Consider the following 230,686-nt stretch of genomic DNA (forward strand, 5'->3'; position numbering starts at 1 on the left):
CTGCTGGCCAGCGAGCAACAGACGCCAATCACCCCGGAGCAACTGGGCGATGAAGGCTTTGCGCCGTTCGCCAGGGATGCCAGTTCGGTGAGCCGTGGCGACCATGCCTGGCAGATGATCGAGCAGTCCTACCTGGGACTGAGCCGGACGCCGAGCGTGGCCGGTTCGTTTCTCATGCGTGTCGATTCCGGCGAGCAGCCGGACATCTGGATCAACCGCAACGCCTCGCTGGCGGCGGTCAGCGACCTCAGTGACCAGGCCTTGATCGATTCAGGCTGGAAACAGGTCGTCGCGCAATTCGATGCTGGCGTGACCCGCCAGCACCCGCACTGAAACTCCGCATTCCTTTGAAAGAAGACCGCTTGCCCATGCCTATTTCATTCAAACGCCGTCCCTTGCTGCGCGTCCTGCTGACGGGTCTATTTGTCGCCCTGCTGGCGCCGTCCAGCTTCGCCGCCGAACCGGCCAAACGCCTGCGCATCGGTATTACCCTGCACCCGTACTACAGCTACGTGAGCAATATTGTCGGCGACAAGGCCGAAGTCGTGCCGCTGATCCCGGCGGGCTTCAACCCGCATGCCTACGAGCCGCGCGCCGAGGACATCAAGCGCATCGGTTCGCTGGACGTGATCGTGCTCAACGGTGTCGGTCACGACGACTTTGCCGACCGCATGATCGCCGCCAGTGAAACGCCGAACATCAAGACCATCGAGGCGAATGCCGATGTGCCGTTGCTGGCGGCCACCGGGGTGGCGGCGCGAGGCGCCGGCAAAGTGGTCAACCCGCACACCTTCCTGTCGATCAGTGCGTCCATCGCCCAGGTCAACAACATTGCCCGCGAGCTGGGCAAACTGGACCCGGACAATGCCAAAACCTACACCGCCAACGCTCGCGCCTATGGCAAGCGCCTGCGCCAGATGCGCGCCGACGCGCTCGCCAAACTGACCAAGGCGCCGAACGCCGACCTGCGTGTGGCCACGGTGCACGCCGCCTACGACTACCTGCTGCGCGAATTCGGCCTGGAAGTCACCGCCGTGGTTGAACCGGCGCATGGCATCGAGCCCAGCCCGAGCCAGTTGAAAAAAACCATCGATCAACTGCGCGAACTGGACGTGAAGGTGATCTTCTCGGAGATGGATTTCCCGTCCACCTACGTCGACACCATACAGCGCGAATCCGGGGTCAAGCTGTACCCGCTGTCGCACATTTCCTATGGCGAGTACACCGCCGACAAATACGAAAAGGAAATGGCCGGCAACCTGGACACGGTGGTACGGGCCATTCAGGAGTCGGGCGCATGACGGCGGCACAACACCTCGACATCGTCAGCCAGGGGCCGGGCATCGAATTCAACCAGGTCAGCCTGACCCTGGGGCGTACCACGATTCTCGATCAGGTTCATTTCAATGTACGCGCCGGCAGCGTGCACGCGCTGGTCGGACCGAACGGCGGTGGCAAAAGCTCGCTGATCAAGACCCTGCTCGGACAGACACCGCATCAAGGCCAATTGAGCCTGCTGTGGCCTGCCGCTCCAGGACTGATCGGCTATGTGCCGCAGGCGCTGGAGTTCGACCGTGGCCTGCCGATGACCGTCGACGATTTCATGGCGGCCATGTGTCAGCGACGCCCGGCGTTTCTGGGTGTGTCGAAGCACTACGCGGCGGCGATTGGCGAGGCACTGGAACGGGTCGGCATGCAGGACAAGCGCAAACGGCGCATGGGCGCGCTTTCCGGTGGCGAACGGCAGCGCGTGCTGCTGGCGCAGGGGCTGATTCCTGCGCCGCAATTGCTGGTGCTGGATGAGCCGATGTCGGCGCTGGATGAGGCCGGTATTCAGGTGTTTGAGCGGTTGTTGAGCGACTGGCGCCGAAGCGGAGTCACGGTCCTGTGGATCGAGCATGACCTGGATGCCGTCAGGCGTCTGGCTGATCAGGTTACGGGGCTCAACCGACGCATCCTGTTCGACGAACCGGCCGCCACCGCGCTGACCCCGGAACGGCTGCTGACCCTGTTCTCTGCGCACCCGCGCACCCTGGATAGCAGCGCCGGGAGGATTGCGTGATGGATTACGAAACCTTTCGACTTTTCATTCAGGGCCTCGCCTCGTCCGGTTATCTGCCCGAGGCGCTGGCCTACGGTTTCGTGGTCAACGCCCTGCTCGCCGGGCTGTTGATCGGCCCGGTGCTGGGCGGTCTGGGAACGCTGGTGGTGGTCAAGCGCTTCGCGTTTTTTTCCGAAGCCGTGGGTCATGCGGCACTGACCGGGGTGGCGATCGGCATTCTGCTCGGCGAACCCTACACCGGCCCCTATGGCGCCCTGTTCGGCTATTGCCTGCTGTTCGGCATCGTCCTCAATTACCTGCGCAACCGCACCGGACTGGCACCGGACACGCTGATCGGCGTGTTCCTGTCGGTATCCCTGGCACTGGGCGCGAGCCTGCTGCTGGTGCTGGCCGGCAAGATCAACGTGCACATTCTGGAAAACGTGTTGTTCGGCTCAGTGCTGACCGTCAACGGTAACGACCTTCTGGTGCTGCTGATCGTCGGTTCGCTGGTGATGGGCCTGAGCCTGCCGCTGTACAACCGCATCATGCTGGCCAGCTTCAACCCGCAACTGGCCGCGGTGCGCGGCGCGGCGGTGAAGACGCTGGATTACCTGTTCGTGATTCTGGTGACGTTGATTACCGTCGCTGCGGTGAAAGTCATCGGCGCGATTCTGGTCGGTGCGCTGCTGGTGATTCCGGCGGCGGCAGCGAGGTTATTGAGTCAGTCGCTGAAAGGCTTCTTCTGGATCTCGGTGGCCATCGCCACGATCAGCACCCTGTGCGGCATCCTGCTGCCCATCGTCTTCGACCTGCCGGTGCCATCCGGCGCGGCAATCATTCTGGTGGCGGGCATCGCTTTCGCCCTGGCCGCCATCGCTCGCGGCACGCTGCCGAGCCTGAAAGGGAATATTGGATAAATGCCTACGTTACGTACCTTGACCCTGGCGCTGGTCATGACCGGCCTGTTCAGCAACAGCCTGCAGGCGGCCGACCGCAAAGCCGACAGCCCGCAACCGGTGCGGGTACTGGCCAGCCTGCCGATCACCTACGGGCTGGGCGAGATACTGCTCAAGGACAGCGGTGTGGTGCTGGAACGCGCTGCCGCGGCCAACCTGCCGGGCTCGCGGCAGACGGCGTATTTCACCGGGCGTGGTGCCGATGCCTTGCGCGGACTGGCAAACAACGCCGACGCAGTGATTGGCTTGCGCTCGATCTGGGCCGATGACCCGCTCTACCTCAATGCGCGGCGCAGCAATATTCGTATCGTCGAGATCGATGCAGCGCGTCCGGTGGACGGCAGCTTGCCGGGCATCGCCGTACAGCCGGGTCAGGGCACTGACGGATTGAACAGTCAGCCCTGGCTGGCGAGCAATAACATGGGCCGTATGGCGGATGTGCTGGCAGCGGATCTGGTGCGCCTGGCACCGGCCGCCAAACCGAAAATCGAGGCCAACCTGGCGGCGTTCAAGCAACAGTTGCTCAAGCTCAGCGCCAGCAGTGAAGCGGCGCTGGCCGGTGCCGATAATTTGAGTGTGGTGAGTTTGTCGGATCGCTTTGGCTATTTGATCAGTGGGCTGAATCTGGAACTGATCGACACTCAGGCGCTGACGGATGAACAATGGACGTCAGAAGCCTTGAGCAAACTGAGCGCGACCCTGAAGGATAACGACGTGGCCTTGGTGCTCGATCATCGTCAGCCGCCCGCGCCAGTCAAGGCAGCCATCGAGGCTGCTGGCAGCAAGCTGCTGGTATTGGGGATTGATGGCGCTGACCCGCTGGCGGAGTTGCAGGGGGATATTCAGGGGATCATCGGGGTGCTGGCTGGCAAGGAGTGAAATTATCGTTCCCTACGCTCCAGCGTGGGAACGCAGTTCACGACGCTCTGCGTCGCAGAGAGGACGCGGAGCGTCCGGAACGGCATGACGACGCGGAGCGTCGCACGATAATGGAGTTATCCGTGCAGACCGACGCAGAGCTTCAGCACGATAGTTGAGATTATCGTTCCTCACGCTCCAGCGTGGGAATGCAGTTCTCGACGCTCTGCGTCGTCAAGAGGACGCGGAGCGTCCGGAACGGCATGCCGACGCGGAGCGTCGCACGATAGCTTAATCAGCTAGCCAGACCGACGCAGAGCCTCAGCACGCAGTTAAGATTATCGTTCCTCACGCTCCAGCGTGGGAATGCAGGTCTCGACGCTCTGCGTCGTCAAGAGGACGCGGAGCGTCCGGAACGGCATGACGACGCGGAGCGTCGCACGATAATCGAATTATCAGTCCAGACCGACGCAGAGCTTCGGCACGCAGTTAAGATTATCGTTCCTCACGCTCCAGCGTGGGAATGCAGTTCACGACGCTCTGCGGCACAAAGAGGACGCTGAGCGTCCGGAACGGCATGACGACGCGGAGCGTCGCACGATAGCTGAATCAGCTGGCCAGACCGACGCAGAGACTCAGCACGAAGTTGAGATTATCGTTCCGCACGCTCCAGCGTGGGAATGCAGTTCACGACGCTCTGCGTCGCAGAGAGGACGCGGAGCGTCCGGAACGGCGTGACGACGCAGAGCGTCGCACGATAATCGAAGTATCCGTGCAGACCGTCAATCAGGCCGTCTGCGCTTCCATTTTCTGGCGCAGGCTCAGGGGGCGCATGTCGGTCCAGACTTCTTCTATGTAGGCCAGGCATTCTTTCTTGAAACCGCTTTTGCCCACGGTGCGCCAGCCGTTGGGGACCGCCTTGTAGTCGGGCCAGATGGAATACTGTTCTTCGTGGTTGACTACAACTTGAAAGACGATGTCTTCCCGATCGAATACTGAAGTCATTGCTGCTCTCCATGTGTGTTCAGGGCTGCCGTGCCAATTCATGGCAGCTGTAGGGATTGAACGTATCACTACGTCGAAAAATTAAACCTGGGCGACGGCGGCGTTCAGCGCGCGGCCGAAGATCTCTGCCACTTCGTCGATCTGCTCGGCAGTGATGATCAGCGGTGGCAGAAAACGTACCACGCTGGCATGTCGACCTCCCAGCTCCAGGATCAGCCCGCGCTTGAGGCATTCACGCTGGATCAGCGGGGCCAGACGCGCAAATACCGGCGGATGACCCTGCGCATCGCGCGCACCGGACGGATCGACCAGTTCGACACCGAGCATCAGCCCGCGCCCGCGAATATCGCCCAGTTGCGGGAAGTCACGCTGCAAGGCACGCAAATGCCCGGACAGACGCGCGCCCATGGCTGTCGCGTGTGCGCAAATAGAGTGCTCCTGAAGATAGCGCATTACGGCAGAACCGGTAGCCATGGCCATCTGATTACCGCGAAAAGTCCCCGCGTGAGCGCCCGGCAGCCAGGTGTCCAGCCACGAACGATAGACCACCACCGCCAACGGCAAGCTGCCGCCGATAGCTTTGGACATGACCACCACGTCCGGGATGATCCCGGCATGCTCGAAGGCAAACATCTTGCCGGTGCGTGCGAAACCGCTCTGGATTTCATCGACGATCAGCGCCACACCGGCCTTTTCGGTAATGCGTCGCACGCCGCGCAGCCAGTCCAGATCGGCGGGGATCACTCCGCCCTCGCCCTGCACCACTTCAAGGATGACCGCTGCAGGCAATTGCACGCCGGCTTCCGGGTCGTTGAGCAGGTTTTCCAGATAATGCAGGTTGGCGCGCACGCCCTGCTCACCGCCAAGCCCGAACGGGCAGCGGTAATCATAGGGGTACGGCAGAAACTGCACGCCTGTGCCGAGCAACGCACCCAGCGGCTTTTTCGGGCCCAGACTGCCCATCAGGCTCAACGCGCCCTGGCTCATGCCGTGATAACCGCCCTGAAATGACAACACCGTACTGCGCCCGGTAGCGGTACGCACCAGCTTCAACGCGGCTTCCACCGCATCGGTGCCGGTCGGACCGCAGAACTGAATCTTCGCATCATCGGCCAGCGCTGGCGGCAGCAGGCCGAACAGGTCCTGAACGAACTGGTCTTTGACCGGCGTGGTGAGGTCCAGGGTGTGCAGTGGCAACTCGTCGGCGATGACTTGCTGGATCGCTTCGATAATTACCGGATGGTTATGCCCCAACGCCAGAGTACCTGCGCCTGCCAGGCAATCGATGAAGCGCCGCCCTTCGACGTCCTCGACGTGAATACCCTTGGCGCGTTTGAGCGCCAGCGGTATGCGCCGTGGGTAGCTGCGTGCGTTGGACTCCTGACGACTCTGTCGAGCCAGCAGTGGCGATTCGTCGAACTGGTAGAGCGTCTCAGCCGCAGCCGGGGCAACCCGTGCCGGCTGATCATCGATAAACCTGGTAGCGACTGACATCTGTGCAACCCTCAATACGCGGCTTTAATGACCTGAAGCATGAGCGTTGGCGCATGCCGCTTCAGGTGTGTGTTCGTTCCTTTGAAAACGCGCCAGCGAGCTGCGGATTTACACCCGCCAACGAGTTTTTTATCCGCAACCACCGCGCGCCGACGAGAGGCCGATCAGAGCCCTTCCAGTTCCGCCATCAAGTCGGCAAGACGGTCGAATTTCTGCTCGTCGACCTGTGCTCCGCCAAGGCTTTCCAGGTGCTGCGCCAACGCCTGAACGGTGTTGAATTCGAACATCGCCCGCAACGGCACGTTACGCTGCAAGAGCTTCTGCGCACGCGTCACTACCTGGGTCGCGAGCAGCGAGTGGCCGCCCAGCTCGAAGAAGTTGTCGGTAATGCCCACGCGCTCGACCTTGAGCACATCGGCCCAGATCGTCGCGAGTTGCTGCTCCATTTCCGTCTGTGGCGGCAGGTAATCCTGCTGTGCCAGGCTGACGTCCGGCGCCGGCAGGGCCCTGCGGTCCAGCTTGCCGTTCGGGGTCAGCGGCATGGCCTCCAGCAGCACCAGATGCGTCGGCACCATGTAGTCCGGCAGGCTGGCCTTGAGGTGGTTTTTCACCTCATCACGCAGAGCCTCGTGTTCCTGCGTCGCGGAGCGTGGTACCAGGTAGGCCGCCAGCACCTTGCCCAATGGGCCGTCGACGTCCAGCACCACTGACTCGCGGATGCCAGGATGCTCCAGCAGGCGGGTTTCGATTTCGCCCAGCTCGATGCGATAGCCGCGAATCTTCACCTGATGATCGACCCGGCCGACGTACTCCAGCACGCCGTCCTTGCGCCGCCGCGCCAGATCACCGGTGCGGTACAGACGCTCGCCTGGCGCACCGAACGGATGCGGCACAAACACCGGCACGGTGCGCAGCGGATCAGCGACATAACCGCGACCGACACCGGCCCCGGCCACGCACAGCTCACCAACCGCGCCCAGCGGCACGAGGTCCAGCGCATCGTCGAGCAGGTACAGGCGGTTGTTGTCGGTCGGCGAACCGATCGGCAGGTAAGCGCTGCGTGTGGACTGCGCATCGACCCGGAAGAACGCCACATCATCGGAACACTCGGCCGGACCATAGGCATTCACCAGGCCGATCTGCGGGTAACGTTGCAGCCACTGGCTGGCCAGTTCCGGCGGCATGGCTTCACCGGTCGGCAGCATCCAGCGCAGGCTGTCGAGCGCTGCCTGCGGTTCGGCGAGCAGGCCGGTGATCAGCGACGGTACGCTTTCCAGCACGCTGATGCGCTGCGCCTGAACGTGCGCCAACAGCGCCTGCGGATCGCGGGCGATGTCGTTCGGCACAATGTCCACCCGCGCGCCAAACAGCGGCGCGGCGAGGAACTGCCAGACCGAAATGTCGAAACTCTGGGAGGCGGTCTGGGCGATCACATCGCGGTCGCTCAGGCTCAGATAAGGCACCTTGCTCAACTGGTTATTGAGCATGCCGCGCTGCTCGACCATCACGCCTTTCGGCAATCCGGTAGAGCCTGAGGTAAAGATCACATAAGCGAGGTTGTCCGGCGCGCTGTAGCGGCCAGGGTTGTGCTGCGCGGAATCGCTCTGCTGCACGTCTTCCCAGACCCGCAACTGCGGTCGGCGCGCTTCGGGCAGTGCAGCGAGCAGCGCCCTGCCCTGTTCCAGGCACTCAGCGCTGCACACCAGCAGCGGCGTGGCGCTCTGGGCGATGATGCCGCTCAGCCGGGAGTTCGGCAGCGCCGGGTCCAGCGGCAGGTAACCGGCACCGGCCTTGAAGCTGCCGATGATCATGCCCGGCAGTTCAACGCCGCGCTCGGCGAGCACGGCAACCGGCTGATCGAAACCGACACCCGCCTCGATCAGGGCATGGCCCAGACGGTTGCTGGCGATATTCAGCTCGGTATAGCTGAGCTGGCGGTCCAGGCAACTGACCGCAATGCGCTCCGGATGCGCCGCGACCTGCGCTTCGAACAGCTCGACATAGCTTTTATCCAGCGGGTAGGCATGGTCGCTCTGATTGCAACCGCCGATCAGGAAAGCGCGTTCCTGCTCACTGACCAGAGCCAGTTCGGCCATGTCGCCATGAAAGCCTTCGACCAGCGCCAGCAGCAGGCGCTTGAACTCACTGAGCATGCTCTGCACGGTGGATTCGTCGAAATAGCGCTGATCGTAGGACAGGTGCAGACCCAGGTCATCGCCCGGATAGCAGACTGCGGTCAGCGGGTAGTTGGTGTGGGTGCGACCGGAATCCGAGGTGGCATTCAGGCTTTGCGCACGGTCCAGCACCGAAACCTCGACTGGCGCGTTCTCGAACACGAACAGGCTGTCGAACAGCGGCTGGCCCTTGGGCAGCTCGCTGTTTTCCTGAATGGTCACCAGCGGCAGGTATTCGTACTCGCGCAGTTGCATGTTGCTGTCCAGCAACTGACTGAGCCACTGGCGAACGCTGCAACGCTGATCGTCGGCCGGCATGCCGACACGCAAGGCGATGGTGTTGATGAACAACCCGACCGTGCGCTGCATCTGCGGCAGTTCCACCGGCCGCCCGGCCACGGTGACGCCGAATACCACGTCGCGATCACCGCTCATGCGCCGCAGGGTCAGCGCCCACGCCGCTTGGGCGAAGGTGTTGATGGTCAGTTGATGCTGCTGCGCCAGTTCGCGCAGTTGCGCGCCGTCGCGCTCATCGAGACGGGTATAGCAGTCGCCCACCACCATGCCACCGCTGTCGCCGGCATGTTCACGCAGGAACGGCCGGTCGCTGGGGATCGGCGTGGGCCGCTCGAAGCCGCGCAGGTTGTCTCGCCACCAGTCACGCGCCTGCGCCAGACCACGGCGTTGCAACCAGCCGATGTAGTCGCGATAGCGCGGTGCGGGTGCCAGTTGCGCATCGCGACCTTCGCCCAGCGCGGTGTAAATGTCGAAGAAGTCGTTCATCAGCAGCGAGCGGCACCAGGCATCGATGAGGATGTGGTGGTTGCTCATCATGAACCAGTAGCGCGCCTCGTCGACGCGGATCAGGCGCAGGTGGAACGGCGGTTGATCGAGCAGCGCGAATCCCGCCTCGCGTTCGGACTTGAGCAGGGCCTGCAAGTGCGGCTCCTGCTGCTCCGCGGGCACGTCACGCCAGTCCAGATAATCGATTGGCGTGCTGCCCGGCTTGTGAATGACCTGCAGCATGGTCTCGCCGATGTTCCAGCAGAACGAAGCTCGCAGCGCTTCGTGACGGGCGATTACCGCTTGCCAGGCCTGGGCGAAACGCTGCGGGTCCAGCGCGCTGTCGATGCGGTAGCGGTCCTGCATGTAATACAGCCCGGTGCCCGGCTCCAGCAGGGTGTGCAGCAGCATGCCCTCCTGCATCGGGGTCAGTGGGTAGACGTCCTCGATGTGGCTTGGCGGAACCGGCAGCGCGTCGAGCTGCGCCTGATCCAGAGCAGCCAGCGGGAAGTCCGACGGTGTCAGGCCGCCGCTGCCATCGGCCAGGCAATGGGCAATCAGCGCCTGCAGGCAGGCCAGGTAATCCTGCGCCAGTGCTTCGATGGCGGCGGGTTCATAGCGTTCGGCACTGAAGGTCCAGCGCAGCAACAACTCACCGCCATACACCTGACTGTCGATGCTCAGTTCGTTGGGCATTGGCGCCTGCGGATCGTGTGCGGCACCTGGCGACTCTTCCAGCGGACGGAACAGCGCGTCGTCAGCGAAGCTCTGATCGAACTGGCCGAGGTAGTTGAAGGTGATCGGCGCCAGCGGCAGTGCCTGCATGGCGGCCTTGCTGGCACCGTCGGCCAGGTAGCGCAGCACGCCATAGCCCAGCCCCTTGTGCGGCACCTGACGCAGTTGTTCCTTGATCGCCTTGATCGAGTCGCCCGGTGCCGAATCGACAGCCGGCGCTGGCGTCAAGCGCAGCGGATAGGCGCTGGTGAACCAGCCCACCGTACGGGTCAGATCGATGTCGTCGAACAGGTTTTCACGGCCGTGACCTTCAAGCTGGATCAGCGTCGACGGCTGCCCGCTCCAGCGGCAGACCACCTGTGCCAGCGCGGTCAGCAGCAGGTCGTTGACCTGGGTTCGGTAGGCACTTGGCGCCTGTTGCAGCAGTTGCCGGGTACGTTCGGCATCCAGGCGTACGCTGACCGTCTGCGCATGACGATTCTGCCGACCGCCCTGTGGGTTATGGCATGGCAACTGCGCAGCAGGGCCGCCAAGCTGGCGCTGCCACACCTGCAGTTCTTCACGTAACGATTCATTGCCTGCATAGGCCTGCAGACGTGCGGCCCAGTCGCGGAAGGCGCTGGTCTTCGCCGCAAGGCGCACGGGGGCTGCATCGCGCAGTTGACGATAAGCGCTTTGCAGATCGTCGAGCAGCACACGCCATGACACGCCGTCGACTACAAGATGATGAATGACCATCAGCAACCGTTGCCGGCCCTGCGGACCGTCGACGAGCAAGGCGCGCAGCAGCGGACCATTTTGCAGGTCGAGGCTGCGCTGGGTGTCGGCGTACAAGGCTGCGCATTCGGCCATGTCGGTGACCTGCGCCTGAATCAACAGGGCGTCGGCTGTCACTGCGCGGTGTTCAGCCTGCCACGTACCCTCATGCTCGGTGAAACTCAGGCGCAGGGCGTCGTGTTGTTCGAGTAGCGCACGCAACGCCTGCTCCAGCAGGCTCGGATCCAGCGCGCTGAGTGGTTCCAGCAACAGCGACTGGTTCCAGTGCTGACGCTCGGGGATCGGCGTGGCGAAAAACCACTGCTGAATCGGCGTCAGGCCGGAAGCACCGTCGAGCAAGCCCTGCTCGGCCTGAATCAGTTCGTGGGTGGTGGCCACGGCGGCGAGGGTCTGCACGGTCTGGTGCTGGAACAGATCACGCGGGCTGAAATGAATACCCAGCTGGCGCGCCCGGCTGACCACCTGAATCGACAGGATCGAGTCGCCGCCCAGTTCGAAGAAGTTATCGTTGAGGCCGACTTTTTCTACGTTCAGCACCGCACACCAGATCGCCGCCAGCTGTTGTTCCAGCTCGCTGGCAGGCGCTACGTAGTGTTGACGATTGAGTTCCGGGTCTGGTGCAGGCAAGGCACGGCGGTCGAGTTTGCCGTTGGCGGTCAGCGGCATGCTGTCGAGCAGGATCAGGTGGGTCGGCACCATGTAGTCCGGCAGTTGCGCCTTGAGGTGCGACTTGAGCGATTCACGCAGTTGCGTCTGCTGCTCGTCGCCCTGCCCGGCCACATCGCTGACCAGATAGCCCGCCAGCTGCTTGCCCGACGGCGTGTCCAGCGCCAGCACAATGGCTTCGCGGACCGCCGCGTGCTCCAGCAAACGGGTCTCGATTTCCCCCAGTTCGATACGGAAACCGCGAATCTTCACTTGATGGTCGATACGCCCCAGGTATTCCACCAGCCCGTCGGCGCGCTGGCGCACCAGATCGCCGGTGCGATACAGACGTCCGCCGTTGCTGGCGAATGGATCGGCCACGAAGCGTTCGGCAGTCATGCCGGGGCGCTGGTGATAGCCCTGCGCCAGGCCCGCTCCGCCGATGTACAGCTCGCCGCTCGCGCCCTGGGGCACCAGCGCCAGATCGGCGTCGAGAATGTAGGCCACCCTTGCGCCGACCACGCGACCGATCGGCACGCTGGCTTCGCCCTCTTCCAGTTGCTGCGGGGCCAGGCTGGCCAATGGCATGACCACGGTTTCGGTCGGGCCATAGGCATTGAACAACAACTCGGGCTGGAACACCGCACGGATGCGTTGCAGGTGTTCGCCGGTCAGCGCTTCGCCGCCAGTGATGCACATGCGCACCGGCAGGGTCTGGCCCTGAGTCGCCAGCCACTGCGCCAACTGGCTGCCGTAACTGGGCGTGAAGCCGAGAATATTGACCTGCTGCTGACGAATCAGCGTGCAGATTTCTTCGGCGTCCCACTGTCCCTGAGCACGCAGCACCACGCGTGCACCGCTGAGCAATGGCACCAGCAGGCGCTCGGTGGCGGCATCGAAATTGATCGAGTAGAAATGCAGCTCGCAGTCGTCAGGGCGCATGTCGAAGCGCCGGATCACCGCCTGGCAATGCATGGCGATTTCACCATGGGACACCACCACACCCTTGGGTTTGCCGGTCGAACCGGAGGTGTAGATCAGGTACGCCTGATGCTGCGGCAGGCTGATGAACGGCAGCTCACGGGTCGGGCAGGATGCCAGCAATGGCTGATCATCTTCCAGGCACCAGCGGGCGACACTGTCAGGCAACTCGCCCAGTGCGGCAAACAGGGCACGATCGCTCAGCAGCAGCCCGACGCCGCTGTCTTCGATCATGTAGTGCAGACGTTCCAGCGGGTATTCCGGGTCGAGCGGCACATAAGCACCACCGGCCTTGAGGATCGCCAGCAGGCCGACGACCATGTCCAGCGAGCGCGGCAGCGCCAGACCGACGCGAACCTGCGGGCCGACACCGCGCTCGCGGAGCATCCAGGCCAGTTGGTTGGCGCGGGCGTCCAGATCGGCGTAGCTGAGGGTTTGCCCGGCGAAAGTCAGCGCCGGCGCGTCTGCACGCCGTTGTGCCTGCTCGGCGAACAGGCTGTGAATGCATTGGTCGAGCCGTTGTTCACCCGCTTCGACGCCGAGGCTGTCGAGCAGTTGCTGACGCTCTGTATCCTGCAACAACGGCAATTCACTCAGGCGTTGTTGAGGGTCAGCAAGCAGGGCCTGCAACAGGTTCAGCCAGTGTTCGGCCATCTGCGCGATGCGCGGCTCATCGAACAGATCGGTGCTGTAGGTCAGGCAGCAACCCAGACGGTGATCCAGCTCGGTGACTTCCAGATTGAGGTCGAACTTGGTGGCCCGCGCATCGTTGACCAGGTAATCGACGGTCATGCCCGCCAGCTCGCGACTTTGCTGGAATTCCCAGCGCTGCACGTTGCACATCACCTGAAACAGCGGATTGTAGGCGGCGCTGCGTGGCGGTTGCAGGGCTTCGACCAGATGATCGAACGGCAGGTCCTGATGCGACTGGCCTTCGATCACCGTGTGGCGAACCTGTTCGAACAGCTGGGCAACACTCATCTGCCCGTCAAGCTGCACGCGCAACACCTGAGTATTGAGGAACGCGCCGATCAGCCCTTCGCTTTCCGGACGAATACGGTTGGCCACCGGCGCGCCGATGCGCAGGTCGTTCTGGCCGCTGTAGCGGTAGAGCAATACCGCCAGGGTGGCGGTCATGGTCATGAACAGGGTCAGGCCGTTGCGGGCATTGAATGCACGAACTTTTGCAGCCAGGTCGGCGTTCAGATCGAAGCGGTACAACTCACCCTGATGGCTTTGCACCGCCGGCCGCGGCCGGTCCGCAGGCAGCTCCAGCAATGGATGCTCGTTGCCCAGCTGCGCGGTCCAGTAATCGAGCTGGCGCTGGCGTTCGCCGGCTTCCATCCACTGCCGTTGCCAGACGCTGTAATCCAGATAGTGCACCGCCAGTGGTTCCAGTGGCGATGCTCGTCCTTCAAGGAAAGCTTCGTAAAGCAGGCCCAGTTCGCGGGCGAAAATGTCCATCGCCCAGCCTTCGGTGACGATATGGTGCAGGGTCAGGACGAAGTAATGCTCGAGGTCGCTCGACTTGACCAGACATGCACGCAGCAAAGGCCCGGTTTCCAGATTGAAAGGCTGATGCGCCTCGCTGTCGGCCAGAGCCTGAATGCGCTGCTGACGACGTTCGACGGGCAATGCCGAGTAGTCCTGCCATTGCACACGCAGGCCGGACTGCTCGCTGACCTGCTGGCACGCTACGCCGTTGACGCTCGGGAACGTGGTGCGCAGGGTTTCATGGCGCAGGATCAAGGCTTGCAGCGCGGCCTCGAAACACTCGATGTTCAGTACGCCCTTCAGGCGCGCCATGCCGCCGACGTTGTAGGCCGGGCTGTCCGGCTCCATCTGCCAGAGGAACCACATGCGCTGCTGGGAATAGGACAACGGCACTGGCTGTCTGCGGTCGACACGGGCAATCGGCTGCAGGCTGCTGCGCGCGCCTGACAGCTGAAGGGTGTCTACCTGTTCGGCAAACGCGCCCAGCTCGCTGGCTTCGAATAGCGTCCGCAGCGGCAGGTCGATGTCGCACGCCTGACGCACGCGGGAAATGATCTGCGTGGCCAGCAACGAGTGCCCGCCCAGTTCAAAGAAATCATCGCGCAAGCCGACACGCGGCACACCCAGCACCTGTCGCCAGATAGCGGCGATCTGTTTTTGCAGATCCGTCTGCGGCTCGACGTGCTCGCGGGTCTGCCATTGCGGCTCGGGCAAGGCGCGGCGATCCAGCTTGCCGCTCGGGCTCAGGGGCATGTTGTCGAGGCGCACCAGCTGCGCCGGGACCATGTAATCCGGCAGCTCCAGAGCCAGCGCCGACTTGATCCGCTCGGCCTCGACGTTCTGCCCTGCTTCGGCGGTGTAATAACCGATCAGTTGCGGCCCGGCAACGGTTTCACGCAGCAGCACGGCCGCCTGGCCTACGCCTGGCTGGGCCAGCAAACGGGCTTCGATCTCTTGTGGTTCGACGCGGAAACCGCGCAGTTTGACCTGTTGATCCAGGCGGCCTAGGTATTCCAGTGCACCATCAGTACCCCAGCGTACCAGGTCCCCGGTGCGATACAGGCGCTCACCCGCTTGCCCCAGCGGATCGGCGACAAAGCGCTCAGCTGTCAACCCGGGACGTCTCAGATAGCCACGCGCCAGACCGATACCGCCGATGCACAGCTCCCCGGCCACCCCGCGTGGCAGCGGATTCAGTTCGCTGTCCAGCACCCGGCACAGCACATTGGCCAATGGTCGGCCGATCGGCGAGCGCAGGCCGTCGCTGATCCGGCACTGCCAGTGGGTGACGTTGATCGCGGTTTCAGTCGGGCCATAGCGGTTGTGCAGTTTTACGCCGGGCAGTTGCTCGAGCACCCGGTTGCGCAACTCGCCGGGCAACGCTTCGCCGCCAGAGAACAGGCGACGCAGGCTGCTGCACTGCTGCGCCAGCGGCTCGTCGATAAACAGTTGCAGCAGCGGCGGCACGAAGTGCAGCGTGGTCACCGAATACGCGTTGATCAACTGCGCGATGCGCTGCGGGTCGCGGTGTTCACCGGGGCCTGCCAGCAGCAGGCGGCAGCCGGTGATCAGCGGCCAGAAGCATTCCCATACCGAAACATCGAAGCTGATCGGTGCCTTCTGCATCAGCACGTCGCTTTCATCCAGCGCGTAGGTGTCCTGCATCCATTGCAGGCGCTCGGCCAGGGCCGCATGGGTGTTGCCGACGCCTTTGGGCTGACCGGTCGAGCCGGAGGTATAAATCACGTACGCCAGGTTGTCGCCGTGCAGGTTCAGGCGCGGCGCGCTGACCGGCCAGTTGTCCAGGTGCAGCGTGTCCATGGCGACGGTGCACACGCCTTCGGCGCTCGGCAGATCGCCCAGCAGATGGCTCTGGGTCAGCAGGAGTTCGACCCCGCTGTCTTGCAGCATGTAGGCGAGTCGATCCAGCGGATAATCCGGGTCCAGCGGCACATAAGCCCCGCCCGCCTTGAGGATCGCCAGCAGCCCGATCAACAGCTGCGGCGAACGCTCGGCGGCGATCGCCACCTTGATGTCCGGACCCACGCCCTTGTCGCGCAGGTAATGCGCCAGACGGTTGGCCTGTGTGTGCAGGCTGGCGAAGTCGAGGCTGCCGCCCCCCCACACCAGTGCGATACGCTCTGGGGTCTGTCGCGCCTGGCGGTCCAGCAGTTCAGGCAACCACAGCGTAGCCGGCGTGCAAGGCGCGGCGCTCCATTGCGCCTGTTGGTCCTGCTCCTCGGCGCTGAGCAGTTGCACATCCCCCAGCGCGAGCTTTGCCTGCTGGCTGACTTGCGTCAGCAGTCGTACATAGTGCTGAGCCATGGCCACGATGGTCTCGTGTTCAAACAGTTCGTCAGCGTAATCGAAGGACAACGTCAGGCGACCATTGCGGTCCTCCTCGCTGTGCAGTTGCAAATCGAACTTGGCCTCGCGGCTGTGCCACGGCAGTTCTTCGGCCAGCAGCCCCGGCAAACGACGCAGCGCGCCGAGGTCGCGTTGCTGGTGGTTGAACATGACCTGGAACAGACCGTGCTCACGCGCCTGCGGAAACGCCTCGACCAGTTGCTCGAACGGCACGTCCTGATGGGCCTGGGCTTCAAGCGCAGCCTGCCGGGTCTGGGCCAGCAGCGTCGAGAATGGCAGACGCGGGTCCAACTGCGCGCGCAGTACCAGGGTGTTGATGAAGAAGCCGATCAGGCCCTGGGTTTCATGGCGTGGCCGATTGGCGCCGGGCACACCGATACGAATGTCGGTCTGCCCGCTGTAACGATGCAACAGGGTCTGGAACCCTGCCAGCAGGAACATGAAAGACGTCGATTGCCAGGCTTGCGCGGTGTTGCGTACGGCGGCGCTCAGTTCGGCAGTCAGGCGCAGGCTGTAGCGCGACGCACTGTGCTGCTGGCGGGCTGAACGCGTGTGGTCGGTGTTCAGCGTCAGAACCGGCTGCTCATCACCCAGTTGTTGCTGCCAATAAGCCAACTGGCGCTCGGCCTCGCCGTTAGCCAGCCATTCGCGCTGCCATTGGCCGTAATCGGCGTAACGCAGCGGCAAAGGAGCCAGTTCCAGAGTCTGCCCCTGAACAGCCGAGGCATAAAGGCGCGAGAACTCGTCGATCAGCACATTCAGCGACCAGCCATCGGCAATGATGTGGTGCAGCGTGACCAGCAATTGATGCTCTTCTTCGTCCAGTTGCAGCAGTGTGACGCGCAGCAGCGGGCCGTGTTGCAGATCGAACGGCAAGCGCGCCTGTTGTTCGCGAATCGCCACGGCCCGTGCCTGACGCTCGGCGCTGGGCAGATCACTGATATCGAGGGTGTCGAGGTGAAATTCACCCGGCGCATCGATACGTTGCAGGGCCACGCCGTCCTGCTCGTAGAAGCGCGTGCGCAGCGATTCATGGCGCTCTATCAGGCGCTGGAAGCTGGTGCGCAACGCAGTGGTGTCCAGTTCACCGCGCAGGTGGAGCCCGCCGGGAATGTTGTAGGCGCTGCTGTGCGGGTCGAGCTGCCAGAGGAACCACAGGCGGTTCTGGGCCATGGACTGTGGCAGATGCTCGTTACCGGGCAATCGGGCGATGGCGCTCTGCGTCTGGCTGTCGCCTTGCAAGGCGGGGATCTGTAGCGTTTCGACCTGTGCCGCGAAGGCCGCCAGCGTCGGCGCTTCAAAGAGCAGCCGCAAGTTCAGGTCTATCCCCAGCGTTGCGCGCAAGCGGGCCACGACCTGAGTCGCGATAATCGAATTGCCGCCCAACAGGAAGAAATGGTCGTCGGCACTGACCTGCTCACATTGCAGTTGCTCGCACCAGACTGTGGCGATCTGCGCTTGCAGGTCCGAGCCGCTGCCTGGGGTACGGCCTGAAAGAGTGGTATCGCTCGCAGGAAACACCGCGTAGCTGTCCAGGCTGCCGTCGGCCAGACGCGTGCGGCAGGCCGAGCGCTGCAATTTGCCGCTGGAGGTCTTGGGCAGCGCGCCCGGATTGAGCAGCACCACGACACTCGGCGCTTCCTGAAACGCCTCGGCCACGGTCTGCCGGATAACCTTGATCAACGCTTCGGGGGTGAGGATTTTCTGCACGCTACGACTGATTTCAGCGGCAATGCCGATGCCTTCGCTACCGTCCTGAGTGACGGCAAATGCCGCCACCCGGCCTTTGCGCACGACATCCACCTCACTCTCGATGAGCTTTTCGATGTCCTGCGGGTACAGGTTGTGGCCACGGACAATCAGCATGTCCTTCAGGCGGCCGGTGATGTACAGCTCGCCGTGACGCTGAAAACCCAGGTCGCCGGTGCGCAGCCAGGTCTGCCCGGCATGCTGCACGAATGCCCTGGCGGTGGCCTCAGGATTGCGCCAATAGCCGTGGGCGATGCTCGGCCCGCTGGCCCAGACTTCGCCAATCTGATTTTCGCCGAGCGCCTGCAGGCTGACCGGGTCGGCGATCAGTACGCCATGCCCCGGCTGACCCGTGCCGCAGCTCATGACCGGCTGACCGTCGCCCGGTTCTGCGACATTGCGCGCCAGCGCCTGCGCATTCAGACGCAGCGATGGAATACCCTTGCCGCGCTTGCCCCCGGCCACATACAGCGTCGCTTCGGCCAGGCCGTAGGACGCCATGAAGCTGTCAGGCGTGAAGCCGCAACTGGCGAATTTCTCGGCAAAGGCTCTCAGGCTGTCTTCGCGAATCGGCTCGGAGCCCGAATACGCCACGCGCCAGCGACTCAGGTCCAGACGTTCCAGCGCCGAATCGCTGACCCGTGCGCTGCACAGCTGGTAGGCAAAGTCAGGCCCACCGCTGATGGTGCCGCCGTATTCACTGATCGCTTCCAGCCAGCGCAATGGCCGGGCAAGGAAGTACGCGGGGGCCATGAGGATGCACGGGACGCCGCTGAAAATCGGCTGCAGCAAGCCGCCGATCAGGCCCATGTCGTGGTACAGCGGCAGCCAGCTGACAATCACGTCGTCCGGGTTGACGTCGATGCCGAAGCCGTGGCGGATCAACAACTCGTTGGCGACCAGGTTGCCGTGTGTGACCTGCACGCCCTTGGGCAGTGCGGTCGAGCCCGAGGTGTATTGCAGGAACGCGATATCGTCGGCCTGCAGCTGCGGACCCTGCCAGTCTTGTGCCAGAGCAGCAGGCAACGTATCGACACAGAGCAGTGGCGGCGCCTCGGCGGCGGACAGCTCGTCCATCTGCATTAAGGCAGGCTGCAAATCGGAGCCGGTCAGCAGCAGACGCGGCTCGGCATCGGCGATGATCGACAGCAGGCGCTCCTGGTGATGACGGCGGCTGGATTCCGGCGGATAAGCCGGCACGGCAATGATCCCGGCATACAGGCAGCCGAAGAACGCCGCGACGTAGTCGGGCCCGCTATGGAACAGCAAAATCGCCCGGTCCCCCGGCACGGCCTGGCATTGCAGCGCAGCAGCGATGGTCCGCGCGCGCAGGTCCAGATCACGGTAGGTCAACACCAGGCCCTGGTCTTTCTCATCGGTGAGAAAACGCAGCGCCAGCCGATCCGGCGTATGCAAGGCGCGACGCTGAAGCGCCTGAGCCAGAGTGTCGGGGAGTTCAAACGCATCCATGATGGGGTTCCTGCTAGATTCGGCGTGCCAGATAAAATCTGAATTTCAAAAAAGACGCGCGCCCCGCAAGGAGGCCGCGCGTGGGGCAAACAGGGTCAACCGGCGGCCCGGTTCATTTGCCGTGACGCGCTATTGCGCCAACGTGCCAGGTGCTGTTCGCAGTAGCGCCGCAGTAGACGAAGCAGCTGCGTTTGCTCGTCGACCAGGTAAAAGTGATGGCCCTCGAACATGTCCAGAGAGAAACCGGTGCAGGTCTCTTCCTGCCAGTCGAGCAGCTCCTCGACGCCGATGCTGTCCTGCTTGCCGCCAAAGACATGGATCGGCACGCTGAGCGGCTCGCGCCTGCCATACACAAAGCTGCCGCACAGCAGAAAATCGGCGCGCAGGATCGGCAGCATCAACTGCATGAGTTCCTGGTTGGCCATGACGTTTTCGCTGGTGCCTTTTAACGTGCGCAATCGGTCGAGCAGCTGCGCATCGGTCTTGGCGGCGGCGTATTCGCTGACGTCGCGGCGCACCGGGCCGGCAGTCGCCGACGCGAACAGCGCCAGCGGTACAGGCAGACCGCGCTCGCGCAGGGCGTGCGCCAGCTCAAAGGCCAGCAGCCCGCCCAGACTGTGGCCAAACAGCGCATAGGGCTTGTCCAGTTCGGCACTGATTTCATCGGCCAGATGATTGGCCAACTGCACGATGTCGGTCTGCAATGGCTCGTCCATGCGCATGCCTCGACCGGGAAGCTCCAGCGGGCGCACGTTCAGCCACTCCGGCAATTTGCGCCGCCAGGGGCTGTAGAACATCGCGCTGGCCCCGGAATAAGGCAGACAGAACAGCGTCAGGCTCACCGGCGTGCTCATATCGAAACCGTCCGGCTGTGGGCGCGGATGTAAAAGCGGCGATGCACGTGATCGGAACGCATGGGGTTCTCCTGAGGTATTCCCTGGCCGCAACCGTGGTCGGGCCTGTCACCAATGAGAACGGATGGCGTCTGCAAATAATTAGGCGGATGCACGCGGCGAGGACATGCACGACAAAAGCGCCCTTTTAAAGTGCGCTGATTGGCTTTCGCATTTGACAATAATTATCATTAAGGCTAATTTGTCGCCCCATGTGATGGTGCTGCCCCCTCCATGCGGCCCTCCCCCTCCATTGTTAAAGCAGCAAGGTGAATTCCATGACGGAACACGTAATCACAAGTAAGTGCGACTCACCCTTACTCCAGGCATTCGTCGATAACTACTTGCTGCTGGTCAAGATTGCGGCCCGCATCGTGGGTTGCCGCTCGCGCGCCGAAGACGTCGTGCAGGATGCCTTTTTCAGACTGCGCTCGGCACCGCAGGCCACACTGACCTTCAAGGCACAGCTCAGTTACCTGTTTCAGATCGTGCGCAACCTGGCCATCGATCATTACCGCAAGCAGGCGCTGGAACAGAAATACACCGGCCCCGAGGCCGAGGGGCTGAACGTGGTGATTCAGGGTGCCTCGCCGGAAATCTCGCACATCAATTTCTCCAGCCTGGAGAAAATTGCCGACGCCCTGACCGAGTTGCCGCCGCGTACCCGCTATGCGTTCGAGATGTACCGCCTGCACGGCGTGCCGCAAAAGGACATCGCCAAGGAACTGGGTGTGTCGCCGACGCTGGTCAACTTCATGATCCGCGATGCGCTGATTCATTGCCGCAAGGTCAATGGCGCCCAGGCCGAAGCCTGATAGCGAGCGGTCCTGGCAGACAAAAAAAATCCGGAGCACGTGCTCCGGATTTTTTGTTTTCAGCCTGGCCGACGACAGATCAGCGGCTGACCTGGTACTCGGGCTGCACTTCCGGCATCGCCGAGGAGTGGTGGTTGAGAATCTTCCACTCGTTGCCGACGCGGTGATAAAGAAACGAATAGCGTGCCTGTACCTTGGTCTTTTTACCGTCCGGAGCCGTCAACGTGAAGGTGTAGACACCGTTGTCCGCAGCGGCGTCCGGCCCCAGGCGACGAATCTCCCGGTAGTTGATCTCGCCAACCGGCTTGAGCGCCAGGAACTTATCGAAGTAATCCTTGATCTCTGCCGGAGTGGCACGCACCTTGTTGGAGACCGTAGGCTGCAGGACAGCGTCCGGCGTGTACAAAGATGCGACGGTAGTGGAGTTTCCGGTTTGCAGGGCCTTGTTCCAGCGATCAAACAGACCGGCGATTTCCTTGTCGTTCACATTGCTTGGCGTCTCGGCCACCATGCGGTAGGTATAGCCGGACGGCTCGGCAGCAGCTTGAACCATCGGTGCACTTACAACCAGCAACAGGGCCAGGGCGGTCAATTTCGTTTTCATCGCTACTCTCCTACGGGGATCTGTTCAGGGGTTCAGTGAGTGCCACTTTGCCCTCCCCGCCACGGCTCGCCATCGGCCAACCGGGGTTAACTGTGTATGCCAATCGGCAGATGGGCTTCACCTCCTGATACAGTTCTAATAGCCTGACTTCTGTTATGCCCGCGCGGGCATCAACCCTCGCTGGAGCACCCCATGCAAAGTCCTCCCCTTGATCCGGCAAGCGCACTGGCCATCCGCAACCAGTATCGCCAGTCGCAAAGCCGCGCCGCACGTCTTCGCCTGCTGGTGGATACCGGTCAGGAGCTGACCCATCTGCCACCTCAAGCCATGCGCCAGCGCGTACTGCAACGCGCGTGCGCATTCGTGGCGATGGACCATGGCCTGTTGCTGGAATGGAGTGCCGACAACAGTGTGCAGACCACCGCCAGTCATGGCAGTGCAGAACGCCTCGCTACGCTTGAAACCGCTGCCGACCCGCTGGCCATTGGCCCGCAATGGCTGGAGCGGCCCGATACCGCCCTGCCGTGCATGCTGCTGTTACCGTTGCGCGGCGCCGACGAAGGCTCTTTCGGCACCCTGCTGCTGGCCAACAGCGTGGGCATCAATGCGCCGGACAACGAGGACATCGAGTCACTGCAATTGCTGGCGACGTTGCTGGCGGCACATCTGGAAAACAATCGGCTGCTTGACGCGCTGGTGGTCAGAGAGCAGACCATGTCCGAACTGGTCCGCCAGCTGTTTACTGCTCAGGAAGACGAACGCAAACGCATGGCCTACGACCTGCATGATGGTCTGGCTCAAACACTGGCCGGTCTGCACCAGCGATTGCAGGGTTTTGCCGGTCGCTGTCCGGACCTGCCCGGGCCGCTGAACGCAGACCTGCAGGCCATTCTCAAGCTGGCACAGCACTGCGTGGGTGAAGGTCGACAACTGATCAGCGGCCTGCGGCCGAGCGTGCTGGACGATTTCGGACTGCTGCAGGCGGTCGACAAGGAGGCCGACAGGTTGCGCGAAGCCGGAGTCGCGGTGCACTGGCAGTCGCGCTCCATGACCCGCCTGCCCAGCCATCTGGAAATCGCCCTGTTCCGTATTGCCCAGGAAGGCATCAACAATGTGCTCAAACACGCCAGTGCAGGCCGCGTAGAATTGGCCCTGGAACTGAGTGAAGAGCACATTTCACTGCGGCTGGAAGACAACGGCAGTGGTTTCATCACACACACCCCGTTTAATGGCAAAGGCGTTCAGAAACTGGGCCTGGTGGCCATGCAGGAGCGCGCCAGCCTGCTCGGTGGCCGTCTGACCTGCGTCAGTCGGCCCGGGCACGGCACCCGACTGCGCGCCATCGTTCCTTTTACTGCAGACAAGGCAATGACATGACTGACACAGTGCGACTGGTTTTGGCGGACGATCATGAGGTGACGCGTACCGGGTTCGTCTCGCTGCTGGCGGGGCATCCGGAGTTCGAAGTGGTCGGTCAGGCAGCCGACGGCCAGCAAGCCATCGATCTGTGCCAGGAGCTGCAACCGGACATCGCCATCCTCGACATTCGTATGCCGGTGCTCAACGGGCTGGGCGCTGCACGGATTCTCCAGCAGCGCATGCCGGATCTGAAAGTGGTGATTTTCACCATGGACGACAGCACCGATCACCTGGAAGCCGCCATCAGCGCCGGTGCGGTGGGCTATCTGCTCAAGGATGCCAGCCGCGACGAAGTGATCGACGGCCTGCAACGCGTGGCGCGCGGTGAAGAAGCACTGAACAGCGCCGTCAGCGCACGCCTGCTGCGGCGCATGACCGAACGCAACACCAGTGGCGCAGCCCTGCCGGAAACCCTCACCCCGCGTGAACGCCAGGTACTCGGGCTGGTAGCGGGCGGCTTCAGCAATCGGGAAATAGGCGAAAAACTTGGCATTACCACCGGCACTGCCAAGGCCCACGTGGAGAAGGTTATCGGCAAACTCGGCGCCTCGGACCGCACGCAGGCTGCGGTACGCGGTGTGGCACTGGGACTGGTGAGTCAATCGACGAGCGACTGGCAATGACGGCACACGCCAGCAGTCGCTGGGAAGATCTTCCGCTACGCGGCAAGGCGCTGGTAGCCATTTCGCTGCCACTGGCGATTCTCATGTTCTCGCTGGTGCTGATCTATATCGCCGAGCGCCAGACGGCTCAGGCAGAGGAAGACGTACGGCGTGTGCTGCTCGTGCAAGGCGACATCCAGACCCTTCACACCCAGATCGCCGAAGGCGCGGCCAGCGTACGTGGCTACCTGCTGACCCACCGGGAAGACTTCCTGCCCGGCTATCTCAATGCGCAACCGCTCATCGGCGCGGCACTGACCCGGCTCAACACCAATGTGCGTGACGAGCAGATGCGCGAGCACCTGAAAGCCATCGAGCCGCTGATCAACACCAAGGTCGACGGCCTGGAAAAACTGCGTTCGATGAACAGGGAAGATCAGGAAACCGTCGCCCGCATCCTGATCGAAAACAAGTACGTGCTCGACCAGTTGCGCGAGCGCATTGGCATCATGCGAGAACGTGAAGACGCGCTGCTCGCCGAACGTACCGAGGCTGCGGCAGCCACCCGCGAGCGCCTGTTGCTGTCGACCCTGCTGGCAGCGGCGTGCGGAATCTTCGGTGCCATTCTTGCCGTGCTGATGCTGTCCAAGGGCATCGTCGCCAGGGTGCATCAGGTGCAACGCAACGCCCAGCGTCTGGCGCTCGGGCATCCGCTGCTGCCCCAGCCGCCTGAAAAGGACGAAATCGGCCAGCTCGGCACCCGGCTGGTCGAAGCCGGTCAGCTGCTCGCCGAACGCGAACGCGCACTGCGCGACAACGAAGAGCGTTTGCGGCTGATCATCGAAGGGGTCAAGGACTACGGCATCTTCGCGCTGGACCGCAACGGCTACATCACCACCTGGAACGCAGGTGCCGAGCGTATCAAGGGGTACACGGAACAGGAGATCATCGGTCAGCACTTTTCTGTGTTCTATCTGCAACAGGAGTGTCCGCAACACCCCGACATGGCGCTGCACGAGGCGACCGTCAACGGCCGCTATACCGAAGAAGGCTGGCGCCGCCGCAAGGATGGCAGCCGTTTCTGGGCCAGTGTGGTGATCACCGCGCAGTACGACAGCCATGACGAACTGCGCGGTTTCTCCAAGATTACCCGTGACATCAGTGATCGCCGCGTTGCCGAAATTGCCTTGGGGACTGCGCGCGAGGAAGCCGAACGCGCCAGCCGGGCCAAAAGTGAATTCCTGTCGCGCATGAGCCATGAACTGCGCACACCGCTGAACTCGATTCTGGGCTTTGCCCAGTTGCTGGACATGGATTCCCCCGCCAGCCAGCGCCCGCAAATCGGTCATATTCTGCGGGCGGGCCAGCATCTGCTGAAGCTGATCAATGAGGTGCTCGACATCGCCAGAATCGAAGCCGGGCATGTTTCCCTGGTCCTCGAACCCGTCTCCCTGTCGAGCGTGCTTGAGGAAGCCCTGGTGCTGGTCTCGCCGATGGCTGCCGACGCCAATATCGAATTGCAGCCCTTGCCGAACCTGCCTGACGAGATCGGCGTGGTCGCTGATCGTCAGCGCCTGATTCAGGTGTTGCTGAACCTGCTGTCCAACGCGATCAAATACAACCGGCCCGCTGGCCAGGTACGGATTGAAATCGAGCAGACTGCCGAGCAGGTCACGGTCAGCGTAGTGGACACCGGTTACGGAATTGCGCCGGAGCGTATCGGCCAGCTGTTCAAACCGTTCGAACGCCTGGACGCCAACCCGAGCGTCGAAGGGACCGGGCTGGGACTGGCGCTGAGCAAAAGCATGCTGGAGATGATGCATGGCACGCTGTCTGTACAGAACACGCCGGACGAGGGCTGCCGGTTCATACTGGCGCTGCCGCTTGTACGGGTGCAGCCGCCTGCCGCTGCAGTGCCCCGTCAAGCTGACACCCCCTTCGAGATAACGCCTGATGCCCGCTCCCCTGCCCGCCCGACCTATCATGGCAAGCTGCTGTGCATCGAAGACAACCTGTCGAGCATGGCCTTGATCGAAACGCTGCTGCAACGCAGACCTGGTATCCAGTTGCTGTCGAGCATGCAGGGCCAGTTGGGGCTGGACCTGGCACGCCAGCATGCGCCACAGCTGATTCTTCTCGACCTCAGCCTGCCGGACATCAAGGGGCTCGATGTGCTGCAACGTCTGCGAGGCCTGCCGGCTACCGCCCAGACGCCCGTGCTGATGATCACTGCCGACACCAGTGATAAAGCCCATCGCGAACTGAAACAGGCCGGAGCCACGGCCATTTTGATCAAACCCATCCAGGTGCCGGTGTTTCTTGCCCTCCTGGACCAGTATTTACCGGAGCCCACATGACCGGCGACTTTCGCATTCTGATCATTGATGACCAGCGGCCCAACCTTGATCTGATGGAGCAACTGCTTGCCCGCGAGGGACTGACCAATGTCCTGAGCAGCACCGAGCCGTTGCGCACGCTGGACCTGTTCAACAGCTTCGAGCCCGACCTCGTTGTGCTTGATCTGCACATGCCCGAATTCGATGGCTTCGCGGTACTGGAGCAGCTCAACCGGCGCATACCGGCCAATGACTACCTGCCGATCATGGTGCTGACCGCCGACGCGACACGCGATACCCGCCTGCGCGCGCTGGCACTGGGTGCACGGGATTTCATCAGCAAGCCGCTGGATGCCCTGGAAACCATGCTGCGCATCTGGAACCTGCTGGAGACCCGCGCGCTGTATAAATCGCTGCGCGAGCTGGTGCCTGCGGAACATATCGAACTGCTGCGCCAGCCGAGAACGCTGGCGCAGCAGTGATTATTTGATCAGCGTCACCGGCACCGATGCTTCGTGGATCACACGCGTGGCCACGGAGCCCAGCAGCAGGCCGCCAAAGTTGCCAAGCCCGCGGGTGCCCATGACCACCGCGTCGCAGCCGAGTCGCTGAACTTCGGCCTCGACCTGTTCGGCGACGTTGCCCAGATCGACGTGGGCATGAAACGGCACACCAGCAGCAGTCAACAACGCAACCGCATCATCCAGCACCCGCTTGCCTTCATTGGTCAGGCCGGCCTTGACGCCATCAATCATGTCGGGAGCCAAATAAAGGCTGTAATCAATGGGGCTGGCCTGCACGTTCAGCACATGCACTTCAAGCGGCTTGTTGAGGTCGCCAGACAGCTCGATGACATAGCCCAGGGCACGCATGGCGTGCTCGGAGCCGTCGAAAGGAACCAGAACTTTGTGCATGGGCGTTTTCCTTGTTGGGTTATGCGCTCAACATAACCGCAGCCCGACAACGCCGCTACTGGAATAAGCGGTTCCTTTGATTCAGCTCAGATCAACCAATCAATGCCCCTGAAGAAACGCCGCTGCCTGATCCAGCAACAGCATGGGGTTTTCGGCCTTGTGTATGTCGACCGACAGCAACTGCCGGAAGCGTCGAGCGCCGGGGAAACCCAGGCCGAGACCAAGCATATGCCGGGTCACGTGATGCATGTTGCCGCCGCTGGCAATGTGCGCCGCAATGTAGGGCCGCATCGACTCCAGCGCGTCATAACGGCTTATGACGGGCGCAGTGCTGCCGAACAACTGCTGGTCTACATGCGCCAGCAAATACGGATTGTGATAAGCCTCACGCCCCAGCATCACACCATCGAAGGTCTGCAAATGCTCGCTGCACTGCTCCAGCGTCTTGATGCCACCGTTGAGCACAATCTCCAGGTCGGGGAAGTCAGACTTCAACTGCGCGACCACGTCATAACGCAATGGCGGAATATCGCGGTTTTCCTTGGGAGACAGCCCTTCAAGAATCGCGATACGCGCATGAACCGTGAAACTTTGGCAACCCGCCTCCTGAACCTTGCCGACGAAATCACACAACTCGGCATAACTGTCACGACCATTGATACCGATCCGATGCTTGACCGTGACCGGAATACCGACCGCATCGCGCATCGCCTTCACGCAATCCGCCACCAGCTCAGGATGCGCCATCAGGCACGCACCGATCATGTTGTTCTGCACCCGGTCACTCGGGCAACCGACGTTCAGGTTGACCTCGTCATACCCCGCCTCTTCCGCCAGACGCGAACACGCGGCCAGATCCGCCGCTGTGCTGCCACCTAGCTGCAATGCCAGCGGATGCTCGGTCTCATCATGCCGCAGGAACCGCTCACGGTCGCCATGCAGCAAGGCGCCGGTGGTGACCATCTCGGTGTAAAGCAAGGCATGCTTTGAGAGCTTGCGCATGAAGTAGCGGCAGTGGTGGTCGGTCCAGTCCATCATCGGCGCAACGGAGAAGCGGCGGGATAGCGCTGGGGCTGGTTGGCCAATATTTACGGGGGTTTCTAGGCTTTCAGGTGTCATATTTATTAATCTTGAGTGCAGCTGTTTTTAGCCCGGCTTGTTCGTTTTGAGCAAGCGATTGCCACGATGTAGCAAATGATCTGTAAATGTAGCTATTCGAAACGGGCATGATGACAGCACGTAAACGCAGAGGTGAAACCACCGGCTTCACGGTGCAGATACGAGTTGTTTGGAATGGCGGGCAGTTTAACAGGAAAGACAGGCTTTCGAACGTAAGCAGGTTGTCCAAGCCTGGATCAAGAAACGTGAAGCAAAGCTAATTGCTCCGGGTGCGACCGAGCGTATAGACCGCAAACCGTAAGCATCAATCAGATAATCGACCGATACCTTGACGAGTACAATAAGGTTCGTCCGCTGGGCAAGACCAAACGCGTAACGCTTACTGACATCAGCGAGAGCTGGCTGTGAGCGGTAGCCGATTCAGCGTTAACCAGTCAGAAGCTGGTTGAGTATGCGCAGTGGAGAATGGGCAAGGAAGGCAGAGGTGTTCAGGCGCAAACTGTAAGCAATGATCTGTCGCATCCAGGAGCGGTGCTGTCCGTAGCAAAGCCAGCATGGGGTACGACGTCGCCCCTCACGCAATGTCCGATGTGCGAATCTTCCTGCGTAAACCAGGAATGGTCAGCAAGAGCAAAGAGCGTACTCGAAGACCTACGAAAGACGAGCTCGACGCTCTGTTTACCCATTTTTTTGAGATGCAGATACGTAAGCCGTGTTCGATCAATATGCCCAAAGTACTAGGATTCGCGATATTTTCCACACGTAGGCAGGAAGAAATCACCCGCATTCGCTGGGGAGATCTAGATGCAAAACGCCAAGCAGTCTTGGTGAGAGACATGAAAAATCCCGGGCAGAAGATCGGTAACGACGTCTGGTGCAACCTTCCTGACGAAGCCTGGGCGATTCTGCAAAGCATGCCTAAAAGGTGCGCAGAGATTTTCCCTTATAACTCAGACTCGATCTCTGCCGCATTCACACGAGCTTGTAAGTATCTCGAGCTAAAAGATTTGCGCTTTCATGACATGCGACATGACGGCATAAGCAGACTTTTCGAGATGGACTGGGACATCCCCAGAGTATCGAGTGTCTCGGGCCACCGTGACTGGAACTCGCTGCGCCGGTACACGCACCTGCAAGGACGTGGCGCCCCCTACCAGGGATGGGAATGGCTCAAGCGGATTGTGGAAGCAAAGGTTGACCTTGGCGCACGCACAAAAAAACACTAGTGCATCAATGACCTTAACTGCGATGCTCACTCAGGTCACTAAAAAACGAAGAAAACCCCTGATTTTCAAGATCTTTTTTCGTTCGCCGTAAAAGTGGCGCAATAAGTTCATACACAGCTGCCCCCGCACACCCCACGCGAGTTCTTTTCTCCCCTCTAATAAAAGAAAACCTCTAAAAAATCAAGCCGAGGTAGTCGAAAGACTAATAAACTAATAGCCTTGGTCTTGAGTGAATCATCACTTGCAGCTGTGGCCTTCGTCGCCGCATGACCATCAACATCGCGTCAACAGCAAGGCCGCTGCACGTCCTTGACTTCATTGACCAACCAATTACTCGGCATGAGAAGAGATCCAGTACCGCCAAGGTCGAACCATCCTTCATAGGTGTGGTTGTAAGTGATATCTGTCATCCAGACCTCGTTCGGCTCACTGGCCTTGCTGGGTAAGGAGCTACTCACATCTATGATTTTTTCACTGCTTGCCGGCACGTCGGGCAAGATGATAGATTGGTTAATGTGATAGCTGCTTTTATTTGCTAAAAGCAACCTATACACATTGAGGCGCTCTGACCTAATTTATTACTGGCAAAAGGAATTCTGCAATGGCATTTGACGCATATGTAAAAATCGAAGGTATTCCGGGTGAAGCATTAGACGACAAGTACAAAGACTGTATAGAGATAACTGGATACGGCTTTGGGATGCACCAAAGCGCTTCAGTTACTGCCAGTTCTGCTGGAGGTGCACCCTCAGGACGGGCTTCTCTAAGTGATTTCACATTTACAAAATCTTTAGATAAGGCTAGCTGCAAGATAATTGAAGCCGTATGCGCAGGAAAACACTTTAACCAAGTCGTTCTGACATTGCATCGAGCAGGAGGTGACAAGCTTAAATATTTTGAAATCACATTGGAAGAAGTAATTATTTCTAACTACTCGCAGAATGTTAACAATGGTGTTCCGAGTGAAACTATAAGCCTGAACTACGGAAGAATAAAAACCACTTATACCCAGCAAAGCCGTACCGATGGTAGTGGAGCAGGTAACGTCTCAGGTGGATGGGATCGCATTGGCAACAAGATCTACTCTTGACGCCAATATTTTTAATATATACATCTCATCGGCAGATTATAATATTAAGGATGAATAATGGCTAGGCCTTTCTTTGCAGCCGCATGGGCTGCGTCTCAACAAATATACGATCCGGTCACCCCTGAACAAAGGGTTGCGACATTGATAGGGGGATATGTTGAAAAAAACATTAACAGTTCAGAGCCTTCCCTGAAATGGACTAACACTTGCGCTGTGCGCATGAGCTACATTTTAAATCATGCCGGGGTTATTATTCCAAAAATCCCAGGGCAGACTGTATCCGGTGGAGATCAGCGGCAATATTTTTTTCGGGTAAAAAACTTGATCACCTTTTTGGAGACTAAGTGGGGCAAGCCGGACGTAGTCAAATATCCTCCTTCTGGCGGCGGCGCACTAGTAGGAAAAAAAGGCGTTATACTTTTTGAGGTTTCAGGCTGGTATGATGCGCTAGGTCATGCGACTTTGTTTGATGGCAACACTTGCTACGATCACTGCTATTTCAATGAGCCCGGTGTTAACTACCATACAGATCAAGCAAATTTTTGGAGCTTAAGTTGATGAAACGTTTTCTGGGCTTCTTACCATTCATACTTACAGCGTCTCCAGCCTTCGCAACTGATCAACCCTCCTATCCGCAGAGTATTGAGCAAAGCTACGGACAAAACTACAAGGATATGGTGCTCGCGACTTGTGTGGCCAACGCCTATAAGGGTGACAAGAACGCAGCGACGGATGCCGGCAGTAGTGTTAACGCGTTGCGTGATTGGACGTATTATGACTTAGAAAAAAGTCCGGACGAAGTCAAAACCTTGGTAAACAGTTATCTGGGCAGGAATTATAAAAACCCATTAGTTGAAGCTGAGATTAAAGGTGTCAGGTTCGACTTTCTAAAATGCCTGGATCTGTATCACAGTAAAGAACTAGACTCCCTCGCAAGGAAATTAGTGATCAACCCCAATCACACATACAAGCAAGATAACCCGTAACTTGTGCTTCAATCAAACTGTTAAAGGTTGGTGCTATGGCATTCTAGCGTCATAGCCCAAGCCTTAATGCCAACCAGCTAAGATTTCAACGGGTAAATTTACACTTTAGCGTACTATTTCCGAAGCACTTACTTTTTGCATTGGGCATGGAATATTTAACTTACTCGTCGAAACTTTATTAAAAACTCCCTCTCCCTTGTCGCTCCAAAGTTATTCATCCGGGGCTGAACACTGCGTAACGCCATGAGCGTTGTAATGCAGAGCTCCAGTTACCTAACTGATGCAAAACTGCCCTGAGCAGGTAAACCTTGATATTTTAAAAGAGCGTTCAATTTTGTTCATTCATGAACTGGAGGTCGGCGTGAAACGAATATGAAAGCAAGGATATTTAGGTAGCTTCGATCTCAATGCCCTCCAGCATGCCTGCAATCTGTGCGTTGAAGTCGAGTTCTGCCCTCAGGCCTTCCTCTACTGGTCAGTTTTCGATCAGCGGCAACAATCAGCCCTGCTCGAATAGGTATAAATTTTAAAATTATTTATCATCACGGTTCTATCTTGGCGCACCGGTCGTTGCCGATTTTGAAACCAGACATTAGAACAAACCACCAAGCTCGGCAGGTTCCCAATTCATGATGACCAGCTCACCGCTGAAATCAGCCTTCCCCTTTCTCTGGTTTGCCGTGCTGTAGCGAATGTCGACCGTTTCAAAATGGAAGCTTTCAAACACGCGGCGTATGTCAGGGTGGTCACCCTCGGGAACTGACATTCGCCTATAACGCGATGCTCAGCAAAATTCCAACCAGACGGGTTCAGAGTAGGCCCAGTAACATGGCAACGCCCAACAAAGCGATGGCTAAAGAGCGCCCCATACTATTCAACGGGCCGATGACGCACGCATTACTGGCAGGCCAGAAGACAGTAACGCGCCGGTTGGTGGAAACGCCTCCCCTTACTCCACACACAGAGCTTGCCGAGGGACGTGGAGCGCGAACGGAAGGTGTACACACGGCTGATTGCCCTTACGGCCAGCCAGGTGACCGGCTTTGGGTACACGAGGCATGGATACCCTGCCCCGACGCCGGACATGAGTCCTGGAGCAACCACACCTTTAGTTACTCGGCGTGGGTGAGAACAGGCAAAAAAATCTGCGACGTTCCAGCAGCCCTTCGCAAACCGAGGCACTGCATCTACCGGATAGATGTAGCTGGTGACTCCTATGGTTTTAAATGGCGTCCCAGCATCCACATACCGCGCTGGGCGTGCCGCATTCTGTTGGAAATTACAGATGTACGCACCGAAAAGCTGCAAGACATCACACCGGAACAAGCCATTGCCGAGGGTGTATTGAGCTGCCGTGACTATCTGGACCCAGATGGCATAGGTTACTCGGAAGAGGAACTGTTCTCGATCCTATGGGTATCGCTCAATGGCCATGAGAACTGGCACGCCAATCCGTTGGTTTGGGTGGTTGAATTCCAACAGGTGAAGCTATGAATACTCTATTTCTGCTGATGGCCCAGTATGACGGGCGAGCCGTGATTCCCATAGACCGTGTATGCGCCGATTACATGCACTTAACAGTGGAAAAATTCAAACGTAAAAGGCTTGACGGCGAGATAGATATCCCCGTTGTACGACTTGGAGCTGACAGCCAAAAAGCGGCTCTCGGCATCCACATACAGGACTTGGCTGATTACATTGATCGACAGCGAGAAAAAGCTGCGAAGGAGCAAAATCAGCTTATGGGTCGAGCCGCATGAGCTCACGTGGCTCGTCGAAATGTAGAGCCACTCGCAGCATAATTGCCATGCACTGACTCACTTTAAGCCGTTCAGTCGTGGTAAATCACAAGTGCGAACAATAAGAGATGTACACGCTTGAACTAGGCTGCGAACCTATATGGTTAGCAGCCTAGTCGACAAGACCAAGTTCACATTGTAACGCACAAAACTACTCAGTTCACGTAGGCGTGTATCTCCTCAACAAGGTGAGAATACAGCTTTGTGATTTCCTCAGCGGTGACATCTTTTCTAACCCGATTCTTGTACACCCAACCCACTAAATTATCGCTGACATCAACTGTGTATGAAGAATCTTGAGCAAGGATATAAGGTAGCACAAGTTGTTCGACACACTCGGACTCATGAGATATATGCCTTGCCCATTGTATTTCACCCGAAACAGCCAACCTTCGGTAACGGCCCCATGCGGGGAAAATCATTCTACGACCAATGGTTAAGTTATCACGCTGACCTTTCAGGGCTTTAAGCATTATTTCTTTGCTGAGCGGAATGGTATCTTCGATACTGAAGCTGCACGTATGGTTATGAGATCCCTCGCCCTCCTGTTCCTGCCAAAACAGGCCATCCCTAGTCGCCAAAAGCTTTATCAGGCTGAGGGTTGATTCGGGTGAACCGGCTGAAAGCACGGCCAAATTGCTCTGAGCTAAGACATTCTCCTCCTTAAAGGCATTGATCCCACTCCTATTACGCACTTGAAAATTAACGAGACTACCGGTTTTAATTTTTTGCAGCAATTCCTTCATCTTTATAGGCTCTAATCCATCGATGTGAACTTCATAATCACCCAGATCTTTCAAATAGGGTGTAATGTCAACATCTCTAACACTGCGCATATAATAATATGCGGCTGCGTAGGGGCGCTGAGAGACTTCCAACTTTGAAAAATTAACCTCTATGAAATTAAGCAACGCCTTATTTACAATTTCTGCGGCCTCTGATTTGACATGAGGAAGAATTTTTTCCCTGTTATAAGTCAAGAAATCCATCGCCTCAAATCCGTAAAAATCTATAACACAGGACAACAACGGAGTATACAAACCGAGTCCAGAAAAGGCTTGACCGCGAAAAAACGTTCGACTTTCAGAGCTACGACCTAATCCAAACTCAACATGCGAAAGACAAATATTTCGCTCACTATCAAAGAACATTTCGTACCTAGACATGTCCAATGCATGTTGTACAGATGATACTTTTATAGGACTTCCCGCATTAAACTCCTTAATCGATGCGAATATCTGAATTTGCTCATAGCCTTTAAGGTCAGATCCCGGCTCTGTGAAATCATAGCTACTCAGATTATCCATTAGAACACTTCGGTCGCGTCCCCATGGTATGCTCATGGTTGCAGGGAAACCATCGATGGTCAGGTCGACTGAGACGGTAGCACCGTAATCCACGCTATGACTGTCAATACTTTCGATAACAACCGAACTCCCTAAGCCCAAATTGAACTGCAGTTTGTAAGCCTGATCGCTACTTCTGCTCTTAGTTATTATAGTAAAACGATCAGACAAAAGACTTATACTTTGCAGTCCGATGCCGAAGTTTCCAGAGGGTCGAAACCACTTAGGCATAGCTCTGATAACTCTGGAGCGCTCGCTCGTCTTTGTAGAGTTACCAACAGTCAACATACGCTTTAAGTCATCCCAACTGATCCCCATTCCACTATCTTTTACCGTCAGCGTGAAACGTTCCGCATCATCACTACTAACATTAAAATCAACAACTATTGCCTTCTCGTCGTACAAACTATTTAACTCTGGCGACCCGGGATTCAACCCTAAAATCTTATTCTTTGACTGACTCCAGATAGCAATAATGGAGGAATCAACAGCATTCTGTAGTATTTCCCTGATACTATCCACCTTAGAAGTATAAAGGCCAGTACCTCTTAGCAATTTAAAAATCGCAGTCTGATCCAAGTCAAAATTTGGTGTCTTACCCTCATTAATTATGAGGTACGGCGCCCTTAACGTCACTTTAGGGGGAGATAAAATCGGAAGACGTCCTAGCTTCTTGTTAGGTACGATTTTCGGCCAATGTTGAGACTGACTATGATATTCCTTCTCCAACCATGTAAACCACTCATGCGCAACTTCATATGATTCAGGTGAGGGGCACTCAACCTCGATTTTTATTCGTTCGGAGTCTAATCTGAAATTCTTTATGCCCTGATGCTTTTCTAAATGCGCATGGCTTATTCCAGGCAATTTCGCTCCACACATTTTAACCATTACCGGGCAGAATCTGTTGTCATCTATATCTAGCAAGTCAGCCATGCGCAAGAGAAATGCTACGTATCTTGGGTGACAATCTTCTGTCGCCATTCCTGCTTCAGAAAAGGGCAGACGCATAACTTCTGAAAAAGGGGATCCATGCGCATCACAAATTGCAGCGAGTGCACCGAACAGACGTTTTGGAAGTAACTCATTGCGAGGAGATGAAAGACCAATTTCATCGAAAGGATTGCGTATAATTTTCGCTGCGTTTTGAGGATGCTTTTTTCTATACCACTCAGCAAGAAGTTGCTTATGTTGCTCCATAAACTCTTGAGAGTTGGCACCTATGGGTAAAGTTGCATCACCTTTTATCCATTTAGCTGCAAAAACGCTAAGCTCATGTTCAGGCTGTGCAGCAATATCTCCTAGATATAACGAAAACTCAGGCGTGTCTAAATCTTGCATCTGCTTGTGCGTGACCACCATTCCAATGTCATGACAATAAGCCGACTCCAATATCAGCCAAATATCCGTAGCCGTTAGATTATATATTCTCTCCCCAAGCATTCTTTCAATATTTACAATTATCTGCCTAGAGTGAGACGCATCATGCCGACTATAGTGAGGAAAAATAGTACTTATATTTTGGAGCGCTTTGGAAATTAACTCCTTGTCAAATCTCCATTGAGATTGCAGCAACTTAAGATGCTCATGTTTATCGCAAAGCTCTTCAAAAACCTTCTCCAAACTGATTACACGCATACCACCACTCCATTGATTAAACGCATCTTCATACTAGCACAGATTAGAAATAGCAAAAGCCTTAAAAAGACCAAACGGTGCACAAACATACAGAAAACTAAGCTTTCAAATATTTAAATGCACTTTAAAGACAACAAGAGATTCACTCACACAACCCAGCTTTCTGAATATGAGCTTAGTCCGAATTCGTTTTAACCTAAAGTCATCTTTACATATCCACCCAATCCTAAAGAGCTAGCTAGCTTTTGAACCTCTCTTTAAAAAGCCAACCTGCATCTGGTACAAGACATGAAAGCATTAGGAACCTAATAAATTATTCGCAACAATCTTCTATCACGGTCACAGCAGAAAAAGGCCAAACATCACAAGATACACGCATACTTAATCAAGTCTGTCAAAGCACCAACCGTGCGGTGCAGCTTGGACCATTTCAAATAACTTACTCAAGCTAATCTTTGACTTCACCGAAAAATTTATGTCTAGGCAGTGCCGCATAATATTAAAAGGTAGCTTAGGTCGCTGGGGATATCTCCGGCAAACTTACCATTACATCATCACAAATTTATTTCGGGATTGATATTTTTAATCATGCCCCCATCGGATTCTTCAGAAGTGACCTCACGGCTACCAAACCCAATGCTATGGTCCGCATGGTATACGAAAGCAGTGATAACCAGTCCTCCAAGCCGATAGAGAGATTACGCTATTGAACGCATCACAAACACGCTCAACGTTTACGGCAAAAACCACATCAAGTTGGGTCAGCTGAGTGCAGAAGAAACGTTATAGTCGGGCGATACGATCATATTCAAGATCGTGGCTCGTCGCGTGTATTCGATCCACGGGTAATACCTAGGCAGATTGACGCATTGCATCGCGGCTACAGACAGGGGTGAACTGATCTTTACAATTGCAGATTCTGGTGGAACTGGGCAGACGCCCTACCCTGTTGTCAGGCGCGCAGATAAAGGTAAGAGCAGGTAAACCAGCAGTTCATTAGATCAGAAGCTTCACGAGCCTCAAAAACTGTCTCTCTTACTTGTGTCAGATTTACTACATCACACATACACATAAGCCATAAGTCCCGTAAATAAAGGAAATTACCAGACTATCCGTCCAATCCATCATCGGCGCAACGGAGAAGCGGCGGGACAGCGCTGGGGCTGGTTGGCCAATATTTAAGGGGGTTTCTAGGCTTTCAGGTGTCATGTTTATTAATCTTGAGTGCAGCTGTTTTTAGCCCGGCTTGTTCGTTTTGAGCAAGCGATTGCCACGATGTAGCAAATGATCTGTAAATGTAGCTATTCGAAACGGGCATGGTGACAGCACGTAAACGCAGAGGTGAAACCACCGGCTTCACGGTGCAGATACGAGTTGTTTGGAATGGCGGGCAGTTTAACAGGAAAGGCAGGCTTTCGAGAGTTGGACCTACGCCTGGTATGACTGAGCAGTGTTCAAGTCCTTGGCAATGCCACGGAGCATCTGATCGTCATGGCAATTACGCTCGTTAATTTCCAGAGGCTTGCCAAGCGTTTACATCGCAAGTACGACATTGCCAGATGGCAAGCCCTTCACTTGTTTTTAATTCTGCTATTTATAAAGAGGACTATGCTTGCCCTTTCAGGGAGGCGCCATGAGCACCAGCCAGGTATTCAGAAAGTTACATGAACGCGATGAGTTATTCGTCATGCCCAATGCATGGTGTGAGGGAAGCGCGCGCCTCATTCAGCAGTTGGGTTATGCCAGCCTCGGCACCACCAGCGCGGGGATTGCCTATGCACAGGGCTACCGAGATTCGTCTCCCACGATGGACACTGAAGATCGCTTTGCGGCGATTGATCGCATCGTTCGGGCGGTGGACATACCCGTGACGGCAGATCTGGAGAATGGTCTGGCGAAAACGCTGGTGAAGGTTGAGGAGCATTTCAGAAGAACCCTGGCCATAGGCTGCGCCGGTGCCTCCATTGAGGATATATCCGACTATCATGACCCGAACACCCCGCTGTATTTCTCCATCGAAGAAGCGTGCGATCGGGTGCGTGCTGCCAGTGAGGCCGTCCATGCGCTCAATGCCGACTTCATCGTCACCGCCAGGACAGACTATCTGCTTGGAGAGCACGAGTATTCGTTGACCGAGGTTATTAAACGGCTGGTCGCGTTTGAAGAAGCAGGAGCAGATTGTCTGTTCGCACCCGGCGTGAAATCGATCGAGGATCTTGAGGCGATTCAGAGAGCGCTCAGCAAACCTCTCAACGTCCTGCCTGTTTTCGGTATGACGATTGACAGACTCAGGGCAATCGGCGTTCGCCGGATCAGCCTGGGCAGCTCACTGTTTCGTAACGCCTACCGGCAGATTTCAACTGTTTTACTTGGTCTGGAAGAACCAGCGGGACTGGATTTTCTACAATCGGGGCTGAGTCTGAATCAGCTCGATGACGTGATGCGTTAGCCAGGATCGAGTGTGTGCACGGCGCATACATGTAAGTATCCGATAGAGACCGAAATCCCGTTTCTATCGCCGCTAAGTAACCTCACTCCGCACTCAACGGAATAATCACCGCAAACGTAGTCCCCAGCTTCACTTTCGACGTCACCTCGATACGCCCGCCGTGCGCATCGACAATCCTGTCGACGATGAACAGACCCAGCCCCAGGCTTGAATAAGGTCCGTTGTCGGTCATCTTTTCGGGTGAGTAGCGGTCCATCGGGTTGAAGATGAACGGGAGTACGTCTTCGGGAATCGGGCTGCCGGTGTTGTGGACGGTAAAGCGGAGCTCGCTCTCCGAGACCGCCAGCGTCACTTCGACGGGATCGCAGCTATTGCCATGCTGGATGGCATTGCCGATGAGGTTCGAGAAGACCTGTTCGAGGCGATCGCCATCAAAGTTGCCAATTACCGGATCATCTGAGGTCAGGCGAATGTCTGCTTCCGGGTGGACCGTACTCGACTCTTCAACGATGCGGGCACAGATGGGTTGCATATCTACTTCGGTCTTTTTCAGCGGGATGCCAGGACCGATCTGCGAACGTGTGAAGTCGAGCAAGTCGCCAACGATCTGGTTGGCGCGCTTCACGCTGGAATAGATCCTCGAGGCGACCTTGGTGGGCCGCGCGCCCAGATCATGGGTGCGCAACAGCACGTCGGCACCCAGCAATATCGCGCTTAGCGGGGTGCGCAAGTCGTGCCCGAGGATGCCCAGAAAGATATTGCGTGACGCCTGAACCGCGCCTGTGTAGCTGGTGATGGACTCGGCGAGGGCCTGATCTATGGCTTCATTGAAGCGGATCATATCTTCGATCTGCTGCTGAGTATCCAGCGCCTCTTGCGACATCCACTGCTTGATCACACTTGCCCGTAATGCCCGAAACTCCGAGACCACCTGGTCAATGGTGAAGCCAGACATCAATCGGGTGATCGCGTGGATTTTCGCCGCCGTATCTTCATGCGACACGGCGTGGCCTTGCGATTTGTCGACCTGCTGCTGCAGCGATTGATCCGTTTGCAGATCAGTAGCGATAGCCCGCAGCATTTGCTCGACATGATCTCTCAGCTCTGTGGTATCCAGAGGCTCGCCGAGGGTGGACAGGGTGCGCGCGAAATCGGTCCACTCGCGCACGATAGGTTCGATGTTCTCGAGGATGAAGCCTGATAAACGCATTGCCATTCAAACCTGAACATGAACCCCGCAGATTGCGGATTCGTAGGGTAAGCCAATGCATCCGTCCCTATCCAGCGGACAGATAACGTCTGGAGTGAAATTCACGCAGGCAGGGCGATAACGGGATACCGAATCTAATCGGCAAGTGCCTGTAAACGAGCCTGAACTGCGTCGTCGAATATGATGTAAAGCGCTTCGGCATCGGCTGGACGCAGCTTTCTGCTGGTCTCCAGACCATGAATATATTCGATCTGCAACGCCGCTTCGGCTTCCACGTCGACGCGGGTGCTGGTTGCGTCGAGCGCCCTTACCAGGTCACTGATTTCTCCCTGTACAGGCTTGGGGAGCCGTAACTGGTCAAGTCGTTCTTGCATGCGCTCGGTATTCCGCTAAAAGCCATAGAGTGGGAAGCAGATCACGCAGCGGCGTGCAATGCAAGGACATGCGGCTGTTCATCGATGAGCTGATGATGCAGCGCGGCCCTCCAGCAGGTTTTTCAGGCTGTAGGTCACCACACCCAGGATGATCAGGTCATCGTTGTCGGTGACATGCAGTGGCGGGTAATCCGGGTTTTGCGACTCCAGAATCACCACGTCGCCACGCATGTGCAAACGCCGGCAGATCTGCCGTGCATTGAGCGAGGCAACGACGATGTCACCGTGCTCGGCGTACTGGCTGCGGTCGACCACCAGCATGTCCCCGCTGCACATGCCGCCCCCTTGCATACCTTGGTCTTCGATCCTGGCCAGGTAGGCGTGCGGCTCCCGGACCTCGCAAAGCTCGGCAATGGAAACATGCTTCTCGACCACTGGCGATCTGGAGCCCACGGACGACAGCGATATGAACGGAAGCTTAATGCCCCCTGCCGACAACGGGCCAAGGAAGGTAACACTCATGAGACGAGCCTTTTCTGATTAACTGTACACATATACAGTTAATCGTTTATCGGCGGTCAGGTCAATCGCAATGCCCGGCACATCGACAGATGGCGTGGGCCGGAGACCACGCCTGTCAGCGCTCACCTCACAAGCCGTCAGGGCGTTGCATCCCCCTTCGACAACTGCGTAATCAGCGCCACGGTCAGGTAAAGCCTGGGCGCGATGCTCGATAACTCGATGTATTCATCGTCGGCGTGCAGACCCGCGCCGACCACGCCCATGGTTTCGAGCACCGCAGGCTTCGCACTGCCCGGTACATAGGCATAGCCCGCGTCGGTACCGAAACGCATGGCAATCGGCTCCAGAGTGCGGCCTGTTTTCTGGTAGAGCGTCTGCGCGGTTTTCGCCAGCTGTTCGGAGCCAGGGTTTCTGGCCAGCGGCGGTCGGCCTTTTTCCATTCGCAAGGTCACTTCGGTGCCATCGACCAGCGTCTTCTTCACGATCTTTTGTCCATCAGCCAGTACCCGGTCGCTCTCGCTGAGGTCGGAATAGCGCATGTCCGCCTCGGCCGACGCGCTGGATGGAATGATGTTGCGCTTCTCCCCGCCCTTGATCAGCGTCCAGTTGACGGTCGTGCCTTTGCCCGGGTCGCCGAGGTCCTTGAGCTGCAGCAGCTGATGCGCCAGCTCGATGGCCGCATTGCGCCCGGCCTCTGGAGCGGAGCCTGCGTGTGACGATTTGCCTTTGACGTCGAGAAGCAAGCCATTGATGCCGTTGGTGGCGACAGTGACGGCATCCTTGTCAGGCGGCTCGTACGAAAACACGTAGTCATGCTGGCGAGCGAGTTCGGCGATGACTTTTTTCGAGCCGCTGGAGCCGGTCTCCTCGTCCGGGTTGAAGAGCACAGTGAGCGTGCCGAACTCCTTGAACTGCTCATCCTGCAACAGCTGCAGCGCATGCAGAATCATCGCCACGCCACCCTTGGCATCTGCCACCCCGGGACCATAGGCGCGCTCGCTATCGAGCCTGAAGGGACGCTTGGCGGCGGTGCCCGGCCCGAACACCGTGTCGTAGTGGACCATCAACAGAAAAGAGCGTGTGCCGTTGCCTTTGAAAGTGCCGACGATATTGTTCCCCGCCGAAGGCTCTGCCGGCGTGGTGGAGACTTCCGCGCCCAGCGCCTTGAGACGTTCGACCAGCATCGCGCTGACGGTCTTCAGCCCGTGTGCCTGGCCGGTGCCTGTGTCGATATCGACCAACTGCCGGACAGTGTCGAGGTAGGCCGGCTGTTCGGCCTGGGCTTTTTTCAGCAACTGATCGGGTGACAGCTCGGCGGCGTTGGCAGCCATGGAAAACAGGCCCATGGAAACCAGGGAAAGTCCGATTGCGGCAGTGATGGGGAAGCGTCGTGAATGCATGCTGGTTCCTTCAGATGATCGCGAGTTGAACAGCATCTTTACCCCAATGCGCCGCTCGACGCCACAGGCGAGGCTTGTGCAGAAAATATGTATGAGAATGTAACTGATAGTGATTAGCGTTTAGTAAAGCGCAAAAAAGTTGTTAGTCTCGCCCCGCCGCTGCCCGTCACCACTGTTGCGACAGGCACGCCATCTGCGACATGTACTGCCACGTCCTCAGCCCTTGCAGGAATGACCCTAATGCTTCGTCCGTTTCTCCCTTCGCTGACCGGTCTTATAGTCCTCGGGCTTTCAGCCACCGCTGTGGCAGCCCCCGTTCAACTCGATCTGCCCGCACAACCGCTCTCCAGGTCGCTGACACAACTGAGTCAGGCAAGCGGCCTGCAGATATCAGTTGATGACTCCCTGATTGCAAGCAAGCAGGCCCCGGCAGTCAGAGGCAGCCTGGAACCGGCTCAGGCATTGAGCCGAATACTGCTGGGCAGCGGCCTTGATGCGCGGGTGCAGGGCAATGCCGCGAAGGTGTTCCAGCCAGCCAGCAATGGCCCCATGACGCTGGGCAACGTGGATATCAGCGCTCAAACGGGAATCGCTGGAATGGCCACTACGGAAGGCAGCGGCTCGTATACGACCGGATCGATGAACAGCGCGACCAAACTGCCTCTCTCGATTCGCGAGACGCCGCAGTCGGTGAGCGTGATCACCCGCCAGCGCATTGAAGATCAAGGCATGAACGACCTCAATGATGTGGTCAAATATGCACCCGGCGTCACACTGCGCAAGTTCGGCTCGGACCGCCAGCAGTTTCTGGCGCGCGGCTTTGCCATCGATAACCTGATGTATGACGGTCTGCCGACAATCGTCAGCACCTTTACACTGGACACCATTTCCGGTGCCGATCTGGCGCTGTACGACCGCGTCGAGGTGGTTCGTGGGGCGACGGGGCTGATGACCGGCGCGGGCAGTCCATCGGCGACGCTGAACCTGATCCGCAAGCGTCCTACCGCGACTCCGCAAGTCAGCGTGACTGCCAGTGCAGGGAGTTGGGACCGTTACCGTACCGAAGTGGACGCGTCGAACCGGCTCAACGATTCCGGTACGTTGCGCGGCCGCGTGGTGACGGCCTATGAAACGGGCAACAGTTTTGTCGATGAGCGCCATAAAGAGCGCCAGACGTTCTATGGCGTACTGGAAGCCGATCTCAGCGATTCGACCACGTGGACCATCGGAGCCTCGAAACAGCGCGATGACGCGACCTCCGACTGGGGCAGCCTGCCGTCCGGTCCGAACGGCGAGAATCTTGGCCTGCCGCGCTCCACGTTCCTGAGCAACGACTGGGCCTACTGGGACAGGCAGAACGTCAGCCTCTTCACTGACCTGACCCATCATTTCGACAACGGCTGGAGCAGCAAGCTGGCAGCGACCAGAATCTGGGCGGAGTCCGACATGTACTCCAACTACCTGACCGCCAACGGCACCGGCTACGGCCAGGCAGCCGGCCAGTACGACACCACGGATGTGCAGACCAGTCTCGACGGCTCACTGTCGGGCCCGTTCCAGCTGTTTGGCCGAGAGCATGAGCTGATGCTCGGGGTCAGTCGTCGCGAAGAGAAGTTTGACCAGAAAGGCGGTTTCTACGGCTCCACGCCAATCGATATCTACCACTTCAATCCCAATGTGATTGCAAAACCAGACCCTGCCACGCGCACTGCCTATGTCAGCCAGAACACCGCCACCGAGGAAGGTGTCTACGCTGCTGCGCGTTTCAACCCGATTGATCCGTTGCACCTTATCGTCGGCAGCCGGGTGAGCTGGTACGACTACCAGAATCGTTCGGCCAATAATGGTGACTACAAGGTCATACGCGAAGTCACGCCCTACGCCGGTGTTGTCTATGACCTGAACGACACCTACTCGGCCTACGCCAGCTATACAGAGATCTTCAAGCCGCAAAACCAGCTGGACGCGGGAGGCGGCGTGCTTGACCCGATGACCGGCGAAAGTTATGAGATCGGTCTGAAAGGCGAGTACTTCGACGGCGGCCTGAATGCCTCGCTGGCAGTCTTCGACATGACCCAGGAAAACCGCGCGTATGCCATCGTCAACCCGCCAGCCACCTGCCAGCAGCAGAATCGCGTCTGTTACGAAGCCGCCGGAGAAGTGCGCAGCCGGGGTATCGACGCAGAAATCACCGGCCAGCTGACACCTGACTGGCAGGCCTCTGCCTCCTACACACTGGTGTTGAGCCAGTACGTGAAGGACCGGACCAATGACAAGGGCGACCTGTTTGCGCCCAACCAACCGAAACACCTGTTCAAGGCAGCAACGTCCTATCACCTGCCCGGCAACCTGAACAAATGGCGCGTGGGCGCAGATGTCCTGGCACAAAGCGAGACGTACAATCGGGTCGGCAACGGTCACTCCGTGCAGGATGCCTATGCGGTCGTGGGCCTGATGGCAGGCTACCGGTTCGACGAGCACTGGGACGCGCGAGTCAACCTCAACAACGTATTCGACGAAAAATACTGGCAAGGCATTCCGCTGGCCACCGGCAGCGGCGTGTACGGCGACCCGCGCAATCTGATGGTCTCGCTGAAGTGGTCGCTGTGAATCCTGCAGCATGCAGGTCGCTCTAAAGAGCTTAAATTCATATAAAGGGAACAAGCAGTCGGTGCGAGGCTCAAAACAGTCTAGACAAAGGTATTCACGACAATGCCGTCCCTCAAGGCCTATCATCGACAGCAGTAAACGCTGCGGCCTTGAGTGGTCGGCAGCGCTCGGGTAATGTCATCCAACCGCACAGGACAGAGCACGCTCATGACTTCCAAGCTGGATCAACTCAAGAAATTCACCACCGTTGTTGCTGACACCGGCGACTTCGGCGCAATCAAGAGCCTCAAGCCTCAAGATGCAACCACCAACCCTTCTCTGCTGCTCAAGGCAGCTTCGAGCGAAAGCAATAAAGCGATGCTCGAAGAGGCATTCGCCCGTGGCAAAGGCGACATAGGCCTGGCCTGCGACCATTTCGCAGTGGCCATCGGTCAGGAGATTCTCAAGGTCGTACCCGGCCGAGTGTCCACTGAAGTGGACGCCCGACTGTCCTTCGACACCAACGCGCTGATCGAACGCAGTGAACGCCTGATCGGCCTTTACAACGCTGCCGGTGTCGAAAACGATCGTGTGCTGGTGAAGCTTGCCTCCACCTGGGAAGGTATCCGCGCCGCCGAATACCTTGAGAAGAAAGGTATCCAGACCAACCTGACGTTGCTGTTTTCCTTTGCCCAGGCTGTGGCTTGCGCCGAGGCTGGCGTCTTCCTGATTTCGCCGTTCGTGGGCCGTATCTACGACTGGTACAAGAAGTCGACAGGCACCGATTACACCGGTGCAGAAGACCCGGGCGTGCAGTCGGTAACGCGCATCTACAATTATTACAAGTCCAACGACTTCAAGACTGTCGTGATGGGTGCCAGCTTCCGCAACCTTAATCAGATCGAACAGTTGGCCGGTTGTGATCGCCTGACCATCAGCACCGAGCTGCTCAAGCAATTGGCCGAAGACACCGGCATACTGGAGCGCAAGCTTGCTCCGGGCAATAATGCAGGTGAGCCACGTCAGAGCCTGACCGAGAGCCAGTTCCGCTGGAACTCCAACGAAGATGCCATGGCCACCGAGAAACTGGCCGAAGGCATTCGTCAGTTCGCTCGCGATCAGGAAAAACTGGAAGCGCTGCTTCCTGCCAAAAAAGCGTGATACGAAAAAAGGGCGGCACCCTCACGGGTGTCGCCCTTTCTGCTGCCTGCGATTTGGAGCAGCGGCCTAGCGCTGACCTTCCAGTGCGTTGACCAGATCATGGAACGCTTCACGATTCGAGTCGTTGAGGCCCATGAGGATCTTGTGCGCTTCAAGCACCTTGGCTTTCACCACTTCTTCGCACTGGTCCTGTGACGGCAGATCAGTCAGGCACTCAGGCCGCGGCAGAGGCCGGTCAACGATGTTGAAGACCTGATCAAAGCCCATCGACTGCAACAGGCGCGTGATGTCCTCGTGAGTGGTCACGAGGGTCGGCAACAGGCCCACCTTCTGGCGCGACAGAATCGACAGTTTGGCCAGCAGGCCAAGCGTAGTGCTGTCAATGCTGCGTGTCTCGGTCAGATCAATGACCACCGCCGAAAAATTCAGCGCAGTGAAGATGCGCTCGATAGTGGCATCCAGGGCCGAACACAGCGTCAACCGCACTTCACCCACGAACTTGAGAACGAAGGTGCCTTCCTGCTCGGCGAACTGGATTCTACCGGTACTCATTCAAGATTCCTGCTTAACACTAACAAGGCGATATCATCCGGCATCTCCCCTAGCGTTGCCAATTCAAAAACCCGCTGCAAGCCATCCAGGCTGCCGCCAGCCGTCTTGACCAATTCGGGAAGGACGGCTTCTTTCTCTTTGAGTGTATCACCGGGTAACAAGTCCAGTATGCCATCAGACAGCATGGTCAGACTAAAGGACTCGGGCAGATCGATTTCATGATCCTGGTAGGTGGCCTCGTTGAACAACCCGACCGGCAGCCCACGACCTTCCAGATAATGCGCCTGCCCTTCGGAATACAACACAGGCAATGGCAGATGTCCGCCCACTGCGTACGTCAGTTTACCTGACTCTTCGTCGATGACACCGCCGACCATCGTAACGTGCTTGCCCAGCTTGCAACTGATAAGGCCGCGGTTGATATGTCCCAGCACATCCGACGGCTTGAATTCCGGAAGCGTTCCGCCACGCTTGGATTCGAACAGCAGCCGCGTGGTCATGAACTTCAGCAGCACGGTAATGAACGCTGATGACGCACCATGCCCTGAAACATCGGCGAGATAGAAGGCAACGCGCCGTTCATCAACCCTGAAATAATCGACAAAATCGCCGGACAGATACAACGACGGAATAATCTGGTGCGCAAATTTGAACGCGTCAATCGACCACGGTGTGATCGGCAACATGTTCATCTGCACTTGCCGACCCGCGTCCTGGTCTTCCTGCAACAGGTGAAGGCTGGCTTCGAGTTCGCGATTGGCCTTTTCCAGCTTTTCGCGGTAGACCTGATTTTCAGTGAGCAGGCGGGCCCTATCCAGCGCACGACGCACTGAATGCTCGAGTACGGCAAGATCTTCGAGAGGCTTGATCAGGTAGTCGGCAGCGCCAAGGCGCAAGGCCTCGACTGCATCGCTCATCACACCCGCGCCGGAAACGACGATGACAGGCGTCTGCGGAGCAATGGCCGTGACCTGACGGATCAGCTCAAGCCCGCCCATCTGTGGCATGCGTAGATCGCAGACCACCAGATCGGGGTTCTCCTGCTCGAATATCTGAATTCCCTGCAAGCCGTTACTCGCTTGCAGAACGCTGAAGCCACTGTCTTCAAGGTAGGCGGCAAGGCTTGCGCGCACTACGTCGTCGTCATCGATAATCAGCAGCTTGGCACTGGTTTTTGGCATGGGGGCAAACGGCGCCAGATCAGGTTGGCGTAGGCAGCCCGGGATTACCGGAAGCCGCTTACTGGATTCGCTTCTAGCCTCTCCGCAATAACACGCAACAACTTGATAAGTCTGTCGTGTTTCAGAGGTGCCCTTCAAGGCGCAGACGGTACTCCCATCCGACGGGTGTTTCAAGCATGCTCCCACCCTCACTTTGCGCTCTTTACATCGCAAATCACCCAGAGTTATAAGAACTCACAAATCAGCAACTAAAACGAAGGACTGTACATGAGTCGAAATGATCGCGACTACGAGGAAAAGCGGGATTACATCCGCATGCGCGTCGATGCAGACGTCAACCTGATCCACGCCGGTCAGGTGATTCCCGCCGTATGCATTGACCTTTCCAGCTCTGGCATGCAGGTTCAGGCGCCACGCTCGTTCCAGGTCGGAGACAAACTCAGCGTGCGCATTGACTCTGACCATCCTGCGCTCAAGGGGCTTGAAGCCGAAACCGAGGTGGTTTGGGTGAATGATGAAGAAGGTGGCGGACAGAAACTGGGGCTTTCAATCCTCTCTATGAAGTGAAAGCAGACGGAACCGGTTCACACTTTTACAAAATAATAAAGGCGACCCCGGGGTCGCCTTTATTGATTCATACAGAGGCAAAGTAGCGATTAAAAATCGTCTTCGACCTTGCCATCCTTGACCTTGAACTCGCGGTTCTGCAAATAGGCATTGCGAATGAAGGTGTAGCGATCGCCACTGACCATGCGCTCGGCAGACAGCAGGCTGGCCCGCGTATCGACCAGATTGACGCCCAGCGCCGTGTTACGGGTCGGGACGTGATCGATGTAGCGGTAGGGCGAGGTGTAGGTGTCCGGGTACTTGGCGAATGCATCACGTACGGTGCTTGGCCCCAGCAACGGAATGACCACGAACGGGCCGCTCGGCACGCCCCAGTAGCCCAGCGTCTGGCCGAAGTCTTCATCGTTGCGTTGCAGGCCCATGCGGGTGCCCACGTCGATGAAGCCCAGCAGGCCGAAAGTGGTGTTGACGATCAGGCGTGCGGTATCGACGCCAGCCGCTTCAGGCTTGGCCTGCAGCACGTTGTTCGCCAGGTTGCCGACATCACCGATGTTGCTGAAGAAGTTATGGATACCGTCTTCGACGAATTGCGGCGCGATGTACTGATACCCCTTGGCCAGCGGCTTGAGCGTGTAGGCATCAAGGGTATCGTTGAAGGTAAAAATGGAACGGTTGATACCTTCCCATGGATCGTCCTCGGCGGCCTGAACGGCTACCGGAAGCAGCGCCATGCCTGCACACAGGGACAATTGCACCAAACGTTTGATAAAGCCTGCACCGGTCACGGGCATAGCTGACACTCCTGATCGAGATATCGAAATAATGACGCGGGTGCTACGCCCCACACGCTAGGACAGGGAGTATAAAGCCTTCTGTCGAGAATAAGGCAGGTCTGTCAGCAAAGGGTTCCGCATAAACTCCGTCATCGCACATTCATCGAAGTGTCACAAAAGATCGGTAGCGTTTCTCGATATTTCAGAGAGATCCTCATGCTCGCCCCGGTCCTCACGCCTCTGCCAACCTTCCCTGCCCTGCTGTTCGGCCTCAGCGGCTGCCTGGTGGACTTCGGCGCGCAGGCCGCAAACTCGCGCGCACCCGGCCATGAACACACGCAGTTCACACCGGGTGCAAAGGCTATTCTGCAGACGCTACGCGACCAGAGCATGCCTTGCGCCTGGCTCGATGAGCTGCCTGATAGCTTAAGTGCCGCACTGGCCGTGCCGGTGAGTGAATGGATGATTCCCGCCCCCCGTCCGACCGCAGGCTGGCCCGCCCCGGATGCCTGCTGGATGGCATTGATGGCCCTGAAAGTCAGTCAGCTGGATGGCTGCGTACTGATCAGCGGCGACCCGCGCCTGTTGCAGTCCGGGCTGAACGCCGGGCTGTGGACCATTGGCCTGGCATCCTGCGGACCGCTGTGCGGGCTCTCGCCTTCTCAATGGCAGGCTCTCAGCGATGCCGAACGCGAACAGCGACGCGCGCAGGCCACACTCAAACTCTATTCGCTGGGGGTGCATTCGGTGATCGACCACCTGGGCGAACTGGAATCCTGCCTGGCCGACATTGCCCTGCGACGCAGCAAGGGCGAAAAACCCTGATACATATGCACACGGGCGCTGACTGGATTAGTCTTGATTGAACATGGACCTTTAGCTCTTCGGCGAAGTCCATGAGACAGACTTATCAATCAAGGAGCACGTCATGCCCGCCCGCGAACTGCAAGAACAACTCAATACCCTGCGCGAGCAACTGGAGCATAACCCGCCGATGTCAGAGTCCGAGCGGGAAGACCTGCGCGAACTCATGAAACAAATTGAAACTAAAATCGAGCTGGAACAGGCCACTCACGAGCAGGACAGCAGCTTGGCTGATAACGTGAATCTGGCCGTCGAGCGTTTCGAGCTGGAGCATCCGACCATTGCTGGCACCTTGCGCAACATCGTGCAGACGCTGGGCAATATCGGAGTCTGATCGGGTAATGCCGCTCTGCTGGCTCTGCGTCCGGCCGCTGATGCGCGGTGCGACGCGGAGCCTCGGCACTACTGACACCTATCGTTCCACACGCTCCGCTTGGGAATGCCGTTCCAGACGCTCTGCGTCCACTCCCCGCGCTCAAAAAAATACTACTGCCTCGCCAGCCTGCGATTGTCCACGTCGAGCGTTTCAGTGCTGCGGTACGGGTTGATGTCCAGACCACCGCGGCGCACATAGCGTGCATACACGGTGAGCTTCTCCGGCTTGAGCAAGCGCTGCAGGTCGAGGAAGATTCTTTCCACACATTGCTCATGAAAGTCCGAGTGCTGACGGAAGCTGACGATATACGCCAGCAGGCTGGCGTGATCCAGCGCTGCACCGCGATACTCGACCACTACGCTGCCCCAGTCAGGCTGGCTGGTGACCGGGCAGTTGGATTTGAGCAGATGACTGTGCACGCTCTCCTCCACCACCTGCGAATCATCACAACGCAGCAACTCGGGTTGCGGTCGGTCGTAGCTGCTCACCGAGATGTCCAGGTCGTCGATACACATGCCCGGTAGCGCCGCGACACCTTCTTCTTCGATTTCCGCCAGGCTGCGAATACGCACGCCGACCGGCTTGCCCGCAGCAGCCGACAGGTCCTGTTCGAGGGTGGTCTGCAGCTGTTCGACGCTCGCAAAAGCCGTCTGATTCAACGAATTGAGGTACAGCTTGAAGGACTTCGATTCGATGATGTTCGGCGATTCGGCAGGGATACTGAACTCACCAATGGCCACCACCGGCTTGCCGGAAGGCAGCAGCCACGACAGCTCGTAGCAGTTCCAGAAATCGACACCCTGATAGGGCAGCGTCTCAGCGGTGAGCCCAAGCTCGGCCCATTTCGCGGCACGAGGAATCGGGAACAACAGCGACGGCGTGTAGGTGGCGATGTACTCACTGGACTTGCCCAGCGGCGAGTGTTCGGCTGCGGGATGCATGGCGATACCTGGATCATGAATTAACGCGGCGAGTTTATAGCGTTTGCGTGGGGCTTTCAGCGAAAATCCGCTCTGCCCCGCCCCCCTCGCGGACCACACTGCGGCCTCAACGAGGGTGGCTCAGGCCCGATCACTCGTAACGCAGCGCGTGCGCCGGCTGGATCTGGGCGGCGCGCCATGCGGGGTAGATGGTCGCCAGAAAGCTCAGGATAAACCCGGCACTGCAGATCAGCAGCACGTCACCGGCCTGCAGTTCGGAAGGCAGGTTGCTGATGAAATACACATCGGAACTGAAGATGTGCTGGCCGCTGACCCGCTCGATCCAGCCCACCAGACTGCTGACGTTCAGCGCCGCAATAATCCCCAGGATGCCGCCGATCAACGTACCAACGATGCCGATGACGGTGCCCTGAACCACGAAGATCGCCATGATCTGCCGCGGCGTGGCGCCGATGGTGCGCAGGATGGCGATGTCTGCGCCCTTGTCGTTGACCACCATGATCAGCGTGGCAATGATGTTGAACGCTGCCACGGCAACGATCATCAGCAGCAACAGACCGATCATGGTCTTTTCCATCTTCATGGCACTGAACAGGCTGCCCTGGGTGTGGGTCCAGTCATCGGCGCGATAGCCATCACCCAGACCGGCGGCGATGGCGGTGGACACCTGAGGCGCCTTGTACAGATCCTTTAGCGCCAGTCGCACGCCTTGAACCTGATTGGGCTGCCAGCGTTGCATCTGTGCCGCATCGGCGATGTTGATCAGGCCCATCGAACCATCCAGCTCGGCACCGACCTTGAAGATACCCACGACGGTCAAGCGTTGCAGGCGCGGCGTGATGCCGCCAGGGGCGCTGCTGACTTCCGGCACGATCAGGGTCAGCTTGTCGCCGATGCTCAAGCGAAAGCGGCGCGCGGTGATATCACCGAGCACTACACCGAACTCGCCCGGCTTGAGGTCTTCGAGACTTCCGCGGGTGATGTGTTGCGTGACGATCGACACCTCATGTTCCAGTGCCGGGTCGACACCGCTGATCTGGATCGGCTGCATCGAGCCCTTGTAGGACAGCATGCCTTCCATGTCGGTGAACGGCACGGCAGCGGTGACTTCAGGATTTTTCAGCGCAGCGTCGGCCAGCGGTTTCCAGTCATCCACCGGGGTGGTGCCGGCAATGACCGCGTGCGGCACCATGCCGAGAATCCGCGAGCTCATTTCCCGCTGGAAACCGTTCATGACCGACAGCACCACGATCATCGCCAGGACACCGAGTGCCAGACCGATCATCGAGGTCATCGAAATGAACGAGATGAAGCTTTTGCGGCGTTTGGCGCGGGTATAGCGCATGCCGATGAAGATGGGTAACGGTCTGAACATTCGCGAAGCACCGTGGAAAAATACACCGTATAAAAACTGGAACCCGACGCGATGAATTGCGCCGGGCCGGGTCGATCAGGCCTCGACGAGGCGGCCGTCTTCCAGACGCAGGACACGGTCCATTTGCCGCGCCAGACTCATGTCGTGAGTCACGATCAGAAACGCCGTGCGCGACGATGTGCTCAGTTCACGCATCAGGTCCTGAATGCCCTGCGCCGTGTGGTGATCGAGGTTACCGGTTGGCTCGTCAAGCATCACCAGACCCGGCTGATTGATCAAGGCACGGGCAATCGCCACACGCTGACGCTCGCCACCGGAAAGCTCCGACGGCTTGTGCGCCAGACGATGACCGAGGCCGACACGCTCCAGCAATGCGGTGGAACGCTTGCGGGCTTCGGGGATCGGCGTGCGGCCGATCAACAAAGGCATGCAGACGTTTTCAAGCGCGGTGAATTCGGGCAGCAGGTGGTGGAACTGGTAGACGAAACCCAACGCCCGGTTACGCAACAGGCCGCGAGCCTTTTCGCCCAGCGCCGACAACTCTTCACCTGCCAGCCAGACACTGCCTTCGGACGGCGTGTCCAGCCCGCCCAGCAGGTTGAGCAAGGTACTTTTGCCCGACCCCGAACTGCCGACGATCGCGACACGCTCGCCAGGGTGCAACTCCAGCTGCAGACCGGACAACACCACCACGGACTCCGGGCCTTCCTCGTAGGATTTACCCAGGTTGCGGCAACTCAATACTGCTTTATCAGACATGCCCGACTCACTCATAACGTAACGCCTCCGCCGGCTGGGTGCGCGCAGCACGCCAGGCGGGATACAGGGTGGCGAGGAAACTCAGGACCAACGCCGCACCGCAGACCTGGAACACGTCCTGGGCCATCAGTTGCGAAGGCAGGTAATCAATGAAGTAGACGTCGGCATTGAGAAACTTGTGGCCGATCAGCCCTTCGAGTGCAGAAATGGCAGCACTGACATTGAGCGCCGCGAGAATACCCAGTGCCGCGCCGATCAGCGTACCGACCACGCCGATCACCGTACCCTGGACCATGAATATCGCCATGATCTGTCGCGGGGTAGCGCCCAGAGTACGCAGAATGGCAATGTCGCCCTTCTTGTCATTGACCACCATCACCAGCGTGGAAATGATGTTGAAGGCCGCCACCGCCACGATCAGCAGCAGCAACAGACCGATCATGGCTTTTTCCATGCGGATGGCCTGGTACAGGTTGCCGTGGGTGCGCGTCCAGTCACGCGAGTAGAAATTGTTTTCGCCCAGCTTCTGCGCGATTTCCCACGAGGTACGGGGCGCCGCGAACAGATCGTCGAACTTGAGACGCAGCCCCTGCACCTGATTGGGCTTCCAGCGGTGCAGGCGACCCAGGTCATCCAGGTTGGTCAGCCCCAGGAAACCGTCGATTTCGCCAGCGCCGACGTGAAAGATGCCGGTCACTTCGAAACGTTTCATGCGTGGGAACATCCCGGCGGGCGTCACCGTCACCTCGGGGGCGACGAAAGTCAGCTTGTCACCAATGCCGACGCCCAGCTTGGCCGCAGCCTTGTCGCCGATCATGATGCCGAAGCTGCCGGGCGACAGGCTGTCGAGCCGGCCCTGCTTGATGAAGTGGTCAATGATCGAGACCTTGCGCTCTTCAGTCGGGTCTATACCGTTGAGCAGCACTTTCTGCACCTTGCCGTCGTGGGTCAGCAAGCCCTGCATCTGGGTGAACGGCGCAACGGCCAGCACCTGCGGGTTTTCCTGAACCTTCGCAGCCAGACCGCGCCAGTCGGTGATCGGATCAGCGGATTCGATGGTCGCGTGCGGCACCATGCCGAGCACGCGGGTACGCATTTCGTGATCGAAACCATTCATCACCGATAACACGACTATCATGACCACAACGCCCAGGGCGAGGCCGATCATGGAGGTCAGGGAGATGAAGGAAACAAAATGATTGCGTCGCTTCGCACGGGTGTAGCGCGTGCCGACAAATACAAAAAGAGGTCTGAACATGTAGGAATTTGTTCGCAGGAATGAGGACGTCCGTGTGGCGGGCCTTGACGTGCAGCTTTACACTCGAAACTCTCTGACCACCGCCGCTAGCTTGGGTTCGCCATGTCGACATTAGATGAAGCAGGACGCCGCGAATACTACCGTATCGACGACAGCGTCGCACTGGAAATTAACCCCCTGTCTGCCGCCGACCAGGCAAGCCAGGATGCCATGCAGGACACCTCGACGCTGTTCGACCTGCTCAGCGAGCTGCACGTCAGCGAGTTCGAGTCGCAGCATTTGATGCGCCAGCTCGACGAGCGCGACCGCGTACTGAACAGTTTTCTCAAGTCGCTGAGCAAGCGCATCGACTTGCTGGGCGAAGTGGTTGCCCACACCGCACTGGGCAAGCTGGGTGCTCCCCAGCCGGTCAAACTGTCCGAAGGCGGCATTCAGTTCAATTCGCAACAGGCTTTTGCAGTCGGCGAACAACTGTCGATCAAGATGGTGCTCATGCCCCAGGCCGCAGGTTTGATGCTGCGCGCCAGGGTCTGCCAGTGCGACACGCTGGCAGACGGCAATTTCGATATCAGTACCGAGTTCGTCAATCTCCCGGACGCCCAGCGCCAGCTACTCGCCCGCCACGTGTTGCAGCGTCAGGCTCAGCAGCGACGTCAGGCGCTGGAACAGGGCCAGCCATCCGGAAACTGAACGCCCTGCCCCTTTATCACTATCAGTAGCAGCCAGGAGTAAACGTGACCCTTATCTACGGCCACCGCGGCGCCAAGGGCGAAGCACCGGAAAACACCCTGACCAGCTTTCAGGAATGCCTCAAGCACGGCGTGCGCCGCTGTGAACTGGACCTGCATCTTTCAAAGGATGGAGAGTTGATGGTCATTCATGACCCGACCCTCAAGCGCACCACCGACCGACGCGGCAAGGTCAACGAACACCTGGCAGCCGATCTGGTGACGTACGACGCGCGCAAGGGTGGTCCTGGCTGGGTCTCGCCGTGCCCGATTCCACGTCTGGAAGAACTCTTCGAACAATGCGATTTCGAGCACTGGCAGTTGGAAGTCAAAAGCGCTTCACGTACTCGCGCCGCCAATACCGTGCTGGCGATTCGTGAAATGGCTCAGCGCCATGGCGTGCTGGACAAGGTGACGATCACCTCCAGCTCTCGCGAAGTGCTGCGCGCCGCCCTGGACCTGACGCCGGACATCTCGCGCGGGCTGGTAGCCGAGTACGCCTGGCTCGACCCGTTGAAGGTCGCCCAGAGCTACGGCTGTGAAATTCTGGCATTGAACTGGACACTGTGTACCCCGGAGCGTCTGCAGAAAGCACAGCGTCAGGGCCTGCATGTGTCGGTGTGGACAGTCAACGAGCCTGCACTGATGCGCAGGCTCGCTGATTTCGGCGTCGACAGCCTGATTACAGACTTTCCCGGTTTGGCCACCGCCACGCTCGGGAATCACTGAAATCGGTCTCCCCGGCCGGCTCAGGCCACCGGCCGGAGTCGCTTAAAAAAGCCGGTTGAGGCCGTCGTATGCAGCTACCCGATAGGCTTCGGCCATGGTCGGGTAGTTGAACGTGGTGTTGACGAAGTACTTCATGGTGTTCGCTTCACCCGGCTGGCTCATGATTGCCTGACCGATGTGCACGATCTCGGACGCCTGGTCACCGAAGCAATGCACACCCAGCACCTCGAGCGTCTCGCGGTGGAACAGGATCTTCAGCATCCCGACCCGCTCCCCGGAAATCTGCGCACGCGCCATGCCCTTGAAGAATGCCTTGCCCACTTCGTAAGGCACCTTGGCCTGAGTCAGTTCGTGTTCGTTCTTGCCGATCGAGCTAATCTCGGGAATGGTGTAGATCCCGGTCGGCACATCGTTGACATATCGCCAGCTGCCATTGTCGACCATGCTGCCCGCTGCCGAACGACCCTGGTCGTAAGCAGCACTGGCCAGGCTTGGCCAACCAATCACGTCGCCTGCCCCATAGACGTTGGAAACGCTGGTGCGGTAGGTCTCGTCCACTTCGATCTGACCACGGCCGTTGGCCTTCAGCCCGATGTTCTCGAGGCCCAGCTTGTCGGTGTTGCCGGTACGGCCGTTGCACCACAGCAAGGCATCGGCCTTGATCTTCTTGCCGGACTTGAGGTGCAGGATAACGCCGTTATCCAGACCCTCGACCTTCTCGTATTCCTCGTTGTGGCGAACCATCACGTTGTTGTTGCTGAAGTGATAGCTCAGCGCCTGGGAAATTTCCGAATCCAGGAAACTCAGCAACTGGTCACGGTTGTCCACCAGTTCGACCAGCACGCCAAGGCCACTGAAGATCGAGGCGTATTCGCAGCCGATCACACCGGCGCCATAGATGATCAGCTTGCGCGGGGTATGGCCCAGGCTGAGGATGGTGTCGCTGTCGTAGATGCGTTTGTGACTGAAATCGATATCGGCCGGCCGATAAGGGCGCGAGCCGGTGGCGATGATGATCTGGTTGGCCACCAGCTTTTCCACCACACCGTTGGTGCAGACCACGTTGACGCTGGTCTCGTCGGCAAAACTGCCGGTACCGAAGAACACGTCGACGCGGTTGCGGGCGTAGTAACTGGTGCGCGAGGCCACTTGCTTGGAGATGACCATTTCGGCGTTTTTCAACACATCCGGAAACGAAAACCAGCGTGGCTCGCCGATGGCACGAAACATGGGATTGGTGTTGAACTGAATGATCTGCTTGACCGAGTGACGCAGGGCCTTGGACGGGATGGTGCCCAAATGGGTGCAGTTGCCGCCCACCTGCCGACGGCTGTCGACCATGGCGACCTTGCGCCCCGCCTTGGCGGCGTTCATTGCCGCGCCTTCTCCGGCAGGGCCGGAACCCAGTACCACTACGTCGTAGTTGTAGACAGCCATGCGTACTCCTTTAAACAGACCGAGGCGCCACTTTGGCATCTCTGGCTAAATCACGCGGCGCAGTCTAGCGCTGCACCGAGGCGGCGAACATTAACCCTTGGTCGCGTCGAAGGCCAATTTTTGTCAGCACGTGGTGCCAGTGACCGGATAATCCGGCCCGCTGACTTAACGCGGCTGCTCCACAACCAGACGATCGAACGACGCATTGCTGCGGATGATAAAGCGCTTATCGGCACGAATCACAAAAAAAGCAGGGATTTTATGTTCTTGCGCATAATTCCAGCCGCGCTGAGGGCCGAGAATCAACAGCAGGGAGGACAGGCCGTCAGCCATCAGCGCCGAGGGATGAATGACCGTCACCGACGCCAGACTGTGGCTGATCGGCTTGCCGGTCAAGGCATCGAGCGTATCGGAAATGCGCCACCCGTCATGGTCGATGTAGCGCCGAAAATCGCCCGACGTAGAAACGGCGTAGCCCTCGAGCGGAAAGACTTTTTGCGTGACATTGCCATCATCGAGCGGCGCGTCCAGGGTCACCCGCCAGGGCGAGCCGTCGGGCTTGAGCCCGCTGACTTTAAGCTCACCCGTGGCCTGCACCAGATAATCGTGCAAACCGAATGCGTCCATCCGTTCGCTGATGCGATCCACCGCATAGCCGGCGGCGATGCTGTTGAGGTCCACCTGCACGGCGGCGCTCTTGCACAACCGGTCACCGACGATGCGCAGGTTGCGATAACCGACCAGCGCTTGAGTCCGGGCCAGCTGCCGCACCAGCGGCATCCGCTCGAACAGCGTATGAGGCCCCAAACCCCACAGGTCCATCAACGGCTTGACGGTCAGATCGAAGGCTCCGTCACTCTCCTGCGCCAGCTGTTCGCCCACGCCGATCATTTTCAAGACCGGCTCCGGCATCACCTGGCAGCTATTGGCAGGCAATGCATTGAAGCGTTCGATATCCGAATCCGTGCGCCAGAGCGACATCTGCTGATCGACCTCGGCCAGAATCGCTTCAACCTGGGGACGCACAGCCGCAGGCTCAGGCTGCCCGGAAGCGCGCACATACACCACGGAATAATGGCTGCCCATGGTGGGGCCGCCAAAGCTTTCCAGCTTGCGCTCCTGACCACAACCGCCGCACACCAGCAACACGAGGCACCCTGCAAAATTGCCAAATCTACGCAAACACACGCCCCGCACTATAAAAACCCTTCAGAGTGACTTGCTGCCCTTGGCGAACAAGACAGAAAAGCGTCCATAACCTGCCCTGACACACAGTGAATCGCCCCGATACGAGGCCGACCGGCATATTGAGTAGCCGAAGGCGACTTATGATCCCTGCGTGGCATGCCTGTTCATCAGGTTTCATCAAATCGACGCACCGCACGATCCTCATCGCCTGTACCTGTCAAGCGTCAGTTAACTGATAGCAAATCGCCGAAACGGTTGTCTTTGAGCCCTGTTACACATACTGTTACAAATGTGCATCGCCAGTTGCACACACGAAATGGCGATGCAAACGGGATAAAAACGACAACGGACTCCAAGCCGACGAGCCTGAGCGAGTAACTAAATGGCCTCCACAACAAGTAAGGGCAAAGCGATCTTTCGCGTTGTCAGCGGTAACTTCCTCGAGATGTTCGATTTCATGGTCTATGGCTTCTACGCCACGGCCATCGCAAAAACCTTCTTCCCTTCCGACAGCGCTTTCGCTTCGTTGATGCTGTCGCTGGCGACCTTCGGCGCAGGCTTCCTGATGCGCCCTCTGGGCGCGATCTTTCTGGGTGCCTACATCGACCGTCACGGACGTCGCAAAGGGCTGATTATCACCCTCGCGATGATGGCAATGGGCACTCTGTTGATTGCCTGCGTGCCGGGCTACGCCACCTTGGGTGTCATCGCACCCCTGCTGGTACTGCTCGGTCGTTTGCTGCAAGGCTTCTCGGCAGGTGTGGAACTGGGCGGCGTTTCGGTGTATCTGGCTGAAATCTCGACACCGGGCCGCAAAGGCTTCTTCGTCAGCTGGCAGTCCGCCAGCCAACAGGCCGCCGTGGTCTTCGCCGGCTTGCTGGGCGTAGGTCTTAACCACTGGCTGAGCCCTGAGCAGATGGGCGAATGGGGCTGGCGCGTGCCGTTCCTGATCGGCTGCCTGATCGTCCCGGCCATCTTCATCATCCGTCGCTCGCTGGAAGAGTCACCGGAGTTCGAAGCGCGCACGCATCGTCCGACGCTGCGTGAAGTGGTGCGTTCCATCGGCCAGAACTTCGGTCTGGTGCTGGGCGGCATGGCGCTGGTGGTGATGACCACCGTGTCGTTCTACCTGATCACTGCTTACACCCCGACCTTCGGCAAGAACGAACTGAACCTGACCGACCTTGAAAGTCTGTTGGTGACGGTCTGCGTGGGCGTGTCCAACTTTATCTGGCTGCCGATCATGGGTTCGTTCTCCGATCGCATCGGCCGCAAGCCGCTGCTGATTGCCGCGACGGTGCTGGCCATCGCCACGGCCTACCCTGCCCTGTCGTGGCTGGTCGCACACCCGAGCTTCGGCAATCTGCTGATGGTCGAGCTGTGGTTCTCGTTCCTGTACGGCTCCTACAACGGCGCAATGGTCGTGGCACTGACCGAGATCATGCCGGTCGAAGTCCGCACCACCGGCTTCTCGCTGGCCTACAGCCTGGCGACTGCAACCTTCGGTGGTTTTACCCCGGCGGCCTGTACTTACCTGATTCACGTACTGGATAACAAGGCAGCGCCAGGCATCTGGCTGACCGGCGCCGCCGTGCTGGGTCTGGTTGCGACGCTGGTACTGTTCCGCAAGGGCGGGCAAAAGCTTGAAGCGCCTGTGGCGGCTTCCGCCAGCTGATTGATCGCTGCATCGCAAAAAAAACCCGGCTCGAGAGTCTCTCGGCCGGGGTTTTGCGTTTTTCAGACCTTGCGTTTCCAGGGCCGGAAACCGAGCCAGAGCAGAATGCCCGGCAATTGCAGGGCAATCATCAACCCCATCGACCACTGCCAGGCCTCGGGTGGATGCCCTGCCCCCTCCGCGACTGGCCACAGATTCAGGACGCCGCCCATCAGCCACTGGAGGAAAAACGCCAGTACGAACACCACCAGATTGAACGACGAACTCACCCTGCCTGCCAGCTGCGGCGACACCGATTGCGCGACGATGGCGTAGTTCATGGTGGTCGAAGTGCCGAAGAAGCTGAAGCCCATGGCAATCAGATAAGGCGATACGGGCAAGCCACTGACCATCAGCATCTGAAAGCCGACAAAGATCACCATACCGGTGCCACAGATCATGATTGGCTGTACGCCGAACCTGCGCAGGTAATCGGTGATCGTGCCGAACGTCAGGGACCCCGCCACCATCGCGATAGCGCCGAACAACAGCACATTGGCCATCCCGGAATCACCCAAACCCGCCATATCGCGTAGCCACGGCCCCATCCACAGTGACAGGACCGACATGTAGATGGCGTGTGCGAACACCGAGTACAGCGCCAGACGCCAGAACGTCCATGACGAGTAGAGCTTGCCGACAGCGGCAAACATATCGGCGTAGCGAGTGTTTTTGCTCTCGTAGGTCCTGGGAACGCTGAGGTGTATGACCACCGCCACACAAAAGGTCAGCAGCGCCAGAATCAGAAACGCCTCTCGCCAGGTCAACCAGCTCAGCAGTGTATGCAAAGGCGTGGTCGACGCCATCGCACCAAGGCCACCGATAGACAACAGGCAGGCGGTACTCAGTGGCAAACGCTCGACCGGCAACCAGATGGCACACGCCTTGATCGCACTCATCAGCGAACCCGCCACCCCCAGGCCAATCAGCCCACGCCCGATCAACAACCCTGTCTCGGTGCTGGAAATACTGAAGATCACCGAGCCGGCGACCGCGAACAGCAGCATCGGCGCCTGAACACTGCGCGGCCCGTAGCGGTCCAGCAGGACGCCGAGCGGAATCTGTGCGGCGGCGAAGGTCAGAAAATACACGCCAGTCAACAACCCCAGACTGCTCGCAGGCAAACTCAGGTCGGCCTGCAGGTCAACGTAGATCACTGCGTTGACGGTGCGAAACAGGTACGAAACGAAATGCCCCAGCCCGAAGGGAATGAAGATCGTCAGAAACAGAAAGAAGAAGCTGCTTTTGAGGGGATGTTGCGAACTATCCAGAGCCGAACTGCTCATCCTTGATACTCCATCGTCCAGAAAATCTGCGCGTGACAGACTCTCACGGTCAGCCATAAAACAAAACGGGCCGAAGCCTGCCTGCGCAGGGTTCGGCCCGTTTATCTGCTGCCCCGGTCAGACCGGGCAGCTCAAGCGTTCAACGTTTACTGCGGGAAGGCTGGCGGATTGACGTCTGCCATGTCTTCCATCACGCGAACCACCTGATGGCTGTAACCGAATTCGTTGTCGTACCAGACGTACAGAACAACGCGGTTGTCGTTGACGATAGTGGCTTCGGCATCAACGACACCGGCGTGACGCGAGCCGACGAAGTCAGTGGAGACCACTTCCTGCGAGTTCACGAAGTCGATCTGCTTGTGCAGATCCGAGTGCAGCGCCATGTAGCGCAGGTACTCGTTCATTTCTTCGCGAGTGGTCTGCTTCTCGAGGTTGAGGTTAAGAATGGCCATGGACACGTTCGGCGTCGGCACGCGGATCGCGTTGCCGGTCAGCTTGCCGGCCAGCTCAGGCAATGCCTTGGCAGCAGCGGTGGCCGCACCGGTTTCGGTGATGACCATGTTCAACGCAGCACTGCGACCACGACGGTCGCCCTTGTGGAAGTTGTCGATCAGGTTCTGGTCGTTGGTGTACGAGTGAACCGTTTCGACGTGACCGTTGGCGATGCCGAACTTGTCGTTGACTGCCTTGAGCACCGGCACGATGGCGTTGGTGGTGCAGGATGCCGCCGAGACGATCTTGTCGTCCGCAGTGATTTCACCGTGGTTGATACCGTGCACGATGTTCTTCAGCTTGCCCTTGCCCGGCGCGGTCAGTACCACGCGGTCGATGCCCGGGCAGGCCAGATGCTGACCCAGACCCTCGGCATCACGCCATACACCGGTGTTGTCCACCAGCAGAGCGTCCTTGATACCGTACTGGGTGTAATCCACCTCGGACGGGTTCTTGGCGTAGATCACCTGAATCAGGTTGCCGTTGGCGGTGAGCGTGCTGTTGGCTTCGTCGATGGTGATGGTGCCATCGAACGGACCGTGAACCGAGTCACGGCGCAGCAGGCTGGCGCGCTTGACCAAGTCGTTTTCCGCGCCCTTGCGGACCACGATGGCGCGCAGACGCAAGCCGTCGCCACCACCGGTCTTCTCGATCAGGATCCGCGCCAGCAGGCGACCGATACGACCGAAACCGTACAGCACGACATCGGTGCCCTTGCGTGGGCTGGTGCCCTGCTGACCCACTACACTGGCCAGCTCTTCACGAACGAACTGCTCTGGCGTGCGGCCATTGCCTTCGGTCTTGAACTTCACGGCCAGCTTGCCCAGGTCCACCGAAGCGGCACCCAGCTTGAGCTCGCTCATCGCTTTGATCAGCGGGAACGTCTCGTGTACGGACAACTCAACCGCATCGGACTGACGATGACGCGCAAAGCGGTGAGCTTTGAGAATCGCGATGACTGAACGGTTGATCAGGCTACGGCCATAGATCGAGCTCACCACATTATTATTGCGGTAGAGCTGACCGATGAGCGGGATCATCGCTTCGGCGAGAGCTTCACGATCAATCCATTCACCAAGACACTGGTCGGGCTTCTGAGTCACGGGAACCTTCCACATGTAGGGGCTGAAAAAAGGGGCTACATTATGACCGCGCCTTTGTTTATGAGCAATGCACGGCTGTCATATCGACGCGCACTACATAATTTTCGCCCGTAAACACGTGGCAATACTCCGGAAAACTGACAGCCACCACCTTCCCCCGTTACAATCGCCGCCCCTGTTGCAACGCCTGGAGCCCGACCTTCCCGTGCCAGTTCTGCGTCTACCGCATCTTTCTGCCGCTGCAGGCAAACAACACTGGGGCAATCTTCCCGGTGCCACACTGAGCCTGGCCATTGCCGAAGCCGCCAGCGCGGCCAAGCGCTTCACCCTGCTCCTGACCGCCGACAGCCAAAGCGCCGAGCGGCTCGAGCAAGAGCTGAAGTTTTTTGCCCCCACGCTGCCGGTTCTGCACTTCCCGGACTGGGAAACCCTGCCCTACGATCTGTTTTCGCCGCACCAGGACATCATTTCGCAGCGCATTGCCAGCCTTTATCGCCTGCCGGAACTGGAACATGGCGTTTTGGTAGTCCCCATCACGACCGCCCTACACAGGCTGGCGCCGACCAAATTTCTGCTCGGCAGCAGCCTGGTGCTGGATGTCGGCCAGAAGCTCGATGTGGACGCCATGCGTACGCGCCTGGAAGCCAGCGGCTACCGGTATGTGGACACGGTCTACGAACACGGCGAGTTCACCGTGCGCGGGGCGCTGATCGATCTGTTCCCGATGGGCAGCAAGCTGCCGTTTCGTATCGACCTGTTCGACGATGAAATCGAAACGCTGCGCACCTTCGATCCGGACACCCAGCGCTCCATCGACAAAGTCGAGTCGGTACGCCTGTTGCCTGCCCGTGAATTCCCGCTGCAAAAAGAAGAAGTCACACGCTTCAAGGCGCGCTTTCGCGAGCGCTTCGACGTGGACTTCCGGCGCAGCCCGATTTTCCAGGACTTGAGCAGCGGCATCACGCCTGCCGGCATCGAGTACTACATCCCGCTGTTCTTCGAGGAAACCTCGACGCTGTTCGACTATCTGCCGCAGGACACCCAGGTGTTTTCCCTGCCGGGCATCGAACAGGCTGCAGAGAACTTCTGGAACGACGTGCGCAACCGCTATGAAGAACGCCGCGTCGACCCTGCCCGGCCGCTGCTGCCGCCAGCAGAATTGTTTCTACCGGTGGAAGACTGCTTCGCACGCCTGAAAAACTGGCCGCGCGTGGTCGCCAGCCAGCAGGATGTCGACGCCGGTGCCGGACGCGAGCGTTTTCCCGCACAGTCCCTGCCGGACCTGTCCATCGAAGCCAAGGCCACTCAACCACTGGCGGCCCTGTCGAAGTTTCTGGATGACTTCCCCGGGCGCGTGCTGTTCACCGCCGAGTCCGCCGGACGCCGGGAAGTGCTGCTGGAGCTGCTCGAACGTCTCAAGCTGCGCCCCAAAACCGTCGACAGCTGGCTGGACTTCGTCGACGGCAAGGACCGGCTGGCGATCACCATCGCACCGCTTGACGAAGGCCTGCTGCTGGAGCAACCGGCCCTGGCGCTGATCGCAGAAAGCCCGCTGTTCGGCCAGCGTGTCATGCAACGCCGTCGCCGCGAAAAGCGCACTGATGGCGGCAACAACGACGCAGTCATCAAGAACCTCACCGAGCTGCGCGAAGGCGCTCCGGTGGTGCACATCGATCATGGCGTAGGTCGTTACCTCGGGCTCGCGACGCTGGAAGTCGAAAACCAAGTTGCCGAATTCCTGATGCTGGCCTACGCCGAAGACGCCAAGCTGTACGTCCCGGTCGCCAACCTGCACCTGATTGCCCGTTACACCGGCAGCGACGACGAAACCGCGCCGCTGCATCGCCTGGGCTCGGAAACCTGGCAGAAAGCCAAACGCAAGGCTGCCGAGCAGGTCCGTGACGTGGCGGCCGAGCTGCTGGATATCTACGCGCGTCGTGCAGCCCGCGAAGGCTATGCATTTGCCGACCCGAAAGCCGATTACGCGACCTTCAGCGCAGGCTTCCCGTTCGAAGAGACACCGGATCAGCAGACCACCATCGATGCCGTGCGCGCCGACATGCTGGCGCCCAAGCCGATGGATCGCCTGGTCTGTGGCGATGTGGGCTTCGGCAAGACCGAAGTGGCCATGCGCGCTGCCTTCATCGCCGTGCATGGCGGGCGTCAGGTGGCCATTCTGGTGCCAACCACCCTGCTCGCCCAGCAGCACTACAACAGCTTTCGCGACCGTTTCGCCGACTGGCCGGTGACCGTCGAAGTGATGAGCCGCTTCAAGTCGGCCAAGGAAGTCAACGCCGCGGTTGCCGATCTGGCCGAAGGCAAGATCGACATCGTCATCGGCACGCACAAGCTGTTGCAGGATGACGTCAAGATCAAGAACCTCGGCCTGGTGATCATCGACGAAGAACACCGGTTTGGCGTGCGCCAGAAGGAACAGCTCAAGGCGCTGCGCAGCGAGGTCGATATTCTGACCCTGACCGCAACGCCGATCCCGCGAACCCTGAACATGGCCGTGTCTGGCATGCGCGACCTGTCGATCATCGCGACGCCACCGGCGCGCAGGCTGTCGGTGCGCACCTTCGTGATGGAGCAGAACAAGCCGACCATCAAGGAAGCCCTGCTGCGCGAGCTGTTGCGCGGCGGCCAGGTCTATTACCTGCACAACGACGTCAAGACCATCGAGAAATGCGCTGCCGATCTGGCCGAGCTGGTGCCGGAAGCACGCATCGGCATCGGCCACGGGCAGATGCGCGAGCGCGAACTCGAACAGGTGATGAGCGACTTCTACCACAAGCGCTTCAACGTGCTGATCGCCTCGACCATCATCGAGACCGGCATCGACGTACCGAGCGCCAACACCATCATCATCGAGCGCGCCGACAAGTTCGGTCTGGCCCAGCTGCACCAGTTACGCGGGCGCGTCGGGCGCAGTCACCACCAGGCCTACGCCTACCTGCTGACCCCGCCACGCAAACAGATCACCCACGACGCCGAAAAGCGCCTGGAAGCGATTGCCAACACCCAGGACCTTGGCGCGGGCTTCGTGCTCGCCACCAACGACCTGGAAATCCGTGGCGCAGGCGAACTGCTCGGGGACGGCCAGAGCGGCCAGATCCAGGCGGTGGGCTTCACCCTGTACATGGAAATGCTTGAGCGCGCGGTGAAGTCGATTCGCAAGGGCGAGCAGCCCAATCTCGATCAGCCGCTGGGCGGCGGACCGGAAATCAACCTGCGCGTGCCGGCACTGATCCCCGAAGCCTACCTGCCGGATGTGCACACGCGCCTGATTCTCTACAAACGCATTGCCAACGCCGCTGACGAAGAGGCCCTCAAGGACCTGCAGGTCGAAATGATCGACCGCTTCGGCCTGCTCCCGGAACCGACCAAAAATCTGGTGCGTATCACGCTGCTCAAATTGCACGCCGAGCAGCTGGGCATCAGGAAAATCGACGGTGGCCCGCAAGGTGGCCGTATCGAATTCGCGGCCGAGACCCCGGTTGATCCACTGACCCTGATCAAGCTGATCCAGAGCCAGCCCAACCGCTACAAGTTCGAAGGTGCCACGCTGTTCAAATTCATGGTTCCCATGGAGCGCCCGGAAGAGCGCTTCAACACGATCGAAGCGCTGCTTGAGCGCCTGACCCCGAAAACTGCTTGAAGGATTCACGCATGCTTCTGTTTCGTTCATTGATCCTGCTGCTGACGCTGATCGCGCCAACCGCGTTCGCCGATGGCCTGTATCAGGTCGAGATTCTGCTGTTTCGCCAGAACGGCGAACCTGCCTCGACCCGCCAGCTTGTACCGGAAAACTGGGACAAGGGCGCACAGAAGATCGACGCGAATGATGAACGAAGCCCCGCCCTCAATGATCTGGCGAGCAAACTGCAAGGCAGCGGCAAGTATGAAGTGCTGATGCAGCGCGCCTGGCAGCAAAGCATCGGCACCGAGCCGGGCAAAGTCGCCATCACCAGTGGTGAAGAGCGGCTTGGGCATTTTCCGATCGAGGGCACCGTGAGTCTGGCGATGGCACGCTTCACCGATATTGGTGCACAATTCTGGGTCAACCAGCTGGACCCGCATGGCGTGGTCATCAGCAGTGAACGATTGAAGCAGACTGCCAGGGTAAAGAACGGTGAGCTGACCTATCTGGACAATGGCAACCTCGCGTTGCTGATCAAGGTTTCTCCTCTTTGATCTTTACGTACGCAAGGGACGCCCAGGCGTCCCCTTTCTTTTTGAGCATCGCTGCGGCGTAGGGCTTTTTAAAACTTGTCGTCCATTCTCGAAAAAGTCCTGGCTGCGGCCTGGACAGACTTATTCCACGAGCGAACGCTTGAGCGAGGGCGCGACTACGCCCGGCAAAAACGCATCGTGCTGGAAGACTCCAGCCCGCAGATCATCCGCACCGCCTGTCGGGGCTCGGGCCTGGAAATCTACACCCAGACCCTGCTGTTCAAGGACCCCGATCGCTACAAGAACTACCTGACCTGCAAATGCACCTGCCCGGTTCGCAACGATTGCAAACATTGCGTGGCCGCCCTGCTGTTTCTGCAGGACCCGCACAACCGTCCGCTGCTGCAGGCCGCCCTGGCCTCGCACCAGCAAGAGCCGGAAAAGCCTATTGAGCAGAAGCCCAGATTGCCGGAGCGCCTGATCGATGACCTGCAGCCACGGCCCAGGCTGATTCTGGCCAGCATCGAATTCAGTGCCTACGAGCCGCGCAACGGACGCATGCAGCGGCACATTCAGCACCGAGCCGCGCTGGCCTTTGCCTACGGCAAGCATTACGCGGTCGGCACCACCAACGTCAGCATTCTGGTCAGTTCGCTGGGCAGCGATCTGGTGAATCAGAAAAGCGACATCATCGAACACACCGACACCGAAACCCTGCGCATCCGTCGTCAGGGCGAACGGGAGCGGCAGTTGCGTCAGGAACTGGCCGATCTGGGCTTCAAGGTCGCCACCCGACAAAGCAAGGCGCTGCCCGACAGCGCCGGCGACATGTACGAACTGCCCAATGACAAGGCCTGGCTGCATTTTGTCCTCGACGACCTGCCGCGCCTGCGCGAGCAAGGCTGGGAGATCGACATTCAGGAAGAATTCGGCTTCGACGTTACGCCGGTGGAAGACTGGTACGCGGTCATCGACGAAGAGAACGAGCGCGACTGGTTCGACCTGGAACTGGGCATCATCGTCAATGGCGAGCGCCTGAGCCTGCTGCCGATCCTGATCAACCTGATTCGCAGCCATCCCGAACTGATGAGCCCGTCGGCCGTGGCCAAGCGCGGCGACGAAGAACAACTGCTGGTGCAGCTCAACCACTTCACGCAAAGCGGCGGCAGCCCGGTACAGATCGCCCTGCCCTACGGCCGGCTCAAGCCGGTACTGGCGACTCTGGGTGACTTCTACTGGCGTCAGGAGGGCAACAACGCGCTGCGCATGAGCAAAGCCGATGCGGCGCGCCTTACCCAGCTCGAAGACCTGCCGCTGACCTGGCAGGGCGGCGACCGCCTGCGTCACTTTGCCGAACGCCTGATCAACATCAAGGACGCGCCGGTCAGCCTGCCCGATGGCCTGAACGCCACGCTGCGCCCGTATCAGCTGGAAGGCCTGAGCTGGATGCAGTCGCTGCGCGAGCTGGAAGTCGGCGGCGTGCTGGCCGACGACATGGGCTTGGGCAAGACCCTGCAGACCCTGGCCCACCTGCTGATGGAAAAACAGGCCGGACGCCTCGACCGCCCGGCACTGGCGGTGATGCCGACCAGCCTGATCCCCAACTGGCTGGACGAGTCCGAGCACTTCACCCCGGACCTCAAGGTGCTGGCACTGTACGGTGCCAATCGCCATCAGGATGCAGGCAACCTTCAGGATTACGACCTGATCCTGACCACCTACGCATTGCTGCCACGGGATCTGGAGCTGCTGGAAAAACAGCCCTTCCACGTGCTGATTCTCGATGAAGCGCAGTACATCAAGAACCCCAACAGCAAGGCCGCCCAGGCCGCACGCAACCTCAATGCCCGTCAGCGCCTGTGCCTGAGCGGCACGCCGCTGGAAAACCACCTGGGCGAGCTGTGGTCACTGTTTCACTTCCTGATGCCCGGCTGGCTGGGCAACAGCAAGGAATTCAACAGCAATTACCGCACCGCCATCGAAAAGCACGGCAACCAGGATCGCCTGCATCACCTGAATGCGCGTATCAAGCCGTTCCTGCTGCGTCGCACCAAGGAGCAGGTCGCGACCGAACTGCCGCCCAAGACCGAGATCATCCACTGGGTCGACCTCAACGACGCGCAGCGCGATGTGTACGAAACCGTGCGCCTGGCGATGGACAAGAAGGTCAGGGACGAAATCACCCGCAAAGGCGTGGCGCGCAGTCAGATCATCATTCTCGAAGCGCTGCTCAAGCTGCGCCAGGTCTGCTGCGACCTGCGCCTGGTCAACCAGGACATGCCGGTCAACAGCAAACAGGGCACCTCGGGCAAGCTCAACAGCCTGATGGAGATGTTCGAAGAACTGCTGGCCGAAGGTCGCAAGATTCTGTTGTTCTCGCAGTTCACTTCGATGCTCAGCCTGATCGAGGAAGAGCTCAAGCAACGCGGTATCGCCTACGCCCTGCTGACCGGCTCGACCCGCGATCGCCGCACGCCGATTCACGACTTCCAGAGCGGCAAGTTGCCGATCTTCCTGATCAGCCTCAAAGCAGGCGGCACCGGCCTCAACCTGACCGCCGCCGATACGGTGATCCACTACGACCCATGGTGGAACCCGGCAGCGGAAAATCAGGCGACCGACCGTGCGTACCGTATCGGCCAGGACAAGCCGGTGTTCGTCTACAAGATGATCGCGCGTGGCACCGTGGAGGAGAAAATCCAGCGCCTGCAGCGGGAAAAGTCAGCGCTGGCCTCGGGTGTGCTCGATGGACGCACAACCGGCGACTGGAAATTGCGCGACGAAGACCTGCAAGCGCTTTTCGCCCCTCTGCCCGCTGCACCGAAGAAAACCCGCAAGTAAGCCCGCCAGGCGCCTATTCGACAGCAACCTGCTGGAGAATCTGCGCCGTCGACAGGACCGTAGCGTACTCGCCATGCAGATTGGCCAGCGACATCGCGTGCACCTCTTCGGCACTGCGCGGCGTGCCGAAGAAGTCCTGTTGATCGAAGGTAAAACAGGCATCGTGCGCGACCAGCACGTCAAACCCCAGATTGCCGCCACTGCGCGCGGTGGACTCGACCGAGTTGTTGGTGACCACACCGGCAATCACCAGTTGCCTGATCCCGTCGGAGCGCAACCACATTTCCAGAAAGGACCCGCAAAACGCGTCGGGCACCTGCTTGCTCAACTCACGCTCGTCGGCTTGCGGCACGAACGCTGACTGGTATTCGACGCCTGACTGATGCGGCCAGAACACTGATTCGGGTGATGTCGAGAAATGCCGGACGTGGATCACCGGCCGCCCGGAATGCCGCCAGGCGCCGAGCAGCGCGCTGATGTGGGTCTCGGCCAATGGGTTATTGCGCCGTCCGAGCCTGGGGTGATTGATACCCTCCTGCAGGTCGATCAGGATCAGCGCGCTGTTGTCTTGAATATCCATGATGAATCAGTCCGAACTTTTGGTTCAGGAAGACTATCGCAATCAAGGTCTATTCTGGTCGCAATCGTCGACAGGCCCAGGCTTGTCCGAGACCTGCCCCCAAGGAGAACATCATGATCGAACACCTTAAACTCGCCGGCAAAGTAGCGCTCGTGCAGGGCGGCTCACGTGGCATCGGCGCGGCCATCGTCCAGCGCCTGGCCAAAGAAGGCGCAGCCGTGGCGTTTACCTACGTCAGCTCCGAGGTCAGCGCCCTGGAGATCCAGGACAGCATCAACGCCAATGGCGGCCGCGCATTGGCCATTCGCGCCGACAGTGCCGACGAAAAAGCCATCCGCCAGGCCGTACAGACCACTGCCGAGACCCTTGGCAGGCTGGATATCCTGGTCAATAACGCTGGCATTCTGGCCATTGCGCCGCTCAATGAATTCAGCATGCAGGACTTCGACAAGACCCTGGCCATCAACGTGCGCAGCGTATTCATCGCCAGCCAGGAAGCCGCGCGACATATGGAAGAAGGCGGCCGCATCATCAACATCGGCAGCACCAACGCTGACCGCATGCCCTTTGCGGGCGGTGCCACGTACGCCATGAGCAAATCAGCGCTGATCGGCCTGACCAAAGGCATGGCCCGCGACCTCGGCCCGCAAGGTATCACCGTCAACAACGTCCAGCCCGGCCCGGTGGACACCGACATGAACCCGGCGCAGGGCGAATTCGCCGAGACCCTGAAAGCGCTGATGGCCCTGCCCCGCTATGGAACAAGCGAAGAAATCGCCAGCTTCGTCGCCTACCTCGCAGGACCGGAAGCGGGCTACATCACCGGTGCCAGCCTGACCATCGATGGCGGCTTCAGCGCCTGACGCCTCCACCACAAGCGGCCCTTTGCCCAAGGGCCGCATCCCCCGCCAGGGCCCTTTACTGGCGAATAAGCGTTTATTTGCTTAAGCGCATGAAAAATCTGAAAAAAAGTTTTGCGTTAGGAAAAGCTTTCGACTACATTAGCGCGCCTCGGCAGACACAACGTTGTCGTCGAGATACGGTGAGGTGTCCGAGTGGCTTAAGGAGCACGCCTGGAAAGTGTGTATACAAGAAATTGTATCGAGGGTTCGAATCCCTCCTTCACCGCCATATTTGAAACACACAAAACCCCTGAATTCGTTGAAGAATTTCAGGGGTTTTGTGGTTTCTGGGGTCTGAAAAAATAGCCGTGGAATCAATTGTTCAGGGCACGCCTCACGTGCGGGGCATACAAGGCATGGCGCCGTCATGCTGGTTGAAGCCGTGCGCGACAGACAGCTCTTATCGGGCCAGCCCCATTCAAAGCAATTCGATCAACACCTCCCGAAACGCCCCCCCCCCAACGCCGAATTGCTGCGATGACTTTCGGGCTATATGGCGGCGATGGCCGTAGCTCGATTTCCCTGCCTCCGATCCGAAACGGCCACCAAAACGCCCTACAGGCGTTTTGATAGCGCACGCTCACATCAAAAATAAAGATTGAATCCTCACAGAAAATGTTATTTAAATAACATAAATAAAGCCGCCGAGGCATCCGTCGGCGCTGGTGAGGTCAAAACAACAATGAGCAAGATTGCAGTCATCGGCAGCAACATGGTCGATCTGATCACTTACATCGAACGCATGCCTGCTCAGGGCGAAACGCTCGAAGCACCGCGCTTTGCCATGGGGTGCGGCGGCAAGGGCGCCAATCAGGCCGCCGCCGCGGCGCTGCTGGGCGCCGACGTGCTGATGCTTAGCAAGGTCGGCGACGATGCTTTCGCCGATACCACCCTGGCCAATTTTCAACAGCTGGGCATTGATACGCGCTTCGTCGAACGGGTGCCGGGCGTGTCGAGCGGCGTGGCGCCGATCTTCGTGCAGGAGAACTCCCACAACAGCATCCTCATCGTCAAAGGCGCCAATGCCCACCTGAGCCCGGCCGACATCGACCGCGCCGAGGCGCAGCTGCGCGATTGCGCTTTGATTGTGCTGCAACTGGAAGTCGAGCTGGCGACCGTTTACCACGCCATCGCCTTTGCTCACCGGCATGCCATCCCGGTGCTGCTCAATCCGGCCCCGGCCTTGGCCGGCCTGAGCCGCGAGCATTTGGCGCAGCTGGATTTCCTGATCCCCAACGAGAGCGAGCTGGCACTGATCAGCGGCCAGCCGGTGACGTGCGCCGAGGAAGCGGCTCAGGCTGCACGCCAATTGGTTGCGCTGGGCGTACGCCACGTCATCGTCACCCTGGGCGAACAAGGGGCGCTGTACGTCGGCGCCGAAGGCGAGTGGCAGGTGCCAGGGGTCAAGGTTCAGGCGCGTGACACCACCGGTGCCGGTGACGCCTTCATTGGCTGCTTCGCCCGGCACTGGAGCCAGGACGGCAATATCCGCCAAGCCATGCACCAGGCGGTGGCCTACTCCGCCTGCTCGGTCACTGGCCTCGGCACGCAATCTTCTTACCCCGATGCGCCCACGTTTGCGCGATTCCTCGACGCATCGGCCAGCTGACACTCACCAGCATTTCGCGGAGAACAATAATGAATAAGCCTGCGCTGCAACAAACCCCTGACGGGTTCTACCTGAACCGCACGCCGTGGTTCGCCTTCCTCCTGCTCTGCAGCATCTTCGCTCTTTGGGCGGCGGCCGCGAGCATGAACGACGTGCTGATCGCGCACTTCAAGAAGGCCTTCCTGCTCAGCGACTTCCAGACCGCTTTCGTCCAGTCGGCGTTCTACCTGGGCTACTTTTTCGTCGCCATCCCAGCAGCAATGGTGGTGCGCCGCTTCAGCTACAAGACCACCATCCTCATCGGCCTGATGCTGTACCTGTTCGGCTGCGCCCTGTTCTTTCCGGCAGCGTCGACCGCCAAGTACGGCATGTTCCTGATGGCGCTGTTCGTCATCGCCGCCGGTTTGTCGTTTCTCGAGACCGCATGCAACACCTATTCGACACTGATGGGCCCGCGGGAGACCGGCACACGGCGCCTGAATATCTCGCAGACCTTCCACCCCTTCGGCGCCATGACCGGGGTGTACGTCGGCAGCTTCGTGATGTTCAAGGACACCGACGCCACGCGCGAACAGTTGACCCAGATGAGCGCCAGCGATGCGGCGGCGCAACAATTGCAGATGATCCAGTCGACCCTGCTGCCGTACAAATGGATGATCGCGGTACTCATATTGATGTTCATTCTGATCGCTATCACGCGCTTCCCCGCGTGCAAGGGCAACGGTACCGTCAGCGAACCGCGGGCGAGCATCGGCGAGAGCCTCGGCCGCCTGCGGCGCAATCCGCGCTTCTGCTTCGGCGTACTGGCGCAGTTCCTCTATGTGGGCGCGCAGGTCGGGGTGTGGAGCTTTACTATTCGCCTGGCCATGCAAATGGGCGGCATGAACGAGCGCAGTGCCTCGTGGTTCCTGCTGACCACCTTTGCCGCCTATTTTATCGGCAAGATGATCGCCAACCTGCTGATGCGCAAAATGCACCCTGCCAAGGTTCTGGCGGTGTATGGCGTGCTGTGCATCGTGCTGCTGGCCTACACCATCCTGGTGCCGAACATCACCGCGGTGTATGCCGCCGTGGGGGTCAGTGTGTTTCTCGGTCCTTGCTGGCCGACCATCTATGGTCTGACCATTGACGGGCTCGGCGAGGACACCGGTGTCGGCGGCTCGTTGCTGGTGATGAGCATCGTCGGCGGTGGCGTGATGCCGATCTTCCAGGGCCTGCTCAGCGATGCCAATGGCGGCAACATGCAGATTGCCTATAGCGTGCCGCTGCTGTGCTTCGTGGCCATCGTGATGTACGCAGTGCACTGCATGCGTCAGCCGCAACCAGTCCTGGGTGGCTCGGCCAAGGCGGTGGCGCAATGAGTAGCGAAGCGTTGCGCCTGCCGCTCTACCCACAGCTCTGGGACCAGACCAGCCGGCTGCTGCTCGAATCAGCGAATTTCAGCGTGCGTGCCTGGACCTACCCCAGCGGGGTCAAGGCGCTGTCACTGGAAAACAGCCGCGGCAAGCTGGTGATCCTGCCCTGGCAGGGGCAAATGATCTGGTCGGCCGAATTCGACGGCGTTGATTTGACCATGCTCAATATGTTCACCCAGCCGCGACCCAGTGCCAGCGTGATCGGCACCTACGGCTGTTTCATGTTTCACAGCGGCCTGCTGCGCAACGGTTGCCCGGGGCCCGAGGATGATCATGCGCTGCACGGCGAAATGCCCTGCGCGCCGATGGACGATGCCTGGCTGCAAGCAGGCGAAGACGAGCACGGCGCTTATCTGCGCCTCGGCGGCACCTGTGAATACGTGCAGGGCTTCGGCGACCATTACCGGGCCAGCCCGAGCGTCACCCTGCGCCCGGCCAGCGGGCTGTTCGAGATCGGCATGCAGGTGGTCAATCTGGCAGGCAAGGCCATGGACCTGATGTACATGGCGCACATGAACTACGCCTACGTCGACGGCGCCCGCCTCACCCAGCCCCTGGGCTGCGAGCGCACACGGGTGCGCGCCAGCGTGCCTGCCCATGTGCGGCCGACGCCGGCCTGGAGCGCCTATATCGCCGAACTCAGCCAGGGCCCGACCGGCCTCGAGGTGCTCGACTCGCCCGCGCTGTATGACCCGGAGATCGTCTGCTTCTTCGACGACGTGCGCAGCGACGCTCAGGGACAGGCGCATTTCTTCCTTGATCATCCCGACGGCGCAGCGTTCTACACCCGCTACAGCCCCCGGCAATTTGAGCATGCCGCGCGCTGGATCCTGCATAACACTGATCAGCAGGTGGCGGCCTTCATCTTGCCGGCCACCTGCGAACCGGAGGGCTACCGCGCCGAACTCGCCAAAGGCAACGTGCGCAGCCTCGCGCCCGGTGCCAGCACCGAGTTCAGCGTGACCACCGGTTACCTGAACGCACCCGAACGCCGTGCGCTGCAACCGTGATGCTTCTAGAGCACAAGCTGCGCGCCGCCGGCCTCGATGGCCTCGCGGTAGCTACGCGGGATTTTCTTGTCGCTGACCACGCAATGGAAATCGCTCAAGGCACCGAAGTGCGCAGTGCGTACGGCGTCGAATTTGGAGTGATCGGCCAGCAGCAGGCTTTGCCGGGCCTGGCGCATGACCTTCTGCTTGACCTCCACCTCGTGGAAATTGAAGCAGGTGACACCGCAGTCCAGGCTGACCCCGGCCGCCGAGACAAAGGCCCAGGTCAGGCGCACGCCATCGAGGATGCTGGTTTCAGCATGGCTCTCGAACACCTGGTTCTTGCGGTGGAACATGCCGCCGCACAGGACGATGCTGCAGTTGGGTTTCTGCTGCAGCTTGAGCAGCACGTTGAGCGAGTTGCACACCGCGGTGAACTCCAGCTCGTCGGGGATGAAGTCGACCACGAAGGGGATCGTCGTGCCACAGTCGAAAAATACCGTGTCGCCGGGCCGGATGAAGGTGGCGGCCAGCTTGCCGATGCGGCGCTTCTCTTCGACATGGCGGGTGTCCTGCTCGCTGACCCGGTAATCCCCCGGTTCAGGATCATCATGGGCGCGAGTGATGTAGCCGCCCAGCAGCCGTAACTGCCCGGGGTGCCGGCTGAGGTCGCGGCGCAAGGTCATTTCGGACACATCGAGCAGCTCCGCCATCTCCCGCAGATGGATGGCTTTCTGATCTTGCAGGGCCTGTTGAATCTGTTTGATGCGGTCGGTTTTCTTGACGTCCATGGGCATCCCGGCAATCCGTTGGAGGTGTCGCTAGAGTAACACCAAGTGTTAATTTTTTAACTTATGGGTATCCACCCAAGTGTTTTTACTGATGACAGGAATCCCTTGATGACTTCACTCGAACCCGCTGCACTGGCCCAGGCCATCGATCACACCTTGCTGGCGGCAGATGCCAGCCGAGAGCAGATTGCCACACTTTGCGTCGAAGCCCGGGAACACGGCTTCTACTCGGTGTGCGTGAACTCCGGCCAGGTGCCTTTCGCCGCTCTACAACTGGCCGGCTCTGCCGTGAAGGTCTGTGCGGTGGTGGGCTTTCCGCTGGGCGCCGGGCTGAGTGCCAACAAGGCGTCGGAAGCAGCCCTGACGATCGCTGCTGGCGCTCAGGAAATCGACATGGTGCTGAACATCGGCTGGCTCAAGGACGGCCTGTTCGATGAGGTCCGCGACGATATCGCTGCGGTGCTGCAGGCCTGTGACAAGGTGCCGCTCAAGGTGATCCTGGAAACCTGCCTGCTCGATGAGGCACAGAAGGTGCGCGCCTGCGAGATCTGCCGCGACTTGGGTGTGGCATTCGTCAAGACCTCCACCGGCTTCAGCCGCAGTGGCGCGACGCTCGAGGATGTGGCGCTGATGCGCCGTGTGGTAGGCCCTCACATCGGCGTCAAGGCGTCTGGTGGAGTGCGTGACGTGGCCACCGCCAGAGCGATGATCGAAGCCGGCGCTACACGCCTGGGCACCAGTTCCGGGATTGCGATCGTGACAGGCGCGGGAACTGGGGCAGGCTATTGAGTCTGCGGGCTTTGAACATCAAAGCCCGCAGCACTTAACTCAGATCGATCACACCGGTCATGGCCGTGAAATGGCTTTGTTTGTGCTGAACCTTGTCGAGAACCTGCGCAGGGGTCGACTCGCGAAAGACCACCATGTGCCCGACGTCCTTGCCGCCTTCGGTCACGCGTTCGATATCGTTGATCATCCAGGTGGTCAGCTCTTCGGCAGTAATGCCCAGTTCGGCCGCTACTCGCTGGTGAAGGCGCTCGGCGTCGTATTGACTGAGTTGATCGCTGTTCATGGGGTTGGCTCCTTTAAGGGGTTTAAGTTCAGTCCCCGTGAAGGCTCCACAGTTCAGTCGGGTTTGAGCGGGCTGCGGACGCCACGTCATTTCGGCTTTGCACCAGCCCCCTACCCCCCTCCGGGTATTTGCATGTTTATCTTGCGCCGGAAGGCTTCAGAGAAGCTGTAAGCCGGGAAAGCAAGCAGTCCGAAGGCCATCACTTTTCAGAAGCGGACAGATCGTGTCTGGATTGGTAATCCGTGGCATCAACGGCGCGGGCTCGACGATCTTTTCAGCCTCGTCGTTAGATCAACAGCAAAATTCGAAGTAGAAAAAAGTGCCCAGAAAACTGCGCAGCTATCTGGCCTGCCCTGTCCATAATCAACGCCTGATGGGCCGTTAGAGATCTAAACATGGCCGCCTTGGGTCGGTGGCTGGCTGCTGTGATTGGGCTGCTATCGGCCAAAAGCAGCCACTTAAGGGCGTCTAAGAAAGTTGGTGAAGTTCCCCTATGCGTGGCAATCCCCTCAGTGATTCCTGCATGAAGCCGCCCTCTTGTCTAGCACCTAGTCTGAAAGCTTATGTGCAATCCGGCCAATACGCTGGCAAAAGGCCTTGCCGGGTCGGAGCATAACTCTGTTGTCGGCGCGGAAATCGCGTCCCAGAGCTGTCCGCGCTGCCTGCAAGAGAATTTTTCCCACCAATTGGCAGTGCTTATCCACCAATTGATGTCTATTTATAGTTATGAAGCAGAGCAATGATCACATCAAGCACTCCTGAAAACTGGAATGATCTCCAAAACGAGGTAGGCTGCCTGCTAGAAGAGTGCGGATTCTCGGTGGAGATTTGGAGCGCAGCGGTAAACTTGTCCAGCAGCACTTTGTTAGCCGTATTCGTGCCTTTGTGCTATATCAACGCACGCATCATGTGTGAACAAGTCTGTACACTGAATCATTGAGTATTCATCTAGCTGATGAACAAATAATCTCGCATTTTCTGTTGGATCTCTAGAAATTTGAAACATATCGCCGTAATCCTCAGCGATGAAACTCAGATCGGTTCGCTCAACAATTTCGTCCTTAACACCCGCATGTCGATAACGAACAGACTCAAGATACACCACTCCACCACTATGCGTAATCTTGATTGAGTGAAAGTCGGGTTTTAGATAGCCTGGGTATTTTTTCTTCAGATCAGGAAGAATTTCCACACCTCCGTCCGCCCCGACACGAGGCACAACAAACCCGACAGATTCTTCCATTACGCCCCGAATGGCTTCTCTAATGGGAATCTGAAAAAACTCTCTGTTTGGCTTATAACGATATTCATCGAATCTTTTGTGAAGTCGTTTTTCAATTAACTTACAATCAGTAAGAAACTCATCATAAACAACTATAAAGTCGTCTGGAACTCCTGTACCTCTCAACCCCTTTGTACGTTCATCAGATGATTTCTTGGTTAATCCAATTTTTACTAGCCCCTGCATTGCAGGGTTAATCATCACATAAACAAAACCTGTACTCATACTATTCCCTAGCTAACACCCGAATTAAGCCGCGCCGCTAAGCGGTGTCGGCTTGAATGAATTGTTAGAACTCAGCTGCACGTTTGGGGTACACGTGGTGGCCAAGAGTCCCAGTGCGCTCCACTACTACTGAGTCGCCCACTTTGAGTTCATGCGTAGCGAAGAATTCCCTAACCCACGCTCGTTTACGAAAGATTTTCTTGTCATCTGCGATGTCAGTCAATACGGGGGCGCCGCTGCCTGAGTGAACCTCAAGCAGTTGCGAGGCGCGATTTGCTTCCGAGCTGCCACCGACAGAAGCGGCGGGAAACAGCCCCATTATGCTTGTCAGGTACAGATGATCGTTGTTGAGGTTGCCCTGAGTAAGCTCGATGGTTCCGTAGCGCAAATTTCCCCCTGAGTTCTAACGTTCGGTTGCCGTGCGGTAGGAATAGGTCCGCTGAGGTCGAGCGACTACTCTTGTCTAATCCCTGCTCTTGACTAACGGCTGCTTGCTTTGGGTCGATTAGCGACGGTCTGATCTCGACCGTCGCTATGCACCTCAAACCTCAGTCTGTTCCGCCATCTCCAGAGCGTCATCGACCTCAATACCCAGATATCGAACGGTGCTCTCCAGCTTCGTATGGCCGAGCAGCAGTTGAACCGCCCGCAGGTTCTTTGTCCTGCGATAGATCAGTGACGCCTTCGTACGTCTCATCGTATGAGTACCATACATGGCTGGATCAAGCCCAACGGTCTCCACCCAGCCTTTGACGATGCGAGCGTACTGCCGAGTGGATAGATGGTCTGAGTTATGCAGTCGGCTCGGGAAAAGGCAGTCCTCGCTGCGTAGCTGGGCCTGACGTATCCAGGCCGCGAGAGCGGACCGTGTTTGTTCAGTAATCTCGAATTGCACAGGCCGCTGCGTTTTCTGCTGCATAACCATGGCTCGTGATGATACGTGCTCGCCATGAGCGACGTCGCGCACGCGGAGCTTGGTTAAGTCCCAAGCCCGAAGCTTGCTATCGATAGCCAGATCGAAGAGAGCCAGATCTCGAGTTCTTTCTGCAATTTGAAGCCTTACTCGGATAGCCCAGATATCTCTCAGTTGTAGCGGGGGTTTCTGTCCAACCAATTTCCCTTTGTTCCAGGGCTGACGGCTGCGGGTAGCGATAATGCTCATGACATGTCCTCCACATGTGGAAGGACAAGGATGGCTAACCAAAGCAACGGTCGCTAACCGACCCAAAGCAGCCATTGGCAGAGAGCCTATTTGGCACTGGTCACATTCAAATTTGGATAGGGAAATAAGGTCAATTCACTTCGCGCGACAGCCACCTGCTGCTCCTTTTCAGAGCCTCGATGCGACATTCGCTTGCTTCTGCTGAGTCGATAGCATATAGCAACGCGTTAGCTCATCGGGCGTAGGATCCATCATCCAGGGAGGCAAGGATCAGATGTTAACCACTGCCCAGAATGCGGCTATTCTCGAAGACGATTACGAGCATGCCGTGGTTGATATGGCGTGTCTGTTTCACAACGATGCATGCTACTTAGTATTCGCAGCAGCACAGCTGTTCCCTGCCGAACTTGACGCCCCCGCCGAAGAACAGCCAACCAGCCATCCGGTCAAGATGTTGAAGAGCAAAGGCCGATTGGTGCGACGCCGGTATATCGTGACGGCCAAGCAGGCGCAAGCTTGGTATCACGACTGCCTAAAAGGTGAGGTGCAGTTACTGAAGGGCGATGAGCAGCGTCATCGACCGCTGCACGAAAAGCTATTTCCCGAGCCCTCTTGGCCACACTTGGCGACCACTGAAGATTTCGTCGCGGTGAGTGATGTGATGGGAGCACTACGTGTGCACCACCTTATGCCTCGTGACTGCCCGTCCGTGCTATCTCAGCTCTGCGACGCCGCACCAGCTGCAGTAGCATGGCTGTGCAGTGAGCTGGGTATCGACTTCTTGCGTCATCCTGAACAGTTTGGCTCAGTACATTTGCTGTTGCCGAACCCCGTCTTGCGGGACCTGCAGATCAAACTCCATATTGATGCGTGCGGCGCTGAAAAATCTGTGCTGCGACTATCGCCGAGGCGCAATCACTCGGTCAGTGGCCTTGAAGCGATGATGGTGGAGCATCGACCTACGGGGATAAGTGCCATCCAGACAGTCACTGCCGAGGGTTCGTACCTCGAAATTCCCCATGCAGGTACAGCCGAGAAATTCGAACTGTTCATCCGTTGCCCGGTACGGGGCGTGCTGGAGTGGAAAAAAGACCGTAGCTATGTCACTGAGGGGCACTTGGGGCTGGAGGTCACAGGTACCAAAAAAGTCATTCAGGTCCCCGGCAAGGCCGGACTTTCGTTCACCGTTGACGTCCGCGAGCGGGTTTCGGAGCAAGTGATAGGCAAGCCTCGTCGCGCTAACAGCATTCCGACGAGACTGCGTCAGGGGCAATATGACCGTCAGCGGACACTGGCCGCCGAGGGCCTCGGGCAGAAGTGGCTGCATCGCAACCAGGAAGAAGCGACAGCCTTCGTTCGGCAGCTCATCGGCGCGGCCAAACACCGTGTATGGATTATCGATCCATACTTTGCGACGGCCGAGCTTTTCAGTTTCGCCGCTGCTACGGCCTATCTGAGCACCGAAGTGACGATTCTCACCGGCGCGAGTACCGCACTCACCAAACCCGATGTCAACGACAAGGAAAAGGAAGCTGGTGAGGTCATGCTGCTAAACACGTCCCACAGTGGCATGAAGCATATTCAGGTACGAGTGATGACCGGTGCCATGCCAACGGTGCATGACAGGTTTCTGGTGATCGACGACGATGTTTGGTTCACCGGTAACTCACTCAACTCGCTTGGTGAACGCGCTGGAATGATGATCAAGCTCCCGGCGCCTGAGCCGGTGATCGACAAGATCAGCCAGGTCCTGCATGACCCGGATCGGACCAAAACCCTTGCGGACTGGGTAAAACACCGCCTAGAGACACGAGAGTCTGCGCCATGCTCAAGGTTCATCAAACTGCTCCGCTGGGCCCGTAAGCTCAAAGGTGGAGCGTTTGGCAGGCCCCGCCCGCTCTCGACATTGCAACCGCCTGTTTTGGAGATTGATAACAAAATAAATGAGATGAGCGTCGATCTGGAGAAAACGCCATGATCGATCCACGCTTCGCTGAAACGGATTACTACGTCAAACGGTGTGTTCAGGAGGATGAATTGGCACGCTCTCTCTGCGAACAGCTCTGGGTTCCCCGCGCACGAGCAGTCATCGCCGAACTGCTGGGCCGGCTTCTCGCCAGTCTCGATGGTGACACTGAGGATATTCCTGAAAAGCTCCGGGAGGTCAGCCTGCTGTACGGGCACGCACTAGATGATCTAGACCTGCCTGAACAGTCGAAACATGCTATTCACGCCCTATTGCACGACCTGATGCACAACGACGCAGAGGGGGGTGAAGCCCTAATCGTCGGCCTTGCTCTGGGAGATGCACTGCTTGAACGCGCTCGATTCGCTATCGATATCGTGCCGGTTGCATTGCTGGCCAGACACAACTATCTGCTCGTCATCGGTCTCACCGACGCGACTAAAACTTCCCTTGCGTCTTCGGATCATCAACTGTGGGGCGCCTTTGAGTCACTAATCGCCTATGAGAATCGGCTCCATGAGGATCCGGGCCACTTCCGTCACAAACATCGTATGGACATGCTGAAAGGCTGGCAGCAAGAAACGGACATGCACGAGCTTTGGCATATGCATGCTTGGGTAATGAGCTATTTGGGCCCGGAGGTGCTTTCGCTTTTGATGCCCGCCCGCCATGCCGATCCAAAACGCTACCTACAAATGGCCGAAAAGCTCACGTTTCCGACGATTGCGGCGGACATGCTCTATACATATGACATTCGCTACGATTTCGATCACCTGCTTGTATTGATGGAAAGTGCCCCGACCGTCTTGGATGACAAGGGCAACTGGAATCGAAACATGATGGCTCCACTACTGCTCAAGGTTGCCTTCCAGCATCTGCAGGGTCTGGGCGACCCGCCCGGAACAGCAGAGCCTTTCGCAGATCTGGACGAAACGAGAGCGAAGGTGCGTTCGATTGTATTGGTACTGCTCACGCGCACCGATGGTCGCTACCTCTGCGTGAACTGGCTTATACACCTGCTTACGCCACTTCACCGAACCTGGGCCTCTCAATTTGTGGACACTCTCATCGATGAATGCATCATTCAACTGACGAGTAATGCTTTTCCGGCAACAACGCTAATTCTGCCACCCATGCAAAAGCTGAAAATCGGGCTGCAGGATCTCAAAGACATCACTTTGTCCGACGAGGATGGCAAACGCGCGTACTTTAACTTTTTCATTGCGCTGTTACTCCAGAGTAAGGCGCCCGTCACAGCGGACTTACGTGAGTCGTTCGAGAGTCTTCTGGTTGCAGCTCGAATTCAGTTCGGCTCCTCAACTCAGTACAAATTCGGTTGGCAGCATGCGTTGGTGGCCAATCTCTACCTGAGTGAAAATGAGTCTATTACCGACAGATGGCGAGTCGCATTTGATCGTTTCGCCTCGATGCTCAGGCGTGATCGGCTCGATCAGGCCGTCAGGAACCTGGGTGTGCCGAGCTTGTTCCTCGCGGGTGTGGGCATCGCCATGATTCGAGTTGGCACAAGTCCGGACGCCCAACCAGCCCTCGCGGCGCAGATGGCGAAGTTATGGTCGACTGTCTTCGAAGCTGCATTTCACGCCCATGTCTGCTCCGACCCTTTTGACACTTGGGCCGCTGTAACTGAAGACCTGTTTAGGTGCTATCCCCGCATCCAAAGACTCGAAGGGGAGGACGGGTCTAGGCCGCTTCTGACTTACGTTGAGCGTGTGGGCTCAGATGACCGTTTGCTGGTTCTGGCCATCACGGCTCTTGGCATGGAGGGGCTTGATCTACGCGAGGTTATCGATGACGACAATCTGCGAGACAAAATAGAGGATCGCATCACCACATACCTTGCATGGAGCATGCAATTCGAATCACAACAGCCCCCAGCTTATATACGCTCTTATTGGCACAATAGACGCAATCGCCGAGTCACCTGAGATGACGGGGACGTTGCCAGCGATCGCGAACTCCCCACAATTTCGCTTTTTGCGCGCACTGCCAAACGGGTCTGCTTTGGGCCGGGGCTGTGTAAAAACACTTTCGTTCGGATGTAGTAATCAAAATCGGCGCAAAAATCACTCGCCTACCCAATATCTTGATCTGCTGACTAACCGAAACGCTTGCAGATTCAACGTAGAAGCGAGGACTTTAAAACGGAGTCTACGTTTTTACACAGCCAGGACCGATAGCTGCCTGTGACGACAGGCAGCTCTTGGCCGATAGCGGTCAGTCGCCACCGGCAGATTCAAACCCAAGCGGAGACGCCTGCGACCAGACGCAATCAGTCGACATTACGAGAGGGAAGCAACCTCAGGCCCGACTCAAGGCCCGTTTCTCGGGAAAGCATCGAGTCATTGTCTTGGTGATGAACTAGCAAGGGTAGAAGCTCCGGGATCGCACCACGCCATTGACGATTACTTGAGCCCCCCTCCTTCACCGCCATATCGATAAAACGCAAAGCCCCTGAATTCTGAAAGGAATTCAGGGGCTTTGCGTTCTCTGACGTATCAAAAGCAGCTGTGAGACGCCGAATGGGCGAATGCCCACGATAAGACTAGAAACGATAGAGCTTCGTGAGTGCAATCAAATAACCGCAATCAAAATACAAGCCCGGTCCCTACGCCATCCGCCTCATGGACAAGTTCATCTGCCCCATCAGGTCTCGCTGTTCTCTCAGGGAGAGCACCAGCCGTGCGATGGATCTGCTGCTCTCTACCTCGGACAGGGACAGCCCCGTTACGTAGAGCTGGATATCACCTGACTCGGGGTGGAGAAGCTTCACCGAGAAGGTTTCATTTGGCGCTACGACGCACTCGCACTTTGAAGGCAGAAAAGCTGTTTCAAGAACTCGCTGAATATCGGGTTTTGAAAACATGGTGCGTCCTCTGGAAGGGGCCGAAGCGTGATGTAAAGTGTAGACGAGTTTCAGGCGAATAGGTTTCCGAGCAGCGCAACGAATGCACGCGGGGCCGGGGCTTTTTGTGGCGACTGCCTGGGACTGTTTTGCCTGATCAAGGCAACTGCCTGCAACACCTTACGCTCTCTGGTCTAAAGTACCCTCTCCTGAACTCCCCGAGCGTCGAACGATATGAATGAACGCGCACGTGAACTGGCGTCTCGTCTGATTCGCAATTTCAACGAGGCTCCCCTCGCACATGAAGTTCGTGAACCGCTGTATGAAAGCTCTGCGGCCCGCCTGGGCACAGGCACGGCGGCGCAAAAGCTGGGGGCATCGATTGACGTCGTGGCGCCGGGCAAGCGCTCCTGCCCTTATCATTTCCATCATGCGCAGGAAGAGATGTTCGTGATCATCGAGGGCGAAGGCAGTTTGCGTGTTGCGGGAGAGATGCTGCCGATCAGGACGGGGGACATCGTGTTTATCCCCGCTGGCGCCGACTACCCACACCAGATAATCAATACCTCACAGGCGCCGCTGAAATACCTGTCGATCAGCACCCGGGAAACACCCGAAGTGTGCGAGTACCCGGACTCGGGCAAGTACCAGGCCATGGTTTCAGTTCAAGGAACCCGAGTGTTCACAGCCAACCAGCGGACCACGGAAAACCTCGATTACTGGGACGGCGAGCCGTGATTTGAATTGTTTGTAAATTGTATCCGGCAGTTCACGCTTTTTTCACGTTCGCGGGTTTATTGTTAACTCAATTCCCAGCAAGACCTTAAGCCCGCTACCCCCCATCGCGGGCTTTTCTTTGTCTGCGATTTGAGCATGCAGCGTCTGGCATGGGTCAAGAGACATCAGGGACACGACTGCTCAAGCAAGCGTCGGGCAGACAGGGAACATCATGCAGAAACCGATTTCCAAGCCCTACCTCCCGGATGAAACCCGTCAATCATGAAAAACACCCTGAAAAAACTGCTCCTCGCCGTGGCGTGTCTGGCGGCGGCTCCCGTGTTCGCTGCGTGTCAGATGACGCCAGTGGCGTACGACATGCCTTCGCAGCGTCTGGACGAGGCCTTGCAGCAACTGGCCCATCGATCCGGCTGCCCGGTGAAGGTCGACCTGGGCGCGGATAGCAGCAGAAAGGTCAAGAAGTTCAAGGGCACGTTCACCCCGGATCAGGCGTTGTGGCTGGTCTTGAAAAAAACCGGGCTGGAAGGCTATCTCGAAAATGACGGGCTCACGGTTGACCGTCGAGGCCAGGATTTTGTGAACCAGCGAGCAACAGAGCTACGCACGGCTATCGATGAGGCAGGCACGCGGATGGAGGCCAGAAAGAAGAAGCGCTTCCTTCATCAACTGGACACCATCGAAGCCGGAGCGAAGAAGCTGGTGCTTGAACAGAGCTTCGTCAGTGCAGCCGAGATGGCGAGTTACAAGCGTGACTTCGACGAACTGTCGAGCCAGATACCGACCAGCAAGTGAACCGCCGATAATTGCGTTAAAATTTGCCACTTTTAAGCGGAAGGCCAAACGCGCTGTGGATTATCGATTAAAAAAAACCGCATTACTCCTGCTGGCACTGGCCCTGCCCCCCATTGCTCAGGGCGCGGGTGATGCGGAGGCCGGGAAAGCCGTGTTCACCCGCCTCTGCTCCGGCTGCCACAAGATCGGACCCTCTGCACGCAGCGCATTTGGCCCGCCCCTCAACGGCATCATTGGTCGTCAGGCGGGACAACAGGAAGGCTACGTGTACACCGATGCGATGAAGAACTCCGGGCTGGTCTGGACGCGTGAAGAGTTGCGCACTTATATCAAAGACCCGAGCGAAGTTGTCCCCGGCACCCGCATGAAGCTGTGGTGGATGGGCAACGATGAGCGAATGGAAGATCTGCTGGAATACCTCGATGCCAATAAGTAGTACGAGGGGATAAAGCGAGGTTCGGATATAAATCGCCCCCGTTAATCAACGAGGGCAACCTGTCAGTTACTTGTCCGGCGTGTAAGGCGGGTAATCATCCTTACTGCCTTTCTCGGTGGCCGGAGTCTTCGCCGGCTCGGTAGGGTCGATCTGCGGGTCTTTGGTGTTCGGCGATTTCTCGTCGAAGCCCGGATCATTCTTGTTTTCGTTGCTGCTACCTGGCTGGGTGCCGGTCATATGCGCCTCCGTTTTTTGAATTCAGGACCTGATATTCAGAGAGCCTTTGGCCACAGCCGTGCGATGTGTCTGACGAACGGGCCTGGCAGAGGGATATGGCAGCGGTAAAGAGCAAGTGGTAGCCTTGCGCCATGCTCGCGTCCTGCAGGGATACATAATGAAAAGGCTTTCAATAACGCTGTCGGTGTTCGCTTTGCTGGGCAGCGGCGCAGCACACGGCGAGATCTTCAAATGCACATCACCGCAAGGCAAGGTGAGTTATGCATCGATCCCGTGTGATGAAAGTGCGCAAAGCGCACTGCAACGTCAGGGTCCGTCCTACATACGGCGTGAAGACGAGCCGCTGGACTACGTTCACCAGACCAACCTCAAGGCTACCGAATACCTGAAGGTCGGCGGTCGCACTCGAGTGCAGGTGATCGAGACCGAGCGCTACAAGGCCTTCCAGAGAAACCGCCCGCCTCCCCCGAACATCCCCTCGCAGTGCCAAAGCCCGCGTTACGACAGTCAGTGTTTCGATCCGTCGGGTGGAATGTCCTCGAAAAAACAGGCGGCGTTTCGGGATATCGCTCGATGACTTACAGAGCGGTTTTCACGTCGGCGCGCACTTCACTGATCTGAATTTCGGGGATCAGGTCAGTGTAGTTGACGATATCGGCATTGATCTGCTTTGAATGCGGCCCCATGCCAGCTTCAAAGTCTTCAATGGAATCACAGTAAATGTGGCACATGCCTATATATGCGGGGTCGGAGCCTGGGGTTGCTCCACCTATGCCTCGGTCCACGCTGTAGCCCTTGCAGTACTTGCCCATCAGTTCCTGCACCAGCGGCATGTGTCTGTCACGATAGTAATCGTGGTCGAAACGGGCACCCTCTTCATACGCATACAGCACGCTGACTTTGATCATAACGACAGGTTCCTCTTCAAATGGTCGATAAATTCGTGCGGACAACCGCTTGCAAGTGCTGACACCAAAGGCCACCTCCCTCACAATCACGCTGTCTTGCCAGACTATTCAAAGAGACAGCCTGGCTATCGAAACGTTTGAGGCAAAACCACATGAATACACTTGAGTGGAACGAGGCCGCGCTGGCGAAATACCTCGCGACCCATCCGACCCTGAAGGATGAAATCAGCGCATTGAGCCCCAAGGAGCAACAGCAGCAAGTGCAATGGGCATTCGAAGACGAGGCCGAGAGCCAGGGTATCGAGACCTGGGAGCTGGCACTGGAACTGATTGCCGAGTCGCCCGAACAGTTGCAGAGCATGCGCCTTGAAGCACACCGCCAGGTCGCCGAAGCGCTGGGGATGGACTGGGAAGAATATTGCGGGTTCAACGATATCCAGCCATGACATCAACCGCCGCCCGGCGATAAATCAGCCATTGATCGGTACGCCATTCAGTGACCCGGCAGTCAGCGCTTTACCTGTTCCTTATGGATGAGTAACGTTTGCTCACTTCAATAAAGGAATCACGTCATGAGTGATCTGGTCTCGTACCATCTGGACGACGGCGTCGCCACGCTGACCCTGAACAACGGCAAGGTCAATGCCATTTCCCCGGACGTGATCGTTGCGTTCAACGCCGCACTGGACCAGGCCGAAAAGGACCGGGCAATCGTTATTCTCACCGGCCAGCCGGGCATTCTGTCGGGCGGCTACGACCTCAAGGTCATGACCTCCAGCGCCGAGGCCGCGATCGAGCTGGTCGCACAAGGCTCGACGCTGGCACGGCGCATGCTGTCGCACCCCTTCCCGATCATCGTCGCCTGCCCCGGCCACGCCGTTGCCAAAGGCGCCTTTCTGCTGCTGTCCGCCGATTATCGAATCGGTGTCGCCGGGCCGTTCAGTATCGGCCTGAACGAAGTACAGATCGGCATGACCATGCATCATGCCGGTATCGAACTGGCGCGCGACCGCCTGCGCAAATCGGCTTTCAATCGCTCGGTGATCAACGCCGAGATGTTCGACCCTGAAGCAGCGATGGCCGCCGGTTTCCTCGACCGGGTGGTCAGCATCGAGGAGCTGCAGAGCACCGCACTGGCCGTCGCCGGGCAGTTGAAGAAGATCAATATGAGCGCGCACAAGAAGACCAAACTCAAGGTCAGAAAGGCTTTGCTCGACACGCTGGAGGCAGCGATCGAACAGGATCGGCAGCACATGCTCTGATCCTCAACCAAAGTCCGTATCAACGGGCTTTCGTTTATCGGCGAACTCATACGCGTTTGATCAATCTGATCAGCGACCGCGCATGTTTTTTGCGCCACTGACAAATTGAAGAAGCGATAGCGCCATGGGCCGAGTTGTTGCAGCAGCGGTGTACAGCAAGGGCAAAAAAGTCCGTGATATCACCCTCGATGAGGGCGCTGCCTGGGCAGCCAAGCCCGATCATTTCGTCTGGATAGGACTGGAGCAGCCCACCAACGCGGAGCTGACCAGCCTCAAGGAGCAGTTCAACCTGCATGAGCTGGCCCTTGAAGACGCGCTGGAAGTTCATAGCCGTCCGAAGCTGGAAACCTTTGGCGATGCGCTGTTCATCGTGACGTACGCCCCCGTGCGCGACAACGGCAAGCTGCTGTTCATCGAAACCCATATCTTCGCCGGCAAGGGCTATATCATCACCTCGCGCAACGGTCACTCCAAGTCCTACGGACTGGTGCGTCAGCGCTGCGAGGCCAGACCACTGCTGCTGGAGCACGGCGAAGACTTCGTGCTCTACGCGCTTCTGGACTTCGTGACCGAGAACTATCAGCCGGTGACCGAAGCCATTCACGCCGAGCTCGAGCAACTGGAGCAGAGTGTCATCGGTGGTTCGTTGCGCGAGTCCGATATCCAGCACATTCACGCCCTGCGCCGCGACCTGTTACGCATGCGCCGCTACGTGGCACCAATGGTGGAAGTGGGCGAAGAGTTGCAGAGACTCAGTTTTCCGTTCATCGACAAGAACATGCGCCCCTACTTTCGCGATGTCGAAATTCACGTCAAGCGCCAGATGGAAGACTTGGGCAACCTGTGTGACATCGCCAGCCAGACCATCGAAATCGGCCTGCTGCTGGAGTCTTCACGGCAAAGCATCGTGCAACGCAAGTTTGCCGGATGGGCAGCGATTCTGGCGTTCCCGACAGCCATTGCCGGCATCTACGGCATGAATTTCGAGAACATGCCCGAACTCAAGTGGGAACACGGCTACTTCATCGTACTGGGTGTCATTCTGGGCGGGTGTACGGCGCTGTTCGCCAGCTTCAAACGCTCCGGCTGGCTATAACCCCGTCAGCCCATTTCCATTCAAACAGTCCGGCGAGCGCATGACGATGAGCCATGCGCCAGGTCAGACGGACTGGTTATCCGGTTTGTGCGCCACAAAGCGCATCATCCACTCCGCCACCGTCGCGCCATGATGGTCGTGGTTCAGGCTCGCGACACCCTGCTTGTAAATCTGCTCGCCCAGCGCTTCCTGACGAAGGTCGAGCAAGGTGCGGGAAAAGTCATGGATGAACTCGGGATGCCCCTGGAAACACAGCACCTGATCATTGATATGGTAGGCGGCAAACGGGCAGAACTCGCTGGACGCAAGCACCGTCGCGTTTTCGGGCAGCGCAGTCACCTGATCCTGATGGCTGATCAGCAGCGTGAGCGTGTCCATCGCCGGCGTCATCCACGGCCTGGCGGGGGCCAGTTGATAATGGTGAATGCCGACGCCCCACCCCTGCACCGCACGCTCGGTCCTGCCGCCCAGCAGCAAGGCCAGTAACTGGTGACCGAAGCAGATACCCAGCAGTTTTTCGCCGCGCTGATACAGCTCCAGCAGATAGACCTTCAGGGTCTGAATCCACGGGTCGGTGCCGAATGAGTCGGCCTTGCTGCCAGTCACCAGGTAAGCATCGAACTGCTCGTCTGCAGGTGGGTAGTCCCCTTGCACCACGTTGTAGACCGTAAGTTCTGCGGCGAGGGGCTGACGAGCGAAGAGTAATTCGAACATGCGCCCATACCCATGATATTGCTCGACCAGTTCAGGCCGCAGATTGTCGGTTTCCAGAATACAGATGCGTAAAGACATAAAAGGGACCCTGAAGCAGTAATGAGGCAATAGCGCACCGGCAGAGCCTGCCTTGAAGACCTCGGCAAATCAAGCTGCACCCCGGCCCGTTTCAGACGTTTATTCCATGTAGGAAAATTCTGTCCCGGACGAGCGGTGCAAAGCTGACGGCCACTGACGAAGCGTCTAGAAAAGGCCTGTGCATTCAGCGCCGCACCCGGTAATAACGTTCGCTTCTAGATAAACACAATTAGATCCCCAACAGTTCTAAGCTGAACGGCACCTCGGCTCTATGGTTATATCTGTAACAGGAGACGCGCAAAATCCTTTCAGCGCTCGGGCCAGCGGTCGAATGACCGGACCCACCTGTTCAATGCGCAACCTTGCCAGCAGTCGATTATCTGTTTTGCAGATCGGGCCTGCTTCTGTCGCTCAGGAATAACAACAAAAGGCGGTCAGCCATGTTCAAGTACAAACACTCCAAAGTACGTCAGGCGGGATTGATCCTCTTCACCACTGCGCTGTTATTGATCGTGCCTAACCTGAATCGATTGTTTGGCTGATCCACGCGCTTTCGATCAACGTTCAACTGTGCCACTCTTTCCTTTCGCACTGAGGGAGGTTGAATGTATGCGCCAATGGATTGCTGTTTGTGCACTTGTCAGCAGTTTCGCAGCACACGCGGGGATGGTCGATCAGGCTGCGGCCGTGGCAGCGCTGAAGGAAGGCAAGCTGGCGATGGATGTGCGTAGTCAGACCGACTATGACGCAGGCACGGTACTGAACGCCGTGCGCGTCGATGACCGACGGCTGGTCAATCAGATGAAACAGGTGCTCAACGACCGCAATGCGGTGTTCGTGATTTTCAGCAGCACGGACAGCAAGGCCGACAAGGCTCAGGACCAGCTCAGGGCTGCGGGCTACTTCAGCGTCATCAATGGCGGCAACTATGAAGAGCTGCACAACGCACTCTACGACATCACCGACGACCCCGCCGAATAAGCAATGGCCGGGCAGTTGAGCCCGGCCATTTCATGATGCGCAGCCCGTTACGGTTTACTGATGCTGCGTCTGGACCTGCACGCGGGTTTTCACTTTCGGCGTGCCGGTCATGGGCGATACCACAACCTTGGCATGCATCTGCTCGGATCCGCCGCCGCGGCGCATGCCGCGCACCGGGCAGGCGTCCAGATAGTCCAGCCCTACCGCCAGTTTCAAATGACGCTCGGGGATGGCCAACTGATTGGTCACATCAAAACTGTACCAGGCGTCGTCTATCCAGGCCTCGGCCCAGGCGTGACTGGACAGGTGTTCGCTGTCTTCGCTGCACAGATAACCGGAGACATAACGAGCCGGCACACCAAGGCTGCGGGCACAGGCGAGAAACGCGTGGGTATGGTCCTGACACACGCCCGAGCGTCCGGCGAAGGCCTGCGCGGCACTGGTGTCCACTTCGGTCGCGCCCTGGGTGTAGGTCATGTGCTGATTGAGCGCCTGCATCAGGTCGATCAACCCCGTGCGGTCAGCCCGCTTGCGGCACTCCATGGCCGCAAAACTGCGAATCGCTTCGTCAGGCTCGGTCAGTCGCGTCACGCGCAAAAACGGCAATGCCGACTGGCTTTCGTGCTCGGCCTCGCGGGTTTCGTCGATTTCCACCTGCCCGCGCGCGCCGATGATGATGGCTTCGTGCGGCTCTTCCAGGCTCAGGACATGCAGGATATTGCCAAAGGGGTCGATCTGCGCACGCACCGGACGTGGCAACGTCAGCTGCCAGCTGAGCACTTGCTGACGCTCACTGTCGTGAGGCGTCAGGCGCAGATACTGGATACTCGAACGCACTTGGTCATCGTAGTGATAGGTGGTCTCATGGCTTATCGAAAGTCTCATGCAGCCTCCAGGTACGAAGTGTGAATGGCATCACCCAGTTGGGCCAGCATCGGAATGAATTCGTTCAACCACTCGTGCAGGCCTTCATCCAGAATCTCGTCGATGCTGGTGTAGCGCAATCTCGCGTCCATCTCGGCGGCCATGCGCTGTGCGGGTCGACCATTGACGCCGGGCAGGCTGGCCAGAATGACGTCCATCTCTTCCAGACACGCGCGTAGCGAGCGCGGAATGTCGGCACGCAGCAGCAACAGCTCGGCAACCTGACGCGCGCCTGGCGCATCCCGATAGACCTCAGTGTAAGCCTCGAACGAGGACAGTGCGCGCAGCAAGGCGCTCCACTGGTAATAACCGGCCGCCGAGTTGTCTGCCGCAGCATTGGCCTGTGGCCCGCGCAATTCAAGCATTTCATAGCGGGCATCGAGCATGCGCATGGTGTTGTCGGCGCGCTCGATGAAAGTGCCCAGACGGATGAAGCGGAACGCGTCGTTACGCATGATGGTGCCGTAGGTGGCGCCACGGAACAGGTGCGAACGCTCCTTGACCCACTCGCAAAAGCGGCTCATGCCGTAGCGGGTCAGCCCCTGCTGGGCGATACCGCGAATCTCCAGCCAGGTGGAGTTGATGTTCTCCCACATGTCCGCGGTAATGCGCCCGCGCACCGCATGTGCACTGACCCTTGCTGCGCCCAGGCAGCTGTAGATACTGGCCGGGTTGGTGGCGTCCAGAGCAAAGAAATGCAGCATGCGTTCGGCATGCAGTTCGCCATGACGCTCGATATAGGTTTCCAGCGTTCCGGTGATCAGCAACGGCATGGCTATTTCATCCAGCCCGTCGCCCCGCCCGTCCTGCGGCATCAGCGACAGCGAATAGCTCACGTCCAGCATTCGGGCGAGGTTCTCCGCTCGCTCCAGGTAACGCGACATCCAGAAAAGATCAGAGGCAGTTCTACTTAACATTGGCAGGCATCCTTAATCCTCGACCACCCAGGTGTCTTTGGTTCCGCCACCCTGCGACGAATTGACCACCAGTGAGCCTTCACGCAAGGCCACTCGGGTAAGCCCGCCAGGCACAACGCGGGTTTCACGACCGGACAGAACAAACGGGCGCAAATCGATATGTCGCGGGGCTATGCCGTTCTCGACAAAGGTCGGACAGGTCGACAGGCACAAGGTGGGTTGGGCGATGTACGCGTGCGGCTTGGCCTTGAGGCGCGCCCGGAAGGCTTCGATCTCGGCGGCGGTCGCGGCGGGACCGACCAGCATGCCGTAGCCACCGGAGCCCTGGGTTTCCTTGACGACAAGGTCGCCGAGGTTGGCCAGCACATGCGACAGTTCTTCCGGCTTGCGGCACTGCCAGGTCGGCACATTCTTGAGAATCGGCTCTTCATCCAGATAGAAGCGAATCATGTCGGTGACGTAGGGGTAAACCGACTTGTCATCCGCGACACCGGTACCGATGGCATTGGCAAGGACCACGTTGCCGGATCGATAGGCCGCCAGCAGCCCAGGGACGCCCAGCATCGAATCGGGGTTGAAGGCCAGCGGATCCAGAAACGCGTCATCGAGACGACGGTAGATCACGTCAACGGCTTTCGGGCCGTCAGTGGTGCGCATGAACACGCGGTCATCGCGAACAAACAGGTCGGCACCTTCCACCAGCTCGACGCCCATCTCGCGAGCCAGAAACGCATGCTCGAAAAAGGCGCTGTTGAAGCGACCAGGCGTCAGCACCACGACACTCGGGTTGTCCAGATGGCTGGAACTCTTGAGCGTGTCGAGCAGCAGGTTCGGGTAGTGGTCGATCGGTGCAATGCGCTGCGCGGAGAACAGCTCCGGGAACAGGCGCATCATCATCTTGCGGTCTTCGAGCATGTAGCTCACGCCGCTCGGGGTGCGCAGATTGTCTTCCAGCACGTAATAGGTGCCGTCACCGTCGCGCACCAGATCGACGCCGGAAATGTGCGAGTACAGATCGCGGTGCAGATTCAGGCCCTGCATTGCCAGCTGATACTGCTCGTTGGCCAGCACCTGTTCGGCGGGAATGATCCCGGCCTTGATGATTCGCTGGTCGTGATACAGATCCGCCAGAAACATGTTCAGCGCCTTGACGCGCTGAATGCAGCCGCGCTCGACAACCCGCCATTCGCTGGCCGGGATGCTGCGCGGGATGGTGTCGAAAGGGATAAGCCGCTCGGTGCCCTGCTCATCACCATACAGCGTGAACGTGATCCCGGCACGGTGAAACAGCAGATCGGCTTCGCGCCTGCGTTGAGCCAAAAGCTCGGGAGGCGTATCGCCCAGCCAGCGGGCAAACTCCCGATAGTGCGGACGGACTACGCCGCCCGCATCGTACATCTCGTCATAAAAGGTGCGGATCATGCCGTACTCCTTGTCACCATGGACACCAAGACCATCGCAAAGCCCGTGCCACCGGCATAAACGCTTTGATTTCAAAAGGTTAGGTAAACACTCGACGCTCTACGCACCATTCCTGTGCACTAAACGCCCAAGCCAATTCTTTCGCGCCTCATTCGGAAGCGTCATTCAACCGTGAAATCTATGATCAGCATAGTCAGAGTTGATTTCCGCCAACGACATTAGTTCGCCACACTCCACAGCAACCGAGCAAACAGGGCACCAAACGCCGCTTTTGCCCAAATCGATATTTTGTCCAGCATGCCAAAAACGCTTGCGGATTTTAAACAGACTTCCCTTTGCGCCACTCGTTTGAGTGGCTTTTTTTTGACCACCGTTCAGGAACGGTCAGCGAAAACAGAACCGGCCGATCCGGAACGTATCCCGAATCAGCCGGTAGTGTATTGCCTGACAATCCGCAGCCATCAAGCGTGCAGTCTTCTGATCTCCTGAGTAACGCCCCATCCCTCGACTTCGCCGTCCATAGGTGAAATGACCGTCTGGAAGTCCTGCTCGAAGTCACCAATGCCGTCATAAGTCGCGTACATGACTTTGCTCAATTGCAGGTGCCAATTGCCGTCATCACGTACGTTTACCTGAGTGTTGAGGGATTCGCCGCGAAATTGCTCTGCGGCCTGCCGTGCCCGTTCCTCATCCGGGAAGATGGCGTAGAACTCGATGGGATAGATTCGCGCGAAATCAAAACCGCCTTCCTTCATGCGGCGCAGTACGTTACTGCTGATGTCCTCTTGATAGGCTGTGCTCATGAAACGTCCTCCTATGCAACGATAGATAGAGTTTCAACTCTTCCAGAGCGACCGCCGAGTCCTCGGAGGCCACCTCACGACAGATAATCCGACGCGGGGAATCAAGCATGTAGCTGACCGGACCAGGCTTGGCACCGGTCGGTATCGAGATGTCAGAGGCTGCCTGAACAGCCTCATCTGCAGAGTAGCCCCATCGTGGGCCGGATGCCAAGTGGTTGCCACGAAAAGGTTTTTGATCAGCGCAGATCAGGCGACTTCTGTAATGGAAATGATCCGCACACTGTTATGGTCCTTGAGCGTCTTCACGGTAGGCTCCTCAGTGCGCCCATCAAGATCATTCAGATTCAGCTCGTCGGTGACCGGGTAAAGGTCCTTGCGCAGGAAGCGCGCGGCCTCCTCCTCGCTGGGACGCTCATCAAAACCAGCCTCGCGGCGTTGCTGCACACCATCCTTGTCCAGATACAAAATGGCCCACTGTTTCATCAATGCCTCCCGTACGAAGCCAGGCACTCTGGCTTATGTGATCTGGACCTTTTGGCCCGCGTATTCGTTCAACCAATTACGCCGAAGAACCAGCCATGCCGGGCAAAAAAAAGACCCTCGCAGTCAATGCCGAGGGCCCTTGTCGCTTGACTGATCCGGCTCGCCGGTCAGCCGGACGAGTCAGTCGTCATCAGTTGCGGTTCTTGCTGGCCTCTACACCGGCCGTGTTGTCCAGAAGGCTCTTGGTAGCCGTCTGCAGGAAGCTTTCCAGCTTGCGCTTGAGCTCCTGCGTGTCGGGCGCATCAGGCACTTCTTCGGCATGCGGCTTGGCGCCGAGGGTGTAGGTCAACAGCTTGGCAGGCATCTCGGTCGGTTCGATCAGGATACGGTTGCCGCTGATGATAGCGACCACCTGCTCACTGCCCGACGGCTTGATCACACCGAAGCCCTTGTCACCCTCAGGCAGGTTCAGCAGATCGCGGCCCCAGCACTGGTTGCGGTTCAGACCACCCAGACGCCCCATGATGGTCGGCACTACGTCCACCTGCGTACCCACGATGCTGCTGCGCTGGCCGAACTTCTCCTGCACACCAGGGCCGATCAGCAGCAGAGGCACGTTGAAACGGCCCAGGTCCATTTCAGTCAGCTGCTTGTCGTTACCGAAACCATGGTCGCCCAGCACCACGAACAGCGTGTTCTTGAAGTAAGGCTCTTTTTTGGCCTTCTCGAAGAACTGGCCCAGCGCCCAGTCGGCATAACGCATGGCGGTCAAATGCTCGTCCAGCGAGCCGTGCCCGGTCACACGCTCGACCGGCAAAGGATCTGGCAGCGCATACGGCGTGTGGTTGGACAGGGTTTGCAGCAAGGCATAGAACGGCTTGCCGTCCTGACGGGCCTTGAGCTCCTGCGCGCCACGGTCGAACATGTCCTGGTCGGAAACGCCCCAGGTCGGATCGGAGAACACCGGATTGACGAAGTCTTCACGACCGACGAAGTTGGTCATGCCCTGGTTGCTGAAGAAACCCGACTGGTTGTCCCAGGCAAAGTTGCCGTTATAGACGTAGACATCATCGTAGTTGCGACCCGTACTCAGCAATTGCGGAAGACCCGACAGCTTGTGGCTGCCTTCCGGCGTCTGCATCAGGTACTCGAAGCCCGGCAGGTTCGGGAAGCACGCCATGGTGGCGAACATACCCTGGTGGGTGTGAGTACCGTTGGAGAAGAAGTGATCGAACAACAGGCCTTCCTTGGACAACTTGTCGAAGTACGGCGTGATGTTGGCATCGTTGCCCAAGGCGCCCACCGAGTGACCGGCGAAGCTTTCCATCAGGATCACGACCACGTTGCGGATCGGCAAGGTGTTCTCTGCCGGTGGCGTGAAGTCACGACGCACAGCCGCGATATCCGGTTCGACCAGCTTGTCGTTCGGGGTCAGCAGCATGTCGCGCACCGTCTGCTGGGCCTCGGCCTGTGGCAGCGTGGCTTTCCAGATGTTGTCGCGATCTTCAGACATACGGCTCTTGGCCGCAGTGATCAGCGTCAGTGTGCCGTTCAGGCCCAACTGGTTGGCGAAGTTGGACTCAGTGGTGTAAGCGTCACCCCAGCGCAACGGCGGGCCCTGGCGCAGAGTGCCACGGATGCAGACCACCATGACCAGCAATACCAGAACGAACACACCGGCGCGCACATACCACGGCGCAACGGAGCGAGTGGCCTCCGGGCTGGTTTTTGCAGCGACACGTGGACGGGTTGCACGGTCAATGCCCTTGAACACCAGGCTCAGCAGCCAGGTCACCACAGCCCATGCCAGCAGGTAGCGGACCACCGGAAAACCGTACCAGAGCATGCTCAGAACAGTCTTCGGGTCTTCCTTGACGTATTGAAACACCAGACCGTTAAGGCGCTGGTGAAACTCACGGTAGAAGTCCATTTCCATCAGGCCGAAGAACAGCGTGATGCTGCCGACCAGGGTCAGCCAGAAACGGAAGAACCCGCGGGCCGCCATGGCGCGTGCGCTGAACAGCGACAGCACCAGCGGAATGAGCAGGTACATGGTCAGGCGCAGGTCGAAGCGCGTGCCGTTGAACAGTGCTTCAAGGAACGTCGAGGCAGGCGTGTCGCCAATCATCTCGCGGTTGTAGACCAGCAGACCGATACGCAGAAGCGTGTACATCACCATCAGGGCGAAGCCGCTGAGCAGGATGTAAGCCAGATGCGATTTGACAGTGGGGTTTTGCAGGCGGGCTTGCCGATGAATCTGGGCGTCCGTTTTGGCCATGGTTGTCAGGATCCGGTGGATTCAGGGGTAGGTTCAGAGTGCAGTGCCGCCCTCCTCTTGAGGGAGACGGCGCGCAACAGGGCGCAGATATTACTTGATTGCGGGTCGCCAGGGGCCAGGTCAGCCGATGAAGACGCTTGCCTGTTCAGCTTCGCGCGCAATTTTGTGACAGAACTTGTGAAATTTCTGTCGCGAATTACGCGCTTATAAAGCCTTGCAGGCGACGCTCGAGAAAATCCGGCTCCGAGAAGCCGGACCGGCTCATCAGTCGTTGCTGGCCTTGCCCACGGCCTGCAGAACGTACTGCGGCAAGGCGAACGCGCCGATGTGGACTTCCGGATTGTAATAACGCGTAACAATACCGCTGCCCGAAAAACGCTGACGCAGGGTTTCCAGCGACAGTTTGCGATAGCGCTTGTCGGTCGAACCCCAGGCGAAAGTCATTGCTCCGCCGATGTAGGTCGGGATCGCTGCGTGATAGAAATGCCAGTCGGCAAACAGACCGTTCATGCGCCCGGCTGTGGTCTGCACACCGCTCAACTGCATGAAAGGCGTGCCGTTCTGGGTGACCAGAATGCCGCCTTCGTTGAGGCAGCGATGGCAGGCCTGATAAAAGTTTTCCGAGAACAGGACTTCACCCGGGCCGATCGGATCGGTGGAGTCGGAGATGATCACGTCGAACTTCTCTTCGGTGGTCGCGACGAAGCGCATGCCGTCGTCGATGACCAGGTTCAGACGCGAATCGTCGAAGGCACCGCTGGAATGATTGGGCAGATACTCCTTGCACATCTCGACCACGGTCGCATCGATCTCGACCATGGTGATGTGTTCGACGCTCATGTGCTTGGCGACTTCACGCAGCATGCCGCCGTCGCCGCCGCCGATGATCAGCACACGCTTGGCTGCGCCATGCGCCAGAATCGGCACATGGGTGAGCATTTCGTGGTAGATGAACTCGTCCGCTTCGGTGGTCTGGATGACGCCGTCCAGCGCCATGACACGGCCCATGCGCGGGTTCTGGAAGATCACCAGGTGCTGGTGATCGGTACGTACTTCGTGAAGCATTTTTTCCATACGAAAGCGCTGGCCGTAGCCTTCGTATAACGTTTCCTGATAATCGCTCATGGGTAAGCTCCCGCTGGGTACTGATGACAGGACGGCCGACCGCCCACAACAAAGGCGCGCATTCTACGTCGAGGAACATGACAGGTCGAACCTCTATGGCAGTTCAGTGCGTCACCGCTGCTGCCAGTGCCCTGTGCATGAAACGAAAAACGCCTGATTACCCAGGGTAATCAAGCGTTGTTTGCCCAGCGTGTGGACGTATCACATGCGTACGTTGCCACGCGGCCCGAGGATTGCCCAGATGATCAGGCCCACCACAGGAAGCAGTACGATCAGCAATACCCAGAGGATTTTCTTGCCAGTTTCGGCACCGCTTTTCAATACGTTGATGATGGCCCAGATATCGAGCGCCAGAATGATCAAGCCGACCAGGCCGTTGAAGCTAGAACCCATGGTGTTGCCCCTAAAATGAATGCTTACCCTCCTAGGATAGTAGCGCCGTTCGGGGGTTCCGTTGAACCAACCTTATATTCTCGGGCTCCCAAGCGGGGTCGACTTTGCATTTCAGTCACTATCGTCTCCCCTCTTTACAAAGGTAGCTCTATTAATGCCTACGCCCGCACAATCCCGAACGCCTTGGGCGAACTGGTTAAACCAGCTTCAGGGCAGCCCGCTGGTGAGCCTGGGCTTCGCCCTCGCCCTGCTGATCGTCGTCGGCCTCGGTGGCATCAGTCTTTACAACGCCTTCTATGGCACCAGTCAGGTCAACTTCAATCACGCCCTGCTGGGCGGTATAGCTGGTTTTCTGGCGACGGCGCTAGGCGCGGTGATGGCGGTTGCCCTGCGCAATGTTTCGCAACGCGCTCAGGACATCATGCTCGGGTTTGCCGCGGGGATGATGCTGGCGGCCAGCTCGTTCTCGCTGATTCTTCCAGGCCTGGAAGCCGCCCGGGACATTACCGACAGCGGCCCGTGGGCAGCTGCGACGGTTGTTGCCGGTCTCGGGCTGGGTGTGCTGCTGATGCTGGGGCTGGACAGGTTCACCCCGCACGAACATGAAAGCGTAGGCCGCCAGGGGCCTCATTCGGACCGAATCAGTCGGGTCTGGCTGTTTGTGCTGGCGATCACCCTGCATAACCTGCCTGAGGGCATGGCGATTGGCGTCAGTTTCGCCAGCGGCGACATGAATGTCGGTCTGCCATTGACCACGGCCATCGCCATTCAGGACATTCCCGAAGGTCTGGCCATCGCGCTGGCCCTGCGCGCGACCGGCCTGTCGGCCTTCAAGGCGATGCTGGTGGCGATCGGTTCCGGCCTCATGGAGCCACTGGGCTCACTGGTGGGCCTGGGCATCTCCAGCGGCTTTGCCATCGCCTACCCGCTGAGCATGGGGCTGGCGGCAGGCGCGATGATCTTCGTGGTGTCCCATGAAGTCATCCCGGAAACCCACCGCAATGGCCATCAGACCTCGGCAACCCTGGGCCTGATGGGCGGCTTTGCGGTAATGATGTTTCTCGATACGGCGCTGGGTTAACCGCGCAGTGCCTGCAGTGCGGGTGCGGCATGGATGCCGGCCGATGCTGCCAGCTCGAGTACGCGAGCTTCGTCACGGCCATACACCAGCACCGTTTGCAGCTCGTCATCCAGTGGCTGGCTGAAGTTCATCAGCACATAGCCGCCCATGTCCTTGTTCATGCTGCTCAACTGAATCTGAATGCGATTGAGCGCTACCAGCGGTTCTACCTTGGCCAGTTGTTTGGGCTTGATGTTGAAGGCCACGTCCTTGCCAAACGACTGAACGATCTGCTCGAACAGGTCCATGTAGCTGTCGGCCTGGAACAATACGGTTTCCGGCAGACTGCCCACCACCACCCACTCGCCCAGCGGGATCGGGAATGTATCGTCGTAGTTGATATCAGGATTGGCGGCCAGAAATGCCTGCGGATCGGCATACGCCTGCGCGGCTTCATCGGCGATATGCACGATTTCATCATCGCCCATGCAGCCGGAGCTGACTTTGCTGATTAATTCGACCAGTGAGTCTTTCATGGGGGCGATCCTGATAGCGGGCAAAAAAAGAGGCGCGAAGGATAACGGTAAATCCATCGCGCCTCTATGTGTTCATGCCTTGCTGTCAATCCACTCGATATCAGGACCGGGCAGGCTGCACGCCCATTTTGGTCAACTGTTCGATGGTGACGGTCGCGCCCATTGCCTGAGCAGCGCCCAGTGCAGTGATGCCCTTGGCATCAGTGGCATGCGGGTCCGCGCCCTGACTGATCAGGTAATCGACTATCTCGTTGCGGTTGAACATCGCCGCCATCATTAATGCGGTACGGCCGTCAGCAGAGGCGCCGTCTATATTGGCCCCCGCCTCGACCAGCAACCTGACTACCGCCAGATCGCCCTTGAACGCTGCGCCGGCAATGGGGCTCTGGCCATTATCGTTGCGGATTTCAGGATCGGCCTTGTGATTCAGCAGCACACGGACGGCATCTGCATGGCAGTGATAGCTGGCCAGCATAAGCAGCGTATCGCCCTTGTGGTTGCGCAGATCTGCAGGCAGACCCTTTTCAAGCAGGCGCTCCAGCATGACTGCATTTCCCTGGCGAGCCACATCGAATACCTGCTCGGCGAACTCGGCGGCTTCGTCTTCAGTCATGGTTTTCGAAGCGCTGATATCTGTATCGGTCATTAACTACTCCTTGGCGCACTGTACTCCGGACATGTGTTGACCCGGCATCGATAAACACACTGACCTCAAGTCTCGCCAGCTGTTCGATCAGCATCGATCCGGATGCGCAGTGCCTGCTTTTGATGGCTGCAATCCATACGATCCCCCTTCTGCCCGATCCCCATCGTGCAGGAAACGGCAAAATGCAGGGCGCACGAAGGGTGTTCATGCAAAATGCACGAAGCCTGAAAATAGACTATATTCCAAGCTATTGATTTTAAAGGAGTTAATTTAGGGGGGAGACTGGCACAGACACTGCAACAGTACTTCCAAGCTTGTTATCCCATGAGCAATGGAGCCGCCTCACATGACTTTTATTCAAGAAAAATTCGCTTCCGTATTCTCCGACTACACCGTCACCACTCAGCCGCGTCCCGATGGTGGTGTTCTGTTGTCACTGCGTACCCAGGATGGTAAGCAGATCCGTCGCTCAGTCTCTTATGCTCAGCTGCATACTCCGGTTCAACTGGAATGGGTAATCAGCGCCATCCGCCGCGACCTGGCTGCACAAGCCAGCGAGCTGCCAGCGATCTCGATGCTGCAAAGCCAGCACCGTTTTGATCTGCCGACGTATCACACACGTTGATTTGCCCGCCACCTTCGTAGGTGGCACCCGCTGTACGCTCTCTCATCCCTTGTTTGCCGCGATTACACTTTGTTCTCGCGGCTTTTTTTTGCGTGCGTTTTGCAGGGCGGCTACCTGATCAGACCACGACAAAGTGCTTCGCCCACTGCTTGTGCCCTGTTGGCAACGCCCAGCTTGGAGTAGATGGTCTTGAGGTGATACTTCACCGTCGACTCCGACACATCGCGAATCATCGAGATCTCCCAGGCCGTCTTTCCGTCCCTGGCCCACTGCAATACTTCCAGCTCACGATGGGTCAGACCGCGTGAAGAGAACTTCAGGCCCCGCGCGACACTGTGCAGCACCGGCATGAGACTGCTCATGAGGTACTTTTGTTCAGCGCTGATGGTCCGCGCCACTTCGCCCAGAGTACAGACCGATGTCACGCTGTCGGCGCCACGGCAATGATTGGTGTAGCCATAGGAGATGGCCGGAAGCAGTTCACAGGCGTCTACGAGCTCGTCGTAAAAGGCTGATACCGGGTATTGTCTGAACGCATCCTGCCAGTTCAGGAAGCCCAATTGATTGCGATAACAACGGATCACCGGGTCCTGTGTGATCAAGTCGTGCTGGCGGTAGGCCTCGCCCCAGGCATGGTCGACGTTGGAAGTGATGAACGTCAGCAACACCGGACCCTTGAACTGAAAGAACATCGCGCGCTCGCTGTTGCATTCGCGCCTTAACCACTCAAGTGCATTTTCGATGGCTGTCTGCCCATCGAGTTCGGTAATCGTGCTCACCATCTGCTGTATCAATAGGCCCCGGGTCGCGCTTTCTGTCATGGCACTGCACATCGCTGCCGCTCCTTGTTCGCCCGGGAGTCGGTACAGGTGTTTTCCGTGACCCCGGTGAAGATGGCGCAAAACTTACACGAATAATTACGTTGAAAAACGGCGAACAGAACAAACAGATTCAACGCACTTCCCACCAGGCAAGACCTCACGCGTAAGCAGGAAATACCCTACAAATGCGTAGGTAGGCCTTGCGGCAGGCAGATTTCAATGCAGCGGCATCAGGACGATGCCGCGCACAGCAGGCGGGAGTCTTCTAGAAAGAAGCGGGATCGATAAGCGCAAAACTGGCCACCTGCCTGTGCCCGGCAAGTGCCCCGCCATCACGCGCAAGACCGCAGGTGGCCATGCCGGCGGCCTGCGCAGCATCGAGTTCTTCGACGATATCCGACAGGAACAGAATGTCCCCGGCAGGACAGTCCATTGCCTGGGCAATCGTTTGGTAGGACTGCGCTTCGCGCTTGGGGCCGGACGTCGTATCAAAGTAACCGCTGAACAGACCGGACAGATCGCCCGCCTCGGAACAACCGAAAATCAGTTGCTGAGCCTGAATCGAGCCCGACGAATAAACGTAAAGCCGGTAGCCCTGTTGATGCCAGTGTTTCAAGGCATCCACAGCATCCGGATAAACATGGCCCTTGAGCTGTCCGGCGTTGTAGCCCTGCTCCCAGACCATACCCTGCAGGGCCTTGAGCGGTGTGGCCTTGCGGTCCTCGGCGATCCATTCCAGCAGGACTGCAATGACGCGCTCGACATCGGCGTCCGGCTCACCGGCCTGGTCGCGCACCGCCTGCAGCTGCTGCGCCACGGCCGGTTGCTCGGCATTTTGGCGAACGAATCCGGGCAGGTGCTTTCTGGCGAACGGAAACAACACGTCGAAAACGAAACTCACTGCACTGGTGGTGCCTTCGATATCCGTGAGGATAGCTTTGATGGGCATCAGAATCGGGCTCCTGTCAGTCTTCCAGCCGTGGAAAACGGCCGGCAATGTCTTCACCGGTAAAATTTGCTACCCAGCCTTCCGGATTATTGAACAGGCGGATAGCAACGAAGTGCGGGTTTTCGCCCATATCGAACCAGTGCCGCGTGCCGGCCGGCACGGAAATCAGGTCGTTCTTTTCGCACAGTACGGCGTACACATAGTCGTCGATGTGCAAAGTGAACAAGCCCCGCCCCGCGACGAAGAAGCGTACTTCGTCTTCGCCGTGCCGGTGCTCTTCAAGAAACTTGGCGCGCAATTCGGCTTTTTGCGGGTGATCGCTGTTGAGGCTGATGACGTCCACGGTGACGTAACCACGTTCGGTCATCAGTTTGTCGATCTGGGTGCGATAGGCGCTGATCACCTCTTCCTGACTGGCACCGGGGGTGATCGGCGTAGCGGCCTCCCAACGGTCGAACGCTACGCCGTGCTCGGCCAGCGTCGACGCGATGTCTTCCAGATGGGTCAGCACCTTGTTGGGCATATCAGGGCTTGAAACGTGATAAACGGACAGGCTGCTCATGCGTGAATCCTCGGTTTGGTGCAACGCCTTCCGGCTTTTACAGGCCGGTCAGGCTTACAGACTGGTTTGGGCAAGAAACGCTCAGCGGTTCAAGACCGCGCGCATTTTCAGTTCGCACTCGAACAGGAACTCGAACGCTTCGATCTGGCGCAAGGCGTCGCTCATCTTCGCACCCCAGGTGTAGAGGCCATGACCGCGGATCAGGTAGCCGGCGCACTCGGGATGGGCGTCCAGCCAAGGCTGCACCTTTGCCGCGAGACGGGCAATGTCCTGATCGTTGTCGAAAATCGGCACCACGACCTGCGACTCATGAGTGACCACGCCGCTAAAAGCCTTTTGCAGTTCGTAGTCCTCGAACACCAGATGATCGGCCGTGGTCAGCCTCGACAACACGGTAGCGTTCACCGAGTGAGTGTGCAGCACGGCGCCGACCTGCGGTCTGCAGCTGTACAACTGGGTATGCAGCAAGGTTTCGGCAGACGGCTTTTTACCGGATTCCAGGCTGTTGCCAGCCAGATCGGTGGCCAGCACATCGTCAGGGCCCAGCTGGCCCTTGTGCTTGCCGGATACGGTCAACAGCGCCTCGCTGTCAGACAGGCGCGCAGAATAATTGCTGCTGGTGGCAGGCGACCAGCCACGGCCGTACAGAAAACGCCCGGCCTCGATGATTTCCAGGCTCAATTGTTCGCGGCTCATACACCTTCCTCTTTCTTGGGTGTGACAATCATGACGGCAGCGGCAAAGGCTGCAAGGCTGGCAATGGCAAAGGTCCAGGCCGGCCCCAGCGCGTTCCAGCTGTAACCGGAATACAGAGCGCCCAACGCCCCGCCGACGCCGGACAAGGCAGCATAAAGTGCCTGCCCCTGACCTTGCTGACGTGGGCCGAAGCTACTTTGCACGAAATGAATGGCAGCGGCGTGAAAGCTGCCGAACGTGGCAGCATGCATCACCTGGGCAATCAGCAGCGCGGTGAGGTGATCGGCAAACAGGCCCAGCAGCAGCCAGCGCAATGCGGCCAGGAGAAAGCTGGCGAACAGTACCTGGCGCACGGAGAAACGCTGCAGAATCCGGCTCATGACCATGAACATCAGCACCTCAGCCACCACGCCGACCGCCCATAACAGGCCGATCAGGCCGCGGCTGTAACCGAGTGCTTCGAGGTGCAGGGTCAAAAAGGTGTAATACGGGCCATGGCTGAGCACCATCAGCGCGACACTGAGGTAAAACGCCAACACACCGGGGCGCGCCAGCTGCCTGAGAAAACCGCCGGACCCGGTTTCGCGGCTGGACGGTGCAGGATGCGCATTCGGCACCCACCAGCTGCTGACAACGATACCGGACATGATCGCCAGCGCAATGTAAGGGAACAGGTCCAGACTGAACCATTCGAACACCCGCCCCAGCACCACCACGGCCAGAATGAAACCGATCGAGCCCCACAGCCGGATCTGGCTGTAACGCGCGGTCTGGCCTTGCAGGTGCGCAAGGGTGATGACTTCGAACTGCGGCAGGATGGCGTGCCAGAAGAACGCATAGAGCGCCATGACCATCGCCAGCCAGGCATAGCTTTTTTCGACCAGAATCAGCGAAAACGCCAACAAGGTGCAGACGGCGCCAGAACGCACAATGGTCAGACGCCAACCGGTGTAATCACCCAGCCACCCCCAGAGATTGGGCGCGACGCAGCGCATCAGCATGGGAATGGCGACCAGCTCGCCGATCCGTGCGCTGGAAAAACCCAGGTGGTGAAGGTAAAGGGCCATGAAAGGCGCCGACAGGCCCAGCAGAGCGAAATAGCATACGTAGAACCCGGACAGCCGCCAGTAAGGCAGCTGTCCGCCGCCAGGTTGCGCCACGCTAGCAGTCCGCAACCGTGACGGCGTGCATTACACCTGCCCCAGCACAGGTGTGTTGACGCTGACATCGGCGTTCTGACCGCGATGACGCAACAAGTGATCAAGCAGAACGATGGCCATCATCGCCTCGGCAATCGGTGTGGCACGAATGCCGACACACGGGTCATGCCGACCCTTGGTGATGACGTCGGCTGCGTTGCCGTCGACATCGATCGAACGACCTGGCGTGGTGATGCTGGACGTCGGCTTGAGCGCCAGGTGCGCGATGATCGGCTGGCCGGAGGAAATGCCGCCGAGAATGCCGCCCGCGTGATTGGACAGGAATCCCTGTGGCGTCATCTCGTCACGGTGCTCGGTGCCACGCTGGGCAACACAGTCGAAACCGGCACCGATTTCCACACCCTTGACCGCGTTGATGCTCATCAGCGCATGGGCAAGTTCAGCGTCCAGACGATCGAAGATCGGCTCACCGAGACCCGGCATCACGCCTTCTGCGACCACGGTGATTTTTGCACCGACCGAGTCCTGATCACGTCGCAGCTGGTCCATGTAGGCTTCCAGCTCCGGCACCTTGTCTGGGTCGGGGCAGAAAAACGCGTTGTCTTCCACTGAATCCCAGGTCTTGAACGGGATCTGGATCGGGCCAAGCTGGCTCATGTAACCGCGAATGACGATGCCCTGGCTTGCCAGGTACTTCTTGGCAATGGCGCCCGCGGCCACACGCATGGCGGTTTCCCTGGCCGAACTGCGACCGCCGCCCCGGTAATCACGAATGCCGTACTTGTGGTGATAGGTGTAATCGGCGTGGGCCGGGCGGAACAGGTCCTTGATCGCCGAATAGTCCTTGGACTTCTGATCGGTATTGCGGATCAGCAGACCGATGGACGCGCCGGTGGTCCTGCCCTCGAAGACACCCGAGAGAATCTCGACTTCATCGGCCTCCTGACGCTGCGTGGTATGGCGGCTGGTGCCCGGCTTGCGCCGATCCAGGTCGCGCTGCAAGTCTTGCAGGTCCAGCTCCAGCCCCGGCGGGCAGCCGTCGACGATAGCGACCAGCGCCGGGCCGTGGCTTTCGCCGGCGGTGGTGACAGTGAACAGCTTGCCGAAAGTGTTGCCGGACATGCGGGCGCTCCGAAAAATCAGCCAAAAAACCAGATCGTTAAACCAAGCGCGCCAGTATACGCAGGCTCGCGGTTCAGTTCATCCTCGAACCTTCTGTCACCGCGTGCGTCCAAGCGTGACTCCCCCAATGATGGCCTTGCGATGTTATCCGGTATTTCCCTGCTTCGAGTTTCCAACGCGCTGCGTCTGCTGGCCGTGCCGATAACCCTGATCCTGAGCCTGGCCGCCGCAACCGCCAGCGCTGCGGCGCCCAGCGCGGTGCAGCGGCCGATAAGCGTGGACACCGAGAACGGCAAGCTGTACGGCACGCTGCTCATGCCGCGTTCCGACAAACCGGTGCCGGTGGTGCTGATCATCGCCGGTTCCGGCCCCACTGACCGCGACGGCAACAACCCGGAAGGTGGACGCAACGACAGCATGAAGCGCCTGGCGGTGATCCTGGCGAGCAACAATATTGCCAGCGTGCGCTACGACAAACGTGGCGTCGCGGCCAGCAAGGCGGTCACGCCGGATGAACGCAACCTGAGCGTCGACCGCTACGTGGCCGACGTCCAGCTCTGGGCCAGAGCGCTGAAAGCCAACCCGCGCCTGGGCCAGCTGATTCTGTTGGGCCATAGCGAAGGTGCGCTGGTGGCGACGCTGGCGGCTGAAAAGGTAGGTGCCGCAGCGCTGATTTCCGTGGCCGGCACCGGGCGACCGGTGGATCAGGTCCTGCGCGAACAGTTTCAGGAACGCCTGCCGCCGGACCTGCTGCAGCGCAGCGATCAGTTGCTCGACGAACTCAAGGCCGGCAAAACCGACGACAACGTGCCCGCGGAGCTGGAAGTGGTCTTCCGCCCCAGTGTCCAGCCGTACCTGATCTCGCTGTTCCGCCAGGACCCGGCGGCGGCATTCGGCGCACTGCACATTCCGGCGCTGATCGTTCAGGGCCGAAACGACATTCAGGTCGGTGTGGGTGATGCGCTGCTGCTGCAAAAAGCCAAACCGGATGCTCAACTGGCCCTGATCGACGGTATGAACCATGTGCTGCGCATCGTACCGGATGATTTGCAGCAGCAACTGTTGTCCTACCGCAATCCGACCCAGCCGCTGGCCAGTGAAGTGACTGAACGGATCCTGAGCTTCATCAAGGCACTCCCAAATCCGGATGCTCCACCCGGAAAAAAGATCTGACGCGCGTTAGTCAAAAGTCCTTCAGTCCTGGCGAATCTGGCCGATAGCAGTTTGCTGGCCCTGTGTTCCGGCACCGTAGTGTTTCGGCACCTTTATGCCCCGGCGAACCTGCTCCGGGGCAAGGCCCAGGAAAGGACACCCTTATGACAGACGCAAATACCATGACTGAAACCCTCGCAGAGCCGGCCAGCGCAGAAGTCGCAGTGCCGGTGCCCCCGCAGCCGTGGGAAGACGTTCTGCCCGAAAGCTTTCAGATGCTGCGTCTGTCGCCACTGCCCACCGACCGCGCGACCGGCGGCCGCCCACTGCGCTTCGTACAGTTCGGGCGTGCCGAGCGGCACAGCAAGGCATTGAGCCTGCTGCGCATCACCGTGCAATTGCCAGGTCAGCGGGTCCGCAAGGAACAGAACCATCTGGATATCTGGGCCGACCACGAAAAGCGCATAGTGCGTTTCGGTCCCGAGTCAGGCTTGCAGATCGAGCCGTGGAACCGCGGTATCGGGCGCTTCATGATTGCTCATGCGGTGCATTGGGCGCAGAAAAGATGGTCTTCCTACAAGATTGAGGGCGTGGCGCTGGCCAGCAAGGACGGTCTGAACGAAGACACGCGTCTGCGTCGCGATCACTTTCTGCGCACTCTGGGTTTTGAAGTGACGTATGCCGATGCCCAGCACATGAAAGGCGCGATCAAGGATGTACACGTCGGCAACCTGCACAGCACCTGGAACAACGACAAGGTGCAGATCATCGAGATTCTCGAAGCCTCGCAGATGCTGGAAAAGGCCGAGAAAAATCTGATCGAACAGGAAGTGACGATTCGCCAGCATGAAGACCGGGTCAGCAAATACAAGCGTGAAGACAGCGGCCTGCGCTTCACGATTGCCTGTCTGGTGACCTTCGCGGTATTCCAGGCCGGACTGCTGATCTGGATCGCGACGCACCGATAAAAAACACGCCGAAAAAAAGGAGGGGCTGATATCAGCCCCCCCCTTTTGTCTCAGCCGGTTATCGCGGCCCTTGACCTCAAACCTTCGACTGAAACAATGCCTGGTGGTCGCGGCACTGTTCTGCCGTGAGCATGAACACACCATGCCCGCCCCGCTGGAAGTCCAGCCAGGCGAAATCGACCTCCGGGTACAGCGCCTGCACGTGCACCTGGCTATTGCCGACCTCGACGATCAACAGCCCCTTCTCGTGCAGATGATCGGCGGCCTGGGCGAGCATGCGGCGGACCAGGTTCAGGCCATCGCTGCCACAGGCCAGAGCCAGTTCCGGCTCATGCTGATACTCGTCAGGCATGTCGGCAAAATCTTCGGCGTCCACATAGGGCGGGTTGGACACGATCAGGTCAAAACGCTGACCCGGCAGGCCGTCGAATCCGTCGCCCTGAACGGTGTAGACCCGATCCTCCATGCCGTGACGCTCAATGTTCTGATTGGCCACTTCCAGTGCGTCGTAGGACAGGTCGGCCAGGGCCACCTCGGCTTCGGGAAACACCTCGGCGCAGGCGATACCGATGCAACCCGAGCCTGTGCACAGGTCGAGAACCCGCGCTGGCTCGTCGGCCAGCCAGGGGGCGAAACGTTCTTCGATCAGCTCGGCGATGGGCGAACGCGGGATCAGGACGCGGTCATCGACAATGAACGACATGCCACAGAACCAGGCCTCGCCCAGCAGGTACGGGGTGGGCACACGCTCGTCGATGCGGCGCTTGATCAAGCGTTGCAGTTCGGATATTTCGTCGACTTCCAGACGGCAATCCAGGTAGCTGTCGGCAATTTCCCATGGCAGGTGCAGTGCACCCAGCACCAGTTGCCGCGCTTCATCCCAGGCATTGTCGGTGCCATGACCGAAAAATACGTCTTCCTCGTGAAAGCGGCTGACGGCCCAGCGTATATGGTCGCGCACGGTACGCAGACGGGAAGTGATCATGGACAAACTCCTTGAAAGGCAACGAACTGCTGTAAGACGAGCCTCGGTGAACAGTCTGGTTACGAACAACGTGCATTCTTCGTACCCGATAGGCGGGGAAGTTTCCATGATTCGTCTACCGCCATCAAGGCAAACCGCCAGCCATCCCCTCCTCCAACTGCCCTGCAGGCCATAAAAACCGTGGCCTGCGATGGTTGCCATTCCCAGAACGCTTCAGCCAGAGGACAATGTCGCAAAAGCCCCACACAAAGGAGCCCGTGAATGTCGGATTTAAAGACCATGTTTCAGCTCAGCGGCCGGGTGCATGCGCCCGCCCATCTGAGTAACGCGACGCTGATCATCATCGACGCGCAAAAAGAATACCTCCGCGGCCCGCTGGCCCTGACCGGCGTGAGAGAAGCCATGGCCAACATCGGCCGATTGGTCGAAAAGGCACGTGCGGTCAAGTGCCCGATCGTTCACATCCGCCATCTGGGCACTGTGGGCGGCCCGTTCGACCCCCATGGCGAGCGCGGTGAACTGGTGCCGGAGCTGTTGCCGCAGGGTGATGAACACCTGATCGAGAAACGCCTGCCCAATGCCTTCAATGGCACCGGACTGCATGAACTGTTGCAGAACCTTGGGCACCTGGACCTGATCGTCTGCGGCTTCATGAGCCATTCGAGTATCAGCACCACGGTTCGCGCCACCAAGGACTACGGTTATCGCTGCACTCTGGTCGACGATGCCTGCGCAACCCGCGATCTGCCGAGCCCGCACGGCGTGGTCAGCGCAGAGGTCGTGCACAGAACCGAGATGGCAATCATGGCCGACAACTTCGCCACCCTGGCGCTGACCAAAGACCTTGTCTGACACTGCACAGGCGAGGGAGCGTGTGACAAGGTTCACATAACCGCCCATCCTTTGCCGTCATGGATCATCCCGGAGGCGGGAACCACCCCTCCTTCCCCGGGTCAGAGCGCCGATACTCCATTGAGCTGATACCTGTTGAGGAAAAGGCATGAAAACGTCAGATGGTTTCGATGCACGTCGCCTGCGCCCCAGGGGTCAGGGCAACTGGGGCAAACGCATCGGCACGCTGATCGCACTGCTCCTTGTGATCGCAGGTCTGTTGCTGACAGTTGCCGGTGCTTCCAGCCTCACGGTTCACCCGCAGATGCTCGGCGAACTGAACGCCAGTCCGGGCGGCGCGGCGTTTGTCGCCATCGGCGGACTGCTGGTGCTGTACGTGGGCGTCTGGCTATGGCGCCGCTGCCGTCGTCAGCGCAGTGCCGGCGGCCTGAGTATCTCTTCGCACCTGATGAAAAAACACAACTGACCCTCTTGTCTGAACGGTTAGAATGGCCTCCTTCGCGGAGGCCCCATGCAAGACGACGATTTTTCCCTGTTCAGAAGCGAGACACGCGGCGTCAAGCCGCTCAAGCATGAACATGCCGATGTCGGCAAACCCAAGACCGATCGAAAAATGCTGGCCCGCCTGCGCCAGTCGGCAACCGTGCGCACCGATTCGGTGACCGTTGACGGCTTGTCGGATCAATTTGTGATCGACGTCGGCCCTGAAGATGTCCTGAGCTGGTCGCGTGACGGCGTGCAGGAAGGTCAGATGCGCAAGCTCAAACTCGGGCAGATCAGCTTCGAGGGCAGCCTGGACCTGCATGGCATGAGCGTGGAAGTGGCGCGAGAGACGCTGTGGGAATTTCTGGCTGAAGCAACCCGTCTGGAAATACGCTGCGTACGCGTCACCCATGGCAAGGCGGTACGTCTGGACGGCAAGCGGCCCATGATCAAAAGCCACGTCAACACCTGGCTGCGTCAGCATTCGCAGGTACTGGGCTTTTGCTCCTGCCTGGCCAAACACGGCGGTGCAGGTGCGGTGTACGTGATCCTCAGGCGCATCATGATGGAAGGGCGCGACGAGTAGCACCCGCCGCGCCCTTCCAGTCAGTCAGACCCCGCACGCAGGGCTGCAGCGCCGCCCTGCCGCTGACTCAGCGCCCCGGGCCAGGACCGCCAGGACCAGGGCCGCCGCCTTCATGATGCCCGCCACCGCCGCCATGTCCGCCCGGACCAGGCCAGAACGGCCAGCAGCCGGAAACCGACGACAGTACAATCGCGAACAACGCTATTTTTGCTACTCGACTCAACATCCGGGTTTACTCTCTAGGGACAGGCAATGGATTGATGACCTGCCTACTCAGACCGCAATGGGCGTCAGAAGTGGGTAGCGATCTGGTCGCCAACGTGTAAGCGAGAGGATACAAAGGCACTGACCGGCCGGTTGATTTGCAGCCCTGCCGTGCACCCGCCCGCATGCGTACGTTACTATGTGCGTCTCGGCGACGGGCCTGCCCTCGCAACCATCGAACCCCACACGGAAACACACCCCTGTGACACTGGAACAGAATTACACCGCCATCCTCGGGCAACTGGGCGAGGACGTCTCGCGCGAAGGTCTGCTGGACACCCCCAAGCGCGCCGCCAAGGCCATGCAGTATCTGTGTCGCGGTTACGCGCAGACCCTGGAAGAAGTAACCAACGGCGCGCTGTTCAGCTCCGATGCCAGTGAAATGGTGATGGTCAAGGACATCGAGCTGTACTCGCTGTGCGAGCACCATCTGCTGCCGTTCATTGGCAAGGCACATGTGGCCTACATCCCGCAGGGCAAGGTGCTTGGTTTGTCTAAAGTGGCGCGGATCGTCGACATGTACGCTCGCCGTCTGCAGATCCAGGAAAACCTCAGCCGCCAGATCGCCGAGGCCATCCAGCAGGTTACCGGCGCGCTGGGCGTTGCGGTGGTGATCGAAGCCAAGCACATGTGCATGATGATGCGTGGCGTCGAGAAGCAGAATTCGGCCATGATCACCTCGGTGATGCTGGGCGAGTTCCGTGAAAACGCGGCCACCCGCAGTGAGTTTCTCAGCCTGATCAAGTGATCGTTCAGCCTGCGTTCACCTGCCGTGAGGCACGCTGAATGCACGGCTGGGCACGCCACCGCCCGCAAGAGGTATGACCTTGTTCATGAAAGCGTTAAGAGTCGGCCTCGGCCAACTCGTCATCGGCATCGATTTCCTGACTCGCCCGAGCAGGAAAAAACGTGACCCGCAGGCCCAGGCGGCTGTCGCTGAAGCGGCTCAGAATCTGACGCTGTATCAGTTCCACGCCTGCCCATTCTGCGTGAAAACCCGTCGCGCCCTGCGCCGCCTCAATGTTCCGGTCGCGTTGCGCGATGCGAAAAACAATGAGCTCGATCGCCAGACCCTGCTCAACGAGGGCGGCAGGATCAAAGTGCCTTGCCTGCGCATCGAGGAAGGCGACAAAACCGTGTGGATGTATGAGTCCAAGGTGATCATCGACTACCTGAACCAGCGCTTCGGAGCGATCTGACGCCTGTTTGCCCGGCGCCTCTCAGCGCGGGCAACCTTCCTCGCGACAGGCCACATAGGCTTGCAGTTGCTTCAGCCGCACACGGGTCTGCTCGGCCAGGCATTGCGACTGCAGCAATGGCCAGATGGAGCCTGAATCTTCGGGTTTGCCCGCCTGATACAGGCAATCGGCATCACGCAGGGCTATCCACTTTCGTTGCGCATCCTTGAGCGCCTGCTTTTTCGCCGGGGTCTTCAACCACGCCATCTGCACGTTGTACTGCTTGTTGAGATCGGCATCGAGCGCTGCCTGCTCATTGGCAGCGCAGCGATTCATGCTGGCCTGATTGGCGTCGCAGTCCTCGGCCTGGGCCGAGCAGCCGATACCCAGCGCAATGAAAGCGCCCAGAAGTACGATTGGAACGCGCATACATTTCCCTTTGTTCAAATGACGGATGTGTCAGTCCAGCATACCGATATAACCCGGCTGTGCCTTGACCCGATCCAGCCAACGGCGGATCCCGGTATAGGGTGCCAGATCGAAACCGCCCTGATGAGCGACGTGGGTGTAGGCATACAAGGCAATGTCGGCGATGGAGAAATTCTCGCCGACCAGAAACGGCGTACGGTCGAGCTGCTGCTCCATGACCGCCAGTGCGCGGTAGCCGGCCTTCTGCATGGCGCGATACTCGGTCATGCGCTCGGCCGGCAAGCCCAGATAGAACTGGATGAATCGGGCAACCGCGACCGACGGCTCATGGCTGTACTGTTCGAAGAACTGCCACTGCAGCACCTGGGTGCGCAACCTCGGTTCGCTCGGCAGGTACGAAGAGCCGTCAGCCAGAAAGTTGAGAATCGCGTTGGATTCCCACAGGCAAGTGCCATCTTCCAGCTCCAGCACCGGAATCTTGCCGTTGGGGTTCTTTTCCAGAAACGCCGGGGTCTGGGTTTCGCCGTTGAGAATATCAACCGGCACCCACTCGTACTCACTGCCCAGCAGGTTAAGCATCAGCTTGACCTTGTAGCAGTTGCCCGAGTTGTAATCGCCATAAACCTTGTACATAAGACTGCTCCCTTGCTGCGTCTATGTTGACGTCTTGAATCAGGCGGCTTGCAGGAGGTGTGCAGCGCGGACCACCGACGCCAGTCGTTTTATACCCTCATCGAGCCGTGCAGGGTCGATATGGCTGAAATTGAGCCGCAAGTGACCGTGATTGGCGTCCGGATCGGCAAAAAAAGGTTCGCCCGGCATGAACGCCACATCCTGCGCCAGCGCTGCATCCAGCAAGGTGCGCGTGTCCAGCGGCTGCTTCAGCGTCAGCCAGAAGAACAGCCCGCCTTGTGGGCTGTTCCAGGTGGCCAAGTCGGAAAAATGCGTTTGCAAGGCGCTTTCGAACGCATCACGACGGCCCCGATAAAACTCGCACAGCGTCACCAGATGCTCACGATAGTGCTCAGTACCAATCCACTGCAAGGCCTGCCACTGTCCGAGGCGATTGGTATGCAGGTCAGCCGACTGTTTCAGACGCAGCAAGTGCGGAAACAGATCGGGGCTGGCGATCAGATAACCCACCCGCAGGCCGGGCAGCAGCGTCTTGGAAACCGTACCGGTGTAAATCCAGCTGGCCGTTTTCAAACCGCTGACGATCGGCCTGGCACTGCCGCCGTCAAAGCTCAACTCACGATACGGCTCGTCCTCGATCAACGTGACACCGAACTCGTCGAGCAAGGCCGCCACGGCATCGCGACTGGCCTGGCTGTAGCGCACCGCCGAGGGGTTCTGGAACGTCGGGATGAGGTAGGCGAACGCTGGTTTGTGCTGCTCCAGACGCTGACGCATGGCAACCAGGTCCGGTCCTTCGGCCTGCAGCGGTACGGTGATGCAGTCGGCACCGAACAGCTGGAATACCTGCAGCGCCGCCAGATAGGTGGGCGCCTCGAGGAGAATTTCGGTGCCTTTGTCGATGTATAGCTTGGCTGCCAGGTCCAGTGTCTGCTGAGAACCACTGACCACCAGGACCTGACTGGCGTCGCAGTCGACACCCAGGGCCCGAGCATCGGCGGCCAGCGCTTCGCGCAGCGCCGGCTCGCCCTCGCTCATGCCGTACTGCCCCAGTGCAACGGGCATATCGGCCCACTGCACTTTGGGCAGCATCGACTCGGCAGGCAGACCACCAGCAAACGACATCACTTCCGGACGCTGAGCGGCGGCGAGGATCTCGCGAATCAGAGAACTTTTCAGACGGGAAACGCGTTCGGAGAAAGCCATGGCAGTTACCTGTAGCCGAGACAATTGGAAATACGTCAAACTGGTTGACTCAAATTACGACGATCAACCTGGATACGTCAACATGCTTGACCTTAAAAAACCTGCCAATCAGCAAATGGCCATGGAAGCCTTCTTCTTCGGCTATCAGGCGTTCACTGCCAAGGCTGATGAAATGCTGGCCAGACGCGGCTTCAGTCGGGTGCATCAGCGCATTGTATTTTTCATCGCTCGCTACCCCGGCCTGAGCGTCAAGGAGCTGCTCACCGTATTGGGCGTCAGCAAACAGGCCCTCAATGCCCCGCTGCGCCAGCTGATCGCCATGAATCTGGTGCACAGCGCGGCCCCCGAGAATGACAAGCGCAAACGACTGTTGGGCCTCACCGATGAAGGTGCTCTTTTTGAACAGGGCTTGCGACGCGAACAGGTCAAACTGCTGCAGCGGGTGTTCGCCGAGGCGGGTCAGGATGCCGTGGATGGCTGGCTGACGGTCAATCGGGCGTTGGGGCAGACCCTGCAATCCGGCGCCTGCCCGGTCGGGACTGACGCCGAGTAAAGCCACGGCTGCAACTGTGCTGGCGTTTACTCATGTCGCTGTATTGCAAGGCCGAGCAGCCATGCGTTTAGGCTTGGCGCCCTCTGCTACCTGCCCGCTTCAAGGAACGCCCAGCATGAACGAATCCCTCAAGGTGCCATTGCGCCCGCTGACAGACTCATCGCCGTCGGCGGTGGTTGCCGGTTTCATCGCCATGATGACCGGCTGCACCAGTTCGCTGGTGCTGATGTTTCAGGCGGGCCAGGCGGCAGGGTTGAGCAGCGTGCAGATTTCATCCTGGCTGTGGGCGCTGTTCATGGGTATGGCCGTATGCAGCATCGGCCTCTCGCTGCGCTACCGCATGCCGATTACCGTAGCGTGGTCGACACCCGGCGCTGCATTGCTGATCACCAGCCTGGGCGGCGTCAGCTACCCGCAGGCCATTGGCGCGTTCATCACCAGCGCGCTGCTGGTCATTCTGTGCGGGCTGACCGGCAGCTTCGAGCGCATCGTGCGGCGCCTGCCAGCCTCGCTGGCTGCGGCTTTGCTGGCAGGGATCCTGTTCAGGATCGGCAGCGAGATCTTTGTTGCCGCAGAGCACCACACCAGCCTGGTAATGGGCATGTTCTTCACCTATCTGCTGGTCAAGCGCCTGTCGCCACGCTACTCGGTGCTGCTCGCGCTGCTGGTCGGTATCGGCATCTCAGGCATGCTGGGCCTGCTGAATTTTAACGGTCTGGCGCTGGAAGTCGCCATGCCGGTCTGGACCACTCCCGAGTTTTCCTGGGCGGCGACGGTCAGCATTGGCATCCCGCTGTTCGTGGTAGCCATGACCTCGCAGAACATGCCCGGTGTGGCCGTGTTGCGAGCCGACGGCTACTTCCCGCCGACCTCGCCGCTGATATCGGTGACAGGCTTCGCCTCATTGCTCACGGCGCCGTTCGGCTGCCACGGAATCAATCTGGCGGCGATCAGTGCCGCCATCTGTACCAGTCCTCATGCCCATGAGGACAAGTCCAAACGCTATACGGCAGCGATCTGGTGCGGGATTTTCTATGCAATGGCTGGTATTTTCGGCGCCACCCTGGCGGGACTGTTCAGTGCGTTTCCCAAGGAACTGATGCTCTCGATTGCCGCGCTGGCGCTGCTCGGATCGATTACCAACGGCTTGACCGTTGCGATGGCCGAACCGAGGGAGCGCGAACCCGCACTGATCACCTTCATGGTGACCGCCTCGGGACTGACGCTGTTCTCCATAGGCTCGGCATTCTGGGGCATCGTTGCAGGCCTGCTGACCTTGCTGATCCTGAACACACGCAAGGCCAATTAGATCAACCGACAGCGCGGCGTGGCAGAGACATCAACTGCGCGCGGCAGCCGATACCAGCAGGGTTCCGGCGTCGGCATCAAGTATCGCCTGGGTGCCCAGTGGCACTGCCTGATTAAGATCGCCATGCCCTACTGGAAGACCGCCGAGCACCGGGATGCCGAGACTGCCCAGCCTCTCGAGCAGCACATCGGCGGGGCTGATCGTGCGGCCAGTGTTCGCGGCAGGAGTAAATTCGCCGACAGCAATGCCGGCCAGAGACGCAAGAATCCCGCAATTGCCCAGGTGAGTGAGCATGCGGTCGACCCTATAAGCGGGTTCGTTGACCTCTTCGATGAGCAGGATCGCACCGCGCAGGTCGGGCATGAATGGCGTACCTACAGAGGTATCGAGGATGCACAGATTGCCACCCAGCAGAAGGCCCTGTGCGCTGCCACCGGTTCTGACCCTGGCCGTTGGCGAGACCGGATCAGCCTTGAGCAAGGCCGGCTCGGTACTCATCAGCACATGGCGCATGCCGCTGACGAAAAGACCGCCACGTTCCAGCTGCGAAGCGACCGGTCCATGTATGGTCGCCAGGCGTGCGTGGTTCCACAGTGCACCGTGCAACGCGGTGATATCGGAAAAGCCGGTCACCAGCTTGGGGTCACGACGCACCGCGTCCATATCCACCTGCTGGACAATCCTCTGCACGCCATAGCCACCGCGAGTGCAGATGACCGCGCGGATTTCCGGATCGGCGAGCGCCGCGTTGAGGTCGGCGAGCCGCTCTTCATCGGTCCCCGAATAGAACGAGTAGTTGCCCAGCGCATGCGGATAGACCCGTGGACGCAGCCCCCACCCCTCAAGTATCGCCACCGCCGCCTTGATCTTGCCGGGGTCTACAGGCCCTGCCGGAGATACCAGCGCCACGGCGTCGCCAGCTCGCAGAGCACGGGGGTGGAGAGTGTTTGAAGAGGTGGCAGGCATCACGGTCGTCCAAGCGTTGATCGAACAAGGAATCTAGAGCACTGACGGGAGTGACTCAAGCCATATCCGTCATCAGCATGTTTCATCCGCACATCCGTCTGAACGCCAGCGGCGCAACGGACTCCTATCAATCACATGGATCAAATGGCATTCGCTGGGTGATCGCTTCTTGCCCAAGCGGCGCTATGAACGTTTGAATCCATTCTTGAACCATTTTCAGGAGACCCTGCCATGACTGATCTTTCCAACCGCCAGTTCCTGCTCGCCAAGCGCCCTTCGGGCGATGCGCGCCGTGATGACTTCACCTATCAGGAAGTCCCGGTCAGCGCACTTGCCGAGGGGCAGATTCTGGTCAGGAACAAATACCTGTCACTGGACCCGGCCATGCGTGGCTGGATGAATGAGGGCAAATCCTACATTCCAGCTGTAAAGCTGGGCGAAGTGATGCGTGCCCTCGGCGTGGGTGAAGTACTTGAATCGAAAAACCCCAAGTTCGCCGTAGGTGACCATATCCAAGGCGCCTTGGGCGTGCAGGACTACTTTGCCGGTGAGCCGAAGGGCTTCTACAAAGTGGATACCAGCCTTGCACCCCTGCCGCTTTATCTATCGGCACTGGGCATGACCGGCATGACCGCCTATCTGGCGCTGCTGGACGTCGGCCAACCGAAAAGCGGCGACACCGTGGTGATTTCCGGTGCGGCAGGTGCTGTCGGTAGCGTGGCCGGGCAGATTGCCAAGCTCAAGGGCTGCCGGGTCGTCGGCATCGCGGGAGGCGCGGAAAAATGCCGTTTGCTGACCGATGAACTGGGCTTCGACGCAGCCATCGACTACAAATCCGAAGACGTCATGGACGGCCTGAAACGCCACTGCCCGGATGGCGTGAACGTGTACTTCGACAACGTCGGTGGCGACATCCTTGATGCGGCACTCAGCCAACTGGCGGTCGGCGCTCGCGTAGTGATCTGTGGTGCGATCAGCCAATACAACAGCACCAAGGCGATCAAAGGCCCGGCCAACTACATGTCACTGCTGGTCAACCGCGCACGCATGGAAGGCTTTATCGTACTGGACCACCCGGAGCGCTTTGCAGAAGCGGGCCAGGTCATGGCCGGCTGGATCAAGGAAGGCAAGCTCAAGAGCAAGGAGCACATCGTGGAAGGTCTCGAGACGTTCCCGGAAACCTTCCAGATGCTGTTCAGCGGTGAGAATCAGGGCAAGCTGATCCTGCAAGTGGAATAAAGCCCGCAGGCTTTTCGAACGTTACGGATCTTCCCCACTTTAGGGGAAGGTATCCGTAACGCCCGCATCCGTTCAGGACAGCTCGGCGACCACCGCCGCCAGTGCCTTCGCCGGATCAGCCGCCTGGCTGATCGGGCGGCCGATGACAAGGTAATCAGAGCCTGCATCCAGTGCCTGACGAGGAGTCAGGATACGCCGCTGATCGTCCTGCGCGCTGCCCGCCGGGCGGATGCCGGGCGTCACCAGTTGCAACGACGGGTGAGCCGCTTTCAATGCCTGCGCTTCAAGCGCCGAGCACACCAGACCATCCATCCCGGCCTTCTCGGCCAGAGCGGCGAGGCGCAGCACCTGCACCTGCGGGTCGATATCCAGGCCGATACCGGCGAGGTCTTCACGTTCCATGCTGGTCAGAACGGTCACGCCGATCAGCAACGGCTGTGGACCGCTGCGCTGCTCAAGCACTTCCCGGCAGGCTGCCATCATGCGCAAGCCGCCGGAGCAATGCACATTTACCATCCACACGCCCATCTCGGCCGCCGCCCTGACCGCCATCGCCGTGGTATTCGGGATGTCGTGGAATTTGAGGTCCAGAAACACCTCGAAGCCCCTGTGGCGCAGGGTCTCGACGATGTCGGCCGCGCAACTGGTGAACAGTTCCTTGCCGACCTTGACCCTGCACAGCTTGGGATCGAGCTGATCGGCCAGGCGCAAGGCGGCTTCACGGGTCGGAAAATCCAGGGCGACGATGACAGGAGTCTGGCAGGCGGACATGAGCGTGGTCTCAGGTAAGTCGAAATCGGCGCGCATTGTAGCCGAACCGGCGCAACGGCGGGACCCATAGATCGGCATTTGTCCAGTGGCGGTCGTAAAAAGTCACGATTTCCTGCACCTGCGGCGACCATCGCTACGTTAGCCTGCACCGAATCTGCACAACAGGGTGAATCTGTTCACCCTGACGTTCCACAAACGACCTGTTTTGAAGCAACACGACAATGAACAGTGCACTGGCACGGCCTCTGCAACAGGATGTTTCAACGATTATCGAAATCTCAGGGAGATAACAATGAGTACGCAACTCAAGCCGACACTCGGCACGATTCACTTATGGGGGATCGCCGTCGGGCTGGTGATTTCCGGCGAATACTTCGGCTGGAGCTATGGCTGGGGCGCGGCAGGCACGCTGGGCTTTCTGGTAACAGCACTGATGGTTGCCACCATGTACACCTGCTTCATCTTCAGCTTTACCGAACTCACTACGGCCATCCCGCATGCAGGCGGCCCGTTTGCTTACAGCCGCCGTGCCTTTGGTGAAAAAGGCGGACTGATCGCGGGTATGGCGACTCTGATCGAATTCGTCTTCGCACCACCTGCGATTGCCATGGCGATCGGTGCATACCTCAACGTGCAATACCCGGGTCTTGACCCCAGACATGCAGCAGTCGGTGCCTACATTGTGTTCATGGCGCTCAACATCGTGGGTGTGAAACTGGCTGCGACCTTCGAACTGGTGGTGTGCATTCTGGCCGTCGCCGAGTTGCTGGTGTTCATGGGCGTCGTCGCGCCGGCCTTCAGTTTCAGCAATTTCGCCCTCAATGGCTGGGCGGGCTCACAGACTTTCGGACCCGAAGCCATTGCCGGCATGTTCGCGGCAATCCCGTTTGCCATCTGGTTTTTCCTGGCCATCGAAGGTGCAGCCATGGCCGCCGAAGAAGCCAAGGACCCGAAACGGACCATCCCGAAAGCGTACATCAGCGGGATCCTCACCCTTGTGGTGCTGGCCATCGGCGTAATGCTGTTTGCCGGTGGCGTGGGCGACTGGCGCACGCTGGCCAACATCAATGATCCGCTGCCGCAGGCCATGAAGGCCGTGGTCGGTGACAACTCCGGCTGGCTGCACATGCTGGTATGGATTGGCCTGTTCGGTCTGGTCGCCAGCTTCCACGGGATCATCATGGGGTACTCGCGCCAGTTCTTTGCCCTTGCCCGCGCCGGCTACCTGCCCGCCTCGCTGGCCAGACTCTCACGCTTCCAGACACCGCACCGGGCAATCATCGCAGGCGGCGTGATCGGCATCGCCGCGATCTACAGCGACGGCCTGATCAACCTGAGCGGCATGACGCTGACCGCGGCGATGATCACGATGGCCGTTTTCGGCGCCATCGTCATGTACATCATGAGCATGCTCAGCCTGTTCAAGCTGCGCAAGACCGAACCAGGCCTGGAGCGCACGTTCCGCGCACCCGGTTATCCGGTAGTACCCGGCATCGCCCTGGCGCTGGCCCTCGTGTGCCTGGTGGCCATGGCCTGGTTCAACGCCCTGATCGGCCTGATTTTCCTGGGTCTGATGGCGATCGGCTTCATCTACTTCAGCCTGACCGCCAAATCGCGCGCCGATGCGCCAGCCGACGCGATGCTGACCGGGGACTGATTGCGAGGATCTTGGGGTTGCGTGCGAATGGTTTCGTACGCAACCCCTTCAGGGCGCATACACTTGAACCATTGGGCAGCCGTGCTGCTCAAACCGGTATCAAAACAAGGAGAGCGCTATGCCCTGGTATGCCTGGTTAATTCTGCTCGTAGCCATTGGCTCGATCGTCGGCGGTCTGATGATGCTGCGTGACACAGCCAAGAAACTGCCCCTCACTGAAGAACAGCTCAAGCGCGTCCACGAGCGCAACGCAGAAATGGATGCCAAGGACGCCAAGGACCGCTGATTACTTCCGGGTGGCAGGCGCAAACCTGCCCTCCGCTATTTGCCCGGCATCCCGGTATCTACCGGAAGCACCTTGATGTGCAGCGGCTCGAAAATCTTCGCCATCTGCCCATCTTCGCGCAGCCTTTCCAGTAGCTGTCTGAAGTGCGGAGCATCAATGTTGCCATTCGGGCGCAACAACGCGTATTGACGGTAGATCTGATCGATACGGTCGGACACCATCAACTGCGCCGCTTCATCCTTGTTACGCGCCATGAAATCAATCAGGTACGAACGGGTAACAGGCGCGATATCGGCGCGGCCGCGCACCACCATCAGCAAGTTACTGTCGTGGGAGTACGTGGAGGTAATGGTGAAGTGCTCGCTCAGGTACTTCTGATCGGTATTGAAGTTGGCAAATCCATAATGATAGCCACTGAACAGTGCCAGACGTTTGCCAGCCAGAGTGTCGAAGTAATCCTGCCCGCGTCCTTCCACGCGGCGCGCCACATAGACCTCGGCATCCTCGAGTCCCATATCGATCTGTTCATGGGGAATATCCTTCCAGCCCCAATTGGGGTTTTCGAAGACTGCAAGATCGAAACGCCCTTCCGTGAAATCACGAAAACGCCGAGGCACCGATGTCGGAATCATCACGAATTCGTATTCGTCCTGCTCGCCATTCAGGGCATCGATCAACCTGGGTAAAAGACCGGCGTCTTCACCTTTTTCAGGGCGCACCATGTAAGGGGGAAAATGCACTGCGGCCACTCGCACGATCTGCGCGGCGAAGACATGCTGCGTTGCAATCAACGGAATGAAGAGCATGGCGCCCGTAACGATCCTGCGCGCAACACCGTCAATTAACACTGCAAGTCTTTTCATAAAGCACGACATCAATCAAAGCCGTCCAAGCTATGCGGTTTCCGTGATTTAAACAACTGTCAAATCGACGGCGTCAGCGCACTGCGGTGCGCTTGCAATACTCGTCCAGGCACTGCGAGTGCACCAATGCAACCACCCGTGGTCACTGTAGTGAGCAGTTGGAACAACAAGGGTGCCGATGCAAAGCCCAGGGTGTGCGCAACGGGTTAATCTGGCTACGCTGAAGCCATTGACTATCGTAAGGAAGCTTGATGATGCCGCACTGGCTGGTAATTGATCTTGAGGCCACGACCGAAGAAGGCGGATGGCCGGTCGCAGAAATGGAAGTCATCGAGATAGGCGCGACACTGGTCAATCAGGACGGACGCGAGCTGGACCATTTCGAACGCTTCGTGCGCCCGGCGCGCAGGCCGCTGCTGACCCATTTCTGCCGCGAGCTGACCCATATCAACCAGAGCAGCATCGACAGCGCTGCGCCGCTGACCACGGTGTGGCCACAATTCGAGCGCTGGTTGAGCCATCACCGTGCACGCATCGTCGGCTGGGCCAGCTGGGGGGATTATGATCGTCAGCAACTGGAGGAGGAATGGCGTCATCATCACCTCGACAGTGCGCTGTCCGGCATGCCGCACATCAATCTCAAACAGCGTTTCGCCCAAGCTCGTCAGTTGCAGAAACCGATGGGGCTGAACAGTGCCTTGCAACTGGCAGGCATGCAGTTCAGCGGGCAACAGCATCGCGCCCTGGTCGATGCGCGCAATACCGCCCGGCTGCTGCCGTTGATTCTGCCCAATTGAGTGCTGCTGCACGTCGACGCTTCGTCAGCGTCGACGTGCAAGGGGCGTGACGAGTTTTACCGTGTTGGGCATACTGGCGAACCATTTTCAGCCCTTTCAAAAGGAATCGCCCATGTTCAAGGTCAACGAGTACTTCGACGGCACCGTCAAATCCATCGCCTTCACCCAGGCCGATGGTGAGGCAACCATCGGTGTCATGGCAGCGGGCGAATACGAGTTCGGTACAGCGCAACGGGAAATCATGCATGTGATCTCCGGCGAGTTGAGCGTGAAGCTTCCGGACAGCACTGACTGGGAAACCTTCGCCACCGGCAGCCAGTTCAACGTACCGGCCAACAGCAAGTTCCAGCTTCAGGTCAAAGTCGATACCGCCTACCTGTGCGAATATCGCTGAGGCTCACCAGGTGGGGGGCTTGACCTCCCACGTTGTCCGCAGGCCCTCCTCGCCCCCTCCTATTCAACTCCAACATTGAACTGCAACGCCGCCAGTCGCGCATAAAGCGGGTTGCTGGCAATCAACTGCTGATGGGTGCCCACCGCCACCAACCGCCCCTGATCCATGACGGCAATCCGGTCGGCATTCTGCACCGTGGCCAGCCGATGAGCGATGACCAGGGTGGTGCGCCCCTGCATCAGGCTCGGCAGGGCCTGTTGAATCAAGTACTCACTCTGCGCGTCCAGCGCACTGGTCGCTTCGTCCAGCAACAGGATCGGCGCATCGACCAGCAAGGCACGGGCGATCGCCAGGCGCTGCCGCTGTCCGCCCGACAATCCCACCCCGCCCTCACCCAGATGCGTACGGTAGCCGTCGGCCATTTCGAGAATGAACTCATGCGCATGGGCAATGCGCGCCGCCGCTTGTACCTGCTCAAGGCTGGCAGTGGCGTTACCGTAGCGAATGTTGTCCTCGACACTGCCGAAAAACAGCGCAGTCGATTGTGAAACCAGCGCGAAGCAGCGGCGCAGATCATGGGGGTCGAGCTGCTTGACCGGTACGCCCTCGATCAGAATGCGCCCTTGAACCGGGTCGTAAAAACGCAACAGCAGATCGAGGATGGTCGACTTGCCTGCTCCGGAGGGCCCGACCAGCGCCAGGGTTTCACCGGGCTCGATGCTCAGGGTCAGGTTATCCAGCGCATTGCGCTCGGGACGCGACGGGTAGGCGAAGGTGACATTCTCCAGCGCCAGACGCCCACTGATGCGTTGCGGCAGGCTCTGCAGGTCCGTGGTCGGTACGCTGATCTCGCTGCGCGCCTGAAGCAGCTCGCCGATCCTCTCTGCAGCACCGGCGGCGCGCTGCAGATCGCCAATCACTTCGCTCAACGTGCCGAACGCCATACCGACCATCAGCGCGTAGAACACGAACGCTGCCAGCTCACCGCTGGAAATACGGCCGCTGATCACGTCCATGCCACCTACCCACAACATCACCGCCACCGCCCCCAGCACCAGGACGATCACCAGCGTGATCAGCCAGGAGCGCTGCAGGATCCGTTTGCGGGCGGTCTCGAAGGCCTGCTCCACGGTATGTGAAAAACGCTGTTTGTCCTGCTGCTGGTGATTGTAGGCCTGCACCGTCTTGATCTGCCCCAGGGCCTCGGCCACGTAGCTGCCCACATTGGCGACCCGGTCCTGACTCTCGCGCGACAGGTTTCGTACCCGCCGTCCGAACATGAGAATGGGCGCGATGATCAGCGGCAACGCCACCACCACGATGCTGGTGAGTTTGGGGTTGGTGATGAACAGCAGCACGATACCGCCGATGACCATCAGCGCATTGCGCAGGAACATCGACAGTGACGAGCCGATCACCGACTGCAACAGCGTGGTGTCGGCGGTCAGGCGCGACTGGATTTCCGAGCTGCGATTGTTCTCGTAGAAGCCCGGATGCAGCTCGATCAGGTGATCGAATACTTTCTTGCGCAGGTCGGCAACCACACGCTCGCCGATCCACGACACCAGGTAGAAACGGGCAAAGGTCCCGATGGCGAGGCCAACCGTCAGCAGCATGAAAAACCCGATCGAGCGCTCGAGCAACTGCGCTGAGCGGGTCATGAAACCCTGATCGACCATCAATTTGATGCCCTGCCCGATCGACAGGGTGATACCGGCTGTGATGACCAGTGCAAGCAATGCGCCGAGCGCCTGCCAGCGATACGGCGCGATGAAACTCGCAGCCAGACGCAAGGCCTGGCGATGACGCCGGGTAATCCGTGAAATCATGAACGATGAACCTGCCTGTCTGCCCGATCTGTCTGAGTTGCAAAGCCTACACCTGTGTCGCCGGGCGCGCCGAATATCATTTCGAATGAACTTGCGGCCGGCTTCCAGAGTCAGGTTATGACTGCTTTACAGGGGCCGCTATAAGACATCGATCTAAGCGCCTGCTGGCAGATTTGCATCATCTCTGTTGCACTTGGAGCGCGTTTGAGCGGCTGACAGAACCTGTCACGGACCGGTCATCAAGCGCGGTTAACTTAACGCCGTTACCTGATGAAAGGAGAAACACCATGGACCCGCAAGAGCGCAGCAACGAAGTTCAGGTCGTTCGAGCCACGCCCAATCTGCCGGTTGGCGGTGCAGTTCTCGACCAGCACGGGGAAGAAGTCCTGATCACCGAAGAAATGGTTCAGGCTGCCTGCCAGGAATGCGACAAGCACTGGGTAACCCCGGAAAAATAAGACCGAGCTGTACCAGACATTTGAAACCCGACCACAAGGTCGGGTTTTTTATTGCGCGATAGCGCGGCTGGCAATCAGACCAGCACCGCACCCAGCGCGCGCACCAGTTGCGCCAACGCCTCGGACTCACCTTCCAGGTGCACCTTCAGCCTTTCGATTTCCCGGCGTGGCGGGTACTGCTTGCGCAATGCATCGAAGGCCAGACGCTGGCTGACGGTGTCACCGGTCAGACTGCGACGGAAATCCGCGTCGTCACGCCGCGGGTCATACACGCCGCGGCACAGCATATTAAGCGCCCAGACCGGGTCGCAGTCCGCGTCGAGACTGACCTGCGCCAGCCAGGGTTTTGGCAGCAAATCGTCCAGCTCGATGGTCGCGGGCTGATCAAGAAAGCCACACAGCGCCTGGTAGATCTGTGCGGTGCCGCGCTGCCTGCCATCCAGGCTGTAACCGGCGATATGCGGTGTACCCAGAACACACAGGTCAGCCAGCGCGACGTTGACCTGCGGCTCACCTTCCCACACGTCCAGCACGGCCTGCAGGTCTTCCCGCTCAAGCAACACGTCGTGCAGCGCTGCGTTATCCACCACGGCACCACGGCTGGCATTGATCAGCCAGGCACCCTGCCTGAGCTGACGCAAACGCGCGTCGTCGAGCAGGTGCCAGGTCGGTGACGCCCCGGCTTTGCTCAGGGGCGTGTGCAGGCTGATGACGTCACAGCGCTGCAGGATCTCGTCGAGGCTGACGAAGTCGCCACCTTCGGCAGCCTGGCGTGGCGGATCGCAGACCAGCACGTTCCAGCCCAAGGCCTTCAATACGCTGATCAGCCGACCACCCACCTGCCCTGCACCGACCACACCATAAGTGCGCTGCGCAAGGTCGACGCCTTCGATTTCAGCCAGGGTCAACAGGCTGCCGAGGACGTAGTCCACCACGCCACGCGCATTGCAGCCCGGTGCGCTGGCCCACTGGATACCGGCTTGCTGAAACCAGTCCAGATCCAGGTGATCGGTGCCGATGGTGCAGGTCCCGACAAAACGCACCGGGCTGCCTTCAAGCAGTTCGCGGGTCACTGCGGTGACGGAGCGAACCAGCAGGATGTCGGCGTCAGCCACGGCGGCACGGTCCATGGCGCGGCCCGGCAAGCGATGGATCTCACCGAAATGAGCAAAAAAAGCGTCGAGCAGGGGAATATTTTCGTCAGCAACAATGCGCATGGAAGACTCTCTGGGTCTGGCGAACAGGGACCTGCTCGAATCGGGAACAGGTGCGTCGTGAACAGGCGCGGGTTGCAGCGATGTGACGATCAGTCGGCCTTCTTGCGGATCCAGTACAGGAACGTGCCCTCTTCGGCTTGCTCTGCAACCAGTTCATGACCGAGGAATACACAGAATTTCGGGATATCGCGACGCGTGGACGGATCGGTTGCAATGACCTTGAGCAGAGCGCCCGCAGGCAGATCACGCACCTTCTGGTGCAACATCATCACAGGTTCCGGACAAAACAGCCCGACGGCGTCCAGCTCGGCGTCGACAGTAAGGTTTTCAATGGGCTCAGACATGGGGCACTCCAGAGACGGGGGACGATTGTCGCTCAATTCAGTCGCTCAGGCCAAATACTGATGGTAGTGATGAAGCCGAACAACGGAGCCCGGCCAGCCACACAGCAGACAGAAAAATGCCAGGCACAGGGCCTGGCATTGATCATGACCCGGACGACCGTCAGAACGGCAGCTTCATACCGGGCGGCAACTGCATGCCGGCAGTCATGGAAGCCGTCTTGTCCTGGCTGGCCTGCTCGATCTTGCGCACAGCGTCGTTGACGGCAGCGGCGATCAGGTCTTCCAGCACTTCCTTGTCTTCCTGCATCAGGCTGTCATCCAGATTGATGCGCTTGACGTCATGACGACCGGTCATCACCACGCTCACCAGGCCTGCGCCCGATTGACCGGTGACTTCCGCGTTGGCCAGCTCTTCCTGCATCTTGGCCATTTTTTCCTGCATTTGCTGCGCCTGCTTCATCAGGCCAGCCATGCCACCTTTCATCATGGGATATCTCCTCGAAAATGGATGGTTCGTTTGCGTGGCGCCAGCGGCGCCCTGTGTTCAGTTATTGAGCCTGCACCGCAGGCGCGTCCACGGGTTTGATCGTGTCTTCCCGGATCACAGCGCCAAACTGTTGCAGCATCTGCTGGATGTACGGGTCGGCCTGGATCGAGGCTTCGGCTTGGCGCTGACGCTCGGCACGCAGCCGTGAAGCAGCCTGCGCAGGGGTTTCCTGCTCGGGCTTGATCAACTCGATATTCAGATTGATCGTGCGCCCATGGTACTGGTTCAACGCATCGTTCAGGCGCCGCTGCTGAGTCGAGTTGAACAGCGCGCTGTGCGCCGGGTCGAGGTGCAGCAGCCAGTTGTCGCCATCGGCCGAGATCAATGTGCAGTTGGCCGCGATGCTGCCGGTCATGCCGGAGATCGGCAGCTTGGGGAATACGTCCAGCCACTCGGCAGCCAGACCGGTGGCCGGTTTGGCCGCCGGGGCAGGCTCCGGTTCGACGGCTTCCAGCTCGACGACACTTTCGTGGGCCAGCTCATCCAGATAGCTATAGGACGCCGGGTCTATATCGATATCCGGCTCGACGTAATCGTCGTCCGCTGGCGGCTCGTCGTCACGGCCCATGGGCCCGGAGTCGGAAGACATGGCGTCGGCGTGCATGGACATATACGCAGAGTCCGGGATGGCTTCGAGCATTGCCGGCGTGACCGACTGCTCGGCAACCGGTTGCGCGGGCGCAGGCTCGGCCTCGGGCGCGGCCGGCACCGGGCTGGCGGGCGCAGGTGTCGGCATGGGCGTCAGGTCGGGCTGCTCGGAAACGGTCTCCAGAACCGGCTCCGCTACTGGCTCGGCTTCGCTATCAGGCGCAGTTTCGGCGGCGGGTTCAGCAACTGGTGATTTCGGCTCATTCCACGGCAGGTCAAGGTCTTCGACTGGCGCGGCTTGTGGCTCCGGCTTGGATTGCGGCTGTACCGCGGGCTCTGCCCGGGTGGCGGCCGGCATCGGAGCTGCCGCAGGCGGCAGCGCTTCGAAGGCCGGATCGGGCGCAGCCATCACCGGAGCGGTCGACACTGCGGGAGCTGCCGATGCAACAGGTGTCGCATCCGCCACTGCTTTTCGGGAATCAACCGTGGCCTGGCTGATCCCCACTGGCTTTAGCAGCTGCCTCGGCGCGTCATCGCTGTCGGCAGGCCGGAACGCCAGCATGCGCAGCAGGACCATCTCGAAGCCGCCACGCGGATCAGGGGCCAACGGCAGGTCACGACGACCAATCAAGCCCATCTGGTAGTAAAACTGCACGTCTTCGGCAGGCAGGGCCTGCGCCAGGGCAAGCACCCGGTCACGATCGCCATGACCATTGTCGACACCTTCCGGCAACGCCTGGGCAATCGCCACACGGTGCAGCACGTTGAGGATTTCCGAGAGCACGCCATTCCAGTCAGGGCCCTGCTCGGCCAGGTGACGTACCGCCTCCAGTACTCCGCGGGCATCGCCTTCCAGCAACGCGGTCAGCACATCGAACACCTGGCCGTGGTCCAGCGTGCCGAGCATGGCACGTACATCGGCGGCCATGACCTTGCCTTCGCCGAAGGCAATGGCCTGATCGGTGAGGCTCATCGCATCACGCATCGAACCGTCGGCGGCGCGCCCGAGCAGCCACAGCGCATCGTCTTCGAACGGCACATTCTCGACGCCCAGCACGTGGGTCAGGTGCTCGACCACACGTTCAGGCGTCATGTTCTTCAGCGAGAACTGCAGGCAGCGCGAAAGAATGGTCGCCGGCAGCTTTTGCGGATCGGTGGTGGCGAGGATGAACTTGACGTAGGGCGGCGGCTCTTCAAGCGTCTTGAGCAAGGCGTTGAACGAGTGACTGGAAAGCATGTGCACTTCGTCGATCAGGTAAACCTTGAAACGACCGCGACTGGGCGCGTACTGCACGTTATCCAGCAACTCGCGCGTGTCCTCGACCTTGGTGCGGCTGGCGGCATCGATTTCGATCAGGTCCACGAAACGGCCCTCGTCGATCTCCTTGCACACCGAGCAGGTGCCGCAAGGCGTCGAGGTGATGCCGGTTTCACAATTCAGGCACTTGGCGATGATGCGCGCGATAGTGGTTTTGCCGACGCCCCGTGTGCCGGTAAACAGATAGGCATGGTGCAGGCGCTGGCTGTCCAGCGCGTTGATCAGGGCCTTCAACACATGAGCCTGGCCGACCATTTCGCGGAACGAGCGCGGACGCCATTTACGTGCAAGAACCTGATAACTCATTTAAAACCGTCGCAACTGGTAAGCGGAAGACCGCCAATGCTAGCCGAGCAGGGGCAAAATTGCATCTGGTGTCCGTCTGTATTGTGGCTAAGCTGTGCAAATGACTCTATTGACGCGCTTTATCCGGGCCTTCACCACGCCGCGGCTGCCTCGTGCAGCGGCGGTCTGCCTGCTATTGCTGTTGCCGCAGACCGGCCGCGCGACGCAGGAGACCTTGAGCTTTGCGGTCAACGAAGGCTGGACCATGCCGATGATGCACATCACCGACTTTCGTCCCGAATCCGGCATTCTGTTCGACATCATGCAAAGCCTTGCACACCATGTGGGCCTTGAAGCGAGTTATCACGTGATGCCGCGCCTGCGTATCCAGTCGGCGCTGGAGCGCGGCGAAGTCGACATGCACTGCTATAGCGCCCAGGCGTGGTACCCGGACCTGTCCGGGGACTACCTGTGGAGCCTGCCGATTCTCTATCAACGCGACTGGCTGGTCGCTTCGGCGGCAACGGCTGCCGGCCCCTACCCCGAACAGTTCGACAATGAAACCGTCGGTACCGTGCTGGGCTACACCTACCCGGCCCTGCAGCATCTTTTCGAGGCGCACAAACTGGTCCGTGAAGATGCACGCACGCAGAACCAGACGCTCGGCAAGCTGATGGCCGGGCGCTACAACTACGCGGTGACCAATCAGTTGATCCTCGAATGGACCAACCGGAACCTGCCCATCGGCAAGAAACTCAAGCCGATATCGCTGGTCGCCGAACAGCCGGCCGCCTGCATGATCCGCAATAACCCCGACCTGCCAGTGGGCAGAATTTTGCGCACGCTGGTGCAGATGCGTCTGTCGGGCGAGATTCAGCAAATCATCGATCACTACACCACGCCCACTGCCCCCTGATCCTTCATCTGCGCTGTCGCAATAGCGTCATATTCCATCGTTACGCTCGCCTGAAATCTTTGGTAACACATAAACCAGCGCGAGTATTTGGCGATGAGCGACAGACCAGACGACGAAGATACCAACGAAAACCCCAGCCGCCGTCGTTTTCTGGGCGGGATGGCTGCCTTGGGTGCAGGCGTCACCCTGAGCAGCTACGTTTCCGCCCACGAAAAGCCGCCTGGCGACAACGAACGGCACCATCACCTTGCCGGACCCGCGCTGGATCGCGCCCTGCGCGAGAATGTGAAAACCATCGTGGTGATCTACGCCGAGAACCGCAGCTTCAACAACCTGTTCGGTGATTTCCCCGGCGTCGAAAAGCCACTCTCTTCGCTCAGGCCATCCGATTACGAGCAGCGCGACCGCGACGGCACCCGGTTGTCCAAACTGCCACCGGCCTGGGGCGGTGTGCTGCAGGTCGGACCGCAAACCGTCGATGGCGTGACCTATCCGGTGGGCGAGCAGTTTCAGCAAGACCTGCCCAACGCGCCGTTCCCGCTTAAAGGGCCAAAGGGTGAAGACCTGCCGCTGAGCCTGGTGACCCGCGACCTGTGGCACGTCTTTTACCAGAACCAGATGCAGATCAACGACGGCAAGAATGATCGCTTCGTGGCCTGGGCTGATGCGGGCGGCCTGACCATGGGCAACTACGCACAGACTCAGTACTCGCTGCGCCTGTGGGACGTGGCCAAGGAGTTCGTGCTGTGTGACAACTTCTTTCAGGGTGCTTTCGGCGGCTCGTTCCTCAACCACCAGTACCTGATTTCAGCCACCGCGCCTATTTACCCGAACGCCGCCGAATCTCCGGCCAAGTCGCAAATCGCTACTCTGCAGAGTTTCAACCCGCATGACCCGCGCCTCAAGCCGCTCGACCAGTCGCCGGCCAGCGCCATGGACGGACCGCCACAGTTCGGGCCCAGCGCTATCACGCCGGACAATTACGCCGTCAACACCATGGCCCCGCCCTACTGGCCAACCTGGTTGCGCGACCCGCAGAACCCTGATTACTCGAAACCGGATCTGCCCAACGTACTGGTTCCGCAAGGCCATGAGCACATCGGTGACAAGCTGTCGAAAAGGAATGTGGACTGGGCCTGGTATGCCGGTGCCTGGCAAGTGACGCTGGATGAATTCAAGGACTCCACCGGGATCCCGAAAATCCCCAACTTTCAATATCATCACCAGCCGTTCAACTACTTCAAGCAGCAAGGTCCACAGCACCCTGAAGAACGCAAGAAGCGTCTGCGTGACGGTGGGCTGGGTGACGAGTCAAGCACCAATCGCTTCCTCGCCGATGCCGAAGCGGGCAAGTTGCCTGCCGTTACCTTCTACAAACCCCAGGGCAACCTGAACATGCACGCCGGTTACGCCGACGTGGCGGCGGGTGACCGGCACATCGACCGGGTCATCAAGGTGCTGCGTAAGAGCCCGCAGTGGGACAACATGGTGATCGTCGTCACCGTCGACGAGAACGGCGGCTGGTGGGACCACGTCGCACCGCCCAAGGGCGATCGCTTCGGTCCCGGCACACGCGTTCCGGCGCTGGTCATCTCGCCTTTCGCCCGCAAGGGCAAGGTCGACCACACGGTTTACGATACCGCCTCGATCCTGCGCCTGATCACCCGCGTACATGGCCTGGAAAAGCTCGACGGTCTGAAACGTCGCGACGAGGCCATGATCGCGCGTGGCCAGACGCCGATGGGCGACCTGACCAACGCGCTGCAGTTTCCGGCCTGATTCCATCAGGTCGTCGCGTCGGCAGCTTCCAGCGCAGTAGGACGAGCGGTTTTCACCGGTGGCAGGGACGCCACGTACACCGTGCGGGACGGGAACGCGAAACGCACATCCAGTTCGGCAAAGGCGTCCATGATGTCCAGATTGATCGCCTGCTGCACATCCATGTAGACGTTGTAGCTGGGGTCGAGCACGATGAAAACGGTCTCGAACTCCAGTGATGTCTCGCCAAAACCCCGGAAATGCGAACGGTCGAAACGCGCCAGTTTCTGCGCGTTGATGATCGCTTCGACTTTCTTCGGCACTTCCCTGATCTGATCGACCGAGCAGTCATAGGTCAGCCTGAACTCGAAGACAATGCGCCGTTCCTGCAGACGTTTGTAGTTCTGGATGGTGTTGTTGATCATGTCGGCGTTGGCCATCACGATCTGCTCGCCCCCCAGGCTGCGGATGCGCGTGGTCTTCAGGCCGACGTGCTCGACCGTACCGGACAGCGCACCGACGACAATGAAGTCGCCAACTTCGAAAGGCTTGTCCACCGCGATGGACAGCGAGGCAAACACATCACCCAGAATGTTCTGCACCGCCAGCGCGACCGCAATACCGCCGACCCCGAGGCTGGCGACGAACGCAGTGATATTGACCCCGACGTTCGACAGCATCGCCATGACCACCGTGGCCCACAGCAACACTTTCGCGCCCCACAGACTCAACGTGGCCAACGCACTGCCCTGAAAGGTGCCGCCAGCGTTGTGACGCACGAAGTAGCGCTGCAACGCGAGCGCAATCGCCCGGTTTGCCCACAGCCCGACCTGCAATGCAGCGACCACGAACCACAGACTGCTGACCCGCCCGAGCCAGCGCTCCGGCAGATCGAGGATGCCGATGCCGATCAGGATCGAAGCCAGCAGCAACAAGGTATTACTGGTGCCGGACAGCACCTGCACCACGATGTATCGCATATGCGTACTGGGCGCATCCGCACGCGAACGCATCTTTCTAAGCACGAAACCGATCACGCCCCGGACCAGAATAAAACTCAGGGTCGAGGCGAAGATAGCCAGTATCCAGTTAGCGAGCGATATGCCCAGAAATTGCGAGTCTGTGAAAAATCTGATGATGTCCTGTTCCATCCGGCCCCCGGCTCCACTGCTGCGAGACGCCTGACCGAAAAGCCTGTGACACCCGCAGCGACTTGAATTGCCCCTTGCCGTAAAACGGTTTCAAGCGACGCGTAAGGGGTTAGGTGGCACATGGCGCCGAGGGTTCAGACGAATTCGGATCGCAGTACCGACCGTTCTATATCGGGATGGTCACACTCAGTGCAAAAGGTATCCATGCGCGGACACAGACGCAGGAAAGCTAACGCGCGTTCAGCATATGGCGAGGGTTTGGATGTACGGGGAGATATGGGGATTTCAGGACAACTGCGTCGAGGACCGACTGAAGATTCGTTAAGGTGGTGCCCCCACCAGCCACACCCCGGCACACAATGTTCCCGCTGTGGCTGCTTCCTTCCGGATCTGACCAGGTTCACGGGTAATCGTTGCGGGGGGACCGATGGGGTCACCATAACGACACTCACCAGTTGGCGAGCCGCGCCATTGTACCGGTCTTGCGCGAGTTTACAACCGTTGCTTCGGATAAAAATTTCGAGGGGGCTCAAGCACTTGTGTGCCGGGGCTGAAAGGCAAATGCGCATCGGTGATCGGCGTGACAAATCCTCGAAACCGCCCTATTCGTTCCTGTACCCTGCCCGCCTCAACAATAATCAGCCAGCAGGTTGCTCATGCAGACTCGATTGGTCGACTACCACGACCTCACCGCCTCTCAACGCCAGCAGCTCGGATACCTCGAGGTTACGCAGGAACAGATACAGTTCTCCGGCGATATTTACACCGCGCTCAATACGCTGCTGGTCAGACCCAGTCCGAATATTTGCGGCTTTGCGCTGCTCGGTGACGAGACGCCCGTCGGATTCTTCCTGCTCAAGCGTGATGATTGTCTGCCACATTGGGCGCAGGAGGATCTGACGGCGACACTGCATGCGTTGCAGATCGATCACCGTGAACAGGGCAAAGGGCTGGGCAAGGCGTGCCTGCAAGCGCTGCCTGCGGCGTTACGCCTGAAATGGCCAGACATCACTCAATTGATGCTGTCGGTGGATGCGGACAACCTGGCTGCCATCGGGCTTTATACAGGCCAGGGCTGGGTGGATACCGGTGAGGCGTATCGCGGGCGGATCGGTTTCGAGCGCAGGCTGACCCTGACGCTTTGACCCCGCTTAGAACACATGCCTGACACGCCGCCGAAGCGTGTCAGGCACAGCCCGTATTTACTGGGCCTGCAAAACCTCATCGGCCTTGCCACCGGCATCCTGAATCACCAGATGGATGAAGTGCAGCTTGGCGATGACCGCTGGCGGCAGCACGAACGGATAGAAATCCGGCTGCCCCATGCTGCGTGACAGCTCGTTGAGCATGCTCGCCAGCTCTATCCAGGCATTGACGAACGACAGGAACGCCGGACCGCCCGGATGCTGTGGATCGTAGAGCACTTCCAGCGGAAACGGCTGGTAATCGAGCTCCATGTCGCGGGCGCTCATGCCAAACCCCAGCGCGGTGTCGACCGCATCCATCATGTGCAGGTAGTGCGCCCAGGTTTCGGCCCAGTCTTCCCAAGGATGCATGGTCGCGTAGGCACTGACGAAGCTTTCCTGCCAGTCGTCCGGCGCGCCGTTCTTGTAGTGGTGATCGAGCGCGTCGGCATAGCTGGCGCGCTCGTCGCCGAACAGGTTGCGATAGCTGTCCTGCCAGTGGGTATTGGCAATGAGCCGATCCCAGTAGTAATGACCGACTTCATGACGAAAATGGCCAAGCAAGGTGCGATAGGGTTCGTGCATCTGGACGCGCATCGCTTCGCGGTGTGCGTCGTCGGCTTCTTCGATGTTCAGGGTGATCAGGCCATTGGCATGCCCTGTGGTCGGCAAGTTGCCTTCCAGATCGACACCGACAAAATCGAAAGCCAGGCCGGTTTCTTCGTCGACAGTCTTGGGAATGACCTGCAGGCCCAGGGAGATCAGCTGCGCGACCAGACGACGTTTGGCCGTCTCGACCTTGCGCCAGCGTTCGCCGTTTTCAACGACCGAGAGGTCGGGAATGGTGCGATTGAGGCTGCACGCGACACAGAATTCGCCGGCATTGTGCTCTGGAAAAAGCCAGTTGCAGGCTGCCGGGGTGCCAAGGTTGGCGCAACGCCGATACAGCCCGGCACCCGGCTCATCGCTCAAGCGCCAGGTAGTGGAATCAGGCCCCGCTTCGAGCGTGGCAACGCGCCCTTGTTCAGGCAGGTAGCCCAGCGCTGCAGAACAGGCCAGGCATTGGGTATTGGGGAAAAACACCGACTGGCCACAGGTGCACTGCCAGACCTTGCTGTTACGTTTGGATTCGCCGACAAATGGGGCGGTAATGCGTGAACTCAATTGCTCGAAGAAGCGGTACATGGCGATCTCCCGTTGACCTTGCATGGACTAGATCATGCCGACGTGTGAGGGGTTCAAAATATTATCGAGCGACGGGGAAGGATAGCGTCGACGGCGTTTGCCTGGGCGAAAACGGTGGGCGCACGGTAGTCGGGATTATCGTTCCTCACGCTCCAGCGTGGGAATGCAGTGCGTGACGCTGCGCGTCACAGATCTACGCCGCACCATCACACTCAAGATCGGACGCAGAGCGTTCAGAACTGCATGCGACGCGGAGCGTCGCACGATAATCAGGGCATACGGAGCGTCGGCCTTCCTCAATCAACCGCCACGCCCAGTTCGGTCAGGCGTTTGAGCAGTGCATCTTCGTCCAGCACGGTAAGGCCCAGTTCGTTGGCCTTGGTCAGCTTCGAGCCGGCGCCCGGCCCCGCGACCACGGTGTGGGTCTTGGCCGAGACCGAGCCGGACACCTTGGCACCCAGGCTTTCGAGTTTTTCCTTGGCGATGTCGCGGCTCATGCGTTCCAGCGAGCCGGTCAGTACCCAGGTCTGGCCGGCCAGCGGCAAGCCTTCGACGGTTTTTTTCTCGCTGCGCCAGTGCATGCCGAAGTCCTTGAGCTGGGCTTCGATGGCGCGGGCGCGATCGGCATGTGCGCTGTCGTCAAAGAAGTCACGGACCGACTTGGCCTGTTTCTCGGGCAGGGTCTGACGCATGTCCAGCCAGTCGGCGCTGATGATGGCCTCCAGCGTACCGAACCGGTCCGCCAGTTTCTGCGCAGCGCCCGGCCCTACCGACGGAATGTGCAATTTGTCGATCAGCCCTTCCAGCGTGGTACTGGCCGCGAACTCGGCGCCCAGCTCGCCCTGGTCCTGCAATTGCAGACCGCATTCACCAAGCAGCGCATCGATGACGTTACGGTTGTGCTCGTCCTCGAAGAAGCTGTGAATCTCGTAAGCGACCTCCAGGCCGACATCCGGCAGATAGGTCAACACTTCCGGCAAGGCCTGTTTGACGCGCTCCAGCGACGCCAGCGAACGCGCCAGAACCTTTGCCGTCTCTTCCCCCACGTCGGGAATGCCCAAGGCATAGATGAAGCGCGCCAGGGTCGGCTGTCGGCTGTCGGCAATGGCCTTGAGCAGCTTGTTGCTGGAGATCTCAGCGAAGCCTTCCAGATCGATGATCTGTTCGTACTTCAGCTTGTACAGGTCGGCAGGCGAGCCGATGAGTTTCTCATCGACCAGTTGCTCGATGGTCTTGTCCCCCAGCCCTTCGATGTCCATGGCACGACGCGACACGTAATGGATGATCGCCTGCTTGAGTTGCGCACCGCAGGCCAGACGCCCGACACAGCGATACACCGCGCCCTCGGTGACGGTTTCCTTGCCTTTGCTGCGCTTGATCAGCTGCGTGCGCTCGACATGCGAGCCGCACACCGGGCAGGTCTGCGGAACCTGCACCGCCCTGGCATTCTCGGGGCGGCGCTCGGCAACGACCTGCACCACCTGCGGAATCACATCACCGGCACGCCGGATGATCACCGTGTCGCCGATCATCAGGCCGAGCCGCGCCACTTCGTCCATGTTATGCAGCGTGGCGTTGGCGACCATGACGCCTGCCACCTTGACCGGCTTGAGCCGCGCGACCGGCGTCACTGCGCCAGTACGCCCCACCTGAAACTCGACATCCAGCAGTTCGGTGAGCTCTTCCATGGCGGGGAATTTGTGGGCAATCGCCCAGCGCGGCTCACGGGCGCGGAAGCCCAGTTCGCGCTGCGCTGCCAGGTTGTTGACCTTGAATACCACGCCGTCGATCTCGTAGCTCAGCGCCAGGCGCCGCTCACCGATATCGCGGTAATAGGCCAGGCACTCCTCGACGCCATTCGCCAGTTTCAGCTCGCGACTGACCGGCATGCCCCAATCTTTCAGCGCTTCAAGCACGCCGATATGCGTGTCGGCGATTTCTGCCGACGTCTGGCCCAGGCCATAGCAGCAGAACTCCAGCGGGCGGTTCGCGGTGATCTTGGAATCCAGCTGACGCAGGCTGCCCGCGGCTGCGTTGCGCGGGTTGGCGAAGGTCTTGCCGCCGATTTCCAGCTGACTGGCGTTGAGGCGCTCGAAACCAGCCTTGGACATGAACACTTCACCGCGCACTTCCAGCACATCCGGCCAGCCCTTGCCTTGCAGCTTGAGCGGGATGTTACGCACTGTGCGCACGTTGACACTGATGTCTTCGCCGGTGGTTCCGTCGCCGCGTGTCGCGCCCCGCACCAGAGCGCCGTCGCGATACAACAGGCTGACTGCCAGACCGTCCAGCTTGGGCTCGCAGCTGTACTGCACCTTGCTGCCTTCGCCAAACAGGTCTCCGGACGGCAGATCCAGCCCCTCGGTTACCCGTCGGTCGAACTCGAGCATGTCGTTTTCTTCGAACGCGTTGCCCAGGCTAAGCATCGGCATTTCGTGACGCACCTGGGTGAACGCCGACAAGGCAGCGCTTCCGACCCGTTGCGTCGGCGAATCAGGAGTGACCAGATGGGGGTTTTCCGCCTCCAGGGCCTTGAGCTCGTGAAACAGGCGGTCGTACTCGACATCCGGAATGCTCGGTTCATCCAGAACGTGGTAGCGGTAGTTGTGCTGATCCAGCTCTGCACGCAGTTCCAGGATTCGGGTTTCGACGGCCTTCATACGGTGTTCTCTCAAAAAGCAAAAAAGCAGCCGAGGCTGCTCAATCTGTTGGCTCTGTTCTGTTCAGGTCAGGCCCCGACAGGGCATGCCGCAGCACGCTCATGATCGGGGACCTGCCCAAGGGCTTGCTTAACCGCGACGCTGGGTCAACGCACGACGCTCGAACTCGACGATGCGCTGGCGATAATGCTCGATGGTCTGCGCCGTCATGACGCTGCGCTGATCATCCTTCAGTTCGCCATCCAGCTCGTGGGCCAGCTTGCGAGCGGCGGCAACCATGACGTCGAATGCCTGCTTGGGGTGACGAGGACCCGGCAAGCCGAGGAAGAAGCTGACTGCACGGGTGCTGAAATGGTCGATATCGTCCAGGTCGAACACGCCGGGCTTGACCGCATTGGCCATCGAGAACAGTACTTCGCCGTTGCCAGCCATGCTCTCGTGACGGTGGAAAATATCCATCTCGCCAAAACGCAGGCCGCTTTCCAGAATGTTCTGCAGCAGCGCCGGGCCCTTGAAACCGCCTTCGCTGCGCGAGATCACGCTGATGACCAGTACTTCCTCAACAGGAGGCAGGTCCTTGTCTTCGGTGATGCGCTGGGCCGGCTTGTCGTCCGGGAAATCGTCGTCGCGGCCCGTGAACAGGCTCGGGCCGTCGAGATCCAGATTCAGGTCGCCCTGCTGTGGCTCGTCCTTGCGCTTCTTGTCGCTACGCTTTTCACTGCTGCCACGCTTGCCTTCACGCGGGCTGGCGCTCATGGACGGCAGATCGTGCTCGTCGAGCTGCGGCTCCTTGTGCGTATCCAGCACACGGGGCGGACCCAGCACTTCGGCAGACGTGGTTTCTTCTTCATCCGGAAGGTTGGAGAAGCTCCGATCCAGTCTGAATTTCAATTTACCCTTGCTGCCGCGCATACGGCGCCAGCCATCAAAGAGAATACCGGCGATGACTATTATGCCGATGACGATCAGCCACTCGCGCAGACCGATTTCCATGTAATCCAGTGCCTCTAATGAAGAAATCTGAAAATAAGGGCCTAAACCCCTTTAATACGTGGTGCCAAGTCTATGTTCTGACTGGCAATTCGCCCACGCGAAAACAAAAAGTGGTCACTAAACTAGCACGACCAAAGGTAACTTTACACCGTCTGTTACGTCTCTTCGCCGCCCAAATTGCCATCCAATGTACAAGCGTCGCATTTTCAGGCCTCCGGGCAGCGATCTGGCCGCAGAACGAGGCGCTGAATCAGGCATCCACCAGCGCCATCGCCTGCTCCACATCCACCGCTACCAGCCGCGAACAACCGGGCTCGTGCATCGTCACCCCCATCAGTTGATCGGCCATTTCCATGGCGATCTTGTTGTGGGTGATGTAGATGAACTGCACCGTTTGTGACATTTCTTTCACCAACCGCGCATAGCGACCCACGTTGGCGTCATCCAGCGGCGCATCCACCTCGTCAAGCATGCAAAACGGCGCAGGATTGAGTTTGAAGATGGCAAAAACCAGTGCCAGCGCCGTCAGGGCTTTTTCACCGCCGGACAGCAAATGAATGGTGCTGTTCTTCTTGCCGGGGGGGCGCGCCATGATTGTCACCCCAGTATCGAGTAGATCTTCGCCCGTCAGTTCCAAATAAGCGGAGCCGCCACCGAAAACTTTTGGAAAAAGTGCCTGAATTCCGCTGTTTATCTGATCGAAGGTATCCTTGAAGCGGTTTCGGGTCTCCTTGTCGATCTTGCGGATGACGTTTTCCAGGGTGTCCAGCGCTTCGACCAGATCGGCATCCTGCGCATCCAGATAGCGCTTGCGCTCGGACTGCTGCTGATACTCGTCAATGGCCGCGAGGTTGATAGCGCCCAGACGCTGAATACGCCCGGCGATACTTTCCAGTTGCTGCTCGGCGGCCTGTTCGCTGGCTTCCGGCGTCAGGGTGGCGAGCACGCCGTGCAGGTCATAACCGTCTTCATGCAACTGGTCCTGCAAGGCTTTGCGCCGTACCGTCAGTGCCTGCCACTCCAGACGCTGTTGTTCCAGTTGGCCACGCAGCAGCTGCGATTGCTGCTCGGCTTGGGTCCGGCGCTTTTCTGCCTCACGCAATTCGCGGTCAGCGTCTTCGAGTGCGTTCTTGGCGATGCGCATTTCGTCATCGACCACCATGCGCCGCTCCAGCAGCTCTTCAAGCTTGAGGCGCAGCTCTTCGAGCGGGGCCTCACCCTCCTCCAGATTCAGGCTCAGTTGCTCGCGCTTCTCGGTAAGCCTTTCGGACTGCATGCGCAGGCGCTCCAGCGCCTGACGGGTCGAATCGTATTGCGCCTTGATCGAGCCCAGACGCACCGCCAGTTGATGACTGTGATCCTTGTGTTGCCGCGCATCCTGACGTATCCGGTCCAGACGCTCACGCAGCGCGTCGCGCTGGGCCTGGAGCACCTCGCGCTGCTCGGTATCCTGCGCCATGCTGTCCAGTGCGTCCTGCAATTGCAGGCGCGATTCGCCAAGGTGTTCGTGCTCGACAGCGCGCTGCTCGCCCAGCTCGGCCAACTCTTCATCAAGGCGGGTGCGCCGCAGGGTCAACTGCTCGACTTTTACCCGGACCGCCGACAGCTGTGCTTTCAGTTCGCTTTGCTGACGGGTTTCGTCCTGCACGCGACGGCGCAGCTGCTCACGCGCGTCTTCCTCCTGCGACTGTTGCTCGCGCAAAACCAGCAACCGCTCTTCCAGGGTGGCCAGAGTCGCCTCGCGCTCATCGCGTTCCAGACCCAGCCGCTGCAATTCCTGACCGCGAGCCAGCACACCGCTCTGCGCTTCACTGGCGCGGCGTACACGCAAAAAGTGCCGCCCCACCCAGTAGCCGTCACGACTGATCAGGCTCTGCCCGGCGCCGAGTTGTGCACGTCGCGCCAGCGCCTCGTCCAGATTCTCGACCGGAATCACTTGGCCCAGCCAGGCGGACAGATCAACCGCGCTGTCGACCTTTTCCAGCAGGCTGCCCGGCGCGCGAACCGTGTCAGCACCCGCGCTGAGCAAGCGCAGATCGCCCTGCTGAAAACCGGCCAGATCGAACCCGTCGAAGTCATCCACCAGCACGGCCTGCAAATCCGCGCCAAGCACGGTTTCCACGGCCATTTCCCAGCCGGCTTCGACGCTCAGCCCTTCGGCCAGACGCGGTCGCTCGGCCAGTTGCTGATCACGCAGCCACTCGGCGGTGCTGGTGTCCGGATCAAGTGCAGCCTGCTGCAGCGCCTCCAGAGACGCCAGCCGGCCGTTGAGACGTTGCAGTTCGCCCTGCGCCTGCTGTTGCGCCTGACTGGCCTGCTGCAATGCTTCGCGTAATTGCTCAAGCCGCTCGACCGCCTGCTCTTCGCCCATGTGCAGCTCTTCAAGGGTCATGTCACGGGTGGCGAGGTCTTCGCTCAATTCCAGAATGGCCGCGCCTTCCGGGTCGGCGGCCAGCAGTTGGCGCTCTTCGGCCAGACGTCGCTGGCGCTCGGCCAATCGTTCGATGCTCTGTTCCAGTTGCTGAATACGTGACTGCTGGACCTGGGCTTGACGCTGCGGCTCGGCGGATTGCTGATTGAAGACGTCCCACTTCTCCTGCCAGCCCTGCATGGCCGCTTCGGCGTCTTCCAGAGCGATCGCCGACTCCTCGGCTGCGGCGCTGGTCATTTCCTGCTCGGGCTCGAGCATCTCCAGCTCTTCGCCAAGGGTAGCGAGCAACGTGGTGTCGTGCCCAAGGTGCGATTCGGTTTCCTGGCGGGCACGCTCGGCTTCGCGCAGGTCATCCTGCAGTTGGCGCAGTCGCTGCTGACCGTGCTGAATGCTCTGCTCGACGCGGGCAATATCGCCGCCGACCGAATAAAAGCGGCCCTGCACCAGGTTGAAGCGCTCGGACAGGTCATGGTGGCCGTCACGCAGCCTTTCGATACTGGCATCGGCACTGCGCTGATCGGCCACCAGCGCCTCGAAGCCGACCTCCTGATTGCCGATAACAGCCTCGCGCTGCCCCACCAGATCATTCAGCGCCTGCCAGCGCAGGGCCGACAATTGCGCTTTCAGCTGGCGCTCTTCGGCCTTGTATTCCTGATACTTCTCGGCGGCCTGAGCCTGCCGGTGCAGACGCTCCAGCTGACGCTCGAGCTCCTCACGCAGGTCGGTCAGGCGTGCCAGGTTTTCATGGGTACGACGAATACGGTTTTCGGTTTCGCGGCGCCGTTCCTTGTACTTGGAGATCCCCGCAGCTTCTTCGATGAAGTTGCGCAGGTCTTCGGGCTTGGCTTCGATCAGCTTGGAGATCATGCCCTGTTCGATGATCGAATAGCTGCGCGGCCCCAGGCCGGTGCCGAGGAAGATGTCGGTGATGTCGCGACGGCGGCATTTTGTGCCGTTCAGATAGTAGCTGTTCTGGCTGTCGCGGGTCACTTTGCGGCGAATGGAGATTTCCGCATATGCCGCGTACTCGCCCACCAGCGTGCCGTCGGAGTTGTCGAACACCAGTTCGATGCTGGCCTGGCTGACCGGTTTGCGGCTGGTGGAGCCGTTGAAGATGACATCGGTCATCGACTCGCCGCGCAGGTTCTTGGCCGAGCTTTCGCCCATGACCCAGCGCACGGCATCGATGATGTTGGATTTGCCACAGCCATTGGGGCCGACGACAGCCGCCATGTTGCTGGGGAAGTTCACCGTGGTGGGGTCGACGAACGATTTGAACCCCGCCAGCTTGATGCACTTCAGGCGCACGGCGTCAGCCCGCTGCCAGGGCGGCCAGCACCAGCTGGCAGCTGCGCTGACAGTAGCTGACCAGCACGACACGAATCTTCGGCACATCCCGCACCATGACTGCGCCAAGCAGTTCGTCGAACAACGCCAGGTAGTCGCCCATATCGGCCTTGCGTTGCTCGAGCGCGAGGAAATAGCTGCGGCTCATGGAAGGCTGCAGGTTCTCGACGGTTTCCTCGAGGTACGGGTTGTTGGCGAATGGATAGGCCGCGCGCATGACATTGAAGCTCTCTTCGACGAATGCCTTGACGTCCTGCTGCTCGAAACTGGCCTGCAGACGCCGTTGTATCTGCACGAACGGCGCAAGATCATCCTCGGTCTTCCAGCGCTCCACAACCGCATTGGCCAGCAGAATGTACAGTTCGCTCATCAGGCTGCACAGGCTGGTGACGTTGTGCGCGTTGAGCACCGTGACCTGTGCGCCACGCCGCGGCAGGATCACCACCAGGTGGCGGCGCTCCAGAATCAGCAATGCTTCGCGCACGGAGCCACGGCTGACGTTCAACGCCTGCGTGACTTTCTGCTCCTGGATACGCTCTCCAGGCTTGAGCTCACCGCGAATGATCCGCTCGGCAAGATGATGAGCAATTTGCTCAGCGAGGCTGTCCGGGGCCTTGAACGTCATGACTATCCTTCAGAAAAAACCAGTTCCGCATGCAAGTCGCGGAGTGTATCGCAACCGGCACGGGTGGCGCAGGGCCATAAACACGGAAACTGGCACGAAATACGCAAAACCTTGAATACAGCCAGCAGGCGATTCAAGAACCAGGGGCTCTTTGATCGGCAGATTGCCGAAAAACTCAATTTCCTGACTCGGAAGTCAGAAACAAATTGACCCAATAAACAGAGCTGATAGATTCATTGACATGTCTGATGACAATAAACGTGAGGGCTTTGCGCCGTGATTCAGTTCCTTTTGAACCAAGAGCTAAAAACCGAGCGCAGCCTGAATCCGAACATGACCGTGCTGACCTACCTGCGTGAGCAGGCACACAAGCCCGGTACCAAGGAAGGTTGCGCCAGTGGCGACTGCGGTGCGTGCACCGTCGTGGTTGGCGAGTTGCACAGTGACGCCGACGGCGAGCAAACGCTGCGTTATCGCAGCCTCAATTCGTGCCTGACGTTCATGGCGTCGCTGCACGGCAAGCAATTGATCAGTGTCGAAGACCTCAAGCATCAGGGCCAGTTGCACAGCGTGCAGAAGGCGATGGTCGAGTGTCATGGCTCGCAATGCGGCTTTTGTACCCCGGGCTTTGTGATGTCGCTGTTTGCCCTGCAAAAGAACAGCAGCGAAGCCGATGCCCATCAGGCCCACGAAGCCCTGGCCGGCAACTTGTGTCGCTGCACCGGGTATCGCCCTATTCTGGCCGCCGCCGAGCAGTCTTGCGCACAGCGCCTGCCGGACCAGTTCGATCAGCGCCAGGCGCAGACCGTCGAGCGCCTGCGCGCCATCGCTCCGGCCCGCACGGATGAACTGAATGATGGCGAAAACCGCTGCTTCATTCCGCTGACCGTGGCGGATCTGGCGGATCTCTACGACAGCCATCCACAGGCGCGCCTGCTGGCCGGCGGCACCGATCTGGCCCTGGAAGTCACACAGTTTCACAAACAGCTGCCGGTGATGATTTACGTCGGACACATTGACGAGATGAAGGGCGTGAAGCGTTTCGACGACCACCTGGAGATCGGTGCGGCGACCCCGTTGACCGACTGTTATGCAGCACTCAAGGCCGAATACCCGGACTTCGGCGAGTTACTGCAGCGCTTTGCTTCGTTGCAGATCCGCAATCAGGGCACGCTGGGTGGCAACATCGGCAACGCCTCCCCCATCGGCGACTCCCCGCCGCTGCTGATCGCCCTTGGCGCGCAGGTCGTGCTGCGCAAAGGCAACAGTCAGCGCACCCTGGCGCTGGAAGACTATTTCATCGACTACAAGGTCACCGCCCGCCAGGAAAGCGAGTTCATCGAAAAGATCATCGTACCGACAGCCAATCCCCGGCAGACGTTTCGGGCCTACAAAGTCTCCAAACGACTGGACGATGACATCTCGGCGGTCTGCGCGGCTTTTCGTCTGACCCTGGAAGGCGGCGTCATCCACGAGGCTCGCGTAGCGTTCGGTGGTATGGCGGCGATCCCCAAGCGTGCAGCGGCCTGCGAAAAGGCGCTGATCGGACAGCCGTGGAGCTATGCGACCGTCGAACGCGCTTGCGCAGCACTGAGCGAGGACTTCACCCCGCTGTCGGATTTCCGGGCGAGCAAGGAGTACCGTCTGTTGAGTGCGCAGAACCTGCTGCGCAAGTACTTCATCGAGTTACAGACCCCAGCCGTTCCAACGCGGGTGACTGACTATGTCTGAGCATTCCAAACCCATCACCCAGGCCGAGATGCTTGCGGTGTTTCAGCAGGGTCTGAGCACCGGCGTAGGCCGCAGCGTCAAGCACGACAGTGCCGCCAAGCATGTGTCCGGCGAAGCGGTGTACATCGATGATCGCCTGGAATTTCCCAACCAGTTGCACGTGTACGCGCGCCTTTCCGACCGTGCCCATGCGCGAATCGTCAGCATCGATACCTCGCCCTGCTACGCCTTCGAAGGTGTGCGCATTGCGATTACCCATGAGGATATTCCGGGGCTGAAGGACATCGGGCCGTTGCTGCCCGGCGACCCGCTGCTGGCTATCGACAAGGTGGAGTTCGTCGGGCAACCGGTGCTCGCCGTGGCGGCTCGCGATCTGGACATTGCACGCCAGGCGGCCATGGCGGCGATCATCGAATATCAAGACCTGCCACCGGTGCTGGATGTGGTCCAGGCCCTGCGCCAGAAGCACTTCGTGCTCGACAGCCATACGCACAAGCGCGGTGACTCCGCCGCAGCACTGGCGCGCGCAACCCACCGCCTGCAGGGCAACCTGCACATTGGCGGCCAGGAACATTTCTACCTGGAAACCCAAATCTCCTCGGTGATGCCGACCGAAGACGGCGGCATGATCGTCTATTGCTCGACCCAGAACCCCACGGAAATCCAGAATCTGGTGGCCGAGGTTCTGGGCGTGCCGATGAACCGCATCGTGGTCGACATGCGCCGCATGGGCGGTGGTTTTGGCGGCAAGGAAACCCAGGCGGCCAGCCCGGCCTGCCTGTGCGCAGTGATTGCCCGCCTGACCGGCCAGCCCACCAAGATGCGCCTGCAACGCTTCGAAGACATGCAGATGACCGGCAAACGCCACCCGTTCTACATCGAGTACGACGTGGGTTTCGACGATGACGGACGTTTGCAGGGCATACAGCTGGATCTGGCCGGCAACTGCGGCTATTCGCCGGACCTCTCGGCGTCCATCGTCGACCGCGCCATGTTTCATGCCGATAACGCTTATTACCTGGGTGAGGCCACTGTCAACGGTCACCGCTGCAAGACGCACACCGCGTCCAACACCGCCTACAGGGGCTTTGGTGGCCCGCAGGGCATGGTCGCCATCGAAGAGGTCATGGACTGCATTGCACGCTTCCTCGGCAAAGACCCGCTGCACGTGCGCAAGGCCAACTATTACGGCAAGACCGAGCGTAACGTCACCCACTATTACCAGACGGTCGAACACAACCTGCTGGAAGAGATGACCGCCGACCTTGAGCAGAGCAGCCAGTACGCCGAGCGCCGCGAAGCGATTCGCGCTTTCAATGCCGGCAGCCCGGTACTGAAAAAAGGCCTGGCGCTGACGCCGGTCAAGTTCGGCATATCGTTTACCGCCAGCTTTCTCAATCAGGCCGGTGCGCTGATTCATATCTACACCGACGGCAGCATCCACCTGAACCATGGCGGCACCGAAATGGGCCAGGGCTTGAACATCAAGGTCGCACAGGTCGTGGCCGAAGTGTTCCAGGTGGACATCGACCGTATCCAGATCACCGCGACCAACACCGACAAGGTGCCGAATACATCGCCCACTGCAGCTTCGAGCGGCACCGACCTGAACGGCAAGGCGGCACAGAATGCCGCTGAAATCCTCAAGCAACGGCTGGTGGAGTTTGCCGCCAGGCACTATCAGGTGAGCGAAGCAGAGGTCGAGTTCCGCAATGGCCATGTGCGGATCGGCGAGCTGTTCCTGCCGTTCGCCGAGCTGGCGCAATTGGCGTGGATGGGTCAGGTGTCGCTGTCGAGCACCGGCTATTACAAGACGCCGAAGATTTTTTACGACCGCAGCCAGGCGCGTGGCCGGCCGTTCTATTACTACGCCTTTGGCGCAGCCTGCGTGGAGGTCATCGTCGATACGCTGACCGGCGAATACAAGATGTTGCGCACCGACATCCTGCACGACGTCGGCGCGTCGCTGAACCCGGCCATCGATATCGGTCAGGTCGAAGGCGGCTATATTCAGGGCGCCGGCTGGCTGACCACCGAGGAACTGGTGTGGAACGACAAGGGCAAGCTGATGACCAGCGGCCCGGCGTCCTACAAGATCCCGGCAGTGGCAGACATGCCGCTCGATCTGCGCATCAAGCTGGTAGAGAACCGCAAGAACCCGGAAGACACGGTGTTCCACTCCAAGGCCGTCGGCGAGCCGCCGTTCATGCTCGGCATCGCCGCCTGGTGCGCCATCAAGGACGCTGTGGCAAGCCTGGGTGACTACCGCCATCAACCGAACATCGACGCCCCGGCGACACCGGAAAAAGTATTGTGGGGCTGTGATCAGATGCGCCGGAACAGCGCTGCGCGTCGTGCATCCAGCGAAGGGGCCGAGCCGATTGTTTCCGCCTCTTCGCGGGCAAGTGAAGCTTCGCCAGGCTCGCCCTCACCTATTCAGGATGCGCCTGTGGGAGCGAGCTTGCTCGCGAAGGCGCCTGGCCTGGATCACTCTGTCCTGGAGCAGAAATGAACAACTGGATCAGCGCCCTGGCCGAGCTGCAGGCCCGTGGGGAACCCGGCGTTCTGGTAACCATCATCGAAGAGCTGGGCTCCACGCCGCGCAATGCCGGATCGAAAATGGTGGTCTGCGCCGAGCGCATCCACGACACCATCGGTGGCGGGCACCTGGAATACAAGGCCATGGAAATCGCCCGCGAGATGCTTGCCAGCGGCACCCGGCAGACGCGCCTGGAACGTTTCAACCTGGGTGCAAGCCTGGGCCAGTGTTGCGGTGGCGTGAACGTGCTGTTGTTCGAACCGATGGGCGAGCCCGTCGCGCAGATCGCCGTGTTCGGTGCCGGTCACGTCGGCCGCGCCCTGGTGCCGCTGCTGGCCAGCCTGCCCTGCCGGGTGCGCTGGATCGACAGCCGTGAGCAGGAATTCCCCGAACCGATGCCCGACGGCGTGATGAAGATCATCAATGACGAGCCGGTCGACGAGGTCGCGCAACTGCCGGTCGGTACCTATTGCATTGTGATGACCCACAACCATCAGCTGGATCTGGAACTGACTGCCGCCATCCTCAGCCGTGGCGACTTTGGTTACTTCGGGCTGATCGGCTCGAAAACCAAACGGGTCAAGTTCGAACATCGCTTGCGGGAACGCGGTTTCGACGCCAGTCTGCTGCAACGTATGCGTTGCCCGATGGGCCTGGCCGAGGTCAAAGGCAAACTGCCCATCGAGATCGCGGTGTCGATCGCCGCGGAAATAATCGCCACTTACAATGTCAGCTTTGGCCAACACACCGCCAACGCCGAACCTATCGCCAGACTGCTGCCTGCATCGCGCCGCAGTCAGTCGCAATGAGTCACAACGAGAGTGCCATGAGTTCAGTTTCCCGCCGTAAAGCCTATCGCGCCGCCATCGTTCACAGCCTCGCCGACCCGGCCGAAGTGGCGCTGGAGGCATCCTATGAATACTTTGCCGACGGCCTGTTGCTGGTCGAGGACGGCAAGATCGTTGCGGTGGGTCACGCTGCCGATCTGCTGGAGCGGCTCGACGACGATGTCGAGCTGATCGAATACCCCGACGCACTGATCACGCCGGGGTTCATCGACACCCATATTCACTTGCCGCAAACCGGGATGATCGGCTCCTACGGCGAGCAATTGCTGGACTGGCTCAACACCTACACCTTCCCCTGTGAAAGCCAGTTCACCGACCCCGCGCATTCGGCGCAGGTGGCCGACATCTTCATCAAGGAACTGCTGCGCAACGGTACGACCACGGCACTGGTGTTCGGCAGCGTGCACAAGGAATCGGTCGAGGCGTTTTTCAGCGCGGCCCAGGCACTTGATCTGCGCATGATCGCCGGCAAGGTGATGATGGACCGCAATGCGCCGGATTATCTGGTCGACACGCCAGAATCCGGGTATGCCGACAGCAAGGCGCTGATCGAACGCTGGCATGGCAAAGGGCGTTTGAGCTACGCAGTGACGCCGCGCTTCGCGCCGACTAGCAGCCCGGAGCAATTGAGCCTGGCTGGTCAGTTGCTGACCGAATACCCCGGCCTGTACCTGCAGACCCACATCAGCGAGAACCTTCAGGAGATCGAGTGGGTAAAGGCGCTGTTCCCGGAGCGCAAGCATTACCTGGACGTCTACGATCACTTCAACCTGCTCAGCGAGCGCTCGGTGTTCGCCCATGGCGTGCACCTGTGCGACGCACAATGCGCCCGACTGGCACAGACCGGCTCGGCGATTGCCTTCTGCCCGACCTCCAACCTGTTTCTGGGCAGCGGCCTGTTCGACCTGCCGATGGCCGAGAAGCACAAGGTGAATGTCGGTCTGGGCACCGACGTGGGCGGCGGCACCAGCTTTTCGATTCTGCAGACCCTGAACGAGGCCTACAAGGTCATGCAGATGCAGGGCGCCCGGCTCAATCCGTTCAAGTCGCTGTACCTGGCGACCCTGGGCGGCGCGCGGGCGCTGCGTCTGGAAGACAAGGTCGGCAGCCTGAAGCCCGGCAACGAGGCTGACTTCCTGGTGCTGGACTACAACGCCACCCCGCTGCTGTCGTATCGCTTGAAGCAGGCGAAGACTATCGAAGAGATTCTCTTCGTGCTGATGACGATTGGTGATGACCGGACCGTGAAACAGACCTGGTCAGGTGGGCGATTGGTGCATGACAGAGGCTAGCATCTCGTTCCTCACGCTCCAGCGTGGGAACGCAGTTCACGACGCTCTGCGTCGCCAAGAGGACGCGGAGCGTCCGGAACGGCATGACGACGCGGAGCGTCGCACGATAATTGAATCAGCAGGCCAGACCGACGCAGAGCCTCAGCACGAAGTTGAGATTATCGTTCCTCACGCTCCAGCGTGGGGATGCAGTTCGCGACGCTCTGCGTCTTCAAGAGGACGCGGAGCGTCCGGAACGGCATGACGACGCGGAGCGTCGCACGATAGTTGATTCTTTTGGCCAAACCGACGCAGGACGTCAGCACGACAGTTGAATTATCCGTACAGCCTCAACGCCCCTGCTTTTTCCGGCCCATGACATGCGAGAACACCGCATGCAAATCATCCGAGGCGCTGTCTTCGTCAAGGTTGAGCTTGCCGTCGATGTGGTCCATGTGATGCATCATCAATTCGACGGCCAGCGCTGTATTGCGGGCTTCGATGGCGTCGATCAACTGGCTGTGCTCATCGTAGGAACAGTGCGTGCGATTGCCGGTTTCGTACTGGGCAATGATCAGTGACGTCTGCGACACCAGGCTGCGCTGGAAGCTGATCAGCGGCGCGTTTCTCGCGGCCACGGCCAACTGAAGGTGGAATTCGCCGGACAGACGAATACCAGCGCCCCGATCACCGCGCGCAAAACTGTCGCGCTCGTCGCTGACCATCTGGCGCAACTCGGCCAGTTGCTCGGCAGTGGCGTGCTCGACCGCCAGTTCAGTGATTGCCTTCTCGACCATGCGCCGCGCGAAAAATACCTGACGCGCCTCTTCAACGCTGGGGCTGGCGACCACTGCGCCACGATTGGGGCGCAACAGCACGACGCCCTCATGTCCAAGCCGCGACAGGGCACGACGAATGATGGTACGGCTGACACCGAATATCTCGCCCAGCGCCTCTTCACTCAGCCTGGTACCCGGCGCCAGCCGCTGTTCCAGAATGGCATCGAAAACATGTTCGTAAACGACATCGTCCTGCGTGACGTTACGGCTGACGCCAAGGCTGCGCGGCTGTTTCTTGAGAGGCAGGGACTGGTCGTTCATGGGCACTCGCGCGCAGGTGGATTAAGGCGTCGGGACTGGCGCATTGTACACAGGGCAAAAGCGCAGACACGCACAGAAAAAAGCCCGCAGTGTGGGGCGGGCAAGAGGTATTCAGCTGCCCCGGTACGTCGAGTAGCTGTACGGCGAGATTAACAGCGGTACATGAAAGTGTTCCTGACCTGCATCAATGCCGAAGCGCAGCACCACCTCATCGAGAAAGGCCGGCTCATTCAGGGCAACGCCGCGCGCGCGGTAATAATCGCCAGCCTTGAAGTGCAACTGATAGACGCCGGATTGATAGGCCTCGCCCTGCAGCAACGGCGCATCGCAGCGCCCGTCGCTGTTGGTGAGCGCACTGACAATGTGCAGCAGTTGCTGGTCTTCGACCCGATACAAATCGATGCGGATGGCACTGCCCGGACAGCCGTGGGCGGCGTCCAGCACGTGTGTGGTCAATTTTCCCAAAACTTCACTCCTCACATCCGGCCATGGTGAAGCAGCGCACCAATGAAGTGCTCTACATCCTGCGATTGCGACCGATTAAGACACTTTCGGGAAAAGCTGTACACAATAAATTCCTGATCGCCCCACCGCCTGTAGCCAAGACGCTGGCTGGGCGCGGGATTGGCCAGACATTAAGGAAGCAGAGGAAAAATATCAGGTTTTTTACGATTAACTGACCAGTCAGGCAGGTTTCTTGCTTGCTTTACTCCTGCCGAAACACTTCGGTGCAGCAACGTACAGGGTTACAAGCTGAAAATAAAATTGTATACAATCTTGACCCGGCAGTGCCTTGATGGCCTCTGGCATTGCACCTGACTTAACGCACCCAATGTACAAAAAGGAAGCTTGCAGTGAGCGCTGACTACCCACGCGACCTGATCGGTTACGGCAACAAACCGCCTCACCCACGCTGGCCGGGCAATGCACGCATTGCCTTGTCTTTCGTGCTGAATTACGAGGAAGGTGGCGAGCGCAATATTCTGCATGGCGACAAGGAATCAGAAGCCTTTCTGTCCGAGATGGTTGCCGCGCAGCCACTCCAGGGCCAGCGCAACATGAGCATGGAGTCGCTGTACGAGTACGGCAGCCGCGCCGGTGTGTGGCGCATTCTCAAGCTGTTCAGGCAGTTCGATATCCCCCTGACCATTTTCGCCGTCGCCATGGCTGCGCAGCGTCATCCGGAGGTGATCCGCGCCATGGTCGCCGAAGGTCATGAGATCTGCAGCCACGGCTATCGCTGGATCGACTACCAGAACATGGACGAAGCCCAGGAGCGCGAGCACATGCGCCAGGCGATCCAGATCCTCACCGAGATCAGCGGCGAACGGCCGCTGGGCTGGTACACCGGGCGCACCGGCCCCAACACCCGGCGCCTGGTCATGGAGGAAGGCGGGTTTCTCTACGATTGCGACACCTACGACGATGACCTGCCGTACTGGGAGCCGAACAACCCGACCGGCAAGCCTCATCTGGTGATTCCGTACACCCTGGACACCAACGACATGCGTTTCACCCAGGTGCAGGGCTTCAACAATGGCGAGCAGTTCTTTCAATACCTCAAGGACGCCTTCGACGTGCTGTATGCCGAAGGCGAAGACGCACCGAAGATGCTTTCCATCGGCCTGCATTGCCGCCTGATCGGCCGCCCCGCCCGCCTCGCCGCACTCAAGCGTTTCATCGAGTACGTCAAAGGCCATGAGCAGGTGTGGTTTACCCGTCGTGTCGATATCGCCCGGCACTGGCACACTGAACATCCGTTTACCGGCAAGGCCGAGCAATGAGCGCGTTCAAGACACTGACACCTTCAAGCCTGGGCCGGGATGCGTTCGTCGCGGCCTTCGCCGATATCTACGAACACTCACCGTGGGTCGCGCAACAGGCGTTCGACCAGAGCACAGGCCCGCAACTCGATCAGGTCGAGACCCTGCATGAACGCATGAGCGAGATCCTGCTGGGAGCCACACACGAGCAACAACTGGCACTGATCAATGCCCACCCGGATCTGGCAGGCAAGGCTGCCGTCCAGGGCGAGCTGACTCAGGCCAGTACCGATGAACAGGCCGGCGCCGGTATCCACCACTGCACGCCTGAAGAATTTCAGCGCTTCACCGAGTTGAACGAGGCTTACAAGGCCCGCTTCGGCTTTCCGTTCATCATGGCGGTCAAGGGCAGCGACAGGCATAAGATTCTGGCGGCGTTCGAGCAACGCATCCATCACTCGCCCGAGGCCGAGTTCGCTTGCGCCCTGGCCGAGATCAACAAGATCGCACTGTTTCGTCTGCAGGCGCTTTGAGCGTCGCAGTCATAACCGTATTCAGAAGGCAGACAAAGAGCATGAAAGTTTACGCCGCACCGTTCGAGAAGTTCGTGAACCTGGCCGACGCGCGTCTGGGCACCAAAATCCTTTCGGTCACCGATGACTGGTTCGCCGATGCCAACCGGCTGTTCCAGCCAACCCCGGCCGTCTGGAAAGAAGGCGTATTCGACGACAACGGCAAGTGGATGGACGGCTGGGAGTCGCGCCGCAAGCGCTTCGAAGGGTACGACAGCGCGGTGATTCGCCTCGGTGTGGCGGGAACCATCAAAGGCGTGGACATCGACACCTCGTTTTTCACTGGTAACTTCCCGCCTTCCGCGTCGCTGGAAGCCTGCTTCCTGGCGTCGGGCGAGCCCGATGAGAACACCGCCTGGACCGAAGTCCTGCCGTCTGTGGAGCTGCAAGGCAACAGCCATCATTACCATGAGATCAGCAACGATCAGGCGTTCAGCCACCTGCGCTTCAACATCTACCCGGACGGCGGTGTCGCGCGTCTGCGCGTGTACGGTGTGCCGCATCGCGACTGGTCGAAGGTCAGCGAGGACGAGCAGATCGACCTGGTTGCGGCGCTCAATGGCGGTCGATCGATTGCCTGCTCCGATGAGCACTACGGCAGCATGAGCAACATCCTCAACCCTGGTCGCGGTGTGAACATGGGCGACGGCTGGGAAACCGCACGCCGCCGTACACCCGGCAACGACTGGGTGATCGTGGCGCTCGGGCACAAGGGCGAGGTCGAGAAAGTGATCGTCGATACCCTGCACTTCAAAGGCAACTACCCGGACAGCTGCTCGATCCAGGGCGCCCTGGTCAAGGGTGGCACCGACAGCCAGATCGAAACCCAGAGCCTGTTCTGGCGCGAGTTGCTGCCGAGCCAGAAGCTGACCATGCACGCCGAGCACGAGTTCGCCGAGCAGATCAAGGCGATCGGCCCGATCACCCACATCCGTCTGAACGTATTCCCGGACGGAGGCGTGAGCCGCCTGCGAGTGCTGGGCAAGGTGGCCAGATAAAACGCGCCGGAAGTCAGCAGAAGGTAACAGGCTATCGTTCCCACGCTCTGCGTGGGAATGCAGTTCCGGACGCTCTGCGTCCTGTCTTGAGTGTGTGGCGCGGCGTAGAGTTGTGACGCAGAGCGTCACGAAATGCATGCCAACGCAGAGCATTGGCACGATAGTCATCAATACGAATGTGCAAACGACCCACCCTCGAAACCATTGAAGAAGAACCCGCATGCGCAAACTGATAATCGAGCCACTGACCAAGGAAGCCTTTGCGCCATTCGGTGATGTGATCGAAACCGACGGCAGCGATCACTTCATGATCAACAACGGCTCGACCATGCGCTTTCATCGTCTGGCTGATGTGCAGACCGCACAGCCTGAGGACAAGGCGATCATCAGCATCTTCCGCGCCGAAGCCCTGCCGATGCCGTTGACCATCGGCATGCTGGAGCGTCATCCGCTGGGCAGTCAGGCCTTCGTGCCGCTGCTCGGCAACCCTTTTCTGATCGTGGTCGCGCCGGTTGGCGATGAGCCTGAATCAGAGGCGACCCGCGCCTTCGTGTCGAACGGCAGGCAGGGTGTCAATTACCATCGCGGCGTCTGGCACCATCCGGTGCTGACGATCGAAAAGCGGGATGACTTCCTGGTGGTTGATCGCAGTGGCGAAGGCAACAACTGCGACGAGCATTATTTTGCCGAGAGCCAGTTGCTGGTTCTCGATCCCCACCCACTGGAAGGGTAAACACCGTGCTGGCACATATGATGGAATGGCTGAATCTGGGCGTGCGCTGGATTCACATGATTGTCGGCGTCGCCTGGATCGGCGCATCGTTCTACTTCGTCTGGCTGGAGAACAACCTCAACCGCAGCAACCCGCGTGAAGGCCTGTCGGGTGATCTGTGGGCGATCCACGGTGGCGGCATCTACCACCTGGAGAAGTACAAGCTCGCACCGCCGACCATGCCGGAGAATCTGCACTGGTTCAAATGGGAAGCCTATTCGACCTGGCTGTCCGGCGTGGCCCTGCTGTGCGTGGTGTTCTACGCCAACCCGACGCTGTACCTGCTGGCCCCGGGCAGCAGCCTGAGTGGCGCCGAGGGGGTGCACATCGGCCTGGGCTCGTTGTTCGCTGGCTGGTTCATCTACAGCTTTCTGTGTGACTCGCCACTGGGCAAGCGCCCTGCCCTGTTGGGCGTGGTCCTGTTCGTGCTGCTGGTGGCGGCGGCATATGGTTTCAGCAAAGTGTTCAGCGGTCGCGGTGCCTATCTGCATGTGGGCGCGATCATGGGCACCATCATGGTCGGCAACGTGTTCCGCATCATCATGCCGGCCCAGCGCGCGCTGGTGGCCGCCATTGCCGAGAACCGTACGCCGGACCCAAGCCTTCCGGCAAAAGGCCTGTTGCGTTCACGACACAACAACTACTTCACCCTGCCCGTGCTGTTCATCATGATCAGCAATCACTTTCCAAGCACCTACGGCAGTGAGTACAACTGGCTGATTCTTGCAGGCATCGCGCTGCTGGCCGTGCTGGTGCGCCATTACTTCAATACACGCCACGACAGCCATCGATTTGCCTGGACCCTGCCCGTCGCGGCGCTGGGCATGCTGTGCCTGGCGTATGTCACCGGCCCTGCGCAAGCGCCGGCAAAGATCGTCTATCAGCCAATGCCCGGTACAGCGGTCGGCGGGCATCGGGCTGATGAGCAGCCTGCGCAACCCGCCGCTGCACCTGCCCAGGCAGCACCTGCCCAGCCCGAGCCTGCCAAGGTGGCAGGTGCAGACTTCAACAAGGTGCACGACGTCATCCGGCAACGTTGCTCGGTCTGTCACTCGGCCACGCCTACCAGTCAGCTGTTCAGCGTCGCTCCGGCCGGCGTGATGTTCGATACGCCTGAGCAGATCCAGCAGCAGGCACCGCGCATCAAGGCGCAGGCAATCACCGCGCCGATCATGCCGCTGGGCAATATCACCCAGATGACCCAGCAGGAACGTGATCTGGTAGGCGCCTGGATCGATCAGGGCGCACACATCAACTGAGACAACGGGCATTGCCCTGTTTTCGCTCCGGACGCCCTGCTCTGGAGCACTTGAGCACGGCGACGCGAGTCAGTATCCTCCGCCGCCGCTGCCAACCCGCCCCTCTCCTTCCCGCTAACTGAACCTGACCCGGGCGGCCCACTGGCTGAACGGCGCTCAGAACGCTGCCCATTCGGAAAAATGATCTGAAATCGACACGTTGATGCCGGTTTGAAGGGTTACTTAAACTTTTTTTCACTGATTGGCGCAGCTCTTGCTAACAACACAAAGCTGACCAGACAGACAAATTATTGCAAGCATCGACAAGGCGTCACGCATAGAACGCCAGTCCGAAAAAATCACGATCTACATCAAGGGGCTCACCGCATGAACCGTACGATTTCCAGTGCATTACTGGCCAGCAGTCTGCTGGCTGCTGCACCCGCCATGGCAGGGGATATCTTCCAGTGGCAGAGTAATAGCCTGACCTATCTCAATGGACGAGACTTTGCTGTCAACCCGGAAAATCAGCAGACCTTCACCTTTGAGCACGCGGACAGCTGGAAGTACGGCGACAACTTCTTCTTCGTCGACAAGATCTTCTACAACGGCAAGAAAGACGCGACCGCTGGCGATAACACCTATTACGGCGAGTTCTCGCCACGCCTGTCACTGGGCAAGATCTTCGGCCAGAAGTTCGAGTTCGGGCCAATCAGCGATGTACTGATTGCCGCAACTTACGAGTTTGGTGAGGGCGATAACGAGTCGTACCTGATCGGTCCGGCGTTCGACTTGAAGATTCCGGGTTTCGACTATTTCCAGCTTAACTTCTACCAGCGCCAGACCGAGGGCAATCGCCCGGGCGACGGCGTGTGGCAGATCACTCCGGTGTGGTCCTACACCATTCCGGTGGGCAAATCGGATGTGCTGATCGACGGCTTCATGGACTGGGTGGTCGACAACGACAAGACCTCGCGTGGCACTTACCACTCCAACCTGCACTTCAACCCGCAGATCAAGTACGACCTGGGCAAGGCACTGAATTACCCGGAGCGGCAGCTGTACGTAGGTATCGAATACGACTACTGGACCAACAAATACGGCATCAAGGACACCAGTTCCTTCGACACCGATCAGAACACCGCGAGTTTGCTGGTAAAGGTGTTCTTCTAAGCACGTTGTTTGACGGTGATGACGCTCACTCCCAAGTTCTGTGGGAGCGAGCTTGCTCGTGAAGGCGGTGTTTCAGACACCCTTCGGTTGGCTGTATCAACCCCTTCGCGAGCAAGCGAAGCGTCGCCCGGCTCGCTCCCACGGCCTTGAATCAGAAGTGTGGAGCCCCTCCTCCACTCACTCCTTCGCAGCTTTCCAGACCTTGCCAATCAGCGTCACGACCAGCACCAGCACGGCACCGGCAATGATCCCGGCGACCGCATCGACCAGCGTCGGGACGACCATCGACAGACCGCCTACCGCACCCGCTGCCGCTTCGGTCACGCCTTCGACCCAATGATGAGCGAACGGCAGGCCGTGGACCAGAATCCCGCCGCCGACCATGAACATGGCAGCAGTCCCGACGATCGACAGTACTTTCATCAACACCGGTGCCAGCCACAGCAGGCCGGCGCCGATCTTTTGTGCAGCCGAGGCTGCGCTTTTCTTCAGGTACAGGCCCAGGTCATCGAGTTTGACGATACCGGCCACCAGCCCGTAGACACCCACAGTGATCAGTACTGCAACGATGACCAGCACGCCGACCTGATCCATGAAGGGTCTGGCCGAGACCACGCCCAGCGCGAGCACGATGATTTCCGCCGAAAGAATGAAGTCAGTGCGAATCGCGCCTTTGATGCGCTCCTTTTCGAACGCCACCATGTCCACGGATGCATCCGTCGACGCCTGCTTGCGCTGCTCATGTTCTTCGCCGGTTTCGGGATGCAGCCATTTATGGGCGATTTTCTCGAAGCCCTCGAAGCACAGAAATGCCCCGCCGATCATCAGCAACGGCAGAATCGCCCAAGGTGCGAAGGCACTGATCAGCAATGCTGCCGGAACCAGAATGGCCTTGTTGAGCAGCGACCCCTTGGCCACGGCCCAGACAACCGGCAATTCGCGATCCGCTGAAACACCGGTGACCTGCTGGGCATTGAGCGCCAGATCATCACCCAGCACACCCGCCGTTTTCTTCGTGGCCAGCGCCACGTCGTCGAGCAACGTTGCAATATCGTCAAGCAGGGTAAGCAAGCTTCCAGCAGCCAAAATGAAAATCCTTGAGCAAGTAAAAAAAAGAAAACGGCACTGATTGAATCATGCGCCAGAGTCAATCGTGTGGCAGTCAACAGCTCTGACCTTGGTCAGACGTGAACGTTTGACGCTGCATGCAGCAAACAGGCCACGCCGAAACCCGTCAGATAGGTAACTGTGTCGTGGAGACGACCTGACGCAGCCCCATGAACGAACGAATCTGTCTGACACCGGGCAGGTACAGTAACTGTTCGGCGTGCAGGCGGTTGAAGCTCTGACTGTCCCTGGTGCGCAGCAACAAGAAGTAGTCGAACTCGCCGGTGACGACATGAAACTCCATGCAGCCGGAAACCTTCTGCGCGGCGGCTTCAAACTGGGCAAATGAATCCGGTGTCGAGCGGTCCAGCACGACACCGATCAGCACCACCATGCCCGCGTCCAGAACATCGCCATTGAGCAACGCCACCACGCCCTTGATCACGCCCGCCTCTTTCAGCCGCTCGACGCGCCGCAGGCATGCAGGCGGACTCAGTTTGACCTTCTCGGCAAGTGCCACATTGGAAATGGACGCGTCACGTTGCAGGGTCTTGAGGATGGCGCGGTCAATCCTGTCCAGCAGCGGCGTCACATCGGCACCGGACTTTTTAGTGCGTTCATTTATTGCTTTCATAATGAAAATCACACAATAAAAGTCTGTTTAGTTGCATTCAGGCTAACGCTTATTTTGTAGATAGACAATTCTTTGCAACCACGATTATTTGCAGTTTTCCTATGATGGGAGCCATGCCGGGCAGCTCGATAAACACATCGAGACCCGCCTTCAATGCCCGCATCAACTTATCAACGGAGACCCGATATGAACCTGAGCAAGTTCAAGCGCTACCCTCTGACCTTCGGTCCCTCGCCTATTACTCCCCTGAAACGCTTGAGTGAGCATCTGGGCGGCAAGGTCGAGCTGTATGCAAAGCGCGAGGATTGCAACAGCGGTCTGGCCTTCGGCGGCAACAAGACCCGCAAGCTGGAATACCTGGTGCCGGAAGCCATCGACGGCGGCTACGACACGCTGGTATCGATCGGTGGCATCCAGTCCAACCAGACCCGTCAGGTGGCGGCCGTGGCGGCGCATCTGGGCATGAAGTGCGTGCTGGTGCAGGAGAATTGGGTCAACTATTCGGACGCGTTGTACGACCGGGTCGGCAATATCGAGATGTCGCGCATCATGGGCGCCGATGTGCGCCTGGATTCGGCAGGCTTCGATATCGGCATTCGCCCGAGCTGGGAAAAGGCCATGGCCGACGTCGAGGAAAGCGGCGGCAAACCGTTCCCGATTCCAGCAGGCTGCTCGGAACATCCTTATGGCGGCCTGGGGTTCGTGCGTTTTGCCGATGAGGTGCGCCAGCAGGAAGAAGAGCTGGGCTTCAAATTCGACTACATCGTGGTCTGCTCGGTGACCGGCAGCACTCACGCGGGCATGCTCGTCGGCTTCGCGGCCGATGGCCGGGCACAGCGCGTGATCGGTATCGACGCGTCGGCCAAACCGGAAAAGACCCGCGCGCAGGTCCTGCGCATCGCTCAGAACACCGCAAAACTGGTGGAGCTGGGCCGCGAAATCACCGCCGAAGACGTGGTGCTCGACACCCGCTACGCCTACCCGGAATACGGCCTACCGAACGATGGCACCCTCGAAGCCATCCGCCTCTGCGCCCGCCTGGAAGGCGTGCTGACCGACCCGGTCTATGAAGGCAAATCCATGCACGGCATGATCGACATGGTGCGCAACGGCGAATTCCCCGACGGCTCGAAAGTGCTCTACGCCCACCTCGGCGGCGTGCCGGCGTTGAACGCCTACAGTTTTCTTTTCAAGGACGGTTGAGCCACCCCAAAAGCTGCTCGAATGGCCCGTGAATTCGCGGGCTATTTTGCACCCGCTCAAAAAGCCGGCAAACCTGAAATGGAAACCGCATCCACACGCGTATTCACATGTATTACACTGCACCCTCATGTAATACAAATAACTACGTGTGAGGTGTATATGTCCACAATGTCTCTACGTCTGCCGGACGAAATGGCAGATACCCTTGCACACCTTGCAAAGGCGACCGGGCGCAGCAAGTCATTTTTGGCCCTCGACGCGCTCCGCGAATACCTGACACGCGAGGCTTGGCAGATCGCCGAAATTCAGCGTGCGATCGAAGAAGCCGACGCCGGCGAGTTCGCAAGCCCAGACGACGTAAAAGCTGTCATGAACAAATGGTCAGGCAATGCAGGTTGAGTGGCTCAAAACGGCACTAAAGAATCTGGATGAGGAGGCAGCGTATATCGCACTGGACAATCCAGCTGCTGCCGCTGCTTTCGTGAAGGCCATTCAATCAAGCGTAACGCAGCTCGCGAGTTTTCCCGCCATGGGCCGGGAAGGACGGATTGCCGGAACCAGAGAATGGCCTCTGCCAGACCTGCCTTACCTGATTCCATATCGCATCCGTAGCGGCCGACTACAGGTTCTACGGATTTTCCACACCAGAAGACAATCGCCACCCGCGTGGTAAACCGCAGATACGTTTGCTGCACACAGCTTCGCTATCAAACCCGAAAATACTTCTGCAGCGCCTGCGCCAGCAGGCTCACCGCCTCGTCGTTCTGTGATGACGGCGAGCGCAGGAAGACGATTTCGTGCTCGGGTATTTCAGGCAGATCATCGAGAATCTGCATGGCTTCCGTGACCCCGCTCCGATCGATGAGGCTGATCGCAAGGCCCGCTTCCACACAGGCTTTGATCGCCTGATTGGACGGGCTTTCGAGAACTACACGGATTTTGCGGCCGTTGTCTTTGAGGGAAGCCATCATGGCTTCACGATAAGGACATTGCGCTGCGTGAATGGCCAGCGGCACCGGGTCCGCGGATGCCAGTGCGGCGCTTGCCGGCCCGACCCAGACCGGCTTGGTCGATACCAGAAACTGCGTGTCAGCATTCCGCTGCCCTTTGGGTTGCGCGATTACTGCTGTCTGCAACTTGCCACGCGCAACCTGCTCGCGCAGGGCGTAGCTGGGTGCGGATTTCAATTCCAGCACGACATTGGGCCATGCGGCCGCGAACACCGGCAGGATGTCGCGAATGACATGCACGGCGTATTCATCCGGCACACCCAGCGTGATGCGTCCGGCCAGATGAGTGCCTTGCAGATCCGCCAGCACCCGGTCATGCGTGGACAGCAACTCGGTCGTCGACAACAGCAGGCGCTTGCCCAGCGCCGTCAGCGACACCGCCTGGTTGTCCCGGTTGAGCAAGCGCCCGCCCGCCACGGCCTCAAGGCGCTGGATATGCACACTCACCGCGGCCGGGCTTTTATGAAGTTGCTCGGCGGCGGCCGAAAACTTTCCTATCCGCGCCACCGCATGGAAGGTGCGCACCAGTTCGATGTCGAGAATGGCCGTCATGATTCAGAATTCCTGAACAACTTATGCATTTAATTTTGATTTATTAGACTACGCCGGTTTCGTAACCTGTGTCCATGAACCCATACCTGTCGATTGCTCCGAGCGTCTCGCGGCCTGCCTGGCACCAGGCCATTCCCCTTCCCCTGCTTGAAGCTGCGCTGATTCTGACCTGGAGTTCGGGTTTCGTCGGCGCACGCTTTTCGCTGGAACATGCGCCGCCGCTGCTGGTGGTGTTCTGGCGCTGTGTGGTGGTCACGCTGATCCTGCTGCCTTTTGTCGCCAGGCAACTGAGGTCGATCCCGGCTGCCACGTTGCTGAAAAACGCAGGGATCGGTCTGCTGGCCATGACCGGCTACGTCGCCGGTGTCACGCAAGGCATCGCGCTGGGCGTGCCTGCCGGACTTGCCGCACTCTTTGCCGACTTGTTGCCGATGGGCATGGCACTCCTGGCGGCACTGGTGCTCGGACAACGGCTGGCCTGGCAAATCTGGGCAGGACTGTTTGTCGGGCTGATCGGTGTAGTGCTGGTGACCTACAGCGCACTGGCGGTGGGTGACGCACCGTTGTGGGCCTACGGCCTGCCGCTGCTGGGTATGTTGTCGCTGGCCATCGCGACGCTGTGGCAGAAACAGTCCGGCACCGCGCAACCCATGGCACTGCTCCCCAACCTGTGGCTGCAATGCGCTGTCTCCAGTATCGCCTTCGCGATCATTCAGGGCACGCAGGGCAGTCTGGCGCCTGTAGCCAGTAGCGGCTTTGCGCTGAGCGTGCTATGGACGGTGGGGCTGGCAACCCTGGGCGGGTACGGACTGTATTGGGTGTGTCTGCGCCGCGCGTCAGCCACCCGCGTCGCCAGCGTGCTGTACCTCAGCCCACCGGTGACAATGCTCTGGGCCTGGGCTATGTTCGACGAACCGCTGTCCTGGCAGATGGCGTCAGGCATGGCGGTGTCAGGTGTCGGCGTGTGGATGGTGGTGCGGGCGGAACAACGGAAGTCGGCCTCCTGATGGGCTCAAGAGGCCGACTTGGCTTTGCGCAGGTTAAATCTTGAAACGCGCGACCATGCTCTGCAAATCGCTGCCCAGACGGGCCAGCTCGACAGTCGATGCTGCGCTTTGCTCGGTGGCCGAAGCCGACTGATCGGCGATGTCGCGCACGCTGAGTACGCTGCGGTTGATTTCTTCGGTCACAGCGCTCTGTTGCTCGGCCGCGGCGGAAATCTGCTGACTCATCTGTTCGATGGTGCCGATGGACTGGTTGATTTCCACCAGCGCCTGTTCGGCCTGACGAGCCAGCACCACGGTGCCCTCAGTGCGTTGCAGGCTGGCGTCCATCAGGCCCGAGGCGGCGCCTGTACCTTTTTGCAACGCCTGGATCAGCGCTTCGATTTCGGTTGTCGAGTTCTGCGTACGCTGAGCCAGCGAGCGGACCTCGTCAGCCACCACGGCAAAACCGCGACCCTGCTCGCCTGCCCGTGCGGCCTCGATGGCTGCGTTGAGCGCCAGCAGGTTGGTCTGCTCGGCGACCGCCTTGATCACATCAATCACGCTGCCGATCTTGCCGCTGTCTTCGGTCAGGCGCTGCATGGCTTGGCCCAGTTGCTGTACTTCACCGGCCAATTGACCGATTTCGCGCGTGGCATGCTGCACCACACTGCTGCCGTGCGCAGCGCGCTCGCTGGCCTGTTTGGCGGCTTGCGAAGCGTCTTCGGTGTTGCGCGCCACTTCCTGTACGGTAGAGGCCATCTCGTTCATGGCGGTGGCGACCTGGTCGACTTCGTTTTTCTGCAGGGTGACGCCCGCACTGGTCTGCTCGCTGACGGCAGACAACTGCTCGGCCGCAGTGGCGATCTGCGTGACACCGTTGCCGATGCCACCGATCAGGCCGCGCAGCGAAACAGTCATGTGCTGCATGGTGTTCTGCAGCAGGCCCAGTTCGTCCTGGCGAGTGGTGCTGGTGTCGTGGGTCAGATCGCCGTCGGCAATCCGGCGCGCTGCAATCACGGTGCTGTTCAACGGCACGGTAATCTGACGCGTGATCAGGAACGCAGCAAAGATGCCGACCAACAGCACGACCAGCGCCACGCTGAGCAATTGCACCACAGCGGTTTCCTGTTCCTTCTTGGCACTGATGACCTGCTGTGCCGCCAAGTCATCGGCGCGGGCTGCGGTCGCTATGGATTGCTGTTGCAGGTCGCTACGGACCTGTTCGGTCTGCTGCAGCATGTCCGAAATCGACGTCATCAGCACCTTGTACTGTTTCAACGCGACCAGCGCGGCATCCACTGCGGCATTTGCCTCGACAGGCAACTGGCTGCGAGCGGCATCCACTTGCGCGATCAGGGCGTCGGCAGACTTATAGGTGGCCTGACGGTTGTCGGCATTCGGAACACTCAGGTAGCGACGAAACACCAGACGGAAATTGGTCATGCCGTTACGCAAGTCACCAGCGATCTTGACCTGCCTGATGCCGGTTTCATTCGGGGCGCGCAAGGTGTCGTCAATGGTCTTGTTCAGCAGATTCTCGAAGGTCGCGCTGACGTCATCGGAAACCTTGATGATCGGTTTCAACGCCTCATCGACTTTCTGATTAATACCGACCAATTGATCGAAGGTCTGCTTCAGCCCGCCCACCTGCTCCTTGATGTCGCGCAGCTTGGCCAGGTTGCTCGATACCACGAACACTTGAAGGCCCTTATCGACACTGCGGCTCAAGGTATCCAGAGCGCCAGCGTAGTTCTGTACACCTGCAGCAGTAGGACCGGTCGCATAGGCTTGCGCAGCGATCCGGGCACTCAGGACGTCAGCCTTGATCTCGGCGACCTTGCTGCTTTTGCCCATGCGCTCGATCAGCAGGTTAGTACTGGAGTAGCCGATGACGGTAACGGTCAGCACACCGAGCAAAATAGCGGCAAAGCCCAGCCCGAGCTTCTTGCTGACGTTCAAATTGTCCAACCATTTTGCGCTCATTACGTGTATGCCTTCGATTTTTCGGAATACCCGTGAGTCGGCGCTGAAAGGGTTAACTTGATAGTTAACCTGTCTGGAATACCGGCCAGGTTGATTAGAGAAGACCTTGCGCCCCATGAATTACGGGCTTCGGCATCAATGATTAAGATTTATTTAAGTTGCCTGAGCAGAATTTCCCGATGATTGGTGCCGAGGCAAACAGCACGCCTGCGTCAAGAAATAGACACGAAATCCGCCCGCTCGGAGTCATCGGACAACTGCAGCAGCGTCAGACGTTGTGGCTCGTGAAATGAACATCGAGCCGGACATTTTCCGGCTCGTCGATCGCCGCCAGGTACTCGCCCACAGTGACTTCTCCGACGCAGGCCCGAGCGCCCGGTTGTGGACGATAGCCACCGGCCATTTTGCTGCTCAGCGCGACGGCGGCACTGCCGGGAATCTCCGGCCCCTTGTCGTTCAGTGCTGTCAATTGCGCGTGCATGCGCAACGGCTGGCCGTCGAGGTCGAGGCCATCGACATCGATGTACATCGCACTCTTTCGATCACCCCACCCTTCAAAGCGCGCGCCCCAACGGTACAGGCGCTCGGCCCACGGCGCAGGATCGCGCACCAGCCCGCAGCGAATCGTCAGCGCCAGCAGCCAGGTCGCGATGCCGCCAGCCTTGAGTGCGGAACCGGCCTTGAAGCTCAGATTCTGCGCGGCGTAGCGTGCAGCAAATACATCCAGGTCCGGGACGTCGACATTGGCCACCAGCCGTGTGCCCATGCCGTGCATCCGGCGCAGGGTCAGGTCCATCCAGCCGTGGACGTCGTGGACCTTGCCGTTGCGCAGCTGCCTGATCGGCCGCCCGGCATTGGCCAGCACGCCGCGCACGGTCGACAGGCCGGGCATTTTCGCTGCCGACGAGATGCCGTGCTCTATGGAATCGATGCGCAGAAAACGCTGGCGATGCTGATCAATGATCGCCGCCGAAAGCGTCGGCACCGAGCTGCACCCGCTCAGCACGCTGACACCTGCCTCACGCGCTTGGGCATCGAGGGTGACGATACCGGCGACGAACGCCCGGCAATCCGCCAGGTCGCAATAATTCACGCCCGCCTCGATGCAATGCCGGGCCACGGCATACGACTGTCCCTGAAAAGGCCCCGCGGTGTGGATAAGCAGATCGATGCCCAATTCACCAAGCTCGCTGCCCGCGCCTTCCTGCAGGATGTCCACGCACCAGCTCTCGCAGAACCTGCCCCCCAGCGTCTGCAGTGCTGCGACCTTTTCCGCCAGCTTGCGCGGGTCACGACCGGAAATGACCAGTTCGATGTCCGGCATCATCACCAGATGATTACAGATAAGGCTGCCGAAGTTGCCGTAGCCACCGATGACCAATACGCGAAATGCCATTGACTCGTCCCTGACCTGCCGAAGGATGTGATCCTGCCTGGTTGCATCACGATGACCGTGAGCAACGGCGATGAAATGTGCGTGCATTATTGATCATTGACCGCAGGCCGAGTACAAAACCCGGTGCCTTTTTTGATTGTCCCGGGAGCAACGGATGCTGGAACTACACACCGAACGACTTTATCTGCGGACTCTGCTCGCCAGTGACTGGCCACTGTTTTTCAGGCTGCACTCAGAGCCCGAGACCATGCAGTACGTATTCGGAGCAATCGAAGAGGTGCAGATCCGCAAAGGCTTCGATCATCGACTGCCCGAGTGGACGCCGGCGTCCGATCACTGGCTGTGCCTGGTGGTCATGGACGCCCAGAGCCATGCAGAACTGGGGGTCAGCGGCTTTCGCATCCTGTCGCCGGGCCATGCCGAAGTGGGCTATCTGTTACTGCCGGAACATCAAGGCAAGGGCTTCGGCACCGAGTCGTGTCGCGCAATCATCGACTACGCCGCCGCCATCGGCCTGGACTCACTGGAATCGACCGTGACCGACGGCAACATCGCCTCCTGCAAGGTTATGGAGAAATGCGGCTTCACCTTCGAGCGTCGCGTCCCGCAGGCCTATCAGATCGGCGATCAGTGGTTCGACGACCTGATATACCACCTGCCACTGCGCTGATTAAGCAGTTGACCGGCGTTGGCCGGTCAATCGCAAGCGCCTTCAGGCCTGGGGCCGCCCACCGAGAATCGTCACCCGCTCGCCATAGCGCGAGTGCGGGAAGTAATCCCACACCGCGTGGTGCTGGGTGCAACGGTTATCCCAGAACACCAGCGTGTTCGGCTCCCAGCGCACGCGGCAACTGAGAGAAGGTTCGCGGGCGATCAGATCGAACAGCATGGTCAGCACCGCGTGGCTCTCGCCGGGCGAGAGTTGCACGATATGCGAGGTGAACCCGGAATTGACAAACAGGCTGCGACGTCCGGTTTCGGGGTGGCGAACCACCAGCGGATGCTCGCTTTTCGGCAGGCCGGCAGGTGGCTGATAGCCCTTCCACGGAATCTCGCCATCGTGAATGGCTGTCAACCCGCCGAGAAACTGCTGCATCGCCGGCGAGAGCATTTCAATGGCCAGGTGCATGTTGGCAAACAGTGTATCGCCGCCGGTACCGATGGCGGGTGTCTCCTTGACGTACAGCATCGAGCCCATCGACGGCTCCAGGTCAGCGGTGCCGTCGGTGTGCCATAGCTCGCCCGCAGCGAAACGCGACTGGGCGTTGGCGCGCACCACGACCAGTTCCGGGTCATCGCCATCGATGCTGTCCACCGGCAGTGCGCGCAACGGACCAAACAATCGGCCAAATGCCTTGTGCTGTTCGACCGTCAGGTGCTGATCGCGAAACACCAGCACGTGATTTTCCAGAAAGGCCCGGCGGATTTCCGTCAGTTGCTCCGCGCTGAGTGGCTGCGACAGATCGACACCGCCGACCTCGGCACCGATGATCGGTGTCAGGCGGTTGACCGTGATGTTCTGATACGGCGCACGCACTGCGCCTGCGATGCCTTCTATGGCCTTGAGTGCCATTTGATCCATGATCCCTCACCTTCAGGTTGTTGGCATGGCCGGTCACCATGCCCGTGGTTCGTCTGCGGGACGTCAGCCCCGCCTGAAAAGCCTGCCGTTAACGTTCAGCCCTGCGCCGCCGACAGGTCGGCATTGATCATCTCGGCAATCACCTGCACCCAGGGCGCAGCGACAATGCCGTAGTGATCTGTGTCCAGTGCTTGCCAGCTCGACATGTGCGGCAGCAGTCCTTGCCACGCCCGCTGTAGATCGGCGATCCGCCAGGCGCTGCCCATGCCGTAAGGATTGGGCTGCATGGCGATGAACAGCCGTACCGGAGTGCGCGGCAGCACCACGGGCTGGTGGCCCGCCATGCTCGCCATGTTGTTCTGACAGCAGACAATCAGGCTTTGCAGGTAACCTGACGTGTCCTCGCTGGCCGTAATGGTGGTCGCGTTGAGGGTGCGCCGTGCAGAAAACTCGCGCTGGAAGACCTGCTGAATCTGCGCTTCGCCGATCTGCGCCAGCTCGTTACCCGCATCCGGCGCGGGGGGATCGATCAGGTACAGCAGTGGTTGCTCGCACTCTTCCGTCAGCAGGCTGCACATCGCCTGCGTCACCCACGCGCCGAACGACCAGCCGGCCAGCCGCCATGCCGTGCCGTCGGGGTGATGGGCCTGCAATGCCTCGAGATACAGTTGCGCGCGCTCATCCACGCTGATGTTCGGCAGGTCGGGCAGGCGCAAGGCCGGATCGGCGATCACCCACACGCCCAGATCAGGGTGCAGCGCCGAGGCCAGCTCGCGGTACGCCTGCACGTCGCCACCCACCGGGTGAATCAGGTACAGGCGCTCGCGGCCCGCGCCCGCATGCCACTGATCGATCCTCACCGCATCGGTCCACTGATTTTCGTCCGCAGCCGTTGCGGCCCCTGACGCCTGCACCAGCGCCAACACCTCGGCCAGGCTGACCTTGTGGCTGAACTGCGACAACTGGAAGACCACGCCGGTCGCGGCCTGCAGTTCGTCGATCAGGTCCAGCAGGGTCAGAGAATCGGCGCCCAGCTCATAGAGCGAGGCATCCGGCTGCAGCGCACTCACACCGAGCCATTTGCACAGGCAGTCATGCAGATGCTCGGGCAGACGGTCCTGCGCTTCAGTGTCTGCCGTCAGCGCTGGCGCAGTATCGGCCAGCGTCGAGCCTGCGCTGTGGCGAACCGGGTAAAACTGTCGCGCCGTCTCTGGATCGGTGGTCGAGATCAGCAACTGCGGCAGTTGAGCCGTCATGGCCGCATCGAATACCCGGCAGCCCTCTTGCGCCGACATGCCGACCGCCAGGTGCCGCTGGTGCGCGTCGTCTCCGATGCCACTGGCAGCGGCCATGCCCACATCGCGCCAGATGTCCCAGTTGATGCCCAGACGCACACAGCCATTTTCGGCATGCGGGCGGTAGTGGGTAAAACCGTCAAGCATGGCACTGGCAGCGGCGTAGTCCAGGTGCCCGGCGCCACCGAACAGTGCCGACATGGAAGAGCAATACAGCACGAACCCCGGGGTCATCTGTTCGATCAACGCTTCGACCGCCAGCATGCCGCGGGTCTTGCTGGCCATTGCCTCAGACAGCATCTGAGCATCGCGCTGACGGATCAGGCTGCCCGCTCCGGTTCCGGCCGCGTGAATCACGCCGTCAAAGTGTCCGTAACGCTCACGCAAGTGTTCAAGCACCGTCGGCCAGCGCGCCAGGTCGGCGATATCCGCAGCGATGCTATCGATGCGCGAAGCATAGGCGTGCAGTTCTTTCGGACACTCACCGCCTCGCGACAGCAGCACCACCCGCCGCTGACCGGATTGCAGCAGGTGTTCACACAAAGTACGACCGATGCCGCCTGTACCGCCGAGCACCAGCAACGTGCCGTTCGCCGGCAGCAGATTCGAATCCGCCGTCGGGGCCGCCAGCGGACTGGCCTGCAGCTGCGGCTGCCACAGATAACCGTCACGCACGGCCATGCGTCGCGGCAGCGACGCCGGGTCGGCAAGCAGCGCCGCCAGGTGCCGAGTCTGGGTGCTCAACTGCGCCGTGGGCAGGTCCAGCCAGTGACAGCGTATCGGGTACTCCTGCGGGGCCACTTCGGTGATACCGGCCAGCGCCGCCAGTTCAGGGCGCATGACCGGGCCGTTCACCGGGCACGCTTGCCAGGACAAAAGCCAGAGCCGCAGGGCGCTCTTCTGCGCGTTCTGCCCCCAGGCCTGCAACAACGCGCTGAGCGTATCCAGGCAGGCCCATTGCGCGGCCGCCAGGCTTTGCTCGTCAACCGCCCCGCCCACCGACAGCGGCAAGGCATGCAGCCAGTCCAGTTCGGCCGCCGTCTGCCCATTCTGATCAAGCGTGGCGATCAATCGGCCAAACGCCACTGGGTCCAGCGGGTCGAGTTCATAACGATTCGGGCCAAGTTGCTGGTAGCCATTGCCAGACTGCACCTCGATGACGTGCCGATAGACACCCTGCAGACTGCCAAGCGTGTCGGCCTCCAGGCGCTCATGGCTGCACACCACCAGCACTTCACGACCCTCGCCAGTCGGTTGTGTACGCAGACGATGCAGCCGCTGCCACTGACGCTGATAGAACCAGTCTGTCAGCGGCTGGCGCTCGACGGCTGATGACTTCTGCAGTTCGGCACGCGCGGCGGGTTTGAAGCGGAAGGTCTGCAGGTCGAACGCCGACGGTGGCAAGTCCCAGGGTGGCGGCGTCGAACCGGTCGCCCCGTCGATGCTGGCCCCCGCATACCAGGCGTCCAGCAGGGCCTGCGGTGAATGCTCGCTGGCGCTCAATCGCACGTCCGAAAGCGTCACCTGCCTGATCGAAGAGGCTTGCAGGTTCGGCGTCTGACCGGGCTCGCAGATCATCCCGAAGCGCCAGGGCAACGCGCGTCGACCGTTTTGCAGGTAACGCAGCAGCGCAGCCTGCTGCTCGGGAAAGGCGCTGAGCCAGGCTTCAATCGCCAGCATGTCCCGCTCCAGGGCAGTACGGCTGTGCGCCGACAGCAGCAGGCACGCCGGGCTATCCTCGACGCGCGCTGTCTGCTCCGGCGCGGCGCCGACAATCACATGCGCGTTGGTGCCACCGATGCCGAAACTGCTGACCCCGGCCAGACGCCGACGCCCCTCGGGCCAGGGCCCTGAGGTGGTGGGTATATAGAACGGCGAATGCTGCAGGTCGATTTGCGGATTGATCCGGGTAAAACCCAGGTTGGGTGGGATCACTCCGTGGAACACAGCAAGTGTCGCGCGAATCAGCCCGACCACGCCCGCAGCCGCGCCCAGATGCCCCACCTGGCTTTTCACTGAGGCCAGCGCGCAACTGGCGGCTGGCGCCGCGCCGAACGCTTTGGTCAATGCAGCCACTTCAATAGGGTCGCCCAACAGCGTGCCGGTACCGTGGGCCTCGATGTAACCCATGTCGTCGCCGTTGATCCCGGCCTTGCGCAGCGCCTCGCTGATCACTGCGCTCTGCCCCGCCACCGATGGCGCGGTATAACTCATCTTGGCGCGGCCATCGTTGTTCAGCGCAGAGGCTTCAACCAGCGCGTAGATCCGGTCGCCGTCGGCCTGGGCGCGGTCCAGCGGTTTGAGCACCACCACCCCATAACCGCTGGCACCGATGGTGCCGCTGGCGTCGTCACTGAACGGACGGCACAGCCCGTCGCGGGAAAAAATGTGCTGCGGGCGATAACGATAGCCATCGGTCAGGGTCGGGTCGATCAACACCCCAGCGGCCAGCATCACGTCACTGTCGCCCTCACGTAGCATCGCCGCCGCCAGGTGCACGCCGATCAGCGAGCTGCCGCACGCCGCCTGAACGCTGAGTGCCGGGCCGCCGAGGTCGAGGTGATAAGCCGCCTTGGTGGCCAGAAAGTCCTTGTCGTGGTGCAGCGCCATCTGAAAACCGTCCGGCAGATCGCCCTCGGCGGTTTCGCGCAGCATTTGCTGGAAATACGTGGTCTCGCCGCAACTGGCGATCAGGCCGATGCGCGGACCGTCGGCTTTGGGCGTGAGCCCGGCATGTTGCAGCGCCTGCACGCAGCCCATCAGCAGGTGCCGCTGTTGCGGGTCCATCAGTCGCGCTTCCTGCAGGCTGATGCCGAAATAGTCGGGATCGAAATCCAGCAGGCCGGTCAGTTGACTGCGTGCACCGACCAGTCCCTCGGCAGCGTCGAACCGCTTGATGCCCAAGCCGTTTCCTTGAACCATCGCCCAGAACTCGGCGAGGTTGCTCGCGCCGGCCACATTCACCGACATACCGATGATCGCCATGGGTTGTTCGCCAGCCTTGGGGCCTCGCTCATTGCCCTTCCCAGCACCGGGCATTTGCCCTGCCGGTACGGATGGCGAAGCGCAAAGATGCTGCGCAAGACGGCGCACGCTGACATGCTCGAACAAGGCGGCCATTGCCACTGGCTGCGCCAGTACCTCGTTGTAGCGGGCATGCAGGCGCATCAGGCCGAGGCTGGTGGCGCCGGCTTCGAAGAAGGTCTGATCAGGCTCGATGTCGCGACCGATGACCGCCACGAACAACTCGCTCAGTTGCTGTTCAAGTGCGCTCAACGGTGCCGCAGGCAGCCCGCTGCGTTGCCGTTGCAGCACCTCGCCCAGATCACCCAGCGCCTTGCGATCAATCTTGCCGCTCGGCGTGCGCGGCCAGGCGTCAACCCGCCGGTACTCGTCAATCCGCACATGCGCCGGCAAGTGCAGAGTGATCTGTCGGTCAAGCTGCTGTACATCGGGCAGCGTGCCTTCGCTGTGCAACCAGGCTACCAGACGGGGCGGCTCAGCCTGCATGGCCACCACCGCGTTGCTCACCTGAGCGACCTGCATCAGCGCGGCTTCGATCTGCCCCAGTTCAAGACGCTGGCCACTGATCTTGATCTGCTGATCGTCCCGGCCCAGGTAGTGCAGGCAGGCGTTTGCATCAGCCCGCGCAAGGTCGCCGGTGCGATAGAACAGGGTCATGCCCTCAGGCTGCGGCAACTCGACGAAGCGCGCGGCATTCAGCGCCGGGTCGGCGAGGTAGCAGCGCGAAATCATCGGCCCTGCCACCAGCAGGTAGCCCTGACTGCCACGCGGCACCGGCCGGTCATGTTCGTCCACCAGCAGCAGACGTCCGTTGCTCACTGCCCGCCCGATCGGCGCGCGCAGCGGCCAGTCCTGAACCGTCGCAGGCAAACGCCAGGCGCTGACCACGTGGGTTTCGGTCGGGCCGTAATGATTGAACAGCCGTGCCTGCGGCATGCCGCCGAACCAGTTGCGCAAGGCCTCGGTGCACAGCAGTTGCTCGCCCGCCGTGATCACCTCGCGCAACGCCTGCGGATACACGCCCTGGCTGACAGCGGTCTGCGCCAGATGCTGCAAGGCCACGCACGGCAGGAACAGCCGTTCGATGCGCGTCTGCACCAGATAGCTCAGCAATGCCTGGGCATCCTGCCGCCAACGCGGGTTGATCAGGTGATAACAGCCCCCGCCGCAGAGGGTGCTGAAAATCTCCTGAAACGACACATCGAACGACAGCATGGAGAATTGCAGGGTCACTGACTTCGCGGGCAATTGCCCCTCATTGCGCTGCCAGTGCAACAGATTGCAAAGGGTCCGGTCCGGCACCTGAACCCCTTTCGGTGTCCCCGTCGAACCGGACGTGAACAGCGTGTACAACGGTCGTTGCCCTGCATGACGGCGACGCTCGAACGGTCGTGCTGCAGCGCTCAGGTCGACCCGATGACAGACCTGCCGGTCTACGCTCAATTTCTCCAGTGCTGCTTCAGTGGTCGCGCTATACAGCACACAGCCGGGTTGCGCCTGCTGCATGACCTGGCGCTGCACCGCCAGCGGATAGCCAGGGTCCAGAGGCACCGCCGTCAGGTTGAGCCTGGCCAGCGCCAGTAAGGCCACGATGTGCTCGACCGACGCCTCGAGGTACAGGACCACTTGCAGCGGCGCATTGTTGCACTCCGACAGCGGGCACTGCTCGATCAGGGTGGCCGCCAGAGTATTGGCCAGTGCATCCAGTTCGGCGTAGCTGATGCATCGCTGATCAGCCACCAGTGCCGGAGCATCCGGCGTGCAGCTCACCTGATAGGCAAACCAGTCGGCCACGGTGCTGAACGGCGGCTCAGCGCTGTCGCCCTGACTGGCGGGCGGCAGGCTGGAGCGGTAAGGCGTGAGCAGCGCATCGAGGGTGGCAGACGGCCTCTCCAGCAGCAGATCAAGCCCCTGCTGCAGCAGTTGATTGACGGCGACCATTTGTGCCGCATCGAAATAACTGCACTGGTACTCCCACCAGCATTCCAGCTGTGACCCGGCATCGACCACCAGCAAGGTCAGCGGGCATTTGGCCTGTACGGTCTCGTTGAATTCCAGCGTGGCGCGCAGGCCGGTCTGAGCCAGCCTGGCGTAGTCGGTGTTTTCCAGCACGAACATGAAATCGAACAGTGCACTGCCCGACGACAGCCGCAGGTCTTCCACCAGATCCGCCAGCGCGACGTCCTGCAAGGCCAGCACCTCACGCACAGTGGCGGTCTGCTGATGCAGCTGCTGGTCGAGCGCCTTGTCGCCGTCGAACGCCGTGGGGATCAGCACGGTATTGGCGAACATGCCGATTGCGTCTTCGAATTCGCTCAGCGGACGGTTGGATACCGGGCTGGCGATGCGTGGCCGTTCACAGCCGGTCAGGGCGTACACGCTCCAGGCATAGACGCTGAACAGCACCTCATAGCGAGTGACGCGCTGTCGGCTGCAAAACCGATCCAGTGCAGCACTGCGCGTGGCTCCCAGCGGCTGACGATAAAGCCGTGCCTGCGGACCAGGCTCGCGAACCGGCAGCAGCGCGGGCGAAGACGCCGGGAGCTGACGGTGCAACGCGGCCAGGGCGCGGCGCTGATCGCGGTAGCGCGGGTCGACACGCCATTGCCGTTGCCAGAGCGCGAACTCCAGCGTGCCCAGACCCGGCGAAGGCTCGGCACTCGGCCGCCCCTGCAGCGCATCGTCGTACAGCTGCACCAGGTCATCGAACAACAGGTTCATCGACCAGCCATCGATGACCACGTGGTGCAGGTTCAGCAGCAAGCGACAACTGCCATCGGCAAACGGCAGCAGCCAGGCCTTGCACAGGGCCGATGTCGCCAGATCGAAAGGTGTGTCGAAAACCAGGGCTGCAAAGCTGCGCCAGGTCTGTTCACTGAATGCTCCTGTGGCAAAGGTCTGGCACACCGCCTCGCGTTGGTGAACCTGCTGATGCAGCCCGTCGGCAGCGGACACAAACGCCGTACGCAGCCCGCTTTGCCGAGTCAACAGGCGCTGCACGGCCTCGGCCAGTGCGGGGAGCTGAACACCCGTCGCCAGGTGCAGGATGATCGGCACGTTGTAGGCCGTCGCCTGCGGCGTGCGCTGCTGCATCAGCCACAGGCGACTTTGCTCGGCAGTCGCCGGCGCACGCCCTGAACGGTTGATGGGCGGCGCGGGCGGATAGGCAGACGCCGCACCCTGCTCATCACCAAGGCGCTCGGCCAGTGCCGAAAACGATTCGCTCAGCACCGCAACCAGGGTGATTTCCCGCTGCCAGTGGGTGCGGATTGCAGAGCGCAGACGCATGGCCTTGAGCGAGTCGCCGCCGCTGCCCAGCCAGTCATCCTCGCCATTCAGCTCAGGTTGCGACAATAACCTGCGGGCCTGGGTCAGCAGCCAGTCCAGCGCGGGCGAGTGTTGCTCGTTTGCCCGCGAACCCGCCTCCGGTCGCCACGGCTCCAAGGGCTGTTCCAGCAGCGCACGCTGATCAATCTTGCCATTGGCGGTCAACGGCAGGCGCTGCAGCACAAACAGCTGATGGGGGCGCATCCATACCGCCAGGTTGTCGCGCAGGTGCTGGTCGAAATCGCGATAGTCCAGCGCCTCGCGCGGCACGATGAACGCCAGCAACTGGTGGTCCTCAGCCGCCTGCCTGCGCGTACAGACATGCACCTGCGCCACCTGCGGATGCTCCAGAATGCGCTGCTCGACCTCGCCCGGCTCGATGCGAAAACCGCGGACTTTCACCTGACGGTCAATCCGCCCCAGGTACTCGATCAGCCCGTCGGCATTGATCCGCACCTGATCGCCGGTTCGGTAATGCAGCACGTCCCCGGCGTCGCTTGTCGGCAGGCGCAGGAAACGCTGTGCGGTCTCTGCCGGACGGTTGCGGTAACCGCATGCGACCCCGCTGCCGCTCAGGTAAAGCTCACCCGCCTCGCCACTGGCAACCGGGCGTTGTTGCGCATCAAGCACCTGCACGCCGGTGTCAGGCAATGGCCGACCGATCGGCACCGCGTCCCCGGCAAAGTCGCGGGGGATCGGATAGCACACGGCGAAGGTGGTGCATTCGGTGGGTCCGTAGGCGTTGAAAATCCGGCAACGGCTGTCGGGATTGGCCTGATACCAGGCACGCACCGCCGCGGCGCTGACCTGCTCACCGCCGATCAGCACCTGGCGCAGGCTGGCGAAACAGGCGGGGTTATCCGCACTCAAGGTGTTGAACAGCGACACGGTCATGAACAGGCTGTCGATCTGCTGCGTTTCCAGCACCCTGGCCAACTGTTGTGCGTCCTGCAGGTCTGCGTCGGCAATGATGACGCAGCAACCGCCGTTGAGCAGCGGTGCCCACAGCTCGAAGTTACAGGCGTCGAACGCCGGGTTGGACAGACAGGCAACGCGCTCGCCTGCGCGAATGTCGAGGCAGCTGTCGATCCGGGCCAGACGCAAAAGACCACGCTCGCCCACCTCCACGGCTTTCGGGGTGCCGGTGGTGCCCGAGGTGTAGAACAGAAAGCTCGACTCGGCGAAGTCCTCGGGCAGCGGCAGTGCTGGCTGATCGGGGTATTCCAGCAAGGCTTCGACGCTGACGTACCAGCCACGTTGTGGCGCTGCCAGGCTGTCCGCGTCTTCACCGAGGGTCACCAGCCCGACACAGCCTCCATCGTCGAGCATCAATTGTCGACGCCGGGCCGGGCTGGCCCGATCCAGCGGCACCACCACAGCCCCGACTTTCAGCACGGCCAGTATCGTGGCGACCCATTGCCAGCAGCGCGGCATGCACAGGGCAATCGGATCAGCAGGGCCTGCGCCTTGTGCCAGCAGCCCTTTGGCGATGCGTTCACTGGCACTGGCCAGTTGCGCGTAGGTCAGCCGTACCTGCCGGTCGATCACCGCCAGCGCCTGGGGATCAAGACTTACCTGCTCGGCAAAACGTGACAGCAGGGTCTTGGGGTTGCGGGCGATATTCTCCTCGTGCCGGTTCATCATTGCGCCTCCTGCGTGTCGAAACGTTGCAGCTCTTGCCTGAGCGTCTGCGAGACCCGATGCACCTCGGCACTTTCCAGCATGTCCCAGTGGCCACCGTGCACCAGCCGGGCCCTGTAACCGTTACCCGCGCGGCGACGCCAGAAGCTGCGCAGCTCATGCAACTGCGTGCGGCTGAAGCCTTCGCGAGCCTGAATCAGCACGATGCGCCCTGCTTGTGGCGCGCACTCGTACGCGGCCATGGCCAGGCGGTTGTGGTTGTAGAGGTGGAAATACCGCTCGACCTGCGCGTCTTCGATGCCGGGATACATACCGTTGAAGCGCACCAGCTTGTCGCGGAACTCCGCCATGTCTACGGTGCCGATCTGTTGCCGGAACCCCGGATCATCCGAGCCCTGAGTATCGAGCAGCACCACCGTCACCTGACGATGGCCCGCAGCCGTCAGGCGCCGGGCCATTTCGTACGCCACCAGACCACCGAACGACAGGCCGGTGAGCACCAGTGGTTGTGAGGTCAATGCAGCGATCCGCCGCAGATAGGCATCGGCCATCGCTTCGACGCTTGGCTCGGTACTCTCACCAGGGTTCAACCCCGGCGATTGCACACCGTACACACCGATGCTTTCCGGCAGCTCCTTGGCCAGCGACAGGTAGCAGAACGCTGTGCCGCCCGCCGGGTGAATACACACCACGTTGCGTTGCCCGGTACCGCGCCGGAATTCGATCAGATTGTCCTGTGCCGCAGCCAGGCTGGCGCCAGTACGCAGCCAGCCGCCCAATGCCTCGATGGTCGGGTGGCCGAGGATCACGCGCACAGGCACTTCGACGCTGAACGCCCGGCCAATTTCGTAGGCCATCTTGATCGCCGCAATCGATGTCCCGCCGACGTTGAAGAAGTTGTCGCGAATGCCGATCTGCGGCACCAGCAGCAGGTCTTTCCAGATCTGATACAGGGTCAGCTCGATATGGTCCCTGGGGCTGCCGAGATTGACTTGCCGGTCGGCCAGATCCTGATCGGCCTGTGCCGCGAGCGCTGCACGGTCGACCTTGCCGTTGACCGTCAACGGCAAGGCGTCCAGCCATAGGTAAGCGCTGGGCATGACGGCGCTGGACAGGGTCGTTGCCAGGTGCTCACGCAGCGCGGATTCGTCGACTGCGCTGTCGGTCACGCAGCACGCCACCAGACGCTGGTTCTGCGCGGTGTCACCGACGATCAACGCCACACTGGTGCGAATACCGGGAAACAGGTCCAGCCGTGCTTCGATTTCACTCAGTTCCAGGCGAATGCCGCGCAGTTTGACCTGAAAGTCGTTGCGGCCGAGAAACTCCAACTGACCGTCCGGGCGATAACGCGCCAGATCGCCGCTGCGGTACAACCGGTCACCGGCAACGAACGGGTTGTCGATAAACCGTTCGGCAGTAAGCTCGTCCAACCCCAGATAACCCCGTGCAACGCCGACACCACCAATGTGCAACTGACCGGTGACCCCGGCTGGCACCGGCGCATCACGCTCGTCGAGCACGTAAAAACGGGTGTTGGCAAGGGGTCGGCCGATGAGCAATTGGCGCGACGGAACGTCGGCACCGGGCTCCAGCGTCCAGACACTGCTGATCACTGTGGTTTCGGTCGGACCATAGACGTTGTGCAGGCGGGCATGCGGCAGACGCTCCTGAAACAGCCTGGCCACTGCGGGCGACAGCTCCCCGCCGCCACTGAACACATCCTTCAGGGTGTGACAGGCGCTGACCTCTTCGACCTCAAGAAACAGTTGCAGCATGGCCGGCACGAAGACCATCGCGGTAACGCTTTGTTCACGCACCACCTGCGCCAGGTAACCAGGCTCGAAATGCCCGCCGGGACGGGCGATGATCAGCCGGCCTCCCGTGAGCAACGGCCAGAAGATCTCCCAGGCCGAGGCGTCGAAACCGAATGGAATCTTGTGCAACATGCGGCCGGATGCGCCACAGAGCTGCTGACACCACAGCAGCATATTGCTCAGCCCGCGATGCGTGATCATCGCACCCTTGGGCAGCCCCGTAGTGCCGGAGGTATACAGCACATACGCAAGGTGGTCGGCGTTCACAGCGACGCGTTGCGGCTGCGGATTGTCCGACGGGCACTCGGCCCAGAGCACGGCATCAGCTTGTACGTCGAGGATAGGCACCTCGCGGTGCGCACCTTGCAGGGCCTCGCGCAGGATCTTGCGCGTCGGCCCTTGGGCCAGCACCACCACCGGGGACGTGTCGTCGAGAATATGCCGCAGGCGTCCCGATGGATAATCCGGGTCCAGCGGCACATAGGCGCCCCCGGCCTTGAGCACCGCCAGCACTGCCACCGGCAGTTCCAACGAGCGTTCGATACACACTGCCACGCGCACATCCGGGCCGACGCCGAGGGTGAGCAGATGATGCGCCAGGCGGTTGGCCTGGCTATTGAGCTGGCTGTAGCTCAGCGACCGACCTTCGAAGATGACAGCACACTCGGCCTGCCGACGCGTGACCTGAGCTTCGATCAGGCGATGCACGCAGTCGACGGGCTGGGCCAGCGGTGCCGGGCTGTTCCACTCGTTCAGAATCTGTTCGCGTTCGGCATCGCTGATCAGCGTCAGTGAACCCACAGGCTGCTTGGGGTTCAGCGCCACCTGCTCCAGCAGCTGACGATAATGCCCGCTCAGGCGTTCGATGCTGGTCTGGTCAAACAGATCGGTGTTGTATTCCACCAGCAGGCTCAGCAGACCGTCGCGCTCGACCCATTCGAACGCCAGGTCGAACTTGGCCGTAGCACTCCCGGTGCCGTATGGCGTCATGCTCAGGCCGGGCATCCGTGCGGCGTTGCCCGGAGTGTTCTGCAACACCATCATCACCTGAAACAACGGCGAATACGCGGTATCGCGCTGCGGGTTGACGGCCTCCACCACGCGGTCGAAAGGCACATCCTGATGAGCGTGAACATCCAGCAGGGTGGCACGTACTTCGCGCAACAGCTCGGCAAAGGTCTGCTGCGGATCGAGACGCTGGCGAATCACCTGTGTGTTGACGAAATGGCCGATCAGCGGCTCGATTTCGGGACGGCTGCGGTTGGCGAATGGCGTACCGATGCACAGGTCCCGCTGACCGCTGTGACGCCAGAGCAGGACCGACAGCGCGCCGATCAGCACGTTGAACAGCGTGCCCTGGGTCTGTCTGGCCAGCGCGTTGAGCGCGCGCAGGGTGGTGCCGTCTACCGTCGAGCTGAAGGTCGCTCCGACGTAGCGCTGCACGGTCGGGCGCGGTCGGTCGGCAGGCATATCGAGCAGCGGCGGCGCGTCGGCCAGCGTGCGCTGCCAGAAGTCCAGTTGCCCGGCCAGCGCCTCGTCGCTCAGCCGCTGTCGCTGCCAGCAGGCGTAATCGGCGTACTGCACCGCCAGCGGCGCCAGACTGGACGCCTGACCGCGCAGAAAGTCGCCATACAAGGTGGTCACTTCCTGAAGGATCACGCCCATCGACCAGCCATCGGCGATGATGTGGTGCACGCTGTACAGCCAGAGATATTCCTCATCGGCCAGACGCAGCAGCGAGGCCCGCAGCAACGGGCCGTTGGCCAGGTCAAAGGGTGCTTTGGCCTCCTGCTCCACCGCCACGCTGACGTGCGCATCGCGCGCCGTCGGCGACAGGCTACGCAGGTCGACACTTGGCATCAGCAACGGCATCGCCGGGTGCACGATCTGCCGTGGCTCGCCGTCCACGCTGGCAAAGGTGGTGCGCAATATTTCATGGCGCATGATCAGTTCGTTCAGCGCCCGCTCCAGCACCGGCACATCCAGCGCGCCTTTCAGCAGCACCGCAGTGGGCACGTTATAGAACGCATTGCCCGGTTCCATCTGATCGAGGAACCATAGCTGGCGTTGTGAAAACGACAGCGGAACAGCCGTTTGCCCGGCGGCACGCCGAGGGATCGCGGCCGGGTCAGTGCCGCTCAGCAAGGCAATCAGTTCTGCCTTGTGTTGCTTGAGCGCCTGCAACATCTCGTCATTCAGAAACCCGCGCGGCGCCTTGCAGCGCAGTTTGTCGCCGTCCACTTCAAGCACCACGGCGTGGCGACCGAACAACTCCAGCAATTGATAGGCATTCATATCTCTATCTCCTCCATGTCGCTGGCGTCGTCCGTTCTATCCGCGGCAGAAGCGAACGCCTCGACCTGCGCGTGGCGTTGTTCGTCGGCAGTGCGCAGGCCGCCCACCATCGAGTAGATCAACTGGTGATTCGGTCCCAGGTCGAACAGGGCCGACAATTGCTGCTCTTCAAGTGAGCCCATGCCACACAGGCCAAGGCCCTGCTCCACCGCTGTCATGGTCAGCAATTGCGCCATGCCCCCGGCTTCGATATGGCAGAAGTCGCGACTGCGCTCGCCATACAGCGGGCGGATCGCGGCCATGTCGGCAATGAAGAACAGCGAGAACGCTGCATTTTCATACACCGGGCGGTTGACGAAATAATCGTAGGTGTCCGGGTCGAGCGGCTCGCTGTCGAGCATCAGCAGACGGTGCTGAACCGGGTCGTAGTAATAGGCGCCGGCAGCAACGCCGGTGATCCGCTGCGGTTTGACATACAGGTAGCACTGGATCGGGTACAGACCGCCTGCGGACGGGAACTGATATTTGACCTCGCCGTGCAGTTGCCCTTGCGCCAGGCTGGCCAGTAACCCGGCAAATGCCTCGGTCGAAATGGGCCAGGCAGCGAATTGGCGTACCGAGCGGTAGTCGCTGAAGCGCCGCGCGAACGCGGGGTTATCCGGACGTGCAAGGTCCAGCGCCGCAACCTGCGGGGCGAAGGTCCGCCGGCCGCGCTGGTCGGCCTTGAAGCGCGCCCGCTGCTGCGGATCTTCAATCACCGGCTCGGGCGAACCCGCGCGCTGACGAACGCTGTCGACCACACTGCCGTTGGCCAGATTCCGGCGGTACATGCCGAGCAGGTTGAGCAGGGTCGGCTGCGCCAGCAGTTGCGCAACGTTGGGACGGAACTGCAGTTCGCCGGACAGCGCATTGCTGATCCTGACAATGTCGATCGAGGTAGCGCCCAGGTTGAGCAAATTGGCGTCGGCAGCGATCGAAGAACGCTTGAGCACGCCCTGCACGATCATCACCAGTTGTTGCTCATGCGGCCCCTCCACTTCCAGCGCGGGACCGGCATCCTGAACCTGCGACGGCTCCGGCAGGCGCTTTTTGTCGACCTTGCCGTTGGCCGACAGCGGCCATTCCTGCACGAAGGTAAACGACGTCGGCACCATGTAGGCCGGCAGTTTGTCTGCCAGGTACTGGGCAAAATCGCCGGCCTGCAACGAGGGATCGGCCTTGAGTACATAACCCGCCAGCCGCTTCTCGCCCAGCGCTTCGCCCAGCACCCGCACCACGGCGCTCTGCACCCCGGGATGGCGATTGAGTGCCGCTTCGATCTCGCCCAGTTCAATGCGGTGCCCCTGGACCTTGACCTGGGTGTCTTCCCGACCGAGAAACTCGATATTGCCGTCGGGCAGCCAGCGCCCCAGGTCGCCGGTCCGATACAGGCGTTCGCCCGTCAGCGGGTGGGCGAAGAAACTGCCGGCACTCAGGGCTTCATCACGCCAATAACCCTTGGCCAGGCCGATACCGCCGATATACAGCTGGCCAGCCACCCATGTCGGGCGAACCTGTAGTGCGTCATCCAGCACATAGAAGCGCTGGTGATCCAGCGCCTTGCCATAGGGAATACTGCGCCACGCGGGGTCGACCTGCTGCAGCGGATACTGGATCGACCAGATGGACGCCTCGGTCGCCCCGCCAAGGCTGATCAGTTGCAACGCCGGCTGCAGGGCCCAGGCGCGCTCGGGCAGCGTCAGGGGAATCCAGTCGCCCGACAGCATCGCCACACGCAGGCACGACGGTAACGCACTGTGTTCACCTTGCACATACTCCAGCAGCATGCCGAACAAGGCTGGCACCGAATTCCACAGGCTGACCTGATGCCGCTCGATCAGCGTCAGCCAGTGCGCCGGGTCGAGGGCTTGCTGCGGTTCGAGCAGTACCACCGCAGCGCCAGCAGCCAGCGTGCCGAAGAAGTCATAGACCGACAGGTCGAAACTCAGTGACGAAACCGCCAGTACCCGGTCGGCAGCACCGACGGCAAAGCGCCGGTTGATGTCGAGCAGCGTATTCACCGCACCGCGATGATCGATGACCACGCCCTTGGGCATGCCGGTCGAGCCCGAGGTGTAGATCACATAGGCCAGATCGTCCGGGGTGAGACGCACGGGGTGCAATTCGGACTGATCGGAAAGGCTATCGTCGGCCATGGTCGGGTCGCTCACGCTGATGACCTGGACCTGCGCGGGCCACTCGATACGTTGCAGCAGTGCCGGCTGAGTCAGCGCCAGACTGGCTTCGGCACGTTGCAGAATGTGCTCCAGACGCTCGATCGGCAACGCCGGGTCGAGCGGCAGGTAAGCCCCGCCTGCGTACTGGATCGCCAGCGTCGCGACGACCTGCTCCCAGCCACGTTCCATGACCACCGCGACCAGTTGATTGGGCACCACGCCGCGACGCTGAAGCAGCGCCGCCAGCTGCCGCGCTTCGGCCCGCAGTTGCCGGTAACTCAACTGACGACGTATGCCGATGACTGCCAGCGCATCCGGGGCAGCGAGTGCCTGGCGATCAAACAGTTCGTGCATCAGGCCTGATTCAACCGGGCTGGCGTCGGGTACCGGCAAGCGGGCCAGCGGTATCAGGTCCACCGTGCCGGCGTTCCAGGCATCGGCCTGCAGCAGGCGGTCGAGCAGTGCGTTGTAGGCGACGAACATCTGCTCGATCAGGCCTTGCGGAAACAACTCGTCGATGCTGTCCCAGTTGAACAGCAGGCGCCCTTCCAGCTCCAGCAGCGTGTGGTCAAGCCAGACCTGCGGAGTCTGGGTGATGCTGTGCATGTGTTCGGCATTCAACGCGTCGGCAAGGTTGAATTCGGCCAGTTCCGGCGCGGCTTCCGACAGGGTGCTGTTGAACACGATGGGCATGGCGGTCTGTTGCACGCCACGGGCCTGGGACAACTCACGCAGCACACGGACCCCGCTGACCACCGAGTGGTCGATGTCTTGCCACAGCCGTGCCTGCACGGCACGCGCCTTGTCGATGAAGCTCGCGGCCCCGTCGAGATTGACTTCAAGCAAGATCAGCGAGGTGAAGTCACCGATGATTTCATCGACATCCGGGTGCAGCGGCATGCGGTTGAACAGCGGCAGACTCAACGTAAAGCGCGGCTGCCGACTCCACAGCGCCAGCACCTCGCTGAATGCGGTCAGCAGCATCACCGACGGGGTCACGGCAAATTGCCTGGCGAGCTCCTTGAGCCGTGACCACTGCTGCGCTGAAAGTTCGCGGTCGCGGCGGGTAAAGTGCGGCTGGCTGATGCTTTCCGGCTGGCACACCAGCGGCAGGTCCGGCGCAGGCGCCAGCGTGGCAACCTTCTCGCGCCAGTAGTCCAGCGCCTGTGCGTAGCGGCTGTCATTGCGCAAGCCCTGCTCGGCCAGCACGTAATCGCGGAAAGTCAGACCCGGTTCGGGCAGTTGCAACTGCGGGTCGGCATAAAACGCCATCAGCTCGCGCGCCAGAATCTGCGTACTCGCAGCGTCGACGATCAGGGCGTCAAGGCTGATGTGCAGATGGCTGATGTCCCCATCGAGCAACGACAGACTGAACTCGAACAACGGCCAGCGACTGGCGTCCAGCACCTGATGCGACTGACGTTCGCGGGTACCTTGCAGGGCCTGTTGCGCAGCGTCGGCAGAAAGGCCGCGCAGATCGCTGCGTGGCATGTGATAGGTCGGTACGCTGTCGAGGACCTGCTGCGTGCCATCACCAAGGAACACCACGCGCAGCATGTCGTGCCGCTGGATCATGCGGTTCAGCGCCTGCTCGAAACGTGGCGCGTCGAAGCCGGGGATGCGCAGCTCTTCATAACCGTGGGCGCTGACACCGCCGAGGCTGACCGACGCTTCGCGGCCAAACCAGTACGCCTGCTGAATATCGGTCAACGGGAACGGCGCATAGCGTGCGCCGCGATCAGCTTCAATCGGGGTAAAAGGTGTGTCGAGCGAAGGCCCGTCACCCCGCCCGAGCCTTACCTGCTCAGCCAGGTCCACCAGCACCGGCGTCTTGAACAGGCTGCTCAGGGACAGCTGCGCGCCCATACGCTGGTTGATCATGTAGATCATCCGCGTGGCCAGCAGCGAATGCCCGCCCAACTCGAAAAAGTTGTCGTGAATACCGACCTGCTGGCACTTGAGCACCTCGGCCCAGATGCACGCCATATGCCGCTCGGTCTCGTCGCGCGGTGCCACGTAGGCACTGGTGGCCTGGCGCTCTGGCGCCGGCAGCGCCTGACGGTCGAGCTTGCCGTTACGGGTCAGCGGCAATTGCGTCAGCGCCACCCAGGCCGTCGGCACCATGTGTTCCGGCAGGTGCCGGTGCAGCTCGGCACGCAGTGTTTCGGCGGTTGCAGGCCCCACCACATAGGCCACCAGACGCTTGTCGCCCGGCACATCTTCGCGCAGCAGCACCACCGCTTCCTGCACACCGGGTTGCTGGTGCAGAAGGCTATCGATCTCGCCCAGCTCGACGCGAAAGCCGCGCAGCTTGACCTGCTGATCGATGCGCCCCAGGTAGTGCACGTTACCGTCGGCCGCGAACCGCGCCAGGTCACCGCTGCGGTACATGCGTGCGCCGGGCTGCGGGTTGAACGGGTCCGGCAGGAAGCGTTCGGCACTCAGGTCCGGACGATTCAGATAACCACGGGCCAGGCAGGCTCCGGCGATGTACAACTCGCCCGCCACGCCGACCGGTACCGGGTTCAGATCGCCGTCCAGCACATACAGACGCGCATTGGCGATAGACCGGCCGATTGGCGGCGTGTCCGGCCACTGCCCGGCCTGATCACAGTCGAGGCTGAACTGGCTGACCACATGGGTTTCGGTCGGGCCGTACTGGTTATGCAGTTGCGCCCCCCCGAGGCCACAGATAAAGGCACGCAGTTCGTCATTGACGAGCAACGCCTCGCCGGCGGTGATGATTTCGCAGCCTCCCTTTGGCACAGGCATCGGCACCGACGCGTCAGCTTCAGTGAGGCTGGCCAGTTGCTGAAGCACGGCAAACGGCAGAAACGCCCGTTGTACGCCCTCGGCCACCAGCGTCGGACGCAACGCGACGAGGTCTTTGCGGCCGGCTTCGCTCATAAGCACCAGGCTGCCGCTTTGGCACAAGGTGCTGCAGATTTCCTGAAACGACACGTCGAAATTCAACGACGCGAATTGCAGCACGCGTTGTGAAACAGGCGTCTGCTCCAGTTGCCAGGCGATCAGGTTATCCAGAGCCGCACGACTGTGCGCCACGCCCTTGGGCCGCCCGGTCGAGCCGGAGGTGTAGAGCACGTAAGCCAGGTTGCCGGGGCTGACGGGCACTCGCGGATTGGCCTCGGAATACCCGGACCAGCGTTGCACCTCCACATCGAGGCAGCAGATCGGCAGCGTGTCGGGCAACGGTGGCAGACCGGCGCGCAGCGCAGACTGGGTCAGCAGCAGGCTCGGTGCGGCATCCGCGAACATGAATGCCAGACGCTCGGCCGGGTAGGCCGGATCGAACGGCACGTAAGCGGCGCCGGTCTTGAGAATGGCCAGCAGGCCGATGACCATCTGCGGCGAGCGCTCCAGACACAGCCCGACGCGCTGCTCGGGCCCCACGCCCTGCTCGATCAGGTAATTCGCCAGCCGGTTGGCAGACTGGTTCAGCTCTGCGTAAGTCAGCACTCGCTCATCGGCCAGCAACGCCACGGCATCGGGTGTTTGCTGCGCCACGGCTTCGAAGCGTTTGACACAATCGGGCAGTGCAGAAGTATCGCGTTCGGTGCGGTTCCAGTCGTGGACGATCCGTCGATGCTGCTCAGCGTTGAGCAGGTCGAGCGTCGCAAGCGGCTGCTCGCTGTCCTCGACCATCTGCGTGAGAATGCGGTGCAGGTATTCGCCCATCTGCACCACAGTCTCCGGCTCGAACAACCCCGACGCGTATTCCAGGCCGCCGACGATTTGCCCGTCACGCTCGCTGAGTGCCAGTTGCAGGTCGAATTTGGCCACTGGCTGGACGCTTTGCAGCACACTGACATCGACCCCGGACAAATCCAGATCGGAATCCTGATGCTGCTCCCAGGCGAACAGCACCTGAAACACCGGGCTGTACGCCAGACTGCGCGGCGGATTGAGCAACTCCACCACTTGATCGAACGGCAAGTCCTGATGTTCCTGGGCGGCAAGCGCAACGCTGCGCGCCTGTTGCAGCCAGTTGGCCACTGTCGGGCTGCCGGAGCGGGTCATGCGCAGGGCCAGAGTATTGACGAAGAACCCGATCAGCCCTTCCAGCTCCTGCTGGCTACGGTTCGCCGAGGGCACACCGATGACCACGTCATCCTGCCCCGACAGGCGCATCAGCAACAGCGACCAGGCCGCCAACAGGTTCATGAACAACGTGGTGCCCTGCTGCGTAGCCAACATTCGGAGCCGAGCCGTCAGCGCGCGGTCAAAGACCAGCGGCACAAAGCCGCCGCGGTAATCCTGGGCAGCCGGACGCTTGTGATCGGTGGTCAACTCCAACAGTATCGAGGCACCGCTCAGGGTTTCACGCCAGTAGCGCCGCTGCGCATCCAGCACCTCGCCGGACAGCCACTGGCGTTGCCAGGCCGCATAATCCACATACTGAACAGGCAACGGCGGCAGTGGCAGGGACTGCCCGTGCGCGGCCGGTTGCTGAATCGCCGCGGCGTAGAGCAGCCCCAGCTCGCGGGTCAGCACGCCCATCGACCAGCCGTCCGAAACGATGTGATGCTGGGTCAGCAACAACACGTGATCGTCATCGGCCAGCTTGACCAGGCTGACGCGCATCAACGGCCCGGCCGCGAGGTCGAACGGCTTGCTGCCCTCGGCGTCGATCAACGCCAGCAGACGCGCCTGGGCATCATGCTCGCCGCGCAGGTCGATGACTGGCAGTGGAAAGCTCGCCCCCGCCGCCGCAACGCGCTGCCGCCCCTCGCCTTCGACCGCAAAAAAGGTGGTGCGCAGCGCCTCGTGGCGGGCCACCAATTGATTGAAACTGCGTTCCAGCGCGGCCACCTGCAACGGCCCGCGCAAGCGCAGGTTCAAGGGCATGTGGTAAGCCGCATTGCCGCCTTCCATCTGCGCCAGAAACCACAGGCGCTGCTGGGCAGACGACAACGTGTGTGCCCCGCTACGTTCTACTGCCGTGATTGGCGGGCGAGCGTTGCCCTGCTGAGCGGTGCTCAGTCGTTCGGCGAACTGCTGCAGCACGGGGGCTGTAAACAGGGCTGAGGGTGACACCTCCAGATGCAGTGTCTGACGGACCTTGGCCAGCACGCGCATGACCAGCAGCGAGTGGCCGCCGAGTGCAAAAAAGTGATCCTGGCGACCGACTCGCTCGACGCCCAGCACCTCGGCCCAGATGGCCGCGAGGGCGATTTCCTTTTCGCCTTGCGCAGCTTCGAACACGTGCCGATCAAACGCGTCATCCCCCGGTTCGGGCAGTGCGATACGGTCCAGCTTGCCATTCGCGGTCAACGGCAGCGCGTCCATACGCACGAATGCAGCAGGAATCATGTAGTCCGGCAGGCTGAGCTGCAGATGCTGGCGAAGGCCTTTGGGCGTCAGCGCGGCGCCGCTCTGTTCGCGGAAGTAGGCAATCAGCCTGGGCACGCCCGCGCTGTCCTCGCGCAGCACCACAACGTTGTCACGCACACCGGCAACCTCGGCCAGACGCGCCTCGATTTCACCCAGCTCCAGGCGCAGGCCGCGCAGTTTGGCCTGCGAGTCGTTGCGCCCGAGGAATTCCAGATTGCCGTCAGCCCGATAGCGGGCCAGATCGCCAGTACGGTACAACCGCTCACCGGCCACGAACGGGCTGTCGATGAAGCGCTCGCGCGTCAATTCCGGCAAATTCAGGTAGCCACGCGCAACCCCCACGCCGCCGATGTACAGTTCGCCGGTCACGCCCTGGGGAACCCTCTCGCCAGCGGCATCGAGCAGGTAAATCCGCGTATTGGCCAACGCCCGCCCGATGGGCAGCACTGCATCGACTTGGCTGTCGGCCTCGAACTCGAAGCAGGTGCTGTCGATGCTCGCTTCGGTGACCCCGTAGGCCTGGACGATTTGCACATGCTCGCCACACAACCCACGCAGTTGGCGCGCGCTGTGGGCCGTCCAGATGTCCGAACCGCAGACCACCGTGCTCATGAACGACAGGTCGCGCCTCGCCTCCTGCGCCCAGACCAGCAACGGGTTGAGGACCGCAGGCACGAAGTCGGCGAAATCGATACGCGCCTCGCTCAACAGGCGATACAGCGCAGGCGGGTCCATCAGCGTGTCACGCGGGCAGAGCACGAGCGTGCCGCCAAAACCCAGTGCGCGGATCAGGTCGGCGCTGAACACATCGAAGGAAAACCCGGCCATTTGCAGGTGATTGAGGGGCTTGTGCAGCGCGTACAACGGCTCCCAGGCAGCGCTCACCGCGATCAGCCCACGGTGCTCGACCATGACCCCCTTGGGCGTTCCGGTGGAGCCCGAGGTGTAGATCACGTAAGCCAGATGGCGGGACGTCAGACCGACCGCACGCGGGTCAGGGTTGTGCGTGGGCTGCTCTGCCCACAGCCGGGTATTGGCCAGATCAAGCACCTTTGATGCGACCTCACCTTGCTCCAGTGCCGCCAGCAACGCCGCGCGCGCCGGAGCGCGGCTCAGCAGCACGCGTGGCGAGCTGTCTGCCAGCATGTGTGCCAGACGGGCTTTCGGGTACGCGGGGTCCAGTGGCACGTAGGCACCGCCCGCCTTGAGTACCGCGAGCACGCCGACCAGCATGTCCAGCGAGCGCTCCAGGCAAATCCCGACACGCACATCCGGCCCGACCCCAAGGCTGCGCAGGTAGTGAGCCAGGCGGTTGGCCTGAATATTGAGCGTTGCGTAGTCAAGCGTGTCCAGCTCGAAGCGTGCCGCTATGGCGTCAGGATTGCGCTGCGCCTGGGCTTCAAAAAGGCCATGTACACACTGGTTTTGGTCAAAGGGTTGCTCTGTATCAGGATGAGCGAAGCCCGTCCCGCGCGAGGAAGATTTGTCGACCATCAGGAATCACCGTCCGTGAACAGATTATTGTTATGAGCAGACGGGAGCGCAGAGCGACAAGCCCGTCAGACACGGCATGAGAAATGCCGGATGAACATCGAGACTCAGGGGGAAGGTGCAGCGCGGGCTCTCGGGCTCATGTCATGAGCTGACATGCAAGCACTCGGGGGAATCGCAGAGGGATGACAGGCGAATGCGGCACGGCGCGACTCGCATACAGAAAGGGGGGTGGCTGGCTCGTTGACGAGACTGATCGCTCTGCCCTTGGAAATGACGTTTGCATACCGCGTGACCAATTGAAACCTCATCTTCCGTTCGAGGGTCAACGACGGGGAACGGCCTGCGCCGGGGTGTCAGCGCCAGGGTGGACCCGATCGGCTGTGACTGCGGAGTCTGTGGACCCGTGACAGTCATTGGCGCCGGGTTTTTGGCCCTGAGCGCCCGGGATAATAACCACGATTTTTGGCGGTGAGGCAAACAAAAAGTTACAAACCGCGAAAGTGTCCGTCAAACGGCACTGCTGTCCAGCCGCCACATCTGTCTGAAATTTCAGCGTCGGGCAACGACTTTCAACGGCGCGCAATGCAATACTCGAAACCTGATTCACACGAGCCCGGCCTCCATGACCCTCACCTACCGACGACTGACCCCGGCCGATGCGCCTGCCTATCGCGCCTTGATGCTTGAGGCCTATGAACGTCATCCAGACGCCTTTACCTCTGACGTGAAGGAGCGCGAAGTGCTGCCTGCCCAATGGTGGGAGAAAAGGCTCGATGACAGCGCTGGCGCAACCGAAGTAGTGTTCGCCGCCGTTGAAGACGGTCACTTGCTGGGCGTAGCCGGCCTCTGCGTGGAAACCCGAAACAAGGCCCGACACAAATCGACCCTGTTCGGCATGTATGTGCCCCCGGGGCACAGGAACAGGGGCATCGGCTCTCGATTGGTGCGCAGCGTGCTCGACCATGCGGGAACTCGCCCCGCACTTCTGCTCGTCCAACTCACTGTCACGCAGGGCAACAGCGAAGCAGTCGGACTGTACGAGCGCATGGGCTTCGTGACCTTTGGCCTCGAACCCCTTGCGGTCGCTGTCGGCAACGGGTTTATCGCCAAGGTGCACATGTGGAAAGACTTGCGCGGGTGAGCAGCCAGCCCGGGTAGCGGCGCTTCAGCAATCGAGCGCTTCAGCCACTTCGGTCAGGGAGTCGACGATCACGTCCCAGTCCTGTTCAGCGGTCAGGTCAGACGTCTGGCCTGGCCCGTGCTCGGTGGGACGTCGGACGAAAACGGTCTTGAAGCCATTCGCACGTGCGGCAGTGAGGTCGGCGTTATGCGCAGCCACCATGGCGACGCAGTGCGGCGCCAGGCCCACTGCTTTTGCAGACTTCAGGTAAGTCTGGGGCATCGGTTTGTAGGTGCCGGCAATCTCCGCACCGATGATTACATCCCAGGGCAGTCCGCCGAATTTCGCCAGGTTGAGCATTCCGGCGATGTGTCCGTTCGATAGCGTACCGATCGAGAATCTGCGCTTTAATCGGGTCAGGCCTGCGACCGAGTCGGGCCACGGATCGAGCCGCTCCCAGGCCTTGTTCAGCTCGGCAAGCTCGGCGTCGGGGATGCTGCCGAAATCCACCTCGTGGCGTGCCAGCACTGTTTCGAGACTCTCCCGGTTGAGCACGTCGAGTGTCACGTACGGGCGCTCACCCGCACGCACTCGCTGCATGGAAGGTTGATACAGACCCCGCCACTGATCGGCAAAATCGAGGGGATCGACGTCCACGCCATGCCGCTGCAGAAACGGCGCCGCGGCCCGCGCCACGCCGTTTCGCCAGTCGACAACGGTGCCAAATACATCGAAACCGAGAAACCCTATCTGTTCCAGTCTGGCCATTTTGCTGCTCCCGAATCACGCACAGTCGCTTATAGTTCTACAGATCTAGAACTATAGAACCAATCGCGCCAAAGAGAGTTGTCTCGGGCAGACATTGCCCCAACTGTAAACGTTATGGACGGCACCGAAACGGCTCGGCGACTGGCCAATCAACGATAGACGGAGGATTCATGGACTACGTAAAGCTTGGAAACACAGGGCTGGATATCTCCAGACTGTGCCTTGGATGCATGACCTTCGGCGAGCCCGATGCCGGAACGCATCCCTGGACACTGGGCGAAGAAGCAAGCAGGCCGATCATCAGGCACGCCGTCGAGCAAGGCATCAATTTTTTTGACACTGCCAACAGTTACTCGGCAGGCACCTCGGAAACCATCGTCGGCAAGTTACTGAAGGAATTCACGCGTCGCGACGAGACCGTGATCGCAACGAAGGTGTTCTTTCCGGCAAACATGTGGGAAGGCTCGACCCGGCCTAACGAAAAGGGGCTCTCGCGCAAGGCCATTATGTCCAGTATCGATGCGAGCCTGACGCGGCTCGGCACTGACTATGTCGACCTGTACCAGATCCACCGCTGGGACTATGACACGCCCATCGAGGAAACCATGGAAGCGCTGCACGATGTGGTCAAGGCCGGCAAGGCCAGGTACATCGGCGCGTCCTCCATGTATGCATGGCAGTTCGCCAAGGCCCAGCAGGTGGCGGCCGCGCATGGCTGGAGCAGGTTCGTCTCGATGCAGAATTACCTGAACCTGGTGTATCGCGAAGAGGAGCGCGAGATGATTCCGCTGTGTATCGATCAGGGTGTCGGTCTGATGCCGTGGAGCCCGATGGCACGCGGCCGGCTGACCAGGCCGCATGGTCAGCAGACCGAGCGGACCAGAACCGACGTTTCCGGCCAGTCGTTTTACGAGGCGACGGAAAAGGAAGACGGTCGAGTGATCGATGCCGTGGAACAGCTTGCCGCAGAGCGAGGGGTGCCGATGGCGCAAATCGCACTGGCCTGGGTATTGGCCAAGCGCGGAGTATCAGCGCCCATCGTCGGCGCTTCCAGGGCGACGCAACTGGACGATGCCATCGCAGCACTGCACCTGGTGCTCAGTGATGAGGACATCAAACGCCTCGAGGCACCCTACGTGCCCCATGCAGTAACCGGATTCGTCTGACCGGCGCTGCAAAAAAACCGCAACCGGCGAACGGCATGAGCCTCGCCGGTGACTTGCTGGACACAGCGACCACGAGTACCCAAAAAGATCGCACCCCAGGCTTTCGTAACTGTCATACAGTTCTGAAATAACACCTGTCTATGTCGTCGTGCGCAAATATCTATTGGGCAGTCAGTCCACTGGACGGTATTGTCAGGCCATTCTGAATAAAGGCTCTTTGCCATTATTCAATTCGACTTCTCCTCTTGCCTCGCTCGGGTTCATTCCATGAAAAATCAGGTTTCTCTGGCTACGCGCATCGGCTTGGGATTCGCCGCTGTCGTCTCGCTGCTCATCTTGATCACAGCCGTTGGCATTCAGCGGGTCGGGTTCATCGACAGCACCCTGGAAGACGTAGGCGAAAATGCCGCCAAGGTGCAACGCTATGCGATCAACTTCCGGGGCAGTGTGCATAACCGTGCGATCGCTCTGCGCGATGCCGTGCTGGTCAACAACGACCAGGACCTGGCGCTGCATCTGGCAGAGATGACCCGTCTTGAAAAGGACTATGTCGACTCGGCCGTACCGATGGAGCAGTTGTTCACCAAGCCCAATGTCACTGCCGAAGAACGCCAATTGCTGCGTGGCATCAAGGAAATCGAACAGCAAACGCTCGGCTCTACCAAGAGCGTGATTGCCTTGCGCCGTGCCGGAGACATCGCCGGTGCCCAGGCCTTGTTGCTGAGCCAGACCTCCGGTAACTACAGCGAATGGCTGAAGCGCATCAATGCGCTCATCGACCATGAGGAAGCCTCGATCAGGGTCCAACTGGATAATGTGCAGGCGACCGCCAGCCAGTTCCGTGGCCTGATGCTGCTGGCCACTGCGTTCGCTGTGCTGCTGAGTATTGTGCTGTCGGCATTCATCATCCGCTTCGTGAAAAAGACCCTCGGCGCAGAGCCGGTAGACGTTGCAGAGGCCATTCGCCGACTGGCAGCGGGCGATCTGCAACAATCCATCACCACGGCCTATCCCGACAGCGTCATGGGCGTGCTGAGAACGGCGCTGAACCGTCTTTCGGAAACCATCACCGACGTCCGACTGGCCGCTCAGGAGGTCAGCCAGTCCTCCAGCGTTCTGTCGGCAGCCTCTTCCGCCAACAATACGCAGATCATGGTGCAGACCCGTGAAGCCGAACAGGTGGCTACCGCCATCAGCGAGATGGCCGCGACGGTCAGTGAAGTGTCGGGTTATGCAGCGCAGGCAGCAGATGCGGCACGCCTGGCTGACAGTGAGGTGGCGAACGGCAACAGCCTCGTTGAAGGCACCACCACTGCCATCGAACAACTGGCTGCCACGCTGACCGAAACGACCGGCACCGTGGAGCAGGTCTCACGGCACGGCGAGGAGATCGAAAAGGTGATCGAGGTGATCAACTCGATTGCCTCACAAACCAACCTGCTGGCGCTCAACGCGGCCATTGAAGCCGCCCGCGCGGGCGAGCATGGCCGAGGTTTTGCGGTGGTCGCCGATGAGGTTCGTTCGCTGGCCAATCGCACCCAGCTGTCGACCCAGGAGATTCAAAACATGATCAGCACGCTGCAGGGTGGTACCGAAACTGCCGCACAGAACATGCGCGACAGCTGTGAACTGGTCAATCGTGCCGTGGAGCAGACACGTAATGCCCAAAGCGCCCTGTCGAGAATCAATCAGGAAGTGAGCGCGATCAACCACATGAACGCGCAGATCGCCAGCGCGTCGGTTCAGCAGAGTGCGGTGGCAGAAGACGTTGCGATGAACATCACCAGCATTCACGACTCGACACTCAAATCCGCCAATGGATCGCAGCAGGTGGCAACCGCCAGTGAGGAGCTCGCACATCTCGCGGATCGCCTGACCCGCAAGGTCGCGTTTTTCAAGGCAGGCTGAGGGTGTGATCGGTATAGCGGCGATGGATTCAGCATCGCCGCGATATCTCATTACCGGCAGATCAGTCTGTGCAACTGACCGGCGTTGAGCTGCGCATCGCCAGCATCACGGTGAGCATGGACAGTGCAGCACATACCGCACCGATCACGATGGCGGCGGTAAAGCCGGCCCGGCCGGACACCACACCGCCAATGAACGCTCCCCCGCCAATCGACAGATTCACTACACACACCAGCAACGCCTGAACACCTTCGACACGATTATTGGAGGCCTCGAAACACCAGATCTGTGTGGTGATGGGGATCATCCCGAAAGCGAAACCCCAGACCAGAATCACTGGCCAGAGCAGCCACGGGTTGCCGACGAACATCAGCAGCGCCGTCAGCGAGCCCAGCATCAGCAGGGTCATGATCAGCACCGAGGACGGCGCGCTTCTGGCCGCCAGGGCTCCGCCGGCCAGATTGCCTGCCACCGCAGCCAGACCGAACGCGAAGAGCAATGCCCCCAGCGCCTGACCCTGGATATGTGCGAATTCCTGCACGAAGGGCGCTAGATAAGTGTAGGCCGCGAAGTGCCCGACATAGATCAACAGTGCAGCGGCGAACATGCGACGGATGCGCTGCTCGCCAGCCAGCGACAACATCTGGCTAATGCCGGCAGAACGCTCGCCCGGCAACGCAGGCAGGAAGGTTGCGATCAACAACGCCACTGCAACCGTGACCACCGCCGCTGTTTCGAATGCGGCCCGCCAGCCAAAGGCCTCACCGATCAACGTACCGGCCGGAATCCCGGCGACAGTGCCGATCGAGACGCCCGCCAGCACATACGCGGTGGCCTTTACGCCCTCCTTGCCGGGCCTCAGGCGCGGCCCCAGCGACCCGGCAATCGTCCAGAACCCCCCCAGCGCGAAGCCAAGCAGTACCCTGCCTGCAAGCGTCAGCCAGAAGTGCGTGGACAACGCGACGATCAGGTTGGATGCCAGCAGTATCGACAGCAGCCCGAGCAGCAGGCGTTTGCGATCGACATGACTGAACAGGGCAATACAGGAGGGTGCCGAAATGGCCGCGAGGATGCCGGGAACGGCCATCATCAAGCCTGTCTGGCTGATGCTGGTGCCCAGGTCGCGAGCGATATCGGGCAGCAGCCCGACCGGCAGAAATTCAGTGGTGACAGTGGCGAACGATCCAAGCGATACACTGCCGACAGCCCACCATGAAGCGGGTTTTGTTTCGACGTTTCCAGCGGTTTCAAAGCGACTCACAGCGGTTCCAGAATTCGGGGATGGCAGCGACCGACCTCTCAGGCCAGCGCATGGATGCGGCCAACCCTAACGTGTAAGGCCGCATCAAGGCCACCTTGAGAGGGAGTTTTGTTTCAGTGAAGCGAGGTAATTCCTGCGAAGACCGGCTATCGGGCCGGTGCTCCGCGTCGAGGTCCATGGATGACGCAGAGCGTCACGAACGGCATTCCCACGCGGAGCGTGGGAACGATCAATCACCCACTATCGTGCCGACGCTCTGCGCAGGAACGATCAATCAACAACGACCTCTGGCTATCGTGACCTACTTGTTGCGGGTCACTCTCCAGATGGTGTTTGCCAGGTCGTCGGCGATGATGAGTGCGCCTTTCGGATCAACCGTCACGCCTACCGGCCGGCCGCGCGTCTTGCCGTCGGCTCCACGGAAACCGGTTGCGAAATCCACAGGCTCACCGGCGGGACGCCCGTTGCTGAACGGCACGAAGATCACCTTGTAACCCACCGGGTTATCGCGGTTCCAGCTGCCATGCTCACCGACGAACACGCCATCGGCAAACTTGTCGCCCATGGCCGGGATCGAGAACGACACGCCCAGTGCGGCGACGTGCGAACCGAGGCTGTAATCAGGCTTGATCGCCGCAGCGACTTTGGCCGGATTCTGCGGTTGGGCACGCGTGTCGACATTCTGGCCCCAATAGCTGTAAGGCCAGCCGTAGAACGCGCCCTCCTTCACCGAGGTCAGGTAGTCCGGTACCAGATCAGGCCCCAGTTCGTCACGCTCGTTGACCACCGTCCACAGTTGCCCGGTGCCCGGCTGAATCGCCAGTGCCGTCGGGTTGCGCAGACCGGTCGCATAAGGCTTGTGGGCACCGGTGGCGGCGTCGATCTGCCAGACCATCGCCCGATCGATCTCGACCTCCATGCCACGCTCGGTCACGTTGCTGTTCGAGCCGATACCGACATACAGGAAGCGGCCATCGGGGCTTGCCGTGAGCGCCTTGGTCCAGTGGTGGTTGATCGCCGAAGGCAGATCGGTGACCTTGGTCGGCTCACCGCTGGCCTTGGTCTGACCTTCCTGATAATCGAAGCTGACCAGCGCATCCTGGTTGGCCACGTACAGCTTGCCGTTCGCGAAGGCCAGGCCATAAGGCGCATTGAGGTTCTCGGCGAAGACCGTCTTCAGCTCATACTTGCCGTCGCCGTCCGCGTCCCGCAACAGCGTCAGACGATTACCGCTTTTGACCTTGGTGTTGCCCTGGGCCTTGATGACGCTGGCAATCACGTCCTTGGGCTTGAGCTTGGCAGCACTGCCGCCGCGCCCTTCGGCAACGATGATATCGCCGTTGGGCAAAACGATGGACTGACGTGGAATATTCAGATCGCTGGCAATCGCCGTGATGCTGAAACCCTCAGGCACGGCAGGCTTTTGATCGCCCCATGCGGTCGGTTCGGCAATCTTCATGCTCGGCAACAGGCCGCGTTGCGGATCCGGCAGCTTCGGATCCGGTCCGCGCGCCTGAGTGCTGTCTGCTTCACCACCACAGGCGCTCAGCAGCAGCGCCATGCTCAATGCGGTCAATGCGTGGGTATTTCTCATTCTGCACCTCCGGAACGCAGGCTGGTGAGCCCGGTCCACGTCGCAACGCAGGCCAGAACAGTGACGATGACCGACAGGATCAAGCCGGACGGCATGACCGCCCAGGCGTCTTTTGCATGCTCGAAGGCATTGACCAGCCCCAGCACCCAGGTGACCAGCAACAACAGGAAGTACACCACAGGACGACCGCCCTTGTGATCGGCGCGAACCAGATTGACCAACGCGAACAGCAACGCCAGCCCGCAGAACAACAGGCCTCCGGCAATCAGCCAGGCGGCAAAGTTGCTCCACTGAATCTGAAAGGTCTGGTAATAGGCAATATCACTCAGCAAGCCGCCGAGAAACAAAGGCACGGTTCCGGCAAGCAAGGTCGCATGTAGCGGGCCTGGCGTGTAGCGGTAGACGGGATGGGTGGTTACGGTCATGACGGCTCCTTTTCGTTCGGCGACCCTGGATCAAAACTCAGTGCGGATGCGCTGGCAGGTCGGGGTCGCGCTGAATGCGCATAAGGAAGGATCATGCTGAGCAAGCGATAGTTCAGCGCTTTTCATTTCGAAATATTTTGAAAACGCTACTCGCGTGCCGTGCGCTTGTTTCGCCGGCAACGCTCAGAGCAGTAAAGCACCTCATCCCAGCAGCGCGCCCACTTCTTGCGCCAGGTGAACGGCAGCCCGCAGACTACGCAGGTCTTGACCGGCAACTCGTTCTTTTTCAAAGCGCCTCTCCGGCATCCAGTCTGGCCAACAAATGCTCACCCCGCTCCCATAGCGCCTGTTGCTTGGGCTCGGCCATCCGATCAAGGTTTTTGTAGATAATTGCCATGCGCTGATTGCGCCGTAACAGGTCGCCGTGACGCATCAGGAAATGCCAGTAGAGCGCATTGAATGGGCAGGCATCCTCAGTGGTGCTTTCAGTGACCTTGTACGCACAGCCGCGGCAATAGTCAGACATGCGTTTGATGTACTGACCGCTGGCGCAATAGGGCTTGGAACCCAGATAGCCGCCATCCGCATGCATGACCATGCCCAGCGTATTGGGCAGCTCGACCCAGTCGAAGGCGTCCATGTAGATCGCCAGATACCACTCGCAGATCTGCTCCGGCACGATGCCGGCAAGCAGGGCAAAGTTGCCGGTCACCATCAGGCGCTGAATATGGTGGGCATAAGCATGCTTCAGACTCTGGCCGATGGCCTGACTCATGCAGTTCATCTTGGTTTCGCCGGTCCAGTAAAACTCGGGCAGCGGCCTGCTGTTACCGAACAGATTGCCGCTCGCGTAATCGGGCATTTTCAGCCAATAGACGCCACGCACATACTCCCGCCAGCCGATCAGTTGGCGAATGAAACCTTCGGCGGCATTCAGCCCCACCCTGCCCGACCAGTACGCAGACTCAACATCGCTGCAGATCTGACGCAAGTCCAGCAGTCCGATATTCAACGCTGCGCTGATCCGCGCATGAAACAGAAACGGCTCATCGGTGGCCATGGCGTCCTGATAATCGCCAAAACCGGCCAAGCCATAGTCCAGAAAGTATGCCCACAGCGCCTGAGCGTCGACGTGCGTAACCGGATAGTCGAAGGTCTCCAGCGAGCCGTAATGGCTGGCAAAGCGCTCGCCTACCAGCTTCAGTACCTGGCAGGTAATGGTGTCGGCGGAAAAGCGCAGCGGATAAGGCGCTGCCACGCCCTTGGGCAGGGCCTTGCGATTCTCCGCATCAAAGTTCCAGGCACCACCGACCGGCGTACCGTCGCCGTTCAACAGCAGCCTGCTTTTGCGGCGCATCTCCCGGTAAAAGAACTCCATGCGCAGCTGCTTCTTGCCTTGCGCCCAGGACGAGAACTCGTCACGGGAACAGAGAAAGCGCGTGTCGGCGTACCACTGGATCGGCAACCCGCAGTCTTTGATTGACTGTTCCAGACGCCAGTCGCCGCACTCGGTAATGTGCAGCTGTTCTGCCTGCAGCAGGGCCTGCCAGCGCTGTAACTCACCCGGCACCGACCCTGTGTTCTGCGGATCATCGAGCATGACGTACTGCACCCGGACACCATGCTCACGCAGCGCCTCGGCAAAATGCCGCATGGCACTGAAGATCAGCACGATCTTCTGCGGATGATGCGGCACATGACTCGCCTCCTCCATGACCTCGACCATCAGGACCGTGTCGCGCTCGGGGATCAGGCCCTTCAAGGACGCAAGGTCGAAGGAGAGTTGGTCGCCGAGAACCAGATGGAGATGAGGGGATTGAGTCAATGGAAGAGGCTCCGCAGCCATAAAAACTTGTACCAATGTAATTTCATGTACAAGATTTTCATAGAGTTTTTCGATGGGATACCTGCCCGACACTCAGGCCTACACACACCCGGCCTCACTCTGGAAATGTGAAAATTTTGTTAACTATTTGTTCGCAGTGTCTTTTTCTGATCGAAACAACCTGTCACACTAATGCGAACCATTATCAACATTATTATCATCCTGCCATGGACGGCGTCGAGGGAGTGTCGGGTTCATGTCGGGGCAACAATCGCAAAGCCGTAATCGTTTCACACCGGGTCTGCTGGCCATGGGCATCTGGGCTGCCACCACGCAGGCAGCCTTTGCCGCTGAAGCACAGGTTGGCGAAGCACAGCCCGCCACGACCATGGAACTGGGCGCCACAGAGATCAGCAGCGATCAACTTGGCTCTACCACCGAAGGCAGTCAGTCCTACACCACCGGCCCGATGCAGACAGCGACCAAGTTACCGCTGACCATTCGTGAAACGCCGCAGGCCGTGACGGTCGTCACCCGTCAGCGCATGGACGATCAGGCCATGACCAGCATCAATGACGTGGTGAGGTACACCCCTGGACTGTTTCTGGACCAGTCCAGCGGACCCGGTCGGCAAACCTACACGTCGCGCGGTTTCGACATCGACAACATCATGTACGACGGCCTGCCCGCCTCGTACTCGGGCTACACGGCAGGCGTTCAACCCAATCTGGCCATGTTCGATCATGTCGAAGTGATCAGAGGCGCGACTGGCCTGGCGACAGGCTCCGGCAATCCTTCGGCAGCGATCAATATGGTGCGCAAGCGCCCTACCGCCGTGCCACAGGTCTCCCTTACCGGCACGGTCGGCAGTTGGGACGATTACCGTGGCGTCTTCGATGCGTCCGGCCCACTGAACGACAGCCGCACGGTTCGCGGCCGGATAGTCGGCTCCTACCAGGATGCCAACAGCTTCCGCGACAAGGAAAAGAGCGATCACGGCGTGTTCTATGGGGTGATCGAAGCCGATCTGAGCGACGCAACGACCGCCACCCTGGGCCTGTCTCGTCAGGAAGATCAGACCAACTATTTCTGGGGCGGCCTGCCCCTCGGCGCTGATGGTCACCACCTGAACCTGCCGCGCTCCACCTATTCCGGCTCGGATTGGGAAAACAAGAAAATCCAGATAGACACCGTGTTCGGTGAGCTGGAGCACCGTTTCGACAACGACTGGAAACTGCGCGTAGCGGGCTCGAGCTCGTCGCTGGACGGCCTGTTTTCGGGGACCTACCTGTCTCGCTACAACGGCCCGCTGGAAACCACGGCCTACCAGTCGAGGCCGGAAGAGAAGCAGACCGCCTTCGATGTCTACGCCAGTGGGCCGGTCGAAGCCTTTGGCCGCACTCATGAAGTGGTGGTCGGTACCAGCCGGCGCGTGTACGACCAGACCAGCAAGGAATACAGCCCCTACGACACCGGACTGCCCATCGGCGCACCAAAGCCGGACTTCGTCCGCGATGGCAAGACGCACAGCATCGCCACCCAGGATGCGGTGTATCTCACCACACGCCTGAGCCTGGCCGATCCGCTGACCCTGATCCTCGGCGGCCGTCTGGACTGGTACGACTACGATGACCGCGCCGGCGACGAAGACTACAAGGTCACCCGTAACCTGACGCGCTACGCAGGGCTGATCTATAAGCTGGATGACCACCACTCGCTGTACACCAGCTACACCGACGTCTTTCAGCCGCAGAGCGCACAGGACCTGTCCGGCAAGGTGCTCAAGCCGGTGGTTGGCGAAAACTATGAAGTCGGTATCAAGGGTGAATACTTCAACGGCGCCCTCAACACCTCCCTGGCGGTGTTCCAGATCGACCAGAAAAACCTCAAGACCCAGTCGCCGACCCAGGCGGGCTGCGCGGTTCTGACCTGCTACGACGCTGCCGGTCTGGTACGCAGTCAGGGCATCGAGATGGAACTGCAAGGCGCGCTGACCGAGAACTGGCAAGTCGGCGCAGGCTACACCTACGCTCGCACCCACTACCTCAAGGACGCCGATCCGGCGAACAAGAACCAGCAATTCAACACCGATACACCCGAGCATCTGTTCAAGGTGTCGACGGTCTATCGCCTGCAGGGCGCACTGGAGAAAATGCGCGTCGGTGGCAACGTCTACTGGCAGAGCCGCATGTACAACGATATCGCGCTCACCGATGGCAGCTATCGCCTGGAACAGGGCAGCTACGCCGTCGCCGACCTGATGGCGGGGTATCAGGTGAGCAAGAACCTCGACTTGCAACTGAACGCCAACAACATCTTCGACCGCACCTACTACACGGCAATTGGCGCAAGCTCAGTCTGGGGCTCCACCGACGTCTACGGCAACCCGCGCAGCTATGCGCTGACGGCCAAGTACAGCTTCTGAACCTGAGCCACGCTGCTACCGGACATGCTCGGTAGCGGCGTGGTTACCCAAGCGGTTGCGCACCGCCTTCCAAGCCAAACGCCTTCGCCATCCCTCCTGCTCCTTTGGGCGTCAGCTTCACTGTTCTGGAATCCAGATGGCGGCTTACCCATCCACGCTTGAGCATCAGTTCCAGCAGCGCAGCGCCCAATGCGCCGCCTATATGCGAGGCGCGTTCACTCCAGTCCAGAGAGGCATAGGCATTCTTCGGTGGCGTACGGACTTTATTCGACGGGCCTGAAGGCGACGTGATGATGCTGGCACTCACTGCCAGTATTCAGGCGGCAGCGATACTTGCGCTTATCAGCACGCGACCGCATTAAACAACATAAAAAACGTAAAACAGAGTGAACACTCTGCTTTTTAAAAAGACGATTAATGTCTATAAAACATAGAAAATCATAAAAATATTGTCCATAAAATTAACTTTATGAAATATAAACAACATAAAAATCATAACGCCGCTATATAAATTTACTCTAAATCAAATATATAAAATTGCTTTCGTGTATTTTACCGTTCAGCAATTTTCTGCTTGTTACGCACGCCTTGAATGAACTGTCAGCGGCCCTGAGCCGCCGACTTGCCTGTCTGCCTGTTTCATATTTCTGTTTGGAGATTCTCCCGATGGCCAGCCCCCTGCTGCCTGTTGTTGCCACTTTACTGATGTCCCTTGCCGCCCTCCCGGTGTCTGCCGCTGACAGGCAGAACCCGCTGCCATCCACGTCGAGCGAGCGCCGCGCAGAAGTCGACGCCCAGCGCGAGCAGATCACCGGTGCCGACGTTGCCGCACAGAAAACGCCCAATGGTGCGCAAACGGTGGTGGATGCACCGATCGACACTGCGGACGCTCCTGCCGGCAATGAAGACCACTGAGTGACCCACTGACTGCAACCGATCAACCCATGAATGACGTAAGGAACAACTCCGTGTCCATGATCAAACAAGGCCTGGGCCTGAGCCTGTTGGCGCTCGGTATCGCCCAGGCAGGCAGCGTATTCGCTGTCACGCCGATGACCGGCAATGAAGTGGAAGCGCGCGTAGGCGCGATGCTGGACAACATGACGCAATCGGAAAAAATCAATTTTTCGCGCGTTGACGACGGCCGCATGATTCCCAAGCTGGACAAGTTCAACCTGCAGGGCACGGTCGCCTATGACTCGGCGATGGGCGTACTGGTCGGCGGCAAGACGTTCGGCGCGCAGTACCCTTCCCCGTCAGCACTCGCGGCCACCTGGAGCATTAACCGGGCCAAGGAATTCGGTCTGGCCATCGGCTACGAAACCCGCATCGCAGGCGGTCAGCAGATGCTGTCGCCAGCCATCAACCTGTACCGCACGCCGTTCAACGGCCGGGCGGCTGAGTACATGAGCGGGGAAGATCCGTTTCTCGGCGCAGTACTGGCCCCTGCCGTCACCAACGGTATCCAGGTTCAGGGCATCCAGGCGGCCGCCAAGCATTACCTGATGAACGAGCAGGAAGCGAACCGTCATTATCTGGATGTGAAGATCGACGAACGAGCGATGCAGGAGCTGTACCTGCCGGGCTTCGAGTCGCTGGTCAAGAACTCGAATATCGCCTCGATCATGTGTGGCTACAACAAGATCAACGGCGAATACGCGTGTGAAAACCACCACCTCATCACCGATATCCTGAAAGGCCAGTGGGGCTTTCAAGGTAACGTCATGAGCGATTTCAACTCGGTTCAGGACGCCTTCAAAGGTGCCTGGGCCGGTACCGATATCGACATGCCCAGCGGCCTTCAGTTTACCGAAGCCAAACTGCTGCCTTATGTCTGGAATGGTCAGTTGCACCAGAACGTGATCGACGACAAGGTGCGCCGGAACCTGAGGGCACTGGTCAGCTACGGCTTTGACAAAGGGATCAACAAGGCGCAGCCACTGGAGCATCGTGAATACGGTCAGCTGGCGGCCTTGAACGTGGCCAGAGAATCGATCGTCCTGCTGCGCAACGAGCCAGTGGACGGGCAGAAACCTCTGCTGCCATTGTCCAGAAACGCAAGGATCGCCGTCATTGGCGACATGGCCATGCAGCCACCGACCGCGCCGTTCGGTACCGCCTATTCGGCACCGGCCAGTTATGTCACCGAAGTGAGCGGACTGAAGCAACTGGCGTCTAGCCCATCCAATGTGGACTACCTGCCACAGATGAGCCTGAACCCTAAGTCATCGGTCTGGTATCAGCCTGGCAGTGACCAACAGGCGATCAGCAATACCGGCGTAAAAGCCGAGTATTACGCCAACACCTCGCTGTCCGGCGATCCGGTTGCAACCCGCATCGAGCCGGGCGTCAATCTGGACTGGATTACCAACACCAACGTCACTGATTACGGCAGCAGCGCGGTCAATGGCTACAGCCCTTCAGCCGGTTCGTTCTCGGCCCGTTTCACTGGCAAGATCAAACCGACGATCACCGGCCCTCAGGTGTTCAAGGTCCGTGCGGACGGTGCCTATAAACTCTGGATCAATGATGAACTGGTGCTCGAGGACGAGGGTTCGCAAGTCTCGTTCGATCTGATTCCAGTGGTTCCGCGAACGGTTAAAACGCTGAACCTCAAGGCCGGTACCGAGTACAACGTGCGTCTCGAATACCGCCGGCTCAAGGGCAACTTCACCCCGGTACTGGGCGGCATGAACGGCGTGCAGATGAGCTGGGCATCGTTGCGTCCACCGAAGAACCTAGGGGATTACGACGCTGTCGTGGTAGCCGCCGGCAACAACTTCGAATACGAGGGTGAGTCGCTTGACCGTCCGTTCGAACTGCCGCAATTCCAGTCCGAGCTGATCGGCTTCATTCAGAAAGCCAACCCGAAAACCATCGTGGTGCTGCACGGTGGCGGTGGCATGGACATGCAGCCGTGGGCTGACAAGGTAGCCGCGTCTCTGCATGCCTGGTATCCAGGGCAACAGGGCGGTCAGGCACTGGCTGAGATCCTCTTCGGCAAGGTCAATCCGTCGGGCAAGCTGCCGATCACGCTGGACAAGAAGGCGCAGGACAATCCGAGCTACGCATCGTACTCGAACCCGGTGCCGTACTATTTCAGCAGCCCTAACCCGCCTGTCGAGATGAGCTACAGCGAAGGTCTGTACCTGGGCTATCGCGGTTACGACAAGAAGCACACCAAACCGCTCTACCCATTCGGTTTCGGCCTTTCGTATACCACTTATGCGTACAGCGATCTGAAGCTGTCGAGCAACGTGCTGGCACCGGGCGCGACCATTCAAGCGTCGTTCAAGGTTACCAACACGGGTGACAAGGCCGGTTTTGAAGTGGCTCAGCTGTACGTGCAGCCTTCCAAGCCGCTGGTTGATCGTCCAGAGAAAGAGCTGAAGGGCTTTTCCAAGGTTTACCTGAAGCCTGGCGAAAGCAAGACCGTGACCATCGCACTGGACTCGCGTTCGTTCGCTTACTACTCAGCAAACTCGGTGAGCTGGAACGTTGATCCTGGCAAGTTCAAGGTGCTGGTGGGCAAGGACTCGGAAAACCTGACACTCGACCGCACGGTTGTAGCGCTGTACCCGGAAAAATTGACCACTCGCGACTCCAACCCGCTGCCGATCCCCCTGCGCAAGGCCGTACAGGTCAAGGCAGAACAGGCTTACTAAGCGACATTTCTCACGCGTCAAAGGCATCGGTGGTCGACAGGACCATCGATGCCTTCCTGGCAGCTCAATGTGCAGCCAGATCCCGCGCCAGTCGTTCGAGAAACCTGGCAAACCCCTCCTCTATCTGCACATTTCCTGGCGATCGAAGCCATTGAATCTGCATGCCATCCATCATGGCGGCGATCTCAAGGCTGATCTGCCTTGCGTCAATATCCGCTCGAATTTCGCCCTCCTCGACCAGCAACTTCAGATGCGCCTGAAGATGACCGTGCACAATCGCGAAACGCTCGCTGAACCAGCGGTGTGCAGGATGCGTGACCGACAGACTTTCAGTGTTGATGATCATCAGCGCCTGGCTGACCGCGGCGTCTTCGATACTGAAGCTCATGACCTGCTTCAGAAAGGACAGGAACCCCTGCAGAGAAGCGACCTGATCGGCATCCTGCAGCCGGCCGGCAATGTACTGGTCGCGATGTTCGAGAACAGCTTGCAGCAACACCAGTTTGGTCGGGAAATGGTGCAGCAGGCCGACCTGAGAGAGACCTGCCACTTTGGCAATGTTGGTCAGCGAGGCACCGGCGTAGCCATCACGGGCGAAGAGGGTCATGGCCGCCTTGATGATTTCGGCCTTGCGCACCTCGCCCTTGGGCAGGCGACGTTTGGCTGCTGGCTGCTTGGCTGCGCTGGGTGTACCGGAGCTGTTTGCATTGATGGACATACGAAGGGCACGTTTCGCATAACGAAAGGGTAAATCCTAGCATGTGCTCCGAAGAACCCCTGAAAAAAGGCTGCTCCGCAAGCACAATTCGCATCAGCTCATGAGCAATGTGCGCAGCTTGCAAAAAAGTCATTCCCCTGGCCTGAAGCCCTCTAAAGAAAGCCGCCCACAGGCCGATGAACACCCGGACAAATTGCCGTGCTTTTGGACACTCCCCTTCAATCAGCGCAGGACACAATGGCTGCTTTAAATTCCTGATCCCTCGAAACCCGATTCGTCGGCAGGTGTCCACTGACATGGCCGCTGTTACGCAGTCACGACAGGCCGTGAGTTCAAGCGCGAGAATGACCGTATGGTGGTCGTCATAGAAAGACCAGCATCAGGTGTAGCCTGTCGAGAGAAAGCAGTCCGCTCGCTGCGCCCCGCGGACGGGCAAATGCAGATCTGAATAACGACCGGATTCAACGTGCAAAGCAGGCCACCGGCAAGTGCCCGCCCATGCCAAACATAACGTGTGAGCGGGAGGCGCTCTGAAAGACCTGACTAGAGAAGAGCTTGAAGCGCAGATCGTGGACCTGCGCAGAATGCTTGAAGAAGCCGGCATCGACGCCGCAACGAATACCTGTCGACCCGCAGCCATCGGCCGCGAGGCACGCCAGCGCGCAGTTTTTGACAGCGCGATGGATTTCGCCATGATCCTGACCGATCGCGAAGGCATCATTACCGACTGGAACCCGGGCGCAGAGCAGGTTCTGGGCTGGAACCAGGATGAGATGGTTGGCCAGAGCGCCGAACGTTTCTTTACGCGCGAGGATGTGGCCAACGACCGGATCGACCATGAGATGCAGCTTGCGCTGAGTGTAGGCCGGGCGTCGGACGAGCGCTGGCACCTGCGCAAGGACGGCCAGCTGTTCTGGGCATCAGGCGAGATGATGCCACTCTACGATGAAAAGAATACGCACCTCGGCTTCGTGAAGATCCTGCGCGACCGCACGCCCGAACATCTGGCGGGCCGCGCGACCGAAGAAGCCCAGGAACGGCACCGGCTGGCCGCCAAGGCGACCAATGACGCGATATGGGATTGGGACTTTGCAGCCAATCTGGTGCTCTGGAACGACGCGCTGGAAGAGGCCTACGGCTACCCGTTGGCAACGCTGGACAAGTCCGGTGACTGGTGGATGGGCCAGATCCATCCCGACGATCGTACCCGCGTGTACAACTCCATTCATGCCGTGATCGATGGCAATGGCACTGCCTGGACGGATGAATACCGCTTTCGTCGTCTGGACGGGTCCTATGCCGACGTACTGGACCGCGGCCATGTGATACGCGATATCGACGGCCAGGCAGTGCGCATGATCGGTGCAATGCTCGATATGTCGCAGATGCGCAAGGCCGAAACGGCACTGCGCCAGAGCGAAGAGCGCTCGAGGGCCATGCTGGAGACCATCGAAGCCGCATTCGCCATCATTCAGGTCAAGTTCGATGCCGATGACAGCCCGGTTGACTACCGTTTCATCGAAGCCAACCCCGCCTTTGAACGTCAGGCCGGTGTCGATCTGCGCGGCAAGTGGGTGACCGAGTTCGCGCCGGACCTGGAGCGGTTCTGGTTCGAAGCCTATGGGCACGTCGCCAAAACCGGCGAGCCTGCCAACTTCGAGAACTATGCCAAGGCTTTCGAACGCTGGTTTGAAGTCAAGGCGGTGCGTGTCGGTGAACCGGCTGACCGGCAGATTGCGGTCATCTTCAGTGATGTGACTGCACGACGCGACGCCGAGGAGCGCTTGCGCACCAGCGAGGCCGTTGCACGCGAAAACGTCGACCGCGTTCAGCTCGCTCTGGCCGCCGGTGCAATCATCGGCACCTGGCACTGGGACTTGCCGACCGATCGCTTCACCGTGGACGAAGCCTTCGCCAAGGCATTCGGCCTGGATGCCGCGCTGGGCCGTGAAGGCCTGAGCCTGGAGCAAGTCATTGCCACTGTTCACCCTGAAGACAAGCAAAGCCTGATCAATGCGATCAATGCGGTCATCACCAACGGGCGTGTTTACGCCCACCAGTACCGTGTTCGTCGTACCGACGGGATCTACTACTGGATTGAAGCCAACGGCCGGGTCGACCGGGCCGAGGACGGCACGCCTTTGAGCTTCCCCGGCGTGCTCATCAACGTTGACGAGCGGCGCGCCGTGGCAGCCGAACGCGACCGTGCCACTGCTGCGCTGCGGGCACTCAACGACACACTTGAGCAACGCGTGGCATCGCGCACCACCGAACTCATGCAAGCCGAAGAGAAGCTGCGCCAGTCACAGAAAATGGAAGCGGTAGGGCAACTGACCGGTGGCCTCGCCCACGACTTCAACAACCTGCTGGCAGGTATTTCCGGCGCTCTGGAACTGATGGGTACCCGGATCGAGCAAGGCCGCTGGGGCGAGGTCGACAAGTACATCGTGACCGCCCAAGGCGCGGCCAAACGTGCAGCGGCCCTGACGCACCGGCTGCTGGCCTTCTCCCGACGCCAGACCCTGGACCCGCAGCCGACCGACGTGAACAGGCTGATGAAAGGCATGACCGACCTGATCCAGCGCACCGTCGGCCCCAGCATCGTGGTCGAGACCATAGGCGCCACGGAGCTGTGGCCGACACTGGTCGATGCCAGCCAGCTGGAAAACGCGCTGCTGAACCTGTGCATCAACGCCCGCGATGCGATGCCGGACGGCGGCCGCATCAGCATCGAGTCGAGCAACCGCTGGATAGACGGCGATGTGGCACGCGCACACGATATGCCCGAGGGCCACTATTTGTCGCTGTGCGTGACCGATACCGGTACCGGCATGACGCCTGATGTCATCGCCAAGGCATTCGATCCCTTCTTCACCACCAAGCCCATTGGCCAAGGCACAGGGCTGGGTCTGTCGATGATTTACGGATTTGCCAATCAGTCTGGCGGACGGGTGCTCATTCAGTCGGAGGTCGGCAAGGGCACCGCAATATCGCTGTACCTGCCCCGCTACGAGGGTACTGCGGCCAGGGACGAAGGCGATGTGCACAAGGCACCGTTCGAGTTCACCCAGTCCGGGGAAACCATCCTGATCGTGGACGACGAACCCACGGTGCGCATGCTGCTCACCGATGCCCTCGGCGACCTGGGCTATACGCTGATCGAAGCCGCCGACAGCCTGGCCGGCCTCAAGCTGCTGCGTTCGGATGTGCATATCGATCTGCTTATCACTGACGTGGGTTTGCCGGGTGGCATGAACGGACGACAAATGGCCGATGCCGGACGCGAGGTCCGCCCGCATCTGAAGACCCTGTTCATCACCGGCTACGCGGAAAACGCTGCCATCGGTGATGAACAACTCGGGCCAGGAATGCGCGTGCTGACCAAGCCGTTTGCAATCGATGCCCTGGCCGCCAGAGTCCAGGAACTGATGAGTGTCTGAGTAAACGGCCCGGTGCAACTCTGCCCCGGGCCGTCAACATTGAGCGCTGCGCAAACCCGGTGCTAACATGCGCGACCGCCATGCAGGCAAGGGAATAACCGGGTCATGAGCAGTATCCGCGAGCGCAACAAAGAACTCATCCTGCGCGCTGCCAGCGAGGAATTCGCCGACAAAGGCTTCGCCGCCAGCAAGACCAGCGATATCGCGGCCAAGGCCGGTGTCCCCAAGCCCAACGTCTATTACTACTTCAAGTCCAAGGAAAACCTCTATCGCGAGGTGCTGGAAAGCATCATCGAGCCCATTCTGCGTGCGTCGACGCCCTTCAATCCCGAAGGCGTACCTGCCGAAGTCCTGAGCCGCTATATCCGTTCGAAAATCCAGATTTCCCGCGACCTGCCCTTCGCCTCGAAAGTGTTCGCCAGCGAGATCATGCATGGCGCTCCGCACCTGACAGCGCAGCAGATCGAACAGCTTAACGACCAGGCCCGGCACAACATCGAATGCATCCAGGCCTGGATCGACAGCGGACAGATCGCCCCGCTCGATCCTCACCACCTGATGTTCACCATCTGGGCCGCGACCCAGACCTATGCCGATTTCGACTGGCAGATCGCAACGGTCACCGGCAAGGCAAAACTGCAGGACACTGATTACGAGGCGGCAACCCGGACCATCCTCAGGCTGGTGCTCAAAGGCTGCGAGCCGGACCGCTGAACCCACCCGGATTTCCTGCAGACGCAAAAAACCCGCCGAAGCGGGTGGTTTTGCAACATGACCATTCCGACATCCTGTCAGTAGCCTCCTGGCAATGGTCGATCGTCCCTGATCACTGCGGCGTTCCTTCGCTGCAGCTGTTGAATTGGATCCTACATTCACCGAGGGTCAGTCGATAGAGCCAATCGCGCCTGTTGCTGTAAGCCTTTTGCCATACCCGTGTACGCCGCTAAAAAATGTGACCGACCGCTCATGTTTGGACGTGACGCGCCGAGATGCTTGAAAGACCCTGAATCGCGCGCCGCGCGAGCCAAAGTCATCAGAAGAAAAATAATGCAAGGGATGCCGATCATGAGTATGCGCAGTTTGTCCATCAGTCGCCGTCTGTGGCTGATTCTTGTGGTTTCAGTGCTGATGCTCTTTGTCCTCTCGGCGACACTGCTCAGACAGCTGCATACCGACCTGTATCAGGCCAAGGCCGAGAAAACCATGCATGTGGTGCAGACGGCCAGCGGCATCCTGTCGTTTTATCAGGGGCTTGAAGCCGCGGGCGGCATGACCCGCGAGGCTGCGCAACAGCAAGCCTTGAAAGAGATAAAGAGCCTGCGTTACAGCCAGAGCGACTACTTCTGGATCAACGACCTGCGCCCGGTGATGATCATGCACCCCACCAACCCCAAACTTGAAGGTCAGGATCTGTCGACCATCAAGGACCCGGACGGCTTTGCGGTGTTCAACGAAATGGTCACGCTGGTCAAAGCCAAGGGTGCCGGCATGGTGAATTACCGCTGGCCCAAGCCCGGTGCCAGCGAGCCGGTGAAAAAGACTTCTTACGTGCAGCTGTTTCAGCCATGGGGCTGGATTCTGGGGTCCGGCGTATACGTGGATGACGTGGCGGCAGAGTTCAAGACGCAGCTGTGGAATGCCGGGATGTTCATCGCCGGCATCGTGCTGGTCATGGTCTTGCTGCTGGTGATGATCGTGCGCAGCATTGTGCGCCCACTCAGAGCGGCCGTCGGGGCAATGGCGAATATCGCCAGTGGCGAGAGTGATCTGACCCGCACGCTGGAAACCCACGGCAAGGATGAAATCACTGAGCTGGGTACGCACTTCAACGCCTTTGTCGCCAAGCTGCGCAATGTCGTCGGTCAGTTGCAGCACTCGGCCGTGGCGCTGGGCCAGGCGTCGACTGATCTGGGCAGCGACGCCGAACAGGCGCAGAACCGCAGCGAGAAACAGTCGCAGCAAATGGACCTGGTTGCCACGGCGGTCAACGAAGTGACCTACGGTGTGCAGGATGTAGCCAAGAACGCTGAGCATGCCGCCAGCGAAATGCGCGCTGCCGAGTCGCAGGCGCAACAGGGCCAAATCAATATCGATAACAGCCTGCGCCAGATCGAACACCTCTCCAGCACCATCGGTCAGGCCGTGGAAGTGATGCAGAGTCTGGCCAGCGAGAGCACGCAGATCGGCAGCGTACTGGAAGTGATCAGTTCGATTGCCGAGCAGACCAACCTGCTGGCGCTGAACGCTGCCATCGAGGCGGCGCGCGCCGGTGAACAGGGCCGAGGCTTTGCCGTGGTGGCCGACGAGGTGCGTCTGCTGGCCCAGCGCACGCAGAAGTCGACCGCAGAAATCCAGTCAATGATCGAACGCCTGCAAAAGCATTCCGATGCCGCGGTCAGGGTAATCGGTGACAGCAGCCGCTCCTCGCAGTTGACCATAGAGCAGGCCAATCAGGCCGGCCAGAGCCTGACCTCCATCAGTCAGGCGCTGCGCAACCTCAACAGCCTGAATGCTTCCATTGCCAGCGCCACCCTGCAGCAGACGCACGTGGTGGATGACATCAACCAGAACGTTACCCAGGCCGCGCAACTGTCCCAGAGCACCGCACTGGCCGCCGAGCAATCGACCTCGGCCAGCCTGCACCTGCGAGGGTTGAGCGAAGAGTTGAACACCTTGTTGAAGCAGTTCCGGGTGTAAATCTGCAGTGCGATTGGCGGGCGCAGGGAACCTCGTGCGCCTCTTGTTGCCTGAGACCTGCTTATTCAACCGCTCATTCAGCTGCTTATTTATTTGCAGGGGGTCACATGCGCACACTGGAGCTGGCAGGCAGAACCGTACCAGTGCTGGGTCAGGGCACCTGGCACATGGGTGAAAAAGGGCATCAGCGCTCGGCAGAAATCGCCGGCCTGTGCCTCGGTATCGAACAGGGCCTGACCTTGATCGACACCGCCGAGATGTACGCCGATGGCGCTGCCGAGGAAATTGTCGGGCAAGCCATTGCCGGACAGCGGGACAAGGTATTCGTGGTCAGCAAGGTCTACCCGCACAACGCCAGCCACGCCGGTATTCCGACCGCGTGCGAGGCCAGCCTGCGGCGAATGAACACCGATTACATCGACCTGTACTTGCTTCATTGGCCCGGTCAGTACCCGCTGACCGAGACGGTCGAGGCGTTCGAACGTCTGCGTGAAGCGGGCAAAATCGGCGCCTGGGGTGTTTCCAACTTTGATGTGCCGGACATGATCGAGCTCAACAACCCGCGTTGTGCCACCAATCAGGTGCTCTACAACCCGGAGCAACGCGGCATCGAGTTCGACCTGATGCTGTGGAGCGCGGACCGTCATCTGCCATTGATGGCGTACTGCCCGATCGGCCAGGCTGGCGATCTTCTCTACCACCCTGCCCTGCACGAAATCGCCAAACGCCACGATGCAACACCGGCGCAGATTTCCCTGGCGTGGGTGCTGCGTCAGGACAACATGATCGCCATTCCCAAGGCGACCAACCCGGAACACATTCGTCTGAACATCGCTGCCGAGCAGATTCGCCTGACCGAGCGCGATCTGGCCGATATCGATCTGGCATGGCCCGCGCCCACTCGCAAGGTGCCGCTGGCGATGGTCTGACCGCTGTCGATGCTGTAGCGAGCTGTCAATTGACTGAACGGCTGCACACGCAGCCGCTTCCCGCTATGACAGATGACACACCCGGTAACAAGCTGTCACAAATATGAAATAACGCCTTGTCATCATGCGGCCTTCGCCTCCCTGCCCGGGCCAGGCCGCACGTGGACAGCCATGAACCACAGTATCGCGCACCATCATCAAGACTCCGACCTTTTCGGTCTGCTCTACGGCTTTCGTTTTCGCCACGGTGAAAGTGGCCAGGAAATCGGGTCAGCCGCCGCGCTGGATTACCTGCAAAACCCTCCCGAAGAGAACGACTTCATCTGGCTGCACCTGAACCTCTCGCACGCGGCCTGCGAGCGCTGGATGAAAACCCAGCTGGATCTTCCGGAAGAATTTTTCGAAGCATTGCACGAGGGCTCGCGCTCGACGCGGATCGAGCACGTGGACGCCACGTTGATGGCAGTGGTCAACGATGTTGTGTTCGACTTCAACAGACTCTCGACTGACATCTCCACCTTGTGGGTCTGTGCCCGCCAGCGTTTGCTGGTCACCGCCCGGCTGCAGCCGCTGCGCTCGGTGGACAAGCTGCGCTCGGCGGTCAAGCGCGGCGAACAATTCGACTCACCGCTGGAGCTCCTCGCCCACCTGCTGAGCGACCAGGGCGAAGTGCTGACGCAGTTCCTGCGCAAGACCAGCGTCAACGTCGACCGTATTGAAGACCAGTTGCTTTCGCAACGACTGAGCAATAATCGCTCCGAACTCGGCGCCATGCGCCGCGTGCTGGTACGTCTGCAACGCCTGCTGGCGCTGGAACCCGGCTCGTTGATGCGCCTGTTGCATAAACCTCCGCAATGGCTGCGCGAGCAGGATGTCCAGGCGTTGCGTCAGTCCATCGAAGAATCCTCGCTGGTGATCAACGACCTTACCGCGCTGGGCGAGCGCATCAAACTGTTGCAGGAAGAAATTGCCGCCAACCTCAACGAACAGAGCAGCAGAACCCTGTTTACCCTGACCGTGGTAACTGTTCTGGCATTGCCGATCAACATCGTCGCCGGCTTTTTCGGCATGAACGTGGGGGGCGTGCCGCTGGCGTCTGACCCTGAAGGTTTCTGGATTTTGGTGGCACTGGTCGCGACCTTCACCTTGGTCGCCGGGCGCTGGGCATTCCGCAAGCGCGGCGATTACTGAATCAGCAGCCGTACACGCCGGTTGTCAGAAAACCGGCGCAAAAGCGCAATCAATTGTTACATGTCTCACCGCTGTCACATTTTGCAATGACCATGTCAATATTCTTTCAATCCAGGATTGCGAACATGGCTACAAACGCACTGTCTCCGGACGCTCTCGGCAAGGCGAGCCTGTCAGCGAGTCAATTCGGTCGCAAGCCCAGCCGAATGACCATGATACTTTTCTTCACCATACTTATCGCAGGCTTGCTGTTCACCGGCTACAGCCTCAAACAGGACGTAGACGACATGGGCACGGTGGTCACCACCTGGACCCCGTTCGTGCTGTTGGGTGTGGCGTTGTTGATCGCGCTGGGATTCGAATTCGTCAACGGCTTTCATGACACGGCCAACGCGGTCGCGACAGTAATCTACACCCACTCCCTGCCGCCCGGCTTTGCAGTGGTCTGGTCGGGTTTTTTCAATTTCCTCGGCGTGATGTTTTCCAGTGGCGCGGTGGCGTTCGGCATCATCGCTTTGCTGCCGGTGGAACTGATTCTGCAAACCGGCTCATCGGCAGGCTTCGCGATGATCTTCGCGCTGTTGATCGCGGCGATCATCTGGAACCTGGGCACCTGGTGGCTGGGCCTGCCGGCGTCCTCGTCGCATACACTGATCGGCTCGATCATCGGGGTCGGCATCGCCAACGCCCTGATGCACGGTCGCGACGGCACCAGCGGTGTTGACTGGTCGCAGGCCACCAAGATCGGCTATTCACTGCTGCTTTCGCCACTGGTAGGTTTCGGCTGTGCAGCGTTGCTGTTGCTGGCCATGCGCATGTTCATCAAGAACCGCGCGCTGTACAAGGCTCCAGAAGGCAATGCGCCGCCACCGCTGTGGATTCGCGCCATGCTGATTGTGACCTGCACCGGCGTGTCGTTTGCGCATGGCTCCAACGACGGGCAGAAAGGCATGGGCCTGATCATGCTGATTCTGGTCGGCACCCTGCCGATGGCTTATGCGCTGAACCGCACCATGCCCGCCGAACAGGCTACCCAGTTCGCTGCCGTGGCTGAAGTAACCCAACAGGCGTTGATCCGCAGCGTCCCTCAACCGGCCCCCGGGGATGCGCGCAAGACGCTGTCGGATTACCTGGTCAGCAAGGAGGCGAGCCCTGAACTGATCCCTGCGCTGGCGGTGATGGCTGGCAAGATCGGCGATCAGGTCGCCAGCTACGGATCGCTCTCGAAAGTGCCTGCCGAAGCGGTGACCAACGTGCGTAACGACATGTACCTGACTTCGGAAACCATCCGGTTGATGGAAAAAAACAAGGTCGGCGATTTCGACGCGGACACCAAGACCAAGCTTGAAGCGTTCAAGGGGCAGATCGACAGCGCCACGCGGTTCATTCCGACCTGGGTCAAGATTGTCGTGGCCATCGCCCTGGGGCTGGGCACGATGGTTGGCTGGAAGCGTATCGTGGTGACCGTGGGCGAGCGCATCGGCAAGACGCACATGACTTACGCCCAGGGCGCGTCGGCAGAGGTCGTGGCGATGTTCACGATCGGCGCGGCGGACATGTATGGGCTGCCGGTATCCACTACCCATGTGCTGTCGTCCGGCGTGGCCGGTTCGATGGTCGCCAATGGCTCGGGGCTGCAAATGCGTACCCTGCGCAATCTGGCCACGGCCTGGGTGCTGACCCTGCCAGCGGCGATCCTCTTGTCCGGTTCGTTGTATTGGGTGTTCAGCAAGCTGTTCTGATGCCTGTGCATCCGCCCCCCGTTGACTATCGTGCCGACGCTCCGCGTCGGCATGCCGTTCGTGACGCTCTGCATCAACAATCTCTGATGCGAAAACAATGCTATGACTTACCCACCCTCCGCTGCCAATGAAGTGCTTTTCAACCGCGACGGCACTGACGACGCAGAGTGCGACGTAAGTGACGGCTGAGTCCTGGCGCTGATCCGGGGGTAGCCTGGCAGGACGCCAGGCTAGCCGCACCGGGCCATGGATGGCCCGTTGCGGCGCCCCCCGGATCAGTGACAGGGCGAAGGAACCCGACGAAGTCGGGCCGGAAACGGAGCGAAAGGCTTTGGTTACTTTGGCCTCATCAAAGTAACTCGCCGAGGGGCGAAAAGATGACCTGAGTCGAACGCCAACTCACCTGATGTCACAGAACCGCTGTGTGACGCAGAGCGTCATGAACTGCATGCCGACGCGGAGCGTCGGCACGATAGTAAGCTTATATCAGATCAGAGCCGGCCAGCGTCCAGCATCAGCGATCGTCCAGAGGCTCAGCGCACAGCCGGGTCAGGCGGCACATCGCCGTCCGCACTGGTGTCGATGCTCACGACCACCGACATCCCTGGCCGCAGGTGCTCAAGCATGGGCTGATCGGCATCGACCACGATGCGTACCGGAATGCGCTGGGAAATCTTCACGAAGTTGCCGGTGGCGTTGTCGGCGGGCAACAGGCTGAATTCCGAGCCCGCGGCGGGCGAAATTCTTTGTACGTGGCCGTGCATCTCATGGCCGTCGAGCGCATCGACGGTAAAGCTCACCGGCTGGCCCAGGCGCACGTTGGCCATCTGGGTTTCTTTCATGTTCGCCACGATCCAGCGCTGCTCGGGCACCAGCGCCATCAATTGCGCGCCTGAATTGACATAGGCACCAAGACGTACGCCAATCTGCCCCAACTGCCCGTCGCGCGGGGCGACGATACGGGTGTTGTCCAGGTCGATGCGCGCCAGTTCGATAGCCGCTTGCGCATTGGCGACCGAGGCTTCCAGCGAGCCACGGTTGACGATGACTGTCTGCAGGTCTTCACGGGCGATCTGCAAGACTGCCCTGGCTTCGGCAACGGCGGCATTTGCCTGCGCATCGGCAGCACGCGTGACATCGAGCTCGCTTTTCGAAACCGAACCGTCGGTCACCAGAGCCTGATTGCGCCGCAGATCGGCAGCGCTCTTGCGGCTCTGGGCGATGCTGTTCTGCAGTTCGGCCTGGCGCTGGCCGATGGTTGCCTCGGCACTGCGCCGTTGTTGCAGATTGTTGGCCAGCGAGGCCTTCTGCACAGCCAGTTGGGCATTGGCCTGATCCAGGCGCTGACGATAGATACGGTCATCCAGACGCACGAGCAAATCACCGGCCTTGACGAACTGGAAGTCCTGCACCGGCACTTCATAGACATACCCGCTCAGCTGCGGTCCGATCAGCGTGGTCTGGCCCTTGACCTGCGCGTTCTCGGTGCTCTCGATCGGGCTGGCAAACGGCGGCAGTTGCCAGGCATACAACACCACCAGCACCCCGGCCAAGGCGACGGCGCCGAAAATCACGGAAGACACGACGCGCTTGCGGGTCGAGCGCGGCTTGCTGGTCACCGGGGACGTCAACGGTGCAGGTGGCAGAGAACTGCGGGGGGCTTCGGTATCTGGGGTCTTGGATTCGGTCATGAAGATTTAACGCCGGAGTTGGATACGGTGGGCGAAGCAGCAGGTGCAACGGGTGCCAGCGCCAGAGGTTGAGTAGTCATTTTCAGCCACAGGACCCGGGCTGAAATCCAGATCATGGTCAGCACCGCAATCAGCGCGATCAGCATGAACACATCGTTGTAGGCCAGCACGTTGGCTTCCCGGGTCGCTGCAGTAGCCATCGCGCGGATACCCTGACTGTTGCGCAACGCCGGGTCGGCGATCACCGAGCTGTAACTGGCGCTGTAGCTCTGCAGTCGCGCCTGCACCAGCGGGTCGATGAGGGTCAGGTGTTCAACGACGTGGCTGGAATGAAACTTCTCGCGCACCACTTGAAAGGTGCCCAACGCAGCAGACCCGATCAGCCCGCCGATGTTCTGAGTGATCCCGAACAACACCGAAAAGCTGACCATGTTACGCGGGTTCGCCAACACCCCGCTGATCCCCAGTACCAGGGTGGGCCCAAGGAAGAACGTGCCGCCGAACGCCAACAGAAACTGGCTGAGGTACATGTTCGATTGGCGGGTCAGGTTGGTGGAATGACTGTCCATCCAGGCACCGATTGCCATCATCGCCAGGGAGATCAGCAAGGGTTTGATCAGATGCGCAGGGTTGATGGTCAGCGCGCTGACCGCCAGCCCCGAAACGCTGCCGAGCAACATCACCAGATACAAGGTATGCAACTGCTGACTGCCCATGTTCAGTGCCTGAAGAAAACCGACAGCGCCGACCGACTGTTCGGATAGCACCACACGAAACAGGATAACGGCCAGGCCCAGACGCAGAATCGCCCCACTGCCCAGCCAGCGAGTGATCAGCAACGGATTGCTGCGGTTATGCTCGATGGCCAGTCCGGCGCAGATCAGCGCAATCGATGCCGCTGAGGCGATACCAATCCACTGCGCTTCCAGCCACCATTCGATACGCCCCAACGACAGCACCGCACAGAACAGTGCGAAGCCGGTGGCCAGCAGGCCAAAGGTCAGGAAGTCGAGCTTCTCGAACGCTTTGAAACGATCGCCCGGCGGCAGTTTGAGCATCAGCACGCAGCCCAGCGAAAGCAACGCCATGCCCAGTTCGAACAGATACAAGCCACGCCATTGGGCAATCTGCAGCAAGTCTTCCGACACCAGCCGGGCCAGCGGCGTTGCCAGCTGGGCGGTGCCAATCCCCAATACCAGGGCCTTGAGCCGCCACTTCTGCGGGAAGGCCTGAATCATGTAATACAGCCCGAGGGTGCTGAGCGCAGCGCCGACCATACCGTGTGCCGCCCGTACAGCGATGGCCGAATCGATGTCGTTGACGAACAGGTGCGCCAGCGTCACCAGCGCGTACAGCACCAGAAACAGCTCGGTGAACGCGCGTAGACCGAACTGCTGGCGAAACTTCACCAGCAGCAGATTCATCGACACGTTGGTCATGATGTAGGCCGCTGGCAGCCAGGCGATGTCCTGCGAGGTCGCCCCAAGCGCGCCCTGCAGATACGGCAGGTTGGCGACCACCAGCGCATTGCCGAGGCCGCCAGTCAGCGCAACGATCACCCCCACGACGGCAAAAGCCCAACGCCGCGCAGTCGAATGCAGCGGCGTCGACGGCGAGCCGGGCATGGTCGGACGCTCATGGGCAGCCCACTCGCGCGGGGCATACTTATCGCTCATAAATGGCTGGCACGGGGACTTTCATGGGGTACACCTGAGGAATTCCCTTTTGTGACATTAATGACAGTCATAATACTCATCCGCCAGGCAATGATTCGCGTCGGTCATTCCGATACAGCGACGCTCAGACACCCGCGAATGCGCTAAAACAGTGGATATCTGAAACTTCAGACTATGCTTAAACGCAGTTTTGCTTTGCACATTTGCGCTGCTAGGATCTTCTGCGACGCTCGAAAGCTCGAATAAGAAAAAAGCGTAACCGAACAAGGAGTTCAGAATGAGTTCACAGGTTTCATCCGCCCGCCCGGTTCGACCATCCGCCAGCCGGGATTCGATCGTTATCGACGTGCGTAACCACATCGGACACTTGACCCTCAATCGTCCGGAAGGCCTGAACGCAATCGATCTGGACATGGTCCGCACACTTCGCCAGCAACTTGACCGCTGGGCCGACGACCCCTCGGTTCATGCAGTGGTCCTGCGTGGCGCAGGCGACAAGGCGTTCTGCGCCGGTGGCGATATCCGTTCGCTGTATGAAAGCCACAAGAACGGCCAGGATCTGCACTCTACATTTTTTGCCGAAGAGTACGAGCTGGACCTGGTCATTCACCGTTACCGCAAGCCGGTACTGGCCCTCATGGATGGTCTGGTGCTGGGCGGCGGCATGGGGCTGGTCCAGGGCGCCGACCTGCGCGTAGTCACCGAGCGCAGTCGCCTCGGCATGCCCGAAGTCGCCATTGGTTATTTCCCTGATGTCGGCGGCAGTTATTTTCTCTCGCGGCTGCCCGGCGAACTGGGTACCTGGCTGGGCGTGACCGGGTCACAGATCGGTGCCGCCGATGCGCTGTACTGCGGCCTTGCCAACTGGTCCATGAACAGCGAACTGCTGCCGCGCCTCGATCATATGCTCGATCATCTGAAGTGGAAGTCGACCCCACTCAAGGACCTGCAGGGTGCACTGGCCAAGCTGGCGACTCAGCGTCTGCCCTCCCCGCCGCTGGAAGCACTGCGCCACGCCATCGACCACTTTTTTGGCTTGCCGGATATCCCCAGCATGCTCGAACAACTGCAACAGGTGGTCATCGGCGACACCCGTGAGTGGGCGCTGGACACCGTCAGTCGAATGAAAGCTCACTCGCCGCTGGGCATGGCCGTAACCCTGGAGATGCTGCGCCGCGGTCGTCATCTGCCGCTGCAGGCCTGCTTCGCCATGGAGTTGCATCTGGACCGCCAATGGTTCGAACGCGGTGACCTGATCGAGGGCATACGCGCGCTGATCATCGATAAAGACAAGAAGCCGCAATGGAAACACGCCAGCGCGCAGGACGTCAGTGCCGCGCAGGTGCAGAGTTTCTTCAGCGGTCTGGAGAATTGAGCCGTGCACGACCTTGAATTGACTGAAGAGCAGGTAATGATTCGCGACATGGCGCGCGACTTCGCGCGCAATGAAATCGCTCCGTATGCCCAGGCCTGGGAAAAAGCCGGCTGGATCGATGACGCGCTGGTCGCCAAGCTCGGTGAGCTGGGCCTGCTCGGCATGGTGGTGCCGGAGCAATGGGGTGGCACCTACATCGATTACGTCGCCTACGCCTTGGCGGTTGAGGAAATCTCTGCCGCCGACGCTGCCACCGGCACGCTGATGAGTGTTCACAGCTCGGTGGGCTGCGGGCCGGTTCTCAACTACGGGACCGACGAGCAGAAGCATGCCTGGCTGGAAAAACTGGCCACAGGCCGGGCCATCGGCTGTTTTTGTCTGACCGAACCGCATGCAGGTTCTGAAGCCCACAATCTGCGGACCCGTGCCGAGTTGCAGGGCGATGAGTGGGTGATCAACGGCGCCAAGCAGTTCGTCAGCAATGGCAAACGGGCACAACTGGCTATCGTGTTTGCCGTGACCGACCCGTCGCTCGGCAAAAAGGGCCTGTCAGCCTTTCTGGTGCCGACCGAGAACCCCGGTTTCGTGGTGGATCGCAGCGAGCACAAGATGGGCATCCGCGCATCGGACACCTGCGCAGTCACCTTGAATAACTGCCGAATCCCGGCTGCGAATCTGCTGGGTGAGCGTGGCAAGGGCCTGTCTATCGCCCTCTCCAACCTGGAAGGCGGCCGCATCGGCATCGCCGCGCAGGCACTGGGCATCGCCCGCGCCGCCTTCGAAGCAGCCCTGGCGTATGCGCGGGAACGCGTGCAGTTCGACAAACCGATCATCGAACATCAAAGCATTGCCAATCTGCTGGCCGACATGCACACCCGCATCAACGCCGCGCGCCTGCTGACCCTGCACGCTGCGCGGCTGCGCAGCGCCGGGCAAGCGTGCCTGTCGGAAGCGTCTCAAGCCAAGCTGTTCGCCTCTGAAATGGCCGAGTGGGTGTGCTCCAAGGCGATCCAGATTCATGGCGGCTATGGCTACCTGGAGGACTATCCGGTCGAGCGTTACTACCGGGACGCGCGCATCACTCAGATATACGAAGGCTCCAGCGAGATCCAGCGCCTGCTGATCGCCCGGGAACTGCGTCATTATCTGGTCTGACGCAGAAGCCGCGCGATGCGGTATGCAGGGGGCAGCGCGTCAGGGCTTCACAAATCGCTCTCGCCCCAGCAATGTGACCAGCAAGGCCACCGAGTCGGCATTTTTGAGCATGATGTCGGTCCGTTTGTGGACGTCTTCGTAAAATACGTCACGCGCTTTTTCCAGCGTGCTCTTGCCAGAGATGCGCAAAATGGTCTGTTTTCCGTTGCCGTCCGTGCGCCTCAGGTCGCGCCATGAATCCTCCTCCAGCTGCTTGAACAATTTGTCGCGATCAGTCTGAAAGGACAGCGTCTTTTGCTGCTGATAAATCAGTTCATTCCTGATCCGCAGTCGATAGTTCGGTGCATCTTCAAGCAAGTCAATGAACGGGGCCTGCGAGTCCACATAAGCAATGTCGTCCGTTTTCAGCACCATATGCGATAACTCATGAATCAGGATCGCGGCCCGGTAATGCTGAGGAAACTTGAATTCCCCGGCCCGTTGCGCGCTGAGCTTCAATCGATAGGTCGGCAGTCGAAAGAACTGCTCCGTCAGAAAAATCCGTCGCGCCGGGTCTGCTTCAAACATGAACGCGCTGGCCGACTCGTTACCCATTCGATTGACGCCGATGACATAGCGTTTCGAGTCGATGGGCGACATCGAAGGGTCAATCAACTCCTGATACAGGTCGGTGACCGCCTTTTTAGTGACTTCACGCAGTCGATCGTCGGGCACCTTCTGTGCAAAAAAATCGCTTAATATTTTTTCCGCACGCGGATCCAGCGTGTTGTCCGGCAAGCGTCTGGTCAGGTTGTCCAAGGCGTTTTCCAGATAGCTGCGCGCCTGCAGGCAGGCATCTTCGATAGACTGGGCCATATCCCGGTGGCGATGACGAATCTCGGGCATGCCTCGAGCGCTGACAACCATTATCTCGTCAACCAGGTCGTCGACCAGGCTGCCTTCCATTCGGGTCAGCGCCCCACCTCCGCCGCGCAGCCCGCCCGGGATGTCCAGCCTCCATTGCTGATCCGCATCCAGGCTCACCGAGGGACCGATTTTGCTGCCCGACACGATGAACCAGCCATCTTCATCGGACAGCAACTCATAGGTTTTCCCACCGATGGCTGCATACGACCTGCCGGTAACAGGATCCCGGTAGACGCTTAACAGCTCGTCGCGCTGCAGCGTGTACAAGGCCATGTCGTGAACTTCGAACTCGCGTAAGCGCTCCCGTATCTGTTGTGTCAGGGAGCTGTTCCCCCAAGAGAACTCGAACGTATCAGCGCCCTCGATCAATTGCACCAGCGGGTCGGGCGACGTGGCGTCATCCACCAGAGTACTGTTCTCTCGAGCTGTCAGGGATGCGACTTCCGCAGGGTTCTGTCCGGAAGAAATCATCACGCTCAGGGCCGCCATGAACTCCGAAATGGCCTGCCCCCATTGCTGATCCGTTGCCGAGATGAGTGACAGATTCAACAATGTCTGTCCCTGAATGATGCCAATCAGTGCCCCCAGGCGTCCGGGCATGAGCGCCATGAATTGCTCTGCGCCCAGCGTGAACAGGTACTGCGTCGCCGCGCGGCGATGTTCGGCATTGGTGACGCTGTACTGCTTGACCTGCAGCTTCAGGATATCCACAGCGCCTTTGAACATCAGCAACAGGCAATTGCCCTCATAGGGATCGATGTGCACGGTGACAGGGGCAGGACGCTCAAAAGGTACGTCGAAAGAGGACTCGGCGCTGAAAGGCAGGTGTGGTTCCATGAAACCACCGTTGTCGTAAATCTTGCGCAAATCCGGGTCGATACGGTCCAGAATGTACGCTTGAAAATACGCAGAGGTGTGTATGTCCAATACCAGCGCAGCCTGATCTGCGTACTCCTTGAAGACGAATTCGTCATGCAAGGGCGCGTAAAGCACCCACGGTCCCGGCTGATTTTCCTTTGGCCCCATCACGTAGGTATTCAGTACCGCAGTCGGTTCCCAGCCCTCCTTGGCCGGTAGCAGCTTCAAGGGGCTGATGATTATCTGGCAGCCATTGACTGGCAGGCGCGCGACCGCATCAGGCATGGTCAATACGTTTTCGACAATCCGATACGCCTGCTCGGACAGCTCGTTTTTCAGCTTGGAGGTGAAGGCTCGCAGAATATCCAGCGAAGGAACCTGTTCGACGAACAGTTTGCGGCGTTCGATATAATCCGGCGTCGTCTCGGACAGCACCGAGTTCAGCATGCTGCGGTAACTCGCGGCGATGTCCAGCGACGCTACCAGTTCGCGTAGATACGCCGGTGTCAGGGCCGCGTTCAGCGGCGTGTCATCCTTTGAGGAGAGCAGAATGACCCCGTCCTGCCTGGACAGAAAGCGGTTGATTGCAAACTCCACCAGGTTTTCGCTGACGGTTTGGACTGCCGCAGGCACCGACTGGGGCACCTCGCCTGGTGCCACCGGGGCGGGAACATAGTGCGTCAGGGAAACACGCACATTTTCAGGATCAGGACGGGGCTCTGCGAAGTCCTTGTCGATCCTGCGTTTGAGCTGCTCAAGGGAATAATCGTAAAAGCTTGGAATATCGAACAGAAAGTCCTTCTCGCCGACACAGGTCACATAAAACCGTCGCAGGACCTCGACCAGAATGACCTGATCACGCTTCGACGCATCGCTGACCCATGAAGGTACGAGCGCCTTGTAAATGATGAATTGAATGGCGACTCCCAAGGAGTTGAGGGCCTGGCGATTTCGGTCATCCCGCTCTGCGGCACTCAGCAGGTTGACGAACAGTTCCGATGGCACCTGCCAGGCTATGGATTGCCGATAAAGATCCGCCACCGTGCGCTGTTGGCGCTCGACCTCGTCGCGCTGCAATGTCTCGATAAAATGCCCTTCAATGGGTTGCAGGACGACCTTGAGCTCAAGCGTCCCTCGACGGGTACGCTGGTCGAGTAACATGCGTCGGTCAGGTTCGGCGATTACCCCTGATACCTGCGAGCCCAGTTCTATACCTGCCAGTCGCCCGGCTACATACGCTTCCAGCAACTCCCGTGTTTCGAAACAGATGAGTCCCTGCTCCAGTATCCACAGGACGGGCTGGCTATCGGGAAGCCTGCCAGCGACCACAAAAGCATTGGGTACCTTGATGGCAGGCGCCTGCGGGTCGTACTCGACCGTCACCCCGAATGCATCGACGCGCGCCTCGCCCAACCCCTCCCGAAGTGCCGGCAACGGCCTGTCGATGACCTGCTGTATGTTGTCGATGAAAACCACAGGCAGCGTGGCCGTGCGCCTTTCAACCAGCAATTCGAGGCGTAGCGAGTACTCCCGAACCAGAGCTGATATCACGCCGGGATGCATGCTGGTGTCCCGTTGGCGAATCGTGCGTGAGTAGAACTCGCTGATCTGCGCCTCGAAGCGCTGGGCAAAATCTGCCTGCACGCAGATCAGTATCTGCTCAAGCAATGCCAGGGGCAGACGTTGCACAGGTTGACCCGCCACCGGGGTGATCTGTCCTGCGAGAACAACGCTGTCAGTCAGAGGAGCGCTTGCGTAACCGCACACCCGGTCCAGCGCCAGCGTCAGCACTGGCACCGGCTTGGCCTCAGCGACATCCGCCAATACCCAGAGCTTGCGGGCAT

Annotated in this window: 179 protein-coding genes, 1 tRNA gene, 1 other RNA gene and 5 pseudogenes (2 of these 186 running past the window's edge); 93 read left to right on the plus strand and 93 right to left on the minus strand. The window is 59.8% G+C overall.

All coding sequences use genetic code 11. From position 1 onward, the window contains the following. The 5 genes in view from JOE33_RS04420 to JOE33_RS04440 are tightly spaced (at most 35 nt apart) and all read left to right on the plus strand, a layout consistent with a single transcriptional unit that may run on beyond the window. A protein-coding gene (locus JOE33_RS04420) for a DUF6162 family protein (RefSeq protein ID WP_032611476.1) crosses the window boundary here: on the plus strand, positions 1-333 show its 3' portion. Its footprint begins 234 nt before the window's first position; only the last 333 of its 567 coding nucleotides appear in the window; the start codon falls outside the window, past its left edge; its stop codon occupies positions 331-333. A 35-nt stretch (positions 334-368) separates the two neighbouring features. Then, on the plus strand, positions 369-1,301 hold the full coding sequence (locus JOE33_RS04425; protein WP_032611474.1) for a metal ABC transporter substrate-binding protein: 933 nt from the start codon (positions 369-371) through the stop codon (positions 1,299-1,301). Further along, a complete protein-coding gene (locus JOE33_RS04430) occupies positions 1,298-2,062 on the plus strand; it encodes a metal ABC transporter ATP-binding protein (protein ID WP_032611472.1) in 765 nt (254 codons plus the stop codon). Before JOE33_RS04425 ends, JOE33_RS04430 begins: the two co-directional genes overlap by 4 nt. Next, positions 2,062-2,961, plus strand: a complete 900-nt coding sequence (locus JOE33_RS04435) for a metal ABC transporter permease (RefSeq protein WP_187626104.1) — start codon at positions 2,062-2,064, stop codon at positions 2,959-2,961. Before JOE33_RS04430 ends, JOE33_RS04435 begins: the two co-directional genes overlap by 1 nt. Continuing rightward, positions 2,962-3,879, plus strand: coding sequence for a zinc ABC transporter substrate-binding protein (locus JOE33_RS04440; protein ID WP_187626105.1), 918 nt, complete (start codon positions 2,962-2,964; stop codon positions 3,877-3,879). A 765-nt stretch (positions 3,880-4,644) separates the two neighbouring features. Here JOE33_RS04440 and JOE33_RS04445 read toward each other — a convergent pair. From JOE33_RS04445 to JOE33_RS04460, 4 genes are all read right to left on the minus strand, one after another. Further along, the gene (locus JOE33_RS04445; protein ID WP_122693768.1) at positions 4,645-4,863 is read right to left on the minus strand and encodes an MbtH family protein; all 219 of its coding nucleotides are present in this window, start codon (positions 4,861-4,863) and stop codon (positions 4,645-4,647) included. An 81-nt stretch (positions 4,864-4,944) separates the two neighbouring features. Continuing rightward, complete coding sequence (locus JOE33_RS04450; RefSeq protein WP_010426801.1) at positions 4,945-6,357, minus strand: aspartate aminotransferase family protein; 1,413 nt, start codon at positions 6,355-6,357, stop codon at positions 4,945-4,947. Between the two features lie 164 nt (positions 6,358-6,521). Beyond that, complete coding sequence (locus JOE33_RS04455) at positions 6,522-19,532, minus strand: non-ribosomal peptide synthetase (protein ID WP_222943777.1); 13,011 nt, start codon at positions 19,530-19,532, stop codon at positions 6,522-6,524. Between the two features lie 95 nt (positions 19,533-19,627). After that, positions 19,628-20,386 carry an alpha/beta fold hydrolase gene (locus tag JOE33_RS04460; RefSeq protein WP_187626106.1) on the minus strand — a complete coding sequence of 253 codons (759 nt, stop codon included), beginning with the start codon at positions 20,384-20,386 and terminating at the stop codon, positions 19,628-19,630. A 317-nt stretch (positions 20,387-20,703) separates the two neighbouring features. On the opposite strand from JOE33_RS04460, the gene JOE33_RS04465 reads away from it, so the two are divergent. Then, on the plus strand, positions 20,704-21,240 hold the full coding sequence (locus JOE33_RS04465) for an RNA polymerase factor sigma-70 (RefSeq protein WP_003319375.1): 537 nt from the start codon (positions 20,704-20,706) through the stop codon (positions 21,238-21,240). A 79-nt stretch (positions 21,241-21,319) separates the two neighbouring features. On the opposite strand, the gene JOE33_RS04470 is transcribed toward JOE33_RS04465, so the two are convergent. Further along, the gene (locus tag JOE33_RS04470) at positions 21,320-21,844 is read right to left on the minus strand and encodes an SgcJ/EcaC family oxidoreductase (RefSeq protein ID WP_187626107.1); all 525 of its coding nucleotides are present in this window, start codon (positions 21,842-21,844) and stop codon (positions 21,320-21,322) included. 192 nt (positions 21,845-22,036) lie between these two features. Here JOE33_RS04470 and JOE33_RS04475 point away from each other — a divergent pair, with 192 nt between their 5' ends. The 4 genes from JOE33_RS04475 to JOE33_RS04490 are packed head-to-tail and all read left to right on the plus strand — an operon-like array spanning position 22,037 to position 26,683. Next, on the plus strand, positions 22,037-23,221 hold the full coding sequence (locus JOE33_RS04475) for a sensor histidine kinase (protein WP_187626108.1): 1,185 nt from the start codon (positions 22,037-22,039) through the stop codon (positions 23,219-23,221). Next, positions 23,218-23,886: a response regulator transcription factor gene (locus tag JOE33_RS04480; protein WP_003371654.1), complete on the plus strand. Its 669-nt coding sequence runs from the start codon at positions 23,218-23,220 to the stop codon at positions 23,884-23,886. The genes JOE33_RS04475 and JOE33_RS04480 overlap by 4 nt, the downstream gene beginning before the upstream one ends. Continuing rightward, positions 23,883-26,222 carry an ATP-binding protein gene (locus JOE33_RS04485; protein WP_187626109.1) on the plus strand — a complete coding sequence of 780 codons (2,340 nt, stop codon included), beginning with the start codon at positions 23,883-23,885 and terminating at the stop codon, positions 26,220-26,222. The genes JOE33_RS04480 and JOE33_RS04485 overlap by 4 nt, the downstream gene beginning before the upstream one ends. Next, positions 26,219-26,683, plus strand: a complete 465-nt coding sequence (locus tag JOE33_RS04490) for a response regulator (protein ID WP_010426794.1) — start codon at positions 26,219-26,221, stop codon at positions 26,681-26,683. Before JOE33_RS04485 ends, JOE33_RS04490 begins: the two co-directional genes overlap by 4 nt. Here JOE33_RS04490 and JOE33_RS04495 read toward each other — a convergent pair whose 3' ends face one another. Together JOE33_RS04495 and dusA are read right to left on the minus strand one after the other, a co-directional pair. Next, positions 26,684-27,115, minus strand: a complete 432-nt coding sequence (locus JOE33_RS04495) for a universal stress protein (protein ID WP_187626110.1) — start codon at positions 27,113-27,115, stop codon at positions 26,684-26,686. Positions 27,116-27,214: 99 nt separating this feature from the next. Further along, positions 27,215-28,234, minus strand: a complete 1,020-nt coding sequence (gene dusA / locus JOE33_RS04500; RefSeq protein WP_096101162.1) for a tRNA dihydrouridine(20/20a) synthase DusA — start codon at positions 28,232-28,234, stop codon at positions 27,215-27,217. A 107-nt stretch (positions 28,235-28,341) separates the two neighbouring features. On the opposite strand from dusA, the pseudogene JOE33_RS04505 reads away from it, so the two are divergent. After that, positions 28,342-29,460: pseudogene (locus tag JOE33_RS04505) on the plus strand (tyrosine-type recombinase/integrase). A gap of 226 nt (positions 29,461-29,686) precedes the next feature. Here the strand turns inward: JOE33_RS04505 and JOE33_RS04510 are convergent. Then, a pseudogene (locus JOE33_RS04510) lies at positions 29,687-29,891 on the minus strand (DDE-type integrase/transposase/recombinase); the annotation flags it as partial. Between the two features lie 170 nt (positions 29,892-30,061). Between JOE33_RS04510 and JOE33_RS04515 the strand changes: the two are divergent. Genes JOE33_RS04515 through JOE33_RS04525 form a run of 3 tightly spaced genes read left to right on the plus strand, consistent with a single transcriptional unit; the run spans position 30,062 to position 31,536 of the window. After that, the gene (locus JOE33_RS04515; RefSeq protein ID WP_187626111.1) at positions 30,062-30,550 is read left to right on the plus strand and encodes a type VI secretion system tube protein Hcp; all 489 of its coding nucleotides are present in this window, start codon (positions 30,062-30,064) and stop codon (positions 30,548-30,550) included. Between the two features lie 57 nt (positions 30,551-30,607). Further along, positions 30,608-31,108, plus strand: coding sequence for a type VI secretion system amidase effector protein Tae4 (locus tag JOE33_RS04520; RefSeq protein ID WP_103751151.1), 501 nt, complete (start codon positions 30,608-30,610; stop codon positions 31,106-31,108). After that, on the plus strand, positions 31,108-31,536 hold the full coding sequence (locus tag JOE33_RS04525) for a type VI secretion system amidase immunity protein Tai4 (protein WP_187626112.1): 429 nt from the start codon (positions 31,108-31,110) through the stop codon (positions 31,534-31,536). The genes JOE33_RS04520 and JOE33_RS04525 overlap by 1 nt, the downstream gene beginning before the upstream one ends. Before the next feature lie 592 nt (positions 31,537-32,128). On the opposite strand, the pseudogene JOE33_RS04530 reads toward JOE33_RS04525, so the two are convergent. Then, a pseudogene (locus JOE33_RS04530) lies at positions 32,129-32,284 on the minus strand (DNA adenine methylase); the annotation flags it as partial. Positions 32,285-32,364: 80 nt separating this feature from the next. Here JOE33_RS04530 and JOE33_RS04535 point away from each other — a divergent pair. Next, on the plus strand, positions 32,365-33,030 hold the full coding sequence (locus JOE33_RS04535) for a hypothetical protein (protein WP_240009420.1): 666 nt from the start codon (positions 32,365-32,367) through the stop codon (positions 33,028-33,030). Next, a complete protein-coding gene (locus JOE33_RS04540; protein ID WP_122429338.1) occupies positions 33,027-33,296 on the plus strand; it encodes a pyocin activator PrtN family protein in 270 nt (89 codons plus the stop codon). Before JOE33_RS04535 ends, JOE33_RS04540 begins: the two co-directional genes overlap by 4 nt. Positions 33,297-33,490: 194 nt before the next feature. Here the strand turns inward: JOE33_RS04540 and JOE33_RS04545 are convergent, their stop codons facing one another. Further along, positions 33,491-36,319, minus strand: coding sequence for an ATP-binding protein (locus tag JOE33_RS04545; protein WP_187626113.1), 2,829 nt, complete (start codon positions 36,317-36,319; stop codon positions 33,491-33,493). 1,633 nt (positions 36,320-37,952) lie between these two features. On the opposite strand from JOE33_RS04545, the gene JOE33_RS04550 reads away from it, so the two are divergent. Continuing rightward, a complete protein-coding gene (locus JOE33_RS04550; RefSeq protein ID WP_122693725.1) occupies positions 37,953-38,768 on the plus strand; it encodes an isocitrate lyase/phosphoenolpyruvate mutase family protein in 816 nt (271 codons plus the stop codon). 82 nt (positions 38,769-38,850) lie between these two features. On the opposite strand, the gene JOE33_RS04555 is transcribed toward JOE33_RS04550, so the two are convergent. The 4 genes from JOE33_RS04555 to JOE33_RS04570 all read right to left on the minus strand — a co-directional run bounded on the left by JOE33_RS04555 (position 38,851) and on the right by JOE33_RS04570 (position 42,274). Next, positions 38,851-39,978, minus strand: a complete 1,128-nt coding sequence (locus tag JOE33_RS04555) for a sensor histidine kinase (protein ID WP_010426788.1) — start codon at positions 39,976-39,978, stop codon at positions 38,851-38,853. Positions 39,979-40,112: 134 nt separating this feature from the next. Beyond that, on the minus strand, positions 40,113-40,352 hold the full coding sequence (locus JOE33_RS04560; protein ID WP_010426787.1) for a hypothetical protein: 240 nt from the start codon (positions 40,350-40,352) through the stop codon (positions 40,113-40,115). A 78-nt stretch (positions 40,353-40,430) separates the two neighbouring features. Continuing rightward, positions 40,431-40,874: a S24 family peptidase gene (locus JOE33_RS04565; RefSeq protein ID WP_003407014.1), complete on the minus strand. Its 444-nt coding sequence runs from the start codon at positions 40,872-40,874 to the stop codon at positions 40,431-40,433. A 137-nt stretch (positions 40,875-41,011) separates the two neighbouring features. Further along, positions 41,012-42,274 (minus strand): M20/M25/M40 family metallo-hydrolase, encoded by a 1,263-nt coding sequence (locus JOE33_RS04570; RefSeq protein ID WP_187626114.1) that lies wholly within the window; start codon positions 42,272-42,274, stop codon positions 41,012-41,014. Between the two features lie 240 nt (positions 42,275-42,514). Here JOE33_RS04570 and JOE33_RS04575 point away from each other — a divergent pair, with 240 nt between their 5' ends. Beyond that, entirely contained in the window at positions 42,515-44,884 is a 2,370-nt protein-coding gene (locus JOE33_RS04575; RefSeq protein ID WP_187626115.1) for a TonB-dependent siderophore receptor, read from the plus strand. A gap of 207 nt (positions 44,885-45,091) precedes the next feature. Further along, complete coding sequence (gene tal, locus JOE33_RS04580) at positions 45,092-46,024, plus strand: transaldolase (RefSeq protein WP_187626116.1); 933 nt, start codon at positions 45,092-45,094, stop codon at positions 46,022-46,024. A gap of 66 nt (positions 46,025-46,090) precedes the next feature. On the opposite strand, the gene rssC is transcribed toward tal, so the two are convergent. Together rssC and rssB are read right to left on the minus strand one after the other, a co-directional pair. After that, the gene (gene rssC, locus JOE33_RS04585) at positions 46,091-46,576 is read right to left on the minus strand and encodes an anti-sigma factor antagonist RssC (RefSeq protein WP_003315067.1); all 486 of its coding nucleotides are present in this window, start codon (positions 46,574-46,576) and stop codon (positions 46,091-46,093) included. After that, positions 46,573-47,757, minus strand: coding sequence for a two-component system response regulator RssB (rssB, locus tag JOE33_RS04590; RefSeq protein WP_003315068.1), 1,185 nt, complete (start codon positions 47,755-47,757; stop codon positions 46,573-46,575). The genes rssC and rssB overlap by 4 nt, the downstream gene beginning before the upstream one ends. 267 nt (positions 47,758-48,024) lie before the next feature. Here rssB and JOE33_RS04595 point away from each other — a divergent pair, with 267 nt between their 5' ends. After that, a complete protein-coding gene (locus JOE33_RS04595) occupies positions 48,025-48,324 on the plus strand; it encodes a PilZ domain-containing protein (protein WP_010426782.1) in 300 nt (99 codons plus the stop codon). A gap of 89 nt (positions 48,325-48,413) precedes the next feature. Here the strand turns inward: JOE33_RS04595 and JOE33_RS04600 are convergent, their stop codons facing one another. Beyond that, positions 48,414-49,115 (minus strand): VacJ family lipoprotein, encoded by a 702-nt coding sequence (locus JOE33_RS04600; protein ID WP_010426781.1) that lies wholly within the window; start codon positions 49,113-49,115, stop codon positions 48,414-48,416. Between the two features lie 198 nt (positions 49,116-49,313). Between JOE33_RS04600 and JOE33_RS04605 the strand changes: the two genes are divergently transcribed. After that, complete coding sequence (locus tag JOE33_RS04605) at positions 49,314-49,922, plus strand: HAD family phosphatase (protein WP_187626176.1); 609 nt, start codon at positions 49,314-49,316, stop codon at positions 49,920-49,922. Positions 49,923-50,025: 103 nt separating this feature from the next. Beyond that, complete coding sequence (locus JOE33_RS04610; protein WP_010426779.1) at positions 50,026-50,295, plus strand: DUF4404 family protein; 270 nt, start codon at positions 50,026-50,028, stop codon at positions 50,293-50,295. A 152-nt stretch (positions 50,296-50,447) separates the two neighbouring features. On the opposite strand, the gene queF is transcribed toward JOE33_RS04610, so the two are convergent. From queF to JOE33_RS04630, 4 genes are all read right to left on the minus strand, one after another. Next, positions 50,448-51,278: an NADPH-dependent 7-cyano-7-deazaguanine reductase QueF gene (queF, locus tag JOE33_RS04615; protein ID WP_187626175.1), complete on the minus strand. Its 831-nt coding sequence runs from the start codon at positions 51,276-51,278 to the stop codon at positions 50,448-50,450. Positions 51,279-51,408: 130 nt separating this feature from the next. After that, on the minus strand, positions 51,409-52,653 hold the full coding sequence (locus JOE33_RS04620) for a lipoprotein-releasing ABC transporter permease subunit (protein ID WP_010426777.1): 1,245 nt from the start codon (positions 52,651-52,653) through the stop codon (positions 51,409-51,411). Between the two features lie 75 nt (positions 52,654-52,728). Next, a complete protein-coding gene (gene lolD / locus JOE33_RS04625; RefSeq protein ID WP_172452211.1) occupies positions 52,729-53,412 on the minus strand; it encodes a lipoprotein-releasing ABC transporter ATP-binding protein LolD in 684 nt (227 codons plus the stop codon). Between the two features lie 7 nt (positions 53,413-53,419). Then, complete coding sequence (locus JOE33_RS04630) at positions 53,420-54,670, minus strand: lipoprotein-releasing ABC transporter permease subunit (RefSeq protein WP_187626174.1); 1,251 nt, start codon at positions 54,668-54,670, stop codon at positions 53,420-53,422. Positions 54,671-54,772: 102 nt separating this feature from the next. Between JOE33_RS04630 and JOE33_RS04635 the strand changes: the two genes are divergently transcribed. Together JOE33_RS04635 and JOE33_RS04640 are read left to right on the plus strand one after the other, a co-directional pair. After that, on the plus strand, positions 54,773-55,360 hold the full coding sequence (locus tag JOE33_RS04635; RefSeq protein ID WP_003315079.1) for a PilZ domain-containing protein: 588 nt from the start codon (positions 54,773-54,775) through the stop codon (positions 55,358-55,360). A gap of 44 nt (positions 55,361-55,404) precedes the next feature. Then, the gene (locus tag JOE33_RS04640) at positions 55,405-56,127 is read left to right on the plus strand and encodes a glycerophosphodiester phosphodiesterase (RefSeq protein ID WP_010426774.1); all 723 of its coding nucleotides are present in this window, start codon (positions 55,405-55,407) and stop codon (positions 56,125-56,127) included. Positions 56,128-56,169: 42 nt separating this feature from the next. Here the strand turns inward: JOE33_RS04640 and sthA are convergent, their stop codons facing one another. Then, positions 56,170-57,564: a Si-specific NAD(P)(+) transhydrogenase gene (gene sthA / locus JOE33_RS04645; protein ID WP_032611438.1), complete on the minus strand. Its 1,395-nt coding sequence runs from the start codon at positions 57,562-57,564 to the stop codon at positions 56,170-56,172. 165 nt (positions 57,565-57,729) lie between these two features. Beyond that, the gene (locus tag JOE33_RS04650) at positions 57,730-58,713 is read right to left on the minus strand and encodes an FAD:protein FMN transferase (protein WP_025990766.1); all 984 of its coding nucleotides are present in this window, start codon (positions 58,711-58,713) and stop codon (positions 57,730-57,732) included. A 421-nt stretch (positions 58,714-59,134) separates the two neighbouring features. Between JOE33_RS04650 and JOE33_RS04655 the strand changes: the two genes are divergently transcribed. Next, positions 59,135-60,427 (plus strand): MFS transporter, encoded by a 1,293-nt coding sequence (locus JOE33_RS04655; RefSeq protein ID WP_010426770.1) that lies wholly within the window; start codon positions 59,135-59,137, stop codon positions 60,425-60,427. 62 nt (positions 60,428-60,489) lie between these two features. Here JOE33_RS04655 and JOE33_RS04660 read toward each other — a convergent pair whose 3' ends face one another. Then, positions 60,490-61,752: an MFS transporter gene (locus JOE33_RS04660; protein ID WP_187626173.1), complete on the minus strand. Its 1,263-nt coding sequence runs from the start codon at positions 61,750-61,752 to the stop codon at positions 60,490-60,492. A gap of 146 nt (positions 61,753-61,898) precedes the next feature. After that, complete coding sequence (locus tag JOE33_RS04665; protein WP_054993706.1) at positions 61,899-63,362, minus strand: glyceraldehyde-3-phosphate dehydrogenase; 1,464 nt, start codon at positions 63,360-63,362, stop codon at positions 61,899-61,901. Between the two features lie 190 nt (positions 63,363-63,552). Between JOE33_RS04665 and mfd the strand changes: the two genes are divergently transcribed. The 3 genes from mfd to JOE33_RS04680 all read left to right on the plus strand — a co-directional run bounded on the left by mfd (position 63,553) and on the right by JOE33_RS04680 (position 70,361). Further along, on the plus strand, positions 63,553-67,005 hold the full coding sequence (gene mfd / locus JOE33_RS04670) for a transcription-repair coupling factor (protein ID WP_096101174.1): 3,453 nt from the start codon (positions 63,553-63,555) through the stop codon (positions 67,003-67,005). Positions 67,006-67,016: 11 nt separating this feature from the next. Beyond that, on the plus strand, positions 67,017-67,541 hold the full coding sequence (locus JOE33_RS04675; RefSeq protein ID WP_122528719.1) for a CsiV family protein: 525 nt from the start codon (positions 67,017-67,019) through the stop codon (positions 67,539-67,541). A 75-nt stretch (positions 67,542-67,616) separates the two neighbouring features. Then, positions 67,617-70,361: a DEAD/DEAH box helicase gene (locus JOE33_RS04680; RefSeq protein ID WP_096243341.1), complete on the plus strand. Its 2,745-nt coding sequence runs from the start codon at positions 67,617-67,619 to the stop codon at positions 70,359-70,361. A 13-nt stretch (positions 70,362-70,374) separates the two neighbouring features. Here the strand turns inward: JOE33_RS04680 and JOE33_RS04685 are convergent, their stop codons facing one another. Further along, positions 70,375-70,941 carry a cysteine hydrolase family protein gene (locus JOE33_RS04685; protein ID WP_209924040.1) on the minus strand — a complete coding sequence of 189 codons (567 nt, stop codon included), beginning with the start codon at positions 70,939-70,941 and terminating at the stop codon, positions 70,375-70,377. Between the two features lie 113 nt (positions 70,942-71,054). On the opposite strand from JOE33_RS04685, the gene JOE33_RS04690 reads away from it, so the two are divergent. The 5 genes from JOE33_RS04690 (at position 71,055) to JOE33_RS04710 (ending at position 75,877) form a co-directional block, all read left to right on the plus strand. After that, a complete protein-coding gene (locus JOE33_RS04690) occupies positions 71,055-71,804 on the plus strand; it encodes a 3-oxoacyl-ACP reductase family protein (protein WP_096101178.1) in 750 nt (249 codons plus the stop codon). Positions 71,805-71,982: 178 nt separating this feature from the next. Then, a tRNA-Ser gene (locus tag JOE33_RS04695) sits at positions 71,983-72,072 on the plus strand. Positions 72,073-72,525: 453 nt separating this feature from the next. Further along, positions 72,526-73,452, plus strand: a complete 927-nt coding sequence (rbsK, locus tag JOE33_RS04700; RefSeq protein ID WP_187626171.1) for a ribokinase — start codon at positions 72,526-72,528, stop codon at positions 73,450-73,452. A 29-nt stretch (positions 73,453-73,481) separates the two neighbouring features. After that, positions 73,482-74,813, plus strand: coding sequence for an L-fucose:H+ symporter permease (fucP, locus tag JOE33_RS04705; RefSeq protein ID WP_054993709.1), 1,332 nt, complete (start codon positions 73,482-73,484; stop codon positions 74,811-74,813). After that, the gene (locus JOE33_RS04710; RefSeq protein WP_187626170.1) at positions 74,810-75,877 is read left to right on the plus strand and encodes an aldose 1-epimerase family protein; all 1,068 of its coding nucleotides are present in this window, start codon (positions 74,810-74,812) and stop codon (positions 75,875-75,877) included. The genes fucP and JOE33_RS04710 overlap by 4 nt, the downstream gene beginning before the upstream one ends. A 5-nt stretch (positions 75,878-75,882) precedes the next feature. Here JOE33_RS04710 and deoR read toward each other — a convergent pair whose 3' ends face one another. After that, positions 75,883-76,647 (minus strand): DNA-binding transcriptional repressor DeoR, encoded by a 765-nt coding sequence (gene deoR, locus JOE33_RS04715; protein ID WP_187626178.1) that lies wholly within the window; start codon positions 76,645-76,647, stop codon positions 75,883-75,885. A gap of 108 nt (positions 76,648-76,755) precedes the next feature. On the opposite strand from deoR, the gene deoC reads away from it, so the two are divergent. Then, complete coding sequence (deoC, locus tag JOE33_RS04720) at positions 76,756-77,436, plus strand: deoxyribose-phosphate aldolase (protein ID WP_187626169.1); 681 nt, start codon at positions 76,756-76,758, stop codon at positions 77,434-77,436. A gap of 34 nt (positions 77,437-77,470) precedes the next feature. Here deoC and JOE33_RS04725 read toward each other — a convergent pair whose 3' ends face one another. From JOE33_RS04725 to JOE33_RS04740, 5 genes and pseudogenes are all read right to left on the minus strand, one after another. Next, the gene (locus tag JOE33_RS04725; RefSeq protein ID WP_187626168.1) at positions 77,471-77,719 is read right to left on the minus strand and encodes a hypothetical protein; all 249 of its coding nucleotides are present in this window, start codon (positions 77,717-77,719) and stop codon (positions 77,471-77,473) included. Between the two features lie 110 nt (positions 77,720-77,829). Beyond that, a pseudogene (locus JOE33_RS25725) lies at positions 77,830-77,922 on the minus strand (DUF1206 domain-containing protein); the annotation flags it as partial. 662 nt (positions 77,923-78,584) lie between these two features. Beyond that, on the minus strand, positions 78,585-79,226 hold the full coding sequence (locus tag JOE33_RS04730; RefSeq protein WP_187626039.1) for a GIY-YIG nuclease family protein: 642 nt from the start codon (positions 79,224-79,226) through the stop codon (positions 78,585-78,587). 64 nt (positions 79,227-79,290) lie between these two features. After that, positions 79,291-79,614 (minus strand): hypothetical protein, encoded by a 324-nt coding sequence (locus JOE33_RS04735; RefSeq protein ID WP_187626040.1) that lies wholly within the window; start codon positions 79,612-79,614, stop codon positions 79,291-79,293. Between the two features lie 153 nt (positions 79,615-79,767). Further along, positions 79,768-80,388, minus strand: a complete 621-nt coding sequence (locus tag JOE33_RS04740) for a tyrosine-type recombinase/integrase (RefSeq protein ID WP_187626041.1) — start codon at positions 80,386-80,388, stop codon at positions 79,768-79,770. Positions 80,389-80,662: 274 nt separating this feature from the next. Here JOE33_RS04740 and JOE33_RS04745 point away from each other — a divergent pair, with 274 nt between their 5' ends. Together JOE33_RS04745 and JOE33_RS04750 are read left to right on the plus strand one after the other, a co-directional pair. After that, the gene (locus tag JOE33_RS04745) at positions 80,663-82,366 is read left to right on the plus strand and encodes a VPA1262 family N-terminal domain-containing protein (RefSeq protein ID WP_187626042.1); all 1,704 of its coding nucleotides are present in this window, start codon (positions 80,663-80,665) and stop codon (positions 82,364-82,366) included. Further along, entirely contained in the window at positions 82,363-84,300 is a 1,938-nt protein-coding gene (locus JOE33_RS04750) for a hypothetical protein (RefSeq protein ID WP_187626043.1), read from the plus strand. The genes JOE33_RS04745 and JOE33_RS04750 overlap by 4 nt, the downstream gene beginning before the upstream one ends. Before the next feature lie 680 nt (positions 84,301-84,980). Here the strand turns inward: JOE33_RS04750 and JOE33_RS04755 are convergent. Then, positions 84,981-85,238 (minus strand): DUF1652 domain-containing protein, encoded by a 258-nt coding sequence (locus JOE33_RS04755; protein WP_122693713.1) that lies wholly within the window; start codon positions 85,236-85,238, stop codon positions 84,981-84,983. A gap of 213 nt (positions 85,239-85,451) precedes the next feature. Between JOE33_RS04755 and JOE33_RS04760 the strand changes: the two genes are divergently transcribed. The 3 genes from JOE33_RS04760 to JOE33_RS04770 all read left to right on the plus strand — a co-directional run bounded on the left by JOE33_RS04760 (position 85,452) and on the right by JOE33_RS04770 (position 87,183). Beyond that, positions 85,452-85,955, plus strand: coding sequence for a cupin domain-containing protein (locus JOE33_RS04760; RefSeq protein WP_096243351.1), 504 nt, complete (start codon positions 85,452-85,454; stop codon positions 85,953-85,955). 261 nt (positions 85,956-86,216) lie between these two features. Further along, entirely contained in the window at positions 86,217-86,747 is a 531-nt protein-coding gene (locus JOE33_RS04765; protein ID WP_187626044.1) for a hypothetical protein, read from the plus strand. Positions 86,748-86,802: 55 nt separating this feature from the next. Then, entirely contained in the window at positions 86,803-87,183 is a 381-nt protein-coding gene (locus JOE33_RS04770) for a c-type cytochrome (protein WP_187626045.1), read from the plus strand. 66 nt (positions 87,184-87,249) lie between these two features. On the opposite strand, the gene JOE33_RS04775 is transcribed toward JOE33_RS04770, so the two are convergent. Continuing rightward, on the minus strand, positions 87,250-87,420 hold the full coding sequence (locus tag JOE33_RS04775; protein WP_032611406.1) for a DUF6021 family protein: 171 nt from the start codon (positions 87,418-87,420) through the stop codon (positions 87,250-87,252). Positions 87,421-87,577: 157 nt separating this feature from the next. Between JOE33_RS04775 and JOE33_RS04780 the strand changes: the two genes are divergently transcribed. Then, positions 87,578-87,997 carry a DUF4124 domain-containing protein gene (locus JOE33_RS04780; protein WP_187626046.1) on the plus strand — a complete coding sequence of 140 codons (420 nt, stop codon included), beginning with the start codon at positions 87,578-87,580 and terminating at the stop codon, positions 87,995-87,997. A gap of 1 nt (position 87,998) precedes the next feature. Here JOE33_RS04780 and JOE33_RS04785 read toward each other — a convergent pair whose 3' ends face one another. Next, on the minus strand, positions 87,999-88,328 hold the full coding sequence (locus JOE33_RS04785) for an EthD family reductase (protein ID WP_010427062.1): 330 nt from the start codon (positions 88,326-88,328) through the stop codon (positions 87,999-88,001). Between the two features lie 152 nt (positions 88,329-88,480). On the opposite strand from JOE33_RS04785, the gene JOE33_RS04790 reads away from it, so the two are divergent. From JOE33_RS04790 to JOE33_RS04800, 3 genes are all read left to right on the plus strand, one after another. Beyond that, entirely contained in the window at positions 88,481-88,774 is a 294-nt protein-coding gene (locus JOE33_RS04790; protein WP_003396701.1) for a DUF6388 family protein, read from the plus strand. A 126-nt stretch (positions 88,775-88,900) separates the two neighbouring features. After that, positions 88,901-89,590, plus strand: a complete 690-nt coding sequence (locus JOE33_RS04795; RefSeq protein WP_010427065.1) for a crotonase/enoyl-CoA hydratase family protein — start codon at positions 88,901-88,903, stop codon at positions 89,588-89,590. Positions 89,591-89,714: 124 nt separating this feature from the next. Then, positions 89,715-90,686: a magnesium and cobalt transport protein CorA gene (locus tag JOE33_RS04800; protein WP_032611400.1), complete on the plus strand. Its 972-nt coding sequence runs from the start codon at positions 89,715-89,717 to the stop codon at positions 90,684-90,686. 63 nt (positions 90,687-90,749) lie between these two features. Here JOE33_RS04800 and JOE33_RS04805 read toward each other — a convergent pair whose 3' ends face one another. Next, the gene (locus JOE33_RS04805; protein ID WP_187626047.1) at positions 90,750-91,478 is read right to left on the minus strand and encodes an amidotransferase; all 729 of its coding nucleotides are present in this window, start codon (positions 91,476-91,478) and stop codon (positions 90,750-90,752) included. Between the two features lie 609 nt (positions 91,479-92,087). Here JOE33_RS04805 and JOE33_RS04810 point away from each other — a divergent pair. Beyond that, positions 92,088-92,459, plus strand: coding sequence for a rhodanese-like domain-containing protein (locus JOE33_RS04810; RefSeq protein ID WP_003415870.1), 372 nt, complete (start codon positions 92,088-92,090; stop codon positions 92,457-92,459). 54 nt (positions 92,460-92,513) lie between these two features. Here the strand turns inward: JOE33_RS04810 and JOE33_RS04815 are convergent, their stop codons facing one another. The 8 genes from JOE33_RS04815 to JOE33_RS04850 form a co-directional block, all read right to left on the minus strand. Beyond that, positions 92,514-93,344, minus strand: a complete 831-nt coding sequence (locus JOE33_RS04815; protein ID WP_003371560.1) for a transglutaminase family protein — start codon at positions 93,342-93,344, stop codon at positions 92,514-92,516. Next, entirely contained in the window at positions 93,341-94,300 is a 960-nt protein-coding gene (locus JOE33_RS04820; RefSeq protein WP_010427066.1) for an alpha-E domain-containing protein, read from the minus strand. The genes JOE33_RS04815 and JOE33_RS04820 overlap by 4 nt, the downstream gene beginning before the upstream one ends. Before the next feature lie 12 nt (positions 94,301-94,312). After that, positions 94,313-95,722, minus strand: coding sequence for a circularly permuted type 2 ATP-grasp protein (locus JOE33_RS04825; protein WP_002552858.1), 1,410 nt, complete (start codon positions 95,720-95,722; stop codon positions 94,313-94,315). A gap of 461 nt (positions 95,723-96,183) precedes the next feature. Continuing rightward, a complete protein-coding gene (locus tag JOE33_RS04830) occupies positions 96,184-96,525 on the minus strand; it encodes a ribonuclease E inhibitor RraB (RefSeq protein WP_010427069.1) in 342 nt (113 codons plus the stop codon). 246 nt (positions 96,526-96,771) lie between these two features. Beyond that, positions 96,772-97,008, minus strand: coding sequence for a hypothetical protein (locus tag JOE33_RS04835; protein WP_010427071.1), 237 nt, complete (start codon positions 97,006-97,008; stop codon positions 96,772-96,774). A gap of 190 nt (positions 97,009-97,198) precedes the next feature. Further along, positions 97,199-99,286, minus strand: a complete 2,088-nt coding sequence (locus JOE33_RS04840; protein ID WP_010427073.1) for an LTA synthase family protein — start codon at positions 99,284-99,286, stop codon at positions 97,199-97,201. 264 nt (positions 99,287-99,550) lie between these two features. Continuing rightward, entirely contained in the window at positions 99,551-100,411 is an 861-nt protein-coding gene (gene speE, locus JOE33_RS04845) for a polyamine aminopropyltransferase (RefSeq protein WP_032611394.1), read from the minus strand. Between the two features lie 201 nt (positions 100,412-100,612). Then, positions 100,613-100,804, minus strand: a complete 192-nt coding sequence (locus JOE33_RS04850; RefSeq protein ID WP_003315122.1) for a PLDc N-terminal domain-containing protein — start codon at positions 100,802-100,804, stop codon at positions 100,613-100,615. A gap of 154 nt (positions 100,805-100,958) precedes the next feature. On the opposite strand from JOE33_RS04850, the gene JOE33_RS04855 reads away from it, so the two are divergent. Next, entirely contained in the window at positions 100,959-101,885 is a 927-nt protein-coding gene (locus JOE33_RS04855) for a ZIP family metal transporter (RefSeq protein WP_010427078.1), read from the plus strand. Here JOE33_RS04855 and JOE33_RS04860 read toward each other — a convergent pair. Then, entirely contained in the window at positions 101,882-102,400 is a 519-nt protein-coding gene (locus tag JOE33_RS04860; RefSeq protein ID WP_187626049.1) for a hypothetical protein, read from the minus strand. The genes JOE33_RS04855 and JOE33_RS04860 overlap by 4 nt on opposite strands. A 100-nt stretch (positions 102,401-102,500) precedes the next feature. Continuing rightward, on the minus strand, positions 102,501-103,046 hold the full coding sequence (locus JOE33_RS04865) for an ankyrin repeat domain-containing protein (RefSeq protein WP_187626050.1): 546 nt from the start codon (positions 103,044-103,046) through the stop codon (positions 102,501-102,503). 346 nt (positions 103,047-103,392) lie between these two features. Between JOE33_RS04865 and JOE33_RS04870 the strand changes: the two genes are divergently transcribed. Next, entirely contained in the window at positions 103,393-103,671 is a 279-nt protein-coding gene (locus JOE33_RS04870) for a DUF3509 domain-containing protein (RefSeq protein WP_003315128.1), read from the plus strand. Between the two features lie 110 nt (positions 103,672-103,781). Here JOE33_RS04870 and JOE33_RS04875 read toward each other — a convergent pair whose 3' ends face one another. The 6 genes from JOE33_RS04875 to aroC all read right to left on the minus strand — a co-directional run bounded on the left by JOE33_RS04875 (position 103,782) and on the right by aroC (position 108,981). Then, complete coding sequence (locus JOE33_RS04875; protein ID WP_010427085.1) at positions 103,782-104,504, minus strand: LuxR C-terminal-related transcriptional regulator; 723 nt, start codon at positions 104,502-104,504, stop codon at positions 103,782-103,784. A gap of 253 nt (positions 104,505-104,757) precedes the next feature. Then, positions 104,758-105,441: an acireductone synthase gene (mtnC, locus tag JOE33_RS04880; protein WP_122693711.1), complete on the minus strand. Its 684-nt coding sequence runs from the start codon at positions 105,439-105,441 to the stop codon at positions 104,758-104,760. A gap of 16 nt (positions 105,442-105,457) precedes the next feature. Then, on the minus strand, positions 105,458-106,003 hold the full coding sequence (locus tag JOE33_RS04885) for an acireductone dioxygenase (RefSeq protein ID WP_003371536.1): 546 nt from the start codon (positions 106,001-106,003) through the stop codon (positions 105,458-105,460). Between the two features lie 81 nt (positions 106,004-106,084). Further along, positions 106,085-106,699 carry a methylthioribulose 1-phosphate dehydratase gene (locus tag JOE33_RS04890; RefSeq protein ID WP_122693710.1) on the minus strand — a complete coding sequence of 205 codons (615 nt, stop codon included), beginning with the start codon at positions 106,697-106,699 and terminating at the stop codon, positions 106,085-106,087. Beyond that, positions 106,696-107,859: an MFS transporter gene (locus tag JOE33_RS04895; RefSeq protein WP_122693709.1), complete on the minus strand. Its 1,164-nt coding sequence runs from the start codon at positions 107,857-107,859 to the stop codon at positions 106,696-106,698. Before JOE33_RS04895 ends, JOE33_RS04890 begins: the two co-directional genes overlap by 4 nt. 30 nt (positions 107,860-107,889) lie before the next feature. Beyond that, entirely contained in the window at positions 107,890-108,981 is a 1,092-nt protein-coding gene (gene aroC, locus JOE33_RS04900; RefSeq protein WP_032611384.1) for a chorismate synthase, read from the minus strand. Positions 108,982-109,122: 141 nt separating this feature from the next. On the opposite strand from aroC, the gene JOE33_RS04905 reads away from it, so the two are divergent. Together JOE33_RS04905 and JOE33_RS04910 are read left to right on the plus strand one after the other, a co-directional pair. After that, positions 109,123-110,154, plus strand: coding sequence for an alpha/beta fold hydrolase (locus JOE33_RS04905; RefSeq protein ID WP_096243361.1), 1,032 nt, complete (start codon positions 109,123-109,125; stop codon positions 110,152-110,154). Positions 110,155-110,297: 143 nt separating this feature from the next. Beyond that, a complete protein-coding gene (locus JOE33_RS04910; protein WP_010427096.1) occupies positions 110,298-111,101 on the plus strand; it encodes a hypothetical protein in 804 nt (267 codons plus the stop codon). 76 nt (positions 111,102-111,177) lie between these two features. On the opposite strand, the gene prmB is transcribed toward JOE33_RS04910, so the two are convergent. Further along, a complete protein-coding gene (gene prmB / locus JOE33_RS04915) occupies positions 111,178-112,086 on the minus strand; it encodes a 50S ribosomal protein L3 N(5)-glutamine methyltransferase (protein WP_187626051.1) in 909 nt (302 codons plus the stop codon). A 261-nt stretch (positions 112,087-112,347) separates the two neighbouring features. Here prmB and JOE33_RS04920 point away from each other — a divergent pair, with 261 nt between their 5' ends. From JOE33_RS04920 to JOE33_RS04940, 5 genes are all read left to right on the plus strand, one after another. After that, entirely contained in the window at positions 112,348-112,938 is a 591-nt protein-coding gene (locus JOE33_RS04920; RefSeq protein ID WP_187626052.1) for a cysteine hydrolase family protein, read from the plus strand. Positions 112,939-113,086: 148 nt separating this feature from the next. Next, positions 113,087-113,404 carry a hypothetical protein gene (locus tag JOE33_RS04925; protein WP_010427102.1) on the plus strand — a complete coding sequence of 106 codons (318 nt, stop codon included), beginning with the start codon at positions 113,087-113,089 and terminating at the stop codon, positions 113,402-113,404. Positions 113,405-113,449: 45 nt separating this feature from the next. Then, positions 113,450-114,007, plus strand: a complete 558-nt coding sequence (locus tag JOE33_RS04930) for a Smr/MutS family protein (RefSeq protein ID WP_003315144.1) — start codon at positions 113,450-113,452, stop codon at positions 114,005-114,007. Between the two features lie 466 nt (positions 114,008-114,473). After that, complete coding sequence (gene folE / locus JOE33_RS04935) at positions 114,474-115,019, plus strand: GTP cyclohydrolase I FolE (protein WP_010427107.1); 546 nt, start codon at positions 114,474-114,476, stop codon at positions 115,017-115,019. Between the two features lie 73 nt (positions 115,020-115,092). Then, positions 115,093-115,470, plus strand: a complete 378-nt coding sequence (locus tag JOE33_RS04940) for a glutathione S-transferase N-terminal domain-containing protein (RefSeq protein ID WP_003405811.1) — start codon at positions 115,093-115,095, stop codon at positions 115,468-115,470. Positions 115,471-115,491: 21 nt separating this feature from the next. On the opposite strand, the gene JOE33_RS04945 is transcribed toward JOE33_RS04940, so the two are convergent. Genes JOE33_RS04945 through JOE33_RS04955 form a run of 3 tightly spaced genes read right to left on the minus strand, consistent with a single transcriptional unit; the run spans position 115,492 to position 117,717 of the window. Continuing rightward, entirely contained in the window at positions 115,492-115,878 is a 387-nt protein-coding gene (locus tag JOE33_RS04945; RefSeq protein ID WP_010427111.1) for a lysozyme inhibitor LprI family protein, read from the minus strand. Between the two features lie 30 nt (positions 115,879-115,908). Beyond that, positions 115,909-116,511, minus strand: coding sequence for a glutathione S-transferase family protein (locus JOE33_RS04950; RefSeq protein WP_003343108.1), 603 nt, complete (start codon positions 116,509-116,511; stop codon positions 115,909-115,911). 39 nt (positions 116,512-116,550) lie between these two features. Further along, entirely contained in the window at positions 116,551-117,717 is a 1,167-nt protein-coding gene (locus JOE33_RS04955; RefSeq protein ID WP_187626053.1) for a PLP-dependent aminotransferase family protein, read from the minus strand. Between the two features lie 82 nt (positions 117,718-117,799). On the opposite strand from JOE33_RS04955, the gene JOE33_RS04960 reads away from it, so the two are divergent. Together JOE33_RS04960 and JOE33_RS04965 are read left to right on the plus strand one after the other, a co-directional pair. Beyond that, positions 117,800-118,270, plus strand: coding sequence for a MarR family transcriptional regulator (locus JOE33_RS04960; protein WP_010427115.1), 471 nt, complete (start codon positions 117,800-117,802; stop codon positions 118,268-118,270). A gap of 115 nt (positions 118,271-118,385) precedes the next feature. Then, positions 118,386-119,579, plus strand: coding sequence for a benzoate/H(+) symporter BenE family transporter (locus tag JOE33_RS04965; protein ID WP_187626054.1), 1,194 nt, complete (start codon positions 118,386-118,388; stop codon positions 119,577-119,579). Between the two features lie 30 nt (positions 119,580-119,609). On the opposite strand, the gene JOE33_RS04970 is transcribed toward JOE33_RS04965, so the two are convergent. Next, entirely contained in the window at positions 119,610-120,545 is a 936-nt protein-coding gene (locus tag JOE33_RS04970) for an LD-carboxypeptidase (protein WP_187626055.1), read from the minus strand. Positions 120,546-120,776: 231 nt separating this feature from the next. On the opposite strand from JOE33_RS04970, the gene JOE33_RS04975 reads away from it, so the two are divergent. Next, a complete protein-coding gene (locus tag JOE33_RS04975; protein ID WP_032611369.1) occupies positions 120,777-121,784 on the plus strand; it encodes an NADP-dependent oxidoreductase in 1,008 nt (335 codons plus the stop codon). Positions 121,785-121,856: 72 nt separating this feature from the next. On the opposite strand, the gene pyrF is transcribed toward JOE33_RS04975, so the two are convergent. Continuing rightward, on the minus strand, positions 121,857-122,555 hold the full coding sequence (gene pyrF, locus JOE33_RS04980) for an orotidine-5'-phosphate decarboxylase (RefSeq protein WP_025990789.1): 699 nt from the start codon (positions 122,553-122,555) through the stop codon (positions 121,857-121,859). Positions 122,556-122,847: 292 nt separating this feature from the next. Here pyrF and eat point away from each other — a divergent pair, with 292 nt between their 5' ends. Both eat and JOE33_RS04990 read left to right on the plus strand, forming a co-directional pair. Then, entirely contained in the window at positions 122,848-124,212 is a 1,365-nt protein-coding gene (gene eat / locus JOE33_RS04985; protein WP_054993724.1) for an ethanolamine permease, read from the plus strand. A 118-nt stretch (positions 124,213-124,330) separates the two neighbouring features. After that, the gene (locus JOE33_RS04990) at positions 124,331-124,498 is read left to right on the plus strand and encodes a DUF2897 family protein (protein WP_003378661.1); all 168 of its coding nucleotides are present in this window, start codon (positions 124,331-124,333) and stop codon (positions 124,496-124,498) included. 35 nt (positions 124,499-124,533) lie between these two features. On the opposite strand, the gene JOE33_RS04995 is transcribed toward JOE33_RS04990, so the two are convergent. Next, positions 124,534-125,373: a transporter substrate-binding domain-containing protein gene (locus JOE33_RS04995; protein WP_032611366.1), complete on the minus strand. Its 840-nt coding sequence runs from the start codon at positions 125,371-125,373 to the stop codon at positions 124,534-124,536. 242 nt (positions 125,374-125,615) lie between these two features. Here JOE33_RS04995 and JOE33_RS05000 point away from each other — a divergent pair, with 242 nt between their 5' ends. Continuing rightward, a complete protein-coding gene (locus JOE33_RS05000) occupies positions 125,616-126,158 on the plus strand; it encodes an exonuclease domain-containing protein (RefSeq protein ID WP_010427132.1) in 543 nt (180 codons plus the stop codon). Positions 126,159-126,270: 112 nt separating this feature from the next. Next, positions 126,271-126,552, plus strand: a complete 282-nt coding sequence (locus tag JOE33_RS05005) for a pyrimidine/purine nucleoside phosphorylase (protein ID WP_010427133.1) — start codon at positions 126,271-126,273, stop codon at positions 126,550-126,552. Positions 126,553-126,611: 59 nt separating this feature from the next. Here JOE33_RS05005 and JOE33_RS05010 read toward each other — a convergent pair whose 3' ends face one another. Continuing rightward, positions 126,612-128,381: an ABC transporter transmembrane domain-containing protein gene (locus JOE33_RS05010; protein ID WP_209924041.1), complete on the minus strand. Its 1,770-nt coding sequence runs from the start codon at positions 128,379-128,381 to the stop codon at positions 126,612-126,614. A 287-nt stretch (positions 128,382-128,668) separates the two neighbouring features. Between JOE33_RS05010 and JOE33_RS05015 the strand changes: the two genes are divergently transcribed. Beyond that, positions 128,669-128,839 (plus strand): PA1571 family protein, encoded by a 171-nt coding sequence (locus JOE33_RS05015; RefSeq protein WP_187626056.1) that lies wholly within the window; start codon positions 128,669-128,671, stop codon positions 128,837-128,839. Between the two features lie 74 nt (positions 128,840-128,913). Here the strand turns inward: JOE33_RS05015 and pdxB are convergent, their stop codons facing one another. From pdxB to dnaX, 4 genes are all read right to left on the minus strand, one after another. Next, positions 128,914-130,056 (minus strand): 4-phosphoerythronate dehydrogenase PdxB, encoded by a 1,143-nt coding sequence (gene pdxB, locus JOE33_RS05020; RefSeq protein WP_187626057.1) that lies wholly within the window; start codon positions 130,054-130,056, stop codon positions 128,914-128,916. 89 nt (positions 130,057-130,145) lie between these two features. Further along, positions 130,146-130,400: a sulfurtransferase TusA gene (gene tusA / locus JOE33_RS05025; RefSeq protein ID WP_187626058.1), complete on the minus strand. Its 255-nt coding sequence runs from the start codon at positions 130,398-130,400 to the stop codon at positions 130,146-130,148. Between the two features lie 160 nt (positions 130,401-130,560). Then, positions 130,561-130,887, minus strand: a complete 327-nt coding sequence (locus JOE33_RS05030) for a YbaB/EbfC family nucleoid-associated protein (RefSeq protein WP_002552818.1) — start codon at positions 130,885-130,887, stop codon at positions 130,561-130,563. Positions 130,888-130,948: 61 nt separating this feature from the next. Next, complete coding sequence (gene dnaX / locus JOE33_RS05035; protein ID WP_187626059.1) at positions 130,949-133,159, minus strand: DNA polymerase III subunit gamma/tau; 2,211 nt, start codon at positions 133,157-133,159, stop codon at positions 130,949-130,951. Positions 133,160-133,259: 100 nt separating this feature from the next. Between dnaX and JOE33_RS05040 the strand changes: the two genes are divergently transcribed. Both JOE33_RS05040 and acpA read left to right on the plus strand, forming a co-directional pair. Then, on the plus strand, positions 133,260-134,054 hold the full coding sequence (locus tag JOE33_RS05040) for a transporter substrate-binding domain-containing protein (protein WP_096101209.1): 795 nt from the start codon (positions 133,260-133,262) through the stop codon (positions 134,052-134,054). A gap of 93 nt (positions 134,055-134,147) precedes the next feature. Then, positions 134,148-135,833, plus strand: a complete 1,686-nt coding sequence (gene acpA / locus JOE33_RS05045) for an acid phosphatase (RefSeq protein ID WP_096243368.1) — start codon at positions 134,148-134,150, stop codon at positions 135,831-135,833. Between the two features lie 5 nt (positions 135,834-135,838). Here the strand turns inward: acpA and JOE33_RS05050 are convergent, their stop codons facing one another. Both JOE33_RS05050 and ffs read right to left on the minus strand, forming a co-directional pair. Beyond that, on the minus strand, positions 135,839-136,963 hold the full coding sequence (locus JOE33_RS05050; RefSeq protein ID WP_096131466.1) for a mechanosensitive ion channel family protein: 1,125 nt from the start codon (positions 136,961-136,963) through the stop codon (positions 135,839-135,841). Between the two features lie 333 nt (positions 136,964-137,296). Further along, positions 137,297-137,393: signal recognition particle sRNA small type (ffs, locus tag JOE33_RS05055), an RNA gene on the minus strand. 226 nt (positions 137,394-137,619) lie between these two features. Between ffs and JOE33_RS05060 the strand changes: the two genes are divergently transcribed. Continuing rightward, a complete protein-coding gene (locus tag JOE33_RS05060) occupies positions 137,620-138,108 on the plus strand; it encodes a GNAT family N-acetyltransferase (RefSeq protein WP_096125641.1) in 489 nt (162 codons plus the stop codon). Between the two features lie 57 nt (positions 138,109-138,165). On the opposite strand, the gene JOE33_RS05065 is transcribed toward JOE33_RS05060, so the two are convergent. From JOE33_RS05065 to JOE33_RS05085, 5 genes are all read right to left on the minus strand, one after another. Further along, positions 138,166-139,332 (minus strand): putative zinc-binding peptidase, encoded by a 1,167-nt coding sequence (locus JOE33_RS05065; protein ID WP_010427151.1) that lies wholly within the window; start codon positions 139,330-139,332, stop codon positions 138,166-138,168. 296 nt (positions 139,333-139,628) lie between these two features. Beyond that, positions 139,629-141,992 carry an NAD-dependent DNA ligase LigA gene (gene ligA / locus JOE33_RS05070; RefSeq protein ID WP_187626060.1) on the minus strand — a complete coding sequence of 788 codons (2,364 nt, stop codon included), beginning with the start codon at positions 141,990-141,992 and terminating at the stop codon, positions 139,629-139,631. Positions 141,993-142,121: 129 nt separating this feature from the next. Next, the gene (zipA, locus tag JOE33_RS05075; RefSeq protein WP_010427154.1) at positions 142,122-142,985 is read right to left on the minus strand and encodes a cell division protein ZipA; all 864 of its coding nucleotides are present in this window, start codon (positions 142,983-142,985) and stop codon (positions 142,122-142,124) included. A 250-nt stretch (positions 142,986-143,235) separates the two neighbouring features. Then, a complete protein-coding gene (gene smc / locus JOE33_RS05080) occupies positions 143,236-146,724 on the minus strand; it encodes a chromosome segregation protein SMC (protein ID WP_209924042.1) in 3,489 nt (1,162 codons plus the stop codon). A 4-nt stretch (positions 146,725-146,728) separates the two neighbouring features. Beyond that, the gene (locus tag JOE33_RS05085; protein WP_054993733.1) at positions 146,729-147,388 is read right to left on the minus strand and encodes a GntR family transcriptional regulator; all 660 of its coding nucleotides are present in this window, start codon (positions 147,386-147,388) and stop codon (positions 146,729-146,731) included. Positions 147,389-147,664: 276 nt separating this feature from the next. Here JOE33_RS05085 and xdhA point away from each other — a divergent pair, with 276 nt between their 5' ends. Genes xdhA through guaD form a run of 4 tightly spaced genes read left to right on the plus strand, consistent with a single transcriptional unit; the run spans position 147,665 to position 153,798 of the window. Next, positions 147,665-149,119 carry a xanthine dehydrogenase small subunit gene (xdhA, locus tag JOE33_RS05090; RefSeq protein WP_187625669.1) on the plus strand — a complete coding sequence of 485 codons (1,455 nt, stop codon included), beginning with the start codon at positions 147,665-147,667 and terminating at the stop codon, positions 149,117-149,119. After that, complete coding sequence (gene xdhB / locus JOE33_RS05095) at positions 149,112-151,631, plus strand: xanthine dehydrogenase molybdopterin binding subunit (protein ID WP_187625670.1); 2,520 nt, start codon at positions 149,112-149,114, stop codon at positions 151,629-151,631. Before xdhA ends, xdhB begins: the two co-directional genes overlap by 8 nt. Continuing rightward, positions 151,628-152,467, plus strand: a complete 840-nt coding sequence (gene xdhC, locus JOE33_RS05100; RefSeq protein ID WP_187625671.1) for a xanthine dehydrogenase accessory protein XdhC — start codon at positions 151,628-151,630, stop codon at positions 152,465-152,467. The genes xdhB and xdhC overlap by 4 nt, the downstream gene beginning before the upstream one ends. A gap of 17 nt (positions 152,468-152,484) precedes the next feature. After that, complete coding sequence (gene guaD / locus JOE33_RS05105; protein WP_187625672.1) at positions 152,485-153,798, plus strand: guanine deaminase; 1,314 nt, start codon at positions 152,485-152,487, stop codon at positions 153,796-153,798. A gap of 329 nt (positions 153,799-154,127) precedes the next feature. Here guaD and JOE33_RS05110 read toward each other — a convergent pair whose 3' ends face one another. Both JOE33_RS05110 and uraH read right to left on the minus strand, forming a co-directional pair. Beyond that, positions 154,128-154,877 (minus strand): GntR family transcriptional regulator, encoded by a 750-nt coding sequence (locus JOE33_RS05110; RefSeq protein ID WP_122693695.1) that lies wholly within the window; start codon positions 154,875-154,877, stop codon positions 154,128-154,130. A 111-nt stretch (positions 154,878-154,988) separates the two neighbouring features. After that, complete coding sequence (gene uraH / locus JOE33_RS05115; protein ID WP_010427170.1) at positions 154,989-155,342, minus strand: hydroxyisourate hydrolase; 354 nt, start codon at positions 155,340-155,342, stop codon at positions 154,989-154,991. 389 nt (positions 155,343-155,731) lie between these two features. Here uraH and puuE point away from each other — a divergent pair, with 389 nt between their 5' ends. The 6 genes from puuE to JOE33_RS05145 all read left to right on the plus strand — a co-directional run bounded on the left by puuE (position 155,732) and on the right by JOE33_RS05145 (position 161,393). Beyond that, positions 155,732-156,661, plus strand: coding sequence for an allantoinase PuuE (puuE, locus tag JOE33_RS05120; protein ID WP_010427172.1), 930 nt, complete (start codon positions 155,732-155,734; stop codon positions 156,659-156,661). Beyond that, positions 156,658-157,173 carry a 2-oxo-4-hydroxy-4-carboxy-5-ureidoimidazoline decarboxylase gene (gene uraD / locus JOE33_RS05125; RefSeq protein WP_096139395.1) on the plus strand — a complete coding sequence of 172 codons (516 nt, stop codon included), beginning with the start codon at positions 156,658-156,660 and terminating at the stop codon, positions 157,171-157,173. The genes puuE and uraD overlap by 4 nt, the downstream gene beginning before the upstream one ends. Before the next feature lie 41 nt (positions 157,174-157,214). After that, a complete protein-coding gene (gene alc, locus JOE33_RS05130) occupies positions 157,215-158,210 on the plus strand; it encodes an allantoicase (protein WP_003371441.1) in 996 nt (331 codons plus the stop codon). Positions 158,211-158,430: 220 nt separating this feature from the next. Beyond that, positions 158,431-158,943 (plus strand): ureidoglycolate lyase, encoded by a 513-nt coding sequence (locus JOE33_RS05135; protein ID WP_003396316.1) that lies wholly within the window; start codon positions 158,431-158,433, stop codon positions 158,941-158,943. Positions 158,944-158,948: 5 nt separating this feature from the next. Then, positions 158,949-160,241, plus strand: a complete 1,293-nt coding sequence (locus tag JOE33_RS05140) for a urate hydroxylase PuuD (protein ID WP_187625673.1) — start codon at positions 158,949-158,951, stop codon at positions 160,239-160,241. A 366-nt stretch (positions 160,242-160,607) separates the two neighbouring features. Next, positions 160,608-161,393: an outer membrane protein OmpK gene (locus tag JOE33_RS05145; RefSeq protein ID WP_003423373.1), complete on the plus strand. Its 786-nt coding sequence runs from the start codon at positions 160,608-160,610 to the stop codon at positions 161,391-161,393. Between the two features lie 177 nt (positions 161,394-161,570). On the opposite strand, the gene JOE33_RS05150 is transcribed toward JOE33_RS05145, so the two are convergent. After that, the gene (locus tag JOE33_RS05150) at positions 161,571-162,479 is read right to left on the minus strand and encodes a DUF808 domain-containing protein (protein ID WP_010437195.1); all 909 of its coding nucleotides are present in this window, start codon (positions 162,477-162,479) and stop codon (positions 161,571-161,573) included. Between the two features lie 148 nt (positions 162,480-162,627). Next, on the minus strand, positions 162,628-163,134 hold the full coding sequence (locus JOE33_RS05155) for a winged helix-turn-helix transcriptional regulator (protein WP_032611980.1): 507 nt from the start codon (positions 163,132-163,134) through the stop codon (positions 162,628-162,630). Between the two features lie 186 nt (positions 163,135-163,320). On the opposite strand from JOE33_RS05155, the gene JOE33_RS05160 reads away from it, so the two are divergent. The 3 genes from JOE33_RS05160 to JOE33_RS05170 all read left to right on the plus strand — a co-directional run bounded on the left by JOE33_RS05160 (position 163,321) and on the right by JOE33_RS05170 (position 165,010). After that, entirely contained in the window at positions 163,321-164,337 is a 1,017-nt protein-coding gene (locus JOE33_RS05160; RefSeq protein ID WP_096102889.1) for a 1-aminocyclopropane-1-carboxylate deaminase, read from the plus strand. A gap of 159 nt (positions 164,338-164,496) precedes the next feature. Next, entirely contained in the window at positions 164,497-164,736 is a 240-nt protein-coding gene (locus JOE33_RS05165; RefSeq protein WP_025991107.1) for a CopG family ribbon-helix-helix protein, read from the plus strand. After that, the gene (locus tag JOE33_RS05170; RefSeq protein ID WP_010437186.1) at positions 164,726-165,010 is read left to right on the plus strand and encodes a type II toxin-antitoxin system RelE/ParE family toxin; all 285 of its coding nucleotides are present in this window, start codon (positions 164,726-164,728) and stop codon (positions 165,008-165,010) included. The genes JOE33_RS05165 and JOE33_RS05170 overlap by 11 nt, the downstream gene beginning before the upstream one ends. 34 nt (positions 165,011-165,044) lie before the next feature. On the opposite strand, the gene JOE33_RS05175 is transcribed toward JOE33_RS05170, so the two are convergent. Further along, complete coding sequence (locus JOE33_RS05175) at positions 165,045-165,899, minus strand: LysR family transcriptional regulator (protein ID WP_187625674.1); 855 nt, start codon at positions 165,897-165,899, stop codon at positions 165,045-165,047. A 74-nt stretch (positions 165,900-165,973) separates the two neighbouring features. Here JOE33_RS05175 and JOE33_RS05180 point away from each other — a divergent pair, with 74 nt between their 5' ends. Further along, complete coding sequence (locus JOE33_RS05180) at positions 165,974-166,906, plus strand: DMT family transporter (protein ID WP_032611988.1); 933 nt, start codon at positions 165,974-165,976, stop codon at positions 166,904-166,906. A 33-nt stretch (positions 166,907-166,939) separates the two neighbouring features. Here the strand turns inward: JOE33_RS05180 and JOE33_RS05185 are convergent, their stop codons facing one another. Both JOE33_RS05185 and JOE33_RS05190 read right to left on the minus strand, forming a co-directional pair. Next, on the minus strand, positions 166,940-168,868 hold the full coding sequence (locus JOE33_RS05185) for a methyl-accepting chemotaxis protein (protein WP_187625675.1): 1,929 nt from the start codon (positions 168,866-168,868) through the stop codon (positions 166,940-166,942). A gap of 268 nt (positions 168,869-169,136) precedes the next feature. Next, positions 169,137-170,264 (minus strand): saccharopine dehydrogenase NADP-binding domain-containing protein, encoded by a 1,128-nt coding sequence (locus JOE33_RS05190; RefSeq protein WP_187625676.1) that lies wholly within the window; start codon positions 170,262-170,264, stop codon positions 169,137-169,139. A gap of 154 nt (positions 170,265-170,418) precedes the next feature. Here JOE33_RS05190 and JOE33_RS05195 point away from each other — a divergent pair, with 154 nt between their 5' ends. Next, entirely contained in the window at positions 170,419-170,934 is a 516-nt protein-coding gene (locus JOE33_RS05195; protein WP_054993257.1) for a GNAT family N-acetyltransferase, read from the plus strand. Between the two features lie 42 nt (positions 170,935-170,976). Here the strand turns inward: JOE33_RS05195 and JOE33_RS05200 are convergent, their stop codons facing one another. From JOE33_RS05200 to JOE33_RS05215, 4 genes are all read right to left on the minus strand, one after another. Next, a complete protein-coding gene (locus JOE33_RS05200; protein ID WP_054993256.1) occupies positions 170,977-171,846 on the minus strand; it encodes a TauD/TfdA family dioxygenase in 870 nt (289 codons plus the stop codon). A 95-nt stretch (positions 171,847-171,941) separates the two neighbouring features. Next, positions 171,942-181,133, minus strand: coding sequence for a non-ribosomal peptide synthetase (locus JOE33_RS05205; protein ID WP_209924043.1), 9,192 nt, complete (start codon positions 181,131-181,133; stop codon positions 171,942-171,944). Beyond that, entirely contained in the window at positions 181,133-185,245 is a 4,113-nt protein-coding gene (locus JOE33_RS05210) for a non-ribosomal peptide synthetase (protein ID WP_187625677.1), read from the minus strand. Before JOE33_RS05210 ends, JOE33_RS05205 begins: the two co-directional genes overlap by 1 nt. Further along, complete coding sequence (locus tag JOE33_RS05215) at positions 185,242-194,307, minus strand: non-ribosomal peptide synthetase (protein WP_187625678.1); 9,066 nt, start codon at positions 194,305-194,307, stop codon at positions 185,242-185,244. The genes JOE33_RS05210 and JOE33_RS05215 overlap by 4 nt, the downstream gene beginning before the upstream one ends. A gap of 622 nt (positions 194,308-194,929) precedes the next feature. Between JOE33_RS05215 and JOE33_RS05220 the strand changes: the two genes are divergently transcribed. Next, positions 194,930-195,448 (plus strand): GNAT family N-acetyltransferase, encoded by a 519-nt coding sequence (locus tag JOE33_RS05220; RefSeq protein ID WP_187625679.1) that lies wholly within the window; start codon positions 194,930-194,932, stop codon positions 195,446-195,448. A 24-nt stretch (positions 195,449-195,472) separates the two neighbouring features. Here the strand turns inward: JOE33_RS05220 and JOE33_RS05225 are convergent, their stop codons facing one another. After that, complete coding sequence (locus JOE33_RS05225; protein WP_187625680.1) at positions 195,473-196,195, minus strand: haloacid dehalogenase type II; 723 nt, start codon at positions 196,193-196,195, stop codon at positions 195,473-195,475. Between the two features lie 170 nt (positions 196,196-196,365). On the opposite strand from JOE33_RS05225, the gene JOE33_RS05230 reads away from it, so the two are divergent. Both JOE33_RS05230 and JOE33_RS05235 read left to right on the plus strand, forming a co-directional pair. After that, entirely contained in the window at positions 196,366-197,361 is a 996-nt protein-coding gene (locus JOE33_RS05230) for an aldo/keto reductase (RefSeq protein WP_096102898.1), read from the plus strand. Between the two features lie 267 nt (positions 197,362-197,628). Then, on the plus strand, positions 197,629-199,269 hold the full coding sequence (locus tag JOE33_RS05235; protein ID WP_187625681.1) for a methyl-accepting chemotaxis protein: 1,641 nt from the start codon (positions 197,629-197,631) through the stop codon (positions 199,267-199,269). 61 nt (positions 199,270-199,330) lie between these two features. Here JOE33_RS05235 and JOE33_RS05240 read toward each other — a convergent pair whose 3' ends face one another. From JOE33_RS05240 to JOE33_RS05260, 5 genes are all read right to left on the minus strand, one after another. Continuing rightward, positions 199,331-200,530 (minus strand): MFS transporter, encoded by a 1,200-nt coding sequence (locus JOE33_RS05240; RefSeq protein ID WP_096243261.1) that lies wholly within the window; start codon positions 200,528-200,530, stop codon positions 199,331-199,333. 301 nt (positions 200,531-200,831) lie between these two features. After that, positions 200,832-202,124 carry a sorbosone dehydrogenase family protein gene (locus tag JOE33_RS05245; protein WP_010429713.1) on the minus strand — a complete coding sequence of 431 codons (1,293 nt, stop codon included), beginning with the start codon at positions 202,122-202,124 and terminating at the stop codon, positions 200,832-200,834. Further along, positions 202,121-202,549 carry a DUF2231 domain-containing protein gene (locus tag JOE33_RS05250; RefSeq protein ID WP_054993249.1) on the minus strand — a complete coding sequence of 143 codons (429 nt, stop codon included), beginning with the start codon at positions 202,547-202,549 and terminating at the stop codon, positions 202,121-202,123. The genes JOE33_RS05245 and JOE33_RS05250 overlap by 4 nt, the downstream gene beginning before the upstream one ends. Before the next feature lie 146 nt (positions 202,550-202,695). After that, positions 202,696-202,839 carry a DUF2256 domain-containing protein gene (locus JOE33_RS05255; protein WP_003315231.1) on the minus strand — a complete coding sequence of 48 codons (144 nt, stop codon included), beginning with the start codon at positions 202,837-202,839 and terminating at the stop codon, positions 202,696-202,698. Further along, positions 202,836-204,374 carry a cryptochrome/photolyase family protein gene (locus JOE33_RS05260; RefSeq protein ID WP_187625682.1) on the minus strand — a complete coding sequence of 513 codons (1,539 nt, stop codon included), beginning with the start codon at positions 204,372-204,374 and terminating at the stop codon, positions 202,836-202,838. Before JOE33_RS05260 ends, JOE33_RS05255 begins: the two co-directional genes overlap by 4 nt. 256 nt (positions 204,375-204,630) lie before the next feature. On the opposite strand from JOE33_RS05260, the gene JOE33_RS05265 reads away from it, so the two are divergent. Continuing rightward, on the plus strand, positions 204,631-206,799 hold the full coding sequence (locus JOE33_RS05265; protein WP_010429700.1) for a TonB-dependent siderophore receptor: 2,169 nt from the start codon (positions 204,631-204,633) through the stop codon (positions 206,797-206,799). Between the two features lie 43 nt (positions 206,800-206,842). Here JOE33_RS05265 and JOE33_RS05270 read toward each other — a convergent pair. Next, positions 206,843-207,040, minus strand: a pseudogene (locus JOE33_RS05270) (transcriptional regulator); the annotation flags it as partial. 425 nt (positions 207,041-207,465) lie between these two features. On the opposite strand from JOE33_RS05270, the gene JOE33_RS05275 reads away from it, so the two are divergent. Both JOE33_RS05275 and JOE33_RS05280 read left to right on the plus strand, forming a co-directional pair. Next, entirely contained in the window at positions 207,466-207,714 is a 249-nt protein-coding gene (locus tag JOE33_RS05275) for a hypothetical protein (protein WP_032612013.1), read from the plus strand. 59 nt (positions 207,715-207,773) lie between these two features. Further along, the gene (locus tag JOE33_RS05280; RefSeq protein WP_032612015.1) at positions 207,774-210,464 is read left to right on the plus strand and encodes a glycoside hydrolase family 3 C-terminal domain-containing protein; all 2,691 of its coding nucleotides are present in this window, start codon (positions 207,774-207,776) and stop codon (positions 210,462-210,464) included. A gap of 64 nt (positions 210,465-210,528) precedes the next feature. Here JOE33_RS05280 and JOE33_RS05285 read toward each other — a convergent pair whose 3' ends face one another. Then, the gene (locus JOE33_RS05285) at positions 210,529-211,182 is read right to left on the minus strand and encodes a TetR/AcrR family transcriptional regulator (protein ID WP_032612017.1); all 654 of its coding nucleotides are present in this window, start codon (positions 211,180-211,182) and stop codon (positions 210,529-210,531) included. 569 nt (positions 211,183-211,751) lie between these two features. Here JOE33_RS05285 and JOE33_RS05290 point away from each other — a divergent pair. From JOE33_RS05290 to JOE33_RS05315, 6 genes are all read left to right on the plus strand, one after another. Further along, a complete protein-coding gene (locus JOE33_RS05290; RefSeq protein ID WP_032612019.1) occupies positions 211,752-214,622 on the plus strand; it encodes a PAS domain-containing protein in 2,871 nt (956 codons plus the stop codon). 105 nt (positions 214,623-214,727) lie between these two features. Next, positions 214,728-215,336 (plus strand): TetR/AcrR family transcriptional regulator, encoded by a 609-nt coding sequence (locus tag JOE33_RS05295; RefSeq protein ID WP_187625683.1) that lies wholly within the window; start codon positions 214,728-214,730, stop codon positions 215,334-215,336. 351 nt (positions 215,337-215,687) lie between these two features. Continuing rightward, positions 215,688-217,319, plus strand: a complete 1,632-nt coding sequence (locus JOE33_RS05300) for a methyl-accepting chemotaxis protein (RefSeq protein WP_096243272.1) — start codon at positions 215,688-215,690, stop codon at positions 217,317-217,319. Between the two features lie 107 nt (positions 217,320-217,426). Beyond that, on the plus strand, positions 217,427-218,248 hold the full coding sequence (locus tag JOE33_RS05305; RefSeq protein ID WP_010429680.1) for an aldo/keto reductase: 822 nt from the start codon (positions 217,427-217,429) through the stop codon (positions 218,246-218,248). Positions 218,249-218,419: 171 nt separating this feature from the next. After that, positions 218,420-219,439: a transporter gene (locus JOE33_RS05310; protein ID WP_003315246.1), complete on the plus strand. Its 1,020-nt coding sequence runs from the start codon at positions 218,420-218,422 to the stop codon at positions 219,437-219,439. 125 nt (positions 219,440-219,564) lie between these two features. After that, positions 219,565-221,181: an inorganic phosphate transporter gene (locus JOE33_RS05315; RefSeq protein WP_032612024.1), complete on the plus strand. Its 1,617-nt coding sequence runs from the start codon at positions 219,565-219,567 to the stop codon at positions 221,179-221,181. Positions 221,182-221,714: 533 nt separating this feature from the next. Here JOE33_RS05315 and JOE33_RS05320 read toward each other — a convergent pair. Continuing rightward, positions 221,715-222,872, minus strand: a complete 1,158-nt coding sequence (locus JOE33_RS05320; RefSeq protein ID WP_096139988.1) for an HlyD family secretion protein — start codon at positions 222,870-222,872, stop codon at positions 221,715-221,717. Beyond that, positions 222,869-224,548: an MFS transporter gene (locus JOE33_RS05325; protein ID WP_010434368.1), complete on the minus strand. Its 1,680-nt coding sequence runs from the start codon at positions 224,546-224,548 to the stop codon at positions 222,869-222,871. The genes JOE33_RS05320 and JOE33_RS05325 overlap by 4 nt, the downstream gene beginning before the upstream one ends. A gap of 277 nt (positions 224,549-224,825) precedes the next feature. Between JOE33_RS05325 and JOE33_RS05330 the strand changes: the two genes are divergently transcribed. Together JOE33_RS05330 and JOE33_RS05335 are read left to right on the plus strand one after the other, a co-directional pair. Next, a complete protein-coding gene (locus tag JOE33_RS05330; protein ID WP_187625684.1) occupies positions 224,826-225,923 on the plus strand; it encodes an enoyl-CoA hydratase/isomerase family protein in 1,098 nt (365 codons plus the stop codon). Positions 225,924-225,926: 3 nt separating this feature from the next. Continuing rightward, entirely contained in the window at positions 225,927-227,078 is a 1,152-nt protein-coding gene (locus tag JOE33_RS05335) for an acyl-CoA dehydrogenase family protein (protein ID WP_032612029.1), read from the plus strand. A 39-nt stretch (positions 227,079-227,117) separates the two neighbouring features. On the opposite strand, the gene JOE33_RS05340 is transcribed toward JOE33_RS05335, so the two are convergent. After that, a protein-coding gene (locus JOE33_RS05340; protein ID WP_187625685.1) for a DUF6543 domain-containing protein crosses the window boundary here: on the minus strand, positions 227,118-230,686 show its 3' portion. It continues 1,645 nt past the right edge of the window; the window shows 3,569 of its 5,214 coding nt (coding positions 1,646-5,214); the start codon falls outside the window, past its right edge; its stop codon occupies positions 227,118-227,120.

This window comes from Pseudomonas sp. PvP027 (assembly GCF_017833005.1).
Lineage (GTDB): Bacteria > Pseudomonadota > Gammaproteobacteria > Pseudomonadales > Pseudomonadaceae > Aquipseudomonas > Aquipseudomonas congelans.

What these genes read in the sequence shown, in the direction of transcription:
- JOE33_RS04425 (WP_032611474.1), top strand. Translation starts at nt 369, where the DNA reads ATGCCTATTTCATTCAAACGCCGTCCCTTGCTGCGCGTCCTGCTGACG.
- JOE33_RS04430 (WP_032611472.1), top strand. Translation starts at nt 1,298, where the DNA reads ATGACGGCGGCACAACACCTCGACATCGTCAGCCAGGGGCCGGGCATC.
- JOE33_RS04435 (WP_187626104.1), top strand. Translation starts at nt 2,062, where the DNA reads ATGGATTACGAAACCTTTCGACTTTTCATTCAGGGCCTCGCCTCGTCC.
- JOE33_RS04440 (WP_187626105.1), top strand. Translation starts at nt 2,962, where the DNA reads ATGCCTACGTTACGTACCTTGACCCTGGCGCTGGTCATGACCGGCCTG.
- JOE33_RS04445 (WP_122693768.1), bottom strand. Translation starts at nt 4,863, where the DNA reads ATGACTTCAGTATTCGATCGGGAAGACATCGTCTTTCAAGTTGTAGTC.
- JOE33_RS04450 (WP_010426801.1), bottom strand. Translation starts at nt 6,357, where the DNA reads ATGTCAGTCGCTACCAGGTTTATCGATGATCAGCCGGCACGGGTTGCC.
- JOE33_RS04455 (WP_222943777.1), bottom strand. Translation starts at nt 19,532, where the DNA reads ATGGATGCGTTTGAACTCCCCGACACTCTGGCTCAGGCGCTTCAGCGT.
- JOE33_RS04460 (WP_187626106.1), bottom strand. Translation starts at nt 20,386, where the DNA reads ATGAGCACGCCGGTGAGCCTGACGCTGTTCTGTCTGCCTTATTCCGGG.
- JOE33_RS04465 (WP_003319375.1), top strand. Translation starts at nt 20,704, where the DNA reads ATGACGGAACACGTAATCACAAGTAAGTGCGACTCACCCTTACTCCAG.
- JOE33_RS04470 (WP_187626107.1), bottom strand. Translation starts at nt 21,844, where the DNA reads ATGAAAACGAAATTGACCGCCCTGGCCCTGTTGCTGGTTGTAAGTGCA.
- JOE33_RS04475 (WP_187626108.1), top strand. Translation starts at nt 22,037, where the DNA reads ATGCAAAGTCCTCCCCTTGATCCGGCAAGCGCACTGGCCATCCGCAAC.
- JOE33_RS04480 (WP_003371654.1), top strand. Translation starts at nt 23,218, where the DNA reads ATGACTGACACAGTGCGACTGGTTTTGGCGGACGATCATGAGGTGACG.
- JOE33_RS04485 (WP_187626109.1), top strand. Translation starts at nt 23,883, where the DNA reads ATGACGGCACACGCCAGCAGTCGCTGGGAAGATCTTCCGCTACGCGGC.
- JOE33_RS04490 (WP_010426794.1), top strand. Translation starts at nt 26,219, where the DNA reads ATGACCGGCGACTTTCGCATTCTGATCATTGATGACCAGCGGCCCAAC.
- JOE33_RS04495 (WP_187626110.1), bottom strand. Translation starts at nt 27,115, where the DNA reads ATGCACAAAGTTCTGGTTCCTTTCGACGGCTCCGAGCACGCCATGCGT.
- dusA (WP_096101162.1), bottom strand. Translation starts at nt 28,234, where the DNA reads ATGACACCTGAAAGCCTAGAAACCCCCGTAAATATTGGCCAACCAGCC.
- JOE33_RS04515 (WP_187626111.1), top strand. Translation starts at nt 30,062, where the DNA reads ATGGCATTTGACGCATATGTAAAAATCGAAGGTATTCCGGGTGAAGCA.
- JOE33_RS04520 (WP_103751151.1), top strand. Translation starts at nt 30,608, where the DNA reads ATGGCTAGGCCTTTCTTTGCAGCCGCATGGGCTGCGTCTCAACAAATA.
- JOE33_RS04525 (WP_187626112.1), top strand. Translation starts at nt 31,108, where the DNA reads ATGAAACGTTTTCTGGGCTTCTTACCATTCATACTTACAGCGTCTCCA.
- JOE33_RS04535 (WP_240009420.1), top strand. Translation starts at nt 32,365, where the DNA reads ATGGCAACGCCCAACAAAGCGATGGCTAAAGAGCGCCCCATACTATTC.
- JOE33_RS04540 (WP_122429338.1), top strand. Translation starts at nt 33,027, where the DNA reads ATGAATACTCTATTTCTGCTGATGGCCCAGTATGACGGGCGAGCCGTG.
- JOE33_RS04545 (WP_187626113.1), bottom strand. Translation starts at nt 36,319, where the DNA reads ATGCGTGTAATCAGTTTGGAGAAGGTTTTTGAAGAGCTTTGCGATAAA.
- JOE33_RS04550 (WP_122693725.1), top strand. Translation starts at nt 37,953, where the DNA reads ATGAGCACCAGCCAGGTATTCAGAAAGTTACATGAACGCGATGAGTTA.
- JOE33_RS04555 (WP_010426788.1), bottom strand. Translation starts at nt 39,978, where the DNA reads ATGCGTTTATCAGGCTTCATCCTCGAGAACATCGAACCTATCGTGCGC.
- JOE33_RS04560 (WP_010426787.1), bottom strand. Translation starts at nt 40,352, where the DNA reads ATGCAAGAACGACTTGACCAGTTACGGCTCCCCAAGCCTGTACAGGGA.
- JOE33_RS04565 (WP_003407014.1), bottom strand. Translation starts at nt 40,874, where the DNA reads ATGAGTGTTACCTTCCTTGGCCCGTTGTCGGCAGGGGGCATTAAGCTT.
- JOE33_RS04570 (WP_187626114.1), bottom strand. Translation starts at nt 42,274, where the DNA reads ATGCATTCACGACGCTTCCCCATCACTGCCGCAATCGGACTTTCCCTG.
- JOE33_RS04575 (WP_187626115.1), top strand. Translation starts at nt 42,515, where the DNA reads ATGCTTCGTCCGTTTCTCCCTTCGCTGACCGGTCTTATAGTCCTCGGG.
- tal (WP_187626116.1), top strand. Translation starts at nt 45,092, where the DNA reads ATGACTTCCAAGCTGGATCAACTCAAGAAATTCACCACCGTTGTTGCT.
- rssC (WP_003315067.1), bottom strand. Translation starts at nt 46,576, where the DNA reads ATGAGTACCGGTAGAATCCAGTTCGCCGAGCAGGAAGGCACCTTCGTT.
- rssB (WP_003315068.1), bottom strand. Translation starts at nt 47,757, where the DNA reads ATGCCAAAAACCAGTGCCAAGCTGCTGATTATCGATGACGACGACGTA.
- JOE33_RS04595 (WP_010426782.1), top strand. Translation starts at nt 48,025, where the DNA reads ATGAGTCGAAATGATCGCGACTACGAGGAAAAGCGGGATTACATCCGC.
- JOE33_RS04600 (WP_010426781.1), bottom strand. Translation starts at nt 49,115, where the DNA reads ATGCCCGTGACCGGTGCAGGCTTTATCAAACGTTTGGTGCAATTGTCC.
- JOE33_RS04605 (WP_187626176.1), top strand. Translation starts at nt 49,314, where the DNA reads ATGCTCGCCCCGGTCCTCACGCCTCTGCCAACCTTCCCTGCCCTGCTG.
- JOE33_RS04610 (WP_010426779.1), top strand. Translation starts at nt 50,026, where the DNA reads ATGCCCGCCCGCGAACTGCAAGAACAACTCAATACCCTGCGCGAGCAA.
- queF (WP_187626175.1), bottom strand. Translation starts at nt 51,278, where the DNA reads ATGCATCCCGCAGCCGAACACTCGCCGCTGGGCAAGTCCAGTGAGTAC.
- JOE33_RS04620 (WP_010426777.1), bottom strand. Translation starts at nt 52,653, where the DNA reads ATGTTCAGACCGTTACCCATCTTCATCGGCATGCGCTATACCCGCGCC.
- lolD (WP_172452211.1), bottom strand. Translation starts at nt 53,412, where the DNA reads ATGTCTGATAAAGCAGTATTGAGTTGCCGCAACCTGGGTAAATCCTAC.
- JOE33_RS04630 (WP_187626174.1), bottom strand. Translation starts at nt 54,670, where the DNA reads ATGTTCAGACCTCTTTTTGTATTTGTCGGCACGCGCTACACCCGTGCG.
- JOE33_RS04635 (WP_003315079.1), top strand. Translation starts at nt 54,773, where the DNA reads ATGTCGACATTAGATGAAGCAGGACGCCGCGAATACTACCGTATCGAC.
- sthA (WP_032611438.1), bottom strand. Translation starts at nt 57,564, where the DNA reads ATGGCTGTCTACAACTACGACGTAGTGGTACTGGGTTCCGGCCCTGCC.
- JOE33_RS04655 (WP_010426770.1), top strand. Translation starts at nt 59,135, where the DNA reads ATGGCCTCCACAACAAGTAAGGGCAAAGCGATCTTTCGCGTTGTCAGC.
- JOE33_RS04660 (WP_187626173.1), bottom strand. Translation starts at nt 61,752, where the DNA reads ATGAGCAGTTCGGCTCTGGATAGTTCGCAACATCCCCTCAAAAGCAGC.
- JOE33_RS04665 (WP_054993706.1), bottom strand. Translation starts at nt 63,362, where the DNA reads ATGTGGAAGGTTCCCGTGACTCAGAAGCCCGACCAGTGTCTTGGTGAA.
- JOE33_RS04675 (WP_122528719.1), top strand. Translation starts at nt 67,017, where the DNA reads ATGCTTCTGTTTCGTTCATTGATCCTGCTGCTGACGCTGATCGCGCCA.
- JOE33_RS04685 (WP_209924040.1), bottom strand. Translation starts at nt 70,941, where the DNA reads ATGGATATTCAAGACAACAGCGCGCTGATCCTGATCGACCTGCAGGAG.
- JOE33_RS04690 (WP_096101178.1), top strand. Translation starts at nt 71,055, where the DNA reads ATGATCGAACACCTTAAACTCGCCGGCAAAGTAGCGCTCGTGCAGGGC.
- rbsK (WP_187626171.1), top strand. Translation starts at nt 72,526, where the DNA reads ATGAGCAAGATTGCAGTCATCGGCAGCAACATGGTCGATCTGATCACT.
- fucP (WP_054993709.1), top strand. Translation starts at nt 73,482, where the DNA reads ATGAATAAGCCTGCGCTGCAACAAACCCCTGACGGGTTCTACCTGAAC.
- JOE33_RS04710 (WP_187626170.1), top strand. Translation starts at nt 74,810, where the DNA reads ATGAGTAGCGAAGCGTTGCGCCTGCCGCTCTACCCACAGCTCTGGGAC.
- deoR (WP_187626178.1), bottom strand. Translation starts at nt 76,647, where the DNA reads ATGGACGTCAAGAAAACCGACCGCATCAAACAGATTCAACAGGCCCTG.
- deoC (WP_187626169.1), top strand. Translation starts at nt 76,756, where the DNA reads ATGACTTCACTCGAACCCGCTGCACTGGCCCAGGCCATCGATCACACC.
- JOE33_RS04725 (WP_187626168.1), bottom strand. Translation starts at nt 77,719, where the DNA reads ATGAACAGCGATCAACTCAGTCAATACGACGCCGAGCGCCTTCACCAG.
- JOE33_RS04730 (WP_187626039.1), bottom strand. Translation starts at nt 79,226, where the DNA reads ATGAGTACAGGTTTTGTTTATGTGATGATTAACCCTGCAATGCAGGGG.
- JOE33_RS04740 (WP_187626041.1), bottom strand. Translation starts at nt 80,388, where the DNA reads ATGAGCATTATCGCTACCCGCAGCCGTCAGCCCTGGAACAAAGGGAAA.
- JOE33_RS04745 (WP_187626042.1), top strand. Translation starts at nt 80,663, where the DNA reads ATGTTAACCACTGCCCAGAATGCGGCTATTCTCGAAGACGATTACGAG.
- JOE33_RS04750 (WP_187626043.1), top strand. Translation starts at nt 82,363, where the DNA reads ATGATCGATCCACGCTTCGCTGAAACGGATTACTACGTCAAACGGTGT.
- JOE33_RS04755 (WP_122693713.1), bottom strand. Translation starts at nt 85,238, where the DNA reads ATGTTTTCAAAACCCGATATTCAGCGAGTTCTTGAAACAGCTTTTCTG.
- JOE33_RS04760 (WP_096243351.1), top strand. Translation starts at nt 85,452, where the DNA reads ATGAATGAACGCGCACGTGAACTGGCGTCTCGTCTGATTCGCAATTTC.
- JOE33_RS04765 (WP_187626044.1), top strand. Translation starts at nt 86,217, where the DNA reads ATGAAAAACACCCTGAAAAAACTGCTCCTCGCCGTGGCGTGTCTGGCG.
- JOE33_RS04775 (WP_032611406.1), bottom strand. Translation starts at nt 87,420, where the DNA reads ATGACCGGCACCCAGCCAGGTAGCAGCAACGAAAACAAGAATGATCCG.
- JOE33_RS04780 (WP_187626046.1), top strand. Translation starts at nt 87,578, where the DNA reads ATGAAAAGGCTTTCAATAACGCTGTCGGTGTTCGCTTTGCTGGGCAGC.
- JOE33_RS04785 (WP_010427062.1), bottom strand. Translation starts at nt 88,328, where the DNA reads ATGATCAAAGTCAGCGTGCTGTATGCGTATGAAGAGGGTGCCCGTTTC.
- JOE33_RS04790 (WP_003396701.1), top strand. Translation starts at nt 88,481, where the DNA reads ATGAATACACTTGAGTGGAACGAGGCCGCGCTGGCGAAATACCTCGCG.
- JOE33_RS04795 (WP_010427065.1), top strand. Translation starts at nt 88,901, where the DNA reads ATGAGTGATCTGGTCTCGTACCATCTGGACGACGGCGTCGCCACGCTG.
- JOE33_RS04800 (WP_032611400.1), top strand. Translation starts at nt 89,715, where the DNA reads ATGGGCCGAGTTGTTGCAGCAGCGGTGTACAGCAAGGGCAAAAAAGTC.
- JOE33_RS04805 (WP_187626047.1), bottom strand. Translation starts at nt 91,478, where the DNA reads ATGTCTTTACGCATCTGTATTCTGGAAACCGACAATCTGCGGCCTGAA.
- JOE33_RS04810 (WP_003415870.1), top strand. Translation starts at nt 92,088, where the DNA reads ATGCGCCAATGGATTGCTGTTTGTGCACTTGTCAGCAGTTTCGCAGCA.
- JOE33_RS04815 (WP_003371560.1), bottom strand. Translation starts at nt 93,344, where the DNA reads ATGAGACTTTCGATAAGCCATGAGACCACCTATCACTACGATGACCAA.
- JOE33_RS04820 (WP_010427066.1), bottom strand. Translation starts at nt 94,300, where the DNA reads ATGTTAAGTAGAACTGCCTCTGATCTTTTCTGGATGTCGCGTTACCTG.
- JOE33_RS04825 (WP_002552858.1), bottom strand. Translation starts at nt 95,722, where the DNA reads ATGATCCGCACCTTTTATGACGAGATGTACGATGCGGGCGGCGTAGTC.
- JOE33_RS04830 (WP_010427069.1), bottom strand. Translation starts at nt 96,525, where the DNA reads ATGAGCACAGCCTATCAAGAGGACATCAGCAGTAACGTACTGCGCCGC.
- JOE33_RS04835 (WP_010427071.1), bottom strand. Translation starts at nt 97,008, where the DNA reads ATGAAACAGTGGGCCATTTTGTATCTGGACAAGGATGGTGTGCAGCAA.
- JOE33_RS04840 (WP_010427073.1), bottom strand. Translation starts at nt 99,286, where the DNA reads ATGGCCAAAACGGACGCCCAGATTCATCGGCAAGCCCGCCTGCAAAAC.
- speE (WP_032611394.1), bottom strand. Translation starts at nt 100,411, where the DNA reads ATGAGCGATTATCAGGAAACGTTATACGAAGGCTACGGCCAGCGCTTT.
- JOE33_RS04850 (WP_003315122.1), bottom strand. Translation starts at nt 100,804, where the DNA reads ATGGGTTCTAGCTTCAACGGCCTGGTCGGCTTGATCATTCTGGCGCTC.
- JOE33_RS04855 (WP_010427078.1), top strand. Translation starts at nt 100,959, where the DNA reads ATGCCTACGCCCGCACAATCCCGAACGCCTTGGGCGAACTGGTTAAAC.
- JOE33_RS04860 (WP_187626049.1), bottom strand. Translation starts at nt 102,400, where the DNA reads ATGAAAGACTCACTGGTCGAATTAATCAGCAAAGTCAGCTCCGGCTGC.
- JOE33_RS04865 (WP_187626050.1), bottom strand. Translation starts at nt 103,046, where the DNA reads ATGACCGATACAGATATCAGCGCTTCGAAAACCATGACTGAAGACGAA.
- JOE33_RS04870 (WP_003315128.1), top strand. Translation starts at nt 103,393, where the DNA reads ATGACTTTTATTCAAGAAAAATTCGCTTCCGTATTCTCCGACTACACC.
- JOE33_RS04875 (WP_010427085.1), bottom strand. Translation starts at nt 104,504, where the DNA reads ATGTGCAGTGCCATGACAGAAAGCGCGACCCGGGGCCTATTGATACAG.
- mtnC (WP_122693711.1), bottom strand. Translation starts at nt 105,441, where the DNA reads ATGCCCATCAAAGCTATCCTCACGGATATCGAAGGCACCACCAGTGCA.
- JOE33_RS04885 (WP_003371536.1), bottom strand. Translation starts at nt 106,003, where the DNA reads ATGAGCAGCCTGTCCGTTTATCACGTTTCAAGCCCTGATATGCCCAAC.
- JOE33_RS04890 (WP_122693710.1), bottom strand. Translation starts at nt 106,699, where the DNA reads ATGAGCCGCGAACAATTGAGCCTGGAAATCATCGAGGCCGGGCGTTTT.
- aroC (WP_032611384.1), bottom strand. Translation starts at nt 108,981, where the DNA reads ATGTCCGGCAACACTTTCGGCAAGCTGTTCACTGTCACCACCGCCGGC.
- JOE33_RS04905 (WP_096243361.1), top strand. Translation starts at nt 109,123, where the DNA reads ATGTTATCCGGTATTTCCCTGCTTCGAGTTTCCAACGCGCTGCGTCTG.
- JOE33_RS04910 (WP_010427096.1), top strand. Translation starts at nt 110,298, where the DNA reads ATGACAGACGCAAATACCATGACTGAAACCCTCGCAGAGCCGGCCAGC.
- prmB (WP_187626051.1), bottom strand. Translation starts at nt 112,086, where the DNA reads ATGATCACTTCCCGTCTGCGTACCGTGCGCGACCATATACGCTGGGCC.
- JOE33_RS04920 (WP_187626052.1), top strand. Translation starts at nt 112,348, where the DNA reads ATGTCGGATTTAAAGACCATGTTTCAGCTCAGCGGCCGGGTGCATGCG.
- JOE33_RS04925 (WP_010427102.1), top strand. Translation starts at nt 113,087, where the DNA reads ATGAAAACGTCAGATGGTTTCGATGCACGTCGCCTGCGCCCCAGGGGT.
- JOE33_RS04930 (WP_003315144.1), top strand. Translation starts at nt 113,450, where the DNA reads ATGCAAGACGACGATTTTTCCCTGTTCAGAAGCGAGACACGCGGCGTC.
- JOE33_RS04940 (WP_003405811.1), top strand. Translation starts at nt 115,093, where the DNA reads ATGACCTTGTTCATGAAAGCGTTAAGAGTCGGCCTCGGCCAACTCGTC.
- JOE33_RS04945 (WP_010427111.1), bottom strand. Translation starts at nt 115,878, where the DNA reads ATGCGCGTTCCAATCGTACTTCTGGGCGCTTTCATTGCGCTGGGTATC.
- JOE33_RS04950 (WP_003343108.1), bottom strand. Translation starts at nt 116,511, where the DNA reads ATGTACAAGGTTTATGGCGATTACAACTCGGGCAACTGCTACAAGGTC.
- JOE33_RS04955 (WP_187626053.1), bottom strand. Translation starts at nt 117,717, where the DNA reads ATGGCTTTCTCCGAACGCGTTTCCCGTCTGAAAAGTTCTCTGATTCGC.
- JOE33_RS04960 (WP_010427115.1), top strand. Translation starts at nt 117,800, where the DNA reads ATGCTTGACCTTAAAAAACCTGCCAATCAGCAAATGGCCATGGAAGCC.
- JOE33_RS04965 (WP_187626054.1), top strand. Translation starts at nt 118,386, where the DNA reads ATGAACGAATCCCTCAAGGTGCCATTGCGCCCGCTGACAGACTCATCG.
- JOE33_RS04970 (WP_187626055.1), bottom strand. Translation starts at nt 120,545, where the DNA reads ATGCCTGCCACCTCTTCAAACACTCTCCACCCCCGTGCTCTGCGAGCT.
- JOE33_RS04975 (WP_032611369.1), top strand. Translation starts at nt 120,777, where the DNA reads ATGACTGATCTTTCCAACCGCCAGTTCCTGCTCGCCAAGCGCCCTTCG.
- pyrF (WP_025990789.1), bottom strand. Translation starts at nt 122,555, where the DNA reads ATGTCCGCCTGCCAGACTCCTGTCATCGTCGCCCTGGATTTTCCGACC.
- eat (WP_054993724.1), top strand. Translation starts at nt 122,848, where the DNA reads ATGAGTACGCAACTCAAGCCGACACTCGGCACGATTCACTTATGGGGG.
- JOE33_RS04990 (WP_003378661.1), top strand. Translation starts at nt 124,331, where the DNA reads ATGCCCTGGTATGCCTGGTTAATTCTGCTCGTAGCCATTGGCTCGATC.
- JOE33_RS04995 (WP_032611366.1), bottom strand. Translation starts at nt 125,373, where the DNA reads ATGTCGTGCTTTATGAAAAGACTTGCAGTGTTAATTGACGGTGTTGCG.
- JOE33_RS05000 (WP_010427132.1), top strand. Translation starts at nt 125,616, where the DNA reads ATGCCGCACTGGCTGGTAATTGATCTTGAGGCCACGACCGAAGAAGGC.
- JOE33_RS05005 (WP_010427133.1), top strand. Translation starts at nt 126,271, where the DNA reads ATGTTCAAGGTCAACGAGTACTTCGACGGCACCGTCAAATCCATCGCC.
- JOE33_RS05010 (WP_209924041.1), bottom strand. Translation starts at nt 128,381, where the DNA reads ATGATTTCACGGATTACCCGGCGTCATCGCCAGGCCTTGCGTCTGGCT.
- JOE33_RS05015 (WP_187626056.1), top strand. Translation starts at nt 128,669, where the DNA reads ATGGACCCGCAAGAGCGCAGCAACGAAGTTCAGGTCGTTCGAGCCACG.
- pdxB (WP_187626057.1), bottom strand. Translation starts at nt 130,056, where the DNA reads ATGCGCATTGTTGCTGACGAAAATATTCCCCTGCTCGACGCTTTTTTT.
- tusA (WP_187626058.1), bottom strand. Translation starts at nt 130,400, where the DNA reads ATGTCTGAGCCCATTGAAAACCTTACTGTCGACGCCGAGCTGGACGCC.
- JOE33_RS05030 (WP_002552818.1), bottom strand. Translation starts at nt 130,887, where the DNA reads ATGATGAAAGGTGGCATGGCTGGCCTGATGAAGCAGGCGCAGCAAATG.
- dnaX (WP_187626059.1), bottom strand. Translation starts at nt 133,159, where the DNA reads ATGAGTTATCAGGTTCTTGCACGTAAATGGCGTCCGCGCTCGTTCCGC.
- JOE33_RS05040 (WP_096101209.1), top strand. Translation starts at nt 133,260, where the DNA reads ATGACTCTATTGACGCGCTTTATCCGGGCCTTCACCACGCCGCGGCTG.
- acpA (WP_096243368.1), top strand. Translation starts at nt 134,148, where the DNA reads ATGAGCGACAGACCAGACGACGAAGATACCAACGAAAACCCCAGCCGC.
- JOE33_RS05050 (WP_096131466.1), bottom strand. Translation starts at nt 136,963, where the DNA reads ATGGAACAGGACATCATCAGATTTTTCACAGACTCGCAATTTCTGGGC.
- JOE33_RS05060 (WP_096125641.1), top strand. Translation starts at nt 137,620, where the DNA reads ATGCAGACTCGATTGGTCGACTACCACGACCTCACCGCCTCTCAACGC.
- JOE33_RS05065 (WP_010427151.1), bottom strand. Translation starts at nt 139,332, where the DNA reads ATGTACCGCTTCTTCGAGCAATTGAGTTCACGCATTACCGCCCCATTT.
- ligA (WP_187626060.1), bottom strand. Translation starts at nt 141,992, where the DNA reads ATGAAGGCCGTCGAAACCCGAATCCTGGAACTGCGTGCAGAGCTGGAT.
- zipA (WP_010427154.1), bottom strand. Translation starts at nt 142,985, where the DNA reads ATGGAAATCGGTCTGCGCGAGTGGCTGATCGTCATCGGCATAATAGTC.
- JOE33_RS05085 (WP_054993733.1), bottom strand. Translation starts at nt 147,388, where the DNA reads ATGACGTTCAAGGCCCCGGACAGCCTCGCTGAGCAAATTGCTCATCAT.
- xdhB (WP_187625670.1), top strand. Translation starts at nt 149,112, where the DNA reads ATGTCTGAGCATTCCAAACCCATCACCCAGGCCGAGATGCTTGCGGTG.
- xdhC (WP_187625671.1), top strand. Translation starts at nt 151,628, where the DNA reads ATGAACAACTGGATCAGCGCCCTGGCCGAGCTGCAGGCCCGTGGGGAA.
- guaD (WP_187625672.1), top strand. Translation starts at nt 152,485, where the DNA reads ATGAGTTCAGTTTCCCGCCGTAAAGCCTATCGCGCCGCCATCGTTCAC.
- JOE33_RS05110 (WP_122693695.1), bottom strand. Translation starts at nt 154,877, where the DNA reads ATGAACGACCAGTCCCTGCCTCTCAAGAAACAGCCGCGCAGCCTTGGC.
- uraD (WP_096139395.1), top strand. Translation starts at nt 156,658, where the DNA reads ATGAGCGCGTTCAAGACACTGACACCTTCAAGCCTGGGCCGGGATGCG.
- alc (WP_003371441.1), top strand. Translation starts at nt 157,215, where the DNA reads ATGAAAGTTTACGCCGCACCGTTCGAGAAGTTCGTGAACCTGGCCGAC.
- JOE33_RS05135 (WP_003396316.1), top strand. Translation starts at nt 158,431, where the DNA reads ATGCGCAAACTGATAATCGAGCCACTGACCAAGGAAGCCTTTGCGCCA.
- JOE33_RS05145 (WP_003423373.1), top strand. Translation starts at nt 160,608, where the DNA reads ATGAACCGTACGATTTCCAGTGCATTACTGGCCAGCAGTCTGCTGGCT.
- JOE33_RS05155 (WP_032611980.1), bottom strand. Translation starts at nt 163,134, where the DNA reads ATGAAAGCAATAAATGAACGCACTAAAAAGTCCGGTGCCGATGTGACG.
- JOE33_RS05160 (WP_096102889.1), top strand. Translation starts at nt 163,321, where the DNA reads ATGAACCTGAGCAAGTTCAAGCGCTACCCTCTGACCTTCGGTCCCTCG.
- JOE33_RS05165 (WP_025991107.1), top strand. Translation starts at nt 164,497, where the DNA reads ATGTCCACAATGTCTCTACGTCTGCCGGACGAAATGGCAGATACCCTT.
- JOE33_RS05170 (WP_010437186.1), top strand. Translation starts at nt 164,726, where the DNA reads ATGCAGGTTGAGTGGCTCAAAACGGCACTAAAGAATCTGGATGAGGAG.
- JOE33_RS05175 (WP_187625674.1), bottom strand. Translation starts at nt 165,899, where the DNA reads ATGACGGCCATTCTCGACATCGAACTGGTGCGCACCTTCCATGCGGTG.
- JOE33_RS05180 (WP_032611988.1), top strand. Translation starts at nt 165,974, where the DNA reads ATGAACCCATACCTGTCGATTGCTCCGAGCGTCTCGCGGCCTGCCTGG.
- JOE33_RS05185 (WP_187625675.1), bottom strand. Translation starts at nt 168,868, where the DNA reads ATGAGCGCAAAATGGTTGGACAATTTGAACGTCAGCAAGAAGCTCGGG.
- JOE33_RS05190 (WP_187625676.1), bottom strand. Translation starts at nt 170,264, where the DNA reads ATGGCATTTCGCGTATTGGTCATCGGTGGCTACGGCAACTTCGGCAGC.
- JOE33_RS05195 (WP_054993257.1), top strand. Translation starts at nt 170,419, where the DNA reads ATGCTGGAACTACACACCGAACGACTTTATCTGCGGACTCTGCTCGCC.
- JOE33_RS05200 (WP_054993256.1), bottom strand. Translation starts at nt 171,846, where the DNA reads ATGGATCAAATGGCACTCAAGGCCATAGAAGGCATCGCAGGCGCAGTG.
- JOE33_RS05205 (WP_209924043.1), bottom strand. Translation starts at nt 181,133, where the DNA reads ATGAACCGGCACGAGGAGAATATCGCCCGCAACCCCAAGACCCTGCTG.
- JOE33_RS05210 (WP_187625677.1), bottom strand. Translation starts at nt 185,245, where the DNA reads ATGAATGCCTATCAATTGCTGGAGTTGTTCGGTCGCCACGCCGTGGTG.
- JOE33_RS05215 (WP_187625678.1), bottom strand. Translation starts at nt 194,307, where the DNA reads ATGGTCGACAAATCTTCCTCGCGCGGGACGGGCTTCGCTCATCCTGAT.
- JOE33_RS05220 (WP_187625679.1), top strand. Translation starts at nt 194,930, where the DNA reads ATGACCCTCACCTACCGACGACTGACCCCGGCCGATGCGCCTGCCTAT.
- JOE33_RS05225 (WP_187625680.1), bottom strand. Translation starts at nt 196,195, where the DNA reads ATGGCCAGACTGGAACAGATAGGGTTTCTCGGTTTCGATGTATTTGGC.
- JOE33_RS05230 (WP_096102898.1), top strand. Translation starts at nt 196,366, where the DNA reads ATGGACTACGTAAAGCTTGGAAACACAGGGCTGGATATCTCCAGACTG.
- JOE33_RS05235 (WP_187625681.1), top strand. Translation starts at nt 197,629, where the DNA reads ATGAAAAATCAGGTTTCTCTGGCTACGCGCATCGGCTTGGGATTCGCC.
- JOE33_RS05245 (WP_010429713.1), bottom strand. Translation starts at nt 202,124, where the DNA reads ATGAGAAATACCCACGCATTGACCGCATTGAGCATGGCGCTGCTGCTG.
- JOE33_RS05250 (WP_054993249.1), bottom strand. Translation starts at nt 202,549, where the DNA reads ATGACCGTAACCACCCATCCCGTCTACCGCTACACGCCAGGCCCGCTA.
- JOE33_RS05265 (WP_010429700.1), top strand. Translation starts at nt 204,631, where the DNA reads ATGTCGGGGCAACAATCGCAAAGCCGTAATCGTTTCACACCGGGTCTG.
- JOE33_RS05275 (WP_032612013.1), top strand. Translation starts at nt 207,466, where the DNA reads ATGGCCAGCCCCCTGCTGCCTGTTGTTGCCACTTTACTGATGTCCCTT.
- JOE33_RS05280 (WP_032612015.1), top strand. Translation starts at nt 207,774, where the DNA reads ATGATCAAACAAGGCCTGGGCCTGAGCCTGTTGGCGCTCGGTATCGCC.
- JOE33_RS05285 (WP_032612017.1), bottom strand. Translation starts at nt 211,182, where the DNA reads ATGTCCATCAATGCAAACAGCTCCGGTACACCCAGCGCAGCCAAGCAG.
- JOE33_RS05295 (WP_187625683.1), top strand. Translation starts at nt 214,728, where the DNA reads ATGAGCAGTATCCGCGAGCGCAACAAAGAACTCATCCTGCGCGCTGCC.
- JOE33_RS05300 (WP_096243272.1), top strand. Translation starts at nt 215,688, where the DNA reads ATGAGTATGCGCAGTTTGTCCATCAGTCGCCGTCTGTGGCTGATTCTT.
- JOE33_RS05305 (WP_010429680.1), top strand. Translation starts at nt 217,427, where the DNA reads ATGCGCACACTGGAGCTGGCAGGCAGAACCGTACCAGTGCTGGGTCAG.
- JOE33_RS05310 (WP_003315246.1), top strand. Translation starts at nt 218,420, where the DNA reads ATGAACCACAGTATCGCGCACCATCATCAAGACTCCGACCTTTTCGGT.
- JOE33_RS05315 (WP_032612024.1), top strand. Translation starts at nt 219,565, where the DNA reads ATGGCTACAAACGCACTGTCTCCGGACGCTCTCGGCAAGGCGAGCCTG.
- JOE33_RS05320 (WP_096139988.1), bottom strand. Translation starts at nt 222,872, where the DNA reads ATGACCGAATCCAAGACCCCAGATACCGAAGCCCCCCGCAGTTCTCTG.
- JOE33_RS05325 (WP_010434368.1), bottom strand. Translation starts at nt 224,548, where the DNA reads ATGAGCGATAAGTATGCCCCGCGCGAGTGGGCTGCCCATGAGCGTCCG.
- JOE33_RS05330 (WP_187625684.1), top strand. Translation starts at nt 224,826, where the DNA reads ATGAGTTCACAGGTTTCATCCGCCCGCCCGGTTCGACCATCCGCCAGC.